The sequence below is a fragment of the Paenarthrobacter sp. YAF11_1 genome, from assembly GCF_052113445.1.
Taxonomy (GTDB): Bacteria; Actinomycetota; Actinomycetes; order Actinomycetales; family Micrococcaceae; genus Arthrobacter.
The window spans coordinates 1-176,412 of record NZ_JBFRDF010000014.1; the positions used below are offsets into that span (position 1 = coordinate 1).

General features: G+C 63.6%; 172 protein-coding genes, 1 tRNA gene, 1 pseudogene and 1 riboswitch. Of the genes and pseudogenes, 68 read left to right on the top strand and 106 right to left on the bottom strand.

The features are described from left to right. The 6 genes from AB4Y77_RS18450 to AB4Y77_RS18475 all read right to left on the bottom strand — a co-directional run. Positions 1–1,199 (bottom strand): L-serine ammonia-lyase (locus tag AB4Y77_RS18450; protein WP_442014926.1); only part of this gene is annotated, 1,199 nt, incomplete at its 3' end. A 360-nt stretch (positions 1,200–1,559) separates the two neighbouring features. Beyond that, positions 1,560–2,879, bottom strand: a complete 1,320-nt coding sequence (glyA, locus tag AB4Y77_RS18455; protein WP_442014927.1) for a serine hydroxymethyltransferase — start codon at positions 2,877–2,879, stop codon at positions 1,560–1,562. Next, positions 2,876–3,259, bottom strand: a complete 384-nt coding sequence (gene gcvH / locus AB4Y77_RS18460) for a glycine cleavage system protein GcvH (protein WP_311212365.1) — start codon at positions 3,257–3,259, stop codon at positions 2,876–2,878. The genes glyA and gcvH overlap by 4 nt, the downstream gene beginning before the upstream one ends. Before the next feature lie 24 nt (positions 3,260–3,283). After that, a complete protein-coding gene (gcvT, locus tag AB4Y77_RS18465; protein ID WP_442014928.1) occupies positions 3,284–4,420 on the bottom strand; it encodes a glycine cleavage system aminomethyltransferase GcvT in 1,137 nt (378 codons plus the stop codon). 11 nt (positions 4,421–4,431) lie between these two features. Continuing rightward, positions 4,432–7,293 carry an aminomethyl-transferring glycine dehydrogenase gene (gcvP, locus tag AB4Y77_RS18470; RefSeq protein ID WP_442014929.1) on the bottom strand — a complete coding sequence of 954 codons (2,862 nt, stop codon included), beginning with the start codon at positions 7,291–7,293 and terminating at the stop codon, positions 4,432–4,434. A 149-nt stretch (positions 7,294–7,442) separates the two neighbouring features. Further along, positions 7,443–7,541: riboswitch (glycine riboswitch) on the bottom strand. A 75-nt stretch (positions 7,542–7,616) separates the two neighbouring features. Continuing rightward, entirely contained in the window at positions 7,617–9,152 is a 1,536-nt protein-coding gene (locus tag AB4Y77_RS18475) for a PucR family transcriptional regulator (protein WP_442014930.1), read from the bottom strand. A 187-nt stretch (positions 9,153–9,339) separates the two neighbouring features. On the opposite strand from AB4Y77_RS18475, the gene speB reads away from it, so the two are divergent. The 6 genes from speB (at position 9,340) to AB4Y77_RS18505 (ending at position 16,529) form a co-directional block, all read left to right on the top strand. Then, on the top strand, positions 9,340–10,362 hold the full coding sequence (gene speB, locus AB4Y77_RS18480) for an agmatinase (protein ID WP_442014931.1): 1,023 nt from the start codon (positions 9,340–9,342) through the stop codon (positions 10,360–10,362). Next, positions 10,359–11,798 carry a purine-cytosine permease family protein gene (locus AB4Y77_RS18485; protein ID WP_442014932.1) on the top strand — a complete coding sequence of 480 codons (1,440 nt, stop codon included), beginning with the start codon at positions 10,359–10,361 and terminating at the stop codon, positions 11,796–11,798. The genes speB and AB4Y77_RS18485 overlap by 4 nt, the downstream gene beginning before the upstream one ends. 59 nt (positions 11,799–11,857) lie before the next feature. Then, a complete protein-coding gene (locus AB4Y77_RS18490) occupies positions 11,858–13,378 on the top strand; it encodes an aminobutyraldehyde dehydrogenase (protein ID WP_442014933.1) in 1,521 nt (506 codons plus the stop codon). A 29-nt stretch (positions 13,379–13,407) separates the two neighbouring features. Next, the gene (locus tag AB4Y77_RS18495) at positions 13,408–14,700 is read left to right on the top strand and encodes a D-arabinono-1,4-lactone oxidase (RefSeq protein WP_311212372.1); all 1,293 of its coding nucleotides are present in this window, start codon (positions 13,408–13,410) and stop codon (positions 14,698–14,700) included. Positions 14,701–14,942: 242 nt separating this feature from the next. After that, positions 14,943–15,407, top strand: a complete 465-nt coding sequence (mscL, locus tag AB4Y77_RS18500; RefSeq protein WP_311212373.1) for a large conductance mechanosensitive channel protein MscL — start codon at positions 14,943–14,945, stop codon at positions 15,405–15,407. 228 nt (positions 15,408–15,635) lie between these two features. Then, complete coding sequence (locus tag AB4Y77_RS18505) at positions 15,636–16,529, top strand: amino acid-binding protein (protein WP_311212374.1); 894 nt, start codon at positions 15,636–15,638, stop codon at positions 16,527–16,529. 13 nt (positions 16,530–16,542) lie between these two features. Here AB4Y77_RS18505 and AB4Y77_RS18510 read toward each other — a convergent pair whose 3' ends face one another. The 5 genes from AB4Y77_RS18510 to AB4Y77_RS18530 all read right to left on the bottom strand — a co-directional run bounded on the left by AB4Y77_RS18510 (position 16,543) and on the right by AB4Y77_RS18530 (position 20,302). After that, complete coding sequence (locus AB4Y77_RS18510; RefSeq protein WP_311212375.1) at positions 16,543–16,890, bottom strand: hypothetical protein; 348 nt, start codon at positions 16,888–16,890, stop codon at positions 16,543–16,545. Positions 16,891–17,046: 156 nt separating this feature from the next. Next, positions 17,047–17,205, bottom strand: a complete 159-nt coding sequence (locus tag AB4Y77_RS18515) for a hypothetical protein (protein ID WP_442014934.1) — start codon at positions 17,203–17,205, stop codon at positions 17,047–17,049. Between the two features lie 183 nt (positions 17,206–17,388). Then, positions 17,389–18,762 (bottom strand): NAD(P)(+) transhydrogenase (Re/Si-specific) subunit beta, encoded by a 1,374-nt coding sequence (locus tag AB4Y77_RS18520; RefSeq protein ID WP_442014935.1) that lies wholly within the window; start codon positions 18,760–18,762, stop codon positions 17,389–17,391. Further along, complete coding sequence (locus tag AB4Y77_RS18525; RefSeq protein WP_442014936.1) at positions 18,759–19,106, bottom strand: NAD(P) transhydrogenase subunit alpha; 348 nt, start codon at positions 19,104–19,106, stop codon at positions 18,759–18,761. The genes AB4Y77_RS18520 and AB4Y77_RS18525 overlap by 4 nt, the downstream gene beginning before the upstream one ends. After that, on the bottom strand, positions 19,106–20,302 hold the full coding sequence (locus AB4Y77_RS18530) for a Re/Si-specific NAD(P)(+) transhydrogenase subunit alpha (RefSeq protein WP_442014937.1): 1,197 nt from the start codon (positions 20,300–20,302) through the stop codon (positions 19,106–19,108). Before AB4Y77_RS18530 ends, AB4Y77_RS18525 begins: the two co-directional genes overlap by 1 nt. Positions 20,303–20,500: 198 nt before the next feature. Here AB4Y77_RS18530 and AB4Y77_RS18535 point away from each other — a divergent pair, with 198 nt between their 5' ends. After that, positions 20,501–21,112: an NADPH-dependent FMN reductase gene (locus AB4Y77_RS18535; protein ID WP_442014938.1), complete on the top strand. Its 612-nt coding sequence runs from the start codon at positions 20,501–20,503 to the stop codon at positions 21,110–21,112. Here the strand turns inward: AB4Y77_RS18535 and AB4Y77_RS18540 are convergent. Continuing rightward, the gene (locus AB4Y77_RS18540; protein ID WP_442014939.1) at positions 21,109–21,813 is read right to left on the bottom strand and encodes an HAD family hydrolase; all 705 of its coding nucleotides are present in this window, start codon (positions 21,811–21,813) and stop codon (positions 21,109–21,111) included. The genes AB4Y77_RS18535 and AB4Y77_RS18540 overlap by 4 nt on opposite strands. After that, on the bottom strand, positions 21,803–22,084 hold the full coding sequence (locus AB4Y77_RS18545) for a hypothetical protein (RefSeq protein WP_311212382.1): 282 nt from the start codon (positions 22,082–22,084) through the stop codon (positions 21,803–21,805). The genes AB4Y77_RS18540 and AB4Y77_RS18545 overlap by 11 nt, the downstream gene beginning before the upstream one ends. Positions 22,085–22,198: 114 nt before the next feature. Here AB4Y77_RS18545 and AB4Y77_RS18550 point away from each other — a divergent pair, with 114 nt between their 5' ends. After that, positions 22,199–22,840 (top strand): NADPH-dependent F420 reductase, encoded by a 642-nt coding sequence (locus tag AB4Y77_RS18550; RefSeq protein ID WP_442014940.1) that lies wholly within the window; start codon positions 22,199–22,201, stop codon positions 22,838–22,840. Between the two features lie 212 nt (positions 22,841–23,052). Beyond that, a complete protein-coding gene (locus tag AB4Y77_RS18555; protein WP_442014941.1) occupies positions 23,053–23,835 on the top strand; it encodes a VOC family protein in 783 nt (260 codons plus the stop codon). On the opposite strand, the gene AB4Y77_RS18560 is transcribed toward AB4Y77_RS18555, so the two are convergent. From AB4Y77_RS18560 to AB4Y77_RS18600, 9 genes are all read right to left on the bottom strand, one after another. After that, on the bottom strand, positions 23,836–24,720 hold the full coding sequence (locus tag AB4Y77_RS18560; RefSeq protein WP_442014942.1) for a PaaX family transcriptional regulator: 885 nt from the start codon (positions 24,718–24,720) through the stop codon (positions 23,836–23,838). It lies immediately after the preceding gene. A 159-nt stretch (positions 24,721–24,879) separates the two neighbouring features. Further along, entirely contained in the window at positions 24,880–25,260 is a 381-nt protein-coding gene (locus AB4Y77_RS18565) for a hypothetical protein (RefSeq protein ID WP_442014943.1), read from the bottom strand. Positions 25,261–25,348: 88 nt separating this feature from the next. Further along, on the bottom strand, positions 25,349–25,765 hold the full coding sequence (locus tag AB4Y77_RS18570; RefSeq protein WP_442014944.1) for an acyl-CoA thioesterase: 417 nt from the start codon (positions 25,763–25,765) through the stop codon (positions 25,349–25,351). Positions 25,766–25,773: 8 nt separating this feature from the next. Beyond that, positions 25,774–27,132 carry an MFS transporter gene (locus AB4Y77_RS18575; RefSeq protein WP_442014945.1) on the bottom strand — a complete coding sequence of 453 codons (1,359 nt, stop codon included), beginning with the start codon at positions 27,130–27,132 and terminating at the stop codon, positions 25,774–25,776. Positions 27,133–27,134: 2 nt separating this feature from the next. Further along, the gene (locus tag AB4Y77_RS18580; RefSeq protein WP_311212389.1) at positions 27,135–29,525 is read right to left on the bottom strand and encodes a bifunctional salicylyl-CoA 5-hydroxylase/oxidoreductase; all 2,391 of its coding nucleotides are present in this window, start codon (positions 29,523–29,525) and stop codon (positions 27,135–27,137) included. A gap of 15 nt (positions 29,526–29,540) precedes the next feature. Continuing rightward, entirely contained in the window at positions 29,541–31,220 is a 1,680-nt protein-coding gene (locus AB4Y77_RS18585) for an AMP-binding protein (RefSeq protein ID WP_311212390.1), read from the bottom strand. Positions 31,221–31,278: 58 nt separating this feature from the next. After that, positions 31,279–32,151: an acyl-CoA thioesterase gene (locus AB4Y77_RS18590; protein WP_442014946.1), complete on the bottom strand. Its 873-nt coding sequence runs from the start codon at positions 32,149–32,151 to the stop codon at positions 31,279–31,281. Positions 32,152–32,154: 3 nt separating this feature from the next. Further along, a complete protein-coding gene (locus AB4Y77_RS18595) occupies positions 32,155–32,637 on the bottom strand; it encodes a cupin domain-containing protein (RefSeq protein WP_442014947.1) in 483 nt (160 codons plus the stop codon). A 27-nt stretch (positions 32,638–32,664) separates the two neighbouring features. After that, a complete protein-coding gene (locus AB4Y77_RS18600) occupies positions 32,665–33,528 on the bottom strand; it encodes a fumarylacetoacetate hydrolase family protein (protein ID WP_442014948.1) in 864 nt (287 codons plus the stop codon). A gap of 152 nt (positions 33,529–33,680) precedes the next feature. On the opposite strand from AB4Y77_RS18600, the gene AB4Y77_RS18605 reads away from it, so the two are divergent. Together AB4Y77_RS18605 and AB4Y77_RS18610 are read left to right on the top strand one after the other, a co-directional pair. Then, complete coding sequence (locus AB4Y77_RS18605; protein WP_089596898.1) at positions 33,681–34,079, top strand: RidA family protein; 399 nt, start codon at positions 33,681–33,683, stop codon at positions 34,077–34,079. 94 nt (positions 34,080–34,173) lie between these two features. Continuing rightward, on the top strand, positions 34,174–34,518 hold the full coding sequence (locus AB4Y77_RS18610) for an iron chaperone (protein ID WP_311212394.1): 345 nt from the start codon (positions 34,174–34,176) through the stop codon (positions 34,516–34,518). Between the two features lie 11 nt (positions 34,519–34,529). On the opposite strand, the gene AB4Y77_RS18615 is transcribed toward AB4Y77_RS18610, so the two are convergent. The 12 genes from AB4Y77_RS18615 to AB4Y77_RS18670 form a co-directional block, all read right to left on the bottom strand. Next, positions 34,530–35,333 carry an IclR family transcriptional regulator domain-containing protein gene (locus AB4Y77_RS18615; protein WP_442014949.1) on the bottom strand — a complete coding sequence of 268 codons (804 nt, stop codon included), beginning with the start codon at positions 35,331–35,333 and terminating at the stop codon, positions 34,530–34,532. A gap of 178 nt (positions 35,334–35,511) precedes the next feature. Continuing rightward, a complete protein-coding gene (locus tag AB4Y77_RS18620; protein ID WP_442014950.1) occupies positions 35,512–36,180 on the bottom strand; it encodes a 3-oxoacid CoA-transferase subunit B in 669 nt (222 codons plus the stop codon). A gap of 2 nt (positions 36,181–36,182) precedes the next feature. After that, a complete protein-coding gene (locus AB4Y77_RS18625; RefSeq protein WP_434372874.1) occupies positions 36,183–36,866 on the bottom strand; it encodes a 3-oxoacid CoA-transferase subunit A in 684 nt (227 codons plus the stop codon). 5 nt (positions 36,867–36,871) lie between these two features. Next, positions 36,872–38,086, bottom strand: a complete 1,215-nt coding sequence (locus AB4Y77_RS18630; protein WP_442014951.1) for a thiolase family protein — start codon at positions 38,084–38,086, stop codon at positions 36,872–36,874. Positions 38,087–38,165: 79 nt separating this feature from the next. Then, a complete protein-coding gene (pcaC, locus tag AB4Y77_RS18635; protein WP_311212398.1) occupies positions 38,166–38,618 on the bottom strand; it encodes a 4-carboxymuconolactone decarboxylase in 453 nt (150 codons plus the stop codon). Further along, the gene (locus AB4Y77_RS18640) at positions 38,615–39,418 is read right to left on the bottom strand and encodes an alpha/beta fold hydrolase (RefSeq protein WP_442014952.1); all 804 of its coding nucleotides are present in this window, start codon (positions 39,416–39,418) and stop codon (positions 38,615–38,617) included. Before AB4Y77_RS18640 ends, pcaC begins: the two co-directional genes overlap by 4 nt. Next, positions 39,411–40,832 carry a lyase family protein gene (locus AB4Y77_RS18645; protein ID WP_442014953.1) on the bottom strand — a complete coding sequence of 474 codons (1,422 nt, stop codon included), beginning with the start codon at positions 40,830–40,832 and terminating at the stop codon, positions 39,411–39,413. Before AB4Y77_RS18645 ends, AB4Y77_RS18640 begins: the two co-directional genes overlap by 8 nt. After that, positions 40,829–41,422 carry a protocatechuate 3,4-dioxygenase subunit alpha gene (pcaG, locus tag AB4Y77_RS18650; RefSeq protein WP_442014954.1) on the bottom strand — a complete coding sequence of 198 codons (594 nt, stop codon included), beginning with the start codon at positions 41,420–41,422 and terminating at the stop codon, positions 40,829–40,831. Before pcaG ends, AB4Y77_RS18645 begins: the two co-directional genes overlap by 4 nt. 4 nt (positions 41,423–41,426) lie before the next feature. Further along, positions 41,427–42,296, bottom strand: coding sequence for a protocatechuate 3,4-dioxygenase subunit beta (pcaH, locus tag AB4Y77_RS18655; RefSeq protein ID WP_442014955.1), 870 nt, complete (start codon positions 42,294–42,296; stop codon positions 41,427–41,429). Positions 42,297–42,349: 53 nt separating this feature from the next. Then, complete coding sequence (locus AB4Y77_RS18660) at positions 42,350–44,233, bottom strand: bifunctional sugar phosphate isomerase/epimerase/4-hydroxyphenylpyruvate dioxygenase family protein (protein ID WP_442014956.1); 1,884 nt, start codon at positions 44,231–44,233, stop codon at positions 42,350–42,352. Next, entirely contained in the window at positions 44,233–45,138 is a 906-nt protein-coding gene (locus tag AB4Y77_RS18665; protein WP_442014957.1) for a shikimate dehydrogenase, read from the bottom strand. The genes AB4Y77_RS18660 and AB4Y77_RS18665 overlap by 1 nt, the downstream gene beginning before the upstream one ends. A gap of 223 nt (positions 45,139–45,361) precedes the next feature. After that, complete coding sequence (locus AB4Y77_RS18670) at positions 45,362–46,132, bottom strand: IclR family transcriptional regulator (RefSeq protein ID WP_442014958.1); 771 nt, start codon at positions 46,130–46,132, stop codon at positions 45,362–45,364. Positions 46,133–46,335: 203 nt separating this feature from the next. Between AB4Y77_RS18670 and AB4Y77_RS18675 the strand changes: the two genes are divergently transcribed. Beyond that, complete coding sequence (locus tag AB4Y77_RS18675) at positions 46,336–47,673, top strand: MFS transporter (RefSeq protein WP_311212406.1); 1,338 nt, start codon at positions 46,336–46,338, stop codon at positions 47,671–47,673. A 189-nt stretch (positions 47,674–47,862) separates the two neighbouring features. Here the strand turns inward: AB4Y77_RS18675 and AB4Y77_RS18680 are convergent, their stop codons facing one another. Beyond that, the gene (locus tag AB4Y77_RS18680; RefSeq protein WP_442014959.1) at positions 47,863–50,577 is read right to left on the bottom strand and encodes an FG-GAP-like repeat-containing protein; all 2,715 of its coding nucleotides are present in this window, start codon (positions 50,575–50,577) and stop codon (positions 47,863–47,865) included. Between the two features lie 228 nt (positions 50,578–50,805). On the opposite strand from AB4Y77_RS18680, the gene AB4Y77_RS18685 reads away from it, so the two are divergent. Then, on the top strand, positions 50,806–51,042 hold the full coding sequence (locus AB4Y77_RS18685) for a hypothetical protein (protein WP_159707992.1): 237 nt from the start codon (positions 50,806–50,808) through the stop codon (positions 51,040–51,042). A gap of 22 nt (positions 51,043–51,064) precedes the next feature. On the opposite strand, the gene AB4Y77_RS18690 is transcribed toward AB4Y77_RS18685, so the two are convergent. Continuing rightward, positions 51,065–51,352: a MoaD/ThiS family protein gene (locus AB4Y77_RS18690; RefSeq protein ID WP_311212408.1), complete on the bottom strand. Its 288-nt coding sequence runs from the start codon at positions 51,350–51,352 to the stop codon at positions 51,065–51,067. A gap of 7 nt (positions 51,353–51,359) precedes the next feature. After that, positions 51,360–52,607, bottom strand: coding sequence for a WD40/YVTN/BNR-like repeat-containing protein (locus AB4Y77_RS18695; RefSeq protein ID WP_311212640.1), 1,248 nt, complete (start codon positions 52,605–52,607; stop codon positions 51,360–51,362). A gap of 308 nt (positions 52,608–52,915) precedes the next feature. Between AB4Y77_RS18695 and AB4Y77_RS18700 the strand changes: the two genes are divergently transcribed. After that, on the top strand, positions 52,916–54,139 hold the full coding sequence (locus AB4Y77_RS18700) for a GGDEF domain-containing protein (RefSeq protein WP_311212409.1): 1,224 nt from the start codon (positions 52,916–52,918) through the stop codon (positions 54,137–54,139). A 174-nt stretch (positions 54,140–54,313) separates the two neighbouring features. Beyond that, positions 54,314–55,093, top strand: a complete 780-nt coding sequence (locus tag AB4Y77_RS18705) for an isocitrate lyase/PEP mutase family protein (RefSeq protein WP_311212410.1) — start codon at positions 54,314–54,316, stop codon at positions 55,091–55,093. A 52-nt stretch (positions 55,094–55,145) separates the two neighbouring features. On the opposite strand, the gene AB4Y77_RS18710 is transcribed toward AB4Y77_RS18705, so the two are convergent. After that, complete coding sequence (locus AB4Y77_RS18710; RefSeq protein ID WP_311212411.1) at positions 55,146–56,069, bottom strand: LysR family transcriptional regulator; 924 nt, start codon at positions 56,067–56,069, stop codon at positions 55,146–55,148. 182 nt (positions 56,070–56,251) lie between these two features. Here AB4Y77_RS18710 and AB4Y77_RS18715 point away from each other — a divergent pair, with 182 nt between their 5' ends. Both AB4Y77_RS18715 and AB4Y77_RS18720 read left to right on the top strand, forming a co-directional pair. Continuing rightward, positions 56,252–56,677 carry a CBU_0592 family membrane protein gene (locus tag AB4Y77_RS18715; RefSeq protein ID WP_311212412.1) on the top strand — a complete coding sequence of 142 codons (426 nt, stop codon included), beginning with the start codon at positions 56,252–56,254 and terminating at the stop codon, positions 56,675–56,677. 152 nt (positions 56,678–56,829) lie between these two features. After that, complete coding sequence (locus tag AB4Y77_RS18720; RefSeq protein ID WP_442014960.1) at positions 56,830–57,861, top strand: LLM class flavin-dependent oxidoreductase; 1,032 nt, start codon at positions 56,830–56,832, stop codon at positions 57,859–57,861. A gap of 36 nt (positions 57,862–57,897) precedes the next feature. Here the strand turns inward: AB4Y77_RS18720 and AB4Y77_RS18725 are convergent, their stop codons facing one another. Further along, a complete protein-coding gene (locus tag AB4Y77_RS18725) occupies positions 57,898–58,098 on the bottom strand; it encodes a hypothetical protein (RefSeq protein ID WP_442014961.1) in 201 nt (66 codons plus the stop codon). 192 nt (positions 58,099–58,290) lie between these two features. On the opposite strand from AB4Y77_RS18725, the gene AB4Y77_RS18730 reads away from it, so the two are divergent. The 3 genes from AB4Y77_RS18730 to AB4Y77_RS18740 are packed head-to-tail and all read left to right on the top strand — an operon-like array spanning position 58,291 to position 61,964. Further along, positions 58,291–61,074 (top strand): CHAT domain-containing protein, encoded by a 2,784-nt coding sequence (locus AB4Y77_RS18730; protein ID WP_442014962.1) that lies wholly within the window; start codon positions 58,291–58,293, stop codon positions 61,072–61,074. Beyond that, complete coding sequence (locus AB4Y77_RS18735) at positions 61,058–61,399, top strand: CU044_2847 family protein (RefSeq protein WP_311212416.1); 342 nt, start codon at positions 61,058–61,060, stop codon at positions 61,397–61,399. Before AB4Y77_RS18730 ends, AB4Y77_RS18735 begins: the two co-directional genes overlap by 17 nt. Before the next feature lie 58 nt (positions 61,400–61,457). Further along, positions 61,458–61,964, top strand: a complete 507-nt coding sequence (locus AB4Y77_RS18740; protein ID WP_311212417.1) for a universal stress protein — start codon at positions 61,458–61,460, stop codon at positions 61,962–61,964. A 492-nt stretch (positions 61,965–62,456) separates the two neighbouring features. Here AB4Y77_RS18740 and AB4Y77_RS18745 read toward each other — a convergent pair whose 3' ends face one another. The 3 genes from AB4Y77_RS18745 to AB4Y77_RS18755 form a co-directional block, all read right to left on the bottom strand. After that, positions 62,457–63,380: an AEC family transporter gene (locus AB4Y77_RS18745; RefSeq protein WP_311212418.1), complete on the bottom strand. Its 924-nt coding sequence runs from the start codon at positions 63,378–63,380 to the stop codon at positions 62,457–62,459. Between the two features lie 185 nt (positions 63,381–63,565). Next, positions 63,566–64,870, bottom strand: coding sequence for an LssY C-terminal domain-containing protein (locus AB4Y77_RS18750; RefSeq protein ID WP_442014963.1), 1,305 nt, complete (start codon positions 64,868–64,870; stop codon positions 63,566–63,568). Between the two features lie 56 nt (positions 64,871–64,926). Further along, positions 64,927–65,901, bottom strand: coding sequence for an NAD-dependent epimerase/dehydratase family protein (locus AB4Y77_RS18755; RefSeq protein WP_442014964.1), 975 nt, complete (start codon positions 65,899–65,901; stop codon positions 64,927–64,929). Between the two features lie 273 nt (positions 65,902–66,174). Between AB4Y77_RS18755 and treS the strand changes: the two are divergent. Beyond that, a pseudogene (treS, locus tag AB4Y77_RS18760) lies at positions 66,175–68,460 on the top strand (maltose alpha-D-glucosyltransferase); the annotation flags it as partial. On the opposite strand, the gene ppk2 reads toward treS, so the two are convergent. From ppk2 to AB4Y77_RS18785, 5 genes are all read right to left on the bottom strand, one after another. Beyond that, positions 68,345–69,394, bottom strand: coding sequence for a polyphosphate kinase 2 (gene ppk2, locus AB4Y77_RS18765; protein ID WP_442014965.1), 1,050 nt, complete (start codon positions 69,392–69,394; stop codon positions 68,345–68,347). The pseudogene treS and the gene ppk2 overlap by 116 nt on opposite strands. Before the next feature lie 79 nt (positions 69,395–69,473). Further along, entirely contained in the window at positions 69,474–70,151 is a 678-nt protein-coding gene (locus tag AB4Y77_RS18770) for a hypothetical protein (RefSeq protein ID WP_311212423.1), read from the bottom strand. Further along, positions 70,148–70,606, bottom strand: coding sequence for a hypothetical protein (locus AB4Y77_RS18775; RefSeq protein WP_442014966.1), 459 nt, complete (start codon positions 70,604–70,606; stop codon positions 70,148–70,150). The genes AB4Y77_RS18770 and AB4Y77_RS18775 overlap by 4 nt, the downstream gene beginning before the upstream one ends. Before the next feature lie 51 nt (positions 70,607–70,657). Then, on the bottom strand, positions 70,658–71,197 hold the full coding sequence (locus AB4Y77_RS18780) for a GNAT family N-acetyltransferase (protein WP_442014967.1): 540 nt from the start codon (positions 71,195–71,197) through the stop codon (positions 70,658–70,660). An 80-nt stretch (positions 71,198–71,277) separates the two neighbouring features. Next, positions 71,278–72,186: a MurR/RpiR family transcriptional regulator gene (locus tag AB4Y77_RS18785; RefSeq protein WP_442014968.1), complete on the bottom strand. Its 909-nt coding sequence runs from the start codon at positions 72,184–72,186 to the stop codon at positions 71,278–71,280. A 172-nt stretch (positions 72,187–72,358) separates the two neighbouring features. Between AB4Y77_RS18785 and AB4Y77_RS18790 the strand changes: the two genes are divergently transcribed. Beyond that, a complete protein-coding gene (locus tag AB4Y77_RS18790; protein ID WP_442014969.1) occupies positions 72,359–73,654 on the top strand; it encodes an exo-beta-N-acetylmuramidase NamZ family protein in 1,296 nt (431 codons plus the stop codon). A 64-nt stretch (positions 73,655–73,718) separates the two neighbouring features. Next, positions 73,719–75,734 carry a glycoside hydrolase family 3 protein gene (locus tag AB4Y77_RS18795; protein WP_442014970.1) on the top strand — a complete coding sequence of 672 codons (2,016 nt, stop codon included), beginning with the start codon at positions 73,719–73,721 and terminating at the stop codon, positions 75,732–75,734. A gap of 24 nt (positions 75,735–75,758) precedes the next feature. On the opposite strand, the gene AB4Y77_RS18800 is transcribed toward AB4Y77_RS18795, so the two are convergent. The 5 genes from AB4Y77_RS18800 to AB4Y77_RS18820 all read right to left on the bottom strand — a co-directional run bounded on the left by AB4Y77_RS18800 (position 75,759) and on the right by AB4Y77_RS18820 (position 81,172). After that, the gene (locus AB4Y77_RS18800) at positions 75,759–76,769 is read right to left on the bottom strand and encodes a YdcF family protein (RefSeq protein WP_442014971.1); all 1,011 of its coding nucleotides are present in this window, start codon (positions 76,767–76,769) and stop codon (positions 75,759–75,761) included. Between the two features lie 46 nt (positions 76,770–76,815). Beyond that, positions 76,816–77,832, bottom strand: a complete 1,017-nt coding sequence (locus AB4Y77_RS18805; protein WP_442014972.1) for a LacI family DNA-binding transcriptional regulator — start codon at positions 77,830–77,832, stop codon at positions 76,816–76,818. Between the two features lie 19 nt (positions 77,833–77,851). Further along, on the bottom strand, positions 77,852–78,769 hold the full coding sequence (locus tag AB4Y77_RS18810; RefSeq protein WP_442014973.1) for a carbohydrate ABC transporter permease: 918 nt from the start codon (positions 78,767–78,769) through the stop codon (positions 77,852–77,854). A 2-nt stretch (positions 78,770–78,771) separates the two neighbouring features. Next, a complete protein-coding gene (locus tag AB4Y77_RS18815; protein ID WP_172326105.1) occupies positions 78,772–79,737 on the bottom strand; it encodes a carbohydrate ABC transporter permease in 966 nt (321 codons plus the stop codon). 109 nt (positions 79,738–79,846) lie between these two features. Then, positions 79,847–81,172, bottom strand: a complete 1,326-nt coding sequence (locus AB4Y77_RS18820; protein WP_442014974.1) for an ABC transporter substrate-binding protein — start codon at positions 81,170–81,172, stop codon at positions 79,847–79,849. A 191-nt stretch (positions 81,173–81,363) separates the two neighbouring features. On the opposite strand from AB4Y77_RS18820, the gene AB4Y77_RS18825 reads away from it, so the two are divergent. The 3 genes from AB4Y77_RS18825 to AB4Y77_RS18835 all read left to right on the top strand — a co-directional run bounded on the left by AB4Y77_RS18825 (position 81,364) and on the right by AB4Y77_RS18835 (position 85,409). Then, on the top strand, positions 81,364–83,406 hold the full coding sequence (locus AB4Y77_RS18825; RefSeq protein ID WP_442014975.1) for a beta-galactosidase: 2,043 nt from the start codon (positions 81,364–81,366) through the stop codon (positions 83,404–83,406). A gap of 90 nt (positions 83,407–83,496) precedes the next feature. After that, positions 83,497–83,706: a hypothetical protein gene (locus AB4Y77_RS18830; RefSeq protein WP_311212433.1), complete on the top strand. Its 210-nt coding sequence runs from the start codon at positions 83,497–83,499 to the stop codon at positions 83,704–83,706. Positions 83,707–83,765: 59 nt separating this feature from the next. Continuing rightward, positions 83,766–85,409 carry a glycoside hydrolase family 53 protein gene (locus AB4Y77_RS18835; protein ID WP_442014976.1) on the top strand — a complete coding sequence of 548 codons (1,644 nt, stop codon included), beginning with the start codon at positions 83,766–83,768 and terminating at the stop codon, positions 85,407–85,409. A gap of 70 nt (positions 85,410–85,479) precedes the next feature. On the opposite strand, the gene AB4Y77_RS18840 is transcribed toward AB4Y77_RS18835, so the two are convergent. Next, positions 85,480–86,148, bottom strand: coding sequence for an alpha/beta fold hydrolase (locus tag AB4Y77_RS18840; RefSeq protein WP_442014977.1), 669 nt, complete (start codon positions 86,146–86,148; stop codon positions 85,480–85,482). A gap of 241 nt (positions 86,149–86,389) precedes the next feature. On the opposite strand from AB4Y77_RS18840, the gene AB4Y77_RS18845 reads away from it, so the two are divergent. The 4 genes from AB4Y77_RS18845 (at position 86,390) to AB4Y77_RS18860 (ending at position 91,365) form a co-directional block, all read left to right on the top strand. Further along, entirely contained in the window at positions 86,390–88,309 is a 1,920-nt protein-coding gene (locus AB4Y77_RS18845) for an FG-GAP-like repeat-containing protein (protein ID WP_442014978.1), read from the top strand. A gap of 65 nt (positions 88,310–88,374) precedes the next feature. Next, the gene (locus AB4Y77_RS18850) at positions 88,375–88,740 is read left to right on the top strand and encodes a metal-sensitive transcriptional regulator (RefSeq protein ID WP_311212437.1); all 366 of its coding nucleotides are present in this window, start codon (positions 88,375–88,377) and stop codon (positions 88,738–88,740) included. 49 nt (positions 88,741–88,789) lie between these two features. After that, positions 88,790–89,023 (top strand): heavy-metal-associated domain-containing protein, encoded by a 234-nt coding sequence (locus tag AB4Y77_RS18855; protein WP_232481475.1) that lies wholly within the window; start codon positions 88,790–88,792, stop codon positions 89,021–89,023. Positions 89,024–89,031: 8 nt separating this feature from the next. Then, positions 89,032–91,365, top strand: coding sequence for a heavy metal translocating P-type ATPase (locus tag AB4Y77_RS18860; protein WP_442014979.1), 2,334 nt, complete (start codon positions 89,032–89,034; stop codon positions 91,363–91,365). Between the two features lie 26 nt (positions 91,366–91,391). On the opposite strand, the gene AB4Y77_RS18865 is transcribed toward AB4Y77_RS18860, so the two are convergent. Beyond that, positions 91,392–91,664 (bottom strand): DUF2277 domain-containing protein, encoded by a 273-nt coding sequence (locus tag AB4Y77_RS18865; RefSeq protein WP_231342225.1) that lies wholly within the window; start codon positions 91,662–91,664, stop codon positions 91,392–91,394. Between the two features lie 158 nt (positions 91,665–91,822). Here AB4Y77_RS18865 and AB4Y77_RS18870 point away from each other — a divergent pair, with 158 nt between their 5' ends. Continuing rightward, on the top strand, positions 91,823–92,086 hold the full coding sequence (locus AB4Y77_RS18870) for a WXG100 family type VII secretion target (protein WP_011776688.1): 264 nt from the start codon (positions 91,823–91,825) through the stop codon (positions 92,084–92,086). Between the two features lie 132 nt (positions 92,087–92,218). Here the strand turns inward: AB4Y77_RS18870 and AB4Y77_RS18875 are convergent, their stop codons facing one another. Then, positions 92,219–93,238, bottom strand: a complete 1,020-nt coding sequence (locus AB4Y77_RS18875; protein ID WP_442014980.1) for an EamA family transporter — start codon at positions 93,236–93,238, stop codon at positions 92,219–92,221. A 71-nt stretch (positions 93,239–93,309) separates the two neighbouring features. Here AB4Y77_RS18875 and AB4Y77_RS18880 point away from each other — a divergent pair, with 71 nt between their 5' ends. After that, entirely contained in the window at positions 93,310–93,858 is a 549-nt protein-coding gene (locus tag AB4Y77_RS18880) for a CGNR zinc finger domain-containing protein (protein ID WP_442014981.1), read from the top strand. A gap of 73 nt (positions 93,859–93,931) precedes the next feature. Then, on the top strand, positions 93,932–94,054 hold the full coding sequence (locus AB4Y77_RS18885) for a hypothetical protein (RefSeq protein WP_442014982.1): 123 nt from the start codon (positions 93,932–93,934) through the stop codon (positions 94,052–94,054). Positions 94,055–94,063: 9 nt separating this feature from the next. Here AB4Y77_RS18885 and AB4Y77_RS18890 read toward each other — a convergent pair whose 3' ends face one another. The 4 genes from AB4Y77_RS18890 to AB4Y77_RS18905 form a co-directional block, all read right to left on the bottom strand. Continuing rightward, positions 94,064–94,513, bottom strand: coding sequence for a hypothetical protein (locus AB4Y77_RS18890; protein WP_442014983.1), 450 nt, complete (start codon positions 94,511–94,513; stop codon positions 94,064–94,066). A gap of 117 nt (positions 94,514–94,630) precedes the next feature. After that, positions 94,631–94,984: a hypothetical protein gene (locus AB4Y77_RS18895; protein ID WP_442014984.1), complete on the bottom strand. Its 354-nt coding sequence runs from the start codon at positions 94,982–94,984 to the stop codon at positions 94,631–94,633. Positions 94,985–95,052: 68 nt separating this feature from the next. Continuing rightward, positions 95,053–95,637, bottom strand: a complete 585-nt coding sequence (locus tag AB4Y77_RS18900) for a DUF308 domain-containing protein (protein WP_442014985.1) — start codon at positions 95,635–95,637, stop codon at positions 95,053–95,055. Between the two features lie 9 nt (positions 95,638–95,646). After that, positions 95,647–96,987 (bottom strand): MATE family efflux transporter, encoded by a 1,341-nt coding sequence (locus tag AB4Y77_RS18905; RefSeq protein WP_442014986.1) that lies wholly within the window; start codon positions 96,985–96,987, stop codon positions 95,647–95,649. Between the two features lie 41 nt (positions 96,988–97,028). On the opposite strand from AB4Y77_RS18905, the gene AB4Y77_RS18910 reads away from it, so the two are divergent. Both AB4Y77_RS18910 and AB4Y77_RS18915 read left to right on the top strand, forming a co-directional pair. Continuing rightward, positions 97,029–97,601, top strand: a complete 573-nt coding sequence (locus AB4Y77_RS18910; RefSeq protein WP_442014987.1) for an antibiotic biosynthesis monooxygenase — start codon at positions 97,029–97,031, stop codon at positions 97,599–97,601. Positions 97,602–97,696: 95 nt separating this feature from the next. Continuing rightward, on the top strand, positions 97,697–98,131 hold the full coding sequence (locus tag AB4Y77_RS18915; RefSeq protein ID WP_442014988.1) for a DoxX family protein: 435 nt from the start codon (positions 97,697–97,699) through the stop codon (positions 98,129–98,131). 151 nt (positions 98,132–98,282) lie between these two features. Here the strand turns inward: AB4Y77_RS18915 and aztD are convergent, their stop codons facing one another. Beyond that, entirely contained in the window at positions 98,283–99,596 is a 1,314-nt protein-coding gene (gene aztD / locus AB4Y77_RS18920) for a zinc metallochaperone AztD (protein WP_442014989.1), read from the bottom strand. Between the two features lie 214 nt (positions 99,597–99,810). On the opposite strand from aztD, the gene AB4Y77_RS18925 reads away from it, so the two are divergent. The 3 genes from AB4Y77_RS18925 (at position 99,811) to AB4Y77_RS18935 (ending at position 101,746) form a co-directional block, all read left to right on the top strand. Continuing rightward, positions 99,811–100,143, top strand: coding sequence for a PEP-utilizing enzyme (locus tag AB4Y77_RS18925; RefSeq protein ID WP_311212449.1), 333 nt, complete (start codon positions 99,811–99,813; stop codon positions 100,141–100,143). After that, a complete protein-coding gene (locus tag AB4Y77_RS18930; RefSeq protein WP_442014990.1) occupies positions 100,140–100,703 on the top strand; it encodes a hypothetical protein in 564 nt (187 codons plus the stop codon). The genes AB4Y77_RS18925 and AB4Y77_RS18930 overlap by 4 nt, the downstream gene beginning before the upstream one ends. Before the next feature lie 68 nt (positions 100,704–100,771). Then, on the top strand, positions 100,772–101,746 hold the full coding sequence (locus AB4Y77_RS18935; RefSeq protein ID WP_442014991.1) for an acyl-CoA thioesterase: 975 nt from the start codon (positions 100,772–100,774) through the stop codon (positions 101,744–101,746). Here AB4Y77_RS18935 and AB4Y77_RS18940 read toward each other — a convergent pair. Beyond that, positions 101,743–102,813 (bottom strand): endonuclease/exonuclease/phosphatase family protein, encoded by a 1,071-nt coding sequence (locus AB4Y77_RS18940; protein ID WP_442014992.1) that lies wholly within the window; start codon positions 102,811–102,813, stop codon positions 101,743–101,745. The two genes, AB4Y77_RS18935 and AB4Y77_RS18940, sit on opposite strands and share 4 nt — an antisense overlap. Before the next feature lie 62 nt (positions 102,814–102,875). On the opposite strand from AB4Y77_RS18940, the gene AB4Y77_RS18945 reads away from it, so the two are divergent. After that, positions 102,876–103,559 (top strand): response regulator transcription factor, encoded by a 684-nt coding sequence (locus AB4Y77_RS18945; protein WP_442014993.1) that lies wholly within the window; start codon positions 102,876–102,878, stop codon positions 103,557–103,559. A gap of 14 nt (positions 103,560–103,573) precedes the next feature. Then, entirely contained in the window at positions 103,574–104,899 is a 1,326-nt protein-coding gene (locus AB4Y77_RS18950) for a HAMP domain-containing sensor histidine kinase (RefSeq protein WP_442014994.1), read from the top strand. Positions 104,900–104,915: 16 nt separating this feature from the next. Here the strand turns inward: AB4Y77_RS18950 and AB4Y77_RS18955 are convergent, their stop codons facing one another. The 3 genes from AB4Y77_RS18955 to dnaB form a co-directional block, all read right to left on the bottom strand. Then, the gene (locus AB4Y77_RS18955; protein ID WP_442014995.1) at positions 104,916–105,653 is read right to left on the bottom strand and encodes a VOC family protein; all 738 of its coding nucleotides are present in this window, start codon (positions 105,651–105,653) and stop codon (positions 104,916–104,918) included. 186 nt (positions 105,654–105,839) lie between these two features. Further along, positions 105,840–106,568 (bottom strand): hypothetical protein, encoded by a 729-nt coding sequence (locus AB4Y77_RS18960; RefSeq protein ID WP_442014996.1) that lies wholly within the window; start codon positions 106,566–106,568, stop codon positions 105,840–105,842. A gap of 92 nt (positions 106,569–106,660) precedes the next feature. Next, complete coding sequence (gene dnaB / locus AB4Y77_RS18965; protein ID WP_089597011.1) at positions 106,661–108,049, bottom strand: replicative DNA helicase; 1,389 nt, start codon at positions 108,047–108,049, stop codon at positions 106,661–106,663. A gap of 596 nt (positions 108,050–108,645) precedes the next feature. On the opposite strand from dnaB, the gene AB4Y77_RS18970 reads away from it, so the two are divergent. Together AB4Y77_RS18970 and AB4Y77_RS18975 are read left to right on the top strand one after the other, a co-directional pair. Continuing rightward, the gene (locus tag AB4Y77_RS18970) at positions 108,646–109,119 is read left to right on the top strand and encodes a hypothetical protein (protein WP_442015038.1); all 474 of its coding nucleotides are present in this window, start codon (positions 108,646–108,648) and stop codon (positions 109,117–109,119) included. 7 nt (positions 109,120–109,126) lie between these two features. Continuing rightward, positions 109,127–109,702, top strand: a complete 576-nt coding sequence (locus tag AB4Y77_RS18975; protein WP_311212457.1) for a hypothetical protein — start codon at positions 109,127–109,129, stop codon at positions 109,700–109,702. A gap of 6 nt (positions 109,703–109,708) precedes the next feature. Here AB4Y77_RS18975 and AB4Y77_RS18980 read toward each other — a convergent pair whose 3' ends face one another. After that, complete coding sequence (locus AB4Y77_RS18980; RefSeq protein WP_442014997.1) at positions 109,709–110,065, bottom strand: zf-TFIIB domain-containing protein; 357 nt, start codon at positions 110,063–110,065, stop codon at positions 109,709–109,711. A gap of 103 nt (positions 110,066–110,168) precedes the next feature. Between AB4Y77_RS18980 and AB4Y77_RS18985 the strand changes: the two genes are divergently transcribed. Next, the gene (locus AB4Y77_RS18985; protein WP_442014998.1) at positions 110,169–110,648 is read left to right on the top strand and encodes a MepB family protein; all 480 of its coding nucleotides are present in this window, start codon (positions 110,169–110,171) and stop codon (positions 110,646–110,648) included. Here the strand turns inward: AB4Y77_RS18985 and AB4Y77_RS18990 are convergent. The 4 genes from AB4Y77_RS18990 to AB4Y77_RS19005 form a co-directional block, all read right to left on the bottom strand. Further along, positions 110,634–111,260 carry an FMN reductase gene (locus AB4Y77_RS18990; RefSeq protein WP_442015039.1) on the bottom strand — a complete coding sequence of 209 codons (627 nt, stop codon included), beginning with the start codon at positions 111,258–111,260 and terminating at the stop codon, positions 110,634–110,636. The two genes, AB4Y77_RS18985 and AB4Y77_RS18990, sit on opposite strands and share 15 nt — an antisense overlap. Positions 111,261–111,351: 91 nt before the next feature. After that, on the bottom strand, positions 111,352–112,311 hold the full coding sequence (locus AB4Y77_RS18995; RefSeq protein WP_442014999.1) for an alpha/beta hydrolase: 960 nt from the start codon (positions 112,309–112,311) through the stop codon (positions 111,352–111,354). 57 nt (positions 112,312–112,368) lie between these two features. Then, positions 112,369–113,445, bottom strand: coding sequence for an alpha/beta hydrolase (locus AB4Y77_RS19000; protein ID WP_311212461.1), 1,077 nt, complete (start codon positions 113,443–113,445; stop codon positions 112,369–112,371). 63 nt (positions 113,446–113,508) lie between these two features. Next, entirely contained in the window at positions 113,509–114,021 is a 513-nt protein-coding gene (locus AB4Y77_RS19005) for a GNAT family N-acetyltransferase (protein ID WP_442015000.1), read from the bottom strand. 136 nt (positions 114,022–114,157) lie between these two features. Between AB4Y77_RS19005 and AB4Y77_RS19010 the strand changes: the two genes are divergently transcribed. The 5 genes from AB4Y77_RS19010 to AB4Y77_RS19030 are packed head-to-tail and all read left to right on the top strand — an operon-like array spanning position 114,158 to position 119,831. After that, complete coding sequence (locus tag AB4Y77_RS19010) at positions 114,158–115,600, top strand: GntP family permease (protein ID WP_442015001.1); 1,443 nt, start codon at positions 114,158–114,160, stop codon at positions 115,598–115,600. Positions 115,601–115,643: 43 nt separating this feature from the next. Beyond that, the gene (locus AB4Y77_RS19015; RefSeq protein ID WP_442015002.1) at positions 115,644–116,894 is read left to right on the top strand and encodes a CaiB/BaiF CoA transferase family protein; all 1,251 of its coding nucleotides are present in this window, start codon (positions 115,644–115,646) and stop codon (positions 116,892–116,894) included. Continuing rightward, on the top strand, positions 116,891–117,871 hold the full coding sequence (locus AB4Y77_RS19020; RefSeq protein WP_442015003.1) for a hydroxymethylglutaryl-CoA lyase: 981 nt from the start codon (positions 116,891–116,893) through the stop codon (positions 117,869–117,871). Before AB4Y77_RS19015 ends, AB4Y77_RS19020 begins: the two co-directional genes overlap by 4 nt. Before the next feature lie 2 nt (positions 117,872–117,873). Then, a complete protein-coding gene (locus AB4Y77_RS19025; protein WP_442015004.1) occupies positions 117,874–118,863 on the top strand; it encodes a 2-hydroxyacid dehydrogenase in 990 nt (329 codons plus the stop codon). Then, positions 118,860–119,831 (top strand): glycerate kinase family protein, encoded by a 972-nt coding sequence (locus AB4Y77_RS19030; RefSeq protein WP_442015005.1) that lies wholly within the window; start codon positions 118,860–118,862, stop codon positions 119,829–119,831. Before AB4Y77_RS19025 ends, AB4Y77_RS19030 begins: the two co-directional genes overlap by 4 nt. Here the strand turns inward: AB4Y77_RS19030 and AB4Y77_RS19035 are convergent. Continuing rightward, positions 119,828–120,277 carry an SRPBCC family protein gene (locus AB4Y77_RS19035; protein WP_442015006.1) on the bottom strand — a complete coding sequence of 150 codons (450 nt, stop codon included), beginning with the start codon at positions 120,275–120,277 and terminating at the stop codon, positions 119,828–119,830. The two genes, AB4Y77_RS19030 and AB4Y77_RS19035, sit on opposite strands and share 4 nt — an antisense overlap. An 85-nt stretch (positions 120,278–120,362) precedes the next feature. Next, positions 120,363–120,656, bottom strand: coding sequence for a DUF4287 domain-containing protein (locus AB4Y77_RS19040; protein ID WP_442015007.1), 294 nt, complete (start codon positions 120,654–120,656; stop codon positions 120,363–120,365). A 188-nt stretch (positions 120,657–120,844) separates the two neighbouring features. Between AB4Y77_RS19040 and AB4Y77_RS19045 the strand changes: the two genes are divergently transcribed. Further along, a complete protein-coding gene (locus AB4Y77_RS19045) occupies positions 120,845–121,738 on the top strand; it encodes a hypothetical protein (RefSeq protein ID WP_442015008.1) in 894 nt (297 codons plus the stop codon). Between the two features lie 7 nt (positions 121,739–121,745). On the opposite strand, the gene AB4Y77_RS19050 is transcribed toward AB4Y77_RS19045, so the two are convergent. Then, positions 121,746–122,645 (bottom strand): diacylglycerol/lipid kinase family protein, encoded by a 900-nt coding sequence (locus AB4Y77_RS19050; protein ID WP_442015040.1) that lies wholly within the window; start codon positions 122,643–122,645, stop codon positions 121,746–121,748. 191 nt (positions 122,646–122,836) lie between these two features. Between AB4Y77_RS19050 and AB4Y77_RS19055 the strand changes: the two genes are divergently transcribed. Continuing rightward, entirely contained in the window at positions 122,837–123,046 is a 210-nt protein-coding gene (locus tag AB4Y77_RS19055) for a hypothetical protein (protein ID WP_442015009.1), read from the top strand. A gap of 28 nt (positions 123,047–123,074) precedes the next feature. On the opposite strand, the gene AB4Y77_RS19060 is transcribed toward AB4Y77_RS19055, so the two are convergent. The 3 genes from AB4Y77_RS19060 to AB4Y77_RS19070 are packed head-to-tail and all read right to left on the bottom strand — an operon-like array spanning position 123,075 to position 125,009. After that, the gene (locus AB4Y77_RS19060; RefSeq protein ID WP_442015010.1) at positions 123,075–123,833 is read right to left on the bottom strand and encodes a class I SAM-dependent methyltransferase; all 759 of its coding nucleotides are present in this window, start codon (positions 123,831–123,833) and stop codon (positions 123,075–123,077) included. Then, entirely contained in the window at positions 123,833–124,192 is a 360-nt protein-coding gene (locus AB4Y77_RS19065; RefSeq protein ID WP_442015011.1) for an iron chaperone, read from the bottom strand. Before AB4Y77_RS19065 ends, AB4Y77_RS19060 begins: the two co-directional genes overlap by 1 nt. 25 nt (positions 124,193–124,217) lie before the next feature. Further along, on the bottom strand, positions 124,218–125,009 hold the full coding sequence (locus AB4Y77_RS19070; RefSeq protein ID WP_442015012.1) for an IclR family transcriptional regulator: 792 nt from the start codon (positions 125,007–125,009) through the stop codon (positions 124,218–124,220). Positions 125,010–125,067: 58 nt separating this feature from the next. Here AB4Y77_RS19070 and AB4Y77_RS19075 point away from each other — a divergent pair, with 58 nt between their 5' ends. Both AB4Y77_RS19075 and AB4Y77_RS19080 read left to right on the top strand, forming a co-directional pair. Then, positions 125,068–125,745: an ABC transporter ATP-binding protein gene (locus tag AB4Y77_RS19075; RefSeq protein WP_311212475.1), complete on the top strand. Its 678-nt coding sequence runs from the start codon at positions 125,068–125,070 to the stop codon at positions 125,743–125,745. Position 125,746: 1 nt separating this feature from the next. Next, positions 125,747–127,279 carry a DUF6297 family protein gene (locus AB4Y77_RS19080; protein WP_442015013.1) on the top strand — a complete coding sequence of 511 codons (1,533 nt, stop codon included), beginning with the start codon at positions 125,747–125,749 and terminating at the stop codon, positions 127,277–127,279. A gap of 31 nt (positions 127,280–127,310) precedes the next feature. On the opposite strand, the gene AB4Y77_RS19085 is transcribed toward AB4Y77_RS19080, so the two are convergent. Continuing rightward, entirely contained in the window at positions 127,311–128,162 is an 852-nt protein-coding gene (locus AB4Y77_RS19085; protein WP_442015014.1) for a PhzF family phenazine biosynthesis protein, read from the bottom strand. Positions 128,163–128,233: 71 nt separating this feature from the next. Here AB4Y77_RS19085 and AB4Y77_RS19090 point away from each other — a divergent pair, with 71 nt between their 5' ends. Further along, positions 128,234–128,656: a DUF1801 domain-containing protein gene (locus tag AB4Y77_RS19090; RefSeq protein WP_442015015.1), complete on the top strand. Its 423-nt coding sequence runs from the start codon at positions 128,234–128,236 to the stop codon at positions 128,654–128,656. A gap of 140 nt (positions 128,657–128,796) precedes the next feature. Here AB4Y77_RS19090 and rplI read toward each other — a convergent pair whose 3' ends face one another. The 4 genes from rplI to rpsF all read right to left on the bottom strand — a co-directional run bounded on the left by rplI (position 128,797) and on the right by rpsF (position 130,579). Beyond that, a complete protein-coding gene (rplI, locus tag AB4Y77_RS19095) occupies positions 128,797–129,249 on the bottom strand; it encodes a 50S ribosomal protein L9 (protein ID WP_089597031.1) in 453 nt (150 codons plus the stop codon). An 18-nt stretch (positions 129,250–129,267) separates the two neighbouring features. Beyond that, positions 129,268–129,507 carry a 30S ribosomal protein S18 gene (gene rpsR / locus AB4Y77_RS19100; RefSeq protein ID WP_003800144.1) on the bottom strand — a complete coding sequence of 80 codons (240 nt, stop codon included), beginning with the start codon at positions 129,505–129,507 and terminating at the stop codon, positions 129,268–129,270. A gap of 128 nt (positions 129,508–129,635) precedes the next feature. Then, positions 129,636–130,223 (bottom strand): single-stranded DNA-binding protein, encoded by a 588-nt coding sequence (locus AB4Y77_RS19105; protein WP_089597032.1) that lies wholly within the window; start codon positions 130,221–130,223, stop codon positions 129,636–129,638. A 50-nt stretch (positions 130,224–130,273) separates the two neighbouring features. Further along, complete coding sequence (gene rpsF / locus AB4Y77_RS19110) at positions 130,274–130,579, bottom strand: 30S ribosomal protein S6 (RefSeq protein ID WP_011776755.1); 306 nt, start codon at positions 130,577–130,579, stop codon at positions 130,274–130,276. 232 nt (positions 130,580–130,811) lie between these two features. On the opposite strand from rpsF, the gene AB4Y77_RS19115 reads away from it, so the two are divergent. Continuing rightward, positions 130,812–131,150, top strand: coding sequence for a YnfA family protein (locus AB4Y77_RS19115; protein WP_311212479.1), 339 nt, complete (start codon positions 130,812–130,814; stop codon positions 131,148–131,150). A 50-nt stretch (positions 131,151–131,200) separates the two neighbouring features. On the opposite strand, the gene AB4Y77_RS19120 is transcribed toward AB4Y77_RS19115, so the two are convergent. Then, positions 131,201–131,283, bottom strand: a tRNA-Leu gene (locus AB4Y77_RS19120). A gap of 120 nt (positions 131,284–131,403) precedes the next feature. On the opposite strand from AB4Y77_RS19120, the gene AB4Y77_RS19125 reads away from it, so the two are divergent. After that, positions 131,404–131,568, top strand: a complete 165-nt coding sequence (locus AB4Y77_RS19125) for a hypothetical protein (RefSeq protein ID WP_311212480.1) — start codon at positions 131,404–131,406, stop codon at positions 131,566–131,568. 21 nt (positions 131,569–131,589) lie between these two features. Further along, positions 131,590–132,249: a DUF1345 domain-containing protein gene (locus AB4Y77_RS19130; protein WP_311212481.1), complete on the top strand. Its 660-nt coding sequence runs from the start codon at positions 131,590–131,592 to the stop codon at positions 132,247–132,249. A gap of 88 nt (positions 132,250–132,337) precedes the next feature. Here AB4Y77_RS19130 and AB4Y77_RS19135 read toward each other — a convergent pair whose 3' ends face one another. From AB4Y77_RS19135 to AB4Y77_RS19145, 3 genes are all read right to left on the bottom strand, one after another. Beyond that, positions 132,338–133,753: an amino acid permease gene (locus tag AB4Y77_RS19135; protein WP_442015016.1), complete on the bottom strand. Its 1,416-nt coding sequence runs from the start codon at positions 133,751–133,753 to the stop codon at positions 132,338–132,340. A 224-nt stretch (positions 133,754–133,977) separates the two neighbouring features. Next, on the bottom strand, positions 133,978–135,285 hold the full coding sequence (locus AB4Y77_RS19140) for a M18 family aminopeptidase (RefSeq protein ID WP_442015017.1): 1,308 nt from the start codon (positions 135,283–135,285) through the stop codon (positions 133,978–133,980). Positions 135,286–135,322: 37 nt separating this feature from the next. Continuing rightward, positions 135,323–136,216 (bottom strand): intradiol ring-cleavage dioxygenase, encoded by an 894-nt coding sequence (locus AB4Y77_RS19145; RefSeq protein ID WP_442015018.1) that lies wholly within the window; start codon positions 136,214–136,216, stop codon positions 135,323–135,325. Positions 136,217–136,380: 164 nt separating this feature from the next. Between AB4Y77_RS19145 and AB4Y77_RS19150 the strand changes: the two genes are divergently transcribed. The 3 genes from AB4Y77_RS19150 to AB4Y77_RS19160 all read left to right on the top strand — a co-directional run bounded on the left by AB4Y77_RS19150 (position 136,381) and on the right by AB4Y77_RS19160 (position 138,417). Beyond that, positions 136,381–136,827 (top strand): hypothetical protein, encoded by a 447-nt coding sequence (locus AB4Y77_RS19150; protein ID WP_311212485.1) that lies wholly within the window; start codon positions 136,381–136,383, stop codon positions 136,825–136,827. Then, positions 136,824–137,564 (top strand): cyclase family protein, encoded by a 741-nt coding sequence (locus tag AB4Y77_RS19155; RefSeq protein ID WP_442015019.1) that lies wholly within the window; start codon positions 136,824–136,826, stop codon positions 137,562–137,564. Before AB4Y77_RS19150 ends, AB4Y77_RS19155 begins: the two co-directional genes overlap by 4 nt. Positions 137,565–137,640: 76 nt before the next feature. Next, positions 137,641–138,417 (top strand): IclR family transcriptional regulator, encoded by a 777-nt coding sequence (locus AB4Y77_RS19160; RefSeq protein WP_442015020.1) that lies wholly within the window; start codon positions 137,641–137,643, stop codon positions 138,415–138,417. Here the strand turns inward: AB4Y77_RS19160 and AB4Y77_RS19165 are convergent. The 9 genes from AB4Y77_RS19165 to AB4Y77_RS19205 form a co-directional block, all read right to left on the bottom strand. Continuing rightward, the gene (locus AB4Y77_RS19165) at positions 138,414–139,184 is read right to left on the bottom strand and encodes an IclR family transcriptional regulator (protein ID WP_442015021.1); all 771 of its coding nucleotides are present in this window, start codon (positions 139,182–139,184) and stop codon (positions 138,414–138,416) included. The genes AB4Y77_RS19160 and AB4Y77_RS19165 overlap by 4 nt on opposite strands. Positions 139,185–139,219: 35 nt before the next feature. Further along, the gene (gene alr / locus AB4Y77_RS19170) at positions 139,220–140,374 is read right to left on the bottom strand and encodes an alanine racemase (protein WP_442015022.1); all 1,155 of its coding nucleotides are present in this window, start codon (positions 140,372–140,374) and stop codon (positions 139,220–139,222) included. Between the two features lie 71 nt (positions 140,375–140,445). Continuing rightward, on the bottom strand, positions 140,446–141,888 hold the full coding sequence (locus AB4Y77_RS19175) for an amino acid permease (protein ID WP_311212490.1): 1,443 nt from the start codon (positions 141,886–141,888) through the stop codon (positions 140,446–140,448). 266 nt (positions 141,889–142,154) lie between these two features. Further along, a complete protein-coding gene (locus AB4Y77_RS19180) occupies positions 142,155–142,604 on the bottom strand; it encodes an Lrp/AsnC family transcriptional regulator (RefSeq protein ID WP_354231659.1) in 450 nt (149 codons plus the stop codon). Positions 142,605–142,707: 103 nt separating this feature from the next. Then, positions 142,708–143,400: a response regulator transcription factor gene (locus AB4Y77_RS19185; RefSeq protein WP_311212492.1), complete on the bottom strand. Its 693-nt coding sequence runs from the start codon at positions 143,398–143,400 to the stop codon at positions 142,708–142,710. Next, complete coding sequence (locus tag AB4Y77_RS19190) at positions 143,397–144,686, bottom strand: sensor histidine kinase (protein ID WP_311212493.1); 1,290 nt, start codon at positions 144,684–144,686, stop codon at positions 143,397–143,399. The genes AB4Y77_RS19185 and AB4Y77_RS19190 overlap by 4 nt, the downstream gene beginning before the upstream one ends. 26 nt (positions 144,687–144,712) lie before the next feature. Continuing rightward, positions 144,713–145,564: an ABC transporter permease gene (locus tag AB4Y77_RS19195; protein WP_442015023.1), complete on the bottom strand. Its 852-nt coding sequence runs from the start codon at positions 145,562–145,564 to the stop codon at positions 144,713–144,715. Between the two features lie 2 nt (positions 145,565–145,566). After that, complete coding sequence (locus AB4Y77_RS19200; RefSeq protein WP_442015024.1) at positions 145,567–146,511, bottom strand: ABC transporter ATP-binding protein; 945 nt, start codon at positions 146,509–146,511, stop codon at positions 145,567–145,569. Between the two features lie 147 nt (positions 146,512–146,658). Next, entirely contained in the window at positions 146,659–148,161 is a 1,503-nt protein-coding gene (locus AB4Y77_RS19205) for a bifunctional phosphatase PAP2/diacylglycerol kinase family protein (RefSeq protein WP_442015025.1), read from the bottom strand. A 76-nt stretch (positions 148,162–148,237) separates the two neighbouring features. Here AB4Y77_RS19205 and AB4Y77_RS19210 point away from each other — a divergent pair, with 76 nt between their 5' ends. After that, positions 148,238–148,942, top strand: coding sequence for a phosphatase PAP2 family protein (locus AB4Y77_RS19210; RefSeq protein ID WP_442015026.1), 705 nt, complete (start codon positions 148,238–148,240; stop codon positions 148,940–148,942). Here the strand turns inward: AB4Y77_RS19210 and AB4Y77_RS19215 are convergent. From AB4Y77_RS19215 to AB4Y77_RS19245, 7 genes are all read right to left on the bottom strand, one after another. Next, a complete protein-coding gene (locus AB4Y77_RS19215; RefSeq protein ID WP_311212498.1) occupies positions 148,887–150,074 on the bottom strand; it encodes an MFS transporter in 1,188 nt (395 codons plus the stop codon). The genes AB4Y77_RS19210 and AB4Y77_RS19215 overlap by 56 nt on opposite strands. Next, positions 150,071–150,838 (bottom strand): DeoR/GlpR family DNA-binding transcription regulator, encoded by a 768-nt coding sequence (locus AB4Y77_RS19220; protein WP_311212499.1) that lies wholly within the window; start codon positions 150,836–150,838, stop codon positions 150,071–150,073. Before AB4Y77_RS19220 ends, AB4Y77_RS19215 begins: the two co-directional genes overlap by 4 nt. Before the next feature lie 148 nt (positions 150,839–150,986). Beyond that, the gene (locus AB4Y77_RS19225) at positions 150,987–152,669 is read right to left on the bottom strand and encodes an ABC-F family ATP-binding cassette domain-containing protein (RefSeq protein ID WP_089597051.1); all 1,683 of its coding nucleotides are present in this window, start codon (positions 152,667–152,669) and stop codon (positions 150,987–150,989) included. An 87-nt stretch (positions 152,670–152,756) separates the two neighbouring features. After that, positions 152,757–154,742, bottom strand: a complete 1,986-nt coding sequence (locus AB4Y77_RS19230) for a penicillin-binding transpeptidase domain-containing protein (RefSeq protein ID WP_311212500.1) — start codon at positions 154,740–154,742, stop codon at positions 152,757–152,759. A 106-nt stretch (positions 154,743–154,848) separates the two neighbouring features. Then, positions 154,849–158,694, bottom strand: a complete 3,846-nt coding sequence (locus AB4Y77_RS19235; RefSeq protein ID WP_442015027.1) for an NPCBM/NEW2 domain-containing protein — start codon at positions 158,692–158,694, stop codon at positions 154,849–154,851. A 182-nt stretch (positions 158,695–158,876) separates the two neighbouring features. After that, a complete protein-coding gene (locus tag AB4Y77_RS19240) occupies positions 158,877–159,533 on the bottom strand; it encodes a response regulator transcription factor (protein ID WP_311212502.1) in 657 nt (218 codons plus the stop codon). Continuing rightward, on the bottom strand, positions 159,530–160,807 hold the full coding sequence (locus tag AB4Y77_RS19245) for a sensor histidine kinase (protein ID WP_442015028.1): 1,278 nt from the start codon (positions 160,805–160,807) through the stop codon (positions 159,530–159,532). The genes AB4Y77_RS19240 and AB4Y77_RS19245 overlap by 4 nt, the downstream gene beginning before the upstream one ends. A gap of 195 nt (positions 160,808–161,002) precedes the next feature. Between AB4Y77_RS19245 and AB4Y77_RS19250 the strand changes: the two genes are divergently transcribed. Together AB4Y77_RS19250 and AB4Y77_RS19255 are read left to right on the top strand one after the other, a co-directional pair. Beyond that, complete coding sequence (locus AB4Y77_RS19250) at positions 161,003–162,082, top strand: ABC transporter permease (protein WP_442015029.1); 1,080 nt, start codon at positions 161,003–161,005, stop codon at positions 162,080–162,082. Positions 162,083–162,106: 24 nt separating this feature from the next. After that, complete coding sequence (locus tag AB4Y77_RS19255) at positions 162,107–162,808, top strand: ABC transporter ATP-binding protein (protein WP_442015030.1); 702 nt, start codon at positions 162,107–162,109, stop codon at positions 162,806–162,808. Between the two features lie 48 nt (positions 162,809–162,856). Here the strand turns inward: AB4Y77_RS19255 and AB4Y77_RS19260 are convergent, their stop codons facing one another. Beyond that, on the bottom strand, positions 162,857–163,255 hold the full coding sequence (locus tag AB4Y77_RS19260) for a winged helix-turn-helix transcriptional regulator (protein WP_442015031.1): 399 nt from the start codon (positions 163,253–163,255) through the stop codon (positions 162,857–162,859). 83 nt (positions 163,256–163,338) lie between these two features. Between AB4Y77_RS19260 and AB4Y77_RS19265 the strand changes: the two genes are divergently transcribed. Beyond that, positions 163,339–163,944: an NAD(P)-dependent oxidoreductase gene (locus tag AB4Y77_RS19265; protein WP_442015032.1), complete on the top strand. Its 606-nt coding sequence runs from the start codon at positions 163,339–163,341 to the stop codon at positions 163,942–163,944. 6 nt (positions 163,945–163,950) lie between these two features. On the opposite strand, the gene AB4Y77_RS19270 is transcribed toward AB4Y77_RS19265, so the two are convergent. From AB4Y77_RS19270 to AB4Y77_RS19290, 5 genes are all read right to left on the bottom strand, one after another. After that, positions 163,951–165,396, bottom strand: coding sequence for a phytoene desaturase family protein (locus AB4Y77_RS19270; protein ID WP_442015033.1), 1,446 nt, complete (start codon positions 165,394–165,396; stop codon positions 163,951–163,953). A gap of 6 nt (positions 165,397–165,402) precedes the next feature. Continuing rightward, the gene (locus tag AB4Y77_RS19275; protein ID WP_442015034.1) at positions 165,403–166,899 is read right to left on the bottom strand and encodes a glycosyltransferase family 87 protein; all 1,497 of its coding nucleotides are present in this window, start codon (positions 166,897–166,899) and stop codon (positions 165,403–165,405) included. 181 nt (positions 166,900–167,080) lie between these two features. Continuing rightward, positions 167,081–167,221, bottom strand: a complete 141-nt coding sequence (locus tag AB4Y77_RS19280) for a hypothetical protein (protein WP_181151794.1) — start codon at positions 167,219–167,221, stop codon at positions 167,081–167,083. A gap of 605 nt (positions 167,222–167,826) precedes the next feature. Continuing rightward, the gene (locus tag AB4Y77_RS19285) at positions 167,827–168,408 is read right to left on the bottom strand and encodes a histidine phosphatase family protein (RefSeq protein ID WP_311212510.1); all 582 of its coding nucleotides are present in this window, start codon (positions 168,406–168,408) and stop codon (positions 167,827–167,829) included. Beyond that, entirely contained in the window at positions 168,405–169,874 is a 1,470-nt protein-coding gene (locus AB4Y77_RS19290) for a CCA tRNA nucleotidyltransferase (protein ID WP_442015035.1), read from the bottom strand. Before AB4Y77_RS19290 ends, AB4Y77_RS19285 begins: the two co-directional genes overlap by 4 nt. Before the next feature lie 196 nt (positions 169,875–170,070). Between AB4Y77_RS19290 and AB4Y77_RS19295 the strand changes: the two genes are divergently transcribed. The 5 genes from AB4Y77_RS19295 to trxA all read left to right on the top strand — a co-directional run bounded on the left by AB4Y77_RS19295 (position 170,071) and on the right by trxA (position 176,024). Then, complete coding sequence (locus tag AB4Y77_RS19295; protein ID WP_311212644.1) at positions 170,071–170,574, top strand: NUDIX hydrolase; 504 nt, start codon at positions 170,071–170,073, stop codon at positions 170,572–170,574. Positions 170,575–170,600: 26 nt separating this feature from the next. Beyond that, on the top strand, positions 170,601–172,613 hold the full coding sequence (murJ, locus tag AB4Y77_RS19300; RefSeq protein ID WP_442015036.1) for a murein biosynthesis integral membrane protein MurJ: 2,013 nt from the start codon (positions 170,601–170,603) through the stop codon (positions 172,611–172,613). A gap of 141 nt (positions 172,614–172,754) precedes the next feature. Further along, positions 172,755–174,476 carry an ABC transporter substrate-binding protein gene (locus tag AB4Y77_RS19305; protein ID WP_442015037.1) on the top strand — a complete coding sequence of 574 codons (1,722 nt, stop codon included), beginning with the start codon at positions 172,755–172,757 and terminating at the stop codon, positions 174,474–174,476. 230 nt (positions 174,477–174,706) lie between these two features. Continuing rightward, positions 174,707–175,663 (top strand): thioredoxin-disulfide reductase, encoded by a 957-nt coding sequence (gene trxB, locus AB4Y77_RS19310; RefSeq protein WP_311212514.1) that lies wholly within the window; start codon positions 174,707–174,709, stop codon positions 175,661–175,663. Between the two features lie 34 nt (positions 175,664–175,697). Then, positions 175,698–176,024, top strand: a complete 327-nt coding sequence (gene trxA / locus AB4Y77_RS19315; protein ID WP_021473158.1) for a thioredoxin — start codon at positions 175,698–175,700, stop codon at positions 176,022–176,024. Positions 176,025–176,412: the final 388 nt, after the last annotated feature.

Genomic DNA, 176,412 nt, shown 5'->3' on the forward strand with positions numbered 1-176,412 from the left:
ACCAACCCCCCGATCGGATCACACGTCAACCCCAGATTATGTTCCATCGCGATCTCCGCAGCGTTCTCCACCTGCCCCGGAGTACCACCCATCACCTCAGCCAAACCAGCAGCAGCCATCGACGACGCCGACCCCACCTCACCCTGACACCCCACCTCAGCACCCGAAATGGACGCCTGCTCCTTATACAACACACCCACAGCACCGGCAGTGAGCAGGAACTTCACCACCACATCGTCCTTATCCTTTTGGCTGGCCTTATCCATGCCCGGCGCATAATTCAACGCGTAATACAGCACCGCCGGGATGATCCCCGCCGCACCGTTGGTCGGCGCCGTCACCACCCGGCCACCGGAGGCGTTCTCCTCGTTCACCGCCAGGGCGATCAGGTTCACCCACTCCTGCCAATACTTCGGATCGTTCCGGTCCTTGTCCTCCTTGAGCAGCCGCTCCAACCAGTCAGGAGAACGACGCCGGACCCGCAACCCACCAGGAAGCACACCCTCGCGCTTCAAACTGGTTTCAACGCAGGCCTCCATCACCGACCAGATATGCAGCAAACCCTCCCGGATCTCCTCCTCGGACCGGGACGCCCGCTCATTGATGAACATGATGTCGCTGATCCCCAAACCCTTGGACTGGCACCGGCCCAACAACTCCGCCGCCGTCCGGAACGGCAACGGCAACTCCTTCTTGGACTCCTCCAACTCCTGCTGCGCGGCGTTCTCCTCACCCTCACGGACAATGAACCCGCCACCGACCGAAAAGAACGTCGCCTCCCGCACGATGTTCCCCTCAGCATCAGAGACAGCAAACTTCATCCCATTCGTATGCCGCGGCAACACCGTCAACGGATGCAACACCATATCCTCCACCGCATAGTCAAGGAGCGTGCCGCCGGCCAGGTTGAGCTTTCCCGTCTCCTCAATGGAAGCCAGCCGCTCCTCCACCTCGTCAGGCAGGATCTCCTCGGGGTCGTATCCCTCCAGCCCCAGCAGAACGGCCGTGAAGGTGCCGTGTCCCTTACCGGTTGCGGCCAACGAGCCGTACAGATCAACCCGCAAACCGGCAACGGATTCAAGCACTCCGGACTCACGAAGCTCACGGGCAAACACCGCTCCGGCGCGCATCGGCCCCACAGTATGAGAGCTCGACGGACCAATGCCTACAGAGAACAGATCGAAGACCCCAACGGCCATGGCTATTTCCTCACTAAGTAAAACAACATTGAACCCGCCCCGCCCCCAACAAACGGAGCGGACCCCACACCCCAAACCATCAACCCGGACGCCGACTCCGGCGCCACCTTTCGCCGATTCGGGGCTTCACTGCGCCCCCCCGGCAGCTGGATCCACTGACAACCAAGCGAACCCGCGAGTCGTGCCCCATCTGTGCAACCCAACTCTGTGCAACCCGGCCGGGACCCTTGGGGCCGGCATCCGGAAGCGGGCGTCCAAGGGAACATCGCATCCGCCCAGCGGATGCCTATGCGACCGAGCCCGCGGAGGATGTCGGCCCCAACGGGCCACCGAACCCGAATGGGCGAACCCGACGGGCTACTAGCCCAGGTCCGCGACTCCCGGGTAAAGCGGATGCGCCTTCGCAAGCACATCAACGCGGTGACGCAGCCCGGAAAGGTCCGCGTCGGCGTCGGCGATCAGTGCCTCGGCGATGATGTCTGCCACTTCGCGGAAGGCTGCTTCGCCGAAGCCGCGCGTCGCCAACGCCGGGGTACCGATGCGCAGCCCGGACGTGACCATGGGCGGGCGGGGGTCGAAGGGGACGGCGTTGCGGTTGACGGTGATGTCGATGGTGGCGAGGCGGTCTTCGGCTTGCTGGCCGTCGAGTTCGCAGTTGCGGAGATCGACGAGGACCAGGTGCACGTCCGTTCCACCGGAGACCACGCTGATGCCCTTGGCGGCGACGTCGGGCTGGACGAGTCGCTCTGCGAGGATGCGGGCACCTGCGAGGACGCGTTCCTGGCGTTCACGGAACTCTTCCGAGGCGGCGATCTTGAACGCCACGGCCTTGCCCGCGATCACATGCTCCAGCGGTCCGCCTTGCTGGCCTGGGAACACGGCCGAGTTGATCTTCTTGGCGATGTCGGCGTCGTTGGAGAGGATGATGCCGCCACGCGGACCGGCGAGGGTCTTGTGCGTGGTGGACGTGGTGACGTGCGCGTGCGGGACCGGCGAGGGGTGGAGACCGGCTGCCACGAGCCCGGCGAAGTGGGCCATGTCCACCATCAGGTAGGCGCCCACGGAGTCGGCGATGCGCCGGAATTCAGCGAAGTCCAGCTGCCGTGCATAAGCGGACCAACCGGCCACGATCAGTGCAGGCTTGTGTTCCTGGGCCAGGCGCTCAACTTCGGCCATGTCCACGGTGTGGGTGTCCTCGCGAACGCCGTAGGGGACCACGTTGTAGAGCTTGCCGGAGAAGTTGATCCGCATCCCGTGGGTCAGGTGCCCGCCGTGGGCGAGGTTGAGGCCCATGATGGTGTCGCCGGGCTTGATGAGAGCGTGCATCACCGAGGCGTTGGCCTGGGCACCGGAGTGCGGCTGGACGTTCGCGAACTCCGCACCGAACAATGCCTTGATGCGATCGATCGCGAGCTGCTCGATCACGTCGACGTGCTCACAGCCACCGTAGTAGCGCTTGCCCGGGTAACCCTCGGCGTACTTGTTCGTCAGCACCGAACCCTGCGCCTGCATCACGGCGACGGCCGTGTGGTTCTCCGAGGCGATCATTTCCAGGCCGTCGCGCTGGCGACCCAGTTCGTCGTCGATCTTCGCGGCGATCTCAGGATCCAGCTCGGACAGTTGGGCGTCCAACGACGCCGACACCACCTGCTGGTATTCAGTTACGGACACCGGGTTCACAGTTCTCCACCGTTCGTTGCAGCGTATTCTTCGGCCGACATGAGCGGCCCTTCTTCCGTGGCGGCCACCTTGAACAGCCAACCCGCACCATAGGGGTCGTTGTTGATAAGCGCCGGATCGCTGACAACGGCGTCGTTGATCTCGGTCACCTCCCCTGTCACGGGCGAGTACAGGTCAGAGACCGACTTGGTGGACTCCACCTCGCCGCAGGTCTCGCCAGCGGTCACCGTGGAACCAACCTCGGGCAGGTCCACATACACAATGTCACCCAGGGCATCAGCGGCAACCGCAGAAATCCCGACCCCCACAGGCCCGTCACCATCGACGGCAACCCACTCATGCTCAGCCGAGTACTTCAGCTCGGCAACTACTTTGCTCATTCCGATTCCTTACCTCTGGTCTGCTTATTTTTGGCGCTTGTAGAACGGCAGGGCGACTACCTCGAACGGTTCGGCCTTGCCTCGCAAGTCCACCTCCACGACGGTGCCCGGCTCTGAATGCTCGACGTCGACATACGCCAAGGCGATCGGGTAACCGAGCGTGGGGCTCGGCTGGCCGGAGGTGACTTCGCCGATGAGCGAGCCGTCTTTGAGGACAGAGTAGTGTCCGCGGGCGGCACGGCGGCCGGTTCCTTTGAGACCCACCAGCTTCTGGCCGATGGTGGATCCGACGCCGGCTGCCTTGATGGCGGTGAGTGCGTCGCGGCCGATGAAGTCACTTTCCTTGGCCAGGGAAACAACGGGGCCGAGGCCTGCGGTGTAGGCGTTGATGTGGACGGAGAGCTCGTTGCCGTAGAGCGGCATGCCGGCTTCCAGGCGCAGCGAGTCGCGGGCTGCGAGGCCTGCTGGGATGAGGCCGCGGCCTTCGCCGGCTTCGAGCAGTGCTTCCCAGAGGCCCGGGGCGTCGAGGTTCGGGACGTAGATCTCGAAGCCGTCTTCGCCGGTGTAGCCGGTGCGGGCCAGCAGCAACTCCTGCCCATTGATGGACACCTCAACCGCAGCGTAGTACTTCAGCTCGGTGACCAGCGCGTGCTGATCGGCGGGAACCAGGCTCAGCAGGATGGCTTCGGCGTTGGGGCCCTGCACCGCGATCAGCGAAGTCTCCGCGGAGGCATCTTCCACCACGACGTCGAAACCTGCCGCACGCTTCAGCAGCGCCGCGGCCACCACCTTGGCGTTGCCCGCGTTCGGGACCACCAAGTACTTGTCCACGCCCTCCCCGGGAGAGGGGCGACGGTAGGTAATGAGGTCGTCGATGATGCCGCCATCGTTGTTGCAGATCAGCGAGTACTTCGCTTTGCCCACGGCGATCGCGGACAGCTTGCCCACCAGCGCGTAGTCCAGGAAGGCAGCCGCGTCGGGGCCGGTAACCCACACTTCGCCCATGTGGGAGAGGTCGAACAGGCCCGCAGACTTGCGGACGGCGTGGTGCTCGGCGAGCTCGGACTCGTACTTCAGGGGCATCTGCCAGCCGCCGAAGTCCGTAAACGATGCGCCGGCCTTTTTGTGTTGCTCGTACAGGGCTGTGTAGTTCTCAGACATGTCAGGAGTCCTTAGTTTTCGAAGGCTTCGAGGGGAGGGCAGGAGCACACAAGGTTGCGGTCACCTGCGGCGCCGTCAATGCGACCAACCGGCGGGAAGTACTTGTCCTGCTTGAGGTGGTGGACGGGGAACGCTGCCTGCTCACGCGGATAGTCACGCCCCCAGTCGGAACTGACGACGGCGGCAGCCGTGTGCGGTGCGTTGCGCAGCGGCGACTTCTCAACAGTGAAATCACCGCTGGCGACCTGCTCGATCTCGGCGCGGATAGTGATCATGGCTTCGATGAAACGGTCGATCTCGGCCAGGTCCTCGGACTCCGTCGGCTCCACCATCAACGTGCCCGCCACCGGGAACGCCAGGGTGGGGGCGTGGAAGCCGAAGTCGATCAGGCGCTTGGCAACATCCTCGGCTGTAACACCCGTGCGGGCCGTCAGCTCACGAAGGTCCAGGATGCACTCGTGAGCCACAAGTCCGCCTTCGCCCGTGTAGAGGACGGGGAAGTGCTCATCCAAGCGGGAGGCAACATAGTTGGCCGCAAGAAGCGCCGACTTGGTAGCTTCCGTCAGGCCCTGCCCACCCATGAGTTTCACGTAGGCCCAGGAAATCGGCAGGACACCGGCGGAGCCGTAGCGTGAGGCGGAAATGGCAACGCCGTGGCCTTCCTCATGGGACGCTTTGTTCGCGTCGCCCGGCATGAACGGAGCCAGGTGGGCTTTCGCAGCAACAGGGCCAACACCGGGTCCGCCGCCGCCGTGCGGGATGCAGAAGGTCTTGTGCAGGTTCAGGTGGGACACGTCGCCTCCGAACTTGCCCGGCTGGGCCAGACCAACCAGCGCGTTCAGGTTGGCGCCGTCAACATAGACCTGGCCACCGGCGGCGTGGATCGCGTCGCAGACCTCGCGGACGTCGGCGTCGTACACACCGTGCGTGGACGGGTAGGTAATCATGATGGCCGACAACACTTCGCGGTGGGCCTCAATTTTCGCGGCCAGATCCGCGTGATCAATGGTGCCGTCAGCAGCCGTGGCCACCACAACAACCTTCATCCCCGCCAGCACAGCAGACGCCGCGTTGGTGCCGTGGGCCGACGCCGGGATCAGGCAGACAGTACGCTGCTCGTCACCGCGGGACAGGTGGTAACCGCGGATAGCCAGCAGTCCGGCGAGTTCGCCCTGGGACCCCGCGTTCGGCTGGATGGAAACCTGGTCATAGCCGGTGATCTCGGTGAGGTCCGCTTCCAGGTCCTCGATCAGCTCCCGCCAACCCGCTGTCTGGTGGTCCGGAGCGAACGGGTGGATGGAGGCGAACTCCGGCCAGGAAATCGCCTCCATCTCAGCGGTGGCGTTCAGCTTCATGGTGCACGAACCCAACGGGATCATGGTGCGGTCCAGTGCGAGGTCCCGGTCCGACAGCTTGCGGATATAGCGCAACAGCTGCGTCTCGGAACGGTGCGTGTTGAACACCGGGTGCTGCAGGAAATCACTCACTCGGACCACGTCAGCGGGCAGTTCGAACCCGGATGCGTCCCCTACCGGGCCGGCACCGAAGGCGACAGCCACCGCGGAGAGGACCTCCGGCGTCGTGGTTTCATCAACGGAGACGCCAACGGTGTCAGCATCGATGAGGCGCAGGTTAATGCCGCGGGCGTCGGCGGCTGCGATGACCTTGTCAGCCTTGCCCGGGACACGGACAGTGAGGGTGTCGAAGAAGGACTCGGAGACGAGTTCGCGGCCGGCCTTCTGCAAGGCCGCAGCCAAAACACGGGCGTGGCCGTGGACGGTTTCGGCGATCGATTTCAAGCCCTCGGGGCCGTGGTACACCGCGTACATCGAGGCAACAATGGCGAGCAACGCCTGCGCGGTGCAGATGTTGGACGTGGCCTTTTCGCGGCGGATGTGTTGTTCGCGGGTCTGGAGTGCCAGGCGGTAGGCGGGGACGCCGGCGTTGTCCTTGGAGACGCCCACGATGCGGCCGGGAAGCGTGCGCTCCATGCCTTCGCGGACGGCCATGTAGGCAGCGTGCGGGCCGCCGAAGAACAGCGGAACACCGAAGCGCTGCGCAGTTCCGACGGCGATGTCCGCACCTTGTTCGCCCGGGGGCGTGATGAGGGTGAGCGCCAGCAAATCTGCGGCGACGGTGACCAGCGCACCGCGTTCCTTGGCATCGGCAATCACAGAGGAGTGGTCGAACACGCGGCCGGAAACCCCGGGCTGCTGCAGGACGATGCCGTTGATGTCACCGTCGGGAAGGCCAGCCGAAAGGTCGGCGATCTGGACTTCGAAGCCCAGCGCCTCGGCCCGGCCCTTCACGATGGCGATGGTCTGCGGGAGGAGATCAGCGTCCAGGACAGTCTTGCCGTCCTTGGCAATCTTGGACTTGTTGGCGCGGCGCATCAGCAGCACAGCCTCGGCAACGGCGGTGGCTTCATCCAACAACGAGGCGTTGGCTACAGGAAGACCGGTAAGATCCTGCACCATGGTCTGGAAGTTGAGCAGCGCTTCGAGGCGGCCCTGCGAAATTTCCGGCTGGTACGGCGTGTAGGCCGTGTACCAAGCCGGAGCTTCCAGGATGTTGCGGCGGATCACCGGGGGCGTCACGGTGTCGTAGTAGCCCTGGCCGATCATCTGGACAGCGGTCTTGTTCTTGGAAGCGAGCTTGCGGAGCTCGGCGAGGACCTGCACCTCGGTGAGGGCGTCGTTTCCACTCGAAAGCCTCAGGGCAGTTTCCTGGCGAATGGAATCGGGGACGGCGACATCTACCAGGCCGTCGACAGAGTCGTAGCCGATGGCCTTGAGCATGGTGTCAACGTCGGCCTGGCGGCGAGCGCCGATGTGCCGGTCCGCGAAGGCGGTGGGGGTTGATTGAACAGTCAAGAGGAACTCCATGATTCAGGCGCCCAGTGAGCGCCACGATGATGTGGGGTTCCTCCCCGCTCTGTATTGGACCTGAGAGATTCCGCAGGAATGGTTGCCTGCTTGCACCGTCGGTGAACCCGGTTTCCCGGGCTGCTTTCCAGAGTTGCCTAACCGCGGCGGTACATGGGCCTGAGAGATTCCTGGGGAGGATTTGCTCCTACGGCGCCTGACTGGATGTACCGGCAGGACTCTCCCGCCGCAGATCAAAAGCGTTGCATCACCATGAGTGACACGCTTCACACCATAGCTGGTTGTTTTGAAAAAGCGCAAGCAAGGTGTGACTACTGATGCATCGCTTCGTGGATCTGCAGGGCGAACCACAGCTGGGCCACGGTGGACGTTTCACCCATGTCCAGCCCCGTCAGCTCGCCGATTTTCCGCATCCGATAGATGATGGTTTGCCGGTGCGCGAACAACGCCGTCGCGGTCTTTTGCCACGACCGCTGTGAGTCCAAATAGGTCCTCAGCGTCAGAATGAGATCGCCTTCCTGGCCCTGCTCGTAGTCGAAGATTGGGCCCAGCAGCCGCCTGACCAGCGCGGTTCCTTCCTCAAAACTGGTGAGCCCCAGCCACGATGGGCCTTGCTCATAACGGGCCAGCCCCACCCTGTTCGCACGGGCCGAACCGAGCGCCCACAGGGACTCCTGCAGCGCACGCTGGATGTTTGCCACGGTAGCCGGCGCGCTGATTCCGATCGCCGCATCTTCCCCTGCACAGTGCACCAGGACGCTGTCCGGCACGTCTGCGGGGACCACCACGTGAAGCCTGTTGTTCCGCTTCAACGACGCCGACGCAACCCCGTGCCGCCACAGTTCGATGTGCACGCTAGCCAGCCTGCCGCCGTCGTCCGTTGCTTTATCCGCGGCGGCCGCCGTTCGGCCTCCGGCACCCGCCGTCATGGAGGCGAGCAGGAAACCTTGGGGCGGAACCTCAAAAGCTGCGAGCCGGCTCTCCATCTCCGCTGCGCCCAAGCGTCCGTCCATGGCTTGCAGCAGGAACTCGCCGGCCAGCCGGTGGCGGCTTTCCAGCGACAAAACGATGCGCGAAAGCTGCAGTCCCAGCACGGTTGCGGCGTGAAGAAGTACGACGGCGTCCGGGTGCGGTTCGCTGTTGGGCAGCACTACCAGAAGCGCGTTGGCGTGGGTGGGAATGTCCATGGTGAGCACATGCCTGCCGCGGATACGGTGCCACTGGAAGTTCTTGCCCGCCAGGCCAACCTGCCCGGACAACGGAGCCCACTCTTCGGCGAGGAACACCGGGAGTGCGTGCCCATCGGGGTGCCAGGGATGGAGGCATCGGCGGTCCACCACGAACAGGTCCGCGTCGAGTTCGGTGGCGAGCCGCTGGACCAGGCTCTGCCAGTGGTCTTCGGAGGCTCCGGCGGTGCGGAGGAGATCGTAAACGCGGGCCGTCTGCCGCAGCCGACGGGATTCTTCGAGCAAGGAGGACTCGGCCACCGAGCGGGCGATGGCGATGAACGGCAGCGGATACGGGATGTTGATCAGGGGCAGTGGGAGCCGGTTGCAAGCCTCCAAGAACTCGTCCGCAAGCGGCGGTGCGTGCATCTTTTCGCCGATCGCCAACGCGCTGGCACCACTGTCCATCAACGCCTCGGCAAGCGCCACCTGCCCGTGGGCGTCGGGGGGAATGGAGAGGCCATTGGTCATCATGAGCTCGCCGCCCGTCACCCACTCCCACAGTCTGGGCAGGTCCGAGGTGTGGGCCCAGGTGATCCGGTTGTCCAGGCCGGCCGATCCCGCCAGGAGCGTGAGGCCGAGCTGCGGTTCAGCCACGAGTTCGGCCACAGTTATTGCCATCTCCAGCACTCCGTTCTGTACGTTGACGGCTGATTCAGCGCCGCAAGTAGCGGCTCTTAGACATTCGTCTAAACGCCTCGACTATTTGTAGTCAATGTAGCGCTATCCGGAGTGATCCGCGTCACCAAGAATGGAATTACTTACTTCCCGCTCAACGGCGAGCACCCCTCAACCCAAGGATCCGTCAATGACAACCCACCAGCCCATCGGCCCTGTCGACGCAACCAAAGTCCCCCGGTATGCAGGACTCGGTACCTTCGCCCGCCTCCCCCAGATCGACCGTGTTCCGGACTACGACATTGCGATTGTCGGCGTACCGTTCGACGGCGGAACCTCCTTCCGGCCCGGCGCCCGTTTCGGCCCTTCCGCAGTCCGCGAGGCCTCCCGCCTCCTCCGTCCGGGGTACCACCCGGAGCTCGACGTTGAACCGGTGTACGAGGCCCAGGTGGTGGACGCCGGCGACATCGCCTGCACCCCTTATGACATCTCCCGGGCTGTCCGAGAGATCGAAGAGCAGGCTTTGCCCCTGATAAGCGGTGGCAACGGGCTCAGCGGGGACAAGCGACTCATCTCCATCGGTGGTGACCACACCATCGCCCTTCCCATGCTGCGGGCCCTGAACAAGGTCCACGGTCCAGTGGCGCTGCTGCACTTCGACGCCCACCTCGACACCTGGGATACCTACTTCGACCAGCCCATCACGCACGGCACTATTTTCCGGCGGGCGTTCGAGGAAGGACTGCTGGTGGAGGACAAGTCAATGCACGTCGGCATCCGCGGCCCGGTTTATGACCGCAACGACTTCCTCCGGGACCACGAATTCGGGTTCCAGATCATTCGCTGCTCGGACCTGGATGTGATCGGCGTTCCGGCGGCCATCCAGCGGGTGAAGGACCGGCTCGGTGATACGCCGGTGTACGTCTCCATCGATATTGATGTCCTTGACCCGGCCTTCGCCCCCGGCACGGGCACCCCGGAAATGGGCGGGCTCCACTCCCGCGAACTCCTGGCCTTGCTCCGCGGACTGAACGGCATCAACATCGTGGGCGCCGACGTCGTGGAAGTCGCCCCGGCGTATGACCACGCTGACATCACCACGGTTGCCGCAGCCACCCTGGTGTTCGACCTTCTGGGGCTGATGGTGAACCGCAGCAAAGCAGACGCCGCTGTTGTTCGTGAACTCGCTTCAGCATCCCGGACCGCATCATGAGCACCGCACCAACAACTGAGGTTCCCCGGTTGGAGGACAAAACCATCCAGCCCATCCCCGCCAACGAGCGGCACGGCAAGGCCCGGGACCTGTTCACCATCTGGTTCGGCTCCAACATCATGATCATGACCATCGTGACCGGCGGACTCGCCACCACGGTGTTTGGCCTCGGCTTCGTCCCGGCGATCGTGGGCATCATCATCGGCAATGTAGTGGGCGGCATCTTCATGGCGCTGCACTCGGCCCAAGGCCCGCAACTGGGGGTGGCGCAGATGATCCAGACCCGTGGCCAGTTCGGCTCCTTCGGGGCCTTGTTGATCGTGGTCATCGTGGTGGTCATGTACGTCGGTTTCTTCGCAGCAAACCTCGTATTCGGGGGTGAAGCGATGGCCGCCGTCAGCCCGGGCATCAGCGTCGACGCCGGAATCATCATCATCGGGGTGGTCAGCGTGATCGCCACCATCTTCGGTTACCGCCTCATCCACGCCTATGCTCGCGTCCTGAGCGTCGCGGCCGGCCTGGCCCTGCTGCTTGCCTTCGGCTGGATCCTGATAGTTCACGGACTGCCTGGGAACTTCCTGGAGACGGGCAACTTCAACTGGGTGGGCTTCATGGGCACCATCTCCGTCTCCGCCCTGTGGCAGTTGGCCTACGCCCCCTACGTCTCCGACTACTCCCGCTACATGCCGCAGGGCACTGGCTCCGCTCCGGCATTCTGGGCCTCCTACTCAGGCTGCGTGCTGGGAACGCTGTTCCCCATGATCCTTGGCGCTTTGGTGGGTACGCTCGCCGTCTCCATGAGCACCGGCGACGTCGAAATCGTCGGCAGCCTGGGAGCCCTGCTCCAGCCGTGGACCCTGATCATCGTGGGCATCTTCTGCCTGGGCGTAGCGGCCTCGAACGCCATGAACCTGTACTGCGGCGTCCTGTGCACCCTCACCATCGGGCAGACGTTCAAGCCCTCCTGGTTACCGCGAGCCAAGACCCGCAGCATCGCCGCGATCATCCTCTTCGTCGTCGCCGTCTCCATCGCCCTCTTTGCCCGCGACAATTTCATCCTCTTCTACACCAACTTCCTGTCCTTCCTGATGTACGTCCTGGTGCCGTGGACGGCCATCAACCTGGTGGACTACTACCTTCTGCGGCACGGCGAGTACCGGGTTGAAGACTTCTTCAAGCGCGACGGCGGCGTGTACGGGCGGTTCAATTGGGTCGCCATCGGCTCCTACATAGCAGGCGCCCTCATCCAGGTGCCCTTCTCGGCAACCGCCATCTACACAGGCCCTCTGGCCGCCGCTATGGGTGGCGTGGACATCTCCTGGATCGTCGGCCTCGTCGTGGTCGCTCCCCTCTATTACTTCGCGGCCCGCGTCTTCGGCAAGAAGACAGAAGCCGCTCCCTTTCCAGCCACTGCGCTCACCCCAGACCTGATCTGACCAGTCACTCCCCCTGACCAGTCCTCATCTGACCAGCCCTCCTCTGAAAGCGAATCACCATGACCACCCAGACCGAACAGTTCACCGTCCGACGCTCAGACGCCTTCAACACCTCTCTCCCCCAGCAACTTCCTTTGCGGCTGCCTTTGCCTCCGGCAGGCCACTTCATCAACGGTTCCTTTGTCCCCGGTTCCTCAGGCCACTCCATCGACGTCGTGGATCCCACCACCGAGCACGTCATTGCCTCCGTCCAGGCGGGCACCGCCCGTGACGTGGACGCCGCTGTTGCCGCCGCCGTCGTGGCCCAAAAGACCTGGGGTGCCACCACCCCGAAGGAACGCGCGGATGTCCTGAACCTCATTGCGAACATCATTGAGGAGAACCGGGAAGCGTTCCAGGCCATCGAGTCGGCCAACACCGGCAAGCCTCACGCCGTTTCTGAGGACGATGTCTCCAGCACCATCGACACCTTCCGTTTCATGGCCGGAGCATCACGCACCCTGACCTCCATGGCCGGCGGTGACTACGCCACGGACCACACCTCAGTGATCCTGCGCGAACCGGTGGGCGTGGTGGGTGTCATCACCCCATGGAACTACCCGCTGCTGATGGCTGCATGGAAGATCGCCCCCATCCTCGCGGCCGGAAACAGCATTGTCATCAAGCCCTCCGAACAGACCCCGTTGTCCACGCTGAAGCTGGTGGAAGTGCTGGCCGGACGCATTCCGGACGGCATCCTCAACGTCGTCACAGGCCGTGGCCGGACCGTGGGCCAGCGCCTGTCGGAACACCCCGACATTGCCTTGGTTGCACTGACCGGAAGTGTCATCAGTGGCCAGGCCGTGGCCGAAACCGCCGCGAAATCCGTCAAACGCGTCCACTTGGAACTCGGCGGCAAGGCTCCCGTTGTGGTCTTCCCCGACGCCGACCTCCGCGCCGCCGCTGCCGGCGTCCGCAACGCCGGCTACTGGAACGCCGGCCAGGACTGCGGTGCTGCCTGCCGCGTCCTGGTCCACGAGTCCGTGGCCGAAGAGTTCACCGAGCACTTGGTCCGGGAGGCCAGCACCCTGGTGGTCGGCGCTCCCGACGCCGGCGACGACGTCGAAATCGGCCCCATGATCTCCCTCCCGCACTTTGAGCGGGTCAAGGAATCGCTGGCTGAGGCGCGTGCCGCCGGGCTCAACATCGCTCTTGGCGGCTCCGCACTGGAAGGACCCGGCTACTTCATCGAGCCCACGGTCATCAGCAACGTGCCCGCCGGCGCACACATCGCCACGCACGAAATCTTCGGCCCCGTGGTCACGGTGGAAACCTTCAGCACTACCGAAGAAGCCGTCACCCGCGCCAATGAGAGCCCGTACGGCCTGTCAGCCTCGGTGTGGACGCGCGATTCAAGCCTTTCCCTCCGCATTCCCAAGCAGTTGGACTTCGGCACGGTGTGGGTCAATGCGCACCTTGTCCTGGCGTGCGAGGTACCGTGGGGCGGATTCAAAGGTTCCGGCTACGGCCGCGACCTCTCGCTCTACGCCCTGGATGATTACTCGCGCACCAAGCACGTCATGATCAACCACGGCGCGTAAGCCCTCAGACAAGCAACGGAGCTTTCACCATGACCACTCATGCTTCCCGGGGATCGGATGCACCGGCCGCAGCCACTCCCACAGCCCCCTTCACCACGGACGCCACGTGGACCAACTGGGGCGGTAACCAGAGCGCGACGCCCGCCTTCACCGTGCGGCCCAGGAACGAACAAGAAGCGCTCGACGCCGTCCGTTTCGCCATCCGCGAAGGCTTGCCTGTGCGGGCGGTCGGCTCAGGGCACTCATCCTCACCGTTGGTCCAGACCGGCGGCGTCCTGATGGACATGTCCGGACTCTCGGCCATCACGGGCACTGATCAGGTGGGACGCCGAGCCCGCGCGCTGGCCGGTACCACCATCAATGCGTTCGGGGATGCCCTGTGGGACAAGGGACTGGCGCTCAGCAACCAGGGCGACATCGACAAACAGCAGATCGCAGGGGCGCTGGCCACCAGCACCCACGGCTCCGGCAAGGATCTGGGTAGCTTCTCCTCCAAACTGCGCTGGGTGAAACTGATCAACGGCTACGGCGAGATCGTGGAGATCGGCGAAGGCCAGCTGAGGGAACTCCGCGCCGCACAGACAGCCCTTGGCACGTTGGGGATCTTCCTGGAAGTGGAGTTGGCCGTTGAAGACAGCTACTACCTGCAGGAACAGATCACCTACCCCACGTGGGCGGAAACCACCTCCACGTGGCAGGCCGATATTGATGACAACAGGCACTACTCGTTCCTGTGGTGCCCGGAGGACGACTCCTGCGAACTGCTGGACCTGCCGGGTTCCCCGGACCACAGCATGGGCGGCCGCAGCTACACCAAGCGGTACAACGTGGCATCCATCCAGGACGAAAGCCGGCTCTCCGCCGTCGAGGGTGCACGACTGGACCGTTCCTACCGGATCTACCCTGGTGGCTTCACTACCCAGTTCCACGAGCTCGAGTACTTTGTGCGCAGCGAGGACGGCTTGGTGGCTGTTGAGGCCATCCAGGACCTCATCCGCAGCAAGTACCCCGAGCAGAAGTATCCCGTGGAAGTCCGCTGGGTGAAGTCCGACGACGCCTACATGTCCCAGTTCCAAGGCCGCGACAGCACCGTCATCACCCTGACCACCGAGCCCGGCACCGACTACTGGCAGTTCTTCCGCGACGCCGATGCCGTCCTGCAGGAATTCGAGCCACGCGCTCACTGGGGGAAGATCCACTTCATGACCCGTAGCCGCCTGGAACGCCTCTACCCGGAGCTGGACACGTTCATCCAGGTCCGCCGAGAATTCGATCCCCGCGGGATGTTCCTCAACGACCACACGCGGTCCCTGCTCGCCTGACTTCTTGCCTGCCGAGTACATCTTGCCTGACGGGATGTGAGAGAACCAACCCTCTCTCACATCCCAAGCCCTCCCCACCATCCTTCTCTCACATCCCAAGCCCTCCCCCCGGATCCTCTCTCACATCCCAAGCCCTCCCCACCATCCCTCTCTCACATCCCGGTTGCGCCAGCTGGAAACCTCCGAGTGGTAGTTTGATCTCTGCTGGAGGCAGACACTCGCACCCAATCGGAGGATCATCCATGTTCAAGGGTTTCAAGGACTTCATACTTCGCGGCAACGTGATCGAGCTGGCCATCGCCGTGGTTATCGGCAGCGCGTTCACGGCACTCGTCGGAGCTTTCACCAACCACATCATCAACCCTGTGATCGCCGCCGCCGGCGGCATGAACGCCGAGGGCCTGGGCTTCAAGATCTGGGAAAACAACCCGGCCACGTTCGTCGATTTCGGTGCAGTCCTGACCGCGCTGGTGACCTTCGTGATCACCGCTGCCGTGGTCTACTTCATCTTCGTGGCGCCCATGAACAAGATCAATTCGCTGGTCAAGGACCGCCTCTCCACCGAGGAGCCTGAGGAAGAGCCGCTGCCGGCAGATACTGCCCTTCTGGCCGAAATCCGCGATCTCCTCAAGGACGCCGCTGCCGCACGTAACGCAGGCCAGGCTTCCGACTTGGACCCGGACTTCGATTCCGACCGCACCCGCTAAACCGGGGGGGGTCCGCGCGACGGACCGGACCCATTGCTTGGCCTGAGCCCGGCGTTCTCCCGCGAGAACGCCGGGTTCTTGCATTGGCGGCCGGCGTGAAACGCGCACCGGCCGGGCAAGGAACGTGCGTCCGCTGCCGGAAGCAATCCAGTCCACGGAAACCTGCCAGTCCCCAGAACGTGACGCAGAAGCAACCGGCGCGAAACGCGGGCAGGGAAGCATGAAAACATGAAGCCCAACCCGAGTACTCCCGTCACCGCGGATCTTCTCTGCGATGCCTGCGGTCAGCTGCCCGAACCGACCAAAGCCCGGCTCACGCTGGCGAACATCGCGGTGATGCTTCCCATCGAATTGCTGGTCCATGCGGCAGTGGTTGGCACCCATCTGCCCTACGTGGCCAAGGTCCTGCTGCTGGCAGCCACCGCCACGGTATTGGTCATTTGGGTGGCTGAACCGTCCGCTGCCAAGGTCCTCCGACGCTGGCTGCACGCGCCGGCCCTCCGCCAGCGGCGCACGCTGAACCTGGCACCCGCCCTATGGCGTGCGCGCACCGTTCTTTTCGACCAACCTGGGTCCTTGCAGAAGATCACCCAATCCTTGGCCAAGCTGAACAGCAACATCCTCAGTCTTCACGTCCACCCCATGGCCGGGAGTGGGCCCGCTGCCACGGGACCCGGCGCAACGGTGATGGACGAGTTTGTCCTCTCCGCCCCGGGCGAGGTTACTGAGTTCGACCTGCTGAAAGCACTGCACGACGGCGGTGGGCACGGGTCCCAGGTGTGGCCCACCACCGCTTTGGCCATGGCTGACGGCCAAACCAAGGCCCTGAGCCTCGCAACGCGCATCGCCGGCAATCCCAGTGAACTTCCACACGCAGTCGCCGAGCTTCTCTCCGCCAAAGTGGTCCCACTCGACCCCGAGCGCCCGGCACCCCAGGCAAGTACCGGCGTCGGGCCACCCACTGACACCCTCAAGATCCCGACGGCCTGGCATGGTCCACTGGTCTTTTCCCGGCCGGGCGAACCGTTCTCGCCAGCGGAATCAGCACGCGCGCACAGGTTGGCCGAGCTCGCGGAGATCCTGGCGCACAGCCCGGCGGCCCAGGAGAGCATGCCCTGCTGAACCCCACAGGGTTTCAGTCCTGGTCGATTGTCTCAAGGAGTTTTGCCAGGGCATCACGAATATCGTCGTAGTCGTACTGGCCGGCCCTGCTCTCGGCGGCGATCACACCGCAGCGGTGAATCCTCTTGAAGTCGCCAATGGGGAACTTGTAGTGGCCCTTTTGGTCGTCCGGGTGCTCGTCGTCCACACCGAGGAACCACTTGGAGTATTCGGCGTGCCCGTGCTTGTCCAGGAAGGCATTCTCTTCCTTGGTGGACGGGGCATGCTCGCTCCAGTCGTCGCGGGTGTCCTTGACCACCTTGCCGTCCTTGACCAGGTGCTTTGCATGGTCAAAGGCCTTTTTGTTGAGTTTCACTGTCATGGCTCACCTCGCTGGGATTGGTGGCTTGGCTGAATCTGGTAGCTCGTGCAGCCCAGCTTAGGACGACGGCGGACGGGCCGGGAAGTCCGCTGGGCTGGAAGGCCGGACCGGCGGGCACAGCTATCAGGCTCAGCTAGTGCGCCCCAGCCATTGCGGTCAGTCCACGAGCCGGATCCTGAGACCGGTTCCCCGTTCTTTTTCCACCAATCTCCGCTCTATGGGCCCGCTTTGGGCAAGCCAGAGGACCTTGCCGTCATAGGTCACGGACTCCACGCAGCCTTGGTCCACAACCTCGTTGTAACGCCAGACCTGCACCGTCTGCCCCACAAGGACCCGCCAATTGTCACGGCCCTGCCCTCGGCTTGGCCCAAACGCGTCCCGGGCGACGATTTCTTGTTACTGTCCTGCACGTCGATGACTCCTAGCGGTGCTTTACAAGCTTTCTGTAAAGACTTGTGCCGCCACTGTTCAGTACATGACGCGGTTCGCGGGTTTTTCCTAGAGTCCCTTCACCGCACCCAGGACCTTGGTTAGTGAATCCTTGGCATCTCCGAACAGCAAAGTGGTTTGGGGTTCGTAGAGGAGTTCGTTTTCGATACCGGCAAATCCCGGGCGCATGGAACGTTTAAGGAACACCACCTGCCGGGCGTCGGCAACTTCAAGGATGGGCATTCCGTAGATCGGTGAGCCGGAGGTGGTCTTCGCGGCAGGGTTGACCACGTCGTTGGCGCCCACCACCAAAGCGACATCGGCCGTCTTGAATTCGGAGTTGATGTCGCCCATTTCCTTCAGCGATTCGTAGGGCACGTTGGCCTCAGCCAGCAGCACGTTCATGTGTCCGGGCATTCGTCCGGCCACGGGATGAATGGCGAAATCCACCTCAATTCCGCGTGCTTCCAAGGCCAGGGCGAGTTCGGCGGCAGTGTGCTGTCCTTGGGCGACTGCGAGTCCGTATCCAGGCACGATGATGACCCGCTGGGCATAACCGAGCAGCACTGCCACGTCCTCTGCGCTTGAGGACCGCACCGGCCGCTCACTCACAGCGGTGGAGCCTGCCGTCGAGCCACCCTTGAAAGCGCCGAACATTATCCCCGCGACGCTCCGGCCCATCGCCGCCGCCATGGCCCGGGTCAGGATGGTGCCCGAGGCTCCCACCAACGTTCCGGCGACCAGCAAAAGAACATTGCCCAGCACCAGGCCCGATGCCGCGACAGCCAAGCCGGTAAAGGCGTTCAGGAGCGAGATGACGATCGGCACGTCGGCACCGCCCACCGGAAGCACCAAGAGGATGCCGGTAACAAGCCCCAGGACCAAGAGAACCAGTGCCAGCGCGAACGAACCGTTCAGTATCACCACCACACCGGCACCCACTGCGGCCAGCAGCACGACGGCCATCAGTGCGGGCAGGCCCGGGAATGTGACGGGACGGGTGGTCATGAGCCCTTGCAGCTTGGCGAAGGTGACACCGGAACCAGCGAAGGAGACTGCACCCACCAGCAGCGTAAAGACGATGGCCAGGCGAACCCAGGGATCGTCCGTGTGGGAAAGTTCCAGCAGGGCAACCAGCGCCGCAGCACCACCGCCCACACCGTTGAAGAGTGCCACGAGTTGCGGCATCTGGGTCATCTGTACCCGGCGGGCCACGGGCGCGGCCACACCGGAACCCACCGCGATGGCACCAAGGATCCAAGGAATGTTGTCCAACTTCATGGAAACGAAGACCGTGACCACGGCCAACAGGGCGCCAAAGGCCCCAATCAGGTTCCCGCGACGTGCCGTTTTCGGTGAGTTCAGCCCCTTGAGCGCGAGGATGAAGCACGCCGCTGCGGCCAGGTAGAGGAGTGCCGTCCACGTGGGATTGAGCAGCGTCACTGTTGGCGCTCCTTCGTCACGGTTGCAGGGGAGCCAGGGCCGGTCGGCTCAACTTTCGACGCCGGCCGTTGCCTTCCGCGGAACATCTCCAGCATGCGGTCGGTCACCACGAACCCGCCCACGAGGTTGGCTGTGGCCAGGACGACAGCCAACAGGGCGACCGCCAGCACCCACGGATCAGCAGCCTGCCCGGCAACGATGATGGCTCCCACCAGGATGATGCCGTGGATCGCGTTCGCACCGGACATGAGCGGCGTGTGCAGGGTGCTGGAGACCTTGGAAACAACCTCGAAGCCCACAAACACGGCCAGCACAGTGATCGTCAGCAGGCTCATGCCATCCATCAGCGCACTCCTTCAGTTCCGGGACGGGTAGTGCCAAAAGGTGCTGTTTCACCTGCGAGCGCGGTGAGTGCCTCCGACGTGGGTGCATGCCGGACCTCGCCAGCGTGGGTAAGGCAGGTGCCCGCCACTACTTCGTCGTCAAAGTCAGGCGAAACCACGCCATCGCGGGTCATGAGCGCCAGCAGGTTGGCCACATTCTTGGCGTAGAGCCGGGAAGCGTCTGTTGGCATTGTGGACGCTGCGTCCTTGATTCCCACCAGTGTCACAACGCCTTGGCCGTCTGCGGTGGGCACGGGGATGTCCTGTCCCGGAATGCTTCCCTCAACATTCCCGCCGGATTCTGCCGCCAGGTCCACCACCACGGAGCCTGGGCGCATGCCCTGCACCATCTCGCGGCTCACCAGGAGCGGAGCCCTCCTGCCGGGAACTGCGGCGGTGGTAATCAATACATCGGCTTGGGCAACGTGCGGCGTCAGGAGTGCCCGTTGCAACGCGCCGCGGTCTGCACTGAGCTCGCGGGCGTATCCACCGGATGCCTCGGCCGTTTCCAGATCCAGTTTGATGAACGTGCCACCCATGGACGCTACTTCGTCCGCCGACGCCGGGCGGATATCGTTCGCGGAAACCCTGGCCCCGAGCCTCTTGGCTGTGCCGATCGCTTGAAGTCCGGCAACCCCTGCACCCAACACCAGCACACGGGCGGGCGGAATGGTCCCGGCAGCCGTCATATACAGCGGGAAGAACCGTGGCAACCGCATGGCCGCCTCAAGGACGCACCGATACCCAGCCACCAGGGCCTGGGATGTCAGCGCATCCATGGATTGGGCACGGGAAATGCGGGGAACCAGCTCAAGGGCAAAGGACGTGATCCCGCCGACGGCGAGCGCCCGGACCGTGGGCAACTCGGAGGACGGCGACCCCAAACCTACGGTGACTGCCCCCCGGCGGAGGGCTCCCGCCGTCGACGGTTCCATGGGACGCACGTGGCAGTAGACATCCAGGGCCCCGAGGTCCAGCGACTGCACTACGGTGGCACCTGCTTGCCGGTATTCGTCGTCGCTGTGCCCGGAGGCCAATCCAGCCCCGGACTCGATCTGTACGTCGAGCCCCAATCCCGCCAATTGCTTGACTGTTTCCGGCGTGGCGGCCACACGTCGCTCGCCGTCGAGCACCTCGCGCGCTATGCCTGCTTTCACCCGCCACCCCTCTTCCCAAACTCTCCCGTACTGTCCAGAACCCAGTTGGCATGAGTCTATGACCGCGAGGGTCCCGGCGGGAGTAGGGGGGCTGCGCTATGTGCACAACTCCACTAGGGTCGGTGGAAGCTGGGGGCAACCAGCCACCACACCGTCGACGAGCCGGTTCCGGCCGTGCCGTCGGAAAGGAACGCCATTATGGACACCTTCAAAATCGGTTACTTCGTGGGAAGCCTGGCGAGCAATTCCATCAACCGGGTCCTCTCCAAGGCGCTCATCAGCGTCGCGCCGGCGGAGCTCGAGTTCCATGAGATCGCCATTAAGGACCTCCCTCTCTACAGCTCGGATTACGACGCCGATTTCCCGCCGGCGGGCCGCGAACTGAAGGATGCCATCGCGGCTTCGGACGGCATCCTGTTCATCTCCCCCGAATACAACCGCTCCATCCCGGGTGCGCTCAAGAATGCCATCGACTGGGGTTCCCGCCCCTGGGGCACCAACTCGTTCGCCCGAAAGCCCACAGGAATTATCGGCGCATCACCGGGCGGTATCGGAACCGCGGTGATGCAGTCGTCCATGCGGAGCGTGTTGAGCTTCCTGGACGCGCCGCAGCTGAACGCACCTGAGGCCTACATCCGCTTCGCCGCAGACGCGTACGACGACGACGGTTCAGTTAAGGACGAAGGAACCGCGGCCTTATTGCGGCATTACATGGAGGAATACAGCGCGTTCGTACAGCGTGTCCTGGCCGCCAACGCCCCGGGCCACATCGGCGACCAGGAACCGGACTCCGCCAAGCTCACGCGTTAGGACTTGAGCGTGCCCGCCGCCAACCGGCCGATGATGCTGCTTTCCAGATGCTCCAGCAAGTGCCGCGGGTTGTCGTAGACCTCTGCGGCACCCGCGGCACGCAGTTCTGCCTCGCTGATTCCGCCACACGTCAGGGCAATCACGGGAACGCCGATGGCCGCACCCGCCTTGACGTCCCACACTGCGTCGCCGACAAAAACCGCATGCTCCGGGCCGACGCCAAGCTTCTCCAGACAGGCGATCAGGATGTCCGGCGCAGGCTTGCTCTCCTTGGCGTCGTTGGAGCTGGTCCACGCATCGATGGAGGATCCGGCGTCGAGGATGTGCCGGCTCACTTCGAGGTCGCGCTGTTGTGGTGACGATGCCAACCCCACTGCCAGCCCGGACCCGGAGCAGGCTGAGAGGAGGTCGCGCACGGAGTCGAACGGCCGCAGCGTCGGCCAGAACGTTGAGAACACTGCGCCATGGGCCGATTTCAAATCTTCCTGCAGGTCCTCCGTGCAGTCGGATACAAGGCTCTGGATCAGGCGGTCACCTCCCATGCCCACCCGCCGATGGATGGCGGACATCTCGATGTCCAACCCTTCACGCCGGAACGCCTGCCACCACGCCATTGCATGGAAGTAGCTGGAATCGATCAGGGTTCCGTCCACATCGAAGAGGACCCCGCGCTTCTTTGGTGATGCTGAATCACTTGTCATGGCCAACCACCTTCGTTTCAGTCTGGATGCCCTGCGCCGCAAGGGTGGGATCGATGACTGGTTCCTGGAGCATGAGGCCTGCATACCGCTCCGCGGATCCCGTTCGCAGCAGACCCGTCCCGGCCACTTCCCTCATGGCAGACACTCCCTCAATAGCCTCATCCAGCGACGAAAAACGCTTTGAAAGACCCATCAGTGCGTCGCTGCCGTCCAACACCAGTATGCGAAATCCTCCGTCGGGGGTCTCTACCAGTTCCAAATGACCGGCCATACCGACCTCCTTGCCTCAACAACACACCCCATAGTAAGACTACTTAGTATAGGACCGATCGACATATTTCGTCACGCGGGAAATAGGCGCCTGCAACTTCTTGTTGGCAAGGACATGACAACAATCGGAATCATCGGTGCAGGACACATTGGCAGCCAGGTCGCCCGCAAGGCCGTGGAATTGGGCTATGACGTCGTCATCAGCAATTCGAGGGGCCCCGAAACACTCGCCGAACTCGTTGCGGAACTGGGGCCGCGCGCCCGTGCCGCCACGGCAGCCGAGGCAGCGGCGGCAGGCGATTTCGCCGTCGTGACCGTGCCGCTCAAGAACTACCAGAGCATCCCGGCAGAGCCGCTCGAGGGCAAGATCGTCATCGACACCAACAACTATTACTGGGAACGCGACGGCCGCATCCCTGAGCTGGACAACGGCGAAGCCACCACTTCAGGCTTGCTCCAAAAGCACCTCCCCACCTCCAAGGTGGCCAAGGGCTTCAACCATATCTTCGCCAAGGACATCACTACCGACGGCACCCCTGCCGGTACGCCTGACCGCCGTGCACTGGCAACCTCCAGCGACTTCCCGGAAGCCGCCGAGCTGGTCACCAAGCTGTACGACGAATTCGGCTTTGACACGGTCAACGTCGGCCCGCTGGAGGACAGCTGGCGCGTCGAACGCGACCGCCCCGCATACGTCATCCGGCAGACCGCCGTCGAACTCCAGGACAACCTCGCCAAGGCGACCCGAACGGTCTAAACCCTTAACGCACGACGGCGGGCGAGCGGCTGACGCTTGCCCGCCGCCTTGTTATGGGCTGCTGCAAGGGATGCAGCCCTGAAAAAGAGCGAGGAAACGGTGTCATGAATCGGGCTTGAGGCGCACTTTATGGGTGGCTGCTTCCTCAGTGGCTTGGCGCATCGGGCATCTGGGGAAGCAGCTTCCCCAGCGCCCCGACCCCGAGGAGTCCCATGTCCACCAAGATTTCGAGCTGGCCCGCAGCAACCCCCATGTGGGTGGACCTGGGTGTTGACGATCCCACCGCGGCAAGAGCGTTCTACGCAGACCTTTTCGGTTGGGAGTTCGTCTCCGGCGGGCAGGAAGCAGGAGACTACCAACTGGCGCACCTCAGGGGCCGCGCCGTGGCCGGTGTAGGCACCAAACAGGATCCGGGCATGCCCACAGCCTGGACCACCTTCCTGGCCTCGGACGATGTTGACCTCACGGCCAAAAAGATCGGCGCGGCCGGAGGGCAACTCCTGGCCCCGCCCTTTGATGTCATGGAATCCGGCCGCATGGCCCTGGCCACCGACAGTGTTGGTGCTGCGTTCGGCGTCTGGGAGGCCGGCACCCACATCGGCGCTGAACGCGTCAATGAGCACGGCTGCCTGTGCTGGAATGAACTCCATACCCGCGACTACTCCGCGGCCCGGTCCTTCTACTCGGAGGTCTTCGCTGTCAGCTACCAGGACGTCACCGAAGAAGGCCTTGTCTACTCCACGATCCGCAGGCCGCTGGATGGCCGGGAAGTGGGCGGAATGCAACACGACACGGCCCTCCCGGATACCGCCCCCAACCACTGGATGACCTGGTTCGCCAGCGACTACGTTGCGGGGACGGCAACCCGGGCCGTCGAGTTGGGCGCCACCCTGCTGGGCCCCGTAGCGGAAGCCACCCTGGGCCGGATGGTGGTGGTCCGGGCGCCGCAGGGTGAAGTGTTCGGCGTCATCGACGCACCGCGGACCAACGACTAGTCAGGCTGCTGCGGGGTCCAGGGCTTCCGCGATGATCTCATGTGCGTGCGCCGCGGCCAGGGGCGCCGCCAGGCGATGAACTGCCTGGAACGTCCTCCGCACCGCCGGGCCGTGCCATTCCGGCGGGAGGTAGTCCGTGGGCAGGTTGGGGTCCCGATAAGGGAATTTCCGCCACATGGTGAGCATCGGAATGTAATAGCGGAAGGCGTCGCGCCGCAGCTCTTCGGTGGAATCAGCCAGCGCCCTTTCGGGATCGTCGCCTACCTTCTCCGTCCATTGCTGCTCTGCGTCTCCGTACAGCCCAAGGAACTCGGTGAATTGCTCGTCGAGTTCCTTGAGGTCCCACCACTCCGAGATCTTGGGTCGCATGGGGCCGTCAAAAACGTAGTCGCTCCGGAACAGGTCCACGAACTCAATCAGTCCCCCGGCGGTGAGCCGCTCCTGGGCTTGCTCCAGCTTGTGGGCCGGCGCGATCCACACCCCGTTGGCCACGGAACCGAACCCCAAAGCCAGCAACGCGGAACGGAGCTGGTGGCGGCGGTTGCGCATGGATTCCGGCACGGAGAAGACAGCAAGGACCCAGGTGTCCACCGGAGCGGGCGGTTCCGGTGCGAAGATCCGCCGGTCACCCTCACGGAACACGTCGCTGATGGACTCGGAAATCTTGTACTTGGCGATTCCCCCCTCGCGCACGCTCTTCAGCACACCCTTGGCCTTCAGCCGTGAAACCGAGGACCTCACACCCGGGGCGTCGTAGCCTAGTGATCCCAGCATGGAAATCAGAGCAGAGACCGGCAACGCATCGCCCGCGTTCCGGCCATAGAGGCCGAAGATCGTCACGAGCAGCTGTTGGTGGCGCACCGGGGGTGCCGGGACGGCGAACATCGAAGGATCCTCATTTCCGCGCCCCCGATCAGGCGCCAGTCCAGTTCATCATAGGTGGGGTGCTGGCCCCCGCCGAGTTGGCATTAAATGCCCATGTTCGGGCGCAACATACGGATTAACTGGAGTGTCGCGTGAAGCGGGTGTTCTATGCGGTCGGGATCAGCCCAGCGATAGAAGCAGGAAGAGGAGCGCAAGAACCAGCGCCACAGGAGTCATGACGAAACGTTCGGCCTTGCTGCGGGAGATCGCATTCATGGCGACGCCCACGGTGAAGTAGGCGGTGAGGACCCACATGAAAACTGCGGTAAAGGATTGGCTGACCAGCACCGGCACCAGGCCGGATTGTGCCAACGCCGCATAGCCGAAGAGTGCGTACAGCAGGATGGAGACGACGCTCCCGATCCGCAACTTCCGCGGCAAGACGTCATGCTGTCCGCCCCAGGCGAACCGCCCTATGGGCGCACCAGCAGCCAATGCCAACTGGAAAACGGCCAAACAACCAAGGACTATGCACGCGAGAATCACGTAGAGCTGCTCCACCGGCTAAGCGTAACCAACCCCCGCGCCGAGACGGCAGTTAATGACAGTCCCAGAGCTTGGCATTGTCATTAACTGACACCTCGCGGAGCTATTCGGCGGATGGAACGGCGCGGTCCGCCCCGACGGCGCGGATCAGATGCTCCGGCCACGGCTGCGCCGACGTCGCGCCTTGGGGGACGTGCGCGGTGGTGACCGTCCCGTAGGCGGCAACCTCGCCGGCGTCGGACGTTACCTCAAAAGCCATGGTCAGCGAGGTCCGGCCCAGCGCCTGAATGTTCACCCTGGCGGTGATGCGCTGGCCGAACCACAGCTTGGCCTTGTAATTGATGACTTGCTGGACGCGCGGAGCGCTGGGGAAATAGTCGGGCAACTCCAGCGAACGGAAGAGCTCGGCCTCCGCAGCCTCAACCCAACGCAGGATGGCCGAGTTGTGCTGGTGTCCGGAGGCGTCGGTGTCCACCCATTCCACAGTTCGCTCGACGCACGCCTCCGGAAACCTGTCCATGATTGCTCCTAGCGGGCGCTGACGGCGGCGTCGTCGGAATCAACCTCGACGGCGGCGACGGGCACCTCAGGCTGCGGCTTGGGAATCATCGCCACCGCACCGGCCGCCAGTACTGCGATGCCGGCGAAGATCGCGAAGTTGGCCTCGAAAGGCAACTTGGAACCTGCGATCCAGCCACCGATCAACGGCCCGGAGATGGCACCCAGACGGGCGAAGCTCAGGGCCCAGCCCGTTGCCGTGCCACGGACCTTGGCCGGGTAGTAGTCGGCGATGTACCCGGTGAGCACAAGCGACGTGGAGATGGAACCGACACCAGCGAAGGCGACGAACAGCAGGTTGACCACCATGGTGTTCGGGAAGACGAGCAGCATGATGCCCAGCCCGCCCAGGATGTAGAACACCACCAGGATGAGCTTCTTGCCGTACTTGTCTGCGGCGCGGCCCAGAAGCAGGCCACCGATGGCGGAAGCAAGGCTGAAGACCAGGAGGAAGGTCAAGGAAGAACCGAGGTCATAGCCGGCCTTCTTCATGATGCTTGGCAGCCACGTGTTCAACCCGTAGACGAGGACCAGACCGCAGAATAGGGAGATCCAGAAGAACACCGTGGAGCGCAAGTACTTCGGAGAGAACATGGTGGTGATGGTCTTCCACCAAGGATCAGCCTGCACACCTGCTTCGGGAGCCACGGCAACCACCGGCGTGTAGTTGGCGATGTTCAGCTTGGTGGCCAACGCCCTGGCCTCGGTCTTGCGGCCCTTGGACTCCAGGAATTCCAGGGATTCAGGCAGGAACTTCCAGATGATCGGAATCAGCACCACAGGCGCCGCACCGATCGCGATGACCGCACGCCAGCCACCCATGGGGAGGACGAACAGGGCGGCCAAGGCAGCGGCGACGATTCCCAGCGAGTAGCCGGAATACATGAGTCCGTAGTTGTAGGAGCGCTTGTTCGGCGCCGAGTATTCAATGGTCAGCGCTGCTGCCACCGGAATGACACCGCCCATGCCCAAACCACCGATGAGCCGGAAGAGTCCGAAGAGCTCCGGGGTCGGAGCCCAGGCAGCACCGGCCTGGGTGAGCGTGAAGATCGCCATGGAGGCCAGGAGCATCTTCTTGCGCCCCACGAGGTCGCTGAGCGTACCGATGAACAGGGCTCCAATAAGCATGCCGATCAAGGCATATGAGCCCAAGCCGCCCAAGGCCAGCGGGCTGAGGTTCCATTCCTTGTACTCGGCAAGGGCCGGAAGAATGGCTCCGAGGACGCCGACGTCGTAGCCCTCGGCGAGGATCGCGAGCCAGCAGCAGAACAACACCAGACCGGTGGTCTTCTTGGGCACATTCCAGTTGTTGACGGGTGCGGTGGCCATGGCTACTTCACCAAAACCGATGCGGCTGCGGACTCGGGAGTCCAGCGGAGGTGGGTGTTGGCCTCTTCGATCTCGGCTTCCTTCAGCAAGGACAGACGCGGACGAACTGCGTCAGTGCGGGAGCTCGGTGGTTTACGGCGACCGGCACGGAACTGCGGGATCCAGTCAGCGCCGGGCCCCTGGTACTCCTGCTCTGCGGCGGCGTGGAGGGTCCACTGGGGATCGTAGAGGTGCGTACGGCCCAAAGCGATAAGGTCCGCACGGCCTGCGAGGAGGATGGAGTTCACGTCGTCGTAGGTGGAGATGGCGCCGACGGCGATCACCGCCACGCCTGCCGGTGCGGCCACTTCCTGACGGATGCGGTCGGCGAACGGGGTCTGGTAGCTGCGGCCGAAGGCGGGCTTCTCTTCCTTGGCGACCTGTCCGGTGGAGACGTCCAGGCCGGCAGCACCGTGTGCCACGAAAGCGCGGGCGATTGCCACGGAATCGTCGGAAGTGTTGCCACCCTCGATCCAGTCAGTCGCGGAGATGCGCACCGTCACCGGCTTGCCGGCAGGCCACGCTGCGCGAACGGCGTCGAACACTTCCAGCGGGAACCGCAGCCGGTTCTCCAAGCTGCCGCCGTATTCGTCGGTCCGCTTGTTGGACACCGGCGAAAGGAAGGAGGACAGCAGGTAGCCGTGGGCAGCGTGGATTTCGAGGAGATCGAACCCTGCCTCGTCGGCACGGACGGTGGAAGCGACGAACTCCGCTTTGATGGCGTCCATGCCGGCGCGATCCAACTCCACGGGAGTCTGGTTCTCCGGGCTGTACGGCAGGGCTGAGGGACCGACGGCGGCCCAGTTGCCGGACTCGAGCGGCTGGTCGATGCCTTCCCACATGAGCTTGGTGGAACCCTTGCGGCCTGAGTGGCCCAGCTGGGCACCGATCTTGGCGGTGGAACGGCTGTGGACGAAGTCCACGATTTCCTTCCAGCTGTCACGCTGCTCGTCCGAGTACAAACCGCTGCAGCCGGGGGTGATCCGGCCGGCTGCGGAGACGCAGACCATTTCGGTCATGACCAGGCCGGCACCACCAAGGGCCTTGGAGCCGAGGTGGACCTTGTGGAAGTCGCCCGGGATGCCATCCGTGGCTGAGTACATGTCCATCGGGGAGACCACAATGCGGTTCTTCAGCTCCAGCCCACCAATGCGGAACGGCTGGAACATGGCCGGAGCCACCTCGGTGAGTCCCTGGGATTCAGCAAAGTCGCGGTCCACGGCATCCGCGAACTCGGAATCGCGGAGGCGCAGGTTTTCCTGAGTAATGCGGCGGCTGCGGGTAAGCAGGTTGAACGCGAACTGGGTGGGGTCCTGGTCCTTGTACTGCCCGATACGCTCAAACCACTCAAGCGATGCCTGCGCTGCACGCTGGGTGGACGCAACCACAGGCCGGCGCTCAGCCTCGTATGCCGCCAGCGCGGATTCAACATCAGCGTGCTCGTGCAGGCAAGCGGCCAGTGCCAACGAGTCCTCCATGGCCAGCTTGGTGCCCGAACCGATGGAGAAGTGGGCCGTGTGGGCGGCATCGCCCAGCAGCACCACGTTGTTGTGGCGCCAGTTCTCGTTGCGGACCGTGGTGAAGTTGATCCACTTGGAGTTGTTGGTCAGGACCTCATAGCCGTTCAGTTCCTCGGCGAAGATCTCACGGATCTTGGCGATTGCCTTCTCGTCCGAGACGCCTGGAGGGAAGACCTCGTTGGCGGTCTCGTCGAAGCCTGCCGCGTGCCACACGTCCTGGTGCATTTCCACGATGAACGTGGAACCCTCATCCGAGTAGGGGTACCCGTGGATCTGCATGACGCCCCACTCGGTTTCCTTCACGAAGAACTTGAAGGCCTCAAACACCTGGTCCGTGCCAAGCCACATGAACTTGTTGGTCCGGGGATCCAGGTTCGGCTTGAAAGAGTCAGCGTACTTGGCGCGGATCTGCGAGTTGATGCCGTCAGCGGCAAGAACAAGATCGTAGTTGGCTTCAAGTTCCTCAATGGCAGGAGCCAGGGTGCTGAAGCGCACGTCCACGTTCAGTTCGATGCAGCGGCGCTGCAGCAGTTCCAGCAGTTCCTTGCGGCTCATGGCAGCGAAGCCTTGGCCGCCCACCGTGATCATCTGGTCGCGGAAGTGGATGTCGATATCGGACCAGCGGGCGAAGCGGCGGCTCATGTACTCGGCCACCACGGGATCGGCATTTCCGATGCCGCCCAGGGTCTCATCGGAAAACACGACGCCGAAGCCAAAGGTGTCGCTGGCAGCGTTGCGTTCCCAAAGAGTGATGTTGTGGGACGGGTCCAGCTGCTTCATCAGTGCTGCGAAGTACAGGCCACCGGGGCCGCCTCCAACGATTGCGATTTTCATGGGTGTTGCTCCTTCTCAGGCCTGGCTCTGGCCGGCGGGGGTAAGTTCGGTCTGGCTCGCGTTCGCCTTCAGAAGGCCGTCGCGGAGCTTGAAATGCTGGAGTTTGCCGCTGGGATTGCGCGGCAGTTCGGTGACGAAGCGGACGTCCCGGGGGTACTTGTACGGGGCGATGGTCTGCTTCACGAAGTCCTGGATTTCCTTGCGCTTGCCGGCGTCGCCAGTGACGCCTTCACGCAGGACGACAAACGCGCAGACGATGCTGCCGCGCTCTTCATCCGGGATTCCGATGACCGCGTTTTCCACCACATCCGGGTGTTGGTCGATGGCCGTTTCGACCTCCGGCGCACCAATGTTGTAGCCGGAGGAAACGATCATGTTGTCCGAGCGGGCCTGGTACGTGAAGTACCCGTCCGCATCCATGGCGAAGGTGTCTCCCGTGACATTCCACCCGCGGACCACGTAGTTCGACTGGCGGGGGTCGTCCAGGTAGCGGCATCCGGTGGGGCCGATCACGGCCAGGCGGCCGATGGTGTCCGGGCCGAGTTCGTTGCCGTCGTCGTCAAGGATGGTAGCCCGGTATCCGGGCACGGCACGGCCCGTGGTTCCCGGACGGATGTCGTCGCCGGCAGCGGAAATGAAGACGTGCAGCATCTCCGTGGCACCGATGCCGTTGACGAGCCGCAGCCCGGTGGCCTCGTGCACGGCTTCCCACGTTTCCTTGGACAGGTGCTCCCCCGCCGAGACAGCGATACGCAGGCCGCGGAGGAGATCACCGCGCTTTTCCTTGAGGATCGCGCGGTACGCAGTGGGGGCGGTGAACAGGATGGTGGCCCCGGCTTTCGAGGCGTGCTCCGCCAATTCCACGGGCCCTGCCTTCTCGGTCAAGAGCGACGACGCCCCGAACCGGAGGGGAAAGACCACCAAACCCCCCAGCCCAAAAGTGAAGGCCAAGGGTGGCGAACCGGCGAAGACGTCCTCCGCGGTGGGCTGCAGGATGTAGCGGGCAAAAGTATCGGCGTTGGCCAGGATGTCCCGGTGGAAGTGCATGGTCACCTTGGGCACCCCGGTGGTGCCCGACGTCGGACCGAGCAAGGCGACGTCGTCGGCGGCCGTGTCCACTGCCGTGAACTTGCCACTCTTGTGCTGGCAGCGGGAGGCGAGGTCGCCGTCGTCGTCGAATCCGTTACCGGCCCCGTACGTCAGAACGGTGACGTCATCCCCTGCCGCAATCGCGAGCTCGTCCACAAAACGGTGGTCCGAGATGGCGACCGTCGGCTTGGTGAGTTGGATGAGCGTGGCAACCTCGGTGGAACGCAGCATGGGCATGGTGGTGACCACTACGCCGCCGGCCTTCAGAACGCCCAGCCAGGCAGCGACGATCCACGGATTGTTGGGGCCGCGGAGGAGCACGCGGTTGCCGGGAACAACACCGAGGTCTTCGGTGAGGACCTGGGCCACCTGGTTGGAGCGCTTCTGGAGCTGACCGTAGGTCCAGACCGAGCCGTCGGGGGTCCACAGGGCCGGGCGGTCCGCGCCGTACTGGTCGACAGCGTCGTCGATCAGCACCGCGGCTGCGTTGAGCCGTTCCGGGTAATGGAGTTCGGGGAGGGTAAATTCAAGCGCAGGCCAGGTATCGGCGGGCGGCAGGTGGTCGCGGGTGAACGTGTCCACGTGGGCCGATGGCATCATGCTCATGGCCGTTCCTTTCAGTGGTGCGTCGTTGAAGCTGTTGGTTGGGGAGGTATAAAGCTGTTCAGGCGCCGGCGCGGATCATGCCCTCTTGGGCCACCGTAGCGAGCAACCTGCCTTGGCGATCGAAGAAGCGGCCCATGGCCAGGCCCCTGTTGCTCTGGCCTGAGATGGCTTCCTGGGCGTAGAGGATCCATTCGTCCGCACGCCCGTCCCGGTGGAACCACATGGAGTGGTCAAGACTGGCGGTGGCGAGTCCGGGGCTGGACCAGTTCAATCCGTTGACCCGGAGCAGCGGCTCCAAAATCGTGTAATCGCAGACGTAGGCGAGGGCCGCGCGGTGGAGGTCGGCGTCGTCGGGCAGGGCGTCGAAGGCTTTGACCCAGATGGCTTGCTGAGGCACCGCACCGCCTTCAAGCTCGATGTATACCGGACCGGGAATATGCCGCATGTCGAAGCTTCGACCCGTGGACCAATAGTCTGCGGCCGCTCCCTCGGTCCCGTCCAGCGCTTCCGCAGCTGTCCGCAGTGATTCAGGCTCGACGGCGGCCGGAGCCTCTGGTTGGAAGTCCGGTCCGTCTTCGGGAACCTGGAAGGAACCCATGGCGGCATAGACGGGCCTGCCGTTCTGGAAGCCGCGGACCGTGCGGGTGGAGTACCCGCGGCCGTCCCGCAAATGTTCCACTTCGTACCGGACACTGGAACCGATATCCACCGGACGCATGAAGTAGCTGTGCATCGAGTGCAGGGTCCGGTCAGCGCCCACGGAGCGCATCATGGCGGCTGCGGCCTGTGCCACCATGTCGCCGCCGTAGGCTTTTGGCCACGGCACGTACTGGGTGGTTGCTTCATACGCTTCGTCGAAGACCTCGGCCGTTGCCGGCGTGAGCTCCATGGCCTTCAGGAAGGTCTCCGACGTCAGGGTTCCAGTGATCATGGCTTAGGCCCGGCGGTAGTCGGCAAGGGTTTCGTCGGCAACGTCTTCGAGGTTGACCACGAGGTTCTCCGGCGTGCGTGCCGTCAGCCAGACGAGTTCCTCGGTGACGGACATGTTGGCTTCAACGTGGGGCATGAACGGCGGCACGAAAACCCAGTCGCCGGCCTTCATGTCCAGGAACTCGGAGTAGTCCTCGCCGAAGTAGATCCGGCCGTGCCCCCGGAGCACGTAGCCGCCGGTTTCGGCTTCGCCGTGGTGGTGCGGAAGTGAGCGGTACCCGGGGGTGTTGGATACCTGGCCGAACCAGATTTTGGTTGCCGGGGTGTGCTGGATGCTCACGCCGGAGACGCGGATGCAGTCACCGGACTGGGCAGTATTGGTGTCTTCGGCGCCGGCGCGGGTGACAACGGGGACAACCTTGCCATCAGCCTGGGCGTAGATGGAGTTGTCGCCTTCGAGGCGGTATTCGGTGGTGGTCTGGCTCATGGGTCTCTCCTTTTTGTGTGACGTTTTCTAGGCGTTCGACAGGACGGGCGCGTGGATCCGGAACTGGTTTTCCAGCCGGCCGATCCCGTCGATTTCGGTGGTGAGGACGTCTCCGTCCTTGAGGAAGCGGGGCGGGGTCATCCCCATACCCACTCCCCCGGGCGTGCCTGTCAGGACAAGGTCGCCTGGACGCAGGATGGTGAACTGCGAAATGTAGGACAGGAGCTGCGCCGGGCCGAACACCAAGGTGCTGGTATTTCCCTGCTGGACGAGCTCACCGTTGACGTAGCCCCGAACTTCGAAGTGTTGCCCGGCTTCGTCCGCGGTGACCATGACCGGGCCCACAGGGGTTGTGCCGTCCCAGGCCTTGCCCTGGAACCACTGCAACGTCCGGCTCTGCCAGTCGCGCATGGAAACATCGTTGGCCACGGTATACCCGGCGATTGCCTCACGGGCCTGGTCCTCATCCGCATGGAACAGTTCAGAACCGACGACGACGGCGAGCTCGGCTTCCCAGTCGACGCGGCCGCTGCCGTGGACTTCTACAGCGTCGTTTGCGCCCACCAGGGTGTCCGCGTACTTGGCGAACAGCGTGGGGTACTCCGGAAGGTCGCGGCCCATTTCCTGGATATGGTCCCCGTAGTTCAGGCCGCAGCAGATGACCTTTCCGGCGCGGGGAAGGAGTGGGGCGAGGTCCGCGTCAGCTGCTGCGATCACGGTCTGGTCCGTGGATGCTGCGGCCTCTGCTGCCTTCTCGATCACAAGACGCCACTCCGGCTGGGCCAGGAGCGCCCCGACGTCAGTGGCGGGCAGCGTGAGGTAAGAGTCGGCGCCCGTGGCGAGTGCCGCCGTCGTACCTCCGTTGGCCGTGCGCAAGGTGGCGAGTTTCATTGCGGGTTCCCTTCGAGTTTTATGATGTGTCGACTTTTATGATGTGTCGACTTTTTTACGATCGTCACATATGCTCAACGTAGCACGGCGGAAATGATCTGCACAGAGGCTTTCCAAAAGTTTTTGCAGTTGCCACAACGAGGAGGAACAGCATGAGCCACCAGACGATCAACCCGGAATCGCTGCCCAAGCCATCAGGTTTTGCGCACGGCATTCTTGCCGGCAACACCGTTTTCCTGGGTGGGCAGACGGCCCTGGACAAGAACATGAATATTGTTCCCGGTGGCATCGTGGAGCAGTTCACGCAGGCGTTCTCCAACGTCATCACCACCTTGCGCGAGGCCGGCGGACAGCCCGAGGACCTGGTCAACGTGACCATCTACCTCACGGACGTGGACGACTACATGGCCAACGGCCGCGAAATCGGACGCATCTGGCGCGAGATGGCGGGATCGCAGTATCCGGCAATGGCTGGCATCGGTGTCACACGGCTGTGGCAGAAAGAGGCCCTGATCGAAATCCAGGGCATCGCGGTCATTCCCGAGCGCTAAGCCTCCGGAGTTTTTGTACAGATACCGCCCCTAAAACCGCTTCTTAAGGGCATGAGCTGTACAAAAACTCCCGTCTTTGGCGCAGGATTGGGCCATGGGAACCGTCACCGAATATCTTGAGGGCGTCAGCGAGGCCAACCGAGCGATCCTGGAGCGCATCGTAGGGATCGCCCGTGAGTTGGCCCCCGATGCCGAGGAAGGCGTCAGCTACGGAATGCCCGCGCTCCTGGTTGATGGCAAGGGCTTCCTGAGCGTGCTCGAAACCAAGAAACACTTGGCCCTTTACCCGTTCAGCGGGCAGATCCTGCCGGAGATGTCGGAGGAGCTAGGCGGCTACTCGTGGTCACCGGGGACGCTGCGGTTTTCGGCGGATAACCCCGTTCCCGACTCGATGGTGCGCCGGATCCTGGAGACGCGGTTAGCGGCGATCCGGAAGTAGGCTGTGACGCCCTAGTGCTTCGCCGACACGTCCTGCGAGATGGCGTTGGCGGTATCCACTACTTCCAGCCGCACTGACTCGAGGTACGCGTCCGGGTCAGGTTGCGACGCGACGGCTTGGGCCTGCAGGGACACGTTGATGGCCGCGACGTTGTCGCCGTTGTTGTGGTTCCACACCGGGGCCGCGATGGACATCAGCCCGATCTCCAACTCCTGGTCCAGCAAGCACCAGCCTTGCTGACGGACCTGCTCGACGGCGGCCCTCAAGTCGGGCACGCTGGCGACGGTTCGCGGCGTGAGCGGGGTGAGTTCCGCCGTCGTGAGGTATGACTCCAGCTTGGCCTGCGGCAGTCCGGCCAGCAGCACTCGGCCCATGGAGGTGGCGTAGGCCGGGAAGCGGGTGCCGACGGTGATGCCGACGTTCATGATCCGACGCGTGGCGACGCGGGCAACGTAGAAGATGTCCGGGCCGTCGAGGACAGCGGCCGACGTCGACTCCCCCAGTTTCAGGCTCAGCTGCTCAAGGTGTGGCTGGGCCAACTGCGGCAGGGACAACGCCGACAAATACGAGTAGCCAAGCTGCAGCACCTTGGCCGTGAGCGCGAAGGTCTTGCCGTCAGTGCGGACGTAGCCCAGCTCAACCAAGGTGTGCAGGAAACGGCGTGCCGTTGCGCGGGTCAGGTCCGTACGGGCGGCGACTTCGCTGAGGGTCATCACCGGGTTGTTCGCGTCGAAAGCCCGGATCACGGCGAGCCCACGGGCCAACGACTGAACATACTGGTCGCTGGCCTGCGGGGTAACTGCGGAGTCGGTCATGGTTACCAATCCTAGGGTGCGTTGCGGGGCCTACTCTGCGCGCTATACGGGGCAAATGACAGGCAGAGCGGGCCTCACAACGGGAGGGCCCAAACTTGCGGGGCCTACTCTGCGCCCCAAGCTCGGGATCAAACGCGCAGAGCGGGCCCCACAACGGGAAGGGCCCAAACTGTGGGGCCTACTCTGCCTTTTTCAACGGCAGCGGTACGAGCTCCTGGATTTCCTCGAAGGTGCAGCCGAACGTTTCGCGGACGGTGACGCCGTCGGGCCCGGTGAGAAACACAGCCTTGTCCGTGTACACGCGGGTAACGCAGCCGACGCCGGTCAGCGGATAGGTGCACTGCTCCACGAGCTTGGACACGCCGTCCCGGGTCAATAGCGTCATCATCACGAACACGTCCTTCGCCCCCGTCGCCAGGTCCATTGCACCACCGACGGCCGGGATCGCGTCCGGGGCGCCGGTGTGCCAGTTGGCGAGGTCGCCCATGGCGGAAACCTGGAACGCACCGAGGACGCAGATGTCCAGGTGTCCGCCGCGCATGATCGCGAACGAGTCAGCGTGATGGAAGTACGAGGCCCCGGGCAGTTCGGTGACGGGGATCTTGCCGGCGTTGATGAGGTCGCCGTCGATCTCGTCGCCCTCAGCGGCCGGGCCCATGCCGAGCATCCCGTTCTCCGTGTGGAGCGTGATGTTCTGTTCCTCGGTGAGGTAGTTGGACACGAGCGTCGGCTGGCCGATACCCAGGTTCACAAAGGAACCGGGCGTGATGTCGCGGGCTACCAATTGGGCGAGTTCGTCGCGGCCCAGCGGCTTTTCGGAGGTCTGGATGCTGGTTTGGGTGCTCATGGTCAGGCCACCTGTTCTGTGCTGGTGCCGCCCACGCGGACCACGCTGTTGACGTAAATTCCGGGGGTCACCACGTTCTCTGGATCCAGGGAACCGGTGGGCACGATCTCCGAAACCTGCACGATGGTGTGCTTGGCAGCGGCGGCCATGATGGGCCCGAAGTTCCGGGCGGTTTTGCGGTACACGAGGTTGCCCTTGCCGTCGGCCTTGAGTGCCTTGATCAGGGCGACATCGGCGTGAATCGGGGTTTCGAACACCTGCCATTTCCCATCCAGCAAACGGGTTTCCTTCCCCTCGGCCAGCGTGGTGCCGTAGCCGGTGGGCGTGAAGAAGCCACCAATTCCAGCGCCCGCAGCACGGATGCGCTCAGCCAGGTTGCCCTGCGGGACCAGTTCCAGCTCGATCTCGCCGGCGTGGAACTTGGCGTCAAAGTGCCAGGAATCGGACTGCCGCGGGAAGGAGCAGATCATCTTGCGGACGCGGCCTTCCTTGATCAGCAGCGCCAGGCCTTGATCGCCCTGGCCGGCGTTGTTGTTGACCACGGTCAGGTCCTTCGCGCCGCAGTCCATGAGGGCGTCGATCAGTTCGAACGGCTGCCCGGCGTTGCCGAACCCGCCGATCATCACCGTGGAACCGTCCTTGATGCCGGCGACAGCCTCGCCGACAGTGTCAATGAAATTCAACATGACCTTTAGCCCTTCACCGAAGCGGTTACGTTTTCGAGCACCACAGCCAGGCCTTGGCCCACGCCGATGCAGATCGCCGCGACGCCCCAGCGCTGCCCAGAGGCCTGCAAGGAACGGGCGAGCGTGCCCAGGATGCGGGTACCGGAAGCGCCGAGCGGGTGGCCCATCGCGATCGCCCCGCCGTGCTGGTTCACAATTGCGGGGTCGATCCCCCACGCATCAACGCACGCCAGCGATTGCGCGGCGAAAGCTTCGTTAAGTTCGACGGCGCCCACTTGGTCCCAGCCGATGCCCGCCTTCGCGAGGGCCTTGTTCGCGGCCTCAACCGGGGCGAAGCCGAAGAACTGGGGATCGTTGCCATGCGCACCGCGGCCGGCGATGCGGGCGAGGGGCTCCATGCCCAACATCCCAGCAGCTGCCTCCGAACCGATCCACGCCGCCGAAGCACCATCAGACAAAGGCGAGGCATTCCCGGCGGTGACCGTACCGCCGTCGGGCCCCGAAGACTCAGGCCGGAACACCGTCTTCAAACCGCCCAGCTTCTCCGCCGAAGAACCGGCACGGATGCCTTCGTCGCGGACCAGGTCAGTGCCCGGAACCTGTGTCACCAGGTTGTCGTAGAAGCCTTCGTTCCACGCAGCGTCGGCCAGGTTATGCGAATCAGCCGCAAAAGCATCCTGGCGTTCACGGGTAATCCCGTACTTCTCGCGTAGCCGTTCGGTGGCTTCGCCCAGGGAGATGGTCCAGTCCTTGTTCATGGCCGGGTTCACCAAGCGCCAGCCCAGAGTGGTGGACGCGAGCGTCATGTCACCGGCCGGGTACGGCTTGGAGGTCTTCGGCAGCACCCACGGAGCCCGGGACATGGATTCCGCGCCACCCACCAGCATCAGGTCGGCGTCGCCGGCGTTGATCTGGCGCGAAGCGATGATCGCCGCATCCAGGGACGAGCCGCACAGCCGGTTGACCGAGGTGCCCGGAATCGACACGGGCAGGCCGGCCAGCAGGGTAGCCATGCGGGCAACGTTGCGGTTTTCCTCGCCGGCACCGTTGGCGTTGCCGAACACCACCTCGTCGATCCGCTCAACATCCAACCCCGGCGCCCGGCGAACGGACTCGCGGACCACGTGGGCAGCAAGGTCATCGGGACGGACAGCGGCAAGACCGGAGCCGAACTTGCCAAAGGGCGTGCGCACGGCGTCGTACACAAAAGCCTGGTTCATGGGATTTCCTTTGTTCTCTCTGCCAAACTGAGTCGCAATAGTGCGCGTTTTGGAGGGTCTAAACGCGCTTAACTGCGACCTAGTTGGGTTCGTTGGAGGGGTGGGCGGTGGCCGCGTCGATGTCGGCGAATACCTTCTGGGCCGTCTTGAAGGCCGAGTTGGCCGACGGCACACTGCAATAAATGGCGGTCTGCAGCAGGATCTCCTTGATTTCGTCCCTGCTCAGGCCATTGTTGAGGGCCGCCTTGACGTGCATGGCGAGCTCCTCCCAGTGACCGTGGGCCACCAGCGCCGTGAGGGTGACCGCGGATCGCATTTGCCGGCTGAGGCCGGGCCGCGTCCAGATGCCACCCCAGGCGATCCTGGTGATCATGTCCTGGTAGTCCTCGGTAAAGGAATCCTTGGCGGCGTTGGCGCGGTCCACGTGCGCATCGCCGAGCACTTCGCGGCGGACCGCCATGCCGGCGTCGTAAATGTCCTGCGCTGTTGCGTCGGGCTGCACAGCGCCGTTGTGTTCGGAAATAGAGCTCACAGTCCGTTCTCCTTCATGAAGGTTCGCATCAAGTCCGCCACAGCGGCAGGCGCCTCTGCCGGTGCGAGGTGGGCGACGCCGTCGAGCGCTACGGCCTGGGCCGTACCGCCGCCTGCGGTAATACCGGCGGCAACAGCTTCGGCGAACGACGGCGGAGCAACAGAGTCCTCGACGCCGGCGATCGCCAACGTGGTGACGGTGATGCTGCCGAGCTGCTCGCGGACGTCGAATGAAGCCAGGGCTTCGCAGCAGAACGAGTAGCCGAAGCGGTCCGCGTCGCGCAGGGCGTGCAGGAGGCGGCTGCTGATGTCCGGCTGCCGGTCCATGAATCCGGGCGCAAACCAGCGCTCCGCGGAGCCCTGGATCATCACGGGCGTGCCCAGTTTGCGAACCGTCTCGGCGCGCTCCAGCCAGCCCTCCGGGGTGCCGAGTTTGGCGCCGGTGCACTGGACGGACAGGCTGCGGAGGCGGTCGCCGTGCTTAATCCCGAGCTGCAGGCCGGTGGCACCGCCCAGAGAGACACCGGCGTAATGGAAGCTCACGCCCGGCGAGACAGAGTCGACGAGATCGACGACGGCGTCCGCCAGTTCCGCAACATCGAAACCTTCGGTGGTGGTCGGCGAGATGCCGTGGCCGGGGAGGTCCCAGCCGATGACGTCGTACTCGTCACCCAGGAGGGCAGCGGTTTCCGTCCACAGCACAGTGGATGTGCCCAGCGACGGGCCCACCACCAGGAGCGGCTTCGCTCCCAGTTCGCGCTGCGGGGAGAGCAGCACGGCCTTGACAGTTGGCTTAGCCACGAGTGGCTCCCTTCGATGAGGATGCTGCAAAGCGCGGGTACGCGGCGAGGATCCGTCGGCTGATCTCCCGGGCCTCGCCAAGGTAGCTCGCGGGATCCAGCAGAGCCTCAAGTTCTGCGTCCGAGAGCTGGTCCGCAGGAACGGTTTCGCGCAGCAGTTTGGTGTAGATGCGGGGCTGTTCGGCGGCGGGCGCTTTCAAGGTTTCGTCGACGACAGCCTGCAGCTTCTGCTTTCCGTCCTCACCCAGGAGAGGTGCGACGGCGGCCACCACGCCTTCGCTGAGGAGCAGCGGTCCCGAGATATCGAGGTTCCGGCGCATCGCGTCAGGGAACACCCGGAGGCCTTCCGCGAGTTCGCGGAGGTGTCCGGCAGCGCCCAGGGCCAGGGCGAGCAGCTGGCGCAGGGCCTGCCATTCACTGTGCCAGGCACCGTCCGGCCGCTCGTCGTTGAAGGTTGCCGCCGCAAGGTGCAGCTGCGATGCAAGGCCCGGTGCCTGCAGTGCAGCACTGCGGATCAAGACGGACAAAACGGGGTTCTGCTTCTGCGGCATGGCGGAAGAAACGCCGCGTCCGGCGGCCAAGGGTTCGCCAAGTTCGCCGACTTCCGGGCGGCTCAGGAACAGCAGGTCGGCAGCAATCTTGCCGAAGGAATCGATCAGCGCCGCGAGCCCGTCGCCGAGGGCCGTGACGGCCAAGCGGTTGGTGTGCCACGGAGCGGGCGCGGTTGCCAGGCCAAGCCGGGCGGCCAGCGCATCCGCAAGCGTGAAAGGCGTTGCGTCCCTACCAGCAGTCAGCTTGGTACCCGAAGCCAGCGTTCCGCCCGCCCCGCCACACTGCACCGGCAATTCCAGGGTCTCCAACCGGGCAGCCGCAGCGGCGACGCCGTGGAACCACTGGGCGGCCTTGAGCCCGAAGGTAAAGGGAAGGGCGTGCTGGGTCAGGCTCCTGCCCACGCACAGCGTGTCCGCATGCTGTTCCACTAAGGTAGCGAGCGCCGTCGTCGTGCCCTTGACCTCTGCCAGCAACGCCGTGACGGTGCGGCCGGCGAGGAGCATGAGGGCGGAGTCGAGGACGTCCTGGCTGGTCAGCGAGGTGTGGACGGCGGAGTTCGCACCAACGCCGGCGGTGTCCAGCTCCCGGACGCGGGCGCGCAAGTCTCCGAGCAGGGGAATCACCGGGTTTCCGCCACCCTGCGCGCGTTCGGCAACCGAAAGAACGTCGTAAGAACCGGCATCGGCGGCTTCGGCCACCACAGCGGCGGATCCGGCAGGAACCAGTCCCGCCTCCTCAAGAACGGCAGCCCAGAAGGCTTCGACGTCGAGGATTGCCGTGATCACGGCACGGTCGCCCGTCAGCGCCGCCACAGCGGGCGACGCCGAGACGGGGCTAAGGAGGCCGAAGTCGCCGTCGGTCATGCCGGGTTTTCCGTATTAATGTCCAGCGAGCCGTCCTGCTGGAAATCCAGGAAGACGGTCTCGTCGCCACCCTGCAGGCGGATGTCCCAGGTGAGGCCGCCGTCAGGATCGCGGCGGGCGATGAGCGTCTTGCGGCGTTCAGGATCCAAGGAGCTCAACAGCGGATCGTTGGCCAGCGCTTCCTCATTTTCCGGAAGGTACACGCGGGTGAAGAGGCGGTTCATGAGGCCGCGGGCGAACACGGCCACGGAGATGAACGCAGCCGCGCCCGGTGCCGTGGGGCCTGGGTTGACGGTGGTGAACGTGTACACGCCGGAGTTGCCCACGGAGCCACGGCCCCACCCGGTGAACGTGTAGCCGTCGCGGACCAGTGAACCGGTGCGCTGGACGATGTTGCCTTCGGAATCCGGCTGCCAGATTTCCAGGATGGCGTCCGGGATGGCGTTGCCGGCTCCGTCGTACACGGTGCCCTGGAGGCGGATGCTGCCGGGGCTGCCCGGTGCCAGGAGTTCGTTGTCCTTGTCATAGGGAAGGGCGTAGCCGTAGAAGGGGCCTACGGTTTGGCCCGGTGTGGGTGCCAGCTTGCTCATGCGCTTACTCCTCGTCCCCGGCGTCGCCGTATGCTTCGTTTTCGGTCCAGGTGCGCTTGGAACCGGTCAGGATGATGTCCCACTTGTAGCCGAGCGCCCATTCCGGGCTGGTCAGCTCGTGGTCGTACTGTGCCACCAGGCGGTCACGCGCATCCTGGTCCACGATGGACTGGTAGATGGGGTCCAGCGGGAACAGCTGGTCACCCGGGAAGTACATCTGGGTGACGATTCGCTGCGTGAACTCGGAGCCGAACATGGAGAAGTGGATGTGCGCCGGGCGCCAGGCGTTCAGGTGGTTCTTCCACGGGTACGCGCCGGGCTTGATGGTGGTGAAGCTGTAGGAGCCGTCGTCACCGGTGATGCAACGCCCGACGCCGGTGAAGTTCGTGTCCAGCGGTGCGGGGTGCTGGTCGCGCTTGTGGATGTAGCGGCCTGATGCGTTGGCCTGCCAGATCTCCACGAGCTGGCCCGCCACCGGGCGGCCGTCGCCATCGAGGACGCGGCCGGCCACGATGATGCGCTCACCCTGCGGTTCGCCGTTGTGCTGGATGGTCAGGTCGGATTCCAGGGCGTGCACATCCTGGTGTCCGAACGCCGGCGAGTAAAGCTCAATGGTCTCCGGGTCCGCGTGGTGCAGGCTCTTGGTGGGGTGGCGCAGGATGCTGCTGCGGTACGGCGCGTAGTCCAGGCGCGGCATGGTCTCCGGCCCCTTGCCGTTCTTCAACGCCTCTGCGTAGCGGTCCCCGATGCCCTTGATCTCAGCACTGAGATCCGCTTGGGTTTCCACCTTCTTGGCTTGGTGGGCGGCGTGTGGCTCAGCGGGCGGCACGAGTTCCTCGGATTCGAGCGCCTGTGCTGTCTGTTCTTGCGGCACGGCCGGCTCCTTTCGGTTGATGGGTTCTCTTGGTTTGCGGGGCGGCGGCGGGTTTACACCCGGTGCAGCGAGTCGTATTGGACGGCGTGGCGCACCGGGGCGTTGGGCGCCCCATAGCCGTCATAGTTGCCCCGGCGCTCCACCATTTCGAAGAACACACTGCCCACTGTGGCGGTGTAGAAGTGGAGGAATTCGCCGTTGGCGTCCCGGTCATACAGGAGGTTGAGTTCCTTGAGGGTGGCCAGGAAGCCGGGTTCGAGATCGAACCGGGCGTCCAGGTCCTCGTAGTAGTTGGCCGGAATCTGCAGGAACTCAAGCCCGCGGTCACGCGCGGACCGGGCAGTTGCCACGAGGTCGTCCACCGCGAAGGCGATGTGTTCCTGGTACGTTTTGCGGGCTGTTTGGGCCTGCTGCGCGGGTGCCAGGTTGAGGACCAGCCTGATGGCGCCGTTGCTGGTCTCCATGACCTGCGAGCGGACCAAACCACTGGGGCTGGGAACCTCGGCGAACGGCTGCGGTTCCAGAGCCAACGCGCTGGTGTAGAAGAGGACGGCTTCGTCGAAGTGTTGCCACGGCTGGGCCAGGTTGACGTGGTCAATCACGGCGTTCTGTGCGCTGGAAGCGTGTTCCAGACCCTCGCCGAACTCGTGCGTCCACGCCGCGGTCCCGTCCGGGCTGCCCTGGCACAGGAAAATCTCGGTGGAGTCCGGCGCGGAGATGCCTTGGAAGACTTCCTCGTCAGCTTGGACTTTGCGGGCCACCACCGGCGCCTTGAGTTGCTGGGCGCGGGCGGAGGCAATCACTGGAGAGTCGACGTCGAACCCCAAAGCGGCGATTGCCGGTTCAGCGTGCGAGGCCGCCTGTTCGTTGATGATCACGCGGGCCAGGCCCATGGTCCAGAGCTGGACGTCCTTGGTGCGGTGGCGGCCCTCGAACCCGAAGCCGAGCTGGCCCAGGAGCTTCTCGAGTTGCGCGGTGTCGTCAGCCTTGACCTCCGCGAAGTTGAAGCCGGCGGGTTCGTTCACCTTGGGCAGCGTGGCCAGTTCCATGGGATAACGACGGCGGGACGCGCTGCCGTTGCCGGCTGCGGTTTCTGTTCCGGCTTCCACAGAGGTGCTTGCGAGCCACTTGGCGCTCTGCTCCTCCAACCAGATCAAGGAGCGCATGGCGTCCACCGCCGTGCGCTCGGTGTCGGACTGGCGGAAGACGTCATTGAAGACTTCCAGCGAGACGGGACCCGTGTAGCCGGCCCGGACCACGTGGCCCATGAACTTGGCGAGCTCGAACTGGCCTTCGCCGGGGAACACCCGGTAGTGGCGGCTCCAGGAGAGGACGTCCATGGAGAGCTTGGGGGCATCGGCGACCTGGACGAAGAAGATCTTCTCCGCGTTGATCTGTTCAATGGGCGCGGTGTCCCAGTCGCGGGAAAGGATGTGGAAGGAGTCCAGGCAGGTTCCAAGGTTGGGATGGTCCACCATTTCGACCAGGCGGTACGCATGCTCGTAGTCGTTGACGTACTTGCCCCAAGCGAGGGCCTCGTAGGCGACCTTGACGCCGTGATCCCCCGCCAGCTCGGCGAGTTCGGCCAGCTGCCCGGCCCTAAGATCATCGTCGTCGATGGTTGCCGTGGCAACGTTCGAGCAGACCAGGATGGTGTCCATGCCAAGGCGTGACATGAGGTTGAACTTGGCCTCGGCGCGCTTGAGGTTGGCCTTCAGCAGGTCCGCAGTGACGCCGTCGAAATCGCGGAAAGGCTGGTACAAATCCAAGCCCAGGCCCAAGTCCGCGGCCATCTTGCGCACATCTTCAGGGCTGTGCGGCGACGTCACGAGGTCCTGTTCAAAGATCTCGATGCCGTCGAAGCCCGCAATGGCACAGGCCTGCATTTTCTCCTTCAGCGTGCCGGACAGGCAGACCGTGGCGATTCCGGTGCGCATCAGTGGGCCGCGTTCGACAGCTGGGGAGCTGCTGCGTCTTCCGCGGCGATCAGCTCCAGGAAGTGTGCCCGCATCCGTTCACGGTTGGCTTCGCGTCCGGTGATGAGCTGGAAGGCGTCGGCCGCCTGTCCAACTGCCATTCGGCCGCCGTCGAGGACGTCGCATCCCTTGGCGCGGGCCTCGCGGACCAGTTGCGTTTCGATGGGGCGGTAGACGATGTCCGCCACCCAGTGCCGCGGTTCCAACAGTTCGATGTCCAGGGGAAGGCCGGGGTGGGCCGCCATGCCGATGGGGGTGCAGTGCACCAGGCCGTCGGCGAGAGGCATGACCTGGGGGAGCTCGTCGGTGCTTCGCGGCGTGACGGTGGCCTCCGGGAACAGCCCGCCGAGTTCGGCGGCACGTTCCGCAGCGCGGGCCGAGTCCATATCCACGAGGTCCAGCGTGCTGACGCCGGCTTTGAGGAGCGCGTAGGCTACGGCCGAGCCGGCGCCGCCTGCGCCGAGCTGGACCACGCGGTCCAGCTTCGCGTCCGGAAGTCCGGTGGCGAGCGCAGCGCCGAAACCGGAGAAGTCTGTGTTGTGGCCGATCAGCCGACCGTCCTGGAGGAGAACTGTATTGACGGCACCCAGGCGACGGGCGTCGTCGGAAATTTCATCAAGGTGCTCAAGCACCAACTGCTTGCACGGGTGGGTGATGTTCAGGCCGTTGAATCCCATGCGCTGGGCGGCGGTCAGGAGATCCCCGACGGCGGTGGCCGGCAGCTCGAGGTCCAGCAGGTCGATGGGGCGGTACAGCAAGCGAAGGCCCTGCACATCGGCTTCGCGTTCGTGCATGGGCGGCGTGAGCGATGGCATGACGCCTTCGCCTATGAGGCCCACCAGAACGGACTCGGCTCGGTTGCTCATCCTAAAGCTCCTTTGACTTCAGCACCGCGGGCTTCTTGGCGCTTTTCTGGGGCGCCGCCTGACCGGGTGTTATTTAGATTACTACAAGTGTTCATATTCCGCACGCTTGTTCTTATCGCGAACAATTACCTAGTTTGGCAGAGGCATGTGGGTGCGTTGTGGGGCCTGCTCTGCGCGTCATTTCGAGCACGTGGGGCGCAGAGCGGGCCTCGCAACGGGTGGGTCAGCGCTGGGGCAGGCGGGCCGCGAGTTCAGCCGCGGCTTCCTGCAGGGTGGGGACGTGCGCAATAAGTTCCTCCATGGTGAGGCGGAAGACTGGCACGGCCGTGGCGAGTGATGCGAAGGCGTGGCCTTGGGAGTTCAGGACCGGCACGGCGACGGCGCGCATACCCACCTCGTTTTCCTCATCCATCACCGCATACCCCTGCCGGCGCACCTGCTCGATTTCTTCGCGGAACGCATCGCGGTCGGTGATGGAGCGTTCCGTGAGGGGATCCAAGGGAAGTTCCTCCAGCAGACGCTTCCGCTCGATCTCTTCTTCGAAAGCCACAATCGCCTTGCCCACTGACGTCGTATGGAGCGCCCCGAGATGACCGGGGTCGCTGGTGACGCGGAAGGTCTTGGGGCCATCCACCTTATTGACCGTCAGATGGTGGTTGCCATCACGGACGGAGAGGATGGTGGCCTCATGCGTGCGATCTGTAACGCGCTGCAAGACGGGCAGTGCAGTGGCCGCGAAGCCATGGTGGTTCGATACCCGCTGACCGAGCTGGAAGACGCGCAAGCCCAAGTGGTAGCGGCGCCCGTCGGGCTCGTAATCCACGAAGCCATCGCGCGTCAACGAGCCCAGCAAACGGTACGTGGTGCTGAACGGCAGGCCGGCACTCCTTGCCAGATCCGCCGCACTGGCGCCGCGCGGCTCGTCGCCCAGCAGCACCAACAAACCCAGTGCCTTGCCGACCATGTCGGTCTTTGTGTCCTCTTTCACACTCATAGCTCGATGCTCTCACATAGTGAGAGCTATTTCTAGATGGTGGTGACTTCTCTTGACAAGTGACCCCACTCACAGCCACTATTGCTGTATTGCACAAGTAGCTCTCACCATATGGTTACTTTCGGGATGATCCGGCCGCACCTCGCTCTGGTCTTCCCACAGAAGCTAGATCCGCGACATCGTCGTCACAGAAGGAAACCCCCATGAGCCAAACAATGCCGTCAGCGACGCCAGGCACTGAAACCACCGCCGGAACACCCAAGAAAGCTGCGCTTGCCAGCTTCCTGGGCAGCGCGGTGGAGTACTACGACTTCTTCATCTTCGGCTCGGCCGCAGCCCTGATCTTCCCGCACGTCTTCTTCCCGTCGGCCGATGCCAACGCGGCCATCATGTCCTTCGCGACATTCGGCTTCGCTTACATTGCCCGTCCCGTGGGCGCCGTGATCCTGGGCCACTTCGGTGACAGGATCGGCCGGCAGAAGGTGCTCATGTTCACCTTGGTCCTGATGGGAGCAGCGACCTTCGTGATCGGCTGCCTCCCCGACTTCAAGACCATCGGCTGGTGGGCTCCCGTCCTGCTGGTCCTTGCCCGTCTTTGCCAGGGCCTTTCGGCTGCAGGCGAGCAGGCAGGTGCCTCGTCCATGACGCTGGAGCACGCTCCGGACAACCGCCGCTCGTTCTTCACCTCGTGGACCCTCACCGGCACCCAGGGCGGCCAGATCCTGGCAGCGCTGGTCTTTATTCCTGTGGTGGCCCTGCCTGACGAGATCAAGTACGGCATTGGCTGGCGCATCCCGTTCTGGCTCAGCGCCGTGGTGGTTCTGGTGGCGTTCTTCATCCGCCGCACCCTGCACGAGCCGCCGGCCTTTGCTGAAGCCAAGAAGAACAACGAGATCTCCAAGCTCCCCGTAGCCGATCTCCTCAGGCTTCACTGGCGGGACGTCCTCCGCGTGGTCTGCTGCGCGTTCATCGCCGCAGTGAGCACGGTCTTTGGAACATTGGCCATCAAATATGCCCAGGACGTTGCCGGCGTGAACAGCACCATTACGCTCTGGCTGGTGGTCGTGGCCAACGTGGTGGCCCTCGGAACCCAGCCCCTCTTCGGCATGCTCGCGGATAAGATCGGCCGGAAGCCCGTCTTCATCTACGGCGCATTCGCAAGCGCCATCATGACCCCCGTGTTCCTGCTGACCCTGGAATCCGGCGTTGTGCCCCTGATGTTCCTGGTGTCCGTGGTGTTCTTCTCCTTCGGGTACGCCGCTGCCAACGCAGTATGGCCGTCCTTCTACGGTGAAATGTTCAGCACCAAGGTCCGCTTCTCCGGCCTGGCTATCGGCACGCAGCTCGGCTTCCTCATGGCAGGGTTCGCCCCGGCCATCGTGACTGCCCTGGGCGGAACCAAGCCCGGCGGATGGGTACAGATTTCCATCTTCACCGCCGTGATCTGCGTGATCGCAGCCGTCTCAGCCATGACGGCCCGCGAATCAGCCAAGACCCCCACAGCGGAGCTCGGCCTGCCCAAGCACGCCCAGCACGCCTAAGCCCGCCGCTTCTTCCCTGTCAGCTGGGACCAAAGCAGCGAAAACCCGGAGTGTCACCTGACATTCCGGGTTTTTCGCTTTTCCGAACCTGAGGGGCCAAGACTCTCGGAGGGGGCCAGGCATTTTTACGCTGCGTCACCCAGCGAGACCCAGGAAAACCAGCAGCGCTCTCTCACCTCCGATGACGGGCTACCTCGGGTCCAACGCCACCGGCTTGAACTTTCCCGTACCCGTCCCGGAGTAGAGCAGCAGCGTTCCATCGCCGGCTACGCCCACGAGGGTCGGGTCGCCTGTGCCCGTGAACGCGTTGCCGAGGGCAGCGAAGGAGGTGAACATGTTCCATCCGGAGCCTAGGTACTGCCGGGTGAGGAAACCTCCGCTGCCGTTGCCCGGGTAGAGCCACAGTCCTCCGTCCGTTCCTCGGGCAAGGACATCTTCCCGGCCGTCACCGTTGAAGTCGCTGCCCTGCATCACCGCGTTGAAGATATTCCACCCGGTACCGATCTGCTTCCACGGCTGGAATCCTCCGGCGCCATTTCCCGGATAAAGCCACAAGGTCCCGTCCGCGGCGCGTGCCAGGATGTCGGCCTTTCCGTCACCGGAGAAGTCGCCCGGCGCCAACATCTGCGTGAAGCCCTGCCAGCCAGTACCGATCTGTTTGCGGGCAAGGAACTGGGCCTTCCCGTCGGTCGGGTACAGCCACAGCGTCCCATCGGAGGCCCTGGCCACAAGATCCGGGTGCTTATCGCCGTCGAAATCGCCCACGCTCAAGACTGACGTAAAGACGTTCCAGCCCGTCCCCACCTGCACGCGCGGAAGGAAGCCACCCGAACCATTGCCCGGGTAAAGCCACAGGATGCCGTTGGTGCCGCGGGCCAAAACGTCCGCGACAGCATCGCCGTCGAAATCCCCGGCCTCCCACACCTGACTGAACTGGTTCCAACCGGATCCGATCGCCAAGCGGTCCGCGAAGCCGGTGCCGTCACCCGGGTAAAGCGTCATGCCTGAACCGACGCCGAGGACGTCAGCCTTGCCGTCGCCGGTAAATTCCTGCCCGCCGACGATGTCGCCCGCCAGGTTCCAACCAGTTCCGACGGCGGTACGCGGCAGGAGGCTCCCCTTGCCATCGCCGGGGTAGACGTAGAGGGTGCCGTCCGACGAACGGGCCAGGAGTCCTGCCGTCCCGCCCCCGAACGTCCCCGCTGCGGAAAGACTGGTGAACGCATCCCAGCCCTGGCCGATCTGCCGCTGGGCCAGGAATCCGCCGGAACCGTTCCCGGGATAGAGCCAAAGCCGGCCATCGGTTCCACTTGCCACCACATCTGCCCGGCCATCTCCGTTGAAGTCGCCGGGGGCCACCAACTCCGTAAACCCCTGCCAGCCGACACCTGCCTGGCTGCGTGGCAGGAAACCGCCCTTGCCGTTGCCCGGGTAGAGCCACAGACTGCCGTCGCTGCTGCGCGCCAGAATGTCAGCGAAGCCGTCGCCATTGAAATCGGAAGTGCCCAGTACCGCGTTGAAAATGTCCCAGCCACTGCCGATTCGCACGGGATCTTCAAGGCGGTTTCCGGGCAGGCCTGCATAGAGCAGGAGCGAACCGTCCGCTTCGCGGGAAAGGACGTCGGCCAGCTTGTCGCCGTCGAAATCGCCGGCGGAAAAACTCATCCGCGTCTTCAGTTTGGTGTCGGCGTTGATGGTCACTGTTGCCGAGGTGGCGCTGACCGAATTGATGGTCACCCTGGTGCCCGTATAGGTGGTGAAAGTGCTGCCCGCCTGCCAGGCATGGTTCTGGCTGTACCAACCATTGAAAGGTGTGGTGTCCGGCATGAGGATCAGTGACGAGGCGATGGTGGCGCCGCCCCGCTGGACGATTTTGACGCCTTTGTTGCCGCCCGAGAGATAGCTGTCGTAAGCCCCTACCGGCTGCCGGAGTTCCAGGTAGTAGACCTCCCGGCTCACAGGGTCCGTGAACTTGATGGCGCGCTGGGCCTCGGTGCCGCCCCAGGGCTTCAGGGTGTAGCTCTTGACTCCCGTGGCCACACCGGTGTCGCGGATTTCGTCGCCTCGTCCCAGGCCGCCGTAGTCCCAAAACGTAGAGCTGATGACCGGCGAGTTCCACTGCGCAGCGCCCATGATGTCTGTGGTGTCGCCGTACTCGCGGATGTAGCAGGACGGGTCCGTGAACTGGCCATTGCTGTTGACACCGACGTCGGACGCCCCGCTGCGGCACTGCAGGGCATCAGCGTGCATCATGCCAATGACGTGCCCGAACTCATGGCTCATCACGTTGTTGGAGAAGTTGCTGATCTGCGGCATCAAAACGCGGCCACTGTAACTGCCGCTGCTGTAGCCGGCGCCAAGCGCGTTCCCGGACAGGGTGGTGGTGGGAATGTAGATCACCAGCGCCGTGTATGGGCTCGCGGACCATTTCAGCTCGCTGGTGATGGTGGAGATGATGGAGCTGTAGCTGTCGGTCGACCTCGCCTTGGACTGGTGCCCGGCAACCTTGCTGTTCACGGTCATGGAGAGCTTGTTGGCCGACATCGCCTGCCAGTACTTGCTGGTGGCCGCCACCGTCTTTTCGGCGTCAGCCATGGAGACCGCGTTGGCGTTGTCCGCCAGTTTTGCCGTGACCAACCGGACGCGGATGTCACCGGCGGGGCCGATCGCTGCTGCACCGTCGCGGAGGATGGAGTCGACGTCGGACTGTCCCTTGGGTGCATCGTCCGCAGGTGGCGTCTCGAACGTGTGGTCCGAACGCGGCGTGCCCTCGATGAACTGGACATTCGGGTTATCCGGTCCTGGAACCGGAACGGCCGTGGCAGGGGCCTGAACAAAAAACAGGCCGGTGGCGAACACCACCAGGCCCGTGGACAGTGCGATGGATCGCCGCAAAACTCCCATTGAATCTCCCCGGGGACGGAGCCTGTGGTTCCTGTGAGTCTCAAGAACCGAGATCAGGCTACAGCCGTGGCCGCCGTGCGCCGGGAAGGCGGGGCTGGGTCACCGGAAATGCAACCAACCCGGAATGCTAACCGGACCCTAACCGCCCCGAAATACCGTGGCAACATTGCCGCGCCACACTGGAATAGCCGGCAAGTGCAGGCACCAGCTCCAGCCCAGGAGGCCACCATGTTGAAGGAAGTCACAACACACACAACACGAATACGCGCGATCAGCCAGCTCCACCGTGGAGACGAGATCGAAGCCCGACTGTCCGTGGGACCCGCCTATGATGACGTGGTCATCCGCCGCGGACAGGTCCAGGAAACCGCGCCGGGAATCGGCGTTGTCTGGATCATGGATCACGTCTCGGGTATGAGGAAAGCCATCAATACCGACGAATGCAGTGTTTGGCGCGTCGCCTGAACCGGCTTGACCCCAACCCTGCTCAGCCGCCGGCCACGGACTGGACAATCAGGACCTCCTGGCCGCCCGCAACCTCCGTATCAAGACCTTTCAGACGCCGGACCTCATCACCGTTCACGTAAATATTCACGAAACGGCGGAGTGCCCCGGTTTCATCACGCAAGCGCCTGGCCAGCACCGGATAATCTCCGGTCACCGCATCAAGCAACTGTCCAACGGTCACAGCCCCGTCGGCGGACGCAGTCAGATAGGACTGTCCGCCGACGAGTGGCTGCAGGACACCAGGCAACAGGACCGTAAAGTCAGCCACAACGGGCCTAACCAGGTACCGGCGCGCTGGCTTGATCGCCAGGAGTGGGGTCAATCTCCTGGGCCGCTGCCTCCACGATCACTGCGGCTTCGGCAATCACAGTGGCTTCCGCCGCAGTCAGTGGGACTTCTACGCCTGCTGCGTTGTCCACCACGACGGCGGCCCTCACGCACAGTACGTCCGGCAGGTGCGAGGCCACTTCAGTAAAGGTCCCGCCCTCATCGGCGCTGGCGTAGACGGCACCTCCGCGGGTGCCGAAATATACTCCGACGGGTTCGGCCGTGTCCACGGACGCGGCATCGCGCAGGACAGCGTTGTATTCGTGATCCGGCAGGCCGGTATGAAGTTCTGTCCAGGTATTTCCGGCGTCATTGGTGCGGTGGACACTGAGCTTGCTGTCCGGCGGGATGCGTTCGCCGTCGGCCTTCAGCGGAATCACCCATGCCGTCCCTTCCCGCCGCGGGTGCGTCAACATGACGAAGCCGAAGTCCGCAGGCAGCCCGTCCGCGATGGAATCCCAGTTCTCACCGTTGTCATCCGTACGGTAAACGCCATGGTGGTTCTGAGCGTACAAGCGGCCCTCGACGGCGGCGTCCGCTGCGATCTTGTGGACACACTGGCCGAACTCCGGGTTGGGATCGGGCATGAAGTAGGCCGAAATTCCTTTGTTCCGGGGCTCCCAGGAGGTCCCGCCGTCGAGCGATCTGTAAACGCCGCCCGTACTCATGGCGATGTGGACCTTTTCCCCGGACGGATCAACCACAATCGAGTGTGCCGCCGCGCCACCATAGCCGGCACCCCACTCGCTGCGGTGCGGGTGGTCCCACAGCCCGCGGTTCAACTCGAAGTGTTCGCCGCCGTCGGTGGACTTCCATACAGAAATCGGCTCGCACCCGGCCCAGACAACGCCAGGGCGGGATTCGGCGTCGGGGTAGATCTGCCAAACGCGCTCCAAGGCGGCGTCAGTGCCGTCCGGGAATTTGATGGCACCTTGCTCGGGCTCAGTCCAGGTGGCGCCAAGGTCATCGGAGTGGGCCACAGTGGGTCCCCAGTGCTCCGATCTGACGCCCACCATGATCCGGGTTTTGCCGTCCCGTGTGTCTATCCCGATGCTGGGAATCTCGCTCATCAGGAAGTGCGGGCCGGAGAGGGACCATTCTTTGCGGTCCGGGCTGGTTGCCAGCCACAGGCCTTTCTTGGTCCCGATCGCTATGACATAACTCTCTGCGGTATCTGCGGTTGCCATGCGTCCCATCGAACCATCAGGGTGGGTGGGTGGCAACGGTTTTTTGGGCGTATGTGGATAGTCCGCTGTCATGGGCAGACCAACCCTTACGGTTACAGTGCGGCCTAACCCCTGATCGTGACGCGAATTTCGAGAAAACTTTTAAAGAGCCATAGCGACCGTCATCCACCGGCACTGGAGAAAACGTGCTTGACTGTGGCTTTGCGATCATGAGTCCGGAACAACTTGCTGGGGGATCAGATGTTTTGCGAGGTCAAAGAGCCATGAGGCCATCACGAGGGAACTCCGCGGTTGTAGTCCGGTAGCGGGGCCGCGTCGTGATTGCAGTTTCGCTGCAAGAAGGATCAATAGTCCTGGACCCCTTTTCCGTCCGGGTGGTCCTCGGCTTGGTCACCCTGACCCTGATCGTCATTTCCTGTATTTCGTCCCAGCGAAGACGCTCGCCCTACGCAGAGTGGTGGCGGGTAGCCCTGTGCCTCTTTTTCGTTGGCAACGCGGCCTTCCTGCTGAACGGTACCGACTTCCAGCAGTGGGCCAACCCCTTGGGCAAGGCCCTGATTGTCGCCGGAACCTTCTGCATTTGGGCGGGAGCACGTACACTGCGCGACCACCGCGTGCATCCTTGGGTGCTTGCGGCCGCGTCCATTCCCAGCTGTGTTGCGTCCTTACTGGATGACCCGGGGAACAGCGTGTGGTCTGGCGGTTTGGTCTACTTGTGCCTGACGACGTTGGGCATCACCTTGGCGGCACTGGAACTGTGGTTCGCGAAACCCGTCCGGTCCAGGATTACCAGGTTCCTGTCGGTCATTGCCGGCCTGATGACCTTGTACTACCTGCTCCGGGCCATCAGCTTTGTCCTGGAGGGGCCCACCAGCGAAGAGTTCCGAACATTCTTTGGGTATGCGCCGGCCGCCCTGATGCATTTGATCCTGCTGGTGGCGGTGTCCTCCACCATGAATACGCTCAGCAACAAGCAGTTGATCAAACGCCTCCGGGAACGTGCCGACCGTGACCACCTCACAGGTCTGCTCAACAGGGGTGCCTTCCTGGAAGTGGCGGCCCGGTCTCTTGCGGAGTCGTCCCCGCGAGGTGCGGCTCTGATTCTTGCTGACTTGGACAACTTCAAAGCCGTCAACGATGAGCATGGTCACGCAGCCGGCGACTCCGCGCTCAGGGCTTTTGCTGCGGCCTGCATTTCTTCGGTGAGGTCGACAGACCTCGTGGCGCGTTATGGCGGGGAAGAATTCGTCCTGCTGCTGCCGGGAGCGACACAACAGCGGGCCGAAGCCATCGCCTCCGAAATCAGTAGACGCTTGGCAGGCATGAAGGGTCCCGATGGCCTGCCCTTCCCAACAGTCAGCTACGGCGTGACGTCCACCGGCGCGGACGTGCAGGACCTGGCCTTCATGATCAATGTGGCAGATGCCGCCCTTTACAGTGCCAAGGCCCAGGGGCGGAACAGGGTTGTAGGTGCGGACCCCGCAGCGGGGGAGTCCGCGGGCGCGGAACCCGCGGCGGAAGCCAGCCACCCGCCGTCGTAATTCACGCAGGTCGGTAGGACATGGACATACGACGCAACGTGTCGGGCCTCACCCTCATGGCCCTCGGCAGCCGCTTGGTATCGCGTTGTGTGACGTTATGCCTAGGCTGTGGGTGGCAAGTGGGACTGGTTCCCACCCGTGGAGCACGGAGAACAACAGTGACGGAGAGCGACCATGACTGAAGCAAACACCAATGCACGTGCACAACAGCTGAAAGCACTGCACGAAGCTCCTGAAATCCTGAGTGTGGTGAATGTGTGGGACGCCATCAGTGCCCGCACTATTGCAGGACTTCCTGAGACGAAGGCCATCGCCACTGCTGGGCATTCCATTGCTGCGGCCTTCGGATATGCCGATGGAACGATGCCCTTGGACGTGGCACTGGACGGAGTGAAGCGAATTGTCGACGCCGTGGATCTCCCGGTCACCGCAGACCTGGATGATGGCTTCGACAACCCTGCCGAAACCATCCGCCGGGCGATTGGGATCGGAGTGGTGGGCGCGAACGTTGAAGACCGCTTGCGGCCCTTCGATGAAGCCGTTGCCCGTGTGCAGGCCATCATCTCGGCTGCTGCCGACGAAGGCATCCCGTTCCAGCTGAATGCGCGCACCGACGCGATTGCCCGGGGTGGCGACCGGCCGGTTGAGGAGAGCATCCAGGACGCCATCGCGCGGGGACGAGCTTTCCTGGACGCTGGAGCTTCGTTGGTCTTCGTGCCAGGCGCCATGACCCGAGAGGTCATCGAGCCGCTGGTGGAAGGCCTGGGACACGGGAAACTCTCCGTGATCGGAGCCCCCGGAGCCCTCCCGGCTGCTGAACTCCAGCAACTTGGCGTGGCACGTGTCTCCTACGGTCCGTTCACCCAGAGGGTGGCCCTGCGGGCGCTTCAGGATCTGGCCTCGGATCTGTACGGCTCCGGTGTCATCCCTGCCGACACTCCGGCACTGAACTAGCGCCGCCTGCGCGTGCTTGCCTGACCTGTCCCGTCCGCGAAGACGGGACAGGTCACGATGCCGAGCGAGTGTCGAACGCCGCCGCGGATTCCCTCAGGAGCCGGGCCACCGTGTCCAAGGGCAGGCTGGCTGCCCGTCGCCGATCGAAGCGTCGCAGGGCGATATGCCGGGTGCCCAACCCCGGAACGTCCAGGATGTCCACATGATCGTGGACAACGCCGCTGAGCGCCAGGGTGGGCACAATGGCCACGCCCTCACCGGCAGCGACCAGTGCCAGTGCGGTGAGGGTGTCGTGGTACTGGTGAACGGTCTCTATCCGGGCACCTGTCGAGTGGCGGAGACGTCCGAGCACTGCAGTATTGGCGGCTGACGGCTCCACCCCCAGCCACGGCAAGTGCAAGCGGCTGAGATCGATGTTGTCCGTGCCGAGCAGGCTTCCTGCGGGCACCACCAGCTTCCATGGCTCGTCCAGCAGGGGTTCCTGGACCATTCCGGCCGCCATCGGATGCTGCTCTGCCGCCGTCGAATCCTGTTCGATGACCACAGCATCCAACTGTCGCTGGCGGAGGAGCCGCATCACCGCAGGGAAGCTGTCTTCAACGATCTGGATCTGCAGCTGAGGGTATTGGCTGCGCCATTCGGGAAGACGCGGGATCACCACGGTGCGCATGAAACTGGTGAATCCGCCCACCCGTACGACTCCTGCGATGTTGACCTCGCTTTGCATCCGGGCACGGGCAACGTTGAGTGCCCGTTCTATCTCTTCCCCTGCCTCCGCCATGGCCAAGCCCGCGGGTGTCAGCACTGATCCTTTGGGGGTACGCAGGAGTAGTGCCTGCCCTGCCTCAGTCTCGAGTTTGCTGAGTTGTTGAGACACCGCAGACGGCGTAATCCGCAGTTCATCAGCCGCCGCCAGAACGCCTCCAGTGCGGGCGACAGCAAGAAGAACCAGCAACCGGCGTGGGTCCACATCCATGTTAAGTACTCCTAAACACCGTCTTCAGAATATTGCAATTGATCTAAAGGTCATCGTCACTCAATATTGACTCAAAAGCACGATTCAGCAACGCAACACCGTCTAGCGAATCAAGCCTCCACTCCGGACCATACGCCGCCCGCCGGCGTCATCCGAGTGCCCAAAATCTTGAAAGGACTCCCATGGAACTGCTGTTCGAAGTCGCTGGCTGGGCCGGCGCAGTGGCAATGCTCGGCGGCTACATGGCAGTGTCCATGGGCTGGTTGCAGGCAGGCACCACCTTCCAGACCGTGAACCTCTTTGGTTCGTGCGCCTTCATCGTCAATGGCTCACTCCATGGAGCCTGGCCCTCCGTGGTGACCAACGTGGCGTGGTTCCTGATCTCCGCTGTGGCTCTTCTCCGGATGCGGGCCAAGGAGCGGGCAGAGCGGCCGACGCAGCCCGCGCAGGCGGCGCAGGCCGCCCAGCCCGCACACGTGACGCAGGCGGCGCAGCCCGTACAGGTGGCGCGGGTGGCGCACTTTGCTCCAGAGTGCTCCTCGCTTGCCCCCGACACTGCCGCTCAGGTCATCGTCGCGGCCGCTCGCCCAGTCGCCAGCTGCGCCTAGCCCGGCGGTCACCTGCGCTGAGGGCCGGCACTACAAGCTGAGCGCCGGCACCACAAACGGTGAGGGCATCACAAAAGGTAACGTCCCACCGTCGTCCATGGGACCGGAGCCTATTCTGGGCAGTAGCCGCCGCCCGATCGTGAAGGAAGCCCATGCCCACCCCCGACCATCCCCTGCGCAAACTTGGTTTCCTCACTATTGGCCTGTTCGATCCCGCGGATCCTGCGGCCGGGCACCAATCGACGCTGGAGATCATCGAGCTCGGGGAGGGGCTCGGCTTCGACAGTGCGTGGCTTCGGCACCGCCACCTGCAGTTCGGGATCTCCTCACCGGTTGCGGTCATGGCCGCGGCAAGCCAGCGCACCTCCAGGATTGAGCTGGGAACCGCGGTGACTCCGTTGGGCTGGGAAAACCCTTTGCGCCTTGCTGAGGACCTGGCCACCGTGGACCTGCTCTCCGGCGGCCGGATCAATCCGGGGCTGAGCGTAGGGGAACCCATGAATTACGGCACCGTAAAACATGAGCTCTACCCGGACACTGCCGGCGTGGAGGACTTCAGCTACGCCCGCGTAAACCGGCTTGCCCGCCTGGTCGCCGGCGAGAAAGTGCGGGACTTCTCCGGCAAACAGGGAGTGGTGGAAGAGTTCTCCAACCGCGTGGAGCCGCACGCTGCCGGGCTGCGTTCCCGTCTTTGGTACGGGGCGGCGAGCATGAAATCGGCGGTGTGGGCAGGGGAAAACGGCTTCAACCTGCTCTCCAGCAGCGTGATCTTCCCGGATAAGGACCAGGAACCGGACTTCGCCGCCGTCCAACAGTCACAGATCCGCGCCTACCGCGAAGCCGCTGCCAGGGAAGGGAACACCGCCCGCGTCTCACAGGGCTTGGTGGTGATTCCCACAGACTCGGCCTCAACTGCCCAGCGGAAGAAATACCAACGCTACGTCGACGAACGCACCCCACGCACCCGCGCGCCCCAAGGGCCGAAGGGCATGATGTTTGCAAAGGACATCATCGGCACCAGTGATGACATCGCCGAGCAGCTCTATGCCCACCGAGGATTCCAGGAAGTGGACGAGGTGGCCTTCGCACTGCCCTTCAGCTTTGACCACGAAGACTACGTGCAGATCCTCACCGACATCGCGGGCAAACTGGGGCCGGCCCTGGGCTGGAAGCCTGCCGCCTAAGCCGGCCCGTTAGCCCCGTCAGCCCGGCCAGTCCAGTCAGTCCACGAACTCCGATTGTGTCTCGATGAAGTCCCAATCCGCTTCGGTCAGTACGCCGATGACCTTGTCCCGATGGGGCCCGCCGGCCTCGGCAATATGCTGCAGCACGGTCAGCGGGAGTTCGTCGGCGCGCAGGTTCTCACGCAGCCATTCCTTGCTGTCCAGATGCAGATCGAGCCACCACATGAAAATTTCCATCGCGGACCGCCTTCCGTCAGATGGGCCATTGGTTCTGATGCGCCGTGGACCCGGGTTAACCGTAGGCCGGGTCAGGAGCGTCTACAAGGGTCCTGCTCTTGTGGCGCGCCGGTCTTAGGGCCAATCTATTCCTAAGGGTGCTCCCGGCCCCGCGACGTTCGGCCGGACCGCCCGTCACACAAGGGATCCGCGATGGACTGTGACATCGAGCTGGAGATTGATGCCGGCTCTGCACGCGGCGAATATACGGTGCGCGTGGTCCGTGCACCGGCGGGAGGCCACGCCTCGGGCATGTTCACCCTGGACGTGGAGGGCATCCTCGAACGGCTCCCCCAACTTGAAGCCACCGTTCTGGCGTCCGCCGTGGCCGCCCGCAGGACCATGCCCGTGGCTGAGATGGCAGTCCGCGAAGTGGGCCAGCAGTTGTTCCAGGCCCTGTTCACCCGCGAGGTTTACGGCACCTACCGGGCCAGCCTCGGCGCAGCCCAACACGCCGGACAGCAGCTCAGGGTGGTCCTGAGGTTGTCCGCCCCTGAACTGGCGACCATGCCGTGGGAGACCCTGTTCGACCCCGAAACCGAAACCTACCTCTGCCAGACCGAGCCCCTCCTCCGTCACATCCCCGCACCCGACTACAACCTGAATCCCTTGGATGTAGCGCCACCCCTGCGCATTCTGGGGATCGTCGCCTCGCCAAGGGACCTCCCCAGCCTGGACGTCACCGCCGAGAAGGACCACCTGAGCCGTGCCCTGGCCGGGCCGGCGTCCGAAGGCCGGGTGGAGCTGGTCTGGGCAAAAAGTGGAACCTGGGATGACGTGCAATCCATGCTGCTGGCCGGGCCTTGGCATGTGGTCCACTTCGTAGGCCACGGCGACTACGACACCCGCACCGACGAAGGCAGGATAGCGCTGGTGGGACCCGACGGAAGGGCAGCCATGGTCCGCGCTGTCCGCCTCATGGCCCTGCTCAGCGTCGCTGCTCCCCGCCCGCGGTTGGTGGTGCTGAACTCGTGTTCCTCCGGGGAAATGGGCCAGTCGGACCTCTTCTCGGGCACGGCGTCCGCGCTGGTCCGGAGCGGGATCGGCGCAGTGGCCGCCATGCAGTTCGCCATCAGCGACTACGCCGCCATCGCCTTCGCGCACGGCTTCTACGCAGCAATCGCCAACGGCCGCACCGTGGACGAGGCGGCGCGCGTCGGCAGAATCTCGGTCATGGCCAGTCCGGACGGAACGCTGGAATGGGTCACCCCGGCACTCTACGTCCGCGGGGGCACCACCCAGCTGTTCACACTCACGGGAACACCGCGCGCGCCGGTATCGGTTGAAAGTTCGACGACGGTCGGGGCCTCGGTCCGTCAAAGTACAGGACCAGCCCAGGCCAGTTCCCCGGCCCCACCGTCCGGAACCGGACAGGATCGCACCACGCCGGCCCAAACGACGCCGGTACCGGCCACACAGCCGCAGGCCGACTCCGGGCAGGCCAACGCCCGGCAAACCGACTCCGGGCAAGCCATGAAACGGGCGCAGCTGCGGGCACTGTACGTCCAGGCGTCCGCCGAGTTGCGGGCCCGGCGCTTGGAACAGGCCGTGGAACTGTTCGAAGACCTCCTCACCCTGGAGCCTGGATACCGGGACGCGATGGCGCTCAGAGACAAGGCACGGCACCGGCTGGAGCTGGAACGCATCTACCGCGAAGCACTGCAGGCAGAGGAAGCCGAAGATTGGCTGGCCGCAGTAGACGGATTCGCCGTGGTGCAGGATGACCCCGGGTTTCCTGACGCCGCCGTCCGACGCCAGGACTGCGAGCGCCGGCAACGGATCTCGGATCTGCAAGGAGAGCTTCGATACCATTCCTCCCTCGGCTCCTGGGAAGCAGTGGTGGACGTGTCTGCAGAGTTGGCCACCGTGGACCCCAACGCCGCAGATCCCGATGGCCTCGCAACCGCAGCCCGGGCGGAGATCGAGAAGGCCAAGCCGAAAGAGCCGGCTCCCACTGAAACGGCCGAGGTGCCCGCGGCGTCTGACGATGAGAAACCGCAGGGCTCGTACACAGTGGCCGACCCTCCAGTACGGCCGGTACGGCCAGTACGGAATAAGGCCCCGGCCCGCACCATCGCGGCGGACGCAAGTCCCAGCTCGGGCCCAGTCTCCGGGATCACGGCGCCCAAACCGACAACCGGCCCAAGCCCGCGCACCCGCACAAAACCCGACGCCGGCCCCACTTCGAACGCCGAACCCATTCCCGAACCCCGCCCCAGCCCGTCTTCAGCACTGAACGCAACCCCGTCCGCATCCAAAGCCGAGGCACCCACTGGTGCTCCGCCGTCGAGCGCTGGCCTCCGGGGGTCAAAGCCCGGCAGCTCAGCACCCGTCGCCGTCGGCGGGTTGGCTCCCCCGCTGAGGGCGCCGCTGCTGTGGGGCGGCGTCGCACTGATCGTGGCGGGCGGCCTCGGGGCGTGCTTCGCGGTCTACTTCCTGTGGCTGGACGACAACTATTGGTACGAGAGCGGCGGCGACGGCTCCCTCCGCATCGTTTACGGCCTGGTGGCACCTCTTGGGTACCTGCTGTTGGCGGTCGCGGGCCTCCCCGATCGCACCACGATGGCCCGCGTTGTGATGGCGGGGGCGGTTGTTTCGGGTGCTCTCTTTGGGCTCTCGGGGCTCACCGAAACGGTGGATCCCACCACTGTCATCGCCGGATTCGTGCATGCGGGCTTCGGATTGTGGGCGGGCATCCTGGCCATGCGTTCCCGCACATCCGAGCCGTTCGGGTGGCTGCTGCTGTGGCCAACCGTGACGGTTCCGCTGGTCTGGGTTCAGGACAAGGGCGTGTTCCTTGAGTCCTGGTACCGGACGCACGCCTACTTTGTGTTGATTCAGCTGCTGATTTTGTGCGCTGCCGGAATCGGTTTCGTGCTTGCGGCCCGCCGACTGCGGGCGCCGGAGAAGGGACAGGAACATGAGCAGGCTGGTTGAATTCACCACCGACGACGGCGGCACGGTAGTTGTGGAGGTCGCGAACGCCGCGGGGAGCCTGGTAACCAGGGGTGGCGATCACGCGGGGGACCATTCGGGGGTTTTCGCGCGGGCGCAGCAAACGTTCGAGCGTGCCCTGGCACACGTGCGTCCAGCGGTGCAGGGGGTGATCGATGAGCTCCTGAGCCTGGAGAACCGGCCGGATGAGGTGAGCGTGGAGTTCGGCATTGACCTTCACGCGGAGGCGGGCGCTTTCATCGCGTCGGCAAGCACCGGGTCCAATTTCAAGGTGCGGCTCACCTGGAACAAGCCGACGGAAACCTGACCCCGGATACCCTCTCAACCACCTGTTCTTTGGATCGCCCCGGCGCAACAATAAGGGTATGGCTGCGGAAAATTTCAGCGGACCGATTCCCCTGGTGGTGGGGGTTCTCCCGGACCAGCATGTGGAAGTACTCCAAACTGCCCGGACCTTGGCTGAGCGACTCGGCGTCCCGTTGGTGTGCGCCTACGTGGACGAGGCCAGTTACCTCGTGGAGTGGGACCCGTCCCGGGAGACACACCGGATGTCGCTCCACCCGGAGAAGGACGACGCCGACGTCGAGGCCGTACGAGGCGACCTTGGCAGGGTGATCGCAAACGCGATGGACGGCGGCACGGCAGATTGGACCTTGCGCCTGCTGGCCGGTGATCCAGCACGGGCGTTGGGCAGGCTCGCCGCGGACATCAACGCATCCATGATCATCGTGGGGACCCCGGAGCCCGGCTTGGGCCACCGGATTTCCGAGGCGCTCAACGGCTCAGTGGCTGCATGGTTGAGCCACCATCAACGCCGCCCTGTGCTGATTGTGCCGCAGAAAAAGCGGCCGGAAGCTGCCCAAAGAAACTAAAGCGAAAGTACTTATTCGAGGTGGTGGCGAAGGGGTTGCGCGCAACGTAGAGTGATTACTGCAGGTCAGCGAAAGCCCCTGCTCAAAGACCGCTCCGGAGTGCGTATCCCCCAATAACGCACTCCGGAGCTCTTTTGTTTAACCCCAGCGCTCTCTCACCTCCCACGCCCTTCCCCCCAGCGCTCTCTCACCTCCCACGCCCTCCCGAGCAGCGCTCTCTCACCTCCCACGCAGACCGAACGACGGCGGCGCTAAAGGTGAGTGCCGCCGTCGAGCCTTAAAGGGACGGCCCCAAAGAGTGGCTGGCTTCATGCCCCGTACGCTCGCCACCCACTTTGGATCTCCGAGCACGGCAACACGCCGCACTCACCGGCGTGTCCAGCCGTCAGCCGATTCAAAGTCAGTGGTGGCGGGACCGCCCACTTTTGAAAGCGGAACTTCCACGGCGTGAGCGCCGACTCCAACTACTCGCGGATGGGAAATCACAACGGCTCAGCCGAAAAGCCACGCCGCCCCAAGAAGCAGCGGGACCGCCAGGATGCTGGTGAACACCGCCGTGGATTGGGCAATGCCCTGGCCCACGCCGTACCGGACCGCGTAGAGCACCACGTTTTGGCCGGTGGGAAGGATGGCGCAGGCGGTGACCACGAACGTGCTGAACGGGTCCAGATGAAAGACGAATGCTGCCAAGATCCAGGCAAGAGCCGGCTGGACCGCAGACTTGAGGATCACGGCCACAGTGGTGGGAGCCCGGTCGCCGATGCCGGGCCGGACCGAGAGCCCGTGCAGGGACATGCCGAAGATGATCAACATCAGCGGCACCGCCAACTGGGCCACAAGCGCCAGGGGATCGAGGATAAGCGTGGGTACTTCGATGCCCAAAGCGCTCACGGCCACCCCGAGAATTGCTGCCACGGTGACAGGGTTGCGGAACGGGATGGAGAGCACCCGCCAGACGGAGACCTGCTTGCCTGCGGGATCTGTGAGGTCGAGGATGGTCAGGGCGATGGGTGTCACGATCGCCAACTGAAACAGCATGATGGGCGTGACGTACGTGGCGCTGCCGAGGATATACAGGGACAACGGCACGCCCAGATTGGTGGAGTTCACGATTCCCACGGACAGCGCGCCGATAGTGGTCCGCCGGACACCCCAGCGGCCAATGAGGCCAGCCACGGTAAACACGAGCATGACCGCCACCGCGGTGACCACCGAAATCAAGCCCGTGGCACTGAGGACATCTGAAATGTGGCGGGAGGCAATCGCCGAAAACATCAGGCAGGGCAGCCCCACCATGAAAGTCAGCGTCGAGAGAACCTTGCCGCCTTCGGGACCCAGTGCCTTGGTTCTGCCAAGGATATAGCCAATGAGCAGGACCACGCTGACCACAAAGAAACCTTGAAGGACTCCGTCCACACCGTTTTCCTCAATCCGTACTCTGGAGGCCCGGCTGGTGACGCAGGCTGGCTGGGAACGGATTAACCCTATCGGGCAGGAGACGGCGGGGCTGCCACGCGCCGTCACCACCCACTTTCAACCCGAAACCACCCCGACACGCCGCAAAGGCCGGAGTGTCGGACGGAACCCACACTCAAAGAAGGTCAGGAAGACACGCGCCGCACCACCACTGACGCCGGAACGGCCGGGACACGCTGCCGTTTGGCGTAAACCCTCGCCCGCTGGCTGGACAGCGCCAGCAGGACCAGGATGTCCGAGGCAAGGCCGGAGAGACCCGCTTCGAGGGTGAGATTCGCAGTCCCGGTGGAGTAGTCGATGGCCTGCACCAGGATCGAGATGGAGCTCAGGGCCATGGCGATCACCCGGGCGCCGTTGCTGCCGAGGAAAATCCGCCATGCCAGGAATACCTCACCGAGCCCGAAGAGCAGGACGATGACCGCCATGGCGACGATCGCCGTCGTCGTGGTTTCCGGGTCCAGGGGGACGTCGTCGAGTCCAATGTCGCCGCCTGACGTCAGCAGTGTCACCGCCAACGTAAAAGCTGCAATCGCGCGGATGGCCACCAGGACAGCGCCGGTCACGATGGGCGCCGGTCGCCGGTCACGGCTGTCGGTACGGCTGGGCGGCTGGTTGGCGGGGACCTGGACGCGGCTGGCGTCGATGATGGGGAGGTCGCCGTCGGTGGAGATGGAATCGCCGCCGCCGTTGCGCGTGTGATATCCGGTGGAGAAGTCCTCGATCACCTGCACCGTGACGGCAGGCTCGGCAGAGGAAACGGTGGACACGATGTGGTCCCGCTCCACGTCGGTGTTCTGCTCGATCTTGTGCGTGATCTGGAGTGTGAAGAGCGAGAAGCCAACGCTGCGGTCGTAGGTTCCGGCGGCGAGCCAATCCACTTTGTGCCCGCCGGGGAGGAGCCACCCCTCGGGGCAACGCCAGAAGCGGACGTGATGGCGTTTGCCGGGGGTGTTGTTGACCTCTTGTTGGTACGCAAAGTCCTGCTGCCGGTCGAAGAGATACAGGGGGCTGACCGGCGCTTCGGTGTAGCTCCGCCGGAAAATGGTGGAGCTGACGATGCGGCGGCTGCTGGCGAAGGTGACGTCGTCGGCCATGGTCCACCCGGCGGACCTCATGATCGCGTGGATCTGGGGCTCGGCTCCCAGCAACGCCGCATTCACGGGATCGCCCAGCAGCCCATCGCTGGTTCGGGCACGGCCGATGAAATAGCCGGGGACGTAAATGGTGGTCAGGATCCGGTGCAGCCTCGGCAAAAGCAGGTAGGCAAGGAACGCCCAGAACACGAAGGAAAACCACAGCTGGCCCCACCCCAAATGGAAGCTCTCCCCCACCAGCAGGAAAGCCAACCACACCGCCGCGGCTCCACCCAGGACGAAGAACCCGTGATCGAGCCGGCTGTCCGTGACGTCCTTGTTCGACACTTTGTCCATGAAGCTCCCCCTTGTGGCCCCTTAAGCTTCGGGCCTCGGGTGGCAGTTGTACAGGCTTAGGTCAGCAGTTTCGGCACGTTGAGCTGACCGTTGCTGACCAACCACTGCACGGATTCGAGCACTGCCTGCTCAGGTTCATAGCGCGGCGCATACCCGATCAGCGACGATGCCTTGTGGATGCTCATGCAGTGATTGCGGGAGAGGTGCGCCCAACTGATATCGGCAGATTCGCTGGTAGTGGTCCGCCGGAACTCCTCCCAGCTCACGGGTTCCATATGCGGCTCCTGCCCAAACCATGAAGCAGCGACGCTCACGTAACCCCGCACCGTCAGGGCGCTCGGGGCAACAATATTGAAATCCTCCCCGGCCGCCGCGTCACGATTCAGGATGGCTTTCTCGAAAGCTTGCGCGACGTCGTCGGCATGCACATGGTGCATCAACTCAGTACCGATTCCGGGAATCCGGAGTGGCTGCCCGGAGGCAATCGTCTGCCACACCCCAGGATCAAGGTTGCCCAAGGGCCCGATCGGCTGCCATCCAGGGCCCACAATGTGTCCGGGATGAATGGATGTTGTGGCCAGTCCCCCTGAAGCAGTCTCGTCCTTGAGCATGCGGGCGATGTCACGCTTCTGGATCCCGTAGTCATCCACTGGCTCTTCGGCGGAGTCCGCTCCTTCGGCAAGGGGCAACTTCAGGCTCACGCCGTATCGCCAGATGGAGCCGCAGTGCAGCAGATGGCCTGTTTCGCCGCGCAAGCGATCCACCAGCGCAGTGGCCGATTCGAGGGTGAAGCACAGAAGGTCAACCACGACGTCGGCGCCCAGTTCCGCTACCCGGTCACCAAAGATGCCCTCGCGTTCCTCGTGGTCACGGTCCGCGGTGACCTTGCGGACCTGCTGCCACTCAGGGACGTCGGCATAGGGCAGGCGGCTTCCGCGGCTGATGTTGACCACCTCGTGTCCGGCGCGAACAAGCCTGGGGACAAGGAAGGACCCGATGTGGCCGCTGCCGCCGATCACTGCGATTTTCATGGGTTCTCCGATCTCCACGAGCCACGGTACTGGCTGATGAGGGTGCATCGGTAGGGCGAACGCAGTTCCGGGAACCGTTGACTGCCTCGGTCCGTAGTGTGGCGGTCCTCGTAAGCCGCCGGATGATCACGAGACTTACTTGTTCCCGGGTTCGACAAACCGGAGGCCAACGTGACTAGCATGAATAGTCCGGGCAAGCCCGGGTACGTGACCTCTTGAACGACCCCCCTCGGACGGTCGGCGTTGACGCGGCGACCACGTAAGGAGACAACTGTGCGGGAGCCTGCAGTCAACACGAGCGTGTCAGAAATCAGCGAAACTCCAGAGGAAAATCCGGAGGAGACGCCCCTGGAAACGCCCGATGAAACCGCAAGCGAACCGGCGGAAATCACCTTTGATGAACAGTTCTACCCTGCCCGGCCCAAGGCGCTGCGGCCGATCGCCCGGAGGCGGCAGTTCTTTGCCGCCCGGCCCTCCCTGGAATTCGACGGCCTGAATTCCACCTATGTGGACTGGCTCCGGAACCAGTCCATGCTGGGTGACGCCAACACCATGGCCCGGCAACTGTCCGGGCAGGCCAGTATGTGGCAGAACTCGTACGCCCGGCCCAACCCGCGCGCAGCCGTTGAGCGTTCACCTGTCTGGTTCACCGCCTACCCGTTGTCCTTCATCACCAAGGACGGCCAGTCCTTCCTCTCGGCGCTGGGTGATCCCGAGCTCTGGGATGCGTTCAGCAAAATCGGCATCCGTGGGCTGCACACGGGCCCGGTGAAGCTGGCGGGCGGCATCCGCGGCTGGTCGCAGACACCCAGCGTGGATGGGCACTTTGACCGCATCTCCATGGCGATCGATCCCGCGTTCGGGACAGAAGAAGAGTTCCGTCAGATGTGCGAGGTCGCCAACGAGCACGGCGGCACCATCATTGACGACATCGTCCCCGGGCACACCGGCAAGGGCGCGGACTTCCGGCTGGCTGAGATGAACTTCCGGGACTACCCCGGTATCTATCACATGGTGGACATCCCCGAGGAGGATTGGCACCTGCTGCCGGACGTCCCCGAAGGCGAAGACTCGGTGAACATCAGCCCGGCGGCTGAGGAAGCCCTGCAAAAGGCGGGCTACATTATTGGGCGGCTGCAGCGGGTCATTTTCTACGAACCCGGCGTCAAGGAAACCAACTGGAGCGCCACCAAGCCCATTATCGACACCACCGGCAAGACCCGACGCTGGGTCTACCTCCACTACTTCAAGTCCGGCCAGCCGTCCATCAACTGGCTGGACCCAACGTTCGCCGGCATGCGCCTGGTGGTCGGTGACGCGCTGCATTCGCTGCTGGACCTCGGCACCGGTGCGTTGCGGCTTGATGCCAACGGCTTCCTTGGCGTCGAAAAGAGCGCGGAAGAAGAACCGGGATGGTCAGAGGGCCACCCGCTGTCCGAGGCGGCCAACCAGCTCATCGGCTCCATGATCCGCAAGGTGGGCGGGTTCTCCTTCCAGGAACTCAACCTCACCATCGATGACATCAAGGCCCAGTCGGAATCGGGGCCAGACCTCTCGTACGACTTCATCACCCGGCCCGCGTACCACTACGCCTTCGTCACCGGAGATACCGAATTCCTGCGCCTGACCCTGCGCCTCTCCATGGAGATCGGGGTGGACCAGGCCTCCTTGGTCCACGCACTCCAGAACCATGACGAACTGACGTACGAGTTGCTGCACTTCGCTGCCGGACACAGGGACGACGTTTTCGAGCTCGGCGGTGAAGAACTGACGGGGGCCGAGGTTGCGGAGAAGGTGCAGGAGACCCTGCGGGAACGTCTCACGGGGGAAAACGGGCCCTACAACGCACTGTTCACCACCAACGGCATCGCCTGCACCACGGTCAGCTTCATCATGGCCGCGCTGGGCATCAAGGACCAGGACGCCCTCACCCCGGAGCAGGAAGCCCAGGTATTGGACGCCCACGTGCTGTTGTCCATGTACAACGCGCTGCAGCCGGGCGTCTTCGCGCTCTCGGGCTGGGACCTCACCGGCATCACGGCACTGGACCGCGAAACCGTCAAGGAACTCACGTCGCAGGGCGATACCCGCTGGATCAACCGCGGAGCCCACGACCTCATGGGCACCAGCCCGGATGCGAAGACCTCGCTGGCCGGCATGGCCCGTGCCCGCAGTCTCTACGGTTCACTGCCCGAGCAGCTCAAGGATTCGCGGTCCTACGCACGGCGGCTCCAGCAGATCCTCACAGTGCGGGAGGAATCCGGCATCGCCACCAGCACTCTGCTGGATGTGCCTGACGTTTCCAACCGGGGGCTGCTGGTTTTGGTCAACCAGCTCGCCGACGGAGCATTGCAGGTCACGGTCCTGAACTTCTCGGACCAGGACATTGCAGGCAGCATCCAGTCCGGTCACCTTGTTCCCGGCGCCAGCGTGCACGACCTCTTCAACGGCGACAACGTAGGCCAGGTGGACGACCTCCACAGCTTCTACCTCGAGCTGCCGGCCTTCCAGGGCACGGCGCTGCTGTTGAAGGACCCGGTTGTTGAGGAAGAGTCCGCCGAATAGGAAAGCACGACAAAATGTAACCAAACCTCCCGCGAGTTGGCAGATTAACCCCAGAGGTGTCCTTGTCCTCATAGTCGAATTGGTTCAGGAAGTAGCGCATGGCGTTGATGCGGGCGCGCTTCTTGTCGTTGGACTTGATGGTGATCCACGGCGCGTGGTCGGAGTCCGTGTGCAGGAACGTTTGTTCCTTGGCGTCGGTGTATTCCGCCCAGCGGTCCAGGGAAGCGAGGTCCATGGGCGAGAGCTTCCAGCGGCGGACGGGATCGATCTGGCGGATGGCGAAGCGGGTCCGTTGCTCCTGCCGGGTGACCGAGAACCAGAATTTGGTCACGTGGATCCCGGCGTCCACCAGCATCTTTTCGAAGACCGGCGCCTGCCCCATGAAGGTGTCGTATTCGTCGTCTGTGCAGAAGCCCATGACCTTCTCCACGTTGGCCCGGTTGTACCAGGAGCGGTCGAACATGACGATCTCCCCAGCCGTGGGAAGGTGCTGGATATAGCGCTGGAAATACCATTGACCCTGTTCACGGTCCGAAGGCTTGGCCAAGGCAACTGTCCTGGCGGATCGGGGATCCAGGTGCTCCGTGAAGCGCTTGATGGTGCCGCCCTTGCCGGCGGCGTCCCTGCCCTCGAAGACAATCACGTGCTTGAGGCCGCGGTCCTGGCCCCAGTACTGGAACTTCAGCAACTCGATCTGGAGGCGGTACTTCTCGATCTCGTACTCGTCGCGGGTCATCCGCTGCTCGTAGGGGTAACCCTCGTTCCAAGTCTCCACCGCTGATCCGCCTGGATCGATCAGGTCCGGGTCCTCCCCTTGCCCGCCGCTGATGGTGTAGCCCAACTCCACCAGGTGATCGATGGTCTCCCGCAGGTTGTCCCTGACCCACCAATCGTCCAATGATGTGGAAAGTGAGTTTGCCTCCGTCATGCGGTCCTCCTGGTCAGCCGTGTAGTGCCCGGCAGCCTAGCAATGGATGGTGACGGGAACATGAACAGGGTTTCGGCCATCAGCCGTGATTGCGGCGGTCCTCTGTTTTGGTGAACAGCAGCCAGACCAACCAGACGCCCACAAGGATGGCGGCGCCGGGCAGCAGGTCCAGGGGTGCGATGTCCCGCCCTTCAGGGAGGAGGCCGAAGCCGATCCACACTGCGGCAACCACCACGATCAAGCTGATGGCGTCGGAAACCAGTTCCACGGACCTGCGGCGAACCAGCTTGATCACCAGCTCTCCTGCCATGATCAGCGCGATGGCCGAGCCCATGCCCAGCGGATAGGCGCTGAAACCGGGAACCAAGTCCTGCGATGAAGCCCACGCCATGAAGATCAGCAGACCCGCAAAGAGTGCAAGCGAGGTGATGAGCGACGCCGCGATGGTCATCCCCGTCATGCGACGGTCCTTGTCATGGCGCTTCCCCGGAATGTAGTCCCACGCGCCGCGCGTGAGCTTCACACTGATCCACCCCGCAATCACCACCAGGACCAGGGGGACCAGCACGGGCGTGACGTAGTTGTTGCTGACGGCCCACAAGACTGCCAGCAGAGCCGTGTAGACCTGGGGCGTGGCGAAGACCCCCAACCACCAGCCCAGCAGGAATTCCTTCCGGGCTCCGGGCAGGTCAAGGGGATGGACAAGAAAGTGGGTTTTCGGGTCCGGTAGCTGGACCTTCTCTTCGATGGGATTCACGATGTCCTCCAAGGGACCTGCTCAATGTAGGGCGGACGAAGACCTGCCCGTGCAATTTCGTATACCTTCTGGCGAGCCACTCCGAGCTCTGCGGCCACCGTCACGGCGCTGTATTCGTCCAGGAGTTCGGCGACAGCCACTGACCTGACTCCGGATGCCCTGGAATTTAGATGTGCGGCAAAGACACTGACCTCCGCGGACAGCAGTGCCACGGCCAAAGGACCTCCGAACGGTTCTGCCCAGCCGGGATCGCCCGCTGCGGCTGCCGCGTACAGGGCATCCCCGCCATCGGTCAGGATGGCGCGGAGTTGCTCCGGGGTGATGCCGCGTTCCGCGAACCTTTTGGCAGCAGCGTCGCGGGATCCGTCGTCGGCCGGACGATGGGTGAGCACATGCTGCCACTGCGGATCAGCGGCTTCGGAAGCGGCACTGTCACCCCCGGGTTGACTTGTCATATGCCAATACTCCATGCGCGACAGCGCCGCGTCAACCCCAGGGTGACAAATTTACTCGCCTGCGGGCCCTGCGAGCTCAATCCAGTAGCGGCGGAAGGGCCGGCCTTCATCGTCGAGGCGCACATCTTCCAGCACGCCACCGTTTCGTTCAATGGTCCTTGCAGACGCTTCATTGCCGTCATCGCAGGTCAGGAGCACACGGCTTGGGCCAGCCACTGCCGCCAGGCTGGAGCACATTTCCCGCAGGGCCCAGGTTGCTGCACCACGGCCGCGATCCGAAGGGCGGACGCCGTACCCAAGGTGTCCGCCCGAGTTGAGAAGCGCCGGAGTCAGGTAGTGCCGGAAGGCGATGGCGCCCACATATCGGGATCCTTCCGTCATCCAGCGATAGGTGCAGGGGACAATGCCGTTCACTTCGTCGGCGTGTTCAGCAGCGAGCAACTTGGCCACCCAAGCAGCGAAACCCTCGGCCGAGCCGATGTCATCGCCGGCAAACAGTCCGGCGCCATCCTGATGGGCGCCATCCCATTCGCGGTGCGACTCGATGAATGACTCGTAGAAGGACACGTCCGGGGCAACAAGCGTCAGCATCCCACGACCCTACCCCGGCGGATTGGCCCGGTTCCGCCCGGGGGAAGGGCCGGGTGGAAGGGCCCGACGGTTAACCACGCTTAGGCTGACAGGTTCCCCCGGGGCAATTTCCGCCCCTGGACCGCGGCGTGCGTCTTCTGCAGCGCCGAGACCGATGCCTCATGGGAATGCTGCGCCACTCCAACGAAGAGACAGTCAACCACCATCATCTGGGCGATGCGGCTGCCCATGGCCCCGGACCTGAAGGGTGTCTCACGCGCGGCGGTGTTCAGCACAATGTCGGCCGTCCGCCCCAGTGCAGAATCGGCGTGGTTGGTGACCGCAATGGTGGTTGCCCCTGCCGCCTTCGCTGCCAGCAGGAAGTCGACCGTATCCACTGTGGTCCCCGAGTGGGAGACGGCGACAGCAACGCCGTCGCCGTCCAGGAGTGCCGCAGATGCCAGCGCCGCGTGGGGGTCCGACCAACTGAAGGACGTCAGGCCAATCCTGTGCAGCTTCTGCTGCAGGTCCTCGCCCACCAGGCCGCCCGCCCCAACGCCGAAGATGTCGGTCTTCCGCGAGGTGGAGATGGCCTCCACCGCCTGGGCGAGTTTGTCGACGTCGAGCACTTGGGCCGTGTCGGCGATGGACATGGTCTCGTTGAAGGCAATTTTCGAAACGATGTCGCGCAGCGAATCGGACGTATTGATGTCCTCATAGACCCCCGCCGGCACATTGTTGGCGAGGCTCTCGCGTGCGGTTTCCCGGGCAAGATCCAGACGCAGATCCGAGTATCCGCTGTAGCCCACCTTCTTATAGAAACGGACCACCGACGTGGTGGAGGTTCCGCCCTGCCCGGCGAGATCGCCGATGGACATCGTGGCCGCGCGGGAAGGGTCCGCCAGGACAAGCTCGGCAATGGCGCGCTCGGAGGGGCGCAACGACGGCAGCGCGGAACGGATCCGCACCAGGACGGTCCGTGACAACTGCCCGCTCAGCGCCTCTTCCATGATGTTTCCTTCCAAGTGACCAGCCAATCGGCAGTAGCGACCGGCCATGTAAATAATTTACCCAACTACATCACGAGTGGTAAACGATTGACGCATATCCTCCCAGCGAATACGGTCGATGTAAGCGACATCACAAAAGTTGTCATGCCCTGCTCATCCGGAAAGGCTCCCCATGACACTCAACCGCCGAAACCTCATCCACGCATCGGGACTGGCCGCCGCGGCCGCCGTCGTCGCGCCCTTTGCCGCCAGCGCTGCTGCAGACACCACCCAAACCGCCCGCCCCGGAAAGCCCGGAACAGCAACCCCCGGCGCCGACGTCGCCGCCGCCGATAACTGGAGCATCTTCGCCGGCCGCCGGGTGGGAGTCATCACCAACCCCACCGGAGTCCTGGCGAACTTCCACTCGATTGTTGATGACATGGCGCAAAAAGGCGTCGACGTGAGGGCAGTTTTCGGTCCCGAACACGGCTTCCGGGGCACTGCCCAGGACGGCGCCAGCGAAGGGACCTCCGTGGATCCCCGCACCGGCATCACGGTCTACGACTCCTACGGCGCCGACGTGGACCAGTACGTGGGCTTCTACGAAAAGTCCGGCGTGGACACCATCTGCTTCGACATCCAGGACGTGGGCGCGCGGTTCTACACCTATATCTGGACCATGTGGGGTGCCATGCAGGCCGCCTCCCGAACGGGTGCCAGGTTTGTCGTCCTGGACCGGCCGAATCCGATCGGAGGGCAGGCAAGGGGACCGGTCCTGCAGAGCGGATTCGAGTCCGGAGTAGGAAAACTGGGCATCGCACTCCAGCACGGCATGACCGTGGGTGAGCTCGCCAAGTACTTCAACGCGGTGCATTTGCCGGCCGCGGGCCTCGCTCCCCTGAAGGACCTCCAAGTGGTGGAAGTGCAGGGGTGGCGCCGCGAGATGACCGGCCCGGACAACCGGGAGTCCTGGATCCTCCCGAGCCCCAACATGCCCACCCCGGAGACGGCCCTCTTGTACCCGGGCACGGCACTTTTCGAGGCCACCAATATGTCCGAAGGCCGCGGAACCACCCGGCCCTTCGAACTGATCGGCGCCCCCTACGTGGATTACCGCTGGGCGGAGGCGCTCAACAGCAAAGGCCTCGCCGGTGTCACGTTCCGCGAGGCCTACTTCCAGCCCACCCTCTCCAAGAACCAGGGCGTCATCTGCGGAGGAGTCCAGGTGCACATCACCGATCCTGCCCGCGTGGAGGCCCTCGAAATCGGCACGCACATGTTGGTGGAAGCCAAGCGCTTGTACCCGGGCTTCCCGTGGCGCGGCGACGCCGGGCGCTGGATGGGGCTGCTGAGCGGGTCCGCCCGCTTTGCCGAACAGCTCGACGCCGGTGCTGACGCCCGGACCATCCTGGACAGCTGGCGGGCGGAACTGGGTCAGTTCGTCCGCGATACCCGCCAGTACCTCCTCTACAACGGGCCGCGCTAGGCCAGCCGGAAAAACTCAGACGATTGGGATGGGAATTCACATGCTCAGAAAAGGAACTACCTTGATGACGGCCGCCGCAACAGCGCTGCTCATGACGGGCGCGGGGGTGGTGACGGGCGGGGTCGCTGCGGCCGCCCCGCCCACCACGGCACGTACGACGACGGTCGCCGCCTCACCGGACATCGAGGCGCTGATCTCCGGCATGTCGCTGGACGAAAAGATCGGCCAGATGACCTGGACCCACGTCTACGGGTCCTCGGCCGATGACACCTCCATGGCCGCCACCAACCAGGAACGTTACGGCGTCAACACTCCTGCTGAAGTCGTGGCCAAGTACAACCTTGGCGGTGTCCTCTACTTCGCGTGGTCCGGGAACACGAACAACCCCCAGCAGGTTGCCGGCCTGTCCAACGGTCTGCAACGAGCTGCCGTGGGCCAGGACGGAACCGGCATCCCGCTGGCAGTCACCATCGACCAGGAAGGCGGCCTGGTTGCCCGCATCGGACCGCCGGCCACCGTCCTCCCGGGCAACATGGCGTTGGGAGCCACGGCAGACGCGGAACTCGCGCGGGCACAGGGCGAAATCCTGGGCTCCGAGATGCGGGCCATGGGCATCAACGTGGACTTCGCACCCGTGCTGGACCTCAACTCCAACCCGGATAACCCCGTAATCGGCATCCGCTCCATGGGCGAAGATCCCGCGTTGGTCAGCGCGCTCGGTGTGGCTCAAATCGACGGCATCCAGGAACACAACGTCGGCGCGGCAGCCAAACACTTCCCCGGGCACGGCGATACCTCGGTGGATTCCCACTACGGACTCCCCACCGTCACCTACGACCGCGAGACCCTGAACCAGCACCTGAAACCCTTCAAAGCCGCCATTGACGGTGGCGTTGACATGGTCATGACAGCCCACATCATTGTGGAGGCCATCGACGCGGAGATGCCCGGCACCCTGTCCCACAAGGTCCTCACTGGCTTGCTTCGCGATGAGCTGGGCTTCAAGGGCCTGGTCACCACCGATGCCTTGGATATGGCCGCGATGGCCGCCGAATGGCCCCAGGAGGAAATTGCCGTCAAGGCCATCCAGGCCGGCTCTGACATCCTGCTTAACTCCCCCGATGTGGACGCCTCGTTCGCAGGGGTCCGTGCCGCCGTCGAGTCCGGTGAGCTCACCGAGAGCCGCCTGGATGAGTCTGTCCGGCGGATCCTCGAGTGGAAGGCCAAGCGGGGAGTCTTCGAGCAACCGATGGCAGACCCCCACGCCGTGGACACCCTTGTTGGAAGCGCGGAGAACCTGGCCACGGCCAAGCTGATCTCGGACCGTGCAGTGACGCTGCTCCGCAATGAGGACAAGATCCTGCCCCTCGCATCCGGCAGTTCGGTGCTCATGGTGGGGGCCGGTTCAGCCTGGCCGGAGCTCGCGGGCCCGATGCTCAAGGAGCAGGGATTCGCGGTTACTGAAGACTACGAGGATGGGGCTTCCCCCTCCGCGGCGTACCGCGCGCGTGCGGTAGCCGCAGCCGGCACCGTGGATGCCGTGGTCTTTGCTTCGTACAACGCAACCGGCAACGCTGCGCAGCAGCAGATGGTTGAAGAACTGGCAGCCACCGGAACTCCCGTGATCGTCGTGGCCACACGCAACCCCTACGACATCAGCGTCTTCCCCGGCGCCGACGCCGTGCTCAACAGCTACGGGGTCAAGGACGTCAATTTCCACGGTGCCGTCCGCGCCATTTCAGGTGCGGTGAACCCCGGCGGCAAGCTTCCGGTCAACATCCCGGAAGCAGGCGGCGACGGCGTCCTGGTGCCTTTGGGCTTCGGCCTGCACTACGACACCGCGACGCCGGCAGCGGTCACCTTCACGGACAAGCCGGGCCGCGGGCAGGACTCGTACACGGTTCCGGCGGTGGACGGCGTGGCCTACCTGGTTGACGGCAAGGAGATCGGGGCCGGGACCTACAAGAAGCCTGAGGGCACCGTGACGGTCACTGCAGTCCGCGGCAAGGGGTACGTCTTTACCGAAGGCGCCGTCACGGAGTGGAGCCACACGTTCACCACGGGGCTCCCCAAGCCGTAGGTTCAGGTTAAACGGCTCAAGGCCTCACAGCACCGAGGAGTTCATCAGTGCCACCGTGATGAGCAGGGCAACCCCGAACATCGGCAGGCAAAGGACCATGTTGGTCAGGCGGTTGTCCCTCATCACGGCCACGAACTCGCGAAGGAAGGCGCTGGGCACAAAGTACCTGGCGGTCGGAGCGCCCACTACCTCCGCGTTGATCTTCTGGCGTCTGGACAGGAGGGCCGCACGGAGTACGTGGTAGTTGTTGGTGCACACCAGCAATGGCCCTTGGATTCCCTTTTCAGCAAGCAAGGCAACTGAATAGGCCAGGTTCTCGCGGGTGGTGGTGGCCTGGTTCTCTTCCAGCACGTCGCCGGAGGCAGCGCCCTTTGCCACCAGATACTCCTTCATTGCCGTGGACTCGGGCCGGGGTTCATCCGGGCCTTGACCCCCGGAAGGCACCAGGACCGGCCTGACCGGTGCGCCGCCGTCGTAAATTTCCAAAGCCTTGTTCAGGCGCGCGGCCAGCAACGGCGGGACCTTGCCGTCTATCAAACCGGAACCCAGCACAATGACGGCCGCCGGATTCGTGCTGAACCGCATCCTTGAATACACCAAGGCATACCCGAGGAACACCACAAACGCGCAGCCGAGGTAAGCGCAGAGGAAGAAGGCCAAGGCGGCGAGGCCTGCCAGGACGGGCTGCCCGCTCAGGACAAAGAGGAACGCGACCACCGGAGCGAGGAACACGGCCAGCCCCACCGCAATGGGCAGAAAGCTGCTGATGCCGGGGCCTTCCCTGCGGACCATCGTGATCCCGTTGGCGATCAGGAAGCCGGCGAACACGAAAATGCTCACCACCGGAACCACCACGACCACCAGGTTCAGCCATTCGAACCACGGGTTCAGGTCGATCAGGAAGTCCAGGACGGCCTGCAACAGGAGCCATACCGCCACCAGCAGGAGCACCCCGTTGCGGAGCCTGCGCCGATCGGACTGGTAGGAGGCAAGGAAGAGCCCCGCAAAGAGAAGTCCAAGGACCAGGTTCAGCATGGTCCAAGCCTATGCGCTGGGGCTTGTGCCCTCGCGGTGCCCCTGCTCAGGCCGATTCGCGGATGACCAGCTCGGTGGGGATGGTGACGGCGGCGGGGCGCTTGCCGCTGATGACGTCCAGCAGGAGCCGCACCATTTCCTCGCTGATCCGGTCAAAGGGCTGGCGCACGGTGGTCAGTGGCGGCGCTGCCTCCTGGGAGACCTTGATGTCATCGAATCCGACGACGGCCACATCACCTGGCGTTGTCAGGCCGGCATCCCGCAGGACGTCCATTGCGCCGAGTGCCATGAGGTCGTTCGCGGCGAAGACGGCGTCAATCTCCCGGGTGCGGTTCAGGAGTTCCCGCATGGCCTTGGCCCCGCTGTCGCGGCTGTAATCTCCGTGCACGATGAGGGTTTCATCGAGGTCCGCCCCTTGATGGTCCCGGTACGCTTCGAGCCGGCGTGTACCGCCCGAGGTGTCCGCAGGGCCGGCGATGGTGGCAATCCGCTGCCTCCCGCCGTCGTGCAGGTACCGCAGAACATCCCGGGCGCCTTCGTAATCATCGGCCGCGACGTAGCCCATCTTCTTCTCGAAGCCCAACGGGACGCCACAGGCAATGGCCGGGACACCCGCGGCGATAATGTCCGCAATGATGCCCTTCCGGCTGCCGTGGGACGAGATCAGCAGGACCCCGTCAACGTGGCCGGCGGTGAGGAAGTCGGTGGCGCGCCGCTGCTCGTCATCCGTGCCGGCCATGATCAGCACCAACGGGATGTCGTGAACAGCCAAGGCGTCTGCTGCGCCGCGCATGAGCACGGCGAAGTTGGGGTCCTCGAACAGCCTCTCCTGCGTTTCCGTGAGCAGGAACGCCACGGAGTTGGCCCGGTTGGTAGCCAGGTTCCTCGCATGCGGGTTGACGCGGTACCCGGTCTTCTTGATGGCTGCGTTGACGGCTGCCAGCGCAGACGGGCTGACCCAGTGACCTCCGTTGAGAACCCGGGAGACCGTACCTCGCGAGACGCCCGCCTCTGCGGCCACGTCGTCGATTTTGGGCCTTGGCCGATGGGTGGGTTGCGTCATGACCAAAGCCTACCTAGGACTAGGCTTTGACGGCGCCGGCGGCCAGATCGACCCGCCAATAGCGTTGCAGCAGCAGGAACATGATGACCAGCGGGACGATCGACAGCAGCGCACCGGCAAGGACCAACGAGTAGAGAGCCGGTGCGGAGGCCCCCTGGTTCAGCAGGCCGTTGAGCCCCACGGTGATGGGGAACAGGTGGTCATCGCCCAGCATGATGTACGGCAGCATGAAGTTGTTCCAGATGGCAACGAACTGGAACAGGAAGATGGTCACCAGGCCCGGCAGCATCATGGGCGCGGCGATGCGGTTGAAGATGTACATCTCCTTGGCACCCTCAGTGCGGGCGGCCTCAATGACGTCGCCGGGAACTGAAGCCGCAGCGTAGATGCGGGCCAGGTAAATGCCGTAGGGGCTGATGATCTGGGGCAGGAGCACCGACCAGTAAGTGTTGGTGAGGCCCGCCTGGGCCAGCATCAGGTATTGCGGAATGGCGAGGATGACGCCGGGAACCAGAACACCCATCAGCAGGATCTTGAAGACTCCGGACTTACCCGGGAAGTCGAACTTCGCCAGGACGTAGCCGGAAAGGGCTGAGACCCAGGTGGACACGATTGCGCCGACGCCCGCGTAGAGGGCCGTGTTGAGCATCCAGCGCCAGAACAGGCCGTCGCGGTATTCGGTGAGCTCCACAATGTTGTCCCACAGGTGCGTGCTGGGCGCCAGGGTAAAGGTGGAGAACAGCTCAGTGCCGTCCTTGCTCGCCGCAGCCACCACCCAGATCACCGGGAAGAGGCAGTAGAGCGCCCCCAGGATCAGGATGCCGGTGGACAGGTAGCTGGGCTTTTCCTTGATGTACTCCGGTTTGGTGGCCTTGCCTGGCTTGCTTGGCTTGGGGTTGGCGCGGCGGCTTTTGGGCGGCGTGGCGAGGGCAGTCACGGTCAGTTCTCCTGTCCGAAGGCCCGCTTCTGCACGATGCGCAGGAACAGGAACGAAATGATGAAGGTAGCCAGGGCAATCACGATGCTGGTGGCGGCCGCGGAGAAGACGTCGTTCCGCGTGAAGGCGTCGCGGTACACCAGCATGAGCGGGGACCAACTGGTGGAAAGGCTGTTGGCCAGGGGACGCAGCGTGGTGGGCTCGGCGAAGACCTGCAACGTTGCGATCATCGAGAACAGCGCGGTCATCACCAGGGAAGGGGCAATGATGGGGATCTTGATCCTGATGGCGGTCTGGATTTCAGAGCACCCATCCAGCTTGGCGGCCTCGTAGATTTCGCTGGGAACTGCCTTGAGCGAGGTGTACATGACAATCATGTTGAAACCCACGCCACCCCACAGGGCGATGTTGCAGATGGCGAACGTGACCAGGTTGGGATCCAGCAGCGAGGGCAGTTCCATCCCGAATTGCCGGGCCAGGAAGTGGAACGGGCTGACACCGGGCAGGTAAAGGAAACCCCACAGGAGTGAGCTGATCACTGCCGGGACTGCGTAGGGCAGGAAGATCGCGGTGCGGGAGAAGCTTCCGGCCCGTGTACGCCGCGAATCCAGCAGCAGCGCGAACAGCAGGGCGAAGCCGAGCATCAGGGGAATCAGGATGAGCCCGTACGTCAGGACCCGGAGGACGCTGCCCAGGAATTCGGGATCCGTCAGTGCGCTGATGTAGTTGTCCAAGCCAGCGAACGCAGTGCTTTGCGAGCCTTTGCCAAGGCCCAGGCCGCTGACCTTCTTCTTCTGGAAGCTGAGCACCAACGTGTAAATGATGGGCGCTGCCATGAAGACGAGGAACAGGATGATGCCCGGGGCCAGCATTGAGTAAGGGATGAGCACCCGGGACTTGAAGTTCTTGGCCCGCCTGGGAGTATCTGCTGTTCTTCCGGCTGCCGGACCGGGCCTGGTTGCGGTCATTGCCACGGGTGCACTTCCTTGTGGTGGTTCGAAGGTAAGACTCTGGGTGGAGACGCTGCGGGAGGGCGGGGCACCACCCTCCCGCAGCTGGTGCGGTTACTTGGAACGGCTATTTGACCGTGAAGCCGGTCTTCTTCAGGTCATCAACGGTGACCTGCTGCATGCTGTTGACCGCGTCCAGGAAGGCACTCTTCTGCTTGGACTGGGCAGCCTTGGCGAACTGATCGTTGTAGGCGTTGAAGGCAACGTTGACGTTGGGACCGTAGGTGAATGAACCCACGCTCTTGGCAGCCTCTCCCACCACGGCGTAGAAGTCCGGCTGGTTGGAGAAGAACGCGGGAGCCTCGGTGAGGGAGGATTCGGCGCCGGCGGTGTCGGCCGGGTAGATGCCGGTTTCCTTGACCAAGGCCTTCACTGCCTCAGGGTCCGTGTTCAGCCAGGTGGCGAACTTGGCGGCGGCGTCGAGGTTCTTGGACTGGGAGGTGACAGCGGTCGATGAGCCACCCCAGTTACCCGTGGACGGCTTGGAGGCATCCCACTGCGGCATGGGTGCTGCCTTCCACATACCGGCTGTCGCTCCTGCGTTGCCCTCGAGAACCCCCGGGCCCCAGGCCGCGCTGAGCCAGCCAACCTGCTTGCCGGTGTTGAGCGCGGTGTTCCACTCAGGCGTGTACATGGGCTTGTTGTCGATGATGCCCTCTTCGACGATGCCACCCCAGTAGCCGGCTACCTTTTCGGTGGGCTCTTCGGCAATCTTGACGTTCCAGGCATCACCATCAACACCCCACCAGGAAGCTCCGGCCTGCTGTGCCATGCCGGTAAACCAGCCGGCATCGTTGGACGAGAACGTACCGAGGTAGGCCTCAGGATCGGCGGCATGCACGGCCTTGGCGGCCGCTGCATATTCATCCCACGTGGTGGGGACAGCAATGCCGAGTTTCTCGAAGATGTCGGCGCGGTAATAGAAGACCATGGGCCCGGTATCCTGCGGGACGGAGTACAGCGCTTCGCTGCCCAGCGTCACGGAGTTCCAGACACCTTCGGGGAAGTGGCTCTTGGTGTCGTTGGCTGCGGTGCCGGACAGATCGGCGAGCGCATCTGCGGCCACCAGCGTGGGGATCTTCTGGTACTCGGCCTGGATCAGGTCCGGTGCGCCGCTGCCTGCCTTGACGGCGGTGAGCAGCTTGGTGACCGCGGGGTCACCGCCGTCCTGCTTGTTGACCGTGACGTGGATGGTGGGGTTCTTCTCGTTCCAGAGTTCCACCACCTTGTCCAGGTTCGGGGCCCATGCCCAGTAGGTCAGTTCCACCTTCTGGTTGGGGTCGCTGGCTGCAGCATCCTGGCTGCCGGCGGTGGAGCCTGCGGAACATCCTGCGGCGAGCATCGTGGCCGCTGCGAGCATGGCTACGGCGCCTGCACGAAATGACTTGCGCATTTCGTCCTCCTTGTCGAAAAGCTGAATGGGTCTGTCTGGGGTTTCACCGCTCATCCGAACTGGAGTCGCATGACTGTGAGCGGTTCCAGTTAGTCACAGCGCTGTGATCCATGTCAACCCTGAATTTGATCTAGCCAGCGGAATTAGAGCTGTGATACTACTGGGAGCGCACACAGTTCTTAGGAGATTTGATGACAGACGTCCTGCAGGCCCCCGCCACCCAACCCGCACAGGCGCCTTGGGTACAGCGACCGGCCGGCCTTTGCTACGGCGGGGATTACAACCCCGAGCAATGGCCCCGCGAGGTCTGGGTGGAAGACATCGCGCTGATGAAGGAGGCCGGGATCAACCTGGTCAGCATCGGCATCTTCTCCTGGGTGTTGCTGGAGCCCCGCGAAGGCGAATACGACTTCGAATGGCTGGACCACCTCATGGATCTGCTGGCCGATGCCGGCATCAGCGTGGACCTCGGAACTCCCACCGCCGCACCGCCTGCGTGGTTCTGGAAGAAATACCCGCATGCGCGTCCCGTAACCCGCGATGGGGTCACGCTGGGCAACGGATCCCGCGGCATGGCCAGCCCCAGCTCACCGGAATACCGCCGGGCAGCCACCAACATCACCGAGCAGCTCGCGCGCCGCTACGCTTCCCACCCCGCATTGGTTCTGTGGCACGTCCACAACGAGTACGGCGCACCTGTCAGCGATTCATACGACCAGAATTCCGTGCTGGCGTTCCGCGACTGGCTCCGTCACCGCTACGTCACCCTGGAGGCGCTCAACCACGCGTGGGGCACGCTGTTCTGGGGACAGAAGTACGGCGAATGGGACGAGATTGACGCCCCCAGGGTCTCAGCAAGTGTCAGCAACCAGGCCCAGCGCCTGGACTTCCACCGGTTCACCTCCGACGCAATGCTCCAATGCTTCATTGCCGAGCGCGACGTCATCAAGAAATACACCCCTGATCTGCCCGTCACCACCAACTTCATGGCCACCAACTGCCTGTCCCCGGACTACTGGGCCTGGGCCAAAGAGGTGGACATCGTGGCGAACGACCACTACCTCGTGGCCCAGCGCAAGGACAACCATGTTCTCCTCTCCATGGACGCCGACCTCACACGCTCCCTGGCAGGCAACCGTCCCTGGATGCTGATGGAACACTCAACCGGAGCCGTGAACTGGCAAGGCCGCAACATCGCCAAACGCCCCGGCGAACTGGCCCGCAACAGCCTGTCCCACGTGGCCCGCGGCGCCGACGCCGTGATGTTCTTCCAGTTCCGGGCTTCCCGCTATGGCGCGGAAAAGTTCCATTCGGCCATGCTCCCGCACGCCGGCACCGGCACCCGAATCTGGCGCGAAGTCCTGGATCTCGGCGATGACCTGGGGAAGCTCTCCCCCGTCAAAGGCTCCACCGTGTCATCACGCGTGGCCATCCTCTGGGACGTGGAATCGTTCTGGGCGCAGGACCTGGAATGGCGCCCCAGCAGCGATCTCGACCACCGCGAACGCATCGAATCCTTCTACTCCGTCCTGTGGAACCACGGCATCAGCGTGGACTTCGCCCATCCCGAAGCCGACCTGTCCGGCTACGATCTGGTCCTGGCTCCGGCGCTCTACCTGGTGGGAGACAAGGCGTCCGCGAACCTGAGCCGCTACGTCCACGACGGCGGCCACCTGATGGTGTCCTACTTCTCCGGAATTGTGGACAGCAACGACACTGTCCCGGCCGGCGCCTCCCCCGGTGGCCTCCGTGATGTTCTTGGCCTGGAGATCCACGAATTCATGCCCCTGCGCGAGGAAGAAATCGTCACCCTCGGGAACGGCGCCACCGGCACCGTGTGGTCAGAGGAAATCCACCCCGGCACCGCCACGGTCCTCAGCCGCTACACCAGTGGACCTGCGGCCTCCGGACCCGCCATCACCCGCAACGATTTCGGCAGCGGTACCGCGTGGTACGTTTCCACCAAGCTCGACGGCGGACACCTCGCCGACGTTGTCCTGGACGCCGTCCGGAATGCCGGAATCGATACCGGAGTCCAGCCCCCGGCCGGGCTGGAAGTGGCGTCACGGTGCTCCGAGGACGGCACGTTCATCTTCCTCATCAACCACACCGATGCGGACGCACAATACCCGGCAACAGGGCTCAACCTGCTCTCCGGCGAAGCCGTCGGCGGAACCGCGCACGTTCCCGCCGGGACCATCTGCGTCATCCATACTCCAGCGGACCACTCCTGACCCGCTGAACGCAGGCCGCCGGCCCGGACCGACCACGGTCCGGGCCGGTATTCCAATCGTCAGCTCCCTGCTTTATCCGAAAGGTGCCTCATGAACACTGCCACCGACACCTCAGTGGAAGTCCGGGTGGAAACCGCCGCCCAACTCGAGGACCGGCTCAACGCCGCCATCCAACACCTGCAGCCGCAGGCCACCCGCAGCGGTCACGGCATCCTGGTGACCAAGCTCAACCCCGGGCACTTCAGCATCTCCGTCAGCGACGAGGTCCCGTTCGGCCTCACCCGCGAGCGCAGCCACTAACCGCAAACAGTCCCACTTTCAGGTAAGACCCCGGCAGCACCCGTCAAGGAGGACGAACCATGAACCACCCCGGATCCACGCTGAGTACCCCAGGAAGACTGAAACAGCAGCGGCGGCTGCTACCCGCCGTCGTCCTCGCTTTGACCCTGGCAGGCGGCAGCTTGCTTGCCCCTGGCGCGGCAACGGCTGCCGGAACCGTCACCAATGCAGGTTTCGAGGCTGGGCTGAATGGCTGGACTGTTAATGGACACAAAGATGCGGCCACAGTGGAGTCCGGCGGGTTTCAATCCGCCAGCCGTCTGACGCACTGGCTTTCGGGCAATGGGACGGTCACTACGTCACAGACCCTCAGCGGTCTCGCGAAAGGGTGGTGGACGTTCCGGGCCAACATCAAATCCGGCGGCCCCGTGGACTCGTCCCGGCTGACCCTCACCGGATGCGGGGCGCACGGGACAACAGTCCTGCCGTCCACCGAAACGGACGACCAATGGTTGTCGATGGCCGTGAGCGCGAACGTCAGCAGCGGCAAGTGCACGCTCAAGCTCACCACCAGCGGCGCTGGTGCCTGGGCGAGCATGGACAACGTCACCTTCACCCAAGGCAAGGTCGATCGTAAGGTCCGCGGAGCAGACCTCTCCAGCATTCCCAAGAATGAAGCGAACGGCGCCGTGTACGCCGACAGAGACGGCAACTCCGTGGATCCGGTCGAGGCCTTCGCGGACGCAGGAACCAACCTGGTCCGGCTGAAAGTGTGGGTCAACCCGGCGGACGGCTTCAACATGAAGGAACAAGTCGCAGCGATGGCCCGGCGCGCGGATGCCCAGGGCATGCGTGTTCTGATCGATTTCCACTACTCGGACCGGTGGACGGATCCCGGCGCCCAGGGAGTCCCGGCTGCGTGGCAGGGACTGACTCCCACAGGGCTCGCGGACGCCGTGTACAACCACACCCGTGACGTCATGGCCGCGGTTAAAGCTGCTGGTGTCACCCCGTACGCCGCCCAGATCGGCAACGAAATCAACCCCGGTATGCTGTGGCCCTACGGCCAGTCCTACGATGTGGACCCCAACGATTCCGTGACAGGCGCCCAGTGGGACAACCTGGCGTCCTTCCTGAAGGCAGGGGCACGCGCAGTCAGCGAAGTCAGCCCCGGCACCAAGAAGATCCTCCACCTGACCAACCTGAACAACGGGATTGACGGAATCAACTGGTGGTACGACCAAGCCACCGCCCGCTCCGTGCCGTTCGACATCATCGGCTTGTCCTACTACGGCTACTGGCACGGCACACTCGCCACCCTGCAGAGCTCCGTGACCTCGTTGTCCGCCCGGTACAACAAGGACGTGATCGTGGTGGAAACCTCGTACCCTTTCACCCTCGCTGACAACCCGAATGCTCCCTGGGAAAACGTCATCGCCAATCCGGGCCAGCTGGTCAAGGGCTACCCAGCCACACCTTCCGGGCAGGCCGCGAACTTCCGCGCAGTCCAGGATGTGGTGGCCTCCGCCCCGGGCGGCCGTGGCCTCGGCGCTGTCTACTGGGAGCCGGCCTGGACGTCCGTCCCCGGAAACGGCTGGGACCCGGCCGACCCCTCTTCCGGCAATGCGTGGGAAAACCAGGCCATGTTCGACTACAACAACCGCGCGCTCCCGGCGTTGGATGCGTTCCGGCCGGACGCAGGATCGACGCCGACACTTCGGTAGATGGTCACCACGTGAGTAAGGTTCGACGTCGGCACCCGGGTGGGTGCCGACGTCGCGCTTTTGGTGGGATTCAGCTCTTGGTCTCGTTCAGGTGGTTCGTATGCAACTGTTGGGCGAAGTGGTTCAGCGCCGCAGCCACAGCGCCCGGGTGGCTCAGTGTGGCGTAGTGGCCGCCCGGGATTTCCACCGCTTCGATTCCCAATCGATCCTGTACTTGGCGCCGCATGAACGCCGCTGGAAAGAACAGGTCGTCACGGCACAGAATGGCCAGTGTGGGCACGTCCGGATGGTGGCCAGGCCAAGGTCCTGACATCCAGGCCCCCTGCTGATCGCGCTCCTTGTTCCGCGCTTGCTGTGCAAGATCGTCAGGGACGAGGTTAAAGAACGCCTCTTCGGGGATGGTCTCGCGGTCATGCCCGGTATTGGTCCACCAGTCACCGAAGGTCTCGCCCGGCATCGGAATCATTGCCGAGAGATACACCAGGCCGTCCGAATTGAGTTCCTTGCCGACCAACGGCGCCGTAAAGCCACCCAGTGAGTGGCCCACCACGATGGTGTGCCGGGCGCCGTCGGCCGCCTCGGTTGCCGCGCGGGTGTAGTCCTCAAGCATCGCGCCGTCGTCTTCGATGGGGAGGTCGACCGCGATGACCTCATGGCCCGTCGATTCGAGCAAGGGCTTGACCAAGTGCCAGTCCCACGCCGTGGATCCGCCGCCATGAATCAGTATGAAAACCGCCATTTTCCCTCCCCGTTCACCGTGCCTGCCGTCCCCACCGGGTCCGCGAAGCCACGTGTGACCGGTGGGTTGGGGCAGAAATTCATCGTAGTCCCGGCCCTCCGGCTACGGCCAGAACACCTGGGTGTTTCCCAAGGCGCCTCTGGCGCGTCCCGCCGTCGAGGCCTGTTCCGCAACCCAAGTGCGGGGTTAGACTCCAGCCCAGGCGCGGGGGAAGCGTCGTTTGCACTTTGGGGGGATTGCAGTGGGAACTGTTGTCAGTGTTTCAGGAACGCCTGCGCGCCGCTTTTTGGGCCGGAGAGGACGGCGGTGGGGTGCCTTCGCGGTAGCCGCCGGAGTGGCGTCGCTGCTGATTTCCGGGATCCCAACTTCTCCTGCTGCGGCAGACATCGTCGCGGACATCATCGACGTGGGGCCCGAAGCCAGCGACGTAGCGGTCAACCCGGTCACCAATACTGTGTATGTCACTACCCGCGATGGGCTGACCGTCATCAATGGCAAGACGCAAGCCACAGTCAAAATAGCAACAGGGAGCACCCCGGTGGCTGTCGCGGTTAACACTGCGACCAACAAGATCTACCTCAGCCTCAAAAGTGACCCATCCACGCCGGGAGCCGTGGCCGTCGTGAACGGCGCCACGAATGCCGTCGCAAGGGTGACGGTCGGCGCCTCTCCCGGAGAGCTGGTCATCGACCAAAAGACCAACAAGATCTACGCGGGCACCCTTGACGGCGTTTCCGTCATTAACGGAAGCACCAACGCCAGCACCATCATCAACTCCGGATCAGTCAGTACGCTGGTCATCAATCAGGTGACCCATCGGCTGTATACCCTGGGTGGAGGCGGCCTCAATGTCATCGACACTGCAACCAACGCCGTGACTCGCATTGACCTGGGCACCAATGCAATGCCGGGTTACTTGGCCGTCAACCAGGTGACCAACAAGGTATACGTCGCCGTACGGGCGCGGCAGTATGCAGCACTGCTAGTTGTTGATGGAGCCACAAACCAAGCAGGAGGGATGTTCTCCGACCTCAACGCGAGCCCCACGTCGCTCTCCGTGGATGAAAAGAACAATCGGGTTTACTTCGGCAGGACTTCGTTGGGCGACGGGACAATCTCGTCGTGGACCGGGCTGCTGGCGATGTTCGACGACGGCGGACCGGGGCGGGTCGATATCAGAACGGGCGGAAGCCCGGGAGCGATTACTGTCAACGGAACCACCAACAAGGTGTATTTTGAGTCCGGTTACAGGGGCACCACCGTGGTCGATGGAAAAACCTTCGCTCTATCCACACTGTCGCACCCCTTTACGGGCACCATGGCCATCAATGAGGCCACCAACAAAATCTACGCAAGCAATTGGCAAGGGTCCGTCACGATCATTGACGGAAACAGCCCCACACCCCTGAAGAACGATTTCAGCGGTGATCGAAAGACGGACCTATTGGCCCGCGACACCACCGGTGTCTTGTGGCTCTACCCGGGAAACGGAGCCGCCGGATGGCTGCCCCGCACGCAGGTGGGCTCCGCCTGGAACTCCATGACCGCCGTCGTGAGCCCTGGCGACTTCAACGGCGACAGGAAACCGGACGTTCTTGCCCGCGATAGCGCCGGTCACCTGTGGATGTACCCAGGAAACGGGACGGGTGGCTGGCTGGCGCGGGTTCACGTCGGCTCAGGCTGGAATACCATCACGGCCATCGTCACGCCCGGAGATTTCAACGGGGACGGAACGGCCGACATTCTCGCGCGCGATGCCTCCGGGACCCTTTGGATGTACCCCGGCGACGGTCGGGGAGATTGGTTGCCCAGGACCAATCTAGGGACTGGCTGGAATGCATTGACGGCCATCGTAGGTTCAGGGGATTTCAACAGCGATGGCACCCCCGATGTCCTTGCCCGCGACGGATCCGGCGTCCTGTGGCTCTACAACGGGAACGGCACCGGAGGCTGGGCGTGGGACCGCCAGAAGGTTGGCGACGGTTGGAACAGCATGACGTCCATCATCGCCCCAGGAGATTTCAACGGTGACGGGCGGCCGGACATTGTGGCCCGCGATGGCAGCGGCTCACTCTTCTTGTACCCGAGCGCCAGCGATGGAGCGTGGCTGCCTACCGTCCGGATCGGACAGGGCTGGAATGCCATGACCGCCCTGCTCTAGTAACCGCCAAGATATACCCCTAGGGGGTACTTGCTTAATACCCCCATGGGGTATAAGTTTGTGTCATGAGCACGCCAGATCTGAGCATGGGCCATCCAGACGCACCCCTCATCGAGGTGGATCTGGAGCACGCCGCACCCCACGGGTACACCAGCAACAAGGACGCCTACCTCAAACGGTTGAAACGGATCGAGGGGCAAGTCCGCGGAATAGCGCGGATGGTGGAGGACGACAAATACTGCATCGACATCCTCACCCAAGTAGCCGCCGCCACCAAGGCCCTCCATGCCGTCAGCCTTGGACTCGTAGAGGAGCACATCGGCCACTGTGTGGTCGGCGCTGCCTCCGAGCCCAACCCCGAAGCCCGCGCCGAACAGATCGACGCCAAAGTGAAGGAGGCCACCGATGCCATCGGGCGCCTGCTGCGGTAATTCCGCCAATAACCACCACACCATTCAACTCACCACCAAGGAGAGCCCCATGAGCCAGACCATCCAGACCAACGTCAACGTTTCCGGTATGACCTGCGGCCACTGCGTCTCCAGCGTGAGCGAAGAACTTGAGTCGCTTACCGGCGTCGAAAACGTGGCCGTAGACCTCAACCCCGGTGGACTGTCCACCGTAACCATCACCTCAACCAAGGAGCTCTCGCCGTCTGAAATTGGCGAAGCCGTGGCAGAAGCCGGCTACCTGGTGGTAGCCAACGAAGCATAGGAGTCCCCTTGAGTAGCCAGGAGACTTTCAACCAACCTGCACACAGGGTGATCGAACTGGACATCGAGGGCATGACCTGCGCCTCGTGCGTCAATCGAGTGGAACGAAAACTGGGCAAACTTGAAGGTGTCGAGGCCAGCGTTAACCTGCCCCTCGAATCAGCCCACGTCACCGTCCCGGCAACCGTAACGGACCAGCAAATCGTGGACACGGTCAACGCCACAGGCTACAAAGCCACAGTCCGCCAAGCCCCACCGCCCCACACCCGCGAACCCCACCCCCACGAGCACCACCACCGAAGCGAGGCGACGGAAGACGAGCACACTTCCGGCGGCGCCGAGCACGAAAATCACATGGACCACGGGCCCTCCGCGTCGACGCTCCGCCCCCGCCTGATTGCCGCAGCGCTGTTCACCGTACCGGTGTTCGCGATCTCGATGATCCCCGCCCTCCAGTTCGCCAACTGGGGTTGGGTTGTCGGGGCGCTGGCCCTGCCGGTGGTGAGCTGGGCGGCTTGGCCTTTCCACAGGGCTGCTGCCATCAACGCCCGCCACTTCGCCTCCACCATGGACACGCTCGTGTCCATCGGTGTGATCGCCGCGTACCTCTACTCTGCGTGGCAGTTGTTCGCGGACCCCCGAATGACTGAACACCCCGGCATGGAAAGCATGTCCGGCGGCGGGCTGTACTTCGAGGTCGCCGCCGTGGTCACCACGTTCCTGCTGCTGGGCCGCTACCTTGAGGCGAACGCGAAGGCCAAGGCCGGCAATGCCCTCAAGGCCCTGCTGAATCTGKGTGCCAAGGACGCCACGATCCTGGTGGACGGCGTGGAGCAAAAGATTCCGGCCGATCAACTTCTGGTGGACGACGTCATTGTGGTCCGCCCAGGCGAGAAGATCGCCACCGACGGCGTGGTCACTGATGGCGCTTCCGCCGTCGACGCTTCACTGGTGACGGGCGAATCGGTGCCGGTCGAGGTCGGTCCGGGCAGCGCTGTGACAGGCGCTACGATCAACACTTCGGGCCGCCTGCTGGTCCGTGCAACCCGTGTCGGCTCGGACACGACACTCGCCCAGATGGGTCGCCTGGTCAGCCAGGCACAGACCGGCAAAGCACCTATTGCCCGGCTCGCGGACAGGATCAGTTCTGTCTTTGTGCCGATCGTGCTGGTCATGGCCCTGGTGACGTTCCTGCTATGGCTGTTCTTCTCCGGTGACCTCAACGCAGCCTTCACGGCCGCCGTCGCTGTCCTGGTGATTGCTTGCCCCTGCGCCTTGGGTCTGGCCACTCCCGTCGGTCTGCTGACGGGAACGGGCCGCGGCGCTCAGCTGGGCATTCTCATCAAGGGCCCACAGGTCCTTGAGGACACCCGCCACGTGGACACTATCCTGCTGGACAAGACGGGCACCGTGACCAGCGGCAAGCTCGCCGTAGACCACACTGTCGCACTGAACGGCCATTCACCGGCCACCGTCCTGACACTGGCAGGAGCCGTTGAAACCGCTTCCGAGCACCCGATCGCCCACGCGATCGCCGCTGCGGCCCAAGAAGCACTGCACGACGCCGGCAGCCTGCCTCGCGTGGAGGGCTTCAGTTCCGCTCCGGGCGGCGGCGTGCGGGGAACCGTTGCGCTGGACGGGGTGACCAAGACTGTCGTCGTCGGACGCTCCGGCTGGCTCGAGGAAAACAGCGTCACGCTCGACTCAAGTCACCGTGAAGCACTGACTGCGGAGGAAAACGGTGGTGCCACAGCAATCTGGGTTGCCATCGACGGCCAAGCTGCCGGCATTGTCAGCCTGAGCGACACCATCAAGCCCGGCTCGGCAGCAGCAATCCAGAAGTTGAAGGACCTGGGTATCCGCCCCATCCTGTTGACCGGGGATAACGCCGCCGTGGCCGCCCAAGTGGCTGCCGCCGTCGGGATTTCACCTGAGGACGTATTCGCCGGTGTCCTGCCGGAGGGCAAGGTCGAGGCCGTCAGGAAGTTGCAGGCGTCCGGCGCTACGGTGGCCATGGCCGGTGACGGCGTCAATGACGCGGCCGCCTTGGCGCAGTCGGACCTTGGCATCGCGATGGGATCGGGCACGGATGTCGCCATCGAGGCCTCGGATCTCACGGTGATGGGGAGCGACCTGGGTCAGCTGGTCCAGGCCATAGAGCTTTCCCGTAAGACACTGTCCACCATCAAGACCAACCTGTTCTGGGCGTTCTTCTACAACGCGATCGGTATCCCGGTGGCAGCACTCGGATTCCTGAACCCGATGATCGCCGGCGCAGCAATGGCAGCGAGCTCGGTGCTGGTGGTAGCGAACTCGCTGAGACTGCGGTCCTTCGGGAAGTAGACCCGGAAAGCGAACAGGGGCCCGGGCTAGGCCGTCCCGAAACGGACGGCCGACCGGGCCTTTGCCTTGGCTGCTTCCTCGTCACGATTCTTCGCCGGAGCGTGGCTCACCAGGGAGTCCAGGAGATGCTGCGTAATGTGGGCGATCTCGTGGACTGCCTCGGCAAAGGCTTCCTCGTTGGCTTTGGAAGGCTTGGTGGAACCGCTGATCTTGCGCACGTATTGCAGTGCTGCGGCCTCCACTTCGGCGTTCGTGGCATGCGGTTCGAAGTTATGCAGGGTCCTGATATTGCGGCACATAAACCCATGCTAACCATGGGCAGTGCTGCATGGGGAGGGGTGCCCATCGACGGTTTTTGGATTCCCGGGATAGGTTTTACTTATTGGATCTTCCGGATGAGCCGGAGGCCGCTGGGGATGCCGAAGAGCTCGGGTCCGAACAAATGAAGGAGAATCTCATGGCTATTTGGGGTGCAGATGTTGATCAGCTTCGTCAGCTCGGTAACAAGCTGAAGGCAGGTGCCGAGAACATCGAGCAGCAGCGTTCACAGCTGAAGGGTGCACTTGACGGCACCGACTGGAAGGGCCCGGACGCAGACAAGTTCCGCGGCGAGTGGGACAGCCAGCACGCTTCCAACCTGAAGAAGGTTGCCGACGCACTTCGCGAAGCCGGCGATCGCGCTCAGAAGAACGCTGAGCAGCAGCAGCAGGCCTCCAACTAAGACAGTTGGGAAGAACCCGGACGCACAAGCGTCCGGGTTTTTCGCTGTTAAGGGAGCAGCGATCCCCTGCGTTGTTCGCACACGCTGCCGTTGTTCGGCGGAGATTTCGAACAAGCCCAGGATTCCTCCGGCTTAGCCGCGGGGTGCTTTGGTGACGGAACCTGACGGGACGGGTTCGACGTCGTTCGGGTGGTCCAGGACCGGGGCGGCGCGACGGTCTCCCCGCAACTCATCGACGCGGACCAGGACTACGCCGCCCACAATGAAGAGGCCACCCAGCAACTGAATCGGGCCAGGCAGTTCGCCCAGCAGCAACCACGCCCAGATCACGGCGAACAGAACTTCGGTCAGGGACACGAACGATGCCACCTTGGAACCCAGGCTCCGGGCGGCCATGATTCCGGAAACATAGGCCAGGACCGTGGCCAGGATGATGAGCCCGACGGCGGACACCCACCACGGCGTTGTCCACGGACCCAGGGTTGTATCGGCGGTGCTGAACGTCATGGGCAGCAAACCCAGGAGACCGACCAGCCACATCACCAGTGCACCCACCATGAGGCCGCCGGACGCGAGCACCAGCGGAGGCAGGGTGTCGTTCTCCTTGGCGGTGATGAAGAAGTAGATCACCAGGCATACGGCCGCGGCCATGCCCCAAAGAACACCAATGAAGTCCACTTTCACGGCACCGGTCAGGTCGAGCACCAGGACCAGGCCACCCAGTGACAGGAGCGCGCCCACAGCGGTCAGGGCCCGGGGCCGGCGGCGGCTTGCGATCCACAGCCACAGGACGATCATCACCGGAGCCAGGTACTCCAGCAGCAAAGCGACGCCCACGGACAATCGCGCGACGGCGTTGAAGTAGAAGAGCTGGCAACCTGCAACACCAATAAGGCCGAACAGCAGGATGGTCAGCCAGTTGTCCTTGAGTTGGTGCCAGCGGCCGCGGAGAACCACGACGGCGGGAATCAGCAGAATCAGCGCCGCACCGGTGAGGCGCACGGCAACTGCGGCGCCGGGTGACCATCCGGTTTCCAGCATCGACTTGGCGAATGAGCCGGACGTGCCAAAGACAGCGGAAGAAAAGAGTGCGATGCCGAGTCCTGATGCCAGGAAACCTTGTGCATCAGCCTTCGTCGTTGGAGCTGACACAGCAGCCTCCTGTCAGGAGTAAAGTGGGCTTATGGTCATGACAGTACTCCCGAAACTTGTAAGGAGTCAAAGTGCTTTTTGCGCCTGACACCGAAGTTGCCCTTCGCAGCGTCGTCAATCTCATCAACACGGCCGCCAATGGAGAGGAATCGCTCGCCACGTTGGAGGACCTCAATGCCTTCCTGGACGCCGAGGAGTTCACGGGCTCCAGGGTTAACTCCCCCGCGGAACTGACCAGCATCAAGCGTCTCCGCAGCGAACTCGCAGCGCTCTGGAGTGCCGACGAGGATACGGCGGCCAAGTCCGTCAACAAGCTGCTGATCGACGCCAAGGCACTCCCCCAACTTGTGAAACAYGACCACTGGGACTGGCACCTCCACGCCACCACTCCTGAAGCTCCGCTGGCAGACCGGATGGGCACAGAAGCAGCCATGGCCATCGTCGACGTCATCCGTGGCAGGGAAATGGACCGCATGCGCGTGTGCGCGGCCGAGGACTGCGACGCCGTGGTGCTGGACCTCAGCCGCAACCGCTCCAAGCTCTACTGCGACACCGGCAATTGCGCCAACCGTGCCCACGTCGCGGCCTACCGGGCGAGGAAGGCCGCCGAGGGCGAGTAAAAAGGCAGAGGGAACAAAGCGCCACGTCGGGTTCTACCCCACACCACAGGCGATCACGCACTTCTCAACGGCTTTGAGCGACTACGGAACCACCGAGCACGCCATCCAACTGCCCCACAACGCCCCGCTCCCCATCGAGCTCATTCACGAGATCATCGATTGGCGGCTGCGGCAATTGCCTTCAGACGAGGAATGACCGGTCCGGTCAAGCCGCACTTTCCGGCCACGTCACACGGTCGCCGGAGACCATCGACATCGGCCCCAAACTCACGCCCCGTCCCCGGACCAGCGTGTACGGCTGCACCAGACTCAGCGCGAATCCCGCTGAGTGCTCCAACGCGAGATGAACGGCGTCGCCTTCCAGGCCCACAAGCCTGACGTCGGACACCACGACGGCGGCCCGCAGATCCTGCCGCTGGACGGCCAGCGCGTCGTAGCATTCGGCGATGGCGGCGTTGGACTTCACCGTGCACTCCCCGGGTTTCTCCTCCGGGCAGATGAGGAAATGGTCGCCGTCGTCCTTGATGGCTGCCGCGAAGGGGTGGAGCCAGCCGGAAACGGTGAGGCGCTGCACTACCAGTGCCAACGCCAGGTTGAGCAAGGTATCCACGTCCGCCTGAGCCGTTTTATCCACGGATTCCCGCCAAGGTGCCATCAATTCCCCCCAAGAAAGATAGTCGTGGGCCCACCCTACCCGTGGGCTTCAGCCAGCGGAATGCCACAGCACACACAAAAAAGCGCTCCCCCACCACGGTGGGGAAGCGCTGGAAGGTCAGCGGCCGGCGTCGGGCGTTTCAGCCTGGTCGTCCGGAGCAGCCGGGCCGCCGTGGCCGCCATGGCCGGGACGCTTGGAGCTGAGGTTCACCCCGGAGCCCTTGCCGAGGTGGTCCGCGTTTTCCTTGTGGCTCATGGACAGCATGGCCGCCACAACAAGGCTCACGATGAATGCGATGCCGGCGCCGGTGAAGGCGAGGTCGAACCGCGGGGCCTTTGCGCTGCCGCCCGAAGCGAAGATGAGCACGGCCACGAAGGCCAGTACTGCAAAGAACGCGGAGAACATGAGGGGTCCCTTGACCGAGGTCCGCATCTTGCGCGGTTCTCCTGGTGTCTGGTCAGCCACGGTCATTCCTCCAATGATGGCGGTTCGTGTCCGCCGGTCTGCAAAAGTTCTACAACGAGTAGAACGTCCAGCTACTAGTTTACGGCCTCGGGCGAAGCACTGGGCCCAGCAGCCTGCGCCGTGCCACCGGAGGTTGCCTTGGCGTCGTGCCGCAAGGTCAGCCCGGACAGGATCCACAGCACGCCGGAAATGATGGCCCCGCCGCCGGCAACACCCAGCAGCGCATGGGCGCCGAGCGAGGTGAAGAATGGCAGCAAAACGGCCGTGCCAACGGAAATAACCCCGGAAACGAGCCAGTCGCGGGCCAGGGAATCGCGTTTCCTGATGCCATGCACCACCTCGAGGAGGCCCAGCACCAGCAGCGCCAGCATGGCCGAAAGAGCGACGCCCGCATCAGACTGGGTGACCAGTGCGCCAATTCCGCCGAGCGCCATCACCACAGGCACCGCCACCGGCAAAGCGCGGGACATCCACACGGCACCGGCAGTCGCAAGCAAATACAGGCCTACGGCCCACGCCAGGACGTGCACGGACGGAGAAGCCCAGAAGATGGTGACCGCGCCAAACAACAGTGCCACCGTGGCACGGATCAGCACGGGTTTCCAGAGTCCGGCCGCGGAGGCAGAGGGAGTCTGGGCAGGAGTCGCTGGGAGAGTCACCCGTCCAGTTTAGTGGGAACCCAGCACCATCCACCGATCGGTGCGTGCGCGGAGCCCCAAAGTCACCCCGCGGGCCAGCATGTAGCCCATCGCAAACGCGGCCCACAGCCAGAGGAGCCCCGCCTCGCCGTCGGGCCTTAACTGGTGGATGGCCACCAGCAGCGGCAGGTAGACCACCAGGTTGACGACGCCGGCAATCGCCAGATAGCGCGCGTCGCCGGCGCCGATGAGGACTCCGTCAAGGACGAAGACGTAGCCGGCCAACGGCTGCCCGACCGCCAAGACCCAGAGGGCGACGGTGAGGGCGGAGCGGACACCGGCGTCGGGAGTGAAGAGGTAGCCGGCCCACGGTGCCGCAATGGCCAGGAGTACACCGGTAATCACACCGAATCCGAGCCCCCAGCGGATCATGGTGCGGGTCAACTCCCGGACGCGTTGGGCGTTCCTGGCGCCAAGTTCCTTGCCGATCAAGGCCTGCGCGGCGATCGCCAGGGCATCCAGGGCGAACGCGAGGAACGAGAAAATGGTCATGGCCAACTGGTGCGCGGCGAGGTTCACTGCGCCTTGGGCGGTCACCACCAGAACCGTGGCGAGGATGGCGAGGCGGAGACTCAGGGTGCGCAGCATGAGCCACGAACCCACTTTGGTCATGGCGCGGATGCCATGCCAGTCGGGCTTCAAGGACACGCCGTGTTGCCGCGCATTTCGGCTCACCATCACCAAATAGACCGCCGCCATGGCCCACTGCGCAATGCTGGTGCCGATCGCTGAGCCGGCTACCGAGAGATTCAGTCCGTAGACCAGGAACACGTTGAGTGCGATGTTCAGCGCAAAACCGGCGGTGGCCACCAGCAGCGGAGTCCGGGTGTCCTGGAGCCCGCGGAGAACACCGGTACCGGCGAAAATGAGCAGCATCGCGGCCAGGCCGGGCATGGACCAGCGCAGGTAATCGACCGCGAACTGTCCAACGTCTCCACTGGCTCCCATGAAGCCAACCAGCGGTTCAGCCGCCACAAAGCCAACCACCGCGAGGACCAGGCCCAGCAGCAGCGCCAGCCACACGCCGTCGCGCCCTGCTGCCAAAGCCTTCCCCAACTTGCCGTCGCCGATCGCCCGGGCCACTGCCGGCGTCGTCGAATACGCCAGGAAAACCATCAGACCCACTGCGGTGTGCAGGATGGTGGACGCGAGCCCCACACCGGCCAGTTGGTCGACGCCCAGGTGCCCAACGATTGCGGAGTCGGCCAGCAGGAACAGCGGCTCGGCAATGAGCGCGCCGAACGCGGGGACGGCCAGGCGGAGGATCTCGCGGGCGTTGGAGCGCGTGGGTGTGGTTGTGGTTTGAGGCACTAAACAAGCCTAGTCCGCTGCGGGCCGGGTACATTTGGGCCGTGTCACACGAGCATCCCGTCACCGTTTCCGTCGCCCGCACCATCCTTCCGGGCTATACCCGCCAAACCAACGCGTGGGCCCACGCCGGCCAGGAACTCGCCCGCGAATGGCCGGGATACCTGGGGTCGGGGTGGGTTCGCAATGGGGTGGACTCCACCGAATGGCACATGCTTTACCGCTTTGCTGACGCCGGGTCGCTGCAGGAGTGGGAGGACTCGGAGGAACGACGCTGGTGGATCGACAGCGCCAGGGACATGATGGAGACCACCCGCGTGGAGCGTCATACGGGCATTGAGGGCTGGTTCGCACGGCCTGGCGACGTCTCGGTGGTGGTGCCCGAAACGGTGGTGCCGCCGCGTTGGAAGCAGGCCATCAGCATCTTCCTGCCGTTCTTCCCTTTGAGCTTGCTGGCCAATTTCCTGCTGCATCCGTTGACGCAGGACTGGCCGCTGGTGTTCGCAGTGCTCCTCAACATCGTGATCCTCACGCCGTTGATGACGTACATCTTCCTGCCGATCACCACCCGTCTGCTGCAGCCGTGGCTTCAAGCCAAGCCCCGACGCCGCCGCTGACGAGCACGACTCCGCGCGCGGGCAGTAGCTGGGAATTTGGTCATAAACAGCCGCCATTAGTTGACAGTTCAACTTATATCCTGAAGGGTTGAACCATGAACAAGTCCAGCTTGACCACCACAGCCCTGACCATCCTGCGCGTCATTGCAGGATTTCTCTTCGCCGCGCACGGTTGGCAGAAGTTCAACGAATTCACCATCGCAGGCACCCAGGCCTCCTTCGCCCAGATGGGTGTGCCGGGCGCCTCGACAGTAGCCCCGATCGTGGCAACCCTGGAGCTCGTGGGCGGCATTGCGCTGATCATCGGGCTTCTTACCCGCGTGTTCGCAGCGCTCCTGGCCGTCAACATGCTCGGCGCACTCTTCCTGGTGCACGCACCGGCCGGCGTCTTCGTCGGCAATGGCGGGTACGAGCTGGTGCTGCTCTTCGCCGGAGCCGCCCTGGCCCTCGCATTGGCCGGCGCAGGCAGGATCTCCGCCGACGCCGCACTGTTCGGCCGCTCAGGATCCAAGCTCCGCGTCCTGGCGTAAACACCCCCCGACAGCGGCCCTGCGTCAACGCCTCACCGACGCTCTCTCACATAACAGCCCCTAAACGCCAACGGTCTCTCACTTCCTTCAGAAAAGTGAGAGACCGTTGGCGCTTAATCATGGGGATGTGAGAGAGGATCGGGGGGAGGGGCTAGCCCTTGACGCCGCTCAGCTCGTTCGGAACATGCTCCACCTGCGCCGACTTCGCTAGCTTGCCGGTCTTCAAGTCCACCGCATGGATGGTGCGGGTCGCCGGCTCGGTGACGAACGCCGTCGAGCCCTGGACGAACAGCGTGGGCCGCGGGTCCTGCCACGTCGTCGACTCTTCCCAAGCCCCAACCACCGGGATGGTCGACGTGACGGTACCGGTCAGGGGATCGATCACACGCAGCCCGCCATCCGTGCCAAGTACCAGCGCCTCGCCGGCGGGCCCGCGGCCAAGCGAGCGGAAGGAGTAGCTGGTGCCGATATCCACCAATTGCAGGCTGGCCGTCTCAGTGTTGACCAAGGAGATCCGCGTGGGCCGCTCGAGCTCGGCGACCTTATCCACTTTGTAGTCACCGAGAATGACAGGCGACTTGTCGGAGCCGGCCTGGTTTCCCATCCGGCCGTAGGCGTCAGGGCTGGCAACCTTGGTGATGGCGCCGTCCTTGTAGATGAGCATTCCGTTTTCGCAGCCAACCACTACAGCTTCGTTGGCGGCGACGGCTTCGCCGTGCACCCCGGGGCACTCTTCGTTGCGCACCACTTCTGTGCGTTCCTGGCCCTTGCCCGCCGACAGCACCGCAATGCCTGAGCGCCCCTCCTCGTTACCGAGCGTCACCAGGAGCTTGCCGTCTTCCAGCTCCACAGCCACACCGTGATGTGCCTCAGGAGTGGTGTAGACGTCTGTAGCAGGCAGCCTTCCGTCCTCTACGGCGGCGGCCAGCGCAGACGTTTCGAAGCTCTCCACCCTCCCGGAACCGTCGTTGAAAAGCACGGCCTTATCTCCGTGCAGCACTACGTGACCGGCCTTGTCTGCCGCAAACGCCAGCTCAGTCAGCTTGGGCTCAGCCACATAGTGGTGGCTGTGATCGCCGTGCGGCTCCGTCCAGGCGCCTGCGTCGAAGAGGCGGAAGGAGTCGCCCGTGGACACGAAGACGTGCCGGCCGTCGCCAGCCGGGTTAAGCCTGTTGAAACCGGACATTTCGGCACTTCCTACCTGCTCAAGCGAGGTAGCGTCCAGAACTGAAATGCCGGCGTCGTGGGTGTAAACGAGCCGCGGAGTCGGCGCTCCGGCCTCCTTGGCACTGGGTGAGGAAGTGGCCTGGGGGGTTGCCTCGGCTGCGTTGCCGGCTGTGCCACCAGGGGCGGCGCACGCTGTCAACAAAAGGGCAGAGAGCCCGACGGCGGCAATCGGCTGGGCGCGAAGTCTGCTTTTTCGCGTGGTGCGGACAGGGGACACGAGAGTGGGGTGCTGAGGCATGAGTTAAATGATATTGATTCTCATTTATGGTGCAAGTCCAACGATCGGCTCTTGTCACACTTCGTGGCGCACCGGGGCTTCTATATCGGTGCGGGCATGCACGCCCCTTCTATGCCGAAGATCGCATATATGGGAGATAAGTAACTCCTTTTCGATCCGCTGGCCCGGGACCGAATGGTGCCGGGGCAGCGGTTTCGGTGGTAGAACTAGCCTGATGAAGACGATACTCACCGGCGTCGGCGCGAGCGCGGGGACTGTCCAAGGGCCGGCCCGGCTCGTTCACGGACCCGACGAATTCATCCGCTTCCAGACCGGCGATGTCCTGATCTGCCGCACCACCGACCCCGCATGGACCCCCTTGTTCGGCATGGCATCCGCAGTAGTCACACAGACCGGCGGAATGCTGTCCCACGCAGCGATTGTGGCCAGGGAATACGGAATTCCAGCCGTGCTGGGCGTCCGCGACGCCCTTGACGTGGTCCCTGATGGAAGCCCGCTGACCGTAGACGGCACGCAGGGAACCGTCACCGTGACGGACAGCAAATGACACTTCTCACCCTTCACGCCGTGCGCCTCCTCGGATTCGCGGAGACGGAGGCTGTAGCGGCGCGCTTCGCACAGGATCGCGCTGCGGTGGAGTCCCAGCTCATCGACGCCGGCGTGAACGGCCTCGTCACGTACAGCACGTTTGCGGGGAGCAGCGGTTGGTCGTTATCGAGCGTTGGTCGGACTGAGAACGAGCGGCTGCTTGCCGATGAACTGGACAACGCGGGGGCACGCGGCGCGGTTTTGGCCGTACATGACGATTTCGCGGACTTCAACGCCGGCGTCGTGGAAGCTTGCAGCGCCATCCAGCTGCAAACTCCGGCCGCTGAGGGGGCTCTGGATGTCCTGATCGGTGCCTTGGCAGCGTGGCGTCCACTCGAAGCCCAGCTCGCTGGCGTGCTCCCTCGCTTTGAGGGTTACTCCGAACGCTTACTGAACGCACTCAAGCGCGCTCCGGAAGATACGGCCTGGTTGACGGCAACGGACCGCGATTCGTTCCACCGCACCTGGTTCGAGCTTCACGAGGATCTCATCGCCACCCTTGGCCTCCAGCGCATGTGACTCGTTCAACCCCTGAGACTGCCGACTTAGTCACGTAACAGAAACCTGCCGACAGTAAGATTCCAAGCATGAGCGATGACGCCGCCAATTCAGTGACCCTCCGCTTCCTGGCGGCTCCCATGGACATCGGACACAGCGGGTCAGTCGACGCCGGCACAGTCCTTGAGTGGGTGGATAAGGCAGCCTACGCAGCAGCAGTGGGCTGGTCGAAGTCGTATTGTGTCACCGCCTACGTGGGCAATATCCACTTCACGGATCCGGTCAACAGCGGCGACATGGTGGAGGTGACGTCCACCATCGTCTACACCGGTCGCTCCTCGATGCACATCCACACAGTGGTCAGCTCGCGCGACCCCAAGGGCGGTCCCGAGACGATGCACAGCCAGTGCATGGTGATCTTTGTGGCGGTGGGACCCGATGGCAAGCCGATTCCTGTCCCCCAGTTTGAGCCGTCGACGCCTGGGGAGATCGAGCAACGCGACCATGCCCTGGCGCGCATCGAAGTCCGCGAGCAGATCGTCAATGCGATGAACGCCCAGGAATATACCGACGTTGGAACGGCCGAGCGCGTCGTCCTGCGGTTCATGGCGTCCCCCACTGATGTGAATTGGGGCGGCAAGGTCCACGGTGGCATCGTCATGAAGTGGATCGACGAAGCTGCTTATGTTTGCGCCTCCCGGTACGCCGGGAAGGACACAGTGGCCGTGTTCTCCGGTGGCGTGCGTTTCTACCGGCCACTGCTGATCGGTCACGTCGTAGAGGTGGAAGCCCGTCTCGTCTACACCGGCGCCAAGGGCATGCATATTGCAGTACACGTCCGCTCCGGTGATCCCAAGAACCGGGAAATGAACTTGACCACGTATTGCCTCACGGTGATGGTGGCACGCGATGAAACCGGCACTGCCGTGCCGATTCCGTCCTGGGTGCCAGTCTCCGAGGAGGACAAGAAGCTGCACGCTCATGCCCGCGAACTGCTGGAAATCCGTGGGCGGGCACCGGGAAACAGGCTGCCGGATCACTTGCTGAAGGCGTCGGGCAACTAAGGGAGCCAGCTGACCCTGAGTGCCGGACTGCACGAGGCGCCCGTCATCGGTGAAGGCTCACCGTCGGCCGGGCTGGCCCCGGCTGCAGCCATGCCATCGCTGCCAGATGGTCGGTACCCGGCGTTTTGATGACGGACGCACCGGAAAGGGTGAATCCGCGGAACAGAATGTGGTCCGGTCGGGTGGCCGGGAGGCTGGCCGGCCAGGTGAAACCGAAACCGGACCGGGCGTCGTCGAGCGTCCCCAGCAGTGGGGCGAAGGAGCGGTCTGTGTTCGCCGTATTGAAGTCTCCGACCACCAGGAGTCGCGACGACGGATCCGCCTCCACCAGCCTGCCGAGCTTGGCAAGGGCCGGCGTTCCGGCTGCGTACTTCGCCGGGCCGGACCGAGGGCAGATGCACGGCATAGAGCTGAACGGGACCGTCCGGTGACTCCAACTGCACGCTCATGGCGCGGGACCAGCCAAGCCCCAAGGCCAGGGGCCTGCCTTGGCTCAGGGGAAACCGGCTCCAAACTCCCACCGTCCCGGCTACCTGCCGATACCCAAAAGCCCGGTCCATCGCCGGAGCAATCCGCTCCAGGGTGGGCCCGGTGAGCTCCTGGAGGACCACGACGGCGGCACCTGACTGGATCACCTTTTCTACTGCCTCATCGGCCTCCGGATTTCCCGCCCGGAGGTTCTGCGTGACGACGCTCCATCCACCGGCAGCCTCCTCCGAGGCGCCTGCAGCGGACGACGGCGCGATGCCCGTCGCCATGACTGGCAGGAAGACCACGCACCAGGAAACCAGGGCGCCCACCGCTGGGATGGAGCCAGGCCACGCTCTGGCAACCAGCGCCAAGATCAACAGGGCAGCTATAACCACCCCCAACCAGGGCAGGAAGCTCTCGACGGCGAGAGCCAGCCCGTGAGCCTCCGGCACCAGTCCGTGGCCGAGAATCAGAGCCATCATTACCCCGGCGGTGATGCCCACAACCCAGTCCCTGGCACGCGGACGACGCCGTCGCGACGTGAGCAGACCTCGCTGTGCGGCGGTGGCATAAGTGGTTCCGATGTCCTTATCCATGGCCCCATGATTCATCGGGGAACTTAAAGGATTATGAAGCCAGGCCAATTATGCTGGTGGCCATGACGGAGCCCATAACAGTACTGGTCGTCGACGACGATCAGGACATCAGGAGCTCCCTGCAGTCCCTGCTTGAAGCGACCGGCTACCGGGTTGAATCTGCTGCTGACGGCCGTGAAGCGCTCGAAAGGGTCGCCGCAACGTCCCCGGATCTGCTGGTGGCGGACGTTGTGATGCCGTTGATGGATGGCCTCGGCCTCTGCCGAATGCTCCGAGCTGCCGGCAATGCGATTCCAATCCTCTTGCTCACGGCACGCAGCGACGTGGCCGACTGTGTTGCGGGGCTGGACGCCGGAGCGGATGACTTCCTCTCCAAGCCCTTCGAACCCGATGAGCTGCTGGCACGGTTGAGGGCCATGGCCCGCCGGACCACCAATCTTCCGGCCAGCCCCACCGTGTACAACGAGTTGGAACTGGTATCCGAGGCCCACGCAGTGAGGCAAAACGGACGGTGGATCGACCTCAGCAGCACTGAGTTCGCCATCCTTTGCGTGCTCGCGGAGAACCCTGAGCAAACGCTCAGCCGAGGCCAGATCAGCGACGCCGTGTGGGGATACGCAATGACTCCAGCCTCCAATTCACTTGAGGTCTACATCAGCTATCTGCGTCGAAAACTCGAAGCCGAGGGCGAGCCACGGATCATCCAGACTGTTCGGGGCGTTGGATACAGGCTGGCCGCATCGTGACGCTACGGCTGCGGATGACGCTGGTAATCGCAGCGGCCATCACCCTCACTGTTTCCGTGTTTGCAGTACTGGTGTACGTCTTTGTGGGTCATGAATTGCGCAAGAACGAGGATCTTTCCCTGAGGCGCGAATCGGATCGCATCATCCAACTGATCCAGACCGATCCCCCTTGGCAAGGGTTTTCGCAATGCACCTGGGTCCGCTCCCCGGCCTGTGCACAGCTGGTGGCGCCTACTCCCCGTGAAGACCCGGACTCTGGCGCCGGGCCGGCATTGCCCATCACCGATCAGATGCGGGCGGTGGCATCCGGCAAGAGTGCTGCGTTCTTCACGGAAGCGGCCATCGGCAACGACCCCATCCGCGTGTACGTCAGGCCCTTGCCGAATCAGCGCGCATTGGTAGTGGGTGTCCGGGACGACAGGGTGCTGGCGTCCTTCGAGCGACTCATTTGGCTGCTCGCGGCAACGGTGCTGGGGGCTCTGGTAGTAGCCGCGGGCACTGCCTACGTAGCTGCACGACGCGGACTACGTCCTGTTGATCGCCTCACTGCCGTAGCCGAGAGTATCGCCCAAACCGGCAACACTGACATCAGGATCCCTCAAAGCAGCACCACTGAAACCAACAGGCTCAGCAACGCCTTCAACACAATGCTGAGCGAATTGGAGCAATCCCGCCACCAGCAGGAACAGTTGATTGCCGATGCCTCCCATGAACTGCGGACACCGCTGACCTCGCTGCGGACGAACGCGGCCATGCTCAGGAATCCCGAACTATCGCAGGGCAGCAAGGAACGCATTTCCGGGGCACTGGAGCATGAGTTGATAGCCATGCAGTCCCTCATCGAGGACCTGATCGATCTGGCCCGGAACAAAGAGTCCCCCGCCTTCATTGAGGACGTGGATCTCAACGAACTCGTTCTCTTCTGCACGGACAACGCAGAACGGCGTTACCCCGGGGTAGTTTGGTCCCTGGCAGGACCCGGTGGACCCCTCGTGGTGGCGGGAGAACGCGTCAGGCTGGCCCGCGCCATCGCGAATCTTCTGGACAACGCCGGCAAATTCACTCCCCAGCCGGGCCAGGTCCGGGTGGCCTTAACCGCCTCAGAGGGTGGTGTCACCCTTGATGTGCGGGATACGGGACCGGGCATTCCTGCGGAGGATCTGGATCGTGTCTTTGACAGGTTCTACCGGTCCACCAGCACCCGCAGCGTGGCCGGATCCGGTGTGGGCCTCGCCGTGGTCCACAACGTGGCCATCGCCCACCATGGCATGGCCAAAGCGCATCCGAGCCCAAACGGGGCACACTTCAGCCTTACGCTGCCGCTGGCCGAAGGCAGCTAGACACCTCGCCGGTTCGTCATCCTGGCCGCAGCACGCAGAACTCGTTGCCCTCAGGGTCGGTGAGGCACCGCCACGACACATCTCCTTGGCCGATGTCGGCGTCAACGGCACCCAGCGTGTGCAGCCGGTCCACTTCTGCCGCTTGGTCGTCACCGGAGTAGGGCATCAGGTCGAGGTGGATACGGTTCTGCAGTGAGTCGGGGTCCGACGTGCGGAGCAACTCCAGATATGGCCCGACCCCCGCGGACGAACGCAGCCTCGCGTGTTCATCCGTCACCTCGTGGAGGGTCCAGTCCATCGCACGGCTCCAGAAGGTGGCCATGGCCCGCGGATCTGCGCAATTGACCACCACAGTGGCAATGGGTCCCGTGTCCTGGTAAATCGGTCGGGGTTCCAAGACGCAGAACAGGTTGCCCTCGGGATCTGCCAACACAGTCCATGGCACCTCTCCCTGCCCTATATCGGCCGGAGTCGCCCCCAGCTCCTTGAGCCGCGCAACAAGCTCCACCTGATGGGCGGCAGAGCTGGTAGCGAGATCGAGATGCACCCGGTATGTCACCGTCTCCGGGTCCGGAACTGTCACAACGTCGACGCAGACAGCTGAAGGGTCCGGCCACGTGAAACCCACGGGTTCAACGTTGGTCACACCGGGTCCCTCACTGGAAATACCCCAACCCAGAGCTTCAGCCCAAAACTTCCCGAGAGCAGAGTCATCCCGGGCCTTGAAGTTCACTTGAACCAGTCGCAGTGCCATGCCGCACAACCCTATACCGAGCCAAGGAAATTTCGCGGCCGGTAACGTCCCTGACCAAGGCGTGGCCCGACGTTCATGGCAGCCGACACACCGTGATCACGCCGCAGTATCCCGACTCGATAGAAGCACGCAAAAGGCCGCGCAGGCGGCAAGAAACCTACCTGCGCGGCCGTGGAACTGCAAGAACTACTTGATCAGCGCGGCCGCCTGGTCCATGAGTGCGCCGGCTGCTTCCGGCCCGCCGGATGCGGCATCATTGCTGGACGCCGTGGCGAAAATCAGGACGCCGTCCTTGATGGCGTGGGCGCTGTATATGGCTCCAGCCTTCCCATCCGGCATGACCATCAGGGTTTTCAGCGCCACCGTCCCGGGCACGTTGCCGACGCCACTGATCTTTTCGGTAGTAAGCGTCATGGTGTCCCCCTCCGCGGAAAGCGTCACCTTCTTGCACGCCTCGATCTGCGACTCACTCTTGTCCAAGCTCGCCTGGAGCAGCCCTGCGTCAACGCCGGAGGTCAGCGCCAGGCTGGTGATGAAGTCGCCGGTTTTGGACCTGGTGGTGCCTGCAGACGTAGAGCCGTCGATGGACTGGTACGTACCGAGGGTGCCCAGGTTCGCGCAATCGGCAGGTTCGATGGTTGCCTTCGTCAGCACCCGGACCGCTTCATACTGGGCTACCAGTTCCTGTCCGGAAACTACCGCCCGGCTGGTGCCATCGGCTTCCTTGACCTGCCCGACCAAACCGACGAGCTCTTCGTTGGTGTACTGCTTCGCGGGCGTCGGCGTCGGCGTGGCAGTCTCGCTGGCAGGGGCCGACGCTGATGCCTGTGATGCCGTGGTGGAACCACCGCATGCCGTGAGCGCCAGAAGGACCAGTGCCGATGCCCCGAATCCGAGCAACGAATTTTTCTTCATGTGTTTCCCCAATAAGTCAGTGATTCGCCCGCGGACACGGACGTCACCAACACTACTGTCCCGGCTTGACCGCATGGACCAAGCCGTGGGGGCTAGAAGCCGCCGCCGCCAGCGCCTGCGTCGCCTGCCATATTGGCGAAACGTGAGTAGTGGCCTTGGAACGCAACCACGATGTCCTTGGTGGGACCGTTACGGTGCTTGGCAATGAGGATGTCCGCTTCTCCGGCGCGGGGCGACTCTTTGTCATACACATCCTCGCGGTGCAACAGGATAACCATGTCGGCGTCCTGCTCGATGGAGCCGGATTCACGGAGGTCGGACACCATGGGGCGCTTATCCTGGCGCTGCTCGGAACCACGGTTCAGCTGTGACAGGGCGATGACGGGAACCTGGAGCTCCTTGGCGAGCAGCTTGAGCGCACGCGAGAACTCGGAAACTTCCTGCTGGCGGGATTCCACCTTTTTGCCGGAACTCATGAGCTGGAGGTAGTCGAGGATCACCAGTTTGAGGTCGTGCTGCTGCTTCAGGCGGCGGCACTTGGCCCGGATCTCCATAAGGGACATGTTGGGGCTGTCATCGATGAACAGCGGAGCATCGTTCATGCGACCCATGGTGGTGGCAATCTTGGACCATTGCTCGTCCTTGATGGTGCCCTTGCGGAGGTCTTGCAGACCAATAGTGGCCTCTGCGGAGAGAAGACGCATGGCGATCTCGTTCCGGCCCATTTCCAAGGAGAACATGACCGTAGCCAGGTTGTTCTTGATGGCGGCCGAACGGGCGAAGTCCAGCGCGAACGTGGACTTACCCACGGCAGGACGCGCCGCGATGACGATCATCTGGCCGGGGTGGAGTCCATGCGTCAGCTCGTCCAGCTCGTAGAAGCCGGTGGGAACACCGGTCATGCCCTCGCCGCGGTGGCCGGAAGCTTCGATCTCGTCCACGGTGGATTCCATGACGTCTTTCAACGCCACGTAGTCCTCCGCAGTGCGCTTTTCCGCTACCGCGTAGACCTCGGCCTGGGCCTGGTTGACCAGGTCCTCCACTTCGCCGTCCTGGCCGTAGCCCATCTGGACGATCTTGGTGCCCGCATTAACGAGGCGGCGAAGGACCGCTCGCTCGGCAACAATTTCGGCGTAGTAGCCGGCGTTTGCAGCCGTCGGCACGGTCTGGATGAGCTCGTGGAGGTAGGCGGGGCCACCGATCCTGTTGATCTCACCACGCTTGGTCAGTTCATCCGAGACGGTGACAGCGTCGGCCGGTTCACCACGACCATAGAGGTCAATGATGGACTCATAAATGGTTTCGTGGGCCGGACGGTAGAAGTCATGCCCACGGACGATCTCGACGACATCCGCGATCGCGTCCTTGGACAACATCATGCCGCCAAGCACCGACTGTTCAGCAGGGATGTCCTGGGGAGGTTTCCGGCTCGAGTCCGAAGCGCGTGTGCCCTCGATTGAGTCCAAGTGCGTAACTGACAAAGCCGTCCTCCATTTGTGTACCGCTTCAGAGATTTACTCCCAGGCGGCCCGTAAAGCGCAGTGTGTGGTGACGAAGTCCGCCCGGTGTCTCTGACGATGTCAGGCAGGGCCGACAAAATAGCATCCCGTATCCACAAGTTATCCACAGTCGATCCGCCAAGGCCCGCTGCCGATGGTCATTCAGGCAGCGTCCGGGAATCTCAACAGGGGATATTCGCGTCCGAAATGGACACTCCAGACACGTTACAGCAGACGCCTGGCACCCCCTGTGGATAACCTGTGGAATACAAGCCCCACGTTGTGCACAGACTGTGCGTTACCCTGTGGATAGAGAAATTCTTTTCGGGGAAACTAGCCTCTGACCTGCGGAAACGTCGCTCACAAGCTGTGGACTAAAGAAAGATTTGCGGCAATTTCATCCACAGACGCCCCGCCGCGTCGAGGCCTATGAGGGTTGAAAAGCACCCCAAACATGCCGCAAATGTGATGCATCTTACAAGTGGGGCCCTAATTTGACACCACCATCTCAGAAGCCTATGCCGGAAGTGGAATGTGCTGTGGATAACCAAGTTCTGGCATAAGCTCTAAGTATGGGGATGAACTTTGGTGACGTGTTGACGATTGCCCTTCCGCTTCTTGTCCTCGTGGGCTTGTTGTGGGCACTCACGGCGGCCTTCAAACCGCGGGATACCGGAGTCTCCGACGCGGAGAGGTATCAACGTGAACTGGCGGCCCGTTCGGCTGCGCACCAAGCGTCCCAAGTACAGGAGGCGCTGGCGCTGCGCGCCCGGATCGAAGCCACTACCAAGCCGAGCCAGAATGAGGCCAGCCACCGGGAACAGGCGGAGAACACGAGGTCCGCTATTCAGGCCCAGGCAGCCAGGTCACACGCTGCCGGCCAGACCGGACACCAGCCCGCCGTCCTTCCCAATGGCCAACTGAACCCGCAGCTTGCGCTCGAGCTGCAAAACCTGGTCCGCAGCGGGAAGAAGATCGAGGCCATCAAGGTTCTGCGCCAAGCCACCCACTCGGACCTGCTTACCGCCAAGAACTACGTAGATCGGCTCTGACAACGCCATGGATTCCATCCTCATCCCGCTCCTGATCCTCGTTGCGGTCATTGCGGGCGTGCTACTGCTGATGCGCTCCTTCTCCAAGCGCTCTGCTGAGACCAAAGCGGGCGTCGCAGCCGCGAATGCCCCGAAGGATCCCGTGGAGCTGGCCAGGAAATCTGCCGCCAAGCTCAACCAGGAGCAGCACCGCCAGCTCTACTCCCTGATCGCCCGGGGGCAGGGCATGGCAGCGATCAAGCTCTACCTGCAGGCCACTGGCGAGGGCCTGCGCGCCTCGCGTGATGCGGTGGGCGCCTTGGCGGCCCACCCTCAGCCTTTCACGCCGGAGACGCCTGCCAAGGACCTGCTGGCGGAGGATGATGACGAGCCCGAACGTTTTCCGTACCGTTACCGGGCGATCGTCAGTAAAGGCGAGGTGACGCGTGAAGTGAGCAGCAATATGCTCAACGATGAGATCTACGGTCGAATCCGGACGCTCGCCAAAAGCGGCGATGTTGAGGGCGCCGCCATCGCCTTGACGCGCCACTCAGACATCACCATCAAACAGGCCCGCGAGTTTATTGAGCTGTTGGACGACTAGGAAGACTTAGAAGTCGAACAGGTCTCCGAGGAAGCCTTCCTTTTTCTTGCGCTTGCGGCCGTACCCATCGCGATCGTAGCCTTCACGCCGATCGCCATCCCGCCGGTCATAGTCGCGCCTGTCCCTGTCGTCATAGCGCTGCTGTTGCGGACGGGATTCGAACGGGTTGTAGAGGGGTGGCGGTGCGATGGGCGGCTGGGACGGCGCAGCCGCCGGCCGGGCGGGGGCAGGGACGGTTTCTGCTGCAACGCGATCAATGATCTTGTCCAGCTCCCCACGGTCCAGCCACACTCCCCTGCATTGCGGGCAGTAGTCAATCTCCACGCCGCTTCGTTCGCTCATCACCAGGTCAATGGAATCCACAGGACACTTCATGGTTGCCCCAACGATCAGGCAGGTGAAAAAGTTCGGGCCACCCAAGGGCTGGGATTCACCAAGCGCCCGGCACCACGTGCATACTGATCGGATGGTTCATCCCGATGTCCTTCAATCGCACCGGCTATTGAACCAACTGGGGAGGAAGTGCACCCTCCCCGTTGCCGAGCCGGACAACACGGAGTACGGATCCGCAACCGCGACAAGCGGCACTGCGCTGATCCGCTTCCGGGTGGCCAAGGTGACGCCCACCAAGGTGGGTCTCTTCGTTGCGGTGTGGCGGCGGTCAGCCGCCGGAGGTACGGAACCGTTCCCGGCGGACCTCCCCACAGCCAACGATGCCGACACTTTGGTGATCTCCGTCCGGGAAGCAGAAAACTCGGGACACTTCGTCTTTCCCCGGTCCGCCTTGGTCACTCACGGCATCAGTTCCATCAGTGGCCGGGGCGGGAAGCGCGGGTTCCGCGTCTATCCTCCGTGGTCCGCAACCGCCAACGCCCAGGCGCGGAAGACCCAGGCATGGCAGAGCGAGTATTTCCACTCTCCTGAAAGCGGGCTACCGCCCCGCTGAAATACCTGCCAACAGCTGTTCGAACGGCAGTGATTCAAGGGCGTCTGGTTTGCGGTTCGGCTGGGGGCCGCTGAGCAACTGCACCAGTTCACCCGCAGCGCGGTCCACGCGCGCCGAAAGGGGCGAGCCGCCGTCGTCGGTGTTTCCCCAGTCCTGCGGCCCCGCGAAAACCCCTGTGGCGGCAATTCTGGTGCGCAGGTAGGTGAACAGGGGGCGCATGGCGTAATCGAGGACCATCTGGTGGCGGTCGGTGCCGCCTGTGGCGCCGAGCAGAACAGCTTTGCCGTCCAGCGACTTCGGGTCCAGTACGTCGATGAACGACTTGAACAAGCCGCTGTAGGAGGCGCTGAAGACGGGGCTGACGGCGATGATGGCGTCCGAATGGTCGACGCCGGCAATCACCTCGGCGAGGCGGGGCGCGGCATAGCCCGTGACGAAATTGTTGGCGATATCCACGGCAAGGTCGCGCAGTTCAACGATGTCGATCTGCACGTCGTACCCAGCCGCCCGCAACTGTCGCTCGGCGGAAACGGCCAGCTGATCGGCCAGCAGGCGGCTCGATGACGGGACACCGAGTCCGGCGGAAAGGACGGTGATGCGGCGGGTTTCCATGGCATTCTCCTGTTGCTTGTTCATTCAGCTTACATGCGTTTGCATCTAAATCAATGAACAGGCGCGTGGCCGGAACTATTCCCGGCGGGCCTTAGCTCCCGACGATCCCCGTCAGGAAGGCAACCGTGGCGGATGCGATCTGCTCCTGGACAACGTCGCGACCCACGGTCGGCTCACCGTCGCCGGGCTGCGGCCCGTAGTCCCCGAAGAACGCATGGTTACCGCCCTGGACCTCCACAAATGTGGCGTCAGGAGGCAGCAGTTCGCGGGAGGCGTTGATCTTTTCCGGCGTGCTGAGTCCGTCCTCCGAGCCCGAGATGGACAGGACCTTCAGCCCCGCGCGGTCACGCATGGAATCCAACGGGTAGGAGGCGTACAGCAGCAGGCCGTCGACATCCTGGTTGCCCAAGGCGAACGAGCTTGCGCTGACGCCGCCCAGTGAATGCCCGCCAACCGCCCACGAGGAAATCTCCGGATGGGCCGCCATGGTGCCGCGGGCCTGGTTTCCGTCCAATAAGCTGAGATTGAGGGGTGTCTTGAGGATCACCACCAGGACGCCGGCATCCACTGCCGGCTTGAGGATATCCGCATACGCACGCGCCTCCACGCGGGCGCCGGGGTAGAAAACGAGCCCTTTGCTGGCGGGCGCACCGTCGGGCGTCATGACAATGGCCGTCGGCTCTTCAACCACCGACACCTTGGAGGATGACCCGGCCGCTACGGCGCCCTGCTGGTAGGCGAACGGATTCAGCCACACCAGCATGGCCACCAGTGCCAGCACAGCGACGCGCCCGGCCCACGCGCCAGCAGCCCTTAGCGCCGAACGCTTGCGGGACGCGCGGCGGCCGCGCCACAGCAGAACAGCCCAAAGAAGTCCGACGACGACGGCAGTCACCAATAGCGCGGGCAGCAACGGGTGCCCGCGCAGGACAGCGGGATTCCCGAGCAGCATCCACAGGGGCACCAGGACCAAGATGGCAACACACAGGACAGAGGCCCAGAAGAGCGCTGGCCTGCGCGTGACGGGTGGGGCTTCAGGGGAGGAGGTCATACTCCAATAATAGTTCCATCATGGAGATACTTTGAACTTTCCCGGACAAGCGGATGATCAGCGCCGCGGGGCGTGCGTGGACAGGAAGGTGAACGTCTTGTCCCGCGCCTCCCGCGCCTCATCGAAGTTCAGGTGGAACTGGTACTCGTGCGGCAGTTCCGGCTCATGGGTGGCGGGCCAGAACAGCTCGGTCACCGGAACGCCGGCATCCTTGAGGCGGTTGCTGTAGGGCACGGACTGGAGCCACGTGAGCCCATCACCGTTGCCACCGCTGATGAACGTCGGCGGGAAGTCGTCGGTGACAAAGTCGATGGTGGACATGGTGGCCCCGGCGTAGGTGGCGGACCAGTCCTTGGTGCCCGTATAAGCCCAAAGGGAGGTCTTGAATCCCCAGGCGACGATGCCGCTAAGGTCAGCCATGGCCCGAAGATCGTACACACCGCAATGCAGGATGGTGGCGGCCAACTCCGACTTCTGAAGGGCGGGTTGAATCCCCATCAGATTGGCGTACTCAGGGTTTACGGTGAGCGTGGTCATCTGGCTCGCAAGCTGGGCCCCGGCAGAGTCACCGGCCAGCACAATGCGGCTGGTGTCCACGTTCAGCTCGGCTGCATGGGCCTTGATGTAGGCGAGGGCCTCGTTGATGTCACGCACGGCGGTGGGATAGGTGGCCTCGGGGGCGATCGGATAGCTCATGCCGATGGTGGTGTAACCCTCGGCGGCGATGATCTGGAGATACGGATTCACGTCGCGCTGCGCTCCGGAAATCCAGGCACCGCCATGAATCCACACCACTGTTGGCAGCGGCGCGGTGGTCCCCTCAGGGCTGAAAACATCGAAGGTGGACCCGGGCTTGTACACCACGCCGGCCTGGGTTTGCAGAGGCGTATCCGGCACGTAGGGGGTCATCTCGTCGATGGTCGCCTGCGCCCCACGCTCAAAAACACTGCGGATCAACATCGCGGACGGCCACGGGGTAGCGGACAGTGCGAGAAGGACGATCAGGACCAGGAGAATCGCAACATCCAGCTTCTTCAGCCTTGAGGAACGTGGTCTCGGGGGCCGCGAACCGGGGCCCGCGCCTGCTGATTGGCTCTTATCCGCGCTTCTTTGGATCGATTCCAACGGTCCCATCACACACTCCCCCGGTCGGTGCACCTGTGGACCATGCTAAGGCCGCCACGGCGTTTACCGCCGTCAGCCCTGCGGCCGTGCCGCTGACAGCAACACTCCTTCGCCGCCGTCGAACGAAACGGTGTGAAAGCAGGCGCCCCGCGCGACCTCCCTGAAGCCCCATCTTCGGTGCAACGCCAGCGATGCCTCGTTGCGCGCGTTGACCACATACCAAGCGAACTCTGCCCGATCCCATATCCAGTAGAGACGGGCCGCAGTCAGCTGGGCCGCAAGGCCCCTGCGCTGGAATTCAGGCCGCACGGTGACGCCACCCAGGTAGTGCCCAGCCAGCGCCGGGCCGTCCGCATAGTCCCAGTGATGCGTTTTGGCCCAACCCACGACGCCGGAGCCTCCTTCCGCGTTCGCGTCATCATGCGCTTCGGCCACCAGGACGAGACGGGCGGGGTCCGCGACCGCGGCGCTGATGTTCGCCGCGAATCGCTCAGCGTCAGCGTTTGAAGTCCGCCCAGCTGACATGTCCGCAGCGACAATGCCCGCCACATCGACGGGATGGGCTGACCGGATGGTGAAGGACATCCGTTCAGTCTAATTTGCAGAAAAGGCTTGCATTATGAGTTGAAACTCATAATATGGGATGAGTGATGTGGTCCGGCTCACGCTGCGCGCATCAGATTCAGCCTTCAAAGTGGAAGGCCCAACGATCGGATTTCCCATGTCAGACATTGCTGTTCTGATCAACACAGCTGTCGCGGTTCTGGCCGCTGTCCTGTTGATCGTCCGCTTCCGGGTCAACCCGGTGATTTCCCTGATCCTCGCCTCCGTATACCTTGGCTTGGCGGTGGGCCTCGGCGTCGAAGAGACCGTCAAAACCATCACGGGTGGCTTCGGCGAGATCATGGTGGACGTCGGCTTACTCATCGCGTTCGGCGTCCTGATGGGCTCCATACTGAATCAGAGCGGCGCGATCCGGCGCCTCGTAGAGAACCTGCTCAAAACCTTCGGCCCCAAGCGCCTCCCCTACACCATGGGTTTGGCCATCGGCACGGTCCTTCAATCGATCTTCCTCGACGTACTGCTGGTCATCTCCGCTCCACTGGCCCGGAAGCTCGCCCCGAAGATCGGAAAGCTCGGCACGGCTCGGATGGCTACCGCCATGGCCATCGCCCTTGAATGCGGCATTGTCTTCACCGTTCCCGGCGTCGCTTCCCTTGCCCTAGCCGGCCTCCTTAACGTGCCGCTCGGGAAGATGCTGCTCTTCGGCCTGCTTCTGGTCATCCCCACCATCATCATCTCGATCGCCATCATGACCTTGCTGTTCCGCCGAGGATTCTGGAATGAAGCCAAGGACGAGGACCACACGTTCGTGGCCGAGGAAGACAGCGAGGGCGAAGAGCCCGCTGCCAGCGGCCAGGCACCCGTGCCGTCAGCTGCGAACAAAGCGCCCGGCTCTCCAGCATCCAGCGCCCAACCGTCCGGCGGAAGTGTCGCCGTCGTCGAACGTGAACGTAAAGAAGCCCCGCTGATCCTGCTGTTCGCACCCCTGCTGACCTCCCTGCTCCTCATCGGAGCCGGTGCCATCCTGGAGATTTTCGAGATCGAGCTCCCCTGGCTCCAACTCCTCGGCGAGCCCGTGATTGCGCTGCTGATCGGCCTGATCGGTACCTGCTTGGTGACGCGCGCGGCCATCGGACAGAAGAAGGTTGAAGAGGCCATCGCGGTGGGGTTCAAGGAAAGCGGCCAGATCCTCATCCTTACCGGCGTGGGCGGATCGCTGGCCGCAACCGTCGCCGCAGCCGGTTTGGGCGACATCCTGGGCGGCTTCTTCTCCGCGAGCACCGTGGCCCCGCTGCTGGTGGTCTGGGCCATCGCCGCTGTGCTGCACATCGCCGTCGGGTCCGTAACGTTGTCCGCCATCACTGCGGCCGGGTTGCTGGCACCCATCGCACCGGCCATCGGCCTGGATCCTGTGCTGCTGGCCCTTGCTGCCGGCGCGGGATCGCTCTTCATGGTTCACGTCACCAGCAACACGTTCTGGCTCCTGCAGTCACTTTTGGGCCAGAGTGTGAGGGGTGCACTCAAATCGGTCACGGTGGGAGTGTCCGTGGCCTCCGTGGTGGCGATCCTGCTGATCTTGCCCATGAGCCTGCTGTTCTGACCGGCCCCGTCATCCGCCTACCCACCACGCACGAAAGAAGACCATGACACACCAAACAATCGCCCCTCTGGACGGCGTCCGGGTCCTGGAACTCGGCAACTACATCGCCGCACCCACAGCAGGCAGGCTCCTGGCCGACTTCGGCGCTGAGGTCATCAAGGTTGAACGGCCCGGAACCGGCGACGAACTGCGCAACTGGCGCCTGCACAAGGGCAACACGTCCATGCTGTACCGCACGCTGAACCGCAACAAGAAGTCCGTGGTCCTGGATCTCCGCACGGAGGCCGGCAAGCAAGCAGTACTGGAGCTGGTGGCCAAGTGCGACATCCTCCTGGAGAACTTCCGGCCCGGCACCCTGGAAAAGTGGGGCCTTGGCCCCGAGGTCCTCAACCAGGCGAACCCGGACCTCATCGTCACCCGCATCTCGGCGTTCGGGCAGACGGGCCCGCTGTCCGAGCGGCCCGGCTTCGCCGCCGTCGCCGAAGCGTACGGCGGGTTCCGCAACCTGGTGGGTGACCCGGATCGCGCGCCCGTCCGGGTTGGCGTCTCCATAGGTGACTCGATCGCGGGCCTGTACGCCGCCTTCGGCTCCATGATGAGCCTGTACCAGCGTGAAGCACGACGCCGGGACTCGGCTGGCGCTGTCCCGCTCACCGAGCGCATCATCGACGTTGCGCTGAACGAAGCCATGTTCTCCATGATGGAATCGCTGATTCCGGATTACCAGGCGTACGGCGTGGACCGGCAGCGCGTGGGCGGCCGGATGGAGGGCATCGCTCCCTCCAACGCATACGTGTGCAAGGACGGCGCGAGCATCGTGGTGGCAGGCAACGGCGATTCCATTTACCAGCGGTACATGCAGACCATCGGGCGCCCCGACCTCGCTGAGGACCCTTCGCTGCAAACGAATGCCGGGCGCTGGGCCCAACGTGAGGAGCTGGATCAGGCGATCGGTGAGTGGGCAGCGACGCTTTCAGGTACTGAGGCGCTGGCCGCCCTCGAGGCCGCAGGGGTTCCGGCCGGACCCATCTATACCGCCGCCGACATCAGCACGGACAGCCAGTATGCCGCCCGCAACATGATCCAGAAGTTCGACGTTTCCACCGGCGAGGAAATCCTCCCAGGCGTGGGCTTCCCGGGCATTGTTCCGGTGATCGGGGACCAGTCCCTGCCCATCCGTAACCTCGGACCGGACCTGGGCGAAAATACGCAAGAAATCCTTGGCGGGCTCCTGAACATGGACGCCGCACAGATCAATGCGGCTTCCGGCCGCGAGGAGGCCCTCCGACCATGAACCGCTTCGAAAGCCCCTTGGCCACTACGCTGGGCAACGTCATACTGCGGGACGTCACGCTGCGCGACGGGCTCCAGCTCACCGGCAAACTCCTGCCCGCAGAGCAGAAGATCGAGACGGTGCGCGAACTGCTCCGACTCGGAGTTCCGGCGATCGAGCTGGGCTCCATGGCCCGCGCGGACCTTGTCCCCACCATGGCCAACACACTTGAAGTGGTGCAAGCCCTCACCCCCGAGGAACTGGAAAAATGCTGGATCTGGGTTGCCACTCCCGGTCACGTCGCCAAAGCATCGGCCGCCGGAGCACGGAACTTCCAGTACTGCTTGTCCGCCTCCGATTCGCACAACAAGGCCAATATCGGTCGGACCACTGATGAGAGCCTGGCCGCTTTGCCCGAAGCTGTCGAGTACACCCGCGCAGTGAATGGCCGCATCCAGCTGTGCATCGCCACGTCCTTCACCTGCCCCTTTGAGGGCTACGTTCCCGAGGAGCGGATCCTTTCCATCGCCAACGACCCCCGGGCTGAGGGCACCACGGACATCGTCATCTGCGACACCCTGGGGCAGGCCGTTCCAGCGCAGGTCGCCCGGCTCATCACCCGGGTTCGGGACGAGTCCCCTGCACGCAGGATCGTCTATCACGGCCACGATACCTGGGGCTTGGGTGTAGCAAACACACTCGCCGCTATCCAGGCCGGAGCCGCCATGGTGGACGGCGCCCTGGGTGGTCTGGGCGGCTGCCCGTTCGCACCCGGCGCCAGCGGCAACACCTCCAGCGAGGACATACTCTTTGCGACACGTCCTGAGTGGCTGACTCCGGACGTGTTCGGCGAGCTTGTGGCCCTTTCAGAGAAGTTGTTGGCGGAACTGGGTGAGCCGAACCGTTCCAAGGCAGCTCAGGGTGCGCGGTCCAAGGCTGCGGCTTTTGACTGGGTCATGCCTTCCGTTGTGCAGCCGGCCTCCGCTGGAGGCAACTAAGCATGGGTCATCATTTCCTGGTCACCACGGCCATCCCGGAACCTGGTCTTCAACTGCTGTCCGACGCCGGCCGGGTCACCGTCCTGCCCGAGCCGCCTGACTACGATGCGCTCTCCGCGCTGTGCGCTTCAGGCGATTACGACGTAGTGCTCACCCAACTGCGCGACATCATCGATGAACCGCTGCTGGCGGCAGCCCGCCTGAAAGGCGTCTCCAACTACGCGGTGGGCTACAACAACATCGACATCGACGCCGCTACCCGGCACGGCATCCTGGTGGGCAATACGCCCGGCGTCCTGACAGATGCCACCGCGGACATTGCCATGCTGCTCGTGCTCGGTACCGCCCGTCGCGTGGTGGAAGCAGACCGGGTAGTCCGCGAAGGAAAGTTCCTTGGGTGGGAGCCGGAGTTCATGCTGGGCCGCGATGTTTCCGGCGCCGTCCTGGGATTGGCCGGTTTCGGCAGGATCGCCCGGGCTGTGGCTCGGCGCGCGCTGGGCTTCGGCATGGAGGTGCTCTTTGCTCCGCGTCCGCCAGGTGACCGCCCTGTCAGTGATGAAGAGCTGGGAGAGTTCGCCGGCAAGGTCCGGCAGGTACCGTGGGATTCACTCGTGGAGCGCAGCGATTTCCTATCACTGCACGTCCCTCTCAACGATCAGACCCGGCACCTGGTGGATGCGTCCGTCTTGCAACGGATGAAGCCCGAAGCCATCCTCATCAACACGGCCCGCGGTCCGGTGGTGGACGAGGCCGCGCTGGTTCATGCGCTGCGCAACGGCACGATCAGCGGTGCTGGCCTGGACGTTTTCGAGGATGAACCGCGGCTCGCGCCCGGCCTCGCCGAGTTGCCCAACACGGTCCTCCTCCCCCACGTTGGCAGCGCTACAGTCCCAGTCCGCGCGGAAATGGCCAGGCTCAGCGCCCTTAACGCGATTGCCATGGCTGACGGCCGCCTGCCGCTCCACCCCGTCAACCCGCTCATCCGGGCATGACCATCCTCGTCGCCCCTGACAGTTTCAAGGGCACCTACACGGCTGCCGAGGTGGCGGCTGCCATCGCAGCAGGAATTCACGACGGCGGCGGCTCGGCTACGCAGCTTCCCGTCGCCGACGGTGGGGAGGGAACTTTTGATGCGCTCTGCCGCAGCCTTCGCGCCTCTCCGGTGAGTGTCGACGTCGTCGATTCCTGGGGTGAGCCGCTGCGGGCGGTCCTGGGCCTGGCACCGGACGGGACCGCCGTCGTCGAGGTTGCGCAGGCGAGTGGGCTGTCCGCTGTCCGTTCAAGTCCGCAGGACGCGATGTCGGCCAGTACCTATGGCACCGGGCTCCTGATCGCAGCGGCGGTGAATCTTGGTGCCAATAACATCCTGGTGGCCGCGGGCGGTTCGGCGACCACTGACGGGGGTGCCGGCGCTGTCCGGGCCATCGCCGAAAATGGGGGTCTTGGCGATGCCTGGATCACAGTGCTGTCCGACGTCACCACATCGTTCCTGGATGCCCCGCGGGTGTTCGGGCCCCAGAAAGGTGCTGATCCAGCAACGGTTGCCCTGCTGGAGGAACGCTTGGAGCGCCTGGCGTCTTCGCTGCCGCGCGATCCTTCCGGAGTCCCCCGCACCGGCGCGGCAGGCGGGCTGTCGGGTGGGCTGTGGGCGCATTTTGACGCCGAACTGGTATCCGGGGCCGAAGCCGTGCTGAATGCGGCCGGCTTCGATTCCCTGCTGGCTACCGCTGAAGCCGTTGTGGTGGGTGAGGGGCGTTTGGATTCCCAGACTGGCGAGGGAAAGATCATCTCGGCCATCCTGAAGCGGGTGCAACGCTCAGGCCGGGCCATCCCCGTGGTGGCTGTGGTGGGCTCGGTTCACGAGGACCTGGGCAGCTACGCCGACAACTTTGCACGCATATTAGTAGCCACCGATGTCGGAGCCATGCGGGCTGCCGGCAGGGCAATCGCGGCGCTCTAGCTCAGTCTGCCCGCTCCGCCCTTGGCCATAAGTTCCAAACGCTTCAGGGTCTCTCGGTTTCGGACAGCAATCACTGGGTCCCGCAGGGCCTTGGGAATCACTTTCCCCGGGCCGCGGACGGCATCTTCGGCGATGGAAACCCGGCTCTCGGAACCGCCCAGGTCTTCCAGTGTGATCCGGATCTTGGCTTCGCCCAGTGGCCAGCCTTTAGCCAGGAGTTCCAACTTTCGGCCGGATTCCATGCTGGTCACGCGGGTGCTGTCGTCGATGAGGAAGGGCCAGGATCCTACAGAATGGTGCAACGTGGAGCCCACCTGCGGCCACTGATCGTCTACGGCGCGGATCCTCGAGGCACCCACAACCCAGCCAGAGTAGAGCCACCCGTCAGCGATCACTTTCCACACGTGAGCCGCGGGAGCGTCGAATACCTGGGTCACTGTGGACATGCGGATCCCTTTCTGAAACGGACGGCCGTGGCGATGACCTTAAGCTAAGCATGCTTAGTGAATGCCCGCCATAGGCCGCCGCCCGTCACGGCTGTGGCTTGCTGGCCTTGCCGTCCAGCCAAAGCGTGTCCGACTCATCCCGGTGGGTGCCGTCCGAACCCACATGCTTGCTGTCGATCTGCGGGCCCTTCCTGATGACGTGCACCAGCGCCATTCCATGGCCGCGGCCAAGTTCATAGTCCGCTTTGAGCCATTCAAGAATGGTTCCTGCCTTGACCGAGGGTTCGTTGAAGCCCTTGGTTTCCGCAATTTCAACCAATTGCCTCGGAGTGAGGCCAGTCTTGTCTTCAATGGCATCGAGGTAAGCCTGGAACGACATCAGTGTCGCCTTTCGTCGTTGCGTCAACGGACGGAATTCTTTAGTACGTGCGGACATCCTATCGGCCTGAACGCACCAGCTAATGCCCAATACAGGCTGAGATCTTGCCTGGCGCTTTCCAAACACCAGGGGCTCACGCAGTAGCTGATACCGCAGACTGTTATTGACGTGCGCCCTACACTGATCGCATGGCGGACCAGACGTGGCGTTCTCTTGTGGTGGGGATGGCCATTGGAGTGGCCCTGCCGCTTGCAGCCGCGTGTGACTCCGGGGATTCCAGCCAGCAGCCCTCCACCACTGGCTCAGGCCCCATCACCGTTGAGGTCAACCAGTCCCGGGACCAATACGGCAAGCAGGCCATCCTGCTGCAGCTCACCAACACCACGGACGCTCCCCTGACGGTGACGGGAGCGCGGCTGCGATCCACGCTTTTTGACGATGACATTTCCTGGGAACCGTCAGAAGGCGGCCTGGAGCTGCCGCCCCGTCAACCTAAAAGCCTTCCTGCTGCTTTGCCCGCGGCAGCCTGCGAAGCATCAGGAGACTCGCCACCGGAACTCAACGCCAGGATCACCTACGCCGCACCGGACAAAGACCCCGTGGAGGAAAACGCCGCCGCGACCGATCCCTACGGCGTCCTGACCCGAAACGCAGGCGAGCTGTGCCTCGCAGCCGCAGCCGCCGCCGTCGCCACCATGGACCTGGACCCCGCACTTGAGGTAGCAGCGGACGGCCGCACCGCCGTCGTGCGCCTTGTCGTCACGCCGGCCACGCCGGGTGGAACGGCGAAGCGCCTCACCATTGAGTCGATCGACGGAACCACTCTTCTGGCGGAGACGCCCGCTGATCCTTGGCCTCGGAACGTGACCATCGCCCCCGGTGACGCCACACGAGATCTGGCCTTGCACATCAGACCCGCGCGCTGTGACCCACATGCCGTGGCCGAGGACAAAGTAGGGACGCTCCTGCCGCTGAGGATCACCGTGGGAGAACGGCAGGGGTTGGTGAAGATCGCGGCGTCGAATGAACTGCGCGGCCGGATCTACGACTTCGTCACCGCCGCCTGCGCCCCTACAGGCTAGGCGCGGACTAACCGAGCGTAGCCAAGGCGCCGGGGGCGCATTCCACAGTGACTTTGACGTTGGCTTCGACGCTCTTCACCTCACCGTCCATCTGGTAGGGAAGTGGCTTGAGCGTGGTGAATTCGTATCGGCTCACGCTCGGCTGGTCGCCCAGGCCCTGTGTGGTGGCCTTCAGCGCAGTCAGCAGGACCCGCCATTTAGGCATGTGGGGGAAGATAATGACTTCGAATTTGCCGTCCGACGGGTGGCTTGCTGCTTCACTGAGCGTGGCGTACTTGGCCATTTCATTGATATTGGCGAAGACGAGGCTGTCGAACCTGTGGCGTTTCCCGTCCTCCAATCGCACGGCGAAGGGCTCAAACTTGGAAAAGGTCTGGATCACGGTGACCATTTCCGTCAGCGCCCCCTTGCTGCCTTTTTCCAATTCAGTGGCCACCACAGGGGTCAAGCCGAATCCGATGTAGGAATGCGCATATTCGAGGGGCTCATTCTCTTTTTGGCCCGTGTGGATGCGGAGGAGATCGATGTTGTGCACGTGGCCCTCCGCGATGGCCTCCTCCAAAGGCTTGGTGGCCATGATCCTGCTGTGGTCGTTGGCATTGCCGGCAGCCCTGACTGCACAGACGGCGTTGGGGTTCCMAGCCTGCATCACACCGTTGACCACCTCGTTGTAGCCGCCATCGCCGCTGACGGAAACTACCAGGACGTCACCGCCCTTGCCGGCCGCTTCCCGCGCCAGATCGACGGCGTGGCCGGCGTGCTCGGTGGGCTGGAGGGTGATCTCGGGCTGGTAGGTGAGGAGTTCCTTCAGCCGGTCATGCAACTGCTGCGCCAGCTCAGGCGCATCCCCGGTGCTGTTGGGGTTGAAGATGATGACAATTGACTCAAAGGTCCGTGCAGAATCCACAGTGTGCTCCTGATTCATTGCGAGGTCCCTTTTCAGGCGGTAGTTTTCCTCGGAAGTTCCCATAGTATTCGTAAAGCTGCTGGGGTTTCGGATAGGCCCTGAACGTGAAAGCATGAAAATGCACGTTAAGAAGCAGGATCCACGCCAATGAGCCTGATGCGGTTTGGTGCTGTGTCAGCAGTGGGGAAATCATGGAAGACTCACGCCAGACGGCCCGGGCGCTGGTCATGGAGCATGAGGTCACCCTGGACGATCTTTGGGCCTGGTATTGGGCCAATGGTGGGAACGCCGGGCCCTGGGATTTTGACGCCTACCTCTTCGGCATCCAAGAGCGCGATCCTTTCGACCTTAAGATCCTCACCTGGGCCATGGAAGACCTTGAGGCCCGGGCGCTGCTGTAAGTGCAGCGGGCCGGGCTGCACCGGCCTGCTACTTAGGCTCTTTACGGGCCTCGATCAGGTGCCGCGTTGAATGGGCAACAAACGGGTGGCCCGCCCTCATCCGGTGGTCCAACTCCCTGAGCTTGTCCATGTACTTCTCTGCCGAAAAGCCGGGGACCCACCACACGCATTTCCGCAAAATCCACACCACCGCGCCCACATCAAAGAACTCCATGCGGCACCTGGCCGTTCGGAGGTCGGTGACAGTGAGGCCTGCCGCTTCCGCGGCGGCTGACTCAGAGTGGGGGTCACGGCCCTTCCGCTGTTCCGGTAAAGGCCCCAGGAAATGCTCAATCAGTTCAAAGGCCGACGCCGGTCCCACATGTTGGGCGAAATAGTGGCCGCCGGGGACCAGGACGCGGTGAATTTCTTCCCAATCGGGGCTGACCGGGTGGCGTGCGGTCACGAGCTCGAAGGAGCCGTCAGGGAATGGCAGGCCGGAGCCGGCTGTTGTTTCCACGATGTCCACCCCACGCGGCCCCAGTAACCCACGGGCCTGTTGGGCGTTGGGCGGCCAACCCTCGGTGGCAGCCATCAATTCGGGAAACTGGGCGGCTTCGGAGAGCACCTCGCCGCCGCCTGTGTCCAAGTCAAGAGCGCTCCGGACAGTGGCAAGGCGATCCGCCAGCAGCCCCGCGAATCCCCACGGCGGCCGCTCTTCGCTGGCCCGCCCGTCCAGCCATCCGAATCCCCAGCCGTTCACGTCGGCTTCCTCGGCCTCCGCCACCAGGGTCGCAAAATCACGCATCAGTGTTCCCGTCTTCTCTCCGCCGCGAGCTGGGCGGCAACCCTGGCAATCAGCTCGTAAGGGACCGGCTTGGCCAGCGGAAACTTCAAGGTTCCCTTCCCGGACAGATAGGGCTCCAACTCGTTGTTCAAGGCTTCGCCTCCACGGGGTACTGGATACACCGAAATGTGGTGCGCCCAAGCAGCAAAATACACCACATAGTGTCCATCGATGGTGATGGTGGGAATGTCATAACTGATCATCTCGCCGGCATTGGGGACTGCTGCGTGAATGCTTCTACGGATCTCCTGGAGGATCAGCCCGGTGGCCTCAGGCTGCGCTGCGATGTAGGCGTCCACCGTGGGGTGTTTCTCAGCCATCGTCATTCTCCCTCACGTTGATTGCTCAGCTCTCGCCGGGAAAACGTCCACCGATCAGCCTGGTCATGTGCTCAGCGGTAGCCAGCAGGGGCTCCACCCAAGCCTCGCATGTCTCCAGCGGCATCCGAAGGGTTGGCCCGCTGATGGTTACGGCACCCACCAGACCGGCGGCCGAATCGAAAACCGGCGCGGATAGCCCTGATGCGCCGTCTTCCCGCTCGCCCACGGTGATGGCAAACCCGTCCGCGTGGGTCTTCTTGACGGCCGCTTCGAGCTCCTCTGAACTGGTGATGGTGTAGTCCGTGATGGATTCCAACGGATCCCGCAGGACAGCTTCCATCAATTCCGGTGACCAGGCCAGGAGCACCCTGCCTGCCGACCCTGCGTGGAGCGGGACAATTTTGCCCAGGTGCATCTCCCGGCGGAGCGCGTGGTGCGTATCCGCCATGGCCACGCAGACCCTGTAGTGCTGCTCTGCTTTGAAGAAGCACGCAGTCTCGCCGGTGGTGTCCCGCAGGGTCTTGAGCAGCGGACTCAGGATATCCACCACCTCCATGCCGCGGGTTGCCGGCGCCGCCCAGTAGGCCATCCGCATGCCGATGCGGTACGCGTCGCCCTCACGATCCAGGAAGCCCTGCGACGTGAGGTTAGTGACCAGCCGCTGCACCGTTGACGTGGGCATGCCGGTGAACTCGCGGATGTCGGCCAACTGCAGTACAGGGTTGGACAACGAGAAAGCATCCAGGATGGACGTGATCTTGCCCAGGACAAGCAAAGGGTTGCCGTTGGCCTTCGCGGAAGCATCGGATGCTGACATAGGACTCACGCTAAACGGTCCGGCAAGGTCGCGCCAATCCCGCCGGTAGGGTTGCAGCATGGGGATGGTTTTGGAAGCCGAAGGCGTGCTGGTCGGGTACGCCGGTGCTCCGGTGTGCGGGGAAGTTTCTACATCCGTGGACGCGGGTGAAGTCTTGGGAATCGTGGGTGTCAACGGCGCGGGAAAATCCACAGTGGCCCGCACTCTTGCGGGACGGCAGGCTTCTTTGGCCGGCGACGTAAAAGTCCACGGCCTCCTCATCGACCCGGACGCCGTTCCCTTCCGCCGCCAGGTTTCAGCAGTGTTCGACGACGACCTCTTCTTCCCGTCCCTCACAGTCCGGGAACACCTTCTCCTCATTGCCCGGGGCCATTCATTGGACCATCCCGAAGCGCGCGTTGAGGAAGAGCTGGACTTCTTCGGGCTCGTGGGGAGATCGCAAGCCATCCCTGATGCCCTCTCATCCGGCCAGCGGCGCAGGCTGCTGCTGGCAGCAGGACTGATCCGCCCGTCGTCGCTCCTGATCCTTGATGAGCCGGAGCAACGGCTCGATCCCCGGATGCGCGTGGCCCTCGGTGAGCGCATCGCCGCCCATGCCAAAAGCGGTGGAGCAGTGGTTCTGGTAACCCACGATCCCCAGCTGCTGCTCGCTACGGCCTCCACGTGTTTGGTGATTGACGAGGAAGTCCAGGAATTCGATCCGGAACAGGGGGCCTCGATCATTGCCGGCTCCTGACATGCTCACCCTTGAACCGATTGGGCAGAACAGGGAGCTGGCCGCTGAGATCGTCCGGTTCACCCGCCGCTCCGCCCGACGCTATGAACGCAGTCGTATCTCGTGGGGCGACAGGTTCGTCGATGCCTACAGCTGGGCCCTCGGCATCGGCGTGTCCCTGACCATCGCGGCCTCGTTCGTTCTTGCGCTGCGCAACGAAATCGCGGACCGTGCTTCCACCACCGGCAGCATTATCGGCGAGCAATGGATCGTCCTGCCGGAACCCGTCCTGTGGACGTCCGTGACCTTCGCGGTCCTTCTGGTCATCAGCAACCTGGCACGCAAACTCGGACCCATGACCGTTAATGGCGCGGAAAGTACCTGGTGGCTGACACTTCCGGTGGATCGCCGCCCCATGGTCCTGCCGCCGTTCCTCCGTAAAGTCGCGCTCACCGCCGCTGGTTCGGCCATCATCCATCTTCCCTTCAGCATGGTGACCGCCGTTGACCGCGCTCCGGTTGAACACCTTCTCGCTTCACTCACCTTCGGCTGCGCCGGCGCCATTGCGCTGGTTCTGGCAGCTGTCCAACAGCTCGGTCTGCCAAGTCCCCGTGTGGGTAAAGCGATCACGGCAGCGGCGCTTCTGGGGTGCTCGCTCCTTCCCGCGCTGTCCTGGTCTCCGTGGCCAACAGCGCTGGCGGGCCTTGCCGTCGTCGGACTCTTGGCGCTTGTTGTGCCGCGGTCCGGACGCGTGCGGGGTGACGAGCTGGTTCGCGGCGGAGCCGTGGCCGGTCATGCGGGGGCGTCTCTCTTCATGATGGACTCCAATGAGGTGCTGCGCGCCTTGAGCGGCGGCCGTCAAAAGGTCGACGGCGGCAGGGCAGCCCGCTTTTACGCCCGACCAACGCGCGGCCCCCTGGGGGCGCTGATCCGTGCTGATGCAGTTGCCTTCCTCAGACTCAATCCTCCGCTGCTGCCACCGATCCTGTGGCTTGCTGCCTGCATCGCCATGCTCCTGGTGGAAGGCGGGCTGCCGGAGTTCGTACAGTTGGCGGTGATCGTGATCGCGGGGTGCGCCACGGCGTCCGGGTTGGGGACCGTGGCCCGGAAGACCGCCCTGGTTCCTGAACTCGACGCCGTGCTGCCACTGCATCCGGCACTGGTCAGGACCAGCCGCACACTCATGCCGTGCCTTGCCATGTCCGTATGGATGGCCGTGCTCAGTGGGCTTTTGGCTCTCCTCGGCGCTGCGGATCCTTGGTTGGTGCTGGTCGGCGCCCTCGCAGGTGTGGGCATGGGCGCGGGAACTCTCCGCTCGGCCACCAGGACGCCTCCTGACTGGACCGCTCCGCCGGTTGAAACTCCGTTCGGACCTGTTCCCCGTGCGCAGTTGGGCTCCCTGCTGCGCGGGCTGGACGTGACCATCCTGGCGACCATCCCGCTGCTCGTGGCGCTCTATCTGGGGTACGTCCCGGGGGTCGTCCTGATGGTGCAGGCCGTGTTCAGTGCAGGGATTTTCCTGGTGGTGGTGCTGTCGAGGCCCAAGCGCACGTGACAGCGCTGAGGGAAGTACCCAGGCGAAACTCTTAGAGCAGCACCGTTCCTTCGATGCACGTGGCCGATGCTCCGCCCACCCAGATCTCGCCGTCCTGAGCTTTGATGTGGATCCTGCCCGCCCTGCCCAGCACCGTGCCTTGGGCTGCCACGTACTCCTCAGGCGCCCGGCCACTGCCGATCAACCACTGCGCCGCGCCGGCATTGAAACTACCCGTGACCGGGTCTTCCACCATGGCGTCGCCCGGGATGAACGTACGGACTTCAAAGTCGACGCCGGTACCCGGTTCTTGCGGTCCAATCACACCGACCTTGAGGTCACCCATGGCAACAAGGTCCGGCTCGATGGCCAGCACCTGTTCCGCGGAGCCGAGCAGCACGCCGATCCATGTGGGTCCGTTGACCAGCCACGAAATGTCCAGCAACTCATCCTGCGGAAGACGCAGGGCTGCCGCGAGCTGGGTCTTGATATCCTCACTGACCGGGCCGAAGCGCGTCAGTGGGGGCGCGGCGAAAGCCAACCGTCCGGCGTCGTGCTTCAGCCTCACCAAACCGGCGCCGCACTCCTGGACAAGGACCCCCTCAGTTTTAGGCACTCCCCCAGCCTGAAGCCACGTGTGCGCTGAACCCAGGGTGGGATGTCCTGCGAACGGAAACTCCTCGCTGCCCGTGAAGATCCGCACCTTGTAGTCCGCCAAGGGGTCAGTGGGAGGGAGGAGAAACGTGGTCTCGGAAAGATTGGTCCAGTTGGCGAAGTGCTGCATGGTCTCTCCGCTGAGGCCTTCGGCATCGACCACCACGGCAAGCGGATTGCCCCGGTACGGTTGATCGGAGAAGACGTCCACTTGGTGGAACGGGCGGCTGCGGAGGGCTTCTGAAGTCACCGCTGCAGGCTATCACCGGTTGCTGGCCGGTTTTGCTGACGCACGCGCCCTGCGTCTGCGAAACTACCAGCATGGCAGAGAACAAGACCCAGCCCAGTGACGTGTCCGTGGAAGAATTCCTGGCCTCCGTGGAGCACCCGACCCGGCGTGCGGACGGCTTCGAACTGCTGGAGATGATGCGTGACATCACCGGCCAGGAAGCCGTCATGTGGGGACCCACCATTGTGGGCTTCGGCAGCTATCACTACAAATACGAAACCGGCCGCGAAGGCGACTCGGCCGCCGTCGGATTTTCACCACGCAAGGGCAATTTGGCGCTGTACGGACTGACGTACGGTCCCGATGCGGACCGGCTGCTCCCCGAGCTCGGCAAGCACAAGGCAGGCGCCGCCTGCCTCTACGTCAACAAGCTCGACGACGTGGACCGCGACGTCCTTGCGCAAATGATCCGTACGGGGTACCAGCACGTCATGGAGGAGCTCCACACGCCATGAATCCCCTGTCGAGTTGGCAGTTCACCCCCATGTTGAGCGCCAACATGGGGGTGAAGTGTCAACTCGGCGGAGTCGGTGAGCACACAAAAGACCCCCACCACCGGAATCCGGCAGCGGGGGTCTTTAGATGCAGTCAGAGACTACTTTGCTGCAACGACCTCAAGGTCGATGACAGCGGAAACGTCCTCGTGCAGGCGAACGTTGGCCGTGTACGAACCGACAGACTTGATGTGGTTCGGCAGTTCAACGTTGCGCTTGTCGATGGCGCCGAGGCCAGCAGCCTCAACAGCAGCAGCGACGTCAGCAGGCTTGACGGTGCCGAAGAGACGACCGGACTCGCCGGCCTTCACCTCGAGCTTGACCTTCTTGGAGGACAGAGCCTGGGCCTGTGCCTGTGCAGCTTCAACAGAAGCGTGCGCACGAGCGGCGCGGGCAGCCTTGATGGACTCAACCTGCTTCTCGCCACCCTTGGACCAGGTCAGAGCGAAGCCGCGGGGCAGCAGGAAGTTACGTGCGTAACCGTCCTTGACCTCCACAACGTCGCCAGCAGCACCGAGACCGGTTACTTCGTGGGTCAGAATGAGCTTTGCCATGTTAGTTAATCCCTTCCCTTAGCCGCGGCCAGCGCCGGAGTAAGGCAGCAGAGCAACTTCGCGGGCGTTCTTGATTGCCTGGGCGATCTTGCGCTGTTCCTGAACGGTAACGCCAGTAACGCGACGAGCGCGGATCTTTCCGCGGTCGGAGATGAACTTGCGCAGCAGTGCTACGTCCTTGTAGTCGATGACGGTGATGTCAGCGGCCTTCAAGGGGTTGGACTTTGGTTTGGGCTTACGGAGTTCAGCCTTAGCCATCGTGGAGCTCCTTTTCTATGGAGCCCGTGGATATTGATCCACGGGATGGTGGTGTTCGACGGCGGTTGCCACCAAGGTGCCTTTCGGCAGTCCGGGTGGGCGTCCGGCGTCGGACGTTTATTTTTTGTTTAGAAGGGAGGTTCGGAATCCGGGCCGTTGCCCCAGCCGCCACCGCCAGCATTGCTGACACCGGGCGTAGCCCAAGGGTCATCCTGCTGCTGTGCGGGCTGGTTGCCGCCCCAGGTTCCACCGGAGTTGCCGCCGCCCTGGTTTCCACCAGGAGCGCCACCTCCAAAGCCACCGGAATTACCGGCGTTGCCGCCACCGAAGCCGCCCTGCCCACCGCCGGAGCGCTGGGTACGGTTGACCTTGGCGTTTGCGTAACGCAGGCTGGGGCCGATTTCGTCGACCTCAAGCTCGATTACGGTGCGCTTTTCGCCTTCTTTTGTTTCGTAGGAACGGCTCTTCAAACGGCCGGAAACGATGACGCGCATGCCCTTTGTGAGGGACTCGGCCACGTTCTCGGCTGCTTCGCGCCATACAGATGCGCGGAGGAACAGGGTTTCCCCGTCCTTCCACTCATTGGACTGGCGGTCAAAGGTCCGGGGAGTAGAAGCGATGGTGAAGTTCGCTACTGCTGAGCCAGACGGGGTGAACCGCAGCTCGGGGTCATTGGTGAGATTACCGATGACCGTAATAGTGGTTTCGCCTGCCATCTACTGCCTCCTTGTTCGTTCCTGCGGGATAAAGATCTGGAAGGGGCTGATTACTCAGCAACGACCTTCTGGTCTTCAGGACGGATGATCTTGGTGCGCATGATCGTCTCGTTAAGAGACAGCTGGCGATCAAGTTCCTTGGCGGTAGCCGGTGCAGCGGTGAAGTTCACCACGGCGTAGATACCTTCGGACTTCTTCTTGATGTCGTACGCCAGACGGCGACGGCCCCAGATGTCAACCTTTTCGATGGTTCCACCATCGGTGGTGATGACATTGAGGAACTTCTGAAGCGACGACTCTACGGTACGCTCTTCGACCTCGGGGTCGATGATTACCATCAATTCGTAAGGACGCATATGTGAACCCACCTCCTTTGGGCTAAGCGGTTACGGTATTTCCGTAACAGGAGGTTCATTTGCGATGCCGTGTACCCGCTCCCCCGCCGAAGACTCGGAAGGAGGGCGCAACACAGACTTCAATATCTTAGTGCATCTCCTGCACCCAAAGCTATTCGAGGGGATCCGCAGCCGGAACCGGGCACTTGGCGTATGTGGATAACCCGGCCACCCAGCAGTGAATACTGGAGCAATGACCGCCCTGAAGTCCATCATCCTCTTCGTCCTGGCCGCCGTTGCAGAGATCGGCGGTGCGTGGCTGATCTGGCAAGCCGTCCGTGAGGGTAAAGCCTGGTGGTGGGCCGGTCTCGGCATCGTGGCACTGGGCATCTACGGCTTTTTCGCAGCGTTTCAGCCCGACGCGCACTTCGGCAGGGTCCTGGCCGCCTACGGGGGTGTGTTCATCGCCGGCTCGTTGGCCTGGGGAATGCTGGTGGACGGCTTCCGTCCTGACCGCTGGGACGTGATCGGGGCGGCTATCTGCATAGTCGGCGTTGGCGTCATCATGTTCGCACCCCGTCCGGGAGCGTAGGTCCGAAGGCGACAAAACCCCCGGAAGGTGACCTTCCGGGGGTTTTTTTGTGCGCGGAGGGGGACTTGAACCCCCACCCCCTTTCGAGGACTAGCACCTCAAGCTAGCGCGTCTGCCATTCCGCCACCCGCGCAAGGTGATCAGGAGAATCAGTGTTTCATTTTTCTCCTCGACAGCGACAAAGACAGTAACACGAACAGGGCCGATCCGTGGATTCCTGAGGTCTTGAGGGAGCCTCGCTAGGGTCGTGGCCATGGATGCCACACCCCTTAGCGCTCTGCTCCTGACCGTCGTATTCGCTGCGATCGGACTCTACGTCCTGTACTTCGTGATCCGCTCAGGCGTCCGGGACGGAATCCTCCAGGCCGACAAGAAGCGCAGCGAGCAGGCGGAGCCGTCACGCCCAACCAACTTTTGAGCGCCCCACTAGGGTGGGCACATGGACAACGTCAGGGTGAGGCGGAGCCGGCTGCGCTTTGTGGTCATGGTCCTGGCCGGCACAGCAGCTTTCGTCGCTACCGGCGTCTCAGGCAGTTGGGTGGATGCGCCGGCGGTCGGCTGGGCCGTGGCCGCCCTGGTCTACGTTGCCTGGGTGTGGCTGGTGATCGCGCGGCTCGATCCTGCCGAAACGCAGCACCATGCAACGTCCGAGGACCCGTCGCGGGGAGTCACCGACCTGCTGATCCTTGTGGCCAATTTGGCCAGCCTTGCTGCCGTGGCCGCCGTGATCGTCAATTCGCACACGGAAGGAAGCGGTTCCCGCTTGTCCTCTGCGGCACTCGCCCTGGCCTGTGTGGGACTGTCCTGGATGCTGGTCCAGACGCTCTTCACACTGCGGTACGCAGAGCTGTACTACGGCCAGGACGCCCCCGCCGGCGGTGAAGTGGGCGGCATCAACTTCAACCAGGACCGGCCGCCGCAGTACACGGACTTCGCCTATGTGGCCACGAGCCTGGGCATGACGTACCAGGTATCGGACACCAACCTCGGCAACCACTCGATCCGACTGGAAGCGCTGAAGCACAGCCTGCTGTCCTACTTGTTTGGAACCGTCATCCTGGCCGTCACCATCAACCTCGTCATCGGCCTGGCGCAGTAGCCAAGAGGCCCAGGGCGGTGACCTTAAAAGCCAAACGGGGCAGCCGTCGTCGAACGTTGACGCTGGCTGCCCCGCTTCTGAAAGACGCTTACGACGCCGGTCCCCCACCGACCGTCGCCTGCTCGGCTTCCGCGGTGGTCTCCTCAGGTGAGGCGGAACCGCGCTTGCGGTAGCGCCAAATACCTATGCCCACCACGATCGCGGCCAACGCCAGCGACAGGAAGAGCGATTCACGGGTGGATTCAATGACCACCATCCCGATAATGAGGGCCACGATGGCGCCAATGGCGATCCACGTGAGGTACGGGAACAACCACATCTTGAGGTCGAGGTCCTTGGCCGCAGCGCCCATGCGCTTGCGCAGGATGAGTTGCGAGGACGCAATGACCAGCCACACGAAGAGCGCGATGGCACCGGAGGTGTTCACGAGGAACAGGAATACCGTGTCCGGGGCTATGTAGTTCAGGCCAACCGTAATGAACCCCACCACCGTGGAGGCCAGTACTGCTGCTGCCGGGACGCCGCGCTTGGAGATCTTCATCCAGGACCGGGGAGCGTCGCCGCGCTGTGAAAGGGAGAACAGCATGCGGCTGGCGGTGTAGAGGCCGGAGTTCAAGCAGGACAGCACCGAGGTGAGGACAACGATGTCCATGATGGTGCCTGCGCCCGGGATTCCGTAGAGCTCGATCACGGCAACGTACGGGCTCTTGGCAACGGAAGCGTCGTTCCACGGCAGAAGTGTGACAACAATGGCGATGGAGCCGATGTAGAAGATCAGGATGCGCCACACAGTGGACTTCACGGCCTTCTTGACGGCGTCCACGGGGTTCTCCGATTCGCCGGCAGCGATGGTGGCGATTTCGGCGCCGAAGAACGAGAAGACCACTACGAGGATGCCCGCCAGGACTGCGCCCGGACCGTTCGGCATGAAGCCGCCCTGGTCCAGGAGGTTGGCGACGCCCGGAGCGGAGACGCCCGGCATGAGGCCCAGGATGGCAGCGATGCCTGCGAGCAGGAAGATGACGATGGCGGCGACCTTGATGGACGCGAACCAGAACTCGAACTCGCCATAGGACTTCACGGAACCAAGGTTGGTCAGCGTCAGGAGCACCATCAGGATCAGCGCCCAGATCCACTGGTCCACACCGGGGACCCAGCGGTGCATGATGGCGGCGCCCGCCGTGGCCTCGATGCCGAGGACAATGATCCAGAACCAGGCATAGAGCCAGCCAATACTGAAGCCCGCCCAGCGGCCAAGGGCCTTGTCGGCGTAGGTGGAAAAGGAGCCCGTCTCCGGGTTGGCAGCAGCCATCTCGCCCAGCATGCGCATGACCAGGATGACCACCAGGCCGGCAGCCAGGTAGGCCACAAGGATGCCGGGACCGGCCTGCTGGATGGCAGCGCCGGAGCCTACGAACAGGCCTGCGCCAATCACGCCGGCGATGGCGATCATGGAGAGGTGCCGGGGCTTCAGGGATTTTGAAAGTTGTTGGTCAGCGTGCATGGATCTGCGCCGTCCTTTAGGTTTTCGCGGGGTGGCCGCCGTGGTGTGCCACGGGCCACATGACTCATTCACGCTAGCCTGCTGCACCACCTGCATGGCTGTGCAGCTGAACATTTTGAATCCGCTAAAAAGGGGGGAGTGCACAAAATGTAAACCCTGAGGCATCCAACGTTTCGTATTGGAAACTTTTGTAATACCCCTGAAATGAGTGTTTGAGGCTTCCCTCAGACGGAGGTGCGGAAGAACAACTCAACAACAGTTGCCAGATACCGCGGATCCTCAACGCCGCAGAGCTCGCGCGCTGAGTGCATGGACAACAAGGGGATGCCCACATCCACGGTCCGGATACCAAGGCGCGTGGCAGTCAGGGGGCCGATGGTGGATCCACACGGGAGATCGTTGTTGGATACGTATTCCTGGTACGGAACACCGGACTCATCGCACAACCGGGCCCAGAACGCAGCACCTGTGGCATCCGTGGCGTAGCGCTGGTTGGCATTGATCTTCAGCAGCGGTCCACCGTTCAGCACGGGCTTGTTGGCGGGATCGTGCTTTTCCGCGTAGTTCGGGTGCACGGCATGGCCGGCATCGGCGGAAACGCAGAACGACGCCGCCAGCGCCTGCCGCCGCTGGCTCACCGAGGCGCCGAGACCGTCAGAGATGCGGACCAGGATGTCCTCAAGGATGGGGCCGCACGCTCCGGAGCGCGAGTTGGAGCCGATCTCCTCGTGATCGAAGGCGGCCAGGACAGCGATCGGTCCCTCCACCGGAGTTGACGCCGCGTGGCTGATCAGTGCCACCAGACCCGCGTGGGTGGAGGAGAGGTTATCCATGCGGCCTGACGCGAAGAACTCGCTGTTGGCCCCGAAAACCGCAGGGGCCTGGGTGTCTGCCACCACGACGTCGTACCCGCCAATGGCGGCTGCATCCACAGCGGCACCCTCAACACGATCGGCGAGCAACCCCAGGAGGTCCTCCCCGGCGGGGTCGCCCTGGCCGAAGATCGGGTTCATATGCTGCTGCTTGGACAGATGCAGTCCATTGTCGTTCACCCCGCGGTCCAGGTGGATCGCCAACTGGGGGAAGCGAAGAAGAGGGCCCGTGGCTGTCAGATGCTGTGTGCCGTCACGCATGACCAAACGGCCCGCCAGCTGCAGTTCCCGGTCCAGCCAGGAATTCAGCAGGGGTCCGCCGTAGACCTCGACGCCGGCCTGCAGCCAGCCGAATTTTCCGGTGGTGGGCTTGGGCTTCAGTTTGAAGGACGGGGAGTCAGTGTGGGCTCCGAGGATGTTGATAGCAGTGGTGGGGCCCGAATTCTCCGGCGTCACCCACGCGATCAGGGCGCCGTCGCGGATCACGTAGAACTTGCCCGCGCCGCCATCCCACGGCTTCAGTTCATCCAGTGCCGCGAAGCCTGCGGCATCCAGGCGGCGGGCAGCCTCGTGGACTGCATGGAAACTCGACGGTGACGCAGAAACGTAAGCGCCGAGATCCTGGATGTGGTCAAGTGCTGCGGAGGCATTCGAAGGCATGACCCCGAGTCTAGCCGCGCTTTAGGCGCCGCCCGGGCTAAACGGTGACGTTCAGCGCGGCCGTATAACCGCCCGCAACCGAGCCGGATATAGTCGCGAGTTGGTATATACCTCCATCGTCGCCAAAGACGTTGTCCGAGGTCAGTGTCGTGTTGGGGAAGTTTCGGGCGCTCGACTCGTAGCCCGCGGTTGCGTAGACCGCCTTGCACGCCGTCTCCGTGAGGGCAATCTGGGAGACGGCCAACACCTGCCCGGCAGCGGTGGTGTTGCTCATCGATTCGAATACCTCAAAGTGAATATGTGGCCATCGGCCGTTGTACGCGCCCGGGTAGATGGTGCTGAAGGTCAGCTGCCCGTTGGCGTCAGCCTCCTGCACGCCCCTCAGATAGTTCTCGTTCTCCAGGCCCGAATCGTAAAGCGAATACTTGCCGTTTTGGTCGCAATGCCAGACGTAGACTGCAGCACCAGCCAGCGGCGAGCAGCCATTGGCGTTGTCCAGGAGTGTCAGGGTTACCGTGAGCGGTACGCCCTCAGCTGTAGTGGTGGACGTTCCGAAACTGGACCTGATGTCACGGCGGACCACCCCTGAGGCCTCCAGCACGTTGGGACCATTGGAGCCATCCCCCGGGTAGGGCCCGAGCGTCTCCTCAGGGATCTCGACGCCGCATTCAGCAAATGCCCGGGTCACCGTGCTGGTGGCCGACGCTGAAGGCGACGCGGCCGCCGTCGCACCTTCCGTCGCCGTCGCTGCGGCCGTTGCGCTGGAAGTGCTCGACGGCGATGCGCCGTTGCCTGCCGTACCCGGCGTGCAGGCCGCGAGGGCCGCAGCAGTCCCGGCGCCGAAGAGAACACCCAAAGTGCGTCGCCGGCTCAGGAGCGTCGAGAGGTCGAATGCGAGTCCGCGATCGTGGTCGGGGTGGGGAGTAGTCATGTCTCCATGTAACGCGTGCGGCCTGTGCCTTGTACATGGGAAGGCTGTGGCCGGACTGTGAGGATCTCCTTTGATGTGCAGTATAAACATTTCTATATGCTTGTAATGCTCGTCACGTCGTGGCACGATGTCTCCACGGACATAATGACGGAAGGTCACTCGCCATGAACATTGAACTGAAACCAGTGCGAAAGCTTCGAATTCACTGGCCCATTCCCGTGGAAACCATGAAGCAAATGGCCGCCGGCGACCTCGGCGCCCTTGATTCTGATGAAGGCATTGCCTCCCTGCTGAACGAACTGCAGTCGGCACCCGAACTGGGCGGCTTCGGCAACTACCACCACGTTTTCGAGTCCTCCGCGGGTTTTGAGGGATTCACGGTAGCTGAGGGTGCCAAGCCCACTCTCGGCGCTGTAGGCCAGCGGACCATCTCGCCCACTTTTGTGTTCACCACCTACTTCGACGATTCCCTGGACCACCGGACTGTCCAGGAGTTGGTGCAACGGATTGTGGACATCCATCCGTGGGAAGTCCCTGTCATCGAGGTCTCGGGTCCGCTCAGTGTCTCCAGCAGCTCCGCCGTCCATGCCGAAACGCGGGTGGCATCATGAGCTCTCCCCTTTGGCAGGAATTGGCACCCCTTCTCCGAAACAGGACCTTCACGGACCTGACACACGCCTTTCATCCCGGCCAGCCGCATTTTCCGGCCTTCCCTGACGAAACCAGGGAAACCCTCTTCGACCTGGAAAAGGGAGACGGGTTCACTGCCCACAGATACTCGATCGTTGGCCAGTGGGGCACCCACGTGGATCCGCCGTCGCATTTTGTCCTGGGCGGCCGCACACTCGATCAACTCCCCGTGGAGGACATGATCCTGCCGCTGGTTGTCCTGGACATCAGCGAACGCGTCATGGGCAATCCGGATGCTACCCCTACCGTGGATGACGTCCTGGGCTGGGAGGCGCGGAATGGGGACATCCCTGCCGGGTCGTTCGTGGCCCTTCGCACCGGCTGGAGCCACCGCTGGCCGGACAGCGCTGCCATGGCCAACGTCGACCAAGCCGGGATCAGCCACTCCCCCGGATGGTCGCGGGAAGTTTTGGAGTACCTGATCGAAAAGCGATCAGTCAGCGCGATCGGCCATGAACAGACGGACACCGACCCCGGCATGGCCACATCGCAGCAGGATTTCAGCTTGGAAACCTACGTCCTGGCCCAGGACAAGTGGCAGATAGAGCTTCTTGCCGCCCTGGACCATGTCCCGGAGGCCGGTGCCGCCTTGGTCGCCACGTGGGCAAAGCCGCTCGAGGGCAGTGGTTTCCCGGCCAGGGTCTTCTCCATCCACTGACTCCGGCCGTCCTGTGACGCCGGGCGGTACCGCCGGCTGTGACGCCTGAGCAGGCCTAGGTAGCTAGAATCGATCCATGTCAAAGACCTCCAGTATGGGCCGCGGGATGATGGCCCTGCTTGCGGTGGGGGCGCGTCATGCGGAAGGTTTCGACGGCGGCACGGTGGCCGACGTCGCAGCCCGCCTCGGCAAAGACCGCAGCCAGGTGTCGCGAAGCCTCAAGGGTGCGCAGCAGGAAGGCTTCCTGACACGTTCGGACCAACGCGAGTACAGCTTGGACTGGTCCATCCTGACGGACGCCCAACTGGTCACAGAGCAACGGCTGAAGACCGACGGCCTCACGGCCTTGGAGGGATTGGCCACCGAAACCAACGAGGCCTGCTTCCTGGGCGTACTCAGCGGAAACAGCACGGTCACTATCGGCGAGCAAGTTCCCGAGAGCGCAAACCTTGTGGGCTCCTGGTTGGGCCGCCCCTACCCCGCCTACTGCAGTGATGCCGGCCAGGCGCTCCTGTGGGATGCCCCGGAGGCGGAAATCCGGAAGATCTTCAGCACAGTGGAGTTCGTGAGGCATGGGCCCAACACGCCGGTTTCCGTGGATGATTTCCTGGAACGGCTCAACAAAGCCCGCGTCCGCGGATACTCGATTGTTGATGAAGAAGCCGAACCCGGGCTCTACTCATTGTCCGCGCCCATCCGGGACTTCAAGGGAGATGTTGCCGCGGCCCTGCAAATCGTTGGGCCAAAATTGCGCGTAGAGCCCCAGCGGGAAGCCTTCGCCGTGGCTCTCGGTTCCTGGCGGACGTGGCTCGAGTCCAGGGTTGGCGGAGGCTCACGCCAGTTCGACGCCTAAGCTTCGAGGCCCGGCCTGCCGCTGAGCCGTTGGGCGCTTGAGTGAAGAACAGCGGCGATCTCGGGGGCAGCAGATTCCACCCCGGACCGGATGCCCAGCACGCTCAGGGCAGCAATGATCCGGCCATCCTCAGCCCGAACGGGAACGGCCAGCTCCCAGACTCCGTGTTCAAATTCTTCGGCAGCCAGGACGTAGCCTCCCGGCCTGTCCCGCTCCATCAAATCGGCGACTTCGGGGGCGGTGTGCGCCGCGGCCGGTCCGCCTACGCCGATGAAGTTAACATCCCTGAACAGGACTCCGATGTCCTTTGGCGAGTGGTCCCACAGCAAGGCCCGCCCAGAACCCGTGCACCACACGGGGGTGACCATGCCAGGTTTGGCGAACCCACCCAGGACTGAGTTATTGGTTGACGAACGCAGCAGGAGAACGCGGACACCCTCCCGCACGGACAGCCGCGACCGCAGTCCGAACGCGGACACCAGTTCTTCAAGTTCCGCAGGTGACTGCTGAACCCACGTGCTGTTCAAGGAGGCTGCGAGGCTGAAGAACCGCGGTCCTGTGCGGAATGGGCCACGATCCACCCGTTCCAGCAGTCCAAGATCACACAATTCCTGGGCCAATCGGGAGACCCGGCTTTGCTCCATGTCCAGTCCGGCAGCCAGCTGCGAGACTCCCAAAAGTTGGCGTCCCTGCTTTTCGCGGTCTGTGACCATGCGGACAAGGCGAAGACCCTGGCCCAGGGATGACGCCTCCGGTGACACCTCCACGAATCCGCTCCTTCCACCAAGCGTTCACGCCATTCTCACACGGTGGTGGCCGCTGCAAGGACACGGGTCCTGCTGGCCCACACGGTGTAGAGGTCAGCGAGTATCGCGGCATTCGCCGCTTCCAGTTCTCCTACCGTGATTTTTCCGCCGTCCTGCCCACCGAAGAGGACCACCTCGTCCCCCGGCCGGACCTCCCTCACCGAAGTGACGTCCACGACCATGGAGTTCATGGAGATGATGTCCACCACCGGCACCCGTTGTCCACGGACCAGCACATTTCCCCTCCGGCCAAGTGAGCGTCGATACCCATCGCCGTAGCCCACGGTGACTGTGGCGAGGCGCGAATCCGTGGCAAGAGTATGGGTGAGCCCGTATCCCACGCCGCTTCCAGCCGGGTAGCCATTGACGGACCCGATCCTGGCTTTGAACGTCATGCACCTTTGGAACATGGCGTGCCCCGGATCCGAATCACCGTAGAGCGCAGCGCCCGTGCGCACCATGTCCAACCAGGCCGCGGGGACGTTCAGGGCCGCAAAGGAGTTCGCGGCATGCAGCAGGACATCGCGCCGGGGTATCCCCGCCTCGTGAAGGATTGCGTTCGCTTCGGCTTTGAAGCGGCTCAGGGCGTGCTTCACGTGGTCAACGTCATCCTGTGGAAAGTGCGTCATGATGCCGGCAAGCTCCAACTGCGGATGACTGACGATTCCCACTGCGGAGGCCCGTCCCAGTGGCGAGGACACATCGAGGCTGTGACGGCTGATTCCCGAGGAATTGATGTCCAGGTGCACACGCAGAACCCGCCCCTCCCCTGCGGCGATCCTGCTCATTTCCCACGCACTCTGTGGATCGGCAACAAGTTCCTCTATACCGTGGGCCAGGCCCGCCCTGATCTCCTGCGGTGCTGCGGCCCGGACCCGCAACAGCCTCCCGTTGAACCCATGCGCCCGGGCAAGCCCTGCTTCCGAGTTGGTGCCAACCCCTATGTACGGGACCCCGGACGCCACCAGGAACGGCAGCAGCAGGTCCGCACCGTGCCCGTAGGCGTCGGACTTGATCACGGCGCACAACAGGGCCCTGCCTTGGAGCATGGCCAGCATGGACCGGACATTTGCGTCGAAGGCGGCGCCGTCAATCTCAAGCCAACTGGAAAGATTGTCCGTCGCCGCAGAGAGGTTTTCATTCGCATTCATTTTGATGTCCCCCGGAAATGGCGAACACGGCCGGGCATGCAGCCCGGCCGTGACGCATGGCCAATCTCGAATCAGGCCGAACGCTTTGCCTTGGCCTTCGGGCCGTAGCGGAAGTGGAAGAACAGGTAGCAGGCTGCAACGAACGGAACACCAAAGTACAGCGCAGCGATCTGGGTGGGGTCGAAGGCTATACCGATCAGGGATACAAGGCAGAGGGTAAAGGCCAGAATGGGCAGCACCGGGAAGAAGGGGGCCTTGTAGGCCAGATCAGCCACCTTTCCGCCGTTCCGGATGAATGCCCTCCGGTGGAAGAAATGTGAGGCAGTGATGGACATCCAGACTCCCACCACCGCGAATCCGGCAATGGACACCAAGGCCAGGTAGACGGTCTCCGGTGCAGCCACACTGCTGACCAGGGATGCCAGCCCACCCACCATGCTGACGGAAAGGGCAATCAGGGGTATTCCTCGCCGGGTCAGCTTCTTGAGTGCCCTGGGGCCGTGTCCTTCATCGGCCAGCGAATAGAGCATTCGTGCACAGGAGAACAATCCGCTGTTCCCCGCTGACAACAGCGCGGTGATGATGACAAAGTTCATGATGTCCGCCGCGAACGGGATGCCCACAGAGGAGAAAACCGTGACGAACGGGCTTTCATCCAATCCAACTTGGTCGTAAGGGACCGTTGCGGCGATGACGGCAATGGCGCCCACAAAGAAGATCAGGAGCCGGATAACGGTGCTGCGCATGGCCTTGGGGATGTTCTTGGCAGGGTCCTTGGTCTCCCCAGCGGCAACGCCGATCAGTTCAGAGCCGGAGAAGGCGTAGAAGACGGCCAGGGCGGTGACCAGGACGCCGGTGAAACCGTTGGGGAAGAGGCCGCCTGAGGTGTTGAAGTTCTCGAAGAGGAATGGGTGGTTGCCGGACTCTGCGAGGGGATGGAATCCAAACAGTGCAGCCCCGCCGAAGACGATCAACGCGATGATCGCGCCCACTTTGACGATGGAGAACCAGAACTCGGATTCCCCGAAGAACTTGGAGGAGAAAGCGTTGAAGCCGAAGAGGATGGCAGCGAAGACGAGGCACCACACCCAGACCTCAACATCGGGGAACCAGCGCTGCATGAGCAAACCTGAGGCTGTGAACTCAGATCCGATGGCCACTGCCCAGCAGAGCCAGTAGAGCCAGGCGGTAGCGAAGCCGGTGGCCGGGCCGATCGAGCGGGACGCGTAGATGTGGAAGGCACCGGAGACGGGGTAGGCAATGGCGAGCTCGCCAAGGCATGCCATCACCAGGTAGACCACGAAGGCGCCAACCAAGTAGGCGATCACGGCCCCCAGCGGACCCGCTTGCGAGATGGTGTAGCCCGAGCTCAAGAAGAGCCCTGAACCGATCACACCTCCCATGGCGATCATGATCAGGTGCCGTGGCCCCATGGAGCGGCGCAACCCGGGTTCCGGCGGAGCCAAGGGGGTATCGGCTGGATGATCCAGTTTCAGGGGTGTAGAAGATTCCATGTCTTGTCTCCGTTAAGTGACAGGTGCGAACGGTACGCCGAGGACTTCCGGGGCGGGTAGCCGTGGGGGCGCTTGTAGTGACGAAGGTAACATAGATCGAGTGACTTTAGTCATTAAAAACATTTATGAATGCGAATAACGCACACTTCGCGTTGCAAACATGACGATGTGAACGTTCAATGGTCAGAATGCCCCTGCATTGGGGCCAGATCACTCATGGTTGCGCGGAGGCGTGCCGGACTCCGGGCCCTCACCTGGCAAAACTCCTACAGGGAAGCCCGCCGGATGACGTTGGACAAGGTCATTGCCGTCACGGTGTCGCTCACTCCGGGAAGGGCAGCGATCTGCTCCCAGATCTCCTGGACGCGGCCAAGGGATCGCGCTTCGACGCGGACAATGAGGTCAAAGTCGCCGCTGAGAACATCGCACAGGACCACTTCGGGTATGGATCGGAGTTCGTTCAGGACGTCGGCCCCCCGCATCCGGTCCTTGCGGTAAACCATCAGGAAGGCGGAAACCAGGGATTCGGCGTCTACTCCAGCCACCACTGTGTAGCCCTGGATATACCCCTGCCGCTCCATGCGGTCGATCCGCTGCCGTACCGCGTTCCTGGACAGAAGAACCTTGCCGGCAAGTTCAGCGTGAGGGACGCGGGCATTTTTGGTGAGTTCCGCGAGGATCCTTTGATCGATGCCGTCCAGACCAGCCCGCTCCATGTGTCCCTTTCCACCTACCCCTGCAGGAACAACAGCCCCTGCCTCGGCCGAAAGGCCCACGAAGAAATGATACTTCCACAAGTCCCCGGGGCGTTTTCCCTACTCAGTAGTCCGGGTTGCTCGGCACCACAAGCCCGGTCTCGTAGGCGTAAACCACCACCTGCACCCGGTCCCGCAACTGGAGTTTGCTCAGGATCCGGCGGACGTGGGTCTTCACGGTCGCCTCGGAGAGGAAGAATTTGTGGGCGATCTCCGCGTTGGACAGGCCCTCGGCGATGGTGGTGAGGATCTCGGTTTCGCGTGGCGTGAGATCGTCCAGCAACGGGTCCCGGTGGGGAGTTGGTGACTGCCCGGGTACTGCTCCGCCACGAACGTACGTCTCCAGGAGCCGCTGCGTCACCCGGGGAGCCACCACAGCATCGCCGCTGGCCACGAGGCGGACAGCGTGGACCAGTTCCGAGGGGGCAACGTCTTTGAGCAGGAAAGCGGAGGCGCCGGCCTGCAAACCGGTGAAGGCGTACTCATCGAGGTCAAAGGTGGTGAGGATGATGACCCGTGCCTCGGACCCGGAGTCCGAGATCCGGCGCGTCGCCTCAATCCCGTCCATGGTGGGCATCCGCACGTCCATGAGGACCACATCCGGCGCGAGTGCTTCCACCTGGCGTACGGCTTCGACGCCATCGGAGGCCTCACCGACTACATGGAAGTCGTCCTCGCCTTCCAGGATGAGCCGGAAGCCCATCCGAAGCAGTGGCTGATCATCCACGAGCAGCACTTTGATGATGTCTTCTGTCATGATTCCCCCTTGTCGCCGGCCCAGCGGAGCTCGGCGTGAACTGCCCAGCCTCCCCTTTTACTGGGACCGGCAGTAACGATTCCAGCATAGATTCCGGCGCGTTCATTCATTCCCGCGATGCCCTGCCCGGTGCCCAGGCTGCCCACGGGTTCGCTGCCACCCTCCAAGGTTCCGCGGCCGTCGTCGTGCACGTCAATGGTGACCAGGTCGGCGTCGCGGGCCACCTGGACGTCAACGCGGCTCAGCGAGCGGCCGTACCGCAGGACATTGGTCAGCGACTCCTGCACAATCCGGTAGACGGTGAGTTCAAAGGCGGGATCGGCCGGTAATCCGGGACCTGAGTGCGCATAATGCAGAGGCAGGCCCGCGGTCCGGAAGCCATCCAGGAGTTTGGAGAGGTTGTGACCGGATTCCAGGGGCGTGAGCGGCGCAGGCCGCCCGGAGTCGTCGCGAAGGACGCCCAGCACGCGGCGCATGTCGGCCAAGGCGGCCCTGCCGGTCCGGGACAATTCGCCCAGGACCTCGCCGGCGCGCTCTGGATTCTTCTTGACCACCACGGCAGCACCGTCCGACAGGCTGATCATCACCGTCAGGGAATGTGCCACGACGTCGTGCATCTCGCGAGCGATCCTGTTCCGCTCGGTCACTTTGCCGAGGTGGGTGGTGCGGGCCGCCCATGCGGCGATCTCGGCCTCATGCTCCCGCCGCTGGCGGACGGAGATGCCGATGCCGGTGGCCAGGAGGTTGGACAACATAATGGTCACCGCCGTGGCGATGTTGTTGATCAGGTGGAAATTCTCCGGGACCTCCTGCAACGTGTCCATGCCCGCGGGACTCGTCCACATGAACAGGTAAAGCAGGCTCAGGGGCAGGCTGGCGGCAACAAACACCACCAAAGCAAGGCTGCGCTTCCTGATGGATGCCACGGCGTACAGCGCAAACCACAGGCCCGCTGAGACGTTGGAACCCCACGGGTTCAGGATGGTGGCCGCAACCTCGAGAAGGACGACGGCGGCGACCACCTGAAGCGGGTACCGGCGCCTGAACGTCAGCACGGCCGCGATCATCAGCAGCAGTGCCACCACCAGCCACTTGCCTTCAGTGATGGAGGTGATGATGGTGGGCAGGGCCAGGAGCACGTAGCAGAGGACCACCACAGCGTCCATGGCACGCGGGCGCTTGTAGAAGTAGCGCCGGATACGGCCCCTGCGGCGCTGGGTGATTTCAGCGAAGGACGCGTCCACCGTAGCGGCGGACGCGTCCTTCACCTGTGGAGCTTCAGTCATGGATTGAGCCTAGACGGCAACCCGTCCTAGACGTCCCGCTTCTTCAGCAGGATCATCGCCAGTGCAACCGGTACAACAACCCAGGCACCCAAGACCAGCGCGGCCTGCCAGGCTTCCAGCGTTTCCGGGACGTGCTCGACGGCGGTCAGCGGGCTGAGCGTGCTGGTGGGCAGGTACTTGCTGGCTTCCTTGAAGAAGTCGCCGGGGATGAGCTGGAAAGCGATCGGCAGGACGAAGAAGATGCCGACCAGGCTCATGATGCCGCCTGCAGAGTTGCGGACGATGGTTCCGAGTGCCATGCCAATAGCGGCCACGGCAGCAACGTAGATGCTGTTGACCAGCAGCAGCTTGATGGACTGGGAGCTGCCAAGATCCAGCTTGAGACCGTAGTTATCCACGATCGGCAGCGAAACGAGGCCCGCAATGTAGGTGGAGACGGCCGTGAGGAGGAAGGCGCTCACGACTACAACGATGAGCTTGGCCACGAAAGGCGTAAGCCGCTTGGGTACGGCGGCAAAAGTGGAGCGTGCCATGCCCGTGGTGAACTCGGAGCTCATGAGCAGGACGCCCAGGGAACCAAGAATGAGCTGCGCGAACGAGATTCCCGAGGTAGGAATGCTGACGGCGAGGTCCCCACCCTGCGCGGCGATTGCTGCTGCGGCTTCGGGATCCTGCGCTGCCTGCTCTGCGAAACTTCCCGTCCCCCATGCTGCGAGGGCCGCGAAGCCAACCATGACAATCGCGGTGGAAGCCAGCAGGATCAGCGTGGACATCAGGGTGCGGAACTTGATGAATTCCGAGTTCAGCACGCGGTGGAATGCCGGTCCCGGACCGACGGAGTTACGGATGGACTTGCGGTCCATAGTGGTGGTGCTCATGTCTATTTCCCTCCGGCCTGGGCGGGAACCGTGGCCCCGGTGGTGATGTGCGAGTGGTATTCCACCTCGTCCTTGGTCAGTTCCATGTACGCCTCTTCCAGGCTTGCCTGGAGCGGGGTGAGCTCGTACACCATGACTTGGTTTTCCAGGGCGGTCCTGGCGATGCCCCGGGGGTCCAGTCCGGACACCTCGAGGAGCTCGCGTTCGTGGACCTCCACGGAAACCCCGGTACCGGCCAGGAGTTGCATGAGGCGTTCCGGCTGGTCAGTGCGGACACGGGTCCGTGCCTGGCCTTTGCCGGTAATGATCTCGGCGATGGGCGCATCGGCAATGATCTTGCCGCGGCCGATCACGATCAGGTGGTCTGCCGTCAGTGCCATCTCGCTCATGAGGTGGCTGGAAAGGAAGACCGTGCGGCCCTCGGAGGCCAGGTACTTCACGAGGTTGCGGACCCACACCACGCCTTCAGGATCCAGGCCGTTGACGGGCTCATCAAGAATGATGGTCTGCGGATCGCCCAGCAGCGCAGCGGCAATGCCGAGGCGCTGACCCATTCCGAGCGAGAATCCCTTGACCTTCTTCTTTGCGACATCGCCCAGGCCGGTCATTTCGATGACTTCGCGGACCCTGCTCTTGGGGATGCTGTGCGTCGCTGCCATGGCGAGCAGGTGGTTGTAGGCGGTGCGGCTCGTATGGACTGCCTTGGCGTCCAGGAGGGCGCCGATTTCGCGGAGCGGTGCTTTGTGCTGGGCGAAAGGTTCACCGTTCACCGTCACAGAGCCCGACGACGGAGCGTCCAGCCCCATGATCATGCGCATGGTGGTGGACTTGCCGGCACCGTTCGGGCCCAGGAAGCCGGTCACGCGTCCGGCCTGGACAGTGAAACTGACACCGCCGACGGCGGTCTTCTCGCCGTAGACCTTGGTCAGGCCTTTTGCTTCGATCATGGAAGCGTTCCCTCCTCGGAGCACATGACTGTGCGGATGAGTTTTGAATGTACTCACCACGCTACTCATGGAGGGGACGTTAATCGCCGGTCTCAGGGATGATTCAGGGTTCAGTCAGGGTAGTCCTCGCGGATGACCCGCTCCGGTTCAGCCGGCCGGGAGCGGCGAGTACACGCGAAGTTTGCGTGGTTTCACGGTAAAGGTGGCACTGCGGACCCCGGGCTTCGGCTCGCCGTCCACTGCCAGGACCAGGGGCTGTCCGATCGCCTCGACGGTGATGGTGGTGGCCTCGGTCAGGTGGGTAACCTTGGACGCTGCCACAGTGCCGGTGATGACGGCCCACAACAGCCGCGCCCGGGCGAACGGCTCGTCCGCCGTGATCATGCGCAGGTCAAACACACCGTCATCAAGCACGGGCCTGCGGAGGGGTGCATGGTCGCTGGGATAGAACCTGCCCCTGCCCATGTAAAGGATCCAGAGCTTGTGTTTCACCCCATCCACGGTGAGCGTGGTGGGCGAGTTCACCCCGAAGGTGCGCAGCGATGCCACCACGCTGGCCAGCGGCTTACCCATAGCCGGCTGCAGTCGTTCGCGGCGACGAACCAGGTTGGGATACACGCCTACGCTGGCGGTGTTCAACATGGCCAACTCCGTGGTTTCCGGCGTCTCGGGCAAGCCACGCTGCACCACTACATGGCCCATGTCAACGGAGGCCGCCTGCCCCTTGGTCACCGCCTCGATGGCGTCATCGATCGAGCTGGTGCCCACGTCACGGGCAAAGTGGTTGAGGGTTCCGCCGGGCAGTACCAGCAGCGGCAGTGAATGTTCGACGGCGGCCGCGGCGGCGGTGCCAACCGTTCCGTCACCGCCCCACACGCCCAGGGCAACGGTCCCGGGCCGGGCGGCAGCCGCATCAATTTCCGCGGCGACGTCGTCCCCCTCTGCAATCTCGTGTATATGCGCTTTAGGGAATATGACCGTGAGAAGCTCCGCGGTTTCTGGGGAGTAGGACCCACCCAGGACGTTGACCGCAATACTCAGCCCCTCGCCGTCGGCGATTGCGGGCGCCTCCGCAGGCGTTCGGCGGGGCGTTGGCTCGGCGGGCCGGGCGGGCCACCAACTGCGCGTCAGTAGCGCCGCGCCTGCCCCCAAGGCAGAACCGAAGACCACATCAGAGGGCCAATGAGCTCCCGTATGAACGCGGGAATAGGCCACACCGGCGGCAATGGGTGCCAGCACTGCGCCGAGCGCCGGCGAAACCATCCCGGCGCCCACAGCGAAAGCTACCGCGGACGCAGAATGCCCTGATGGCATGGAAGAACTGGTGGGTTGCGGATTGACGAAGCGAAACAGCGGCAGGTGTTCAGGAAGCGGGCGCCGCCGGGGGAGTGCCCGCTTAAAGATGACGTTGGTGACGCCTGAAGCAACGCCCAAAGCCAACACGCCATGAAGGGCCGCCCTGCGCGGCTTTCCGGGGAACGCGGACATGATTCCCGCAATCCCGAACCAGAGCTTTCCCTTGGTGGCCGCGGACGAAAGCCTCCTGAAGAAGACATCGTGGTCACCTTGGGGCTGCCTGGAGACAGCCCGGACCAGGAAGTGGTCGAATCCTGCAACTCGTCTGGGGGCCTTGCCCACGAAGCCTCGCATTACTTCACAGTAACGCCTGCACAACCCCGCCGAGGGGCAGCCCATGCCATCCGCCTGCCGTGGCTACGATGAATGGATGATTCGTGTCCTGCTTCCCCGTCAACGGCCCGGGTGGCAACTGCTTGTCCCGTCCGTGCTGCTGCTCTGTGCCTTCGTGGTGCCGGGCATCATGATCCTGGCTGGACAGGGCGAGCCTGCGTTCAACGGCGTTGACACCTCATGGCAGGCCTTCACCTTTACTTTGCAGTCACCCTTTTGGGACGGCGTGAATGCTTTACTTAATTGGGCGGGCTACGCGGGGATCCTGGTTTTCCACGTAATCCTCGCCGTTGCGCTCCTGATCTGGCAACGGCCCTTGGGAGCAGTCTTTGCTGCCACCTCCGGAATCACCGCCCTGGCCCTCACGCAGCTGGCCAAAGCCGTGGTGGGTCGGGACAGGCCCCAGGGTGCCCAGGTCCTGACCGATACCGGCTCATACCCCTCAGGGCATGTATCGGCAACCACTGCGTTCCTCATGGTCCTGGCCATCCTGCTGGGACGCTGGTGGATGACTTTAGTGGCCGCCATGGGTGTCCTGGCCATGATGCTGAGCCGCACCTACCTCTCGGCTCATTGGCTGAGCGATGTCCTTGGCGGTGCCTGCCTTGCTGCCGGAATCGTCCTGATCATGTGGTGGCGATTCCGGGATATATGCGTCAAGGAGAATGAATTGGCTGACGGCCGGACTATTTGGGCGGCAAAGGCTTCGCGACGCCTGCAAGCAGGAGAGCGAGCAGAATAGGCGCTCCGATGGCCAGCAAAGCCAGGTGGATTCCTGTGTGGTCGCCCAAATAGCCCAAGAGCGGCGGACCCGCCAGGAAGGCGACGTAGCCGATGGTGGAAACCACCGAAACCCGTGCCGCGGCATGCTTGGGGTCGTCCGCGGCGGCTGACATGCCCATGGGGAAGGCCAGCGCCGCGCCGATGCCCCACAATGCCGCACCAATGCCGGCCAGAATGACGTTTCCCGCGAAGACAAACAACGCCAGGCCCACGGCGGCTGCCGCCATGCTGGCCCGCAGCACGCTCACGCGGCCAAACCTGTCGATCGCTTTGCCACCGAAGAACCGCATGATGGTCATCGCCAGGACGAAGAGCGCGAACAGCAGCGCACCCGTGGATTCCGAGGCGCCAAGCCCATCCACAGCAGCCTTCGCGATCCAGTCGTTGCCCGCGCCTTCGGTCAGTGTGGCACCCAGGACTACGACGCCGATCAACAGCGTCCTGCCATCCCGCCAAGCCGAAGGTCCCTTCGCAACCGGAGCGCCGTCGTCGTGGACTTCTGCGGCCTCGTGCGGCAGGAAGTATCGGGGAACCGTCAGCGCCAGGACCACCGCAATGGCTGCGATAACCAGCAAGTGTTGTGGCAGGCCGACGCCAAGCTGCGAAAGGCCGGCACCGATCAGGGCGCCAAGGAAAGCTCCGCCGGAGAAAGCGGCGTGGAACTGCGGCATGATGGTGCGCTTGAGCCGGTGCTCAACGTCGGCGCCTTCAATATTCTGGGCGACATCCCACAATCCGATGCCGATGCCGAAGAAGAACAGAGCTACCGCTGTGCCCGGAACGGAAGCCGCCATCAGCGAGAAGGCAATTCCTGCGCCCGCAGCTCCCGCCACGATGCCCGCCACACGCACCGTATTGGCCGTGCCGATCCTGCCCACCACCCAACCGGCCGACGGCAGCGCCAGCAAGGACCCGACGGCGGTGCACAGCAGCAAGGTGCCCATCTGGCCGGAGGTCAGGCTGAGCGCCTCCGTCACTGCCGGGATGCGTGCAGCCCAGCTGGCGAACACCAGCCCGTTCATGCCGAAGATCAGGAACGTCGCCACCGCCGCGGCATTGACGTTGGTGGTGCTTCTGGTGTTGGTGGTCATGCAATCACAACTTCCACGGAGAGTTTATTGAGCCGGGCAAGATCTTCGGGGGATGGTTTTTGGTCGGTCACGATCACGTCCACGGCGTCCATGGCTGCGACCAAAGCTACTGCGCTGGCATTCCATTTGCTGCCTGCGGAGGCCACGATCACCCGCGCTGCGGATTCCAGGCCGGCGCGTTTCACGGCCGCATCATCAAGGTCGTGGGCAAGGAGGCCGTCTTTGAGGTTAAGTGCGCACGGGGTCACGACGGCGGTGTCGAACCTGAGCGAGCGGATGTTGGCTTCGGCCATGGGTCCCCGGAACGACTGCTCGCCCGGGATGAGGCTGCCGCCGGGGAGGATGAGCTGGGGAGTCCTGCCGGATTGTGGCCCTGTCAGGGCCTCAACGCCGTGAAGGGACATGGGCATCACCGTGAGATCCCGGGCGCCCAACCGGCGCGCGATCTCCGTGGCGGTGGATCCGCTGTCCAGCCACACATGCTCGCGGTCGTTGATGAGTCCGGCAACAGCCTCCGCTATGCGGGTCTTGGCCTGGTGGTCTTCCAGCTCGCGCTGCCCGTACCCGGGGTTGTCTCCGCGCGCCAGCAAGCTGCGGGCCCCGCCGTGGACACGCTTCAGCACGCCGTTGGCAGCAAGGATCTCAAGGTCACGACGAATCGTGGCACCCGATGCTCCCGTGGCGTCCACGAGTTCATCCACGGTGGCTTGTTCGCGGGTGCGCAGCAGCTCGCCAATGAGCCGGTGGCGGTCAGCAGTTCCCATGCTTCAACGGTAGCAAGGACTGCGCATTTAATCACCATTGATGATCATTTGCGCACCAACCCTCTCTCACATCCCATGGCTTAAAGCGAAACGCTCCTGCAGCAAGTGCAAGAGCGTTCGCGGAAAACCGACGGTAGGTGAGTGAGCGTTATCGGGCGCGCTCGACGCGCTTCTCATCCCAGACGGGTTCCTCGGATTCGTAGACCTTGCCGTCGGAGCCGAAGATCATGAACCGGTCAAAGGACTTGGCGAACCAGCGGTCGTGCGTGACCGCAAGGACGGTGCCTTCGAAGGAGTCGATGGCACGCTCCAAGGCCTCACCGGAGTGCAGGTCAAGGTTGTCGGTTGGCTCGTCCAGCAGCAACAGGGTGGCGCCGGACAGCTGCAGCAGCAGGATCTGGAAGCGGGCCTGTTGGCCACCTGACAAGGACTCGTACTTCTGCTCGGACTGACCGGCCAAGCCGTACGAATCCAGGGCGCCGGCCGCAGCCTCGCGGGCGAGTCCGGAACGGTGCTCGTCGCCGCGATGCAGGATCTCCAGCAGTGTCCTTCCCAACAGATCAGGCCGGACATGCGTCTGCGCAAAGAATCCGGGCCGGATGCGGGCCCCAAGCTTCACGGTTCCTTCGTGCGGCACTTCAGCAATAACGACGTCGGACACGGGCAGGTGCTCGCGCTCCGGATCGGTGCCGCCGGTGGCAAGGAGCCGCAGGAAGTGGCTCTTGCCGGAACCGTTGGAGCCGAGCACGCCTACGCGGTCACCGAACCAGATCTCCGTGGAGAACGGCTTCATGAGTCCGGTCAGTTCGAGCTTCTCCGCTACTACGGCACGCTTGGCCGTTCGCCCACCCTTGAGGCGCATCTTGACGTTCTGCTCGATCGGCAAGGCCTCGGGCGGCCCGGCTTCCAGGAACTTTGCGAGGCGGGTTTGCGCAGCTTGATACCGGTTGGCCATGTCGGAGCGGAAAGCGGCCTTGTTCTTATACATGTTCACGAGTTCCTTGAGCTTCACGTGCTCCTCGTCCCAGCGCTTGCGGAGTTCCTCGAACCGGGCGTTACGGTCCGCGCGTGCCTCCACGTAGGATCCGAACCCGCCGCCGTGGATCCACGCTGAGGCGCCGTTGATGCCCGGCTCGAGCGTCACGATGCGACCCGCTGCATTGTTCAGCAGTTCACGGTCGTGGCTGATGAACAGCACGGTCTTCTTGGACTCGTTGAGCTTCCCCTCCAGCCAACGCTTGCCGGGCACATCCAAGTAGTTGTCCGGTTCGTCCAGGAGCAGCAGCTCATCCGGGCCGGCAAACAGGGCTTCCAGCACCAAACGCTTCTGCTCGCCGCCGGACAGCGTCGAAGCGCGGCGGAACTGCGCCTTGTCGAAGGAAATCCCCAAGGCGGCCATGCAGACTTCGTCCCAGACGGTCTCGACGTCGTACCCGCCGGCATCGCCCCAGTCCACGATCGCCTGGGCATATTTCATCTGGGTGGGCTCGTCGTCGTGCTCCATCATGGCCAGCTCCGCGTCCTCCACCGCCTTGGCAGCAGCCGCGAGGCCGGCCTGGGCCGTGGAAACGAGGAGGTCGCGGACGGTTGATTCGTCACGAACCTGGCCCACGAACTGCCGCATGATGCCCATGTTCCCTGAACGGCCCACAACACCTTCGTCCGGTGTGAGGTCCCCGGAGATGATCTTGAACAGTGTCGTCTTGCCTGTTCCGTTCGGTCCGATCAGCGCCGTCTTGGTGCCGTCGGGGACCTTGAAGGTCACCCCGTTGAGCAGCTGGGTGCCGTCGGAGAGGAAGTAGTCGATGCCGGAAACGTCAATATGGGCCACGTTTCAATCCTCCCACGGCACGGTATTAACGCTCGACGGTATTAACGCTCGACGGCGGAACTTCCCCTACGCCGGAACCCTGCGGTATCAGCCCGCCGCAGTCAGGAACGACTTCAACAACGGCCCGCTGGTGGTGGCTCCCAGCCCGCCGTCTTCAACAAAGACTGCGACTGCCAGGTCCCCGTGGGTCGCCACGATCCAGGCGTGGGTCTTGGGTGGGTTGTCGTTGCCGAATTCCGCGGTCCCGGTCTTGGCTCCCACGGGCGCGCCGGGCACCTCGGCCAGGAACCCTGCGTGCCCGGACGTGACCACGGCGCGCATCATGTCGGCCAGCGAAGCGGCCTCTTCCTTGGTGATCGGCGTCGTGGACGCCGGTGCAGCGCTTGCCGTTGCGGAAGCGGACGACGGCGGGGCCGAGCCGCTTTCCGGGGCCGCAGCACCGCTGGGGTCCTGCGCGGCGTCGGCATTCAGGACGAGCTGCGGTGAAACCGGGGCTCCGTTGGCGACGGAAGCGGCCATGACAGCGGCCGAGAGCGGCGAGAAGAGGACCTTGCCCTGGCCGATCATGGACGCGGCGTGCTCGGTTCCTTCTGCAGCCCCGGGAACCGATCCAAGGAAAGCATCCGCGCCCAGCTTGGGGGCTTCAACGGCCACGCCCAAAGCCTGGGCAGCGGATTCAAGTTGGTCCTGGCTGACGGTTTCGCGGGCGTTGATGAAGGCAGTGTTGCAGGAGTGCGCAAACGCGTCCCTCAGGGCGACGGAGCCCAGTGATGTTTCGGGGTAGCCTTCGGCGTTCTTGAAGGTGCGGCCGTCCACTACGAGCGTTGACGGGCACTCCACCTTGGAATCCGGAGTGGCACCGTTGCGGAACATCGCCAGCGAATCAACCATCTTGAAGGTGGATCCGGGTGCGTACTGTCCCAGGAGTGCAGTGTTGTAGCCGTTACTTCCGGGTCCGGACGCTGCAGCCAGAACGGCACCTGTGGAGGGCCTGAGGGCCACGATGGCGGAAGCCGGTTCGATTCCAGCCAACGTTTCCTCGGCCAACTGCTGAAGCTTCAGGTCCAGGGTGGTCTTGAGCGTGGTGCCGGGCGAGGGAAGGGACGAGAAGAACACCTTGGTGCCGGGGGTTTCGCCGTCGGTCTTTTCAGCGGGGGTGGCCACTACCTCAACGCCGTCTTTGCCACGCAGCAGGGTGTCGTACTTTTGCTGCAGTCCGCCGGTTCCCGTGGTGTCGCCGGCGCGCAGGGCGCCATTGGATTTCTCGATCTGCTCCGCGTTGGCTTGGCCGACGCTCCCCAGCAAGGCGCGGGCAAACGTGCGTGTGGGTGCCAATGCCATGGAGTCCAGGATGCTGACGCCACCGGGAATGGCCTTGATCTTGGCCTCAGTGATGTCAGCGGTGTAAGCGCGGAGGACCAATCCCTCCACAAATGCCTGTGGTCCGGAGGCAGCCACCTGCTTGGCATACTCTTCGGCATCCAAGCCGAGCAAAGCCGCCATGGCACGGGCAGAAGCGTCCGCTTGTTCAGCGGGAACCTTGGTTTTGTCGACGCCTACCCGGAATACTGGGCGGTCCTCAACAATGGGGGCGTCCCCAGCGCCGAGGATCTGGCCGCGCTGGGCGGCAACGGTCTTGACGGACAACGTCTCGCCGTCGGAGAGTTGCGGCGCAAGCAGGGCAGGGCTCCACTGAACGGCCCATTTGTCACCCGACTTCTTCAGCGTGGCGTCGGAGCTGTACTCCCACTTGGCCGAGCCAATGTTCCAGCTGTAGTTAAGGGGGAAAGTTGCGGTGTCGCCGTCCAGCTTCACGTCCCCGGAGGCAACCGACGGCTTCGCGCCCAAGCCCTCGAAGACGGCTTTGAGTTCATCGTTGGCCGCGGCAGCGTCCTTGCCCTCCACGGCGAGCGAACCGACGTCGAGCGCTGCCAGGGAGGAGGCGAACTGCTTGGCTGCTCCCTCCGCACCGGCGCGACCGTCGTCGCAGGCCGTCAGTGAACCAGCCATCACGAGCGCTACGAGACCAAGGACAAAACCCTGCTGCATTTTCAGTTTCCCCATTTGGCACATTATGCCCCGTTCCCCTGACAGTTTCTTGTCGTGCCCGGGAAGCGGACAGCCGCCGCCAGCCAGCCCCGGGAAGAGGCGGCAAGCGACGGCTGTCAGGAACATCAAATTACGGAGCGCAGGTGAACTTTGCATCACCCCAGACACCGTGCGCGCCGTTGACGGAACCGGAAGGGTCCACCACCAGTTCCACGTAGGCCGCGCCCGTCAGGTCAACAGACACCGACTCAGGAGCGAACCCGGGGGTGTAGGTGCGCGACTGGTACTTGTTCACGCCGTCGGCATTGACCTTGAAGATGATGTTGCCACCGAAGCCGCTCTCAAGGCCCACCTGCGAGGTAAACGAGGTGCACCTGCCGCCGAGGTAGTACGTGATCTTCGAGGCAGCGTGGACCCCCAGACCCTTGGCGAACACGGGCTGCTGCCCGGTTACGGGGTCCGTGTAATTGATGGCCAGCGGCTTGTCCGGGGACGACGCGGCGTCCTTGTTGGCCACGTTCTTGCCGATCACGCCGTAACCGTTCAAGGCCTGGACCCACGGGGTTTCGGAGGCGTACACGGAGCCCACCGGCACATTCGGCAAGGGCTGTGAGGTCACTTTCCAATCGAAGAACTTCACCCGGGTGTCTGTCGGCAACGTGACGGATGCCAGTTCCTTGGTGGGGTTCAACCGGACGGTGTTGGAGAACGCCTGATACTTGTACTGCGTGTATTCCGGTGACGGACCGTTGGCGTTGTTGCGACCCTGTTCGGACACGGCCAGGACAGCGCCGTTCAGCACGGAGGGCTGCAGCCAGTTGGGGAAGAAGATGGACTGCTTTTCCATGCTCCCATCGGCATATGTCAGGGTCAGGGTGGGGCTGGTGCCGTTGCCCACCGCGGCAGATCCGAGGACGGCCAGGTGCGTTCCCTTGCCCGTGACGGCGATGGTCTGGGCAGAGAGTGCCACGGAGTTGGGTACGTCCGGTCCAACGGAAGGCCAGGTGTAGTCCACCTGCGTAGGCTTTCCGGCGTCTACCGTTACCGGGCTCCCCGGGCGGACACCGCCTGCCGGAACCGTAGCGGCGGCCAGCTGCTCGGCAGCGAAGGTGGCCCCTCCGCCGTCGAAGTTTCCGAGGGCCTTGCCCGCAACGGTGGTCACCGAGACGGTGTTGTACGCCGCTGCCAGGGAACCGTAGGCGACGTAGATCTGGTTCCCGCCGGTCACCGACTGGGTTGAGCCGGAGGCAGCGTACGACGCCGAAACCCGCACGGTCTGTTGGCCCGCCTTCGCGCTGGAGCCGGGTTTGATGACGAACGTTGCCGTGGTTGTGGCACCGCCGTCGACCTTGGCGGCAGTGGCGCCTGAAGAAGAGACCACGGTCCAGCCTTCAGGGAGCACCGGCGTCAGGACCACGTTGGTCTTTGCCTTGGTTCCGGTGTTCACGAACGCCGCAGTGACAGTGGTTTCCTGGTCCTGGAAGACCTGCTCGCCGGTGGTCACCCGAACTTCAGCCGCGGTGTCCTCCTGGCTCTTGCCGCCCAGTGGTCCGGCCTGCTGGAGTTGCACGGTGGCCGACTGGTTGGAGGCGAGGGAGCCCGTCTTCACCCAGATGGTGCCGTTGTTGGCTTCGTCGAAGTACCAGCCCGTGGTTGCTGCAGCATAGGCGGCCTGGGTGGAGTGTTGGGCGAGCTTGGTGCCGCCGATCTTCACATCCTTGGGTGCTGCGCCCGCGTGAACCTTGAGCTCGTAGGGACGGGCTGCTGCCTTGCCCGTGTAGTCGCCCTTCCGCTCTCCGATGGAGACCTTCACGCTGCTGTTGCCCGTACCGGGAGCATCCACGGTGAAGACCTGGCTGGATGCCTTGCCGTCCTTGAATTCGCGGGTGACCTTGTCGTCCTCGTAGAGAGTGAACGTGTCCTGGCCCTTGGCGTAGACATCCAAAGTGATCATGGAATCTTCGGGAACCAAGGAAGCATTGCGGGCCACGATGCCTTGTGGGATCACCGCGCCTGCACGAACGAAGACCGGAAGCTTGTCCAGCGGCGCGTTGTAGCCGTTGAGGATCTGACCGCCCTGGTAGAGCTTGCCCGTCCAGTAATCCACCCACTGCTGGCCTTCCGGAAGGAAGATGCCGTTGCGGACATCGGTCTGGGTAAAGACCGGAGCCACCAGGAAATCGGAGCCGAGCATGAACTGGTTGTTGGCCTCGGCCCCGTAGGACCACTGCTGGTCAGGGAACTCGAGGGCCATGGAGCGCATCATCGAAACGCCGGTGGTGGAGGATTCCTGAGCCAGCGTGTAGATGAAGGGCATCAATTGCTGGCGGAGCTGGAGGTACTGGCGGTTGATGGCCGTGGCTTCGTCGCCGTAGAGCCACGGACGCTTGTCCGTGGCGGCCCAGCCGGACATGGAGTAGAGCGCCGGGGCAAAAGCTTTCCACTGAAGGTCACGGACGTAGGACTCGGCGGATCCGCCGAAGATGCCATCAACGTCGCCGGTGGTGAACGCCAGACCTGAGTTGCCGGCACCGGTGAGGGCAGAGACCTGCCAGCGGACGGCGTCGAGGTTTCCTGAATGATCACCCGTCCACTGCATGCCGCAACGCTGGGAGCCGGCCCAACCTTCCACCATCAGCGAGGTGCCGCGGGCGTTGGAGTATTGCTCGATCCCGCCGTGCGCAGCTTCGCACCCGGTGAGTGCTTGGCGGTAACCCTGGCCCACCCAGGCGACGTCGAGCTTCCGCAGCCGGACGCCGGCTTCGCCCACTTCATACTCCTGGTTGGTCAAGGAGCGCTGGGTCCAGAGGCCAACTTTGAGGTCGGTTTCTTCCTCGATGTTGCTGACGGTTTCCGGGAGTTGCTGGTACTCGCAGCCGTAACCGTCGTTGACCAGCATCCAGCCGGCCGGCATGTCGTTCTCGACGAACTTCCGCGCGGTCTTGATGGCGTCCGGCGTGCGCTGCTTGGCGCCGTCGGGATCGCCATAGCCGGAGGACGAATAGCCCGGATTGGAGCGGTTGTAGCAGTCGGCATCGCCGTATTCCAGAGCGTAGACCGGAGGCATCATCGGCTTCCCGGTCAGCGTGGTGTAAGCACCCAACGACTGCTTGTAGTCGCCCACGAAGTAGTAGGCGTCAAAGCGCTTTTCCTCATGCGTGGTGGTGGGCTGGCCGCCGAAGTTGTAGGAGCCGCGGGCAAATGTGTCGCGCAGGACGCCATAGCCGTTGGAGGACATGTAGTACGGCACGGCGTTGGGGTAGCCGTCGTCGTCCCAGTCAAAGTTTTTCGCGATGTTGATCAGGGCGCCGGTGTGCACGGAGCGGCCGTTCTGCATGCCGCCGCCGATGAACTGCTCGCCGTCCTGTTGGGCGAGGTGCTGGGTGGCGGAGTTGGCTCCGAAGGTCATGGGTGCGGATTCCTCCAGGACCAGTGAACCGTCAGCCCGGACGACCCGGAGTTGCGTGGTGGCCTTGTTGATCCCAACGCTGATCTTTGCGGTCTTCAGGACCAGCCATTCACCGTCAGTGACAGCAGGCGTGACGCCTGGGAACTTGTCCTTGCCCACCACGATGTTGGCGGTCCTGGCCGGGTCGCCTTGGTCCGTGTTGGCGGGATCCGTGAAGGTTCCGCTGGGGTCAGCTTCCAGGCGGAAGTTGCCGTCGTCCAGGAACGTGACGCGGATGGCGCCCTTTTCGGTGGAAAGGTTCACGATGTTGCCGGACTGGGTAAAGCCCGTCACCGCCCCGAGTGGTACTCCGGCGGCATCGACAGGTACTTCGGGGGTGACGGTTTTGATCGACGCGGGATCGCCGGGGGCGGCGTTCGCTGCAGCGAAGGACAGTGCGGGAATGGCTCCCGCGAGGAGTAATGAGGCGAGGCCGAGTGCAGCGGCCTTCCTGGCTAACGAACCTTTGGTGGTGCGTCCGGAGCTGTTGGGGACAACTCCGGACAGACCCAAGGAGGGTGCGGACATGTGGGGCCAACTTTCGACGAGTGACTCTTTATGATCTAACTCATAGCGAAACGTGCACTAATCGTCACTGCAAAATGCCCAAAGGTCAACCGTTTCACCAAAATTGACCTACCCAACTAAGTCGCAGTTAAAGCCGTTTTGAGCGCTCGGAACGACCTGAAATGCGACTCAGTTGGGTGAATTCAGCGCCCGCGGATGATCCTGCGCTGCGTTGCCACTGCAATGGCGGCCGTGCGGTTATCCACCCCGAGCTTCGAGTAGATATGCACCAAATGTGTCTTCACGGTGGCCTCGGAAATGAAGAGTTGCTTGGCCATGGCCCTGTTGCTCATCCCCGTGGCGAGCAGCTCCAGCAGTTGGACTTCGCGGGCGCTCAACGTCGGGGCTGGATTCCGGATGCGGCCCATAAGACGTGCCGCAACCTCAGGTGCCAGCGCAGTTTGACCGGCGGCCGCAGACAACACAGCCTGACGGATCTGTTCGGGCGGAGCGTCCTTGAGCATGTAGCCGCTGGCACCCGCTTCCACTGCCGCAAGGATATCGGCATCGGTGTCGTACGTGGTCAGAATCAGCACTGGCGGCGGGGGAGTTCCGGCCTCTCCTGCCTTGATTTTCCCGGTGGCCGTGACCCCGTCCATGCCACTGCCCATCTGCAGGTCCATGAGCACAAGATCCACCGGCTCCCCGAGTGCGTGGAGCTTGCCCAACTCAGCCAGCGCCGCGTCGCCGTCGGACGCCTCAGCAACTACCGTGACGCCCGGGAAGTCCGCCAGCATGGCGCGGAGCCCGGCCCTGACCACGGGATGGTCATCCACCAACAAGACCCGGATTTCGCTCATGACACACCATCATCCGCCGGCAGCGGCACACGGACGGCCACCACTGTTCCTTCGCCAGGCGCCGATTCAATCTCCAGGCTGCCTTCCAGCGCGGCCAGCCGCTCACGCAAACTTGCGAGTCCGACACCGGTGCCGTCACCACGCGCTGTACCGTCCGCCGTCGACGGCTCAAAACCCACGCCGTCGTCGAAAACGTCCAAGGTCACCTCAGTGCCCAGAAAGGACAAGGTCACGACGGCGGCACGTGCGTGGGCGTGTGCCCACACGTTCGCGAGGGAAGCCTGGGCGGCCCGGAGCAGGGTGGTCTGGTACGTGTTCGGAAGTTCAACGGGCGTCCCCACCAGCTGGAACCGGCATCGAAGGGCTGTCCCCCTGGCAGCGGCTTCGGTCTCGGTCTTCCCGCAGAGCCTGCGCAGGGTCTCCACCAGGCCGGACTGCTCCAGATCGGGCGACCGCAGGCCCCGGACAAAACTCCGCGCCTCCGCAAGATTGGTGGACGCCGTGTCCTGGACAATCCTGAGCCGCTCCTTGGCCGCCTGTGGATCCCCGTCACCCAAGGCTTTCTCAGCGGACCTGCCCATCAAGATGATGCTGGAGAATCCCTGGGCCAGGGTGTCGTGTATTTCGCGGGCCAGCCGTTCACGCTCAGCCAGCGTGCCGGCGTCGTGCTGGGTTTGCGCAAGTTCGGCGCGCGTCCGCCGGAGATCGTCGGCAACGGTTCGCTGGTTCTCGGCTTCCAGGAACAGCGCCCGGTAGGCCAGCCCGGTGACCACTGCGAAGACGGCCCCAAACACCGGCCCCAGGACCATGGCCAGTTGCAATCCGCCGCCTGCCGATCCCCGGCTATGGAACCACAGAGCACCCACCAGCAGCGCCGTGCTCAGCGCGATGGCAGGGAGGGCAAGCCTCCGGGGGAGCAGGTGGAGCAGCAGGAAGAACAGGGGAAAGGCCACCCAGGCGAAGTCCCCGCTGACCAGCAGGAGCAGCAACCAGAGCAGCATGACCACGGCCAACCACCACCGCGCATACGGCGTGGGGTTGAAACGGGAGGCCTCGGCGGCGTGGCGCTTCTCAAGGATTGTGCCAGCGAGATACACCAAGGCCAGCAAGGCAGATAACCCCAGCCCCGCCGCCACGGCCACCGGCGATGGCGCCCCGGACGTTCCAACTCCGGTCAGCAAGCGAACAACCGCCACCAGCAGCAGCACCGCGAAGCCGACGTGCAGGGACACCCGCAGCACGCGAAGGATGGTGGCGGCGCCGGTGGACTGCATGCCTCCCAGCGTATCCCCGGCAAGTCCGCGCAGGCTCCGTATTCGACGTCCCTACGCGTGAATCAACCATTCGGATGATCGCCATCCCAACCTCTCGTCGCCGGCTGATCCATCCGGCTCCCGATGTGCCGGGGCACCATCACCGGAATGGTTGTAAGTACCGGGATCAAGCCCGCAATCAAGCAAAGGATTCTGATGTTTCTCGCCATCCGCGACATCCGTTTTGCCAAGGGCCGCTTCGCGCTCATGGGCAGCGTGGTCGCCCTGATCACCTTGCTCCTCGTCATGCTGTCCGGGCTGACGGCAGGCCTGGGCAACCAGTCGACGTCGGCCATTGCGACGCTGCCCGTGCAGCAAATCGTGTTTGGCGCCCCCGCAGGCGGTGAGCCGAAGGCGTCGTACACCGAGTCTGAGGTGTCCACGACACAACTCGAAGCCTGGCGGGAACAGCCGGGCGTCACGTCAACGCAAGCACTGGGGATCAGCCAAAGCCGGTTCCAGTCCCTGGACGATGCCGGTGCCCCTGGCGGCACCGCGAACGTTGCGGTCTTTGGCGGTGGGCCCGCCCCAGCCACTGTGAAGGACGGGAGCGTCATCATCGGCGAATCCCTGGCCAAGGATCTGTCCCTGACTCCCGGCAGTCGTGTCAGCGTTGGGGGCACGGAGCTGGCCGTGGCCGACGTTGTGGAGGACCAGTGGTACTCGCACACCGGCGTCATCTGGACCACCCTTGATTCCTGGCGGACCATCGCGCACGCGGCCCCGGGTACTGCTACCGTTCTCGCCGTAACGCACGACGCCGGGACCCCCTTGGACTTCGACGCCGCCAACGCGGCGGCCGGCACGGTGAGCACGGATCCCGTGGGTTCGTTCCAGGCACTTTCCTCGTATAAGAGCGAGAACGGCTCACTCATGCTGATGCAGGCATTTCTTTACGGCATCTCCGCACTGGTGATCATTGCCTTCCTGACGGTCTGGACCGTGCAGCGGACCCGCGATATCGCCGTACTCAAGGCTTTGGGCGCATCCTCGGGGTACGTTCTCAAGGACGCCTTGGCCCAAGCCGCCATGGTGCTGCTGGCGGGCGCAGCCGTGGGTGGTGCCATTGGCCTGGCCGGGGGAGTCTTCGCCGCCCAGGCCGCTCCCTTCCTGATTACTCCCCTGACAAGCCTGGTCCCCGTGGTGGGAATCGTTGTGCTGGGGTTGGCAGGCGCGGTTCTCGCGGTCCGCAAAGTCACCTCCGTGGATCCACTGCTCGCCCTCGGCGGCAACTAATACATTCCCTGAAAGGCATACACCGTGACACACGCACTGAACCTCGTCAACGTCTCGCTTGAGTACCCGGATGGTGGCTCCGTCCTGAAGGCTCTGGACGCCGTCAACCTCACCGTCAGCAGGGGTGGGTTCCTGTCCCTGGTGGGTCCCTCCGGATCCGGAAAATCATCCTTGCTCGCAGTAGCGGCCACTCTGGTCAAACCCAGTAGCGGGCTGGTGGTGATCGATGGTCAAGACGTCTCCGCCCTCAAGGAGGCCGACCGCACGGCGCTTCGCCGGGACAAGGTGGGCATCATCTTCCAGCAGCCAAACCTGCTTCCCTCGCTGACCGCCGTCGAGCAGTTGCTGATCCGCGAGCACGTGCGGGGCAATCCGTTGAAGGAAGCCCGCCGCACGGCCGAAGGGCTGCTGGACGTTGTGGGCCTGTCCGCAGCGGCGCACAAAAGGCCCCACCAGCTGTCAGGGGGACAGCGACAACGGGTGAACATTGCCCGGGCGCTCATGGGCAACCCCACCGTCCTGCTGGTGGACGAACCAACCGCGGCCCTTGACCATGAACGCAGTGAGTCGATCGTCCGGCTGCTGCGGCGGGTGACGGATGAGTTCTCCACGGCTACTGTCATGGTCACGCACGACACCGAGTTCCTGCCCCTCACGGATGCAGTCGCCACCATGCGCGACGGACGGATCAGCCCCGCGTTGGTCCCCGCTGCGCAGCCCAACTAGGTCGCAGCAGAGCGCGTTCTGAGCCGTCAAAACGCGCTTACCTGCGACTCAGTTGGGTGAGCCGAGGAGGGCATCGTCCTGGGCGTCGTCGTAGGCGTCGCGGGCCTCGAGAATGCTGGGGACGTGGCTCTCCGCCCACTGGCGCAGCATGGTCAGCGGCTGCAGCAGTGATTCGCCCAGGGCCGTCAGCTCATACTCAACACGTGGCGGTACCTGTGCGTAGACGGTCCGTGTAATCAGGCCGTCGCGCTCCAAGGTGCGCAAGGTTTGGGTCAGGACCTTCGGAGTTACGACGTTGACCATTTTGCGAAGTTCCGAAAAACGGACCGGCCCGTCCCCGAGTACCTGAATCACCAAAGACGCCCACTTATCGCCGATGCGCTGAAAAACCACCCGCGACGGGCAGTTGGGGTCCAGGACGTTGCCGGCAAGGTCATTAGTATCCACGAGGTAACTCAGTTCCTTTGAAGCTATCAGTATCCAATGGATACCGTTGTCTTATTGCAAGGATACCAACCCCAAGGAGAGCTATGAAAATCGCAGTCTACGGCGCAACGGGCATGGTCGGCAGCCAGATCGTCAACGAGTCCATCACCCGCGGCCACCAGGTCACGGCCATCTCGCGCAAGGGCACGGAGGTTCCCGGCGCTGCCGCCCAGGCGGCGGATCTGGCTGACGGACAAGCGTTCGCCTCCATCGCAAAAGAGCACGACGTCGTGGTGCTGGCTACGGGCCCCAGCCGCACCGGCGGCGACCATGGCGAATGGCTCGATGCCATGGCTACCGCCTACAGCAACGCCGAAGGAACGCGGCTCTTGATCGTCGGCGGTGCCGGCACCTTGGAAATCGATGGCGTCCGCCTGCTCGATTCCCCGGACTTCCCGGAGGCATATAAAGCTGAGGCGACCACCGCAGCAACAGCCCTCGAGGCCGTCAAGCAGACCCCGGAATCCGTTGATTGGACCGTCCTTGCCCCGGCCCCGGTCATCCAGCCGGGCGAACGCACCGGTCAATACACCGTGGCCAAGGATTCCCCTGCCGGCAACAGCATCTCTTCGCAGGATTACGCAGTAGCCATGGTGGACGAGATCGAAAGCCCGGCCTACCGACGCGCCCGTTTCACGGCCGCCAACTAGCCCAGGCTAAAGCCCCAGGCCCAGCCCGGGTACCCGCATTCCAAAGATGTCCTTGAGGGCATGTTTCGCTGCGTGGTACCCGGGCATTCCTGTTACACCCGGCCCAGGCGGAGTGGACGACGAACACAGATACACACCCGGCATCGGCGTCCTCCACGGCACGTTGGACACCACGGGCCGCTGCACCAGGCCACGCAGGTCCAGGAGGCCGGCGCTGAAGTCGCCCCCAACATAGTTCTCGTTGTACGCAGCCAATTCCGCCGCCGTCGTGGTTTGTGAAGCGACCACGACGTCCCGGAAGCCGGGGGCGTACTGCTCAATCCGGGCCGTGACGGCCTCAGCCATGTCCACTGTGGAATTGGCAGGCACATGGCAATAGGACCAGAGAATCTGGCGGCCTTCCGGTGCCCGGGTGGGGTCCACCACCGATGGCTGGGACACCAGGACGTAGGGCTGTTTGGGGTGCTTCCCCATGTCCACCAGGTTCTCGGACTCGGCCATGGCAAGCCGCGAGCCACCCACATGGACGGTTCCTGCCTTCGCCAGTCCGGAATCCAGCCACGGAACCGGTCCCGACAGGATGAAATCAACCTTGCATGCTGCATTCCCGAACCGGAATGTTTCAAGTGCACGCCGGTAGCGGTCGGGAACTTCAGTTCCGCCGAGCCTCGCCAAGGTGGGCGGAGCAACGTCCAGCAGGATGGTCTTCGCAGGCCGGACCTGATCCAGCGAGTCGACACGTTCACCCACGTGGATTGTCCCGCCGTGGGCTGTCAGGTCGTCCGCCATGGCCGTCGCGATGGACATCGAACCGCCAACGGGTATCGCCCATCCTTCCACGTGGGCCAGCGTGCTGAGCAGCAGGCCGGCACCGGTGGAACTGAGGGACGGTTGGGAGCCCAGGGCGTGCGACATGACCCCCGTCAACAGCGCGGGAGCCGCGTCTTCCCGGAAGCGGCGGCTCCAGAACGGCGTCCCCTGATCAAGGGTGGCAAGCCCGAACAGGACGGCCGCGATGGGGTCCTTCGGGATACGCAGGAGTTGGTTGGAGGTAAAGTCCACCACTCCGTTGACCCGCTCCACCAAGGGCCCTAAGAGCCGCCGGTATGCCTCACCGTCCATGCCCAATTCCAGGACGGTCCGCTCCAGCGACTGGTACGCCAGCGCCGCACCGCCTGTGTCCAAGGGAGTGCCGTGCTGGACTTCGGGCACCCGGAGGTCTATCCGCCGGGAAAGCTCGAAGGCGCGGAAGAACGGTGACGCCAGGGCCATGGGATGGACGGCGGAGCAGACATCGTAGAGGTAGCCCGGTTCCATGAGTTCACTGGTACGCGAGCCACCGCCGATTGCGTCAGCGGCCTCGTAAAGGTGGACGTCCAGTCCGGCGCGCGCCATGACTACTGCGGCGGCCAGACCGTTCGGACCGGCTCCGACGACGGCGACATCACCCATCTCCGTTTACCTCCGCTCGCTGGACTGCTGGGGTTCGGTGGCGCGGTGGGCGGTGCTCCAAGGCAACAAAGACCGCGAGGGACGGAAGAGGTCTATCCGGAGCCAATCCGACGCCCCATTAAAGGGCCCTCCATGGGGATCGTCCTCGCCATGGAAACGCAACGGGTCCTGTGCCGGATCCCAGATGTCCATGACCACTCGTGCCATCAGATAGGCGGTCACCGTCATGTGCAGGCCGACTGCCAGGACGTAGTAGGACATATCGATGTTGTGCTGGACGGAGCCGCCGCTGGTCGCCTGGCCCAAGTACATCCAAATGGCAGCCCAATGCAGTCCCTCGGCTGCCTGCCAGATGAGGAAGTCGCGCCAGCGCGGCCGGGCCAGCGCCAGGAGCGGGATGAGCCAGATGACAAATTGTGGTGAGTACACCTTGTTGGTGAGGATGAACGCAGCAACTATGAGAAACACGAGCTGGGCGATCCGGGGCCGCCGCGGCGCACACAACGCCAGGGCTCCGATGAGTGCACACGCCAGGATGAACAGGTACAGCGCCAGCGAGTTGATGGTGGCCGCGTTCATTTGCGTCCACTGGACCCGGTCGGCCACCAGGTTGTAAGCAAACCACGGGGAACTGTACCCCGCCGGGCGTTCCTGGGTGAACTCAAAGAAGTAGCGCCAGCCGGAGGGATTCATCGCGGCGATCGGCAGGTTGACTGCCAGCCACGAAGCCAAGGCGGCACCTGCGGTGATGAAGAACGTCCGCAGTTTGCCGCTGCGCAGAGCCAGGACCAGTACAGCGCCGAGGATCAGGACGGGGTAGAGCTTGGTGGCCGTGCCCAGGCCGATGAACACGCCGGCCAACATCAGTTTGTCCCGTGAGAAGAAGTACATTCCCAGGGCCAGCAGCCCCACGGCCCACATATCCCAGTTGATGAAGCCGGCAAGGATGATCCCGGGGGCGACGGCCACCATGGCGGCGTCCCAGGGGCGACGCTTGTTGATTCGTGCCGTCAGCAGCACGGTGATCATCCAGACGGCCACGATCAACGTCGCATTGATATCGAAGTAGCCCAGGATGCGTTCGCTGCCCACCCCTTGGCCAGGGACCATCAAGGCGGTGATACCGGCGATGATTCCCATGAGGACGGGGTACTCGAACAGGCTGCCTTGCGTGAAGAAGGGGAAGACGCCGTCGCCGAGGCCGCGGTTCTTGAAGAGCTCGGGGAAGTCGGAGTAGCAGGTGGCGTAGAACTGCCCTGGCGTTTGCCACCCGTTGGCGCGGCAGTATTCTTTGGCCAGGAAAGCCAGCAGCGCGGCCACCACGGTCAGGACGATGAGGACCCGCTCAACGGTGAACGGCCCGGAGGAGACCTTTCCCGGAGACGAGCGCTTCCCCAAGGGGCCGCCTATGAGCTCCGTGAAGTTCCGGAGCAAGGAGTCGCTGCGGCTGGGAACCACAAAGCGGGCACGCTTTTGCTGCCGGTGCGGCTTCGTCTCCTGCATGGATCGAGCTTACCGTCACGCCTTGGCCTGCAGCATCACGCGCGGCAAGCATCCCTCCGTTGTAACGCCGTTAAGTTGTATCGCCGTTAAAAGGGGGGGAGCCCACGCGTAGCCGCGTGGGCTCCTTGAGGTTCAGCATGAAGGTGTGGCACCTGAACTCCTTAGGGACGGTTGCAGGGCATCAGCGGATGAGTCCCATTTGGTGCAGGACAACGTAGACGTCTTCACGGCGCTGGTCGAGCAACTGGCCGTTGAACAGGGTGCGGTCCTTAGGAGCGTTGGTGCTCTTGAAGAAGCGCATGTCTTCTGGGCGTTTTCGCATGGTTCACCTCCTTTCCAGGGGGAATCATCGGAATTTAGGCGCAACAATTAGAGCCATATGAATTCGAAAGAAATCAAGGCCAAAAAGGGCATAAAGAGCCGAGGCTAATAAAGGGGATTTGCGGACCGAACCGAAAAGGGTATCGTCATGCAATAGCGCGTGCTTCCGGCAGTCGACCCAACAAGAAGCTGGTTCCGAACTTTGGGGAAACTGCGCACCCGCGGCATGCTGCGTGGGTCCGCGCCTACAACTGACTACTCAGAAGGCCAACCACGGAGAGTGGCCGACCATGAAACTCCGCCGGCGTCAGGGCCGGTCCGGATGGTTCAGGAGTGGGTCAGAGAGCAAAAATGGCGTCGATCATCAGCAGAGGCCGGGGTAGCAGTGACGGTCAACTTCCGTCCGCTAGTCAAAGTAATCATTTTTCCCAACCTCCTATTCTGGCCGTTACAGCCTGCTGTGGCATTGTCCCGGCTGACTGACCGATGAATGCACGCCTGGTTCCCGGCGGGTCGCTCTGGGAACAAGATATAAGCTACCCCATCAACAGGGGATTTGACCAGCACAATTGACTAATTCCCCAAAAGTTTTTTCATATTCGTGTTTTAGAGACCCCAACGCACAATTGCCGGCGTTCGCTTATCCCAACCGAGAGTGCAAACCTTCGCCGTTCCCAGAATGAAATGACGGCCCTCGCGGGCGTCCATTTCCAGCCAGCGGGCAGTCAGAATCCGGGAGAAATGTCCGTGTGCCACCACCAGGACATTGTCCATGCCGGATTCCAGGATGCGTCCAATGATCTTGTCGGCCCGGGCAGCTACTTCGTCCAGGCTTTCACCGTTGGGCACACCGTCCGTCCAGATGAGGTAGTCCGGGTTGTCCTTGCGGATGAGGTCGGAGCTGATGCCTTCGTAGTCGCCGTAGTTCCATTCGACCGCCAAGGGCTCATGCACGGCTTCCGGGTAGCCGGCCAATTCTGCCGTACGGCGGGCGCGGCGGAGCGGCGAGGTCAGGACCAGGTCAAAGTCGATCCCTTCCAGCACCTTGCGGGCCTCTACCGCCTGCTGCTCACCCTCGACGGTGAGGGGAAGGTCCGTCAGGCCGGTGTACTGGCCGCTCTTGGACCACTCCGTCTCGCCGTGGCGAAGGATCCAGAGTTGCGGACGTGGGGAAGTCGCAGCGTTCATGAGGGCTCCTCAGTTTCGGTCAAAGGCTCGACGACGGCGGACTCGGGTTGCGCTTCCCACCAAGCCAAAAGCTTCTGCTCGGCTTCCTCGGGGGACAGCGGTCCGTGTTCCATGCGTTCTTCGAGAAGGAACTTGTAGGCCTTGCCCACCACCGGACCGGGCTTTAGCCCCAGGAGTGCCATGATCTGCGCTCCATCAAGGTCCGGGCGCACAGCCGCCAGCGATTCCTGCTCCAAGAGCGTTGTGATGCGTTGCTCAAGGTCATCGTAGGCGAAGGACAAGCGGTCGGCCTTGCGCTGGTTACGCGTGGTGACGTCGGACCGTGTGAGGCGGTGCAGGCGCTCCAGCAGGGGACCGGCGTCGGTTACGTAGCGACGGACTGCGGAATCGCTCCAGCCCGCATCGCCGTAGCCGTAGAAGCGCATGTGGAGTTCCACCAGGCGTGACACTGCTTTGATCGACTCGTTGTCGAAACGCAGTGCCTTCATCCTCTTCGCCGTCAGCTTGGACCCCACAACATCGTGATGGCGGAAGCTGACTGCGCCGCCCGGTTCAAAACGACGCGTCGCCGGCTTGCCGACGTCGTGCATTAACGCTGCGAACCTCAGCACGAAGTCCGGGCCGGGCACCGGGCCGTCAGGTCCTGTTTCCAGGGCAGCGGCCTGCTCCAGTACCTGCAGGGAGTGCTGGTACACGTCCTTGTGGCGGTGGTGCTCATCGGCTTCGAGGCGCAACGCCGAAACCTCCGGAAGCACGAATTCAGCGAGCCCCGTGTCCACCAGGAGGTCGATGCCCACGCGGGGGTGCGCTCCGTTAATGAGCTTGACCAGCTCTTCACGGACGCGCTCGGCGGAGATGATCTTGATGCGGTCTGCCATTTGCGACATCGCGAGCCGGACGTCGTCGTGGACCGACACGCCCAGCTGGGACGCGAAACGGGCCGCCCGCATCATCCGCAGGGGATCGTCCGAGAAGGACGCTTCCGGCGCGCCTGGTGTGGCGAGCTCCGAGGCATGGAGATCGCGGACACCGCCGAAGGGATCCACCAGTTCAAGGCTGGGCAGCCGCAGTGCCATGGCGTTGATGGTGAAGTCCCGGCGCAGCAGGTCGTCGGTCAGGGAGTTGCCGAAGGCCACCACCGGCTTGCGGGAATCGGGGTCGTAGGCCTCCGCACGGTACGTGGTGATTTCGATCTGGAAGCCGCTCTTCTTCATCCCGATGGTGCCGAAGGCGCGCCCGATTTCCCAGAAGTTGTCCGCCCACTTCTTGATGACGGCGATTGTCTGGTCCGGCGTGGCGTCGGTGGTGAAGTCGAGGTCAGGGGATGTCCTCCCCAAGAAGAGGTCGCGCACGGGCCCACCAACCAAGGACAGCTCAAAGCCGGCGTCGACAAAGCGCTGCCCGAGGTCGAGCACCACCGGGTCGATGGTGAAGTTAACTGAAGAGCTGTCCAATACGTGCGCCATAGTTCCTTAAGCTTGGCAGATTTTTGCTCGGCATTGGGCCACTGTTCCATGCGAAATCAAGCATGTGTCCGCGGAGCATCTCCTGCAGTCCATCTTGTGGCCATGTCCCGGTCATCACTCGAGGGCAAGAGTCGTTAGAGTGGACCTCATGGCCAACCCGATCCCGAGCGCTCCTGGCAGGAGGACAAACGCACCGTTGCCGTCGGCAATCGGCGCGCACGTCGCGCCTGCCCAGCAGCACCCGGTCCAGGCCTCGCTTCCCACGGTGGAGGAAGTGTCAGCGGGCGGCGTTGTAGTAGACACGTCCGACGGCGAACTCCGGGTTGCGATTATTGCCCGCCTTAACAGGGGTGGCCGGCTGGAATGGTGCCTGCCGAAGGGCCACCCGGAAGGCCGCGAGAACAACGAGGAAGCTGCTGTCCGTGAGATCGCCGAGGAAACCGGCATCGAAGGCAGCATCCTGGCCCCCTTGGGCAGCATCGATTACTGGTTCACCGTGAGCGGCCACCGGGTGCACAAAACAGTGCACCATTTCCTGCTCCGGGCAACGGGTGGAGAGCTGACCATCGAGAATGATCCTGATCAGGAAGCCGTGGACGCGGCGTGGGTTCCCATCCACGAACTGGCCCGCAAACTGTCCTTTCCGAATGAACGCCGCATCGCCGACCTGGCACGGGAAGTGCTGCCGGAACACCTCTGACCCGGGTACATGGGACGATAAAGGCGATGTCTGAAGCCAAAACCACCCAGTCCGTTCAATCCGGAGAAGCCCGTTCCAGCGCCATCATGGCTGCAGGGACGCTGGTTTCCCGGTTCCTAGGCTTCGCCAAAACATGGATGCTGGGCGCAGCACTCGGCCTCGGTTCCACGGTCAATGACACATTCATCAACGCAAACAACCTGCCCAACCTGATCTTCCTGTTGGTTGCCGGCGGCGTCTTCAATGCCGTCCTGGTTCCGCAGATCATCAAAGCCAGCAAGGCCCCGGACCGCGGTGCGGACTACATCAGCCGCCTCCTGACCCTGGCCGTGCTGGTGCTGCTTGCGTTGACGGCGCTGGTGACGCTCGCGGCACCCTTGGTCATCGACCTCACCACGCAGGGCTACTCCGAACAACAAAAAGCCTTGGCCGTCACCTTCGCTTTCTGGTGCCTGCCCCAGATCTTCTTCTACGGGCTCTATGCCCTCCTGACGCAGGTGCTGAACGCCCACGGAGCATTCGGGCCTGCCATGTGGGCCCCCATCCTCAACAACCTGGTGGCCATTGCCGGCTTGGGCATGTTCATCTGGATCCTCGGTTCCAACCTCACCAACCCGCATACTTTGGACAACTGGGGCCCCACCCAGACGTTCCTGATCGCGGGGTTCTCAACCTTCGGCGTGATCGCCCAGACCGCCATTCTCCTCATTCCCGTCTTCCGGCTGCGCCTCGGTTTGCGTCCCCGCTTCGGTTGGCGCGGTGTCGGGCTGGGCCAGGCAGCCAAGCTGAGCGTCTGGACACTGGCGACCGCCGCCGTCGGGCAGTTGGCGTTCCTTTATGTCATGAGGATCGCTACCATTCCCGGCGCTGAGCGCCTCCGGCTGGATAACGCAGGGGACAAGGCCGCTGCTGCCGTCCTTCCCGGTAACGCCGTCCTGGAAGTCGCAAGCCAGCTGTATTTGCTGCCGCACTCGATCATCGCGTTGTCCTTGGCCACGGTCCTCTTTAACCGCATGACCCGCGCGTCGCAGGATGGCAACAAAGCCGAACTGCGTGACGCCCTGTCCCACGGACTGCGCACCATGGCCGTGGCCACTGTCTTCGGCGCCTTGGCCTTGTTCGCGTTGGCCGGCCCGCTGGGCATGTTCTTCTCCGGCGGCAAGCCGCAGGACGGCGTCATGCTGGCCCAAACGCTCACCATCCTGGCCCTCAGCACGCCGTTCCTGAGCGCAAACTTCATGATGTCCCGCGTGTTCTACGCCAACGAGGACGCCCGTACACCCCTTTACGTCCAGTTGTGGCTGGCCGTCATCTACGTGGTGGGCGCGTTCTTCATTCAGTTCCTCCCCGTGGGCCAGATCATTTACGCGATCGCCATCCTGTACACGCTGGGCAATATTCTCTCCGTGGTGATCAGCGTGATGTTCCTGCGCCGGATGCTGGGGCATCTCGACGGTCCACGCATCGCCAATTCATACATCCGCATGGGCTACGCCGGCCTTGGTTCTGCTCTTGCCGGCGCCGGCGCCCTGTGGCTGCTGGGCAGCTACCGCGCTGACGGTTTCGCGTGGAGCAGCCGCCCAGCCGCTTTGGTGACGGTGGCCGTCGTCGGGCCCGTCATGCTGGTCGCCTACCTGGTCCTGCTCCGCGTCTTCCATGTCACCGAACTCCGCGACCTCCTGCGGCCGCTCATGGGACGCTTCGGACGCGGCACCCCCGCACCGGTTAGCGGCGCCGTTGTAGAACCCACGACGGCGGCACGCGCCACGGTCTCGGACGATACCGGGTTGATTCCGCGCATCTCGGGCGAGTTCGACGCCGAGTCCTACCGTGCAGGCCCAGCTGTGGAACGCGTTCCTTCCCAGCCCGCCGAGGACGTCCCGGATGCACCGAAAACGTACCTGCCGGAGGAGGACGCTGCCAGCACGGCCCGGGGCAGCAGGTTCCGCCCTCAGGTCCCGTTGCCAGGCCGACGCACCTACCAAGGCGATGCCGGACGCAATCCCTACTTCCCAACGCGCGGAAACCACCGGAAGTGAGCCGGTGGCGCCAACGTGGGCGCAGGGCAGCAATCGGCTAGGCTAGAAAATGAATACAGGTAGTTGCAAAAGCGGTTGAACCGGCTCGCCGGGCCGGCCTCGTGCACCACCCGCAGCTCCCGGACAGCCTAGGAGGAACACGTGTCCCACCCGATCGACGTCGGATCAGTACTTGGCGGCCGCTATAAGGTCACAGCCAATGTGTTGACCTCGCATGACCAAGATCAGGTGCTCGACGGCGTGGACCAGGTCCTCAACCGTCCCGTGAGCATCCTTGTCGCCGGCCCCGGAAACGCTGAGCAGGTTGCCCAGAGTGCCCGCGAGGTCGCTACGGGGGAACGCCCGGGCCATGTCCAGATCCTGGACCTTGGCGTCAGCGACAACACCACCTACCTCATCACCAACCACAGCAGCGCGCCTGATTTGCTGGACCTCGTGGTCGCCACCAACCCGCCCTACATCGAGCCGTTCTTCACTGAGACGCTCGGCAGCGAGATCTTTGGCCAGGCACGTACGCACGAGCCCGAAACTTACGACGGCCTTTACGAAGACGACGAACACGACGCCGAGTACATCCAGTACGACGAAAATGGCTACCCCATTCCGAACGAGGGCGATACCGATCCTGCTGCCGCCCCTCAGGGCAGTAACGTACCTCCCATGCCTGCGTCCAGCCCGTCGTCGTCCAAGAGCGGCATAGCCGGCAAGCTGGCTGCTGCCGCCGCCGGCGCTGGTGCCGCCGGTTTGGCCGCCTGGAAGAACTCCGGGACCAAGAACCACGACGCCGGTGCTGCCGCCGGCAGTGGTGCCGCTGACTCTGGCTCCGGTGCCGCTGCGTCGGGTTCTGGCGCGGCGGGTGCTGGTGCGGCGGGTGCATCGGCTCAGCCGCCAACGCAGGCCGTGACATCACAGCCAACACCTCCCCAGGCTCCGCCGGCAGCCCCGGCGCAGCCGCCAACACAGGCCGTCAATGCCCAGCCTGCACCGACTCGTGAACCGGCAGAACCCAAGGTTTCCCTGTGGTCCGAAGAGGACTATGGCTTTGCCGGGGGTGGTGCTGCCGCTGGCGGAGGCGCCGCTGCTGTCGGTGGTGCAGCTGCTGCGGCTCGAGGTACCTCCGACTCCGGTTACGACCGCGCCCCCACCAGCTTCCCGGCGTCGGCCGCTGTCCAGGAAGACTACGACGACGAGGAAGTGTACGAGGACGACGCTCCGGAGAAGGAGCCGCGTTCCCTCCGTTGGCTCGTCGGCGGCCTGCTTGCTGCCGTATTGATCGTGGGACTTGTCCTCGCCGTCACCAACCTGGGCAGCCTCCTTCCCAGCGGAGCCCCGGCAGCCACGCAGAGTACCTCCGCACCTGAAACCAGCAGCACGCAATCCGAGGAGCCAACACCTTCGGAGACGGCGCCGCCGGCCGCACCGCCCGCCATCGAGGGCATCTCGCGCCTCGGTGACTTCCCCTTCGCGGCCACGTACGACAAAGACCTCGCGAGGGCCTTCGACGGCAACGCGGCAAGCTACTGGTCTGACATGGAATTTGCCACAGCCGACTGGGGTGGACTCGTCACCAACATGCCGCTGGTGATCGAGCTCAAGGAAAAGACTGAGGTCAAGTCCATCGTGCTGAACCAGTTGGGTGGATCCGGCGGCAGCATCAGCGTTTACACCAACGACCGCCCTGCCATGGACGGAGCCAAGCTTGTGGGCACCAACAGCTTCACGTCCCCGGAGCTGACCATGCCCCTGGCTGCGCCGACGCAGACCCAGTACGTCATTGTGGACATCAAGGCCCTGCCAAAGCTGGCTGCACCGAAGACCCGTTTCGGATTCGGCCTGCGTCTGGCAGAGGTCACCGTTCAGTAGCCCCACCCAATCAGGTAAGCAGTAGAGGCCGTTGTGACTCGTCATAACGGCCTCTACTGCTCTCTGCATTGGCGTCACCGCTTATAAGCGGGACGCGTGCAGACGGTACCCTTAACAATGGTGGCTTTGAGGGTCCCCATCTCCAACGGAATATTTGGGGTGTAACCGGGGTTGAGTCAGGTGGCTGCCCCGAAAGCCGCAGCATCGACTAAGGAAGAGGTTCACGCCACGTGAGCATTGCAGAAAACAGCGCATCGCAGGTGCGTGACGTCATCATCGTAGGTTCAGGCCCCGCCGGCTACACCGCCGCCGTTTACACCGCCCGTGCCAACATGAAGCCTCTGCTCATTGCCGGTTCCGTCACCGCTGGTGGCGAACTCATGAACACCACGGACGTGGAAAACTACCCGGGCTTCCCCGACGGCATCATGGGCCCGGACCTCATGGAGAACTTCGAAAAGCAAGCCGCACGTTTCGGTACCGAAATCCAGTTCGAGGACGTCACCGAACTTGACCTCGACGGGGACATCAAGACCGTGACCATCGGTACGGGGGAGACCTTCCAGGCGAAGGCCATCATCCTGTCCACTGGTTCGGCCTACCGCGAGCTCGGCTTGGCGAACGAAAAGCGCCTCTCAGGCCACGGCGTCAGCTGGTGTGCAACCTGCGACGGTTTCTTCTTCAAGGATCAGGACATCGCCGTTATCGGTGGTGGCGACTCCGCCATGGAGGAAGCACTGTTCCTCACCAAGTTTGCAAAGTCCGTCACGGTGGTCCACCGGCGCGATACGCTCAAGGCTTCAAAGATCATGGGCGATCGCGCGCAGGCTCACGAGAAGATCAACTTCGTGTGGAACACTGCCGTTGAGGACGTTCTGGGTGGAGACAAGGTCACTGGCCTGAAGCTGAAGAACCTCGTGGATGGCACCGAGTCCGAACTCGCTGTCACCGGCGTCTTCGTCGCTATCGGTAACGATCCCCGCACGGACCTCATCAAGGGCAAGGTTGATCTGACGCCCGAGGGAACCATCGCCGTGGAAGGCCGCAGCTCCCGGACCAACATCAAGGGTGTCTTCGCCGCGGGCGACGTCATCGACCCCACCTACCGCCAGGCCATCACGGCTTCGGGCTCCGGTTGTGTAGCGGCCCTCGATGTTGAGCACTACCTCGCAGACTTGCACTCCTAAGCTGCATCCAAGCAACCATACGAAGGGAAAAGTTATGAGCAACGCAAAAGACGTAACTGACGCAAGCTTCAGCACTGATGTCCTGGCTTCCGAGAAGCCGGTCATTGTGGACTTCTGGGCAGAGTGGTGCGGCCCCTGCCGCAAGCTCGGGCCCATCCTCGACGAGATCTCCGTTGAGTACGGCGACAAGGTTGACGTTGTGAAACTCAACGTCGACGACAACCCTGCCATCGCCGCCGAATACGGCATCACGTCCATCCCGGCCGTGTACCTGTTCAGTGGGGGAGAAGTGAAGAGCACTGTCATTGGCGCCAAGCCGAAGCAGTTCTTCGAGAAGGAATTCGCGGACGTCCTGTCCTAGGGTCGATTCCTCACCCTGATTCAAAAAAGCCGGCGGTTGCTGCTCCTCACGGAGCGGGAGCCGCCGGTTTTTGTCGTCTTTAGGGAAATGAACCATTTGCGTTTACTTTTCGTGTTGTGGTTGCCGTGGAAGGCATGGGATCCGCTCAATGGGCGCGCTTCACGTCACCCTACCTGGGGTAGGCCAAACTGGGCCCTCTCTCACCTCCCACGCCCTCCCACCCCACCCTCTCTCACCTCCCGCGTCCTCCACCCCCACCCTCTCTCACCTCCCACACCCTCCAACCCCACCCTCTCTCACCTCCCACACCCTCCACCCCCACCCTCTCTCACCTCCCACACCCTCCACCCCCACCCTCTCTCACCTCCCACACCCTCCACCCCCACCC

Bases quoted from the DNA above. Each gene is read 5' to 3' on its own strand.
- AB4Y77_RS19220 (WP_311212499.1), bottom strand. From the start codon at position 150,838: ATGGGAACTGCTGACCGCCACCGGCTCATTGGCGAGCTGCTGCGCACC.
- AB4Y77_RS19070 (WP_442015012.1), bottom strand. From the start codon at position 125,009: ATGTCAGCATCCGATGCTTCCGCGAAGGCCAACGGCAACCCTTTGCTT.
- AB4Y77_RS19265 (WP_442015032.1), top strand. From the start codon at position 163,339: ATGAAAATCGCAGTCTACGGCGCAACGGGCATGGTCGGCAGCCAGATC.
- AB4Y77_RS19230 (WP_311212500.1), bottom strand. From the start codon at position 154,742: ATGTGCCAAATGGGGAAACTGAAAATGCAGCAGGGTTTTGTCCTTGGT.
- AB4Y77_RS18865 (WP_231342225.1), bottom strand. From the start codon at position 91,664: ATGTGCCGCAATATCAGGACCCTGCATAACTTCGAACCGCATGCCACG.
- AB4Y77_RS18945 (WP_442014993.1), top strand. From the start codon at position 102,876: ATGACGGAGCCCATAACAGTACTGGTCGTCGACGACGATCAGGACATC.
- AB4Y77_RS18800 (WP_442014971.1), bottom strand. From the start codon at position 76,769: ATGCTGAACCTGGTCCTTGGACTTCTCTTTGCGGGGCTCTTCCTTGCC.
- AB4Y77_RS18620 (WP_442014950.1), bottom strand. From the start codon at position 36,180: ATGAGCACCCAAACCAGCATCCAGACCTCCGAAAAGCCGCTGGGCCGC.
- AB4Y77_RS18805 (WP_442014972.1), bottom strand. From the start codon at position 77,832: ATGACGCAACCCACCCATCGGCCAAGGCCCAAAATCGACGACGTGGCC.
- aztD (WP_442014989.1), bottom strand. From the start codon at position 99,596: ATGCCTCAGCACCCCACTCTCGTGTCCCCTGTCCGCACCACGCGAAAA.
- gcvH (WP_311212365.1), bottom strand. From the start codon at position 3,259: ATGAGCAAAGTAGTTGCCGAGCTGAAGTACTCGGCTGAGCATGAGTGG.
- AB4Y77_RS18680 (WP_442014959.1), bottom strand. From the start codon at position 50,577: ATGGGAGTTTTGCGGCGATCCATCGCACTGTCCACGGGCCTGGTGGTG.
- AB4Y77_RS19135 (WP_442015016.1), bottom strand. From the start codon at position 133,753: ATGCACGCTGACCAACAACTTTCAAAATCCCTGAAGCCCCGGCACCTC.
- AB4Y77_RS18990 (WP_442015039.1), bottom strand. From the start codon at position 111,260: ATGGAAACCCGCCGCATCACCGTCCTTTCCGCCGGACTCGGTGTCCCG.
- AB4Y77_RS19160 (WP_442015020.1), top strand. From the start codon at position 137,641: ATGTCAAAGACCTCCAGTATGGGCCGCGGGATGATGGCCCTGCTTGCG.
- alr (WP_442015022.1), bottom strand. From the start codon at position 140,374: ATGAATGCGAATGAAAACCTCTCTGCGGCGACGGACAATCTTTCCAGT.
- AB4Y77_RS18940 (WP_442014992.1), bottom strand. From the start codon at position 102,813: ATGGATAAGGACATCGGAACCACTTATGCCACCGCCGCACAGCGAGGT.
- AB4Y77_RS18895 (WP_442014984.1), bottom strand. From the start codon at position 94,984: ATGACCGTGGCTGACCAGACACCAGGAGAACCGCGCAAGATGCGGACC.
- AB4Y77_RS18560 (WP_442014942.1), bottom strand. From the start codon at position 24,720: ATGTTCGCCGTCCCGGCACCCCCGGTGCGCCACCAACAGCTGCTCGTG.
- AB4Y77_RS19130 (WP_311212481.1), top strand. From the start codon at position 131,590: ATGGACAACGTCAGGGTGAGGCGGAGCCGGCTGCGCTTTGTGGTCATG.
- AB4Y77_RS19030 (WP_442015005.1), top strand. From the start codon at position 118,860: ATGACCATCCTCGTCGCCCCTGACAGTTTCAAGGGCACCTACACGGCT.
- AB4Y77_RS19200 (WP_442015024.1), bottom strand. From the start codon at position 146,511: ATGATCGAAGCAAAAGGCCTGACCAAGGTCTACGGCGAGAAGACCGCC.
- AB4Y77_RS18730 (WP_442014962.1), top strand. From the start codon at position 58,291: ATGGACTGTGACATCGAGCTGGAGATTGATGCCGGCTCTGCACGCGGC.
- AB4Y77_RS18815 (WP_172326105.1), bottom strand. From the start codon at position 79,737: ATGACCGCAACCAGGCCCGGTCCGGCAGCCGGAAGAACAGCAGATACT.
- AB4Y77_RS18540 (WP_442014939.1), bottom strand. From the start codon at position 21,813: ATGACAAGTGATTCAGCATCACCAAAGAAGCGCGGGGTCCTCTTCGAT.
- AB4Y77_RS18535 (WP_442014938.1), top strand. From the start codon at position 20,501: ATGGACACCTTCAAAATCGGTTACTTCGTGGGAAGCCTGGCGAGCAAT.
- AB4Y77_RS19060 (WP_442015010.1), bottom strand. From the start codon at position 123,833: ATGCGTGATTTTGCGACCCTGGTGGCGGAGGCCGAGGAAGCCGACGTG.
- AB4Y77_RS18660 (WP_442014956.1), bottom strand. From the start codon at position 44,233: ATGCGCACCGGAATCGCCACGGTCTGCCTGTCCGGCACGCTGAAGGAG.
- AB4Y77_RS19190 (WP_311212493.1), bottom strand. From the start codon at position 144,686: ATGACTGAAGCTCCACAGGTGAAGGACGCGTCCGCCGCTACGGTGGAC.
- AB4Y77_RS19090 (WP_442015015.1), top strand. From the start codon at position 128,234: ATGGCAGAGAACAAGACCCAGCCCAGTGACGTGTCCGTGGAAGAATTC.
- AB4Y77_RS19270 (WP_442015033.1), bottom strand. From the start codon at position 165,396: ATGGGTGATGTCGCCGTCGTCGGAGCCGGTCCGAACGGTCTGGCCGCC.
- murJ (WP_442015036.1), top strand. From the start codon at position 170,601: ATGTCTGAAGCCAAAACCACCCAGTCCGTTCAATCCGGAGAAGCCCGT.
- AB4Y77_RS18840 (WP_442014977.1), bottom strand. From the start codon at position 86,148: ATGGCGGTTTTCATACTGATTCATGGCGGCGGATCCACGGCGTGGGAC.
- AB4Y77_RS18645 (WP_442014953.1), bottom strand. From the start codon at position 40,832: ATGACCGACGGCGACTTCGGCCTCCTTAGCCCCGTCTCGGCGTCGCCC.
- AB4Y77_RS18715 (WP_311212412.1), top strand. From the start codon at position 56,252: ATGGAACTGCTGTTCGAAGTCGCTGGCTGGGCCGGCGCAGTGGCAATG.
- AB4Y77_RS18720 (WP_442014960.1), top strand. From the start codon at position 56,830: ATGCCCACCCCCGACCATCCCCTGCGCAAACTTGGTTTCCTCACTATT.
- AB4Y77_RS18545 (WP_311212382.1), bottom strand. From the start codon at position 22,084: ATGGCCGGTCATTTGGAACTGGTAGAGACCCCCGACGGAGGATTTCGC.
- AB4Y77_RS18830 (WP_311212433.1), top strand. From the start codon at position 83,497: ATGAACACTGCCACCGACACCTCAGTGGAAGTCCGGGTGGAAACCGCC.
- AB4Y77_RS19125 (WP_311212480.1), top strand. From the start codon at position 131,404: ATGGATGCCACACCCCTTAGCGCTCTGCTCCTGACCGTCGTATTCGCT.
- AB4Y77_RS19075 (WP_311212475.1), top strand. From the start codon at position 125,068: ATGGGGATGGTTTTGGAAGCCGAAGGCGTGCTGGTCGGGTACGCCGGT.
- AB4Y77_RS18855 (WP_232481475.1), top strand. From the start codon at position 88,790: ATGAGCCAGACCATCCAGACCAACGTCAACGTTTCCGGTATGACCTGC.
- AB4Y77_RS19025 (WP_442015004.1), top strand. From the start codon at position 117,874: ATGGGTCATCATTTCCTGGTCACCACGGCCATCCCGGAACCTGGTCTT.
- AB4Y77_RS18615 (WP_442014949.1), bottom strand. From the start codon at position 35,333: ATGACCGACTCCGCAGTTACCCCGCAGGCCAGCGACCAGTATGTTCAG.
- AB4Y77_RS18675 (WP_311212406.1), top strand. From the start codon at position 46,336: ATGAGCCAAACAATGCCGTCAGCGACGCCAGGCACTGAAACCACCGCC.
- AB4Y77_RS19275 (WP_442015034.1), bottom strand. From the start codon at position 166,899: ATGCAGGAGACGAAGCCGCACCGGCAGCAAAAGCGTGCCCGCTTTGTG.
- AB4Y77_RS19140 (WP_442015017.1), bottom strand. From the start codon at position 135,285: ATGCCTTCGAATGCCTCCGCAGCACTTGACCACATCCAGGATCTCGGC.
- AB4Y77_RS18485 (WP_442014932.1), top strand. From the start codon at position 10,359: ATGAGCACCGCACCAACAACTGAGGTTCCCCGGTTGGAGGACAAAACC.
- AB4Y77_RS18890 (WP_442014983.1), bottom strand. From the start codon at position 94,513: ATGGCACCTTGGCGGGAATCCGTGGATAAAACGGCTCAGGCGGACGTG.
- AB4Y77_RS18850 (WP_311212437.1), top strand. From the start codon at position 88,375: ATGAGCACGCCAGATCTGAGCATGGGCCATCCAGACGCACCCCTCATC.
- AB4Y77_RS19180 (WP_354231659.1), bottom strand. From the start codon at position 142,604: ATGGAGCGGGCTGGTCTGGACGGCATCGATCAAAGGATCCTCGCGGAA.
- AB4Y77_RS18575 (WP_442014945.1), bottom strand. From the start codon at position 27,132: ATGGCCACCGCACCCGTCAACAACTGGAATGTGCCCAAGAAGACCACC.
- AB4Y77_RS19240 (WP_311212502.1), bottom strand. From the start codon at position 159,533: ATGAGCGAAATCCGGGTCTTGTTGGTGGATGACCATCCCGTGGTCAGG.
- AB4Y77_RS18820 (WP_442014974.1), bottom strand. From the start codon at position 81,172: ATGCGCAAGTCATTTCGTGCAGGCGCCGTAGCCATGCTCGCAGCGGCC.
- AB4Y77_RS18595 (WP_442014947.1), bottom strand. From the start codon at position 32,637: ATGAGCCAGACCACCACCGAATACCGCCTCGAAGGCGACAACTCCATC.
- mscL (WP_311212373.1), top strand. From the start codon at position 14,943: ATGTTCAAGGGTTTCAAGGACTTCATACTTCGCGGCAACGTGATCGAG.
- AB4Y77_RS18755 (WP_442014964.1), bottom strand. From the start codon at position 65,901: ATGAAAATCGCAGTGATCGGCGGCAGCGGCCACATCGGGTCCTTCCTT.
- AB4Y77_RS18725 (WP_442014961.1), bottom strand. From the start codon at position 58,098: ATGGAAATTTTCATGTGGTGGCTCGATCTGCATCTGGACAGCAAGGAA.
- AB4Y77_RS18510 (WP_311212375.1), bottom strand. From the start codon at position 16,890: ATGACAGTGAAACTCAACAAAAAGGCCTTTGACCATGCAAAGCACCTG.
- AB4Y77_RS18925 (WP_311212449.1), top strand. From the start codon at position 99,811: ATGAAGACGATACTCACCGGCGTCGGCGCGAGCGCGGGGACTGTCCAA.
- AB4Y77_RS19040 (WP_442015007.1), bottom strand. From the start codon at position 120,656: ATGTCGTTCCAGGCTTACCTCGATGCCATTGAAGACAAGACTGGCCTC.
- AB4Y77_RS18685 (WP_159707992.1), top strand. From the start codon at position 50,806: ATGTTGAAGGAAGTCACAACACACACAACACGAATACGCGCGATCAGC.
- AB4Y77_RS18915 (WP_442014988.1), top strand. From the start codon at position 97,697: ATGAACAAGTCCAGCTTGACCACCACAGCCCTGACCATCCTGCGCGTC.
- AB4Y77_RS18995 (WP_442014999.1), bottom strand. From the start codon at position 112,311: ATGACCTCCTCCCCTGAAGCCCCACCCGTCACGCGCAGGCCAGCGCTC.
- AB4Y77_RS18790 (WP_442014969.1), top strand. From the start codon at position 72,359: ATGACACTCAACCGCCGAAACCTCATCCACGCATCGGGACTGGCCGCC.
- AB4Y77_RS18605 (WP_089596898.1), top strand. From the start codon at position 33,681: ATGAGCCACCAGACGATCAACCCGGAATCGCTGCCCAAGCCATCAGGT.
- AB4Y77_RS18975 (WP_311212457.1), top strand. From the start codon at position 109,127: ATGGATTCCATCCTCATCCCGCTCCTGATCCTCGTTGCGGTCATTGCG.
- AB4Y77_RS19155 (WP_442015019.1), top strand. From the start codon at position 136,824: ATGAGCTCTCCCCTTTGGCAGGAATTGGCACCCCTTCTCCGAAACAGG.
- AB4Y77_RS18795 (WP_442014970.1), top strand. From the start codon at position 73,719: ATGACGGCCGCCGCAACAGCGCTGCTCATGACGGGCGCGGGGGTGGTG.
- gcvT (WP_442014928.1), bottom strand. From the start codon at position 4,420: ATGTCTGAGAACTACACAGCCCTGTACGAGCAACACAAAAAGGCCGGC.
- AB4Y77_RS18625 (WP_434372874.1), bottom strand. From the start codon at position 36,866: ATGTTGAATTTCATTGACACTGTCGGCGAGGCTGTCGCCGGCATCAAG.
- AB4Y77_RS18740 (WP_311212417.1), top strand. From the start codon at position 61,458: ATGGCTGCGGAAAATTTCAGCGGACCGATTCCCCTGGTGGTGGGGGTT.
- AB4Y77_RS18555 (WP_442014941.1), top strand. From the start codon at position 23,053: ATGTCCACCAAGATTTCGAGCTGGCCCGCAGCAACCCCCATGTGGGTG.
- AB4Y77_RS18750 (WP_442014963.1), bottom strand. From the start codon at position 64,870: ATGGACAAAGTGTCGAACAAGGACGTCACGGACAGCCGGCTCGATCAC.
- AB4Y77_RS19210 (WP_442015026.1), top strand. From the start codon at position 148,238: ATGATTCGTGTCCTGCTTCCCCGTCAACGGCCCGGGTGGCAACTGCTT.
- AB4Y77_RS19045 (WP_442015008.1), top strand. From the start codon at position 120,845: ATGGCGGACCAGACGTGGCGTTCTCTTGTGGTGGGGATGGCCATTGGA.
- AB4Y77_RS18570 (WP_442014944.1), bottom strand. From the start codon at position 25,765: ATGGACAGGTTTCCGGAGGCGTGCGTCGAGCGAACTGTGGAATGGGTG.
- AB4Y77_RS18950 (WP_442014994.1), top strand. From the start codon at position 103,574: ATGACGCTGGTAATCGCAGCGGCCATCACCCTCACTGTTTCCGTGTTT.
- AB4Y77_RS19285 (WP_311212510.1), bottom strand. From the start codon at position 168,408: ATGAACGCTGCGACTTCCCCACGTCCGCAACTCTGGATCCTTCGCCAC.
- AB4Y77_RS19000 (WP_311212461.1), bottom strand. From the start codon at position 113,445: ATGGGACCGTTGGAATCGATCCAAAGAAGCGCGGATAAGAGCCAATCA.
- AB4Y77_RS18735 (WP_311212416.1), top strand. From the start codon at position 61,058: ATGAGCAGGCTGGTTGAATTCACCACCGACGACGGCGGCACGGTAGTT.
- AB4Y77_RS18935 (WP_442014991.1), top strand. From the start codon at position 100,772: ATGAGCGATGACGCCGCCAATTCAGTGACCCTCCGCTTCCTGGCGGCT.
- AB4Y77_RS18825 (WP_442014975.1), top strand. From the start codon at position 81,364: ATGACAGACGTCCTGCAGGCCCCCGCCACCCAACCCGCACAGGCGCCT.
- AB4Y77_RS19215 (WP_311212498.1), bottom strand. From the start codon at position 150,074: ATGACCACCAACACCAGAAGCACCACCAACGTCAATGCCGCGGCGGTG.
- AB4Y77_RS19035 (WP_442015006.1), bottom strand. From the start codon at position 120,277: ATGTCCACAGTGACCCAGGTATTCGACGCTCCCGCGGCTCACGTGTGG.
- AB4Y77_RS18870 (WP_011776688.1), top strand. From the start codon at position 91,823: ATGGCTATTTGGGGTGCAGATGTTGATCAGCTTCGTCAGCTCGGTAAC.
- AB4Y77_RS18665 (WP_442014957.1), bottom strand. From the start codon at position 45,138: ATGAGCAACCGAGCCGAGTCCGTTCTGGTGGGCCTCATAGGCGAAGGC.
- AB4Y77_RS18585 (WP_311212390.1), bottom strand. From the start codon at position 31,220: ATGAGCATGATGCCATCGGCCCACGTGGACACGTTCACCCGCGACCAC.
- rpsF (WP_011776755.1), bottom strand. From the start codon at position 130,579: ATGCGTCCTTACGAATTGATGGTAATCATCGACCCCGAGGTCGAAGAG.
- AB4Y77_RS19105 (WP_089597032.1), bottom strand. From the start codon at position 130,223: ATGGCAGGCGAAACCACTATTACGGTCATCGGTAATCTCACCAATGAC.
- AB4Y77_RS19080 (WP_442015013.1), top strand. From the start codon at position 125,747: ATGCTCACCCTTGAACCGATTGGGCAGAACAGGGAGCTGGCCGCTGAG.
- AB4Y77_RS18835 (WP_442014976.1), top strand. From the start codon at position 83,766: ATGAACCACCCCGGATCCACGCTGAGTACCCCAGGAAGACTGAAACAG.
- AB4Y77_RS18970 (WP_442015038.1), top strand. From the start codon at position 108,646: ATGAACTTTGGTGACGTGTTGACGATTGCCCTTCCGCTTCTTGTCCTC.
- AB4Y77_RS19280 (WP_181151794.1), bottom strand. From the start codon at position 167,221: ATGCGAAAACGCCCAGAAGACATGCGCTTCTTCAAGAGCACCAACGCT.
- AB4Y77_RS18775 (WP_442014966.1), bottom strand. From the start codon at position 70,606: ATGACAAGTCAACCCGGGGGTGACAGTGCCGCTTCCGAAGCCGCTGAT.
- AB4Y77_RS19005 (WP_442015000.1), bottom strand. From the start codon at position 114,021: ATGTCCTTCACCATCCGGTCAGCCCATCCCGTCGATGTGGCGGGCATT.
- AB4Y77_RS19020 (WP_442015003.1), top strand. From the start codon at position 116,891: ATGAACCGCTTCGAAAGCCCCTTGGCCACTACGCTGGGCAACGTCATA.
- AB4Y77_RS19115 (WP_311212479.1), top strand. From the start codon at position 130,812: ATGACCGCCCTGAAGTCCATCATCCTCTTCGTCCTGGCCGCCGTTGCA.
- AB4Y77_RS18705 (WP_311212410.1), top strand. From the start codon at position 54,314: ATGACTGAAGCAAACACCAATGCACGTGCACAACAGCTGAAAGCACTG.
- AB4Y77_RS18960 (WP_442014996.1), bottom strand. From the start codon at position 106,568: ATGAAGAAAAATTCGTTGCTCGGATTCGGGGCATCGGCACTGGTCCTT.
- AB4Y77_RS19015 (WP_442015002.1), top strand. From the start codon at position 115,644: ATGACACACCAAACAATCGCCCCTCTGGACGGCGTCCGGGTCCTGGAA.
- AB4Y77_RS18785 (WP_442014968.1), bottom strand. From the start codon at position 72,186: ATGGAAGAGGCGCTGAGCGGGCAGTTGTCACGGACCGTCCTGGTGCGG.
- ppk2 (WP_442014965.1), bottom strand. From the start codon at position 69,394: ATGACGGAGGCAAACTCACTTTCCACATCATTGGACGATTGGTGGGTC.
- AB4Y77_RS19250 (WP_442015029.1), top strand. From the start codon at position 161,003: ATGTTTCTCGCCATCCGCGACATCCGTTTTGCCAAGGGCCGCTTCGCG.
- rplI (WP_089597031.1), bottom strand. From the start codon at position 129,249: ATGGCAAAGCTCATTCTGACCCACGAAGTAACCGGTCTCGGTGCTGCT.
- AB4Y77_RS18495 (WP_311212372.1), top strand. From the start codon at position 13,408: ATGACCACTCATGCTTCCCGGGGATCGGATGCACCGGCCGCAGCCACT.
- AB4Y77_RS18600 (WP_442014948.1), bottom strand. From the start codon at position 33,528: ATGAAACTCGCCACCTTGCGCACGGCCAACGGAGGTACGACGGCGGCA.
- AB4Y77_RS19150 (WP_311212485.1), top strand. From the start codon at position 136,381: ATGAACATTGAACTGAAACCAGTGCGAAAGCTTCGAATTCACTGGCCC.
- AB4Y77_RS18580 (WP_311212389.1), bottom strand. From the start codon at position 29,525: ATGAAAATCGCAATCGTTGGAGGCGGCCCCGGTGGCCTGTACTTCGCA.
- speB (WP_442014931.1), top strand. From the start codon at position 9,340: ATGACAACCCACCAGCCCATCGGCCCTGTCGACGCAACCAAAGTCCCC.
- AB4Y77_RS18780 (WP_442014967.1), bottom strand. From the start codon at position 71,197: ATGCTGACGCTTGTTGCCCCGGACGTGTCCTTCTACGAGTCATTCATC.
- AB4Y77_RS18985 (WP_442014998.1), top strand. From the start codon at position 110,169: ATGGTTCATCCCGATGTCCTTCAATCGCACCGGCTATTGAACCAACTG.
- AB4Y77_RS19205 (WP_442015025.1), bottom strand. From the start codon at position 148,161: ATGCGAGGCTTCGTGGGCAAGGCCCCCAGACGAGTTGCAGGATTCGAC.
- AB4Y77_RS18610 (WP_311212394.1), top strand. From the start codon at position 34,174: ATGGGAACCGTCACCGAATATCTTGAGGGCGTCAGCGAGGCCAACCGA.
- AB4Y77_RS19245 (WP_442015028.1), bottom strand. From the start codon at position 160,807: ATGCAGTCCACCGGCGCCGCCACCATCCTTCGCGTGCTGCGGGTGTCC.
- AB4Y77_RS19290 (WP_442015035.1), bottom strand. From the start codon at position 169,874: ATGGCGCACGTATTGGACAGCTCTTCAGTTAACTTCACCATCGACCCG.
- AB4Y77_RS18475 (WP_442014930.1), bottom strand. From the start codon at position 9,152: ATGGCAATAACTGTGGCCGAACTCGTGGCTGAACCGCAGCTCGGCCTC.
- AB4Y77_RS19065 (WP_442015011.1), bottom strand. From the start codon at position 124,192: ATGGCTGAGAAACACCCCACGGTGGACGCCTACATCGCAGCGCAGCCT.
- AB4Y77_RS18670 (WP_442014958.1), bottom strand. From the start codon at position 46,132: ATGAGTGTGAAAGAGGACACAAAGACCGACATGGTCGGCAAGGCACTG.
- AB4Y77_RS19185 (WP_311212492.1), bottom strand. From the start codon at position 143,400: ATGACAGAAGACATCATCAAAGTGCTGCTCGTGGATGATCAGCCACTG.
- AB4Y77_RS18505 (WP_311212374.1), top strand. From the start codon at position 15,636: ATGAAGCCCAACCCGAGTACTCCCGTCACCGCGGATCTTCTCTGCGAT.
- AB4Y77_RS19235 (WP_442015027.1), bottom strand. From the start codon at position 158,694: ATGTCCGCACCCTCCTTGGGTCTGTCCGGAGTTGTCCCCAACAGCTCC.
- AB4Y77_RS18930 (WP_442014990.1), top strand. From the start codon at position 100,140: ATGACACTTCTCACCCTTCACGCCGTGCGCCTCCTCGGATTCGCGGAG.
- trxA (WP_021473158.1), top strand. From the start codon at position 175,698: ATGAGCAACGCAAAAGACGTAACTGACGCAAGCTTCAGCACTGATGTC.
- rpsR (WP_003800144.1), bottom strand. From the start codon at position 129,507: ATGGCTAAGGCTGAACTCCGTAAGCCCAAACCAAAGTCCAACCCCTTG.
- AB4Y77_RS18630 (WP_442014951.1), bottom strand. From the start codon at position 38,086: ATGAACCAGGCTTTTGTGTACGACGCCGTGCGCACGCCCTTTGGCAAG.
- AB4Y77_RS18490 (WP_442014933.1), top strand. From the start codon at position 11,858: ATGACCACCCAGACCGAACAGTTCACCGTCCGACGCTCAGACGCCTTC.
- AB4Y77_RS18525 (WP_442014936.1), bottom strand. From the start codon at position 19,106: ATGGATGGCATGAGCCTGCTGACGATCACTGTGCTGGCCGTGTTTGTG.
- AB4Y77_RS18695 (WP_311212640.1), bottom strand. From the start codon at position 52,607: ATGGGACGCATGGCAACCGCAGATACCGCAGAGAGTTATGTCATAGCG.
- AB4Y77_RS18590 (WP_442014946.1), bottom strand. From the start codon at position 32,151: ATGATCACTGGAACCCTGACGTCGGAGACCTTCCTGAAGGCCATGGAG.
- AB4Y77_RS19175 (WP_311212490.1), bottom strand. From the start codon at position 141,888: ATGGAATCTTCTACACCCCTGAAACTGGATCATCCAGCCGATACCCCC.
- AB4Y77_RS19010 (WP_442015001.1), top strand. From the start codon at position 114,158: ATGTCAGACATTGCTGTTCTGATCAACACAGCTGTCGCGGTTCTGGCC.
- AB4Y77_RS18550 (WP_442014940.1), top strand. From the start codon at position 22,199: ATGACAACAATCGGAATCATCGGTGCAGGACACATTGGCAGCCAGGTC.
- AB4Y77_RS19055 (WP_442015009.1), top strand. From the start codon at position 122,837: ATGGAAGACTCACGCCAGACGGCCCGGGCGCTGGTCATGGAGCATGAG.
- AB4Y77_RS18955 (WP_442014995.1), bottom strand. From the start codon at position 105,653: ATGGCACTGCGACTGGTTCAAGTGAACTTCAAGGCCCGGGATGACTCT.
- AB4Y77_RS19195 (WP_442015023.1), bottom strand. From the start codon at position 145,564: ATGAGCACCACCACTATGGACCGCAAGTCCATCCGTAACTCCGTCGGT.
- pcaG (WP_442014954.1), bottom strand. From the start codon at position 41,422: ATGAGCAAGCTGGCACCCACACCGGGCCAAACCGTAGGCCCCTTCTAC.
- AB4Y77_RS19145 (WP_442015018.1), bottom strand. From the start codon at position 136,216: ATGACTACTCCCCACCCCGACCACGATCGCGGACTCGCATTCGACCTC.
- AB4Y77_RS18710 (WP_311212411.1), bottom strand. From the start codon at position 56,069: ATGGATGTGGACCCACGCCGGTTGCTGGTTCTTCTTGCTGTCGCCCGC.